Below are 230,686 nucleotides of genomic sequence, written 5' to 3' on the forward strand. Positions count from 1 at the left end.
CTGACTTGGGAAATGCTACCATTGTCGTCTTGATTATGGTGATTATGATTAGTGTCAGTGGTATTGCTTATCGGTGGTTTTTGACAGCGGTTTTGAGTATCGTTGCAGTGTCAGGCTTTGTTCTAGGAACAATCTTTATTCTTGGTGTTGAAACAGTTGAGAAAATTCCTCTGTTTGGCTATATCGCCCGTCGTTTCGCAGCCTTTTTTGACCCTTTTGGCAATGCCACGGGGGCAGGGTTGCAGTTGACCCATTCCTTCTATGCCATGAGTAATGGTGGCTGGTTGGGTCGCGGTTTGGGTAACTCCATTGAGAAAAAGGGATATCTACCAGAAGCGCAGACAGACTTTGTGTTTTCCATTGTGATTGAAGAGTTGGGATTTGTAGGTGCTAGCTTGATTTTGGCCCTGCTTTTCTTCCTCATCATTCGCATTATCATTGTAGGTGTTCGTGCCCGCAGTCCATTTAATTCCATGATGGCCTTGGGTGTGGCAGGAATGCTTCTCATTCAGACCTTTGTCAACATTGGTGGAATTGCAGGTATTATTCCTGCGACGGGAGTGACCTTCCCCTTCCTATCGCAAGGAGGGTCTAGCCTACTCATTATTTCGATTGGCATTGCCTTTGTCCTCAATATCGATGCCAATGAGAAGCGTAAATTGATTGAAGAAGAGATTGAACGGACAATCGGCTAAATAAGGAAAGAGAGTAGAAATGTCTATCCAAAAACTAGAAAACTATAACAATAAAAAAACCATTCAGGAAGAAATTGCGATTTTAACGACTATCCTTGAAGAAGTAGCGGCCCAGATGATGCCCCAGGAAACCTTCAAGAAGATTATTGAATTGTCCCAGCTTTCTCGTGAGGATGATTACCAGTCCTTGATTGCGATTATTGGTCAATTAAATAACGAAGAATTAGCAGTCATTTCTCGTTACTTCGCTGTCCTTCCTTTGCTGATTAACATTTCAGAAGATGTGGATTTGGCCTATGAAATCAACCACCAGAATAATATCGACCAAGATTATCTTGGGAAAATCTCAACGACGATTGACATGGTGGCCAAGCAGGAAAATGCGGCAGAAATTTTGGAAAAACTCAATGTTGTTCCCGTTTTGACAGCCCATCCAACCCAGGTGCAACGTCAATCTATGTTGGACTTGACCAAACATATCCATGAGTTGCTTCGTCGCTACCGTGATGTCAAAATGGGTTTGCTGAACAAAACTAAGTGGGAAGACCAACTTCGTTGCTACATTGAAATCATCATGCAAACGGATATGATTCGCGAGAAGAAGTTGAAGGTAACCAACGAAATCACCAATGTCATGGAATACTACAATTCTTCCTTTATCAAGGCTGTGACCAAGTTACAAGGTGAGTACAAGCGCTTGGCTGCAGAAAAAGGCATTGAGCTTAACAATCCTCGCCCCATTACCATGGGCATGTGGATCGGTGGTGACCGAGATGGCAATCCATTTGTAACGGCAGAAACACTGAAATTGTCAGCCTTGACCCAGTGTCAAGTCATCATGAACTACTACGATGAGCAACTCCATAAACTTTACCGTAATTTCTCTCTCTCAACTTCCATCGTGAAGGTTTCGACAGCTGTCAAACTATTGGCTGAAAAATCAGAGGATAGTTCAGTCTATCGGGAAAATGAACCTTACCGTCGTGCCTTCCATTATATTCAGATGAAATTGGCCAATACGCGCGATTACTTGGTGGATAATAAGCCTTCTGATGTCCGCTACGCCAATGTCACTGAATTTAAAGAAGACTTGCTTGCGATAAATCAGTCTTTGATTGATAATAAGGCAAGTGCTTTGATCAAGGGTGATTTGACAGAATTGCTGGAAGCAGTGGAGGCCTTTGGTTTCTACCTGGCAAGTATTGATATGCGTCAGGACTCTTCTATTCACGAGGCAAGTGTTGCAGAGCTCTTGGCTTCAGCCCGCATTGTCGAAAATTACTCTAGTTTGTCTGAGGAAGCAAAATGCCATGTTCTCTTGAAACAGTTAGAAACAGATCCGCGCATTCTTTCTGCCACCCATGTTCCTAAGTCGGAGCAGTTGCAAAAAGAGTTGGCTATTTTTGCAGCAGCCCGTGAATTGAAAGACAAACTTGGTGAGGAGATCATCAAACAACACATTATCTCTCATTCTGAGAGTGTGTCTGACCTCTTAGAACTCGCGGTCCTCTTGAAAGAAGTTGGCTTGGTCGATATGGACAAGGCGCGTGTGCAGATTGTTCCACTTTTTGAAACCATCGAGGACTTGGACAATGCTTCAGCAACCATGCGCCAATACCTGCAACTTGATTTGGCTAAACGTTGGATTGCGGGCAATAAATATTATCAAGAAATCATGCTAGGCTACTCGGATTCCAATAAGGATGGAGGCTATCTCTCATCTGGTTGGACACTCTACAAGGCTCAGAATGAATTGACACAAATCGGTCAAGAATTTGGTGTTCATATTACCTTCTTCCATGGTCGTGGTGGTACCGTTGGTCGTGGTGGCGGTCCATCCTATGATGCCATTACTTCACAACCATTTGGTTCCATCAAAGACCGCCTTCGTCTGACAGAGCAAGGCGAAGTAATTGGTAATAAATATGGCAACAAGGATGCTGCTTACTACAATTTGGAAATGCTGGTGTCAGCAACTCTTGACCGCATGATTACCCAAATGATTACCAATCCAAATGAGATTGATGGTTACCGTGAAACCATGGACGCCATTGTGGCGGATAGCTACTCAATCTATCGTGACTTAGTCTTTAACAATCCTCATTTCTACGATTACTTCTTTGCAGCAAGTCCAATTCGTGAGGTATCTAGTCTAAATATCGGTTCTCGTCCAGCAGCTCGTAAGACGATTACGGAAATTGGTGGACTTCGTGCCATTCCTTGGGTATTCTCATGGTCGCAAAACCGTGTCATGCTTCCTGGTTGGTACGGAGTAGGCTCCAGCTTTAAACGCTTTATTGACAAAGACCCAGCCAACTTAGCAAAATTACAGAAAATGTATGAAAGCTGGCCATTCTTCCGTTCACTCCTATCGAATGTTGACATGGTTCTGTCCAAATCCAACATGAACATTGCCTTTGAGTATGCGAAAATGTGTGAGAGCGAAGAAGTAAGAAATATCTTCCATATTATCTTAGATGAATGGCAGTTGACCAAGGATGTTATCCTGTCTATTGAGCAAAATGATGCCTTACTAGCAGAACTTCCTTTCCTCAAAGCCAGTCTAGACTACCGTATGCCATATTTCAACGTCCTCAACTATATTCAGATTGAACTGATTAACCGCCTTCGTCGTGGAGAACTCAGTAAGGAACAAGAAAACCTCATCCACATCACCATCAACGGTGTGGCGACAGGTTTACGAAATTCTGGTTAATCTTATTTAAGCAACTTCTTCGGAGGTTGCTTTTTTAATACGGTAAAGGATATAATATTTTTAAAAAATGTGTAACCAAATAGAATTCCATTCGTTATATTAGTGAAAGGAGGAGATGAGCATCAAATTAGATGAATATGAAAAAGAAGTCATCGGCATTGCCGAGGAGATTTCCTACTACCTGCAAAAATCAGGCGCCACATTTGCAGATAGTCAGGATATAGCCCAAGATGTACTAGTGAAAATCTTAGAAGCAGAACTTGTCCTTCCTTTTGACAAATTACGAGCCTGGCTTTATCGTTCGGCAGTTAGAGCCTACATCGACAAATACAGGAGGGACAAGCACTATCATGAAATTCTACAAAGGGAATTTTTTGCCAGCGAAAAGGTTTTGGTTTATGACCAAGATGGTTATGAAGAACTCTATCAGGCAGTAGCAGACCTGCCAACCAAGTATCAGCATGTCATTGACCTTTATTATTTTCAGGATATGAGTGTCAAAGAGATTGCCCATATCTTAGGATATAGTCAGAGTTTGGTGAAAATCAATCTTTACCGCGGTCGAAAACTTCTAGCAAAAAACTTAAAAGAGAAAGGGTATGAATATGAAAACTTTTGAAATTGCAACAAAGAAAAGTAAGAAAAAACACTTATGGAAAACGGTTGGTCTATCTATATTAGGGCTCTTGCTGATAACGGGAGCGACCTTGAAGACCTTACAGATTTTGACTGCCAATAATGGTGAAAAAATCTATCAAGAACACGAATTATTGTCACAAGTTGCCTATCCAAACATTGAATACTCAACCTACTATTATAAAGCGACCTCTCTATTTGCTGGAGCTGTCCATGCAGATCGCCACAAAGACTTGGCAGGGGTTCCAGTTGCCTTTGGTGACTATGAATACCACTATGATTGGTTGGGAACGTATTTGAATTTTTCTCAAGATGGTCCTTCTTATAAAGGAGAGATTGCCTATGATCGTCAAACCTGGTCAAAACTCCCTCTCTTCTATAATACGGAGAAAGTTGACACAGATGACTTTGCAAGGGTTCCAAGTCAAGAACTTTCTTTAGTGAAAGACATGTCCAATCAGCTAGTAGAAGTAGCCATCACTTTTGACAAAAAATATAGTTTTGGAGACTTGCAGACCATGCTTCCTCAAAATTTGAAAAAGAATTGGTACTGGATTGGAACAGCTTCTAAGGAGAACACAGCTGATTTTCGCATTGATCAGTTGTTTGGTTTTCAAGGAGAGGCTCTAAAGGTTTATGAACCAGATGCTGAATTACCAACAGAAGCAGCTGCATGGAATCCTTTAGCACCTATGAAAAAAATGGCTGAACAGTATAATCATTATATAGGGGAATACGCACTCGTCACAGATGTCAAAACTTTCTTGGACAAATTTGGTAAAACGGACTTCTCTAAACAAGAAGAGATTGATAAGCTAGAATTTGCAGGCATTATCCTAACAGGCAGAGCAGAAGACTTTGCACAGTTGGAGGGTAAGGACTGGATTTATGCGTCTAGTATTGGTGCTTCAACTCCAAATCAACCCTACTATCGATTAGATTTCGAATAGCAGATGGCTAGTACCTTGTTTGAAGTGTATTCAGACAAGGTTTTTATATTTTGAAGAAAATTAAAAAATATCTTATTTTTCATCATTTTTTTGTATTTTTTGCGAATAGTATAGATAGGGGAGATAAATATTTCTTTCTCGGTACAAATGTTACAAAAATATTACAAATGTTACAATTTTTACTTGTTTTATGACATGGATAAGTATATAATATAAGTGAAAAGGATAACAGAAAGGTAGGATATGATTTATGCGTCGCACAAGATTTGGTCAAGAAAAACAAAATTTTTCTATTCGTAAGTATTCTCTAGGTGCTGCTTCAGTACTGATTGGAACCAGTTTGGTCTTTGGGCTACAGGATGTAAAGGCTGATGAGCAAGTAGGGACAGTTGCATCAAGTAACCTACCGCTGGTACAAGTGGAAGAGAAAAGCTTGGCTGATAAGCCAAAGTCTGAACCTGTTCAGCTTACAGATGAGACACAGAAGGTTGCTAGCCAGATAGAGGGACAAGTATCTGCTGTGGAGACAAATCAGACTAGCCCGAATCTGACTTCGAAAAGTCAAGTTTCTTCAGAAACTACAAGTCAAGAAAAGCCTAGCAGTACTACCAGTCAGGAATCTCCTGTTCAGCTACCACCTGTAGTGGAGACTGCACAAGCTACACCAATAGCCACGGCTACACCTGCCGCTCCATTATCACTTCAAGGTCAATACGTTTATGAAAAAGAAATAGCAGTCAGAAATCAACCAAGTCAATCTGCTCCAGTAGCCTTTTATGCACAGGTAGGCGACAAGGTCAACTACGACAAGGTTGTTCAAGCAGAGAACCATCAATGGATTTCCTATGTAAGTTATAATGGTACTCGTCGTTATGTGGATTTAGGTCAACTAACCGGCTCAACAGCTGTTAATAAAGTCACAGAAAAACCAGTTGAGGCACCAAAAGTATCTCAACCAACCGGTCACTTAACCATTCAGAATCAAACTGCTACAAGTTTTGAAGTGGAAGTATCCAATGTTACCGATAGTAAGGGCATCAAAGCTATCAAAGTACCAGTCTGGGCAGAACAAAATGATCAAAACGATATTATCTGGTATGATGCCGTCAAACAGTCCAACGGGAACTACAAGGTAGCAGTATCCTTGTCAGACCACAAAAATGAACAAGGAGTTTACCATGCCCACCTCTATTATGTAGAAAATGATGGACAACTGGTAGGTGTAGCTATTACACAGACCAAGGTAACGATATCAGGGGCTAGCCAAACAACACAGGTAGAAAAAATTGCCGATCAAGGCACCTATCACTTTACCAAACAGACTGCAGTAAAAAATGAAGCAAAAGAAAGTGCAGCAACCCAATTTACCTTTGAAAAAGGAGAAAAAGTAAATTACGATAAAAAAATTGAATCAGAAGGTCATCAGTGGATTTCTTATTTGTCTTATAGTGGTGTTCGGCGTTACATTGATTTAGGAAAGATTTCAAATTCGACATCAACTAGTGCCAGTCAACCTGTAGCCCCCCAGGCGAACACCCCGACAGGACAATTGACTATCCAAAATCAGACCGAAACAGGTTTTGATATCGAGGTATCCAATGTATCAGATAGTCATGGAGTCAAAGCAGTGAGAGTGCCAGTCTGGTCAGAGCAGGGAGGACAAAATGACCTTGTATGGTACGATGCAGTTAGACAATCCAACGGTACCTATAAAGTTTCCGTTTCCCTGGCGCAACACAAGAATGAACAAGGAGTTTACCATGCCCACCTCTACTATGTGGAAAATGATGGAAAAATGGTCGGTGTAGCCACAACTCAAACCAAAGTATCAGTTGCGAGTCCTTCCCAAGTGAAACGGGTAGAGAAATTAGCAGACCAAGGAACCTATCATTTTATCAAACAGGCTGCTGTAAAAAATGAAGCTAAGGGAGGTGCAATAACACAGTTCACCTTTGAAAAAGGAGAGAAAGTCAATTACGATAAAAAAATAGAATCAGATGGTCACCAGTGGATTTCTTATCTATCTTATAGTGGTATTAGACGTTATGTTGATTTAGGAAAAATAGAAACAGCCTCTGTTCCTCTAGTAACTACTCAATCTCCTTCTCCAGCAAATATAGTAGAGAAACAGGAGGGGGAAAAAGATACTCTTTCTCAGAGTGGCAGTTACACCTTTACTAAAACTGTTCCGGTAAAAAATAAGGCAGAGAATCAGTCTCCAACTCAATTTGAATTCACGACAGGAGATAAGATCAACTACGATAAAATTATTGAGTCAGATGGCTCACGTTGGCTGTCCTATGTATCTTACAGTGGTACCCGTCGGTATGTGAAAATTAGCAATTAAAGAAAGCAGAGTATTATAGAGATTGACTCGTTGGTAAAAGTTACTGACGAGTTGTTTATTAGTAGCGTAGGCTAGTAAAAAGGGACTTTCTGGCAATAAATAACAAAAACGATAGAAAATGCTTGCAATTCTGCTACAATTTGATAGAATAGTAAGGTAAAGTTAGACCGTATTGCCTACTGTCTATCTATAAAATATATTTTATTGGAGGCTTTTACCAAAATGGCAAAAGAAAAATACGATCGTAGTAAACCACACGTTAACATTGGTACAATTGGACACGTTGACCACGGTAAAACTACTTTGACTGCAGCTATCACAACTGTATTGGCACGTCGCTTGCCTTCATCAGTTAACCAACCTAAAGACTATGCGTCTATCGATGCTGCTCCAGAAGAGCGCGAGCGCGGTATCACAATCAACACTGCACACGTTGAGTACGAAACTGAAAAACGTCACTACGCTCACATCGACGCTCCAGGACACGCGGACTACGTTAAAAACATGATCACTGGTGCCGCTCAGATGGACGGTGCGATCCTTGTAGTAGCTTCTACTGACGGTCCAATGCCACAAACTCGTGAGCACATCCTTCTTTCACGTCAGGTTGGTGTTAAACACCTTATCGTCTTCATGAACAAAGTTGACTTGGTAGACGACGAAGAATTGCTTGAGTTGGTTGAAATGGAAATCCGTGACCTTCTTTCAGAATACGATTTCCCAGGTGACGATCTTCCAGTTATCCAAGGTTCAGCTCTTAAAGCCCTTGAAGGTGACGCTAAATACGAAGACATCGTTATGGAATTGATGAACACTGTTGATGAGTACATTCCAGAACCAGAACGCGACACTGACAAACCATTGTTGCTTCCAGTCGAGGACGTATTCTCAATCACTGGTCGTGGTACTGTAGCTTCAGGACGTATCGACCGTGGTACAGTTCGTGTCAACGACGAAATCGAAATCGTTGGTCTTCAAGAAGAAAAATCTAAAGCAGTTGTTACTGGTGTTGAAATGTTCCGTAAACAACTTGACGAAGGTCTTGCCGGCGATAACGTTGGTGTGCTTCTTCGTGGTGTTCAACGTGATGAAATCGAACGTGGTCAAGTTATCTCTAAACCAGGTTCTATCAACCCACACACTAAATTCAAAGGTGAAGTTTACATCCTTACTAAAGAAGAAGGTGGACGTCACACTCCATTCTTCGACAACTACCGTCCACAGTTCTACTTCCGTACAACTGACGTAACTGGTTCAATCAAATTGCCAGAAGGTACTGAAATGGTAATGCCTGGTGATAACGTTACTATCGACGTTGAATTGATCCACCCAATCGCCGTTGAACAAGGTACTACATTCTCTATCCGTGAAGGTGGACGTACTGTTGGTTCAGGTATGGTTACAGAAATCGAAGCTTAATTCGATTGAGTTCCCAGAAATAACAATTATAGTCAGACAACTAAATTGTAACTCTCTACTTTTGGGTAGAGAGTTTTTCTGTAACAAATACCTAGACTATTTCTAGCTTCTATCAATAATATAGTATATATTTTTGTTTTGTAGTTTTCTGATTCTAAATATGCTTAAAGAGGAGTGTTTTCCGTGTCCAAGTTTATGAAATATCGATAAATCCTTGGAAAATTAGTATGAGAGGCTTTTATTATGATTATTATTTTCGGAAATACCATCTGATTATGAGTAGGTATGATACAATAAATTGAAGGGAGATATATTATGAAAAAAATACGTTTTTATTTTATATTATTGTATAGTTTTTGCAGCCTTTCCCTATTTTCTTCACATATGATCTTCGCTTTAGATAGTCAGTCGGAAACAGTAAGAGAGAGTCTTGCTATTTACAGATTATATAATTATGAAAATGGGGAACATCTTTATACGATCGATGCTAACGAGAAAGATGTACTGTATCAGCAACATCATTGGGGCTATGAGGGAGTAGCCTGGTATGCTCCTAGTTCGGGAAATGCTGTTTATCGTTTATATAATCATGGATTGCAAAATCACTTATATACGATGGATTTAAATGAGGTGAAGGAATTGACAACCTATCATGGGTGGCAGTTGGATAATGCTGGGGATCCTGTTTTTTACTCTGGGGGTAGCACACCAATTTACCGTGTTTATAACCCTGGATTACGTGGTTTACATCACTGGACTACTGACTACAATGAATACAGTATCTTGCCAAACCATGGTTGGAAACAAGAGGGTGAGGCATTTTTTGCAGAGAGTTTAGGAAATCCGATACAGACTCAATATGCTTCTAATATCTTATATAATGGTTTTTACTCTTATGTAAGAGGGAAATATGGGTATGTTCCAATTGTTAATAAAAAATATCCTGTAAATAGTCAATATAACCCAGGTGAAAATGCTGAGGCAAAGGCAGCTTTCCTAACTCTGACTAATCAAATGCGTCAGCTTGGATTTTCAATTAGTCATTCTTATAGTGGTTTTAGAAGTTATAGTCTACAGAATTCCCTATATAATAATTATGTTGCTCAGGAGGGACGAGCGGCAGCGGATCGTTATTCTGCCCGTCCTGGATACAGTGAGCATCAAACAGGTTTAGCTTTTGATGTTTTGAATGGTCAAGGGGAGCTTTTGCAGGGAGCAGCAGCTCAATGGTTAGCCGAACATGCTCATGAATATGGTTTTATCGTAAGGTATCTTCCTGAAAAAGAAGCGATAACAGGTTATATGCATGAAGAGTGGCATGTTCGATATGTTGGTAAGGAAGCGGCTGATATTTATCACTCAGGTCTAACACTAGAGGAATATTTTAAGGTTGCAGGTGGAGATTATCAGTAAACAAGAGTAGAAGTCCGTAGTCTCAGTTTGCTAAATGCGGGCTTGGGAATTCCATATTGTACTTTAATCTTTTGAAAAAATATGCTATAATAGGGACTGTAAAAATTTTTAAGAAGAGGTATGTGAAATGTCACGTAAACCAATCATTGCAGGAAACTGGAAAATGAACAAAAATCCTCAAGAAGCACAAGCTTTCGTTGAGGCTATTGCGGGTAAATTGCCTGCTGGCGACAAGATTGAAGCAGCAATCGCAGCTCCAGCTGTAGATTTGAACGCTCTCTTGTGGTTCGCTAAAGATTCTGAATTGAAAGTTGCTGCTCAAAACTGCTACTTTGAAGATGCTGGTGCCTTCACTGGTGAAACTTCTCCAAAAGTATTGGCTGAAATGGGCGTGAACTATGTGGTTATTGGTCACTCAGAACGTCGTGATTACTTCCACGAAACAGATGAAGACATTAACAAAAAAGCACACGCTATCTTCCGTAATGGTTTGACACCAATCATCTGTTGTGGTGAGTCACTTGAAACTTACGAAGCTGGTAAAGCGGTTGAATTCGTAGGTGCTCAAGTTTCTGCAGCTTTGAAAGACTTGACTGCTGAGCAAGTTGCATCACTTGTTATTGCTTATGAGCCAATCTGGGCAATCGGTACTGGTAAATCAGCCACTAAAGATGATGCACAAAACATGTGTAAAGCTGTTCGTGACGTTGTTGCTGCTGACTTTGGTCAAGAAGTGGCAGACAAGGTTCGTGTTCAATACGGTGGTTCTGTAAACCCATCAAACGTTGCTGAATACATGGCTTGTCCAGACGTCGACGGTGCCCTTGTTGGTGGTGCTTCACTTGAAGCTGAAAGCTTCTTGGCATTGTTGAACTTCTAATAAAAGCATGAAAAAAGACATCGGATTTTTAAATCTGATGTCTTTTTTGACTATAATATGTTATTGTAGCACCCATTCTCGCAATGCATGAGCAACACCGCTCTCGTCATTTGATTTGGTGATGTACTTGGCAATTTTCTTGAGTTCTGGATTGCCATTTTCCATGACAACTGGATTACCGACGACTTCAAGCATGGGACGGTCATTTTCTTGGTCGCCGATAGCCATGGTTTGATCCATTGTCAGTCCCAATTTTTCAGCCAATTGGATGATGGCTTGCCCCTTATTAACTGTTTTTGGTGTGATTTCTAAGTAGAATGGTGCGGATTTGGCAACATTGTATTTGTCAGTCAAGCTGGTTGGAAGTTGAGGGATGGCAGCATCAAGAATTTCTGCCTCATCGACCATCATGATTTTGATAATTTCCTTATCAGCCATCTCTTCTGGAGTACGGTAGAAGACAGGGGAGCTGACTAACATGGATTCATAAATGGTATATTTTCCAATATCGCGGTTGGCAGTGTACATACCTTCTTTAGTACTGGCATGCATAGGTAGCTTGAGTTTGCGGGCAGCGAGTTCGATGTCCAGATAATCGTCATAGGTCAAGGTATCTTTGACAATATCTTCACCAGTTGCTGCATCCTGCACCAAACCACCGTTAAAGGTGATGACATAGTCGCCAACCTCGGTTAGATTGAGTTCTTCTAAAATGGCACGAACGCCTGAGATGGGGCGACCTGTGGCAATAACAATTTTTACACCTGCTTTTTTGGCATCCTGAATGGCTGAAAAGACCTCGGGTGTGATTTGGTGTTGGCTATTTAAGAGGGTGCCATCGATGTCGATGGCAACAAGTTTAATGGACATGTTCTTCTCCAGTCGTAAAATGATCGTTATGAATATGGCTGATAAAATCAGTAGTGTGCTGGCTAAAAATACCAGTATCTTCCAGCATTTCTTTTGGGAAATAGAAACGGCTATCACCATGGATGGTTCCAGAAAGAGAGTGGACAATTGGTGATAGGGTGGAAAGTTCGACCTTGGTATCATCCTTGCGATAGATTTCAATCTGTGTCCGTTTCTTCTCGGCATTGGGACGGTAAATATCGTAAGGCAGATCAAAATTATGATGAATAGCTGTATAGTATTCTGGATCAAAGCCGACATCGGCTACCAAACTCCGCAGTTGGTTGAGGTTGTCTTCGTTTTCTGCCTTGAAGGTGATGGATTTGAAGACCTTGCGGTTTATGTAGCGTTGGGCCAGGTCAGATAAGATATGGTCAGGTCCGTCAATCCAAGACTGGAAATAGGTATTCATGACACCATCATCCAGTGCTAGGTAGTCAGAAAGGCTAACACGGTGTTCAAAAAAGGGAACCAGGCGTGGAGAGGTTCGAGCAAAAAAATCTTGTTCGCTCTTATAGAGTAATTTTGCTCGATTGAGCAAATTTTGTAAGAGAACTTCCATGGAGCGACTGGCTGGATGGAAGTAAACCTGCATGTACATTTGGTAGCGACTGAGGACATAGTCTTCAACTGCGTGCATACCTGATTCTTTGAAGGCAATGCCATTTTCTGTAGGACGGATAACTCGTAATATTCTGGTTAGGTCAAATTCACCATAGTTGGTACCTGTAAAGTAGGAATCACGGAGTAGATAGTCCATGCGGTCGACATCAATTTGGCTGGAAATCAGCTGGACAACCTGTTTATTGGGATAGGTATGGTTGATGACGGAGGCAATTTTATCAGGAAAATCGGGAGCTACCTGTTTTAATATTTGATTGACCTCCGTTTCAGGACTGGTGATAATGGCACAGGTCATTTCTTCATGGTCGGTATCGAAGAGGCGCTCAAAGGTATGGGAATAGGCTCCGTGTCCAATATCATGTAAAAGAGCAGCAACCATGGTAATCAGACTTTCCGAGGGGTTCCAGACTTGTGGATATTTCTCCTCAAATTTTTCTGTAATCCTTCGAGCTATTTCATAGACACCAAGGCAGTGCGAAAAGCGGCTATGCTCGCCACCGTGGAAGGTATAGGAAGTGGTCCCTAGTTGCTTGATGCGGCGTAGTCGCTGGAATTCCTTTGTATTGATGAGTTTGTAAATCAATTCATGATCAACATGAACATAGTTATGGACAGGGTCACGAAAAACTTTTTCTATCATAGATTTATTATACCAAAAATCGTTAGAATTTCGGCTTTTTTTCTCATAAAACAAGGATATTGCTATGTACCGAATACTATCTTTTGAGTATAATGGAGGAATGACAAATAAACTTATTTTACATGCTATCCAGTTTATCCTTGTGGGGATGATTGCCTGGATGCTTTACTTGATTGTTAGCTATGCTCGTAAGAATAAGATTTCTTTGAAAGACAGATTTTGGACGGGCTTTGCCATTGGTTATGTAACAGACTTGTTGGATACCTTGGGGATTGGTACCTTTGCAACAACGACAAGTTTGCTGAAGGCGACAAAATTGATAGAGGATGACCGACGGATTCCAGCAACTATGACGACGGCTCACATCATTCCTATCTTGTTGGAGGCCCTGCTCTTTATCACCATTGTAGAAGTAGAAATGATGACCTTGATTTCCCTTGCTATCGCGGCCTTTACAGGTGCTTCAGTTGGTGCCCGTGTGACGCAACATTGGGATACCAAGAAAGTACAGCGGGTCTTGGGGATTTTGCTTATTGTCGCAGCGGGTATTATGGTCTATCGGATGGTGACCAATCCTGGTGCTGACTTGGCCAATGATGTTCGTGGTCTGACAGGTTGGAAGCTGCTTGTTGGGATTGTATTTGACTTTTTTATCGGGATGCTATTGAGTATGGGCTTGGGCAACTACGCACCAGAATTGATTTTCTTCTCCTTGATGGGCATTAGTCCAGCGGTGGCCCTTCCTGTCATGATGCTGAATGCAGCTATGATGTTGTCTGCTGGGGCCAAGCAATTTATCCAATCGGGCCGCGTCAACTGGCCAGGAGTTCCAGGAATTATTGTAGGGGGTGTTTTGGGTGTCTTGACAGCGGCCTTCTTCCTATCTAATTTGGACATCAATAATTTGAAAATCTTAGTTGTCTTTATCGCAGCCTTTACAGGTCTAACCCTGCTTCGTTCATCATTCATTACCAATATTAAAGCATCATAGGAGGTAGCATGAATATTCGTCTACGTAATGAAATTGATTTAGATGGCCATTTGGAAGTGATAGATCAGACTTTCTCAGTAGAGGTGAAGGAAAAAGACGGGAAGCTCTATCTCATCTATCAGAATGATGAGGAAGAAAAAGTTGTCATCAAGTGTGATGAAAACGAACTGGTCATGACACGTTTTTCCAATCCCAAATCTATCATGCGATTTGTGAAGAAACAAGAAGCAATAGTGACTATTCCAACGCCGATGGGGATCCAGCATTTTACAACACAAACCAGCCTGTATCAGTTGAGTGTTGAACAGCAAGAACTAATCCTTCATTATGATTTAAATGGGTTAGAAAATCAGCAGAAATTTGCTAGCTATAAGATGCATATTGAGTGGAAATGAAAAACGTTTTCATAGAAAATATTCTTTGAAATTCCCTAGAAATTTGTTATAATAGTTAGCAAATCGAGGGAGTAGCTAACGGAATTTTCCGTGGTAGTGTCGTCATTCCGAAAATCGTTTCCGGCACTATCTTAAATAGCGAGACTTGTTTTAATAAAACAGGTCTCTTTTTTATTGGTAAAAGATAGGAAAGAGGCCGAAAAGGAGAAGGAAATTGTCAAAAGAACAAAAACGCGATTTGTTTTACACACAAAGCGAAGAGCAAGTATTGTCAAGCATGGAGTCTTCTTTAGACGGTTTGTCTAGCAGTGAAGCTAGCAAACGTCTGGCAGACTATGGTCGTAATGAATTGGATGAGGGTGAGAAACGCACACTCTTGGCTAAATTCTTGGATCAGTTCAAGGACTTGATGATTATCATCTTGATTGCAGCAGCACTCTTGACTGTGATTACTGAGGGTTCTCATGGTTTGACAGATGCTATTATCATCTTGGCTGTAGTTATCTTGAACGCTGCATTTGGTGTTTATCAGGAAGGTCAAGCAGAAGCGGCTATCGAAGCTCTAAAGAACATGTCAAGCCCTGTTGCGCGTGCCCTTCGTGACAGTCACGTAGTCGAGGTTGATTCTAAGGACTTGGTGCCAGGTGACATCGTCTTGCTTGAGGCAGGTGACGTTGTTCCAGCTGATATGCGTTTATTAGAAGCTAACTCCCTCAAAATCGAAGAAGCTGCTCTTACAGGTGAGTCTGTACCTGTTGATAAGGATTTGTCAGCAGTCTTGGCTGAAGATGCTCCAATCGGTGACCGTGTCAACATGGCCTATCAAAACTCTAACGTTACCTACGGACGTGGTCTTGGTGTGGTTACCAACACTGGTATGTACACTGAGGTGGGGCATATCGCAGGCATGCTTGCCAATGCAGATGAAACAGACACTCCATTGAAACAGAACCTGCACCAATTGTCTAAGGTCTTGACCTATGCAGTATTGGTTATCGCAGTGATTACCATGTTGGTATCTGTATTCGTACGTGGTGAAGGTATCTTACCAGCCCTTATGACCTCTGTTGCCCTTGCGGTTGCAGCTATCCCAGAAGGATTGCCTGCTATCGTAACGGTTGTCCTTTCACTTGGTACTCAGGTCTTGGCTAAGCGTAACTCTATCATCCGTAAGTTGCCAGCGGTTGAAACACTTGGTTCGACTGAAATCATTGCATCAGATAAAACTGGTACATTGACTATGAACCAAATGACGGTTGAAAAAGTCTATACAAATGGTCAATTGGTCGATGCAAAAGAAGCCTTGGATGCAAGCAATACAACGCTTCGTGTTATGAATTTTGCCAACGATACAAAAGTTGACCCAACTGGTAAATTGATTGGTGACCCAACTGAAACGGCACTTGTTCAATTTGGTTTGGATCAAAACTTTGATGTTCGTGAAGTCTTGGTTTCTGAGCCTCGTGTAGCTGAGTTGCCATTTGACTCAACGCGTAAATTGATGTCTACCATTCACCAACAAGCTGCTGGCAACTTCTTTGTAGCTGTTAAAGGTGCACCAGACCAGTTGCTCAAACGTGTGACACAAATTGAAGAAAATGGTACTGTTCGTCCGATTACCGATGCGGATAAACAAGCCATTCTTGCAACTAACAAAGAGTTGGCAAAACAAGCACTTCGTGTTTTGATGATGGCTTACAAATATGTGGATGCTATTCCTGAATTGGAGTCTGAGATTGTTGAAAATAATCTTGTCTTCTCAGGTTTGGTTGGTATGATTGACCCTGAACGTCCAGAAGCAGCAGAAGCTGTTCGTGTTGCCAAAGAAGCGGGTATCCGTCCAATCATGATTACAGGTGACCACCAAGATACAGCAGAAGCAATTGCCAAACGTCTTGGTATCATTGATCCGAATGATACAGAAGACCATGTATTTACTGGTGCGGAGCTCAATGAGTTGACAGATGAAGAGTTCCAAAAAGTCTTCAAACAATACTCAGTTTATGCGCGTGTATCTCCAGAACACAAGGTTCGTATCGTCAAGGCTTGGCAAAATGATGGTAAGGTTGTTGCCATGACTGGTGACGGTGTGAACGATGCACCATCACTTAAGACAGCCGACATCGGAATCGGTATGGGTATCACAGGTACGGAAGTTTCTAAAGGTGCATCTGATATGGTCCTTGCTGATGATAACTTCGCAACCATTATCGTAGCGGTTGAAGAAGGACGTAAGGTCTTCTCTAACATTCAAAAAACAATCCAATATCTCTTGTCAGCTAACACGGCTGAGGTATTGTGTATCTTCCTTGCAACCCTCTTTGGATGGGATGTATTGGAACCAGTTCATCTCCTTTGGATCAACTTGGTAACAGATACTCTTCCAGCTATCGCTCTTGGTGTTGAGCCTGCAGAACCAGGTGTCATGCACCACAAACCTCGTGGACGTAACTCAAGCTTCTTCTCAGGTGGTGTCTTGAGCTCTATCGTCTACCAAGGTATCCTTCAAACAATTCTTGTGTTGGGTGTTTATGGTTTTGCTCTTCTTTATCCAGAGCATGCTGGTGACGACCATGCCATCCACGCAGATGCTCTTACAATGGCTTACTTGACGCTTGGATTGATCCAGTTGGTACATGCCTTTAACGTCAAGTCTGTTTACCAATCAATCTTCACAGTTGGTCCGTTCAAGAATAAACTCTTTAACTGGTCTATCGTGGCTGCCTTCTTACTCTTGATGGCAACCTTGGTTATTCCAGGCTTCAATACCTTCTTCAAGGTATCTATCTTGACCCCAACTCAATGGTTGGTAGCTGTTATCGGTTCTGGCCTCATGGTTGTCGTTGTTGAAATTGTTAAATTTGTTCAACGTAAGTTGGGCTTGGATGAAAAGGCTATCTAATATAGTTATTCAGCTTATCTTTTATTACTTCGTTAACTCGCCTTGCCGTACTTCAGTACAGCCTGCGCCTCGTTGCCTTGTACTAAAAGCAAACTGAAGACTATATCATTTGAAAAAGCTCAGATTTAGTGGTCTGAGCTTTTTTCTGTACTGATAAGGTATTTTGGGAAGATTACTTGTCCCAACAAAGTAATGGCTAGTGCTAGTATGAAGAGGATGGTTTTGACAAGAGTTGGTAAGTTAAATAGTAAGGCGATTGGTACAATTGCCAAGCTGAAATAGTAGAGAATGAAGTATTTGCTGTTTTCCACTATTTGGACCCTATCGCCTTCTTTAACATGAATGGCTGACTTTTTATCCCCTCGAACGCTTAGTGTAACAGATGGTTGTGTAATTGGTAGGCTTAAAATTTTTCCTTGAGTAACTGTCCCAGCAATTTTTCCATCTACCAGAAGTGGAAGTCTTTGGGAGGATAGTTGCTTGATAGGTTTTGGATAATGAATAATAACTCTCATAAGAACCTCCTTATAATCTAGTTTCATTATAGCAAAAAAAGAAAAAATGTAAACGATTTCTGTCGCTGTTTTCCCCTTCAGGCTTGCTTGAAGAATAAGAAACTGCTATAATTTCTGTGAGTGAGGGATCTATATGAATTATTTACAAAATTATGTGTTTAGTAAGAGTAGTTATTTACCATCTGATAAGTTAATTCTGCTTCAGAAAGAACTAGAGGATTTGGACGAGGGAGCTTTGAATGCGCTGATGATGGTTGAATTGCGCCAGCCAGTGATTGCCCTTATCTTAGCCATCTTTTTTGGTGAGTTTGGCATAGACCGTTTTTATATTGGGGACAAGCGGATGGGATCGGCCAAGTTGATTGCTTTTGGTGTGTCTTTTGTGACCCTTTTTATTCTCATTGGTATTCTCTTGTTTATGGGCTTATATGTGTGGAAATTCATTGACTGTTTTTTGATTATGAAGGCCTGTAAGGAGGCTAACTACCAACGGCTCATGGCTCAAATTCAACAGTTCAAAGCCTTTCAGTATGGCAATCGGACATTTTCCTAATAGAATGGGGAGGGAGGTTTTTTCAAAACCTTCTTTTCTTCATTTCTTGTAAACTACTTGTAACAAGACCTGTGTATTGTCACAAAAGTGACATTTTTCATGTCCGTATTTGTGCTATAATGGTAAAATATGCTAGAAAGGGGGAGTTTTTATGCAGACTAGAAAAATGAGTATTCTTTTATTTCTAACCTACCTCCTTTTATTGACCTGGATGATTGTCTTTAAGATGGACTTGTCCATCCTGTACGGTCGGTATGATTTAGCCCAGTTCAATCTCATCCCTCTGGCAGGGACAGCCGTTTATAATGGGATTTTGAATTTTCCAGAAATTTTCTTTAATATTATTAGTTTCATTCCTTTTGGAATTTACATGGAAATCTTGTTTCGTAAGGCATCTTGGGTTTCCAATCTTATGCTGATTTTGTTGGTCAGTCTTCTATTTGAAGTGACCCAATATGTGCTTTTGTTAGGGATTGCAGATATAACAGACTTGTTGGCCAATGGTTTGGGCGGTGCAATTGGCATCAATGTCATGTATGTATTGACGAGTGTTTGGCGTGAGAAAGCCTACGAGCGCATGAATGTCTTTTGCTTGGTTTTAACAACTTTTGTTATATTAACAACTTATTTCCTTGTGTAATTCTTGCCAAAGATGAGAACTTTTTGTTAAAATGAATAGAATGAATATCAAAGAAGAGATTATCAAGCTCTCTCAGGAAATAGGGATTTCTAAGATTGGTTTTACCACGGCAGATGATTTTGATTATCTGGAAAAATCCCTTAGGGCGAGCCAGGAAGAGGGGCGGTCGTCAGGATTTGAACACAAGAATATTGAAGAACGTATTCGTCCCAAGCTGTCTTTGCAGTCGGCTAAAACCATTATTTCTATAGCAGTAGCCTATCCGCGACACTTGCCAGTCAAACCAGAAAAAACGCAGTTTAAACGTGGGAAAATTACACCTAGTTCTTGGGGACTGGATTACCACTACATCTTACAAGATAAGATGGAACGGTTGGCCCGTGGGATTGAGCAATTGACGGATGGTTTGGAATATAAGGCCATGGTAGATACGGGAGCCTTGGTGGATACTGCCGTTGCTAGAAGAGCAGGAATTGGTTTTATTGGTAAGAATGGTCTGGTGATTTCTAAGGAATTTGGCTCCTATATGTTCTTAGGAGAGTTAGTAACTAATCTAGAAATCGAACCAGATCAGCCAGTCGACTACGACTGTGGGGACTGTAATCGTTGTGTTGCAGCCTGTCCGACGTCTTGTTTATTAGGGGATACGACCATGAATGCCCGTCGTTGTCTGTCTTTTCAGACCCAGGATAAGGGCATGATGGACTTAGAATTTCGCAAGAAAATCAAGACGGTTATCTATGGTTGTGATATTTGCCAGATTTGTTGTCCTTACAATAAAGGAATTTCCAGTCCACCTGTGGTAGAGATCGATCCAGATTTGGCAGAACCAGAGTTAATTCCCTTTTTAGATTTGTCGAATGGACAGTTCAAGGAAAAATTTGGCATGATTGCTGGTTCTTGGAGGGGAAAAAATATTCTCCAGCGCAATGCCATCATTGCCTTGGCCAATAGCAATGACCGCTCTGCCATTCCCAAACTCTTAGAAATCATCGATAAGAAACAAAATCCTGTCCATATGGCGACGGCTATCTGGGCTTTGGGACAGTTGGTGAAAGAGCCTAATGATGAGATGATAGATTTTATCGCAGGCATTCAATCAGATAACGCAGATGTCATAGCGGAGCAGACAGCATTTCTCAACTTGGTAAATAGACTACAAATGTGATATAATACAAAGATAAATAAAAAATGAGGTGTATATGGATACAGCAGAAATTCGCCAAAAGATTGAAGAACTTGGCAAAAAATTAACGTCTTTTAGGGGGTCTCTTTGACTTAGAAGGTCTGGAAGAAGAGATTGCCATTCTTGAAAATAAGATGACCGAGCCAGATTTTTGGAATGATAATTTGGCGGCACAAAAGACTTCCCAAGAATTAAATGAATTAAAAAATACCTACGGAAATTTCCATCAGATGTTGGATTTATATGATGAATCTGAAATTCTTTTGGATTTCCTAGCAGAAGATGAGTCGGTACGGGATGAGTTGGTCGAGAAGTTGGCGGAATTGGATAAGTCCATGACTGCCTATGAAATGACCTTGCTCTTGTCAGAACCCTATGACCACAATAATGCCATCTTGGAAATTCATCCAGGTTCGGGTGGTACTGAGGCTCAGGACTGGGGAGAAATGTTGCTTCGGATGTATCAGCGTTTTGGTAATGCCAAAGGTTTTACAGTAGAAACTTTGGATTATCAAGCTGGAGATGAAGCAGGTATTAAGTCAGTAACCCTTAGCTTTACAGGTCCAAATGCTTATGGTTTGCTCAAGTCTGAAATGGGTGTTCATCGCTTGGTGCGTATCTCACCTTTTGACTCAGCTAAACGCCGTCACACATCCTTTACTTCAGTGGAAGTTATGCCAGAATTGGATGATACCATTGAAATCGAAATCAGAGATGATGAGGTCAAGATGGACACCTTCCGTTCCGGTGGTGCTGGTGGACAGAACGTCAACAAGGTATCGACAGGTGTTCGTTTGACCCATATTCCGACAGGTATTGTGACCCAGTCAACTGTTGACCGGACCCAGTATGGCAACCGTGATCGAGCTATGAAACTCTTGCAGGCTAAATTGTATCAATTGGAGCAGGAGAAGAAAGCAGCGGAGGTTGACTCACTCAAGGGAGATAAAAAAGAGATTACTTGGGGCAGTCAGATACGTTCCTATGTCTTTACGCCGTACACAATGGTTAAAGACCACCGGACAGGCTTTGAGGTAGCTCAGGTTGATAAGGTGATGGACGGTGATTTGGATGGCTTTATCGATGCTTACTTAAAATGGCGAATTAGCTAAAATCTAAAGAAAGGACTGTCTTAGACAGAATATCCTATGAGAATTATTGAAATGAAGAACGTTTCCAAGAAATATGGAAACGGAACGACGGCCCTTCGAGGAGTGTCCGTCAATGTTGAGGCTGGAGAGTTTGCCTATATTGTAGGTCCTTCAGGTGCAGGTAAGTCAACCTTTATCAAACTGTTATACCGTGAAGAAAAGCTTGATAAGGGTAGCTTGACAGTTGGGAAATTTGACCTGGCTAAAATCAAGAAGAGAGATGTCCCTTTGCTCCGTCGTAGTGTCGGAGTCGTTTTCCAGGACTATAAACTCTTACCGAAAAAGACTGTGTTTGAAAATATTGCCTATGCTATGGAAGTTATCGGCGAAAAACCACGCAATATTAAAAAACGTGTTATGGAAGTCTTGGACTTGGTTGGTTTGAAGCATAAGATTCGTTCCTTCCCAAATGAATTATCTGGTGGTGAGCAACAGCGTATCGCCATTGCCCGTGCTATTGTCAACAATCCGAAAGTACTGATTGCTGATGAGCCGACTGGTAACTTGGACCCAGAAAATTCCTGGGAAATTATGAACCTCTTGGAGCGGATCAATTTGCAAGGGACAACCGTTCTGATGGCGACCCACAATAGTCAGATTGTAAATACCCTCCGCCACCGCGTTATCGCGATCGAAGACGGTCGAGTGGTACGGGATGAAGAACAAGGAGAGTATGGATACGATGATTAGACGATTTTTTAGGCACTTTATTGAGTCACTCAAGAGTTTGAAGCGAAATGGCTGGATGACTGTTGCGGCTATTTCTTCAGTAACCATCACATTGGCTATGGTTGGTTTATTTGCTTCTGTTATTCTCAATACTGCTAAACTGGCTTCTGATTTGGAACACAATGTTCGTATCAATGTTTACTTACGGGCCAATTCAACAGATCAGGCTGAAACGATTGTCAATGAGGCTGGTGAAACAGTAGCCAACCCTGATTTTAATAAGGTTTACAACCAAATCACAGCCCTTCCAAATGTGCAAACCGTTACTTACTCAAGTAAGGATGAACAGTTGAAAAAGTTGACCGACACTCTTGGTGAAACCTGGAATCTCTTCCAAGGAGATGCTAACCCGCTTTACGATGCCTATATCATTGATACGACTGAGCCTCAGTACGTAAAATCGGTTGCGGCAGAAGTTGCAAAAATTGACGGTGTTACAGAAGTCCGTGATGGCGAGGTGGAAACGGAGCGTATCTTCAAATTGGCTTCAATGGTTCGTACATGGGGTCTGGTAGCGACAGGCTTACTACTGTTTACAGCTGTATTCTTAATTTCTAACACCATTCGGATTACCATTATTTCTCGTAGCCGTGAAATTCAGATTATGCGCTTGGTTGGTGCAAAGAACAGCTATATCCGTGGTCCCTTTCTTTGGGAAGGAGCATGGGTAGGTTTACTTGGAGCTATTATTCCATCTGCCTTGGTCTATTTCTTATATCAGATGGTCTATAATTCTGTTAATGCTAGTCTTGCTAGTCAAGATCTATACTTGATTAGTCTAGATATTTTCATTCCAAGCATGGTTGGAGCCCTATTTGTTATCGGTATCCTCATTGGTTCGGTTGGTTCCGTTATTTCCATGAACCGTTATTTGAAAATCTAATAACTATAAAAAGGTCCGCGCTCTTGCTAGTGGCGGACCATATTTTTTTAAATTATGCATACGAGTGGTGAGAAGGGGAATCCATTTCTTCTTTGCTTGTGCAGTTATAGGAATATTTTATTGTATTAGTTGGCGCGGGTCATCTGTAGTGTTGTTAACTAAAAGCTAGGAAGAACTTTCAGGATTGAGGGGGTGCTTTTTTAAATAAGTGTTGACAAATAGATAAAATATGGTAAACTAATAAAGTACTGCTGGTTTAGCTCAGTCGGTAGAGCGCATCCATGGTAAGGATGAGGTCGCCGGTTCAATCCCGGCAACTAGCATAAAATAACCAGAAAAACCCTTGAAACACAAGGGTTTTTGTTATGTCTGCCCCAAATCTGCCCCAAATGTAATAAATCCCTTGACATAAAGGTTTATTATGTTAGAATAGGGCTTAGAAAAAAGAAAGGAGTAAAACAAATGAACACACAACTTGTCCTTCAGCAAGCTATTTTTTATCATACACTCCTTTCTAAGCAGGAAAACAGGGCTCATTGAAAGACTTTTGAAGTTTTCGTGGGCCTACTCTGGAATAGTGGGAAAGTCAAGCATGTCTTATCATGGTCAGGTGGGCTTTTCAGAGCTATTCGAGAGTTGGTCTATTTTTGTGGACTGAGCCATGCCTAGGTGGAGTGATAGACACCTAGGCTTTTTTGTGCTTAGAAAGGAATAGTTTTAACTTAAAGGAGAAATATGTTTAAATTGATATTTGATTACGTCAAACAACACAAGTGGCTCTACTTGCTGGTTGTTGTGACCTTGATTATTTACGATATCACCCTATTGATACCAACGCAGATTATTCAGAGGATGGTGGATACGCTGACCAAGAATGGCTTGACTGAGCAGATTTTGGTTCAAGAAATGGGCCTCTTGCTTTTGGTGACCTTTCTCAATTATGGGATGGGTTTTATCTGGCATCTTAAGCTTTTTCAGGCCTCGGTCAATTTCAAATTTGATATGCAGCAACGAGCCTTTAAAAAGATGGTGACTATGCGAACACCTTTTTATGAAAAATTTCGGTCTGGGGATGTCATGACCAGATTTTCTACGGATGTTGATGGCCTGATGGAGATGGTCGGCTATGGGCTCATGATTGTGGTCTATTCCGGTGGTATGTTGGCATTTATCATTCCTACCATGCTTTTGATTGACTGGAAGATTTCCTTCCTGGCTATCTTACCGATGATTTTTATGGCAGTTGCTTTCTTTTTCATTGGTCGCAAGCAGGATTTGGCTATTGATGCCAACCGTGAGGCAGTTGCACAGCTCAATAATGAGGTCTTGGAAGTTGTCGAGGGTATTCGTGTAACCCGAGCCTATAGCAAAAAGGCAACTCAAAAGGGGCAGTTTCAGGCTCGAACCAAGGAATTGGCGGATGGTGGGGACCGGATTACTACACTACAATCCCTTTATAACCCCTTGGCTACGGTCGGTCTGGGTTTGTCGACTATCCTGGTCTTGGTACTTGGAGCAGGGGCAGTCAAGTCTGGTCAGCTCAGTCTGGGGCAGGTCATCGCCCTGCAACTCTATGTCAGTTCCCTCCTAGAGCCTTTCTGGACCCTGGCGGATTTCATACTAGTTTATCAGACAGGTAAGACTTCATTTGAAAAACTGCAGGAGCTGATTGAAACAGGAGATGACTTGGAAGTGGATGGCTCGGTAGAAATAGCCGAGCTGGATAGTATTTCTTTCAAGAACTACAGCTTTAGCTATCCTCAGTCGGACCGTCCGAGTTTGCAGGAGATTAACTGGACCTTGAAAGCCGGTCAGACAGTCGGGATTGTTGGGAAAACGGGTTCCGGCAAGACCAGTCTGGTTAGACAATTGTTACGTCAGTATCCAGTTGGGCAGGGTGAGTTTCTTGTTAATCATCAGTCTGTCCTTGACTTCAAACGCTCAAGCCTGGAGCAAAAAATTGGCTATGTTCCCCAAGAACACATTCTCTTTTCAAAATCTGTTGGGGAAAATATTGCCTTTGGTAAGCGTGACAGTAGTTTGGAAGAAATTGAAGCGGCTATCGCAACCGCAGCCTTTAGCCAGGACTTGGAGCGGATGAGTCATGGACTGGACACCATGATTGGCGAGCGGGGTGTGTCTATTTCTGGTGGTCAGAAACAACGGATTTCTATTGCGCGTGCCTTTTTACGAGAGCCAGACTTGCTTATTTTAGACGATTCCCTATCAGCAGTCGATGCTCGAACAGAAGGTCAGATTATCCAAAATATCCAGAAAGAACGTGCAGGCAAGACCAATGTCATTGTGACCCACCGCCTGTCTGCTGTCAACCATGCTGACTGGGTGCTAGTCATGGACGAAGGTCGCATTGTAGAAGAAGGCCGACCGGCCGACCTGCTAGCCCAAGAAGGCTGGTACTATGAACAATACCAGCGCCAACAAAGTCAGGAAGGAGGAGAATAATGAAGGTTTTAGGATTTTTATTGAAGCAAATTGGTCGCGTTAAGTGGCTCTTTACGTTTGCTGTTATCTGTTACTTAGCAGCTTCTAGCCTCTTGCGTTTTGCACCTCTCATTATTCAAAAAGCCATTGATGGACCTTTACGGGCCTTGAGTGAAGGCCGACCCTTCCATGAAGCCCTTTTCTTACAAATGGCAAGTCAATATGTGGCCATGATTTTCTTGGGTGCACTTGGCTATTACCTTTCCATGCGGATCTTGATGCACTCTGCCAATAGGATCGCAGAGTATTTGCGCAACCAGGCCTATGATGTTATGCAGTGTTTGCCCATTTCTTATTTTGATGATAAACCTGCCGGTAAGATTGCCACTCGTATTGTTAACGATACTGAAACCTTGCGCAATCAGTTTTACGGTACTCTTGTTAATGTCTTTAATAGTTTTATTCGCTTGCTTCTTACCTACGGGATTGTTTTCTACATCAATCCTAGTCTAGGTTTTGCTCTCTTGCTACTAATTCCAGTCTTTATCGGTATTCAATTTATCTATAAAAAGTTGACCGATAAGCCTATGAAGGATTTTTACGATGCTCGAAGTGAGGTCAATACTCAGGTCAATGAAACCATGAATGGTGCTAGTTTGATCCAGCTCTATGGTCAGGAAGAGAGAGTGCTAGCTGAGTTTGAAGCGACAGCAGATAAGATGCGCCTTGCAGATAACCAGATTATCTGGGCCCAATCCAGCTCGACATGGACCTTGACGGAGTTTCTGAAATTTCTGGTTGTGACAGGGATTTTAACCATTATTGGCTATCAATTCTTACAAGGTCAATCGAGCTTGTCACCGGGTAAATTATTTGTGTATATTGATTATATTGAAGGGATTTTTGTGTCCCTTGGTGCCTTGGTCAAGCAGTTTCCCAATCTCCTTCGGTCGATTGAAACAGGTAAGAGGTTGATGGGCTTGCTGGAAGAAGAAACGGAATCCGATAGTAGTGCTGAATTGACGGTGACAGATGGTCAGGTGGTCTTTGACCAAGTGACCTTTGCCTACGAAGTTGGCAAGCCTATTCTCAAGGACATCTCCATTCAGGCTGACAAGGGAGAAACCATTGCTCTGGTGGGCCACACAGGATCAGGCAAGTCCTCCATTATGAACCTCCTCTACCGTTTCTATGATCCTCAGGAGGGTCAGGTTTTGATTGATGGGAAAAACATCCGTGATTATTCCCGTGAGAGCCTGCGCAGTCACATGGGGATTGTTCTTCAGGAACCCTATCTCTTCACTGGGACCATCGCTAGCAACGTGGCTATGGATAAGGAGAAGATGGATAGACAGGCAGTCATAGAGGCCTTGGAAAAAGTTGGAGCAGGTCCAATGCTTGCTCGCCTGGAACAAGGTATCGATGAACCAGTATTTGAAAAGGGGTCAACCTTCTCAAGCGGTGAACGTCAATTGATTGCCTTTGCCCGCACCCTTTACTCCAATCCCCAAATCTTGATTTTGGATGAGGCGACTTCCCATATCGATACGGAAACGGAAGAAATTATCCAGCACGCTATGGAAGTGGTCAAGGAAGGGCGGACCACCTTTATCATCGCCCATCGTCTGTCTACTATTCAAAATGCAGACCAGATTTTGGTCTTGGACCAAGGTCGTATTATTGAACGTGGCAAACATGAGGAGCTGCTTTCCTTGGGCGGTGTTTATGCACAGATGCATGAGATACAGGCTAGGGTGTAGGCACAATCATCAAAAGTGGTTTGTAACTAATGATATCTTAGAAAGGAGAGACAGTGACTTCACTAGAAGTTGCTGTCTTTTGTCTTTCTAAAGACTATCTAATGTTTAATTTGTATAAAAATCGCTATATTGAGCATATGTACAATATGGAATATAAATAATATATTGAATAAGAATAAGGTCTTTCATTTTTTTGTTTATAGGTTGTGGCTTGCGAAGTTTCAAGAGAGGAGGCTAGATGATTGCTAATAAGATATGAAGGAAGACAAAGAAAAAGTTGTGTCATGTAGATAGAGAGGAGATACCATGAGGAGTAAAGATAAAAAGTTTTTAGATAAGCACATTCAGTATGCTATTCGTAAGACCTGTCTAGGAGTAGGTTCTGTAGCAATTTCAATGTTTTTAACAGGTGTATGCTTGCCGACACAGGAAGTAGGTGCTGAGGAGGTTGAAATCAGTAGCCTCACACTAGAGAATGAGAATAAGCTAGTTACTGCTGAAGAGGCTGGCCAAGCGACGAGTAGCGTAGAGCCAGTGGAAGAAGAAAGACTTATTGTTGAAGCTACAAGTCACTTAGCCAACCAATCACTTTCGGCTGTTACCAGTGGAGAGAGGGCAGGAAATGAAGAAATGCTAGAAAATAGCCAGCCTCTTCTAGATAAGGAAGACTTGAATGTAACCAGCAATCTAGCTTTGGAAGAGGCGGAAGTTAGACCATCTGAGGACTTGCCTAATGTTTTTGAAAAATTTACTGCGTCAGAGAGCCAAGTAAGACCTTTTAAGCCTCAGAATATAAAAGTTGATTTAGATAAACTCCTTGATTGGCAACCTGAAACAGATATCTATTCAGAAATTGCTAAGTCTGCTGTCCCGCTTGCGGAACGTGTTAAGGGACAGGCAACCAATCCTCTAGCTAATCCTGATGCAAAGGTTCAATCTTTGGCCTACCTTTCTTCCAGTAGTGCAGGAAATTCATCGGTAGGTGGTGGAGATCAGGGATTGGGGGTCTATGCTTTTGATAACTGGCAGTATTTGGATTCTATGGTTTTTTGGGATGGTTTGGTTCCCAATCCAGATGTCATTGATGCTGCCCATAGAAACGGTGTCCCAATTTATGGAACTATTTTCCATAATTGGTCAGCTTCTGAAAGTGATAGACAGGTTGTTCGCTATGTATTACAAGAGGATGCACCGCAATCAAGCACCTTTCCAGTTGCTAGAAAATTGGTCGATATTGCAAATTACTATGGTTTTGATGGCTATTTTATTAACCAAGAAACCAATATGTCCCGTGGCAAACAGTGGTCGGATAGTTATATAGATTTTATGCATTATGCTAAATCCTATGCGAAAGAAATTGGTTTACAAACATTTGATTTTGCTTGGTATGATGCCATGAGTTCTACAGGGGGCCGTTATCATGGAAATGCAGTGGATGAACGGAACAAGGTCTTTATGCAAGGTGATTCTGAGGGCGATGTCGCTGTGGATGATTTCTTCGTTAACTTTAATTGGGACAAGAATCACATTGATACCACTGTAGAAACTTTGAACAAAATTGGTCGAAGTCCTTTTGATGCCTATGCAGGTCTTGAATTACAAAAAGGTGGTTCATATAATACCTATTATTCTAAAAAAGCCTTAGTAGATGAAGAAGGGAAAGCTAGGGTTTCTTTGGGTTTGTTTGTCCCAGATACGATTATGGGAATTGCCAAAGATGGTGTTGATTTCCATAAGCATGAACAGATTTTCTGGACAGGGCCAAATGGTGATCCTACTACCTCTGATGACACGACTTTTTGGTCTGGCATATCACGTTATGTAGTGGAAAAAACTCCGATAGTTGGTGAAAATTTCCATACTAATTTTAATACAGGTCATGGGAAATACTGGTTTGTTGACGGTGTGAAAAATAAGAACCTTCCTTGGAATTCTCGTTCCGTGCAACAGATTATGCCAACGTGGCGATGGTGGATTCGTTCAGATAAAGCTAGTGTGGAAGGGAACTATGACTTTGAAGATGCCTATCATTCAGGGACTTCTTTGAAATTCACGGGTCAAATGCAAGAAAATAGCCGTTCAGATATCATGCTATATGCCATGGATTTGGATGTGACGGCTAATTCTCTCTTAAATGTTGTCAGCAAGGGACATCCAGGTATGACAGCTGAAATTGGATTGGCAACCAGTAAGGACCATGCAGAGGAGAACACTGTTTACTTTGGTTTACAGCCTGGGGAAGATTGGACAAAGAGTTCGATATCTTTATCTTCTTTAGCTACTAAGAAAATATATGGCTTGAAATTGCGATTATCGTCCGAACAATCTATTGAGGACATGGCTTTCAATTTAGGTTCACTGTCCATAGGAAATTCGACCTTGGTCCTTGCTGCACCGAGTGATATAAGAATCGAAGCCAGTAATTTAGCCAATGCTCAAGAGGGCGAAGTTATCATTTCTTATAAAGGAGTTGAGGGGGCTGATTATTATGAAATCTATCAAGACATTGATGGTGAGTGGGAAATCGTCAACGCTACCTCGTCGACAGTAGCCTATCTTCCGACTTTACGACGTTCGGCTCGAGCAGAAGGTAGCAGTCAGAGATTGAAAGTTGTAGCAGTAGCTAAAAATGGCACTCGTTCCACTGGGCACATCACAAATTTTGATTGGAAGTTGCAAGTGGACGATACAACTTTCCCTACTCCGCCAGCAGAGAATATTGTGCTAGGCGCTAAAATAACCTATTCGTCTGCTGGAAGTAATTCAGAGGGACCTCAAAACCTCTTGTCAGGAACTATCAATAATACTGCAGACAAGTGGTATTCTGATCGTTATCAGGATCATGTGGATATTGAATTGACACAGCCTAGAAGGGTGGCAAGATGGATTGTTGACCATGCAGGGGCTGGTGGTGAAGCTGTTCAAGATGGCTCTATGAATACCCATACTTTTGATTTACAGTATAAAGATATGGAAACTGGTGAGTGGAAACTAGCCCACCAAGTTGTTGGGAATAAGGATCATGTAACAGATATTATTTTAAGAGAACCTATCAGAGCTTTAGAATGGCGCCTAAATGTGACTAAGCGTGATAATGGTACACCTTGGGGAGGAATCCGTATCTATAACTGGAAGATGTATGAAACAGTCGTGAATGAAACTGAAAATCTTCCAATGAATAGGGGGCTAGTAGAACATATTTCAGATGGTCTTTATGCAGCTTCTTTCAAAGATGTTCCCGCTCATACGACAATTTACCTTTATTCAGATAAAGAGGGCAATCACGAGCTTGCTCAGGGACAAGCAGACCAATCAGGTCACTTGGTTTTCAAACAGCTAGGTTTAAAAGGTTCTAAGGGAATGCTTTATTATCGCGCTAAAGCTGCTGGAAAAGAGTTGTCGAATATCTTGGCCTTGCCATTTGAAGCTAGTAATCGTAAGATTGTTGCGACCAATTTGGCACTAGGAAAAGATTTTCAATTCCGTTATCATTTAGGTGAAGCTTTGAATCTCACAGATGGATTCATTGAAGTCACAAGTTTTGTAGATGGTCAATCTAGAGTTGAGAAAGTCCCTCTCTCTAATGGACTAGTAGAACTGACTACTTTTGAAACGGATACAGCAGGACTGAAAGAAGTAGGGGTTCGATTTAATGGTCAAGATACAGGACAGTTTTTACGATTCTCAGTGATTGCCGAAGATACTACAATTCCTGACAGAACGCTTGTCAATATAGGTGTGAAAAAACTAGCTCGTTCGACTTATCTGAGAGGGCAGGAGCTGGAGCTAGATAAGAGTAGTTTGGAACTGGTCTATGATAATGGTCAGATTGAGGAGAAGCAGTTTGATGATACAGTAAGCGTATTTGGGTATGATGCGATGAAATTTGGACCTCAAACCCTAACAATTTCTTACAAGGGACTTCGTACACAAGCGGTTGTCAGTGTGGAGGAGTTGAATTATCAGATGCTAGATCAGGGAGAGGCAACCTTACAGTCTATGAAAGGAGAACCGAACTTCGCTCTTTTGTCAGATGAGGAGCAAAAAGGTTTGGTAGAATTTTTAGCTGAGATTGCTGCCTTCAAGTTGCGAGATGATAGTGTCCAAGATGATATTGGATTACTGACCCAGCTGACTAATGACGCTATTTCAACTTATCGGCAGTTATTGGATAAGGTAGTTGTAGTAAAAGAGGATAGTAGTTCGGTGACTTCTCAGGCAGATTCTCCAAAAGAATTAGTGTCTGGTCCTCAGGAACCAGTAGCTCCATCTGTGGTCGAGAACATGGACAAGCCAACTATTTCCGAGGTTGAGAAAGAAGAACTTGAAGAATTAGTTGATCACAGTTCACAAGTAGAAGAAAGTTTGGTTGAGCAACCAGGTGCTCCTCTTACTATTTCTGAGTATCTCCCTAGTCCAAATCCAGCTTTCGAATTGCAAGAAGTGAATACAGGAGTCCGTGTCTTGTTTGAGGAGGGTGAAAATAAGCAGATTGTTTCTTTGAGAGTGCGACATATGGAAACAAATCATATCCATACTCCGCAGGTTTTATCAGATGAAGATTATGATTTGTTCGATATTCAGTTATTGGATCAAGACGGAAATCCTGTACAAAATGTAAAAGAAGCTCTGGTTCTGTTACCGATTGATGAGGGCAAGGAGGTATTGCGTGTTAGTTATCTTCCAAATTCCACTCAAGAGGAGAAACTCGATTTTACAGAAACAATTGCTTTTGATGAGAATGGGCGAGCATATAAGGCAGTTGCTTTTGTTGCGAAACATTTCAGTGAATACTTGGTTGTATATAGAAGCATCAGTGCTGTAGGAACTGGTTTGACAAGTTCCCCGAATCCAGAATTTCCTATCGAAGAACTCTTACAGACACAGGTTGAAAAAATGGATGGATTATTGGTACTGGATAAAGAGGGCGGCCAAATTCTTAATAAGAACCCATCGGTCACCAGTCTTGCATTTCAGGATATGGGAGAGGTTCTTAAACCAGTCATCTTTGAACATACAGAGGTGCCTGTGGCAGAAGGACCGCTTCTAACCACCAATAAAGTCGAAGAAAGGAGTTCTTTGACCACTTCCAAACAATTACCGAATACGGGTTCTGAAGTAAGTTCTGGACTGATTTGTATAGGGCTAGTAGGCTTACTTGGTGCAGGCATTTTGCGTAAAAAAGAAAGATAATCTCAAGGACAGATTGGAGTGTGGGCTTTTGGCTACCTTCTCCAATCTGTTTATCCTATATTCATTTTTTATAGGATGGATAAATAATATATATTAGTAAGGATCTTCTTTTTCTGATAGGATAGGAGTAACTCGTTTAAACTTGTTACAATCAGTCATCATATCTATCACGGAGGTCCAATATGAAAAGAAGTTTAGTCCAAGTCCCCCTAGCCCTTTCAGGTCTGCTACTGGCTCTGGTAGCTTTGGCCAATCTATTAGCTCCAGTTCATCCCCTTATCAAGCCTAGTTTACAAGCTCTTGCCCTACTGGGTTATAGTATTTTGTTTTCCAGAATTTTTGCTGTCTGGTCAAAAACTAGGACTGAGCTAGGTCAGCCCATTGTTGCTTCTTGTTTTGCTACACTTTTTATGGGCTTGTTATTGCTGACAGCTAGTCTTTCTCCTCTACCTTTGGGAATTGGTAAAGGAATTTGGTTGACTCTGGTTTTGCTTTACGGTGCCTATATCGTCTATTTCTCCTATCGGTTTATCGTTCCAAGAAGGTTGGAGTTGGTTTTTCCAAGCTGGTTTATCGTCTATGTAGGCTTTGCCATGGCTGGGGTGACTGCTCCAGTCTATCAAGCCTTTAGACTGGGATGGTTTTCTCTGATTTTTGCGGGTATTTCCTTTGCTATCTTGTTGCCAGTTGTTGTGTATCGTTTGCTGCGTGTTAAATTGGTTCAGGCTCAGTTTCCCCTGCTAGCTATTTTTGCAGCTCCGACTGCCCTGCTTTTAACTGCCTATCTTCAATTGGCAGAGCAGGTAGATTTGCGCTTGCTTGTGTTTTTGTTAGTCCTGTCCCAATCCTTCTATCTAACAGTGGTTCTCTCGCTCAGACGATTGACCAAAAATGGTTTTAGTCCTCTCTTTGCAGCCTTTACTTTTCCGCTTGTCAGCTCTGCTATTTCCCTAAAACTGACCCTAGGGAAGTTGGTGGGACTTCAATCCCTCCTGTCATTTGTCTTGCAAGTGGAGATCATCCTGGCGACGCTTGTGATTGCGGGAGTAGCTTTTCTGTATGTCAATCACCTGTCAAGAGAGTTAGTCAGTGCTTGGTCCTCGGCTGAGGAGAGTGTGTAGGTCTGTGAAGGGATATGGAAATTATTCAAAGCAGAAAATCTAGTCAAGAGGCTAGGTTTTTTGTTATAATCAAACCATGAAAGCAGTGATTTTTGATTTAGATGATACCTTGTACGACCAAATCCAGCCCTTCAAAAAGGCTTTGGATAGGCATTTGCAGGTGGATGATGAGCTAGTCGGTCCCCTTTATCTAGCCTTTCGTCATCATGCGGATCAGGTATTTGAAGCAGCAGCGACTGGCAAGATGAGTTTAAAGGACAGCCATATCTATCGGATGAAAGCAGCTCTAGCTGATTTTGGATTTCAGGTATCGGATGCCCTAGCTTTGACCATTCAGATTGATTATGATTATTTCCAAGGGCAGTTGGAGCTTAGTCCTATGTTTCCAGCGATTTTTTCTCATTGTAAAGAAAGGGGACTTGCGCTTGGGATCATAACCAATGGTCCTCATCGCCACCAATTGCGGAAGATACGCACTTTGGGTCTTTTGGATTGGTTTGATCAAGCTCTAATTCTTATTTCCGGTCAGCTTGGGGTAGCTAAACCAAATCCGCAGATTTTTAAGGTCATGGAGCAACGTTTGGGATTTTCCTCTGATGAGATTTGTTATGTAGGTGATTCCTTTGAGAATGATGTCATAGGGGCCAAGGCTTGTGGTTGGCAGGCTATTTGGTTTAATCATCGGTTGCGTTCAGCCCCTGAAACCAGTGTCAGTCCAGACAAGATTGTAGATAAGTGGGAGGACTTAAGAGAGGCGATTTTCCAGATGGATTAGCCTTTTTTTATGGGTGCGATAGGTAAAATATATTAGCAGACAGGCTATTTTTATGATAGGATAGTCCTATAAGCTGGGAGTGGGAAAGAACTCGACCAATCATAGAAGAGTTCGTCTTCCCACCCCCGCACAGTTGATTAGGTCAGATTTGGAGTGTAAAACACGAACAAATCTGCCAATCAACCACTGCGCTGAGATGTTGACGCTAACGTTGAGAAGCGGTCCTGGGCTTTTTGCCCAGCCTCATAAAAATTCATGAAATGGAGTACCCCTATGACACAAACATTTTTCCCAATTCATACCTTGGACACGGTTAGACCTGATTTGAAAGAAAATTTGGAAACGGTCAAGAAAAACAATGGTGGCTACATTCCAAACCTGATTGGTCTGTTGGCCAACTCCCCGACAGCCTTGGAAACCTATCAGACAATAGGAGGCATCAATCGCCGCAACAGTCTGACACCGACTGAGCGTGAAGTCGTGCAAATCACAGCGGCTGTAGCAAATGGATGTGGCTTCTGTGTAGCAGGTCATACTGCTATATCTATCAAGCAAATCAAGATGCCAGATGAGATTTTGCAGGCTCTTCGTCAGGGGACACCTATTGAGGCAGATGCGAAATTGGATACATTGGCTCGCTTTACCTTGGCAGTCATTCATGAAAAAGGCAAGGTTGGTGATCAGTTACTAGAAGAACTTTTCCAAGCTGGCTATACAGCTGAGAATGCCTTGGATGTTGTGCTAGGTGTCAGCCTTGCGACCCTCTGTAACTATGCAAATAACCTGATTAACACCCCAATCAATCCTGAACTGCAGCCCTATGCTTTGAAAGATGAAGAATAGAATTTGAAAGCCAGTCGGACTAGCCGGCTGGTTTTTCAATTGTAGCAAGTGAAACTATTTTTATAAAAAAGTTAGAAAATAGAAAGTAGTTTCAAAAAATCCCCTTTTCTTTCTTCAGACAGAAATTAAAATTTAAATGTAAAAGTCTGTTGAAAAGATGTCAATATATTGTATAATAATAATGTAAGCGCTAACTCGGATCCGGTAATAGAAAGGAGAAATGAATGGCTACCATCAGCAAAGAAGCCTTAAAAGAACAAATTAAAGATGGCATTATTATTTCCTGTCAAGCTTTACCAGGTGAGCCTTTATATAGTGAAGAAGGCGGAGTTATTCCTCTATTGGTCAAGGCAGCCCAGGAAGCGGGTGCTGTAGGTATTCGAGCAAACAGTGTTCGAGATATTAAAGAAATCAAGGAAGTAACCGATTTACCTATTATCGGAATTATCAAGAGAGATTACCCTCCTCAGGAGCCTTTCATTACGGCAACGATGAGAGAGGTGGACGAGCTAGCTGAGCTAGACATTGCAGTTATTGCCCTGGATTGTACTAAACGTGAGCGTTATGATGGTCTGGACATCGTTGATTTCATCAAACAAATCAAGGAAAAATATCCACATCAACTCTTCATGGCAGATATTTCCACCTATGAAGAAGGTGTGACAGCCTACGAGGCAGGTATTGATTTTGTTGGAACGACCCTATCAGGCTATACATCCTATAGCCGACAAGAAGATGGACCAGATATTGAGTTGGTTGACCGACTTTGTCGTGCTGGGATTGATGTCATCGCAGAAGGAAAAATCCACTATCCAGATCAAGCTAGGACCATTCACGATTTAGGTGTGGCAGGTATCGTCGTTGGCGGAGCCATTACCCGTCCTAAGGAAATAGCGGAGCGGTTTATCCAGGCTCTGAAAAAATAGTTACATAGTCTAATAACCCCATATGGGGAAGCAAAAAAATAAAGGAGAAGAATGATGAAAAAAATCATACATTCATTGTTAGCTGGTGTGGCAGTTTTGTCACTCGCAGCATGTAGTGGTGGTAGCAGTAATACAACTGCTGAAAAAACAGCTGAATCAAGTGCTTCTGGTAAGACAGAAATCACTTGGTGGGCCTTCCCAGTATTCACACAAGAGAATACAGAAGACGGTGTTGGTACCTATGAGCAAAAAATTATTGCTGCTTTTGAGGAAGCTAACCCAGACATTACTGTAAAACTGGAAACCATTGACTTTACATCTGGTCCAGAAAAAATCACGACTGCTATCGAAGCAGGTACTGCTCCAGACGTTCTCTTTGATGCACCAGGCCGTATCATCACCTACGGAAAAAATGGTAAATTGGCTGAATTGAACGACCTCTTTACAGATGAGTTTGTTAAAGATGTGAACAACGATAACATCATTCAAGCATCTAAGGCTGGTGATACTGCCTACATGTACCCACTCAGCTCTGCTCCATTCTATATGGCCTTCAACAAAGCGATGTTGAAAGATGCTGGTGTTCTTGACCTTGTAAAAGATGGCTGGACAACAGACGACTTTGAAAAAGTTATCAAGGCTTTGAAAGACAAGGGTTACAACCCTGGTTCCCTCTTCTCTAACGGTCAAGGTGGTGACCAAGGTACTCGTGCCTTCTTGGCAAACCTTTACAGCGGAAGCATCACAGACGAAGGCGTAACTAAGTATACAACTGATTCTGAACAAATGATCAAGGCTTTGGATAAGGCAGCTGGTTGGATTAAAGACGGCTATATGATGAACGGCTCTCAATACGCAGGTGGCGATGACATCCAAAACTTTGCAAATGGTCAAACTTCTTACACTATCCTTTGGGGACCTGCTCAAAATGGTATCCAAGGACAATTGTTAGAAGCATCTAAAGTAGAAGTTCTTGAAGTACCATTCCCATCTGAAGATGGTAAAGCAGCTCTTGAATACCTTGTAAACGGCTTTGCAGTCTTCAACAATGGCGACGAAGCTCGTGTAGCAGCGTCTAAGAAATTCATCCAGTTCATCGCAGATGACAAAGAATGGGGTCCTAAGAACGTTGTTCGTACAGGTGCCTTCCCAGTTCGTACATCATTTGGTGCTCTCTATGATGACGAACGCATGGCTACTATTGACAAGTGGACTGGTTACTACTCACCATACTACAACACAATTGATGGATTTGCTGAAATGAGAACTCTTTGGTTCCCAATGCTTCAAGCTGTATCAAATGGCGAAAAAGAAGCAGAGGCTGCTTTGAAAGAATTCACTGAGCAAGCAAACGCAACCATTAAATAAATGAATTGAATGAGGCTCCTTTTCTCTGTTAGCTATTCAATAGATATGGAAAAGGAGCCATTCCTTTCATGCTTTGTGAAAATCAAGAATTATTTTTTCAGTAGGTATTTTGATTTTCATAAAGAATGATTACGAATAGAATTGAGGTGTTCTAAGTGCAGATAAATAAGATTAGAATGCGGGAAACCATTGTATCCTATACCTTCTTGGCTCCTATTCTCATTTTCTTCACCATTTTTGTACTCGCTCCAATGATCATGGGATTTGTCACTAGTTTCTTTAACTATACCATGACAGATTTCACCTTTGTTGGACTGGATAATTATGTACGGATGTTTAATGATCCGATCTTTATCAAATCTCTGATTAACACATTGATTATCGTGGTTGGTTCAGTGCCAGTTGTTGTCTTCTTTTCAGTCTTTGTCGCTTCGCAGACCTATGAAAAGAATGTCATCGCTCGCTCCTTCTATCGGGCAGTCTTCTTCCTGCCTGTTGTAACGGGTTCCGTTGCTGTAACGGTTGTTTGGAAATGGATTTACGATCCCCTGTCAGGTATCTTGAACTTCGTTTTGAAATCAGGTGGCCTTATTGAACAAAATATCAGTTGGTTAGGGGATAAACAGTGGGCCTTGTTAGCCATTATCATTATCCTCTTAACAACTTCAGTTGGTCAGCCGATTATTCTTTACATTGCAGCTCTTGGAAATATTGATAATTCCTTGGTAGAAGCTGCGCGTGTGGACGGTGCCAACGAACATCAGGTTTTCTGGCAAATAAAATGGCCAAGCCTCTTACCAACCACTCTTTATATCGCAGTTATTACAACCATTAACTCCTTCCAGTGTTTTGCCCTTATTCAGCTCTTGACCTCAGGTGGACCTAACTATTCAACCTCCACCCTCATGTACTACTTGTACGAAAAAGCCTTCAAGTTGTCTGAGTATGGATATGCAAATACCATGGGTGTTTTCCTGGCAGTCATGATTGCACTGATTTCCTTTGCCCAATTCAAGATTTTGGGTAATGATGTGGAATACTAGAAAGGAGGAAACTATGAAAAAGAAAACCATTACACCCTTTGGTGTTATTTCAACGATTATCTTGCTCTTGTTGACCATCCTTTTCATATTCCCTTTCTATTGGATTATGACAGGTGCCTTTAAGTCACAACCGCATACCATTGTCATTCCGCCTCAGTGGTGGCCAACCCAGCCAACCATGGAAAACTTTACTAAATTGACAGTCCAAAACCCAGCCTTGCAGTGGCTATGGAACTCAGTCTTTATTTCCTTGGCGACCATGATTTTGGTTTGTATGACCTCTTCTCTAGCTGGTTATGTCTTGGCTAAGAAACGGTTCTACGGACAGCGGATTTTGTTCTCAATCTTCATCGCTGCCATGGCTCTTCCTAAGCAGGTTGTGCTTGTGCCTCTGGTACGGATTATCAACTTTATGGGAATTCATGATACCTTAGCGGCAGTTATTCTACCCTTAGTTGGCTGGCCATTCGGTGTTTTCTTGATGAAGCAATTCTCAGAAAATATTCCGACAGAATTGTTGGAATCTGCTAAAATTGATGGTTGTGGAGAAGTATCAACCTTCTGGAATGTTGCCTTTCCAATTGTCAAACCAGGTTTTGCAGCCTTGGCTATCTTTACCTTTATCAACTCTTGGAATGACTACTTCATGCAGTTGGTTATGTTGACTTCACGTCAGAATTTGACTATTTCGCTAGGTGTTGCAACCATGCAGGCTGAAATGGCAACCAACTATGGTGTTATCATGGCGGGAGCTGCTATGGCTGCAGTGCCAATCGTTACTGTCTTCCTTGTCTTCCAAAAATCCTTTACTCAAGGTATCACCATGGGAGCGGTTAAAGGCTAAGAATTCGGATAGTTGGTGGAGAAAGATACATGATTTATGATCATATTGACAATTGTTCACAATATAAGGGACTACATCCCAATTTGGATCTTGCCTTGGCTGTTTTGGAAAAGGGTGATTTTCGCGAGCAGGGCCTAGGCAGGTATGAAATCGCTGGTCAGGCTGTCTATTACTTCCTTCAGGAAAATACTCTCTCTGAAGAGTTCAAGGAGGAATTTGAATACCATCGTTCCTACGCAGACATCCATTTTGTTATCAGCGGACAGGAACAAATTTCTTACGGTTGTCGTCTGGTTGGAGAAGATACTGGTTTTGATCCAGCAAGTGATATCGGTTTTGTTCCGAGTGAAAAATGGGTGGATTGCCTACTTGATGGGAATTACTTTGCTATTTTCCTACCTGGTGAGGTTCATCAGCCAAACCAATGGGCAGGTGGACAAAAGACTGTCCGCAAGTTTGTCATTAAAGTCTTAATAGACGATTAGTTCTCAACTAAAATAGAAAGGGGAAGATGTAAATGAAAGGAAAGGGTGGTAGAACACTGGTTCAGTCCTTGTTTGATGTTAATCATCCAGCATGGCAACTGGTAGAAAAACTCTTTGATCTCATGCTCTTAAATGGCTTAACTGTTTTGGCAAGTCTTCCTCTTTTTACCTTGGGAATTGCCAAACTAGCCCTCCAAGCGAGTTTATGGGACATGAATGAAGAGGGGAAAGTAAAGGTCTGGTCGACCTACTGGGGTCATTTTGGTCGCCAGTGGAAACAGGGTCTGGTCTTGTCACTGGTAGAAATTGGGTTAACGACATTTTGCCTCTTGGATCTATATCTGATTCTGGGACAGGCTGGTCTGGTATTTGACAGTTTTCGTGCAAGCTGTATTGCCATCCTGCTCTTTAGTCAGCTACTTTGGGTCTATATCTACCCGTTAGCCAGTCGATTTGATTTGCAGTTGAAAGACTTATTCCTAAAAGGAATTTTATGCCTGGGGAATATGTTGTCCTTGACCGCTATGGTTGGTCTGGTCTTTCTACTTGTAGCTACTATCCTCTTTTATTCAGACCTGACATTTTTAATCGGTCTGGTTTGTCTACTATTTTTTGCCTATGCGGGCCTATCCTTTCTATTCATTAGAGAATTTGGGTCAAGAATAAAAACAGTTAAAAAGGAATTAGAATGAAAGATTTATCGAAATATCATGGAATTATCCCAGCCTTCTATGCCTGTTATGACGAGGCTGGTGAGATTAGTTCAGAACGTGTAAAAGCCCTGGTTCAGTATTTCATTGACAAGGGTGTTCAAGGGCTTTATGTCAACGGTTCATCTGGTGAATGTATTTACCAAAGTGTGGCAGACCGCAAGCAAATTCTTGAAGCGGTCATGGAAGTTGCCAAGGGCAAATTGACCATCATCAACCATGTAGCCTGCAACAATTTGAAGGACAGCGTGGAGCTAGCTCGTCATTCGGAAGAATTGGGTGTTGATGCTATTGCAGCTATCCCACCGATTTACTTCCGTTTGCCAGAGTACAGCATTGCTGCTTACTGGAACGGTATTAGTGCAGCTGCACCAAACACCGATTTCATTATCTACAATATTCCGCAACTGGCAGGTGTGTCCTTGACACCAAGTCTTTATAAGGAAATGTTGAAAAATCCACGAGTGGTCGGGGTGAAAAATTCCTCTATGCCAGTTCAGGATATTGATACCTTTGTCAGTCTAGGCGGTGAAGACTATGTGGTCTTCAATGGTCCAGATGAGCAATTTCTCGGTGGTCGCCTCATGGGCGCTAAGGGTGGAATTGGGGGTACCTATGGTGCTATGCCAGAACTCTTCCTGCGTTTGAACCAATTGATTGCGGACAAGGACTTGGAAACAGCCCGTCAATTGCAGGCGACTATCAATACTATTATTGGTAAACTGGTTTCCGGTCATGGTCATATGTACGCTGTCATCAAGGAAGTCATCCGTATCAATGATGGCTTGGATATTGGTTCTGTTCGTGAACCTCTGACAGCCTTGACGGAAGCAGACTTGATCATTGCCCAAGAAGCAGCTCAGGTCATTCGTGATGCTAAGGAAAGATTTGGTGCCTAGGAGGTGTCTATGAAAACCTATCTTGCTATTGATATTGGCGGAACTCAGATTAAATATGGTCGTCTGGATGAAGCAGGTCAGATTCTTGAAAGTTACAAGATGGACACGGAAGCCCACAAGGGCGGCCCCCATATCCTAGCGACAGTCAAAAAACTTGTGGAAGACTTTCATGCCCAAGATGCCCTTTCAGGTGTAGCTATTTCATCAGCTGGGATGGTTGACCCTGACAAGGGAGAGATTTTCTATTCAGGGCCGCAGATTCCAAACTATGCTGGAACCCAGTTTAAGTCTGAAATAGAAACAGCTTTCGGTCTTCCTTGCGAGATTGAAAATGATGTCAACTGTGCAGGACTAGCAGAAGGTATTTCAGGTGCTGGTCAAGGTAGTCGGATTTCCATTTGCTTGACCATTGGCACGGGCATTGGAGGCTGCTTACTGGTGGACGGTCAAATCTTCCATGGCTTTAGTAATTCAGCCTGTGAGGTCGGCTATCTCCACCTTTCAGATGGGGCTTTCCAAGACCTGGCTTCAACGACGGCTCTTGTCCAAGAAGTGGCTCGTTTACATAATCAGGATCCAGCAGACTGGAACGGTTATAAGATTTTTCAGGAAGCCAAGGCAGGAGATGCTCACTGTATTGCTGCCATTGACCGAATGGTCAACTATCTTGGTCAAGGTATTGCCAATATCTGCTATGTAGCCAATCCAGAAGTGGTCATTCTTGGCGGTGGTATTATGGCGCAAAAAGAGTATCTTTCTGAGAAAATCCAAGCAGCTTTGAAGGCAAACCTGGTTTCAAGTCTAGCAGACAAGACCAAGCTGGCCTTTGCAGAGCATGAGAATGCTGCTGGTATGCTGGGAGCCTTCTATCACTTCCAACAGAAGCAGGGGCTACTATAATATACGATAAGATGGAGAGCTTCCTTCCCTTTCTCTTCTCCTTTAGATTTGGAAGCTTTCCGTCTTTTTTCTAGTTGTAGAGAGGTTGAATGATGATTGATAATATGACCTTGCAGGATATGCTGACCTATCGTGGTCGGCAGGAAGTCCCTGCAGATTTTGATGCTTTCTGGCAGAATGAAAAAAATCAGTTGACAGGTCTAGCAGACCATGTATTACTTGAAAAAGAATCTGGCTTGCCTCATGTAGCTTGCTACGAACTGACCTTTACGGGTACAAGTGGTTCCAAGGTTTTTGCTAAGTGCCTCTTTCCAAAGAGTGAGCAAGCTGTTCCCGTTCTCTTTTATTTCCATGGTTACCAAGGTCAAGGACCCGACTGGTCTGAGAACTTGAAATTTTTAGCAGCTGGTTATGGGGTAGTAGCTATGGATGTCCGTGGTCAGGCGGGGCGTTCTCAGGATTTGGGGCAATTTGATGGTCTCACTGTTAAGGGGCAAGTTATTCGAGGGATGATTCAAGGACCAGACCACTTGTTTTATAAGGATGTCTATCTGGATGTCTATCAGCTGATTGAGATTATTGCCAGCTTGGACTTTGTTGACCAGAAGCGCCTGGTGTCTTACGGTGCCTCACAGGGAGGAGCCTTGGCCTTGGTAGCAGCCGCTCTCAGTCCCCACATCAGTAAAACGGTAGCCATCTATCCATTCCTATCTGATTTCAAACGAATTTTAGAATTGGGCAACAATAGCGAAGCCTATGACGAACTGTTCCGCTATTTCAAATTTTCGGATCCATTTCACGAACGGGAAGAAGAGGTTCTACGAAACCTATCCTATATTGACGTAAAAAATCTGGCTCATCTGATTTCATGCCCAGTAGCCATGGTGACGGGTTTAGAAGATGGGGTCTGCCCACCATCAACCCAGTTTGCTATCTACAATCGACTAGAAGTTGAAAAAGAAATGAAAATCTTACCAGAATATGCCCACGATGCCATGCATGTAAAGGTTAATGACTATGTCTATGATTATTTAATCGGGACAAGTTTTTTGGATAACTAAGTAAGAAAAGCACTACTTGAAATACAGTAGTGCTTTCTTGAATTATTCCTTGATGGTTTGTTTGAAAATACTTTCTTTTCTCTCCTTGTCGATGGCCAAAAAATAGGCGTAGATAACATCAAGCATGATGAGGAGGGGAATTTGAGGTGAAATACGGTTGCCATAGTTAAGGTGTCGGACAGAGGCAACTGGAATGATTTGATCAAAAGTTGGTTGGGGAGGCACCTTGGTAGTTAGCAGGGCAGTTGTACTCCCTTTTTGAGTAGCCAAGTGCAAGTGTTCGATGACTTCTTCTGTTTGACCAGACAAGGATAGTCCGATAACCAGGCAAGTCTGATCTAGGATATTGGTTGTCCAAATGAGATTGTTTTTATCTGTAATGGCATCGCAGACAACCCCCAGCCGCATAAAACGAGACTTGATTTCCATGGCTACCAGGCCAGAACTACCGATACCATAGAAATAGACACGCTTACTGCTGTCAATGAGCTTAGCAATTTCTTCTAATTTTTCCTCGTCCACCAAATTATTGGTTGCTGTCAGAATTTCTTCGTAGTCGATCAGGACATTTTTTGTTAGGCTACGTTGCAATTTTTCGAAATGTTTATCTAAATATTGCTGGTTATTCTGAAACGCAAAAACAAATTCTCTGTAGCCAGAAAAACCACATTTTTTAGCGAATCTGGTCAGAGCAGACGGTGAAATATGCAGAGTTTGAGTGGTATTTTCTAGACTGAGATCAGCACTAGCAGGATCAAGCTGGGTAAAGTAGCTGGCAATCTGCTTCTCAAGTTTTGTCATCTGGTCCAAATGGGCCTCTATGATGGCCGTAATATGCTTAGGTGTTTGTAACATTTTCCATTCCTTTGATAGCTTCTGAGGATATTATACCACTAAAAACTCCTCATTGATAGGTTTTGTGTTATAATGGAACTGTAAAAGGGAACGTAGTGTTATGTATATAGAAATGATTGATGAAACAGGGCAGGTTTCTGCTCAAATGCAGGAGCAGATTACAGAATTGCTCCAGTTTGCGGCTGAAAAAATCGGCAAGCAGAATAAGGAAATGGCTGTGACCTTTGTGGACAATGCTCGCGTCCATGAGGTCAATTTGGAATACAGAGGAATTGACCGTCCCACTGATGTTGTCAGCCTAGAGTATAAGCCAGAGTCAGAAATTATCTTTGATGAGGAAGACTTACTGGACAACCCTGAACTGGCTGAAATGATGGAAGATTTCGATGCCTATATTGGCGAATTGTATATTTCCATCGATAAGGCGCGTGAGCAGGCTGATGATTATGGCCATAGCTACGAGCGCGAAATGGGCTTTTTGGCTGTACACGGTTTTCTGCATATCAATGGCTATGATCATTATACGCCAGAAGAAGAAGCAGAAATGTTTGGTTTACAAGAAGAAATTTTGACAGCTTATGGACTTACAAGAGAATAATTCAAAAAATCGCTGGAAAAATAGGGAATTGATGGCCAGCTTGGACTTTGCTATGTCAGGTCTTTTGACGGCTTTCAAGGAAGAGCGCAACATGAAGAAGCATCTAGCTTCAGCTGTCCTAGTTGTGCTTGCGGGATTGATTTTTCAGGTATCTGTTACAGAATGGCTTTTCCTCTTGCTTAGTATCAGTTTGGTCATTGCTTTTGAAATCATGAACTCAGCTATCGAGAGTGTAGTGGATTTGGCTTCTGACTATCATTTCCATCTATTAGCTAAGAATGCAAAAGATATGGCAGCAGGGGCAGTCTTGTTTGTGTCAGGCTTTGCCTTGTTGACAGGTCTTATTATCTTTGTGCCGAAAATTTGGGACTTTATTTTTTAGAAATTAAGGAGAATACATGACATTTAAGTCAGGTTTTGTGGCGATTTTAGGTCGTCCAAACGTTGGGAAATCAACCTTTCTCAACTATGTAATGGGGCAAAAAATTGCCATCATGAGCGATAAGGCTCAAACAACCCGTAATAAGATTATGGGCATTTATACGACAGAAGAAGAGCAAATTGTCTTCATTGACACACCAGGAATTCACAAACCCAAGACGGCTTTAGGAGATTTTATGGTGGAATCTGCCTACAGCACCCTGCGTGAAGTGGACACGGTCCTCTTTATGGTGCCAGCCGATGAAAAACGAGGCAAGGGTGACGACATGATTATGGAGCGGCTCAAGCAGGCAAAAGTTCCAGTTATCCTCGTTGTTAACAAGATTGATAAGGTTCATCCAGACCAGTTACTTGAGCAGATTGATGATTTCCGTCAACAGATGGACTTCAGGGAAATTGTGCCCATTTCTGCTACTCAAGGGAACAATGTCAATCGCCTGATGGAAATTCTAAAAGAAAATCTGGACGAAGGTTTCCAGTATTTCCCAGCAGACCAGATTACCGACCACCCAGAACGTTTCTTGGTGTCTGAGATGATTCGGGAGAAGGTCTTGCACCTGACCCGTGAGGAAATTCCGCACTCTGTTGCCGTTGTCATCGAATCTATGAAACGTGATGAATTTACCGACAAGGTCCATATCCGAGCGACGATTATGGTTGAGCGTGATAGCCAGAAAGGCATTATCATCGGCAAGCAAGGAGCCATGCTCAAGAAAATCGGCTCCATGGCCCGCCGCGATATCGAACTCATGTTAGGCGACAAAGTCTTCCTCGAAACCTGGGTCAAGGTCAAGAAAAACTGGCGTGACAAAAAACTCGACCTCGCCGATTTTGGCTATAATGAGAAAGAGTATTAAAAACGTCCGGGGGACGTTTTTAACCCGAGCCAAGAAATTGGAGAGCGAGGTAGTCCGGGGGAGTGAAGCAGTCTGGGAATAGACTGTTTCAGCTGGTCACCTAATAATGCGAAAGTGACCATGTGAAAACCCGAGCTTGAAAACCAGAGAGCGAGGTAGCCTGGTGTGACTTGTCTCGCCAGAATAGAAATGAATTAATTTCAAGCGTGAAGCACCACTTTTGTGGTGTTTTCCGTCGTTACGGTGAAATATTATGACGATTAGGGCAGTTAATGAACAGACACTTTCTATCTGGGCTTCTTTTGCAATTCAGGTTTGGCAGACAAAAGAGCAAGTTTTGATAGAAAAATTTTCAAATAATGAGTTTCCTTTTGAGTTTTTGTATTACTCTCAAAGTGAGGAGCCGATAGCGTGGATTAGTTTGTCGCTTCGCCACGACTATGTAGAAGGATGTCAGGCAAGTCCAGTTGCCTATTTAGAAGGGATTTTTATTAGCCCGAATTACCGTAGTCAAGGGATTGCGAAAGAACTGTTGAATTTTGCTGAGCATTGGGCTAAAAGTCAAGGGATATGCCAACTAGGATCTGATGCGGAACTGGATAATCTACTAAGCCAGAATTTTCATATCAAACATGGCTTCCGAGAAGTTAGCCGAACCGTTCACTATGTTCGAGATTTGAATAGTGAATAAAAGTATGTCTATCAAAAATTTAGTTAAGAAAGGAATGCCGAATAGGTGTTGGAATTGACCTCGCCTAGGCCTCTGTGAAAATCACAACCGTGACCTAGGTGCCGATGCACCGTCGGTCAGGTTCCTATTTTTCTTTTATTTTGTAATTTTGTTAGAAAGGACGAGTGTTTGCGTACTTGAACCCGAGCTAAAAGCTCGGAAAATAGATAGAGCTCCTTGTGTGCAAGCCACACAGCGTCGCTCTCCTAATTTTCAGTCGCTTTTTACGCTCTTGGTATCGTACATTGCCCGAATTACCTGAGGTTGAAACGGTTCGTCGTGGTTTGAAACGATTGGTCAAGGGAAAGGTCATCGAAAAGGTCAAGGTGACCTATGCTCCAATGGTAAAGACTGGTGTAGATACTTTCTGCCAAGACTTGATTGGACAGGAAATAGAGCATGTGGAACGCCGAGGGAAGTACCTGCTGTTGTACTTAACGGATTTTGTTTTGATTTCCCATTTACGCATGGAAGGTAAGTACAATTTCTTTCCAGAACAGGTGCCTACCAACAAGCACTTTCATGTCTTGTTTACTTTTACAGACGGGTCGACCTTGGTTTATCAGGATGTCCGCAAGTTTGGGACCATGGAGTTGTTGGGCAAGTCAGATGTGGAAGTCTATTTTATCAGTCGCAAAATTGGTCCTGAGCCGTCGGAGGAAGATTTTGGCTTAGAAGAATTTGTCAAAAAGTTAGCTAAGTCGAAAAAGCCCATTAAGTCGCATCTTTTGGACCAGTCTTTAGTGGCTGGTTTGGGCAATATCTATGTCGATGAGGTTTTGTTTAGAGCACAAGTTCATCCTGCTCAAGCTAGTCAGCAGCTATCGGCAGAGCAGGTGGCAGACCTCCGTCAAGCCACCATAGAAGTTCTGCGACTGGGTATCGAAAAAGGTGGCTCAACCATTCGGACCTATAAGAATGCCTTGGGCATGGACGGGACCATGCAGGATTATTTACAAGTTTATGGAAAGACAGGGCAGGCCTGTCCCCGTTGCCAGACAGAGATTGTCAAAATCCAGCTGGGCGGTCGAGGGACACATTTCTGTCCTCAGTGTCAGGTGAAACATGGCTAAAGTTATCGGTCTAACAGGAGGCATCGCCTCTGGAAAATCAACAGTTACAGCATTTCTGAGAGAACAAGGTTATCCAGTCATTGATGCGGATGCGGTTGTTCACGAATTACAGGCTAAAGGTGGCAAGCTCTATCAGGTCTTACTGGCTGAGTTTGGGGAAACTATCCTGTCAGCTGATGGCAGTCTAGATAGGGCTAAGCTGGGTCAGGCTGTTTTTGCGGATAGCAAGTTACGGGCTCGTTTGTCAGTCTTGCAGGACCAGATTATCAGGCAAGAATTGTTGACTAGAAGGGATGCTCTCAAGCAAAGGGAGCCAGTGGTTTTCATGGATATTCCCCTGCTCTACGAGGCCGATTATAGCGGGGAAGTAGATGAAGTCTGGCTGGTCTATGTCGATAGAGCGCAGCAGTTGGAACGGCTGATGAAGCGCAACGGCTTTTCAGCTCAAGAAGCAGAAAATCGGCTGGCTGCTCAGCTTTCTTTAGAGGAAAAACGGGGCAAAGCCCAAGTGGTGATTGATAATAGGGGAGCGGTTGAGGCGACCTTAGTGCAGGTTGCTCGGCTTTTGGAGGAGTTATAGGATGGAAGAAGGTAGTAGTTACTGGCAGCGAAATATGAAAGTGGCCTGGCTAGGGAATTTTTTAGCTGGAGCTAGTTTTACCTTGGTCATGCCCTTTATCTCGGTCTTCGTGGAGGAGTTGGGAGTGGCTGCTGGTCAGGTGGAATATTATGCGGGGCTGGCGGTTTCGGCCAATGCCTTTGCGGCGGCGGTTATGGCTCCTATCTGGGGTAGTTTGGCAGACCGCTACGGTCGCAAGCCTATGATGGTGCGGGCGGCCTTTGCCATGATTTTTACCATGGGAGGCATGGCCTTTGTGCCCAATGTCTTTTGGCTGATTGTCCTGCGGGTCTTGAACGGTGTGTTTACAGGTTACATTCCCAATGCGACGGCCTTGATTGCTAGTCAGGTGCCCAAGGACAAAACAGGCTATGCTCTGGGGACCTTGTCAACAGGTGCAGTAGCGGGAAACTTGATTGGGCCAACGCTAGGCGGTATTCTGGCGGAGATGTTTGGTGTCCACAATGTCTTCTTGCTGGTCGGTCTGCTTTATGCCTTGGTTGTCTTGCTAACCGTTTTTTACATTCGTGAGGATTTTGTTCCTGTCAAGAAGGAGGATACCTTGTCTATCCGACAAGTTTTTGAACAGGTCAAGGATAGGCAGATGTTGGTAGGGCTCTTTGTGACTTCTATGATTATCATCGCGGCTGCTCAGGCTGTGGTGCCGATTTTGACTCTCTATGTACGGCATCTGGGTCAGACGGACAACCTGCTCTTTGTGGCTGGTTTTATCATCTCCCTGCCTGGAATGGCCTCTTTAGTGACTTCAGGATATTTAGGAAAGTTGGGTGATAAAATTGGTAACCACAGGCTTCTCTTGATGGCTTTGACCTATAGCCTGCTGATCAATGTTCTTTGTGTATTTGCTCAAAATCCTTTTCAGCTTGGGTTACTGCGTTTTTTATATGGTTTTGGAACAGGGGCCCTCTTGCCGTCAGTCAATTCGCTCTTGACCAAGCTGACGCCCAAGGAAGGGATTTCCAGGATTTTTTCTTATAACCAGATTTTTAACAATCTTGGTTCTGTTGTGGGGCCAATGATGGGGTCAGCGGTGGCTGCTCAACTGGGCTATGACTGGGTATTTTACTTATCTAGTGGTCTGGTCTTATTTAATTTACTATGGTCCTTGGCCAATTTTAGAAATTACTTGAAAGTAAGGGATGTTTCGTGAGAGTTAAAATCAATTTGCAGTGTTCAGAATGTGGGAGTAAGAACTATCTGACCAGTAAGAATGCCAAGACCCATCCAGATAAGATTGAGGTTTTGAAATACTGTCCAAAAGAGAGAAAAGTAACCCTTCACCTTGAAACCAAATAGGTATTGTGGTATAATATGCTAAGTTATTGTAGAAAGTGAAATCATATGTATCAACTATTATTAACCATTCTTTTGATTTTATCTGTTATTTTGATTGCGGTGATTTTTATCCAACCAGCTAAGAACCAATCGAGCAACGTCTTTGATTCAACGAGCGGAGCCTTGTTTGAGCGTACTAAGGCGCGTGGTTTTGAGGCTGTGATGCAACGTATTACGGCTATTCTGATTTTCCTATGGATGTTGGATGCGCTAGCACTTGTTATCATTTCAAGTAAATAGATAAATCAGACTGGGACTTGTTCTTGGTCTATTTTTTTAGGAGTAGACCGAACTGTTCAAGGATAAGATGCTAGGAAGGGTTGAAAGTTGGAAATATGGAAATGCAGACATGCAGTTTCTCCGCTTGTCTAACCAATAAAAGAAAAACTGAGCAACATTAAGAGAAATGGGAGTGGGAAAGAACTCGACCATTCTATAGAAGAGTTCGTCTTCCCACCCCCGCACAGTTGATTAGGTCAGATTTGGAGTGTAAAACACGAACAAATCTACCAATCAACCACTGCGCTGAGATGTTGACACTAACTTTGAGGAGCGGTGCTAGGCTTGAGCCCAGCATCTTGGTAAACATTAAAATGAAAAACGATATTATAAACTATATTAAAGAAGTTGGTCCTGTGACCATGGACCAACTGGCTGATCAGTTTGGAGCCAGTTCTGCCAAGAGTTTTACAGACTTGGTCAAGCTGGTTTCCAGTATGGAAGGTAGCCGTCAGCTTGTCTTTGACAATGCGGGTCGAATTGCTCTGCCAGCACCCAAAGTGTCCAAAAACAAGGTAACCTTACAGGGTATTTTTCGTGCCCACAAGTCTGGTTTTGGCTTTGTGACTATTGATGAAGAGGAAGATGATCTCTTTGTCAGCCGTGATGATGTCAACTTCGCTATCGAGGGCGACCGAGTAGAAGTAGCCATTAAGAAAGTGGCGGACAGACTCAAGGGGACGGCTGCGGAAGCGGAAGTCATTGATATTTTGGAACATAGCCTGAAAACAGCGGTGGGCTTGATTGTTTTTGACGAAGACAGACCTGAGTATGCAGGCTACATCAAGTCTAAAAACCAGAAAATCGCTCAGAAGATTTATATCAAGAAGTCACCTCTGGTATTGACAGGAACGGAAATCCTAAAAGTCGATATCGAAGCCTATCCTAACAAGAAACGGGACCACTTTATTGCGACCATTCGGGACGTGGTGGGGCACAAGGACGATGTGGGGATTGATGTCTTGGAAGTTTTGGAATCCATGGACATTGTGTCGGAATTCCCTGATGAAGTTTTGGCGGAGGCTAATCGAGTACCAGAAAGTCCGTCTGAACAGGACTTTGCAGGACGCTTGGACCTGCGGGATGAAATTATCTTCACCATAGACGGTGCGGATGCTAAGGACTTGGACGATGCGGTCCATATCAAGCAACTCAAGAACGGTAATCTGGAGCTGGGTGTCCATATCGCCGATGTCAGCTACTATGTGACGGAAGGCTCAGCCTTGGACCAGGAAGCTGTAAAGCGTGGAACCTCTGTCTATGTGACCGACCGTGTGGTGCCAATGTTGCCAGAACGCCTGTCAAACGGCATTTGTTCCCTTAATCCGAATGTGGATCGCCTGACCCAGTCGGCTATTATGGAAATTGACCGCAAGGGCAAGGTGGTCAAGCACTGGATTGGCCAAACGGTTATCAAAACCACCTTCCGCATGACCTATTCCGATGTCAATGACATGATTGCAGGCAATCAGGAAAAGCTGGACAAATACAAGGCAATCGTGCCAAGTGTTGAGCTCATGGTCAAACTCCATGAAACCCTAGAAGCTATGCGCTACAAACGTGGTGCCCTCAACTTTGATACAGCTGAAGCCAAAATCATCGTCAACAAGGATGGTCTGCCAGTCGATATTCAACTGCGCCAGCGGGGCATTGCCGAGCGGATGATTGAGTCCTTCATGTTGGCAGCCAATGAGTGCGTTGCTGAGCATTTTGCCAAGCTGGACCTGCCTTTCATCTATCGGATCCATGAGGAGCCCAAGTCGGACAAGCTGCAGAAGTTCATCGACTATGCGACCAGCTTTGGTCTGACGGTATATGGAACGGCCAGCTCGATCAGCCAGGACGCCCTTCAGGACCTCATGGAGCGGGTCAAGGATGAACCATATGCGGATGTCCTCAACATGATGTTGCTCCGTTCCATGCAGCAGGCACGCTACTCGGAGCATAACCACGGCCACTACGGTCTGGGTGCCGAGTTCTACACCCACTTCACCAGTCCGATCCGCCGTTATCCCGATCTGCTGGTTCACCGCATGGTGCGGGAATATGGTCACAATCCTGCGGAAAAAGCAGAGCATTTTGAGCAGGTTATTCCTGAGCTTGCCAAGTCTTCGTCCAGTTTAGAACGCCGTGCCATTGAGGCAGAGCGGGAAGTCGAAGCCATGAAGAAGGCAGAGTACATGCAAGAATTTGTTGGGCAAGAGTTTGATGGTGTGGTGTCTAGCGTGGTCAAGTTTGGTCTTTTTGTCGAGTTACCAAACACGGTTGAAGGTCTGATTCATATCACCAACCTCAACGAATACTACCAGTTCCACGAACGAACTCTGACCTTGCAGGGTGAGAAATCAGGTCGGGTCTTCCGTGTCGGTCAGCCAATCCGTATCAAATTAACGCGGGCAGACAAGATGACAGGGGAAATTGATTTTGCCCACGTGCCGTCCGAGCTGGATATTGTGGAAAAAGCTCTGAAAGCCAAACGGAGAACGGCCAGTCACTCCAACCGTGACCGTGATGATCGGTCAGGGCGAGGACGGGGCAAGCACCACAAACAAGAAGCCGCTGGTCGCGACAGCAAACATCACAAGTCTGGAAAAGACCACAAGTCAAAAAGTGGGAAAAAAGACAAGAAAAAGAAACCATTTTACAAAGAAGTGGCTAAAAAGAACAAGAAGAAAAGGAGATAGGCATGGCCAAGGGTGAGGGCAATGTGATTGCACAGAATAAAAAAGCCCGCCACGACTATACCATTGTCGATACAGTGGAGGCGGGGATGGTCCTGACGGGGACGGAGATTAAGTCTATTCGTGCGGGGCGGATTAACCTCAAGGACGGCTTTGCCCAGATTAAGCAGGGCGAGGCTTGGCTGGTCAATGTCCATATCGCTCCCTATGATGAGGGCAATATCTGGAACCAGGAGCCAACACGGACCCGCAAGCTCCTCTTGCGGAAGAAGCAGATTGAGTCCTTGGGCAATGAGGTCAAGGGAACAGGGATGACCCTGGTGCCCCTCAAGGTCTATATCAAGGACGGCTTTGCCAAGGTCTTGATTGGGCTTGCCAAAGGGAAGCACGACTACGACAAGCGAGAGTCCATCAAACGCCGTGAGCAAGACCGTGATATCAAACGGACCATGAAGGCTATCAATAGTCGGTAGACTGGGAGGAATCCTGGTCTTTTATTGCTTGCAAACTTCATGAAGTTTTTCTACAATATTAGCATGGAAAAGGAGAGATAATGACTGTTTTAGTTCCTTACAAACGCATGCCCGTTTGGAATCAGGATACGGTTCCCCAGCATTTTTTGACCAAGCACAATACCAAGGTGGGTACCTGGGCCAAAATCAAGGTTTTGAAGGGGAAGCTCAAATTTGAGCCGATTTCAGATGATAATGAGATCTTAGGAGAATATGTCTATGGTCCGACAGATGATGTTCCCTTTGTTGAGCCACAGGCTTGGCATCGGGTGACCTTGTTGACAGAGGATACGGAATTTTTCTTGGAATTTTTCTGTCAACCAGAGGATTATTTTGCTAAAAAGTACGACTATACGCGGACGCATTCGGAGGTCTTGGAGGCCTTGAATACTATCAAACCTTGTAAGGTCTTGGACTTGGGATGCGGTCATGGTAGGAACAGTCTTTACTTGGCTCAGCAGGGTTTTGAGGTGACGGCAGTTGATAAGCATGTGCCGAGCATTCAGACACTCTTGCAGGTCAAGGAAGTGGAGGACTTGGACTTACAGGCTGGGACCTATGATATTAACTCAGCCAGTTTGGAGCAGGACTACGACTGGATTATCTCAACAGTGGTTTTCATGTTTTTGGAGCGTGACCGTGTACCCGCCATTATCCAAAATATGCAGGAACGAACAAGACCGGGTGGTTACAACTTGATTGTAGCAGCCATGGATACGGAAGATGCCCCTTGTCCTATGAATTTCTCCTTTACTTTCGGCGAAGGTGAGTTGAAGGAATACTATCGTGACTGGGAACTGGTCAAATACAATGAAGACTTTGGTCAACTCCATAAGCGGGATGAGAATGGCAATTTCCTCAAGATGCGGTTTGCGACGATGTTGGCAAGAAAGAAGTAGAGGGCAACCTCTCTTTTTTCAAAACAAATTTGTTTACAAATGTAGTCAAGTTTTGTATAATTTGATTACAAACGTAGTCAAAAGGAGTGTTATCATGCAAAAAGAAAGTATTAGTGTATCAGGCATGACCTGTGCTTCCTGTGCCATGACAGTAGAAAAAGCTGTCGGGAAATTGACAGGAGTAGAGGAAGTCAGCGTCAATTTGGCAACTGAAAAATTGAGTGTCAGTTTTGATGAAAATGTCTTAAGCCTGAGCGACATTGGTCAAGCAGTTGAAAAGGCGGGTTATGGTTTGGTTCGCAACCTTATTACCGAAACCTATGCTATCGAGGGCATGACCTGTGCATCTTGTGCCATGACAGTTGAAAAAGCTCTGGGGAAACTAGAGGGAGTGGAAGAAATCAGTGTCAATTTGGCAACGGAAAAGGCGACACTCCGCTACAATCGTGACCTGCAAAATCCAACCAGTCTAGAAAAGGCGGTTGAAGAAGCTGGTTATCAGCTTATTCGACCAGATGAAGTGGAAGAGATGGTGGATAAGGGACCAAGCAGGGAAGAAAATCTATGGGACCGCTTTGTCTGGTCAGCTGTTTTCACCCTTCCCTTGCTTTATATTGCCATGGGACCCATGTTGCCTTTTGGTGGTCTGCCTTTGCCAGCTTTGCTCCATCAACCGCTCGTTTTTGCGGTCAGTCAAATCCTCTTGCTCATCCCTATCCTTTATATCGGACGCAGTTTTTTCACAAAAGGCTTTAAAACCCTTTTGCAAGGTCATCCGAATATGGACTCACTCATCGCCGTTGGAACAGGTGCTGCCTTGGTTCAAGGTCTTTTGATGGTTGCTTTTCTTCTGATGGGGAAAGAAGTAGCCATGCACGGTCACCATCCTGAACTCTATTTTGAATCAGCTGCTGTTATTTTAACCCTGATTACCCTGGGGAAATATTTTGAAGCTAGGTCTAAAGGTCAAACTTCTGAGGCCATTAAGAAGCTGATGAATTTGGCTCCCAAGACTGCCCAAGTGCTAAGAGATGGACAAGAAATCCAAGTGCCTTTGGAAGAGGTGGTTGTGGGGGACTTCCTTATTGTCCGCCCTGGTGAAAAAATTGCGGTGGATGGGGTTGTGGTTCAGGGACAATCGACTGTCGATGAGTCCATGTTGACGGGTGAGAGCCTGCCAGTTCAGAAGATGGAAGGTGATAGCATCTTTGGTGGAACCTTAAACCAGCAAGGGGCTATCACTATGCAAGCTACCAAGGTCGGTCGTGATACGACTCTGGCTCAGATTATTCGCTTGGTAGAAGAGGCACAGGGCTCTAAGGCTCCCATAGCCAAATTGGCTGACCAAGTATCTGCCGTCTTTGTGCCCATTGTCATGGGTCTTGCTGTCCTCTCAGGACTGGCTTGGTTGCTCTTAGGGCAACATTCCTGGATTTTCTCTCTGTCCATTACCATCTCGGTCTTGGTCATCGCCTGCCCTTGTGCTCTGGGCCTAGCAACTCCGACGGCCATCATGGTCGGGACTGGAAAAGGGGCAGAAAACGGTCTTCTGTTCAAGTCTGGTCAAGCTATTGAGACCCTACAAGGTGTGAATACCATTGTCTTCGACAAGACGGGGACCATTACTGAGGGCAAGCCTCAGGTGACAGACATTCATCTCTTGTCTACGAAAAATCGTGAGCAGGTTCTCCAGCTGGCCGCAAGTGGCGAGCAATTTTCTGAGCATCCCTTGGCTCAAGCCCTTCTGCAAGCTGCTCAGACAGAAAAGATTGAACTCTTGCCCGCCACCGATTTTCAGGCGCTTTCAGGTCGTGGTCTTTCGGTGACAATAGCAGAGCAGACCATCTATCTGGGAAATGAACGGTTGATGCGGGAACAGGGAATTGATGTTTCCCAAGGACCTGCAGTTGCGGAGGCATTTGCCCATCAAGCCAAGACGCCTGTTTTCCTAGCAACCCAGCAAGAATTACTAGCAGTCATTGCCATTGCTGATAAAGTAAAAGAGACCAGCCGTCAGGCTGTCCAGGCTCTGCAAGCTATGGGATTAGAAGTGGTCATGCTGACAGGAGACAATGAAAAAACTGCCCAGGCCATTGCCAAGGAAGTCGGCATTGAGCAGGTGGTCAGTCAGGTCCTGCCAGATGACAAGGCCAACCAAGTCAAGCTCTTACAAGAAGAGGGCAAAACAGTCGCTATGGTGGGGGATGGCATCAACGATGCCCCAGCCCTTGCTCAAGCCCATGTGGGTCTGGCCATTGGTTCAGGGACAGATATTGCTATCGAGTCTGCCGATATTGTTCTCATGCATAGTGACATCTTGGATGTGGTCAAGGCTGTCAAACTCAGCCAGGCAACCATGCGGACCATCAAACAAAATCTCTTCTGGGCCTTTGCTTATAATGTGATTGGCATTCCAATCGCCATGGGGCTCTTACATGTATTTGGTGGACCTCTGCTCAATCCTATGTTTGCAGGTGCAGCCATGGCCCTCAGCTCAGTGTCAGTCGTCTTGAACGCTCTGCGATTGAAAAGGGTGAACATAAACTAAAATACCAGTCAAAAAACTGGTATTTTTTTACATAAACGCTTACAATAGATATATTAAGTGCAAGGGAGATAGATATGACAACCTTTATTGGAAAACCGGTGACCTTGGTAGGTCCGCAGTTGCGAGTAGGAGATACGGCTCCTGACTTTGTCCTTATGGCCAATGACTTGAGTTTGAAAAGTCTGAAAGACTTTGGCAAGCAGACCAAGGTCATCAGTGTTGTGCCTTCTATTGATACAGGGATTTGCGATACCCAAACTCGTCGCTTCAATCAGGAGTTGGCTGACCGTGACAATACGGTTGTCATCACTGTATCAGCTGACCTGCCATTTGCCCAAAAACGCTGGTGTGGTGCTGCTGGCTTGGAAGATGCCGTCACCTTGTCTGATTACTATGACCATGCCTTTGGAAAATCCTACGGTGTGCTCATGCGAGAGTGGAATTTGCTGGCGCGTGCGGTCTTTGTCCTTAATGCCGACAATGAAATCACCTATGTAGAATACCTGGACAATGTCAACGAACATCCAGACTATGATGCGGCTTTGGAGGCTGTCAAATAAAAGAATATAACGATGTCTGAACAGGCATCGTTTTTTTGCCAGCAAAAGGGAGTGGGACAAAAATCGGTAACCCACAGGGTTCGATTTTGTAGTCCTACCCCCGCACAGTTGAGTAGGGCTGTAAAAGCTGATAAAATCAGCTAATTAGAGCCCACTCAACCACTGCGTCAAGTTTAACTATTGAAAAAAACGAAGGAGACCAGGACTTTTGTCCCAGCCTCAACACGTTTACTGACGCTCGATGGTCAAGCTGATTTTGACGATCGGTTTTCCTGGCGTCCGCTTAGTCCACCAGTCTTTTATGTGGAAATAGCTGAGCAGGGCAAGTAGGATTGGATAGGCAGTTGACCAGACACTGATAAGCGAGTGGAGTTTTGATACCTGGATCACCAGTGTTTCCTTGCTTGCTAGCAAGAGGCTATTGTCACGAATGTAGTCTTGAATGCTGTCAAACAAGGCTTGCACATCACCGATTTTAGTCAGAGGAGTTTCAGCTATCAGAGCCTGCATGTCTGCCCCAATCGTCTGAAAATCCAGTTCTTGCAGGGCTTGGATATTTCTCCATAAGTCCAGACCAGTTGAAAGGCTAGTCACCAAACCAAAGACAATCAAGCCGATTGATCCCCAGAACAAGAGGCGGTAACCCCAAAGGATGAACTGGTTGGCCTTGGATTCCAGTTTTTTGAAGGTCTTGATGAGCTTACCAGTCAAGATGTAAAAGAGTACGCATTCAACCAGACAGATGAGGAACATAACAAGTAGAAGCATTATAGCTCGTCGCACCCAGCCTTCTACCAGCTGGTCTTGGATTAGATTGCTGATGTTTTCTATGTCCAGTTGGAAGAGGCCTTGGATTAGCTTGTTAAAAAATGGTACTTGGAAGAAGAAAATCAACCAAGATACTGTCAGATAGATTGCGCTCCAAGCAAATGGAGATAGGGATATTTTTTTCAAATGTTCAAAACCTTCCTAAATGCTAACGTTTGCACACCAAGGCATTGTAACATATGTTCAGTTTTAAGTCTAGTGACTGGTTTGTTTTCAGCTTATTTTCGCTTGTATGTTTGTAGGACTTTAGCCGTTGCTAATCGGATAAAGGTCAGATAGAAACCTGTCATTCCAGCCATTACCAGCAGGAGTTTCTGTAATTGTTCCCTGATAGATATGGTAGATAGAGTATTTGTGCCGACTAGTAGAGGATAGTCTTCTTGGAAGGTAAATTGGAACTGATGTGCCAATAGAAGTAGCATGAACAGGATGAGGGCATAGATAGCAACTTGTAGGAGAAGAGCAAGTTGGGTCAGGCTAGTGGCATATTGACCAGGGGATAGTCCGTTGATAAAGAGGAGACCACGATGTTTGGAAAGGTCAGTCATCAGGAGCCAGGCTAAGAGACAGCAGATGACAAGGGGGATTATATAGTTGCTAGCTGGCAGAACCTGTAACAAGGTCAGATAGATATCCTTGGGTGCAGTAGGGTAGTGAAAGCTAAGGCTTTGCTCTAGTACTTTTTTATAGACTGTGATACGTTCTGCCAGTTCGCTGTTTGTAAAATGATTGATATTGTGCCCGTTTGCCTCCCAGTTTTGCATGGTCTGGTAGAGTTCTAACTCCGTTTCCAAGACCTCCTGACTTTTTCCTTGGATATGTTCCTTTTCTAAGTAGGTGGTCGCTAGTTCTAAGAGTTTTTTATAATAATCCATACTTTCCTGGTCTAAGGCTTGAGCTTCCTTATCGTCAGTATACAAGAAGGTTTCAGCTTCTTTTTTGACTTGTATGATACGGGTTCGATCCTCAAAGCGCAGGTTTTCGGCTTCTAGGACATTCCGATAGGACAGAGCAAGTGGGATAAGAGCCACAGCGGTCATGAGGGCTAGAAAAAGAGCATTGCGTTTCAGTCGCAGAATGAAAAGAGTTAGGGTGTTCATAGTCAGACCTCCCTATTCAAATAGTTCTTTATAGATTTCTTCGGACTGGTGTTCCTGAATGCTAATATCCAGAATTTCCACCTGACAAGCCATAAGTTGATCAAGGTAGAAATGCAGACTGTGAACACTGGTGTCTAGCTGAATGCTATTATTGGCCAAAGTCAGGCCTTCCACTTGCCTAAGTTTCTGATAAACTGTCTGGTTGTCGCTGGTTTGAATGGTGTACTGTCGCCCAACCTGTTCCAGTTTTCGCTCGATGATTTTTCCCTGTTTGAGAAAGAGCAGCTGGTCGGTTAGCTGGTCCACCTCGTTTAATTGGTGGGAAGATACGATAATGGTTGAACCATTTTTGGCTAGTTTCTGGAGCAATTTTCTGGTCTGGATGTAGCTGGTCGGGTCCAAACCGTTCAAGGGTTCATCCAAGAGCATGACCTGGGGCTTGTTCATGATACCGATAGCCAGCAGGAGATGTTGCTTCATTCCTAGGGAATAATTTTTGACAGGGATCTTCACATAATCACGGATTCCGATTTCTTGGATGACTTCCTCAATCCGCTCTTTGGGTAAACCTTGGATAGTCTGGACCAATCGTAAGTGTTCTAGCCCCGTCAATTCAGGGTAGAGGACACGGTTGTCCTGCAGGTAGGCAAAGGTTTGGTAGACATTTGGATTATCGTGCTTTTTGCCATTTATTGAAATCTCTCCCGAATCAAAGGATTGCAGGTTGGCAATGCAGTCTAGGAGAGTTGTCTTTCCAGCTCCATTTGGTCCAATCAAGGCCCAGATTCCAGGCTCCGCCAGTTCTAGGTTTAGCTGGTCTAGTATCTTATTTTTCCCGTAGGATTTGCACAAATTGTGAATGGATAATCGCATGGTTAGACCTCACTTTTTCTTGTCAGGAGATAGAATTGCAGGATATAGATGAGCAGGTTACTGATGAGAAGAACCGTAAAGACTTTTGGAATGCTGTATCCTGTTAATTGCTGGTAGATGATAGCACTTCCGTCCGCCAGATTGCCCGCATTCCATAGGCTAAATGGATTGAAGATATGGGGAAAGAAATTGGCAGAGATGACAAGTCCTAGTGTGACAACCAGTCCAGCCAGTCCATTTTTTAAGACTCTAGCCAAGGTCTGTGCCACTCCCAGCAAAAATAGAAGGTAGAGATAGTGCATGCCACAGGCCAGCAAGATGACTTGGTAAATAGGTTTTATGGTTGTGGTGATAAAACTGTAAGCCAGTCCCTTACTGCTATAGGTGGTGACGGGATAGATCCAACTACTATTGCCGTTTAGTAAAAAAGCGATGAGCAAATGGCTCAGATAGAGGGTGAGAAAGAGGGCAGTATATAGTGTCAGGAAAGCCAGGTATTTATTGGTTGTAATTCGGATTCTAGTCAGCCCTAGGGTCTGTAAAAGGCGGATTTGTCGGTTAGTTCCCTGCTGGTCTTTGATGAAAAAGTTGATGAAAGCTAGGAGAAAGAGAGGAAGGGTGATGACAAGCCCCAGCTGTTTTTGCCCCTGCCAGATTTCATGGCTGGTTCCCTTTAAGGCCTGCTGGCCCAGGCTCTTGACAATTTCCCTGTCTGTTGGTGTTTTGGGATGTTCAAAGGCTGTTAGGTAAAGCTCAGTTGGAAAAGCTGAGGGTATCTCCTTTTCTAGCAGATACTTGGACATCAAGAAGGTATTTTCGATGGTTTGTGGGGCAAATTCATAGCTTTGATAGACATGGCTGATATACTGTCCATCCTTCTGATAGTGCTGGATATTTTTCTCATAAAAATAGGTCCAGTTCTCCTTCTTGACCGCCTCAATCTCCTTCTGGTAGTTGGCAATATAGTCTGTAAAGAATGTTTTTTCAGCCTGATAATCTTCTTCGCTGAGAGTTTGATTCTGATACTGTGTTTCTAAATCTTGAATGATATTTTCAAAATTTTGGATAGACTGTTCATGGTGTTGGATGACCTTTAATTTGGCTTGGCGATTGTGGTAGCCTGCTAGAAGGGAACTAGCTAGAATCGTCATCAGCATGACCAAGATAGCGACCAAGTTTTTCTTGATACGGAAAAATAGCTTTCCTTCAATTTGAAACATAGATACCTCCAGGGGATAAATGGCGAACGGATAGATGTATAAATGTGTCATTTTCTATCATTATAATATCAATATAAACATAAATCAAGGGATTATACAAAGGACTGGAATATTTTTGTCTAATTTGATATACTAAATCCATCATAAACAAGGAGGGTCTTGTATGGAAAAGACAGAGATTATTCAAGACGTTTTGGCCCTCATTCAAGACTTGAATCGGGCCTTTCAAGCAGATAAGCGGGGGACAGTTGATGAGCAACGGTTCCAACATAATTTGACTGAGACGACACGCCTATTGTCGGAGGCCAAGTCGGTCACCAATACAGAACTGATTGCGATTGAGAAATTCTACCGTTCGACCAGTTTTTTGGTTGGACTAGGCGACCTGCGATTGAGTGAGACTAGCAGGCAGGCTTGGCAGGCCTTTGATCGCTACTACTACCAAACTATCAGAGAAGAATTGAAACTCTATGGTGGCTCTGCTATTGCCCAAGTATAATAGATGATCAGAGAGGGTGAGAATCCCTCTTTTGTGCTATAATAAAGAATAAGAATATAGTCATTAGGAAGAGAAGAAGCGAGGTGTGCCATGTCCTATATCCAAGTAAAGAATTCTTCGAAATACTACCAAATGGGGGATGCGACCATTGTGGCAAATGACGGTGTGTCCTTTGAGATTGAAAAGGGAGAGTTGGTCATCATTCTTGGCTCATCTGGTGCGGGAAAATCCACTCTGCTCAATATCTTAGGTGGCATGGATAGCAACGATGAGGGGGAGGTTTGGATTGACGGTGTGGATATTGCCAAGCTTTCAAGTCATGAACTGACCAACTATCGTAGAGATGATGTAGGCTTTGTCTTCCAGTTTTACAATTTGGTTGCCAATCTGACCGCCAAGGAAAATGTGGAACTGGCAGCAGAAATCGTCAAGGATGCCTTGGATGCCGAGGAGGTCTTGGAAGAGGTCGGACTTGGCCATCGAATCAATAATTTCCCTGCTCAGCTTTCAGGCGGTGAACAACAACGTGTGGCCATTGCCCGTGCCGTTGCCAAAAAGCCTAAAATTTTGCTTTGTGATGAACCGACAGGAGCCTTGGACTACCAAACAGGTAAGCAGGTCTTGCAAATCCTGCAAAATATGTCCCGCACGCAAGGAGCAACGGTGATTATCGTGACCCATAATAGCTCTCTGGCTCCTATTGCAGATAGGGTTATTCGGATGCGGGATGCCCGTGTGCATTCTGTTGAGCTGAATGCAGAACCGCAGGATATTGCTAGTCTAGAATATTAGTGGGTGATATGATGAAAAAGAAAATCTACTGGAAGGATATGAGGCAATCTCTGCTTTCTTCCAAGGGGCGTTTTTTGTCCATTTTTAGCCTGATGATGTTGGGAGCTCTAGCATTGACAGGACTGAAAGTAACAGCTCCAAATATGGAAAAAACTGCCCAAACCTATATCGCTGACCATAGGACAATGGATTTGGCTGTCATTTCAGGTCTGGGTATCAGTCAGGCTGACCTGGACGAATTGGCATCCATTAAAGGTGCGACAGTAGAGGCTGGCCATTTTAAGGATGTAGTAGCCAAGGAAGATCAGACTGCTGTTCGACTATTTTCAGAGCCAAAATCTATTTCAACCTATAAATTAGTAGAAGGTAAACTCCCGAGCAAGAAGGACCAGATAGCTCTATCTCCATCCCTACAAGCAAGTTACAAATTGGGTGACACCTTTCAGGTGACTGAGCCAGATAAGGATGGGACTATACTGACCCAAACCACCTTTACAGTTGTTGGTTTTGTGGCTTCGTCAGAAATCTGGGACAATGAAACTATGGGCATGGCCATAAGTGGTGATGGACAACTGGCTGGTTATGGAGTTGTGAGTGAGGACAGCTTCCAATCAGAAGCCTACACAATCGCCCGACTTGCTTATGATGATTTGAAAGACCTGCCCTATCATAGCCAGGCCTATCAAAACAAACTAGAAGACCACCAAGAAGCATTAGAAACCCTATTAGCAAACAACGATGAACAACGCTTGGCCAGTATTCAATCTGAAGGGCAAACGGAAATTGCTAAGGGGGAAGAAGACATTGCCCAGGCTCAATCCCAGCTTGACCAAGCGGCAACAGACTTGGCGACTGGTCAGGAGCAGGTCGCAAGTGGTCGCAGTGAGTTTGCGCGTGGACGGGCTAAATTGGTTCAGTCAGAGATGGAATTGCGGACTGCCCTAGCCCAGTTGTTGCAAACCAAGTTTCAATTGGAAGAAAGCAAGAAAGAATTGGACAGCCAGAAAGCCAAACTGGACCAAACTACTTCCTTTCTTGAAGGAATCCAGGAAGAACTGGACCAAGCAGTTCAGCGCTTAGATGCAGCAAAACTTGAACTGAATGCACAGAATGTGCGACTTAGTCAAACAGCTTCACAAATTTCAACTGGTCGTGCCGACTGGTACCAAAACCAACAAAGTTTAAATCAGCTGATTGCCAGTCAGGTTCAGGCTGGACAGACATTATCTGACTATCCTGACTTATTAGCTAGACAGGAAGCATTGGACGCAGAAAAAGCTCGTTTAGATCAGCTTGAAACTGACTATGACCAAGCTCACCAATCCTATATCAATAACTATGACTACTACCAATCCAAGGTTATAGAATATGAAGCTAGTCTAGCTGATTATCAAACCTGGAATCAGGAATACCAGACTGGTTTGGCCCACTACCAATCAGGTCTATCCCAGTATGAACAAGGTCTGGCAGCCTATCAAAATGGCGTTTCAGATTATGAATGGGGTGTCAGTCAATTGGAATCTTCTGACTTGAAACTTCGTCAAGAAGAGTTGCGCTTGGAAGCGGCAGACAAGGAATTAGCCCAGGCCCAATCTCAATTGTCTGAAAAACAGGCAAAAGCCAATCAAGAAATCAGCCAGTCCCAAACAGAGATTGTCCAGGCCAAGTCCGACCTGAGCAAATTAGAAAAATCTCCCTATCAGATTTATAGTCGGACCAGCATCCCCGGTGGGGATGGCTACACGACCTATAGCAATGCGACCAAGTCCATCGCGGCAGTAGGCAATGTTTTCCCTCTAGTTCTTTATCTCGTAGCTGCTCTAGTCACCTTTACCACCATGGCTCGTTTTGTGGATGAGGAACGGACCCAGTCAGGCGTTTTCAAGGCCCTTGGCTATACCAATAGGCAAATCATGGCCAAGTTCCTTCTATATGGTCTAGCAGCTGGCCTAGTTGGTACTCTTGTCGGCATTCTTGCTGGAAACCTTGTCCTATCACCTATCATTTCGAGCATTATCACGCAGACGACGGTGATTGGACCTGCCAAGCTACACTTTTATCCCCTCTGGACTGGTTTAGCCGTGCTCCTATCATTGATTTCCTCCGTTTTGCCTGCCTATCTGGTGGCACAGAGAGAATTGACCGAGAAACCGGCTCAATTACTCCTTCCTAAACCTCCAGCTGCAGGTTCAAGTATTTGGCTAGAAAAATGGCCAGCTATCTGGTCCCGCCTGAGCTTCACCCACAAGGTGACTGCCCGCAACATCTTCCGTTACAAGCTCCGCATGCTCATGACCATCTTCGGTGTGGCAGGTACGGTCGCCCTCCTTTTCGGTGGCTTAGGCATCCGCTCCTCCATCTCAGGAGTTGTCCAACGGCAGTTTGGGGAACTCATCCATTATGATATGTTGGTAGTGGAAAATAGCAGAGCAGATGAGGAGGACTTAGACAAATTAACAGCCTTTCTCCAGTCGGATCAGGTTGGTCAATCCATGCCAGTGGCTTTTGAACAGCTCAGTCAAACAGTGGAAACTAGTGGCCAGAGAAAAAATATTTCCATTGGTCTGTATATTTCAGATCGTCAGGATTTGGGAAATCTAGTCAGTCTTGAAAATTCTTCTGGTAAAGCTATCCAGCTGAGTGGCAGGGGCATTGTCCTCACGGAAAAACTAGCCCAAATCTACGGTGTCAGTGTCGGGGATAAACTAGGACTTACTCTGGAAGATAAGGAAGTGCAGGTCAGGGTGGCTGCTGTGGCCGATATGTACGCCGGACACTTCATCTATATGACCAGAGGTTACTACGAGCAGGTGACGGGTCGTCAAAAGACAGCCAATGCCTATTTGGTGCAACTGAAAAATGATAAGACAGGTCATGTACAGAAACTGGCTAGCCAGCTTCTAGCCATGCCAGCAGTCAAAAGTCTGGTGCAGAATACCTCGCTTATGGCTATGCTGACCACTATTGCAGGCTCCCTACAAACCATAATGACCATTCTGGTCCTTCTATCAATCTTGCTTGGACTGGTCATTCTTTATAATCTCACTATTATCAATATGTCCGAACGGATTAGAGAACTGTCTACTATAAAAGTCCTAGGCTTCCATAATCGGGAAGTGACCATGTATATCTATCGGGAAACCATTGTCCTGTCCATTATCGGAATTGTGGTCGGACTAGTTGGTGGGATTTATCTGCACAGGTTACTCCTTGAAATGATTGGGTCGGACAGCATTCGATTCAATCCCGCTGTCGGACTGGAAGTTTATATCATTCCGGTTGTGGCTATTATTGGCATTCTGGCAGCCCTTGGTATCTATGTCAACCATCATCTAAGAAAGGTGGATATGCTGGAAGCTCTAAAATCAGTTGAGTAAGGTATATTGCAATGAAAAATCCTAGTCACTGACTAGGATTTTCTTTGCTATTCCAGCCCTCCACCACCCACAAATCTTCCGCATCCATGCTATAATAGAAACATGAAAAAAAATAAGTTATTACTCATTGATGGCTCTTCGGTAGCCTTCCGTGCCTTCTTTGCACTTTATAACCAAATTGACCGCTTCAAGAATGCTAACGGTCTGCATACCAACGCCATTTACGGCTTCAACCTCATGCTGGACCACATGATGAAGCGGATTGAGCCGACCCACATTCTCGTTGCTTTTGACGCAGGCAAGACCACCTTCCGTACTGAGATGTACGCCGATTACAAGGCAGGTCGTGCCAAGACTCCAGACGAGTTCCGCGAGCAGTTTCCCTTCATTCGTCAGATGTTGGATGCCATGGGGGTTAAGCACTATGAGCTAGCTCAGTACGAGGCAGACGATATTATCGGTACCTTGGACAAAATGGCAGAGCGGACAGACATTCCCTTCGATGTGACCATTGTCAGCGGTGATAAGGACTTGATCCAGCTGACAGACGAAAACACCGTCGTTGAGATTTCTAAGAAAGGCGTAGCCGAATTCGAAGAATTTACCCCAGCCTACCTCATGGAAAAAATGGGTATCACCCCCGCTCAGTTTATTGACCTCAAGGCACTCATGGGTGATAAGTCCGATAACATCCCTGGCGTAACCAAAATCGGTGAAAAAACAGGCCTCAAACTCCTGATAGAACATGGCTCCCTAGACGGCATTTACGAAAACATCGACAGCATGAAGGCTTCCAAGATGAAGGAAAACCTGATTGCTGATAAGGAACAGGCCTTCCTATCGCGCACTCTTGCGACCATCGACACTAATGCACCTATTGAAATCGGACTGGATGACCTTATCTACGAGGGACCAAAAGTCGAAGAACTAGGACAATTCTACGATGATATGGGCTTCAAGCAGTTGCGAGCTCAGTTGGGAACCAGCGCTGAGGAAGAACTTCCTGCAGTCGAGTTTCAAACAGTCACCGAATTGACAGAGGATATGCTACACCCAGATCAATTTTTCTATTTTGAAATCTTGGGTGAGAACTACCACCGTGAAGATCTGGTGGGACTAGCTTGGGGTGACAAAGAGCAGATTTATGTTGGGGGACCAGAACTCCTCGACAGCCTAATCTTGCGTGACTTCTTAGAAAATCAACCTGTTAAAACCTATGATTTTAAACGTGGAAAAGTCCTCCTAGCTCGTCACGGCTTGGACTTGCCGCTGGCTAGCTTCGATAGCCGTCTTGCCAAATACCTCCTGTCAACAGTCGAGGACAACGCCATCACAACCATTGCCAACCTCTATGGTCAGACCCGTGTGGTTCCAGATGAGGTGGTCTATGGCAAGGGAGCAAAATTGGCACTTCCAGAGCGAGCAGAATTCTTCCCCCACCTTGCCAAGAAGCTTCAAGTCCTTATTGAAACAGAAGCGGTCATGTTGGAAAAACTGGAAGAAAATCAGCAAATTTCCCTGCTCTTTGATATGGAATTGCCTTTGGCCAATGTCCTAGCTAAGATGGAAATCACAGGGATTAAGGTTCAAAAAGAAACTTTACAAACCATGCAGGCTGAAAATGAAGTTTTGATTGAACAACTGACCAAGGAAATTTACGAGCTGGCTGGTCAGGAATTCAATATCAACTCGCCAAAACAACTTGGCATCATCCTATTTGAAGACATGGGCTTGCCTTTGGAATATACCAAGAAAACCAAGACAGGCTACTCAACAGCAGTGGATGTCTTGGAACGTCTGGCACCAATTGCCCCAGTGGTTTCTAAGATTTTGGACTATCGCCAGATTACCAAGCTCCAATCGACCTACGTTATTGGTTTGCAGGATGCGATTTTAGAAGACGGTAAGATTCATACCCGCTATGTGCAGGACTTGACCCAGACCGGTCGTCTGTCCTCAACAGATCCTAATCTGCAAAACATCCCAGTCCGATTGGAACAAGGTCGCTTGATTCGTAAGGCTTTTGTGCCGTCGCTTGAGAACAGTGTACTCTTGGCATCGGATTATTCGCAGATTGAACTGCGGGTCTTGGCACATATCTCAAAGGACGAGCATTTAATTGAAGCCTTCCAAAAAGGTGTGGACATTCATACCTCGACAGCCATGCGGGTCTTCGGTATTGAAAAAGCAGAAGATGTGACAGCTAATGACCGCCGCAATGCCAAGGCAGTCAACTTTGGAGTGGTTTACGGTATCTCAGACTTTGGCTTGTCCAACAACTTGGGCATTACTCGTAAGGAAGCCAAGGACTATATTGATACCTATTTTGAACGTTTCCCAGGTATCAAGAACTACATGGAAACCATTGTCCGTGAAGCCAGAGATAAGGGCTTTGTAGAAACCATCTACAAGCGCCGTCGTGAATTGCCAGAGATTAACTCACGTAATTTCAATGTCCGTAATTTTGCGGAACGGACTGCCATCAACTCCCCAATCCAAGGCTCTGCTGCCGATATTCTCAAGGTAGCCATGATCAACTTGGACAAGGAAATTGAAGAAGCCGGCCTGTCAACGCGCATGCTCCTTCAGGTACACGATGAGATTGTGCTTGAAGTACCAAGAGCAGAATTGGAAACAGTTAAAGCCCTCGTAAAAGAAACCATGGAGTCAGCCATCGCCTTGTCAGTCCCATTGATTGCCGATGAAAATGATGGCCAGACTTGGTACGAAGCCAAATAGAAAGGAATGACATGAAGAAAACTCTAGTTTGTATTGGATTGTTTAGCTTGTTCCTTGCAGGTTGTGGAGAAAAAAAAGAAAATACGGGAACAAATCCGTCAGGAGCTGATTTTTCTACAACATTACCTATCCTAAAAGAAAAACAGGATACGACCAATGAATCAATGAATGTCCTTGCTAATGCACCTGTGGTGGTTGTTAATGCCAACCCACCAGCAGATGAGACACAAAAAGGCCACAAAATACACGCGGCTAACAATGGTGTTGCAGAAAAGGATGAAGCAGGCAATATCAAGGAAAATTTTCGTTATTATGATGTGCCGACAAATTGGACCATCAATACAGAGAATACGGAAGATGAGACAGTAGCTGCAGTCTACGATGTTAAAGTTGATTCTAGCAATTTTATGGTTCAGCTTTATAACATCAATGCCTTCAATAAATCACCCCTTGAAGAAGGTCGCAATATGACTCCCGAGGAATTAGAAATGCGTATGGATGAAACCAATCACTCTTTCATTGAAAAAACGATTGTTACCATAAATGGCCAAGAATGGCAGGTCGGTCGTCAATTGATGACAGATAAAAAAATGGGACGCATTACTTTCTATCGCATGGAATCAACAGGTGCTTATGATGATTCTGTTGTAGTAGGATCGGTCTATTATTCTCTGGATCCAGGATTAGATAAGGATCGGACGAACCTTAAGCAGACCATCGGTCAGCTCAAGGATGTTCTTTACAATATTTCTAAGAAGTAAAGTTAGCTAGAATGAGGTAGCAGATGGTAGACTGGTTGAAGACTAGAACCTATGGTCAGCAATTTTGGGTTGGATTTTCGTTTTGTCTATTAGGTATGGTATTAGCTTGGGTTACTAAAATCAATTACCTGGCCAATCTTGGCTGTGCCTCCTATGCTGTCTTGATGTTTGTATTTCCAAAACTACCCAATCGGACACGGCTGACAGAAAAGGAAGGGAAGACCATTCGCTTGGTGGCAATCCTTGCACTTGTTTTATTTCTATTTATCTTTCGATTTGATTTATCCTAAAAGGAGAAAGCTATGACCTATTCATTTCAAAACCCTAGTCAAGCTGTCATTTTTGACTACTTGAGACATTCTAAAACCATTGCGGTAGTTGGTTTATCTGGCAGGGAAGAAACTGCAGCCTATCGGGTATCCAAGCTTATGCAAGAAGCAGGCTACAAGATTATTCCTGTCAATCCAAGGGCAGTAGGCGAGACCATCCTAGGAGAGCAGGTCTATGCTAGCCTCTTGGAAATCGACCAACCTGTAGATATTGTCAATGTTTTTCGTCGGAGTGAGTTTCTGCCAGATGTAGCGCGTGAATTTGTTCAAACAGATGCTAAAATCTTTTGGGCTCAACTCGGTTTAGAAAGCCAAGAAGCAGAAGATGTTCTTCGTCAAGCAGGTCGCAATGACATTGTCATGAACAAGTGTATCAAGATTGAATATTTGGAGATGCAAGAAGTGTAAGAGAAGAAAGTTGGAGGTTCTGTGATGAAATTGCCTATGAAATATGTAATTTATTTGGGATTATCTACGATTATGTTGGTCAGCTTACTAGCCTGCTCTAGCCAGACTAGGTCTGTAAATACTACCTCTTCAACTACTGGCAGTTCTACTAAAATCAGTTCTTCAACCAGCACTTCAACGAACTCGACCAGTTCCTCATCCAGCACTTCAACGACAAGTTCAGCGACAAGCACCAGTCCTAGTAGCAGCTTAGTTACTGAAAGCTCTAGTCAAACCCAAACCAGTCAATCTGAGGACAGTAGTCAAGCAGCTCCTCCTAGCCAATCCACTCTTCACCCCAATTATCAAGCAATCTTAAATACTTATGGCAAGTGGATAAGAGTGTTGAGAAGTGGCGGAACCTTTGATGATCCGACGGTGGAAGAGGGCTACCTAAAAAATATCGACCCCAATGTTGCATTTTATTATTCCTTACACGATATTGATGGAAATGGTCAGTTAGAACTCTTACTTGCGACTGGTGGAGAGCAGATGTTTGTCTTTTCTATCTGGGGAAATGAAACCTACCCAACTCGCTTGGTTTCTTCCGAAAATGTTCGAGTATATGTAGATATTTTTGATAATGGTCTAATCAGTAGCTTCTTTTTAGACGGCTATCGACCAGAAAGCAACGGAACAATCTATCGCTTGGCTACTGATGGCAGTCAGGTCTATACTGTTGGCACTTTTCGCTTAAATGCTCATACGGGTCAAGTTACTTCTGATGGACCAGAAGTCCTGCCAGATAGGAATACGGCTATTCAAGATGTTTTGACTTGGCAATTATTACAATAATAAAATCAGGCTCCAGAATTTTCTGGGCCTTTTCTTAAAGCTTTCTTAAAACATTTTTAAAATAGCTATAATTGGAGATTTTTTTCTTGCCTTACCAACTTTTAGCATGCTATAATTGGAAATCACTATTTGAAAATTTATTGAAAATAGTATTCTTACATTAGAATTGAGGAAATCATGAAGAAAAAATTAACAGCAGCTCTTATCGCCCTTCTAGCCTTGGCCGCAGCAGCCTATAACGCTTTCTTGCTCTTTTTCCAGACGGATACAGCAACAGAAACCACTACCAGCAGCTCCAGTCAGCTTGCAAGTAGCTCTAGTCAAGTCAGCTCAAGCAGTCAAGCAGCAGGGACAAGTGAAGCAAGCTCTAGCCAATCCACAGGCTTGACAGATGGTACCTATACAGGTGCAGTAACATCAACCAACCGCGGTGACTACCAGGTGCAATTAACTGTTTCAGGCGGAAATATCAGCGACGTAACTATCTTGCAGTATCCAAATGATAACCCTGAATCGCAAGAAATCAATGACGGTGCCCTACCGACCTATATTGCAGAAGCTATTTCCAATCAATCAGCTCAAGTCAACCAGATTTCAGGAGCAACTGAAGCCTATAAAGGCTTTACAGGTTCCTTGCAAGACGCCCTTAACCAAGCCTCATGATAAAAATCATCAACAGGACAGTTGAGGCGATGACCCTGCCCTTTACCATTAGTCTGGCAACTGTACAGGAAAGCCAACTAGAAGAGGAGTTGGACAGACTAAGTTTGGAAATCCTGACTGAGCTAGAACGCTTGGAAGAAAAATTTTCAACCTTTCGTCCAAGTTCCTTGGTATGTCGCTTTCAAGACGGAGATAGGTCAGTTTTGTTAGACCAGGAATTTCAAGAAGTCTTTTCCCTAGCAGAAATGGCTCATCAAGAAACAGACGGTGCCTTTGACCCCTACTATAAAGGGAGCTATGATCCAACTGGTCTGGTCAAGGGTTGGGTGATTGAAAAAATCTTTCAAAATAAACTCCTACCCTACCTCCAACACCCCGATGTTGAAGCAGTTTGCTTAAATGGGGGAGGAGATATGCAGTTCGCTACCAAGGAAGCAAGTAGTTTCGTCTGGAAGATTGGTATCGAAAATCCTGATAATCTACAGGAAATCCTTGCCGTATTTACAGCCAAGAATGGGGCCATTGCCACATCTGGCTACAGCAAGCGAGGACAGCATATCCAATCCCAAAATGATATCCAACAAATAACCTTTATGGACACCAGTCTGACAAGAGCAGATGTCTGGGCCACAGCTGGATTAAGTATGCCAGAAAATACATTGCTTGATGCTATTGCCCATCACCAACTTAGTGGCTTGTATATCAAGCCGCAACAGCTACATTTTTTTAAAAAAGGAGAATTAGTGCGTGATTAAGAAAAATAACTATGCTTTAGGATTGGCCTGGATGGTGGCTTTATTCATCCTGCCCTTTCCCTTTATCTATACCTTTGTAACTGGTCTACCGGCAGGTTTTGGTCAAATGAAGATCAGCATCGCCTTGGGTATCGTGGCTTATGTCTGGATGCTCTTAGCGATTTACATTGGAACCAAACCTAAGTGGCTAGATCGGTTGATTGGCTTGCCAGCAGCCTATATGATTCACGGCATTCTCAGTCTGGTGGCCATTTACTTCTCCTTTATGCATAAGAACCTGTTACCATCTTACGGCTTGATTGAGCAGACTGGTAATATCGCCTTTCTCATCTTCCTGTCCTTAGCCATTTATTCAATGGTCTTCATGGCGGGTTGGTTAACATCTAGAATTCGTTTCCTTGCCACTCTAAAACGTAAATTGGAAACAACTTTCAAGCACGAAGTATCTGTATGGCTCCATCGCTTGAACTTGTTGGCGACCTTCTTGATTTTTGTCCATGTCCAGTTAATTGATTATATCCGTGCAAATACTAGCTTTATGGCGGCCTTCTACTTAGCTTCTGGCTTTGTATTCCTGTCATATCTCTGGGCCAAATTCAAGCCAAATGCAAAAGGCTACACGGCTAAATTAGTCGAAAATCGTGAAATTGCTGACAATATTCACGAATTACAAATTCAATTACCTAAAGGCAAGGCTACTAAATTGAGAGCGGGTGACTTTGTCTTTATCTCCTTCCCAGGTGTTAAGGGCTTGGCTGAGCCCCATCCCTTCTCCCTTGTAAATGCCCCTGATGCAAATGATCAGATTACACTGGCTATTCGTGGAGATGGGGACTTTACCCGTACTTTACAAACTGTTGCAGCTCCAGCTCGTATTCGAGTGGACGGTGGCTACGGTATGTTCCAAACGGTAGTAGAAGATCAGCAACCCAAAAATATTATCATGATTTCAGGTGGTATTGGTATTACACCTTTGTTGTCGCTAATTGATAAGTTCCCAACAATTGATACAACAGTCTTTCATGGTGCAACTACTGAAGCGGCCCTGATTTATGAAGAAAAATTCAAATCTTGGGAAGCCGAAAGAGAGAATTTTAGATCTGTCCGAAAAATCGGTGCTTTTGAAGAAGCAGAAGTTTTGTCCGCATTGCCTCATGACTTTGATGATTTGACAGTCTTAGTGTCAGGCCCACCAGTCATGGCTCGTTATTGGATCAAGACCTTGGCAAAAAATGGGGTTCCAAAAACACAAATTTTCTATGAGGAATTTGGTTGGTAAGTTTATCTTGTCTTCTCATTAGAAAGTCTTATATATTGTAAAGTCGGTTTCTCAAGGGAACTGACTTTTTTAATGCACATAAAAAAGCCCTGCCTGAGAGGCTGGACCTAGGAAATTCTATGAAAGAGGAATGTTAGAATTGGAATAAGCTACTACACATGGCGTAAAAAATAGAAAGGAAGAAACCTATTTCAATTCTAAAGATGTAAGAATATACACTTACCATTCCTCAGTTGATAGTATAACATAAAACTATATAGAATTCCAATATTTTTACCTTTTTTTTTTTTTAATTATCGACACAAATTCATGAAAAGCCTATTTTATGCATATTTTGAATAATAGAAAAGAAGTTGATGGTGGTCAACTTCTTTTCTATCCCTGTTTATAAACTATTTCTTTAGGGAACTTTATACTTGTATCCCTACAAAAGAAATGCATATTTTATAAAAAATAGGTTGTGTTATCGTTAGATTATTCATAAACGTAGTTCATTTTTTGGGCCTGATCATCTAAAATTCCTTCGTGGAAGTAAGATTGGGCTAAATAGTGGTAGGGCCAGACATATAGACCAGCTAGACCAAAGGTGATGACGATAAGCGCAAACCAACCGATAAAGGACAAATCCAATACAAAACGCTTGAATTTGTATCCTTTCATCAATTTTCTACTGGCCTTGATAATGGAAAAGGCTCCAGTGTATTCCTCCCGCTCCAACTGTTCGAATAGGATAAATTCAACTTGAGAGTAGGCATAAATTTGCGGAATATAGATAGCAAGTCCAATGATGGTCAGGAACATACCGCTAATAAGTAAAATCCCCAGTAAGGCTAGAAGATCTTGAGGAAGGAGATTTGGGTCGGTCGAACCTGTTGATAGAATGATTGTAGCGGTGACGGTGGTGCTACCAATAATTAAACCAAGCCCAAGATAGAAGATCAAGCCCCACAGGAAGAGAAGGAAACTCTTCAAAATATAGGTCTTGAACACCTTTCCAAAATCCTTATGTGAAAAAATGCTGATGCAGTCCTTAAATGACGTGGCCTGTTTGATATTCTTTGTGACTTGAAATAAGGTCCAAAGGACAGATAGCTGAAGCAAGCCTAAAAGCAAGCCGTAGAAAAATGGAAACAAGGAGGTAGAAAAGAGGTAGCCCGGACTAACAATGTCTTCGGGTGTCAGGCCAACAAGACTATTGCGAGAAGCAGAGAATAATTGAACGATAACAGATAGAATAACGGGAACAGCTGCTACTTGATAGATACCATCTGTATGATGAATGGTCTGGCGAGCTTTTTCCCTAATCTCAAAAATTGTAAACATCTACATAACCTCCTTACTCAACATTGTAACATAATTCTAAGTGACAAGAAAGTATTTTTTTGATAGACTGGAATATGCTGTGGAAATTGGTTGTTTTTTGTAAAATTGACTAATTGGCCATGCAAGATTAAATTCCTAGGACTGTTTTTCCTAGTTGGAGGTAAGCATGACAGATGTACCAATCAAGTACCGCTTGATTAAGAAAGAAAAGCACACAGGTGCTCGTTTAGGGGAGATTATCACCCCTCACGGCACCTTCCCAACCCCAATGTTTATGCCCGTAGGGACCCAGGCAACCGTTAAAACCATGTCGCCTGAAGAATTGAAGGAAATGGGCTCAGGCATTATCCTATCCAACACCTATCACCTTTGGCTCCGTCCAGGTGACGAGCTGATTGCTCAGGCAGGTGGCTTGCATAAGTTTATGAACTGGGACCAGCCTATCCTGACCGACTCAGGTGGTTTCCAGGTTTATTCCTTGGCGGATAGCCGCAATATCTCAGAAGAAGGGGTGACCTTCAAGAACCACCTCAACGGCAGCAAGATGTTCCTGTCACCTGAAAAGGCCATTTCCATTCAAAACAATCTTGGCTCAGACATCATGATGAGCTTTGATGAGTGTCCACAGTTTTACCAGCCTTATGATTATGTAAAAAAATCCATCGAAAGAACAAGCCGTTGGGCAGAACGTGGGCTCAAGGCCCACCGACGTCCGCATGACCAAGGTTTATTTGGAATTGTGCAAGGGGCTGGCTTTGAAGACCTCCGTCGTCAGTCTGCTCAGGACCTGGTCAGCATGGATTTCCCAGGTTATTCAATCGGTGGTCTGGCTGTTGGTGAAACCCATGACGAAATGAATGCGGTATTGGACTTCACGACGCCATTGTTACCTGAGAACAAGCCACGCTACCTCATGGGAGTGGGAGCACCAGACAGTTTGATTGATGCAGTCATCCGTGGTGTCGATATGTTTGACTGCGTGTTGCCAACCCGTATCGCTCGTAACGGTACCTGTATGACCAGCCAAGGTCGCTTGGTGGTAAAAAATGCCCAGTTTGCTGAAGACTTTACACCGCTTGATCCAGACTGTGATTGCTACACTTGTAAAAACTATAGCCGTGCCTATCTTCGTCACTTGCTCAAGGCAGATGAAACCTTTGGTATCCGCTTGACCAGCTACCACAACCTCTTCTTCCTAATCAACTTGATGAAAAATGTCCGTCAGGCCATTATGGATGATAATTTGTTGGAGTTCCGTCAAGACTTTATGGAAAAATATGGTTATGGCAAGAATGGTAGAAACTTTTAAATAAAAATGACCTCCTACAAAATATTAGGAGGTTCTTTTTTTATACATCAAAATACAAGAGTTCTTTCGGCGTCTTGGTAAAGACTTCAAAGCCGTTTTTAGTCACATAGCCACAGTCTTCAATGCGTACACCGACTTTTCCAGGAATATAGATACCAGGCTCAACAGAGAAGCACATGCCTTCTTCGATAACCAAGTCATTTCCTTCCATAATAGATGGGAACTCGTGGACACTCATGCCCAAACCATGTCCAAGACGGTGGTTGAAGTAGTCACCATAACCAGCCTTTTCAATGACAGAGCGAGCAGCGTAGTCAATCTCACCTGCCGTCACACCAGGCTTGATCATATTGATCGCAGCCATGTGGGCTTCAAGAGTTAGGTTATAAATATCCTTTTTAAATTGGTCAGGTTGACCGACAGCTACTGTCCGTGTCATATCAGAGGTATAGCCCAGGGTTTCGACACCTAGGTCGAACAATAGCAGAGCGTTATTTTCGATTTTATTTGTCGATGGAATACCGTGTGGGTTTGCAGCATTGTTACCTGTCAAGACCATGGTATCAAAACTCATCTTGGAAATGCCCTGTTTTTTCATCTCAAATTCAATCTGAGCAATGATGTCTGTTTCCGTCACATCGAGGGAGATATTGTCAAAACCAACCTGCATAGCCTTGTCCGCAAACTCACCAGCCACCAACATTTTTTCAATCTCATCACGGGACTTGATCAATTTCATGGTATTGATAAGCGGAGTAATGTCCGTAAAGGCTTGATTGAAAATGGACTGCAAACCGTGGTAACGGGTAAGGTTCAAATTGTCAAACTCAGCACCGATGGCAGAGAATGTTTTCTGCGGTAGCTTGCTCTTGATAACCTGCCACGGATTTTCAGAATCCATATAGCCAGCTACAGGAAAGTCAACAGTCGCTACTGCACGCTCCACATCCAAGGCTGGAAGGAAGAGGAGGGGGTCGTGGTCGGGCATGACAAAGAGCATCATGTGGCGTTCGTGTGGATCACTGTGGTAGCCAGTCAGGTAGTAGATGCTGACTGGGTCTGAAAAGATCGCCAGGTCCAATTTGTTGGTTTCAAGGTAGGATGTTACATGATTGAGTTTTGACATGTGGGCACCTTTCTATTTTTGGGAAATTGTGTTGAAATTTTCGTTTATTATATAGACTATTGTTTCAAAAAATGAAAAAAATTGCAAGTATTATCAAAAAAATCCCCTTTTTCTCTTGAAAGTGGTTTCAAAAAGTGATACACTAGAATTGGGTGAAAGCGTAATTTTCATAAAATAGAAAAGAAAAAGAAAGGAAGTAACGTCGATGATGAATACTGATGATACGGTAACGATTTATGACGTGGCCCGTGAAGCAGGCGTATCCATGGCAACAGTGTCGCGTGTTGTGAATGGGAATAAAAATGTCAAGGAAAATACTCGTAAGAAAGTATTGGAAGTGATTGACCGCTTGGACTATCGTCCAAATGCGGTAGCTAGGGGATTAGCAAGTAAGAAAACGACAACAGTGGGGGTTGTCATTCCAAATATTGCTAATGCTTATTTTGCGACCTTGGCTAAAGGGATTGATGATATTGCGGATATGTATAAGTACAATATTGTCCTTGCCAATAGCGATGAAAATGATGAGAAGGAGATTAATGTAGTCAATACCCTCTTCTCTAAACAGGTGGATGGTATCATTTTCATGGGCTATCATTTGACAGACAAGATTCGTGCTGAGTTTTCACGTTCTCGGACACCGATCGTTTTAGCAGGTACAGTGGATTTAGAACACCAATTGCCAAGTGTCAACATTGACTATGCAGCGGCGAGTGCGGATGCTGTCCATCTTCTTGCTAAAAACAACAAGAAAATAGCCTTTGTATCAGGTCCGCTTGTGGACGACATCAATGGCAAGGTCCGCCTTGCAGGTTACAAGCAAGGATTGAAGGACAATGGTATTGACTTCAACGAGGGTCTTGTTTTCGAGTCTAAGTACAAGTATGAAGAAGGCTATGCCCTAGCAGAGCGGATCTTAAATGCAGGAGCAACAGCTGCCTATGTTGCTGAAGATGAGATTGCAGCAGGTTTGTTAAATGGTATTAGCGATAAGGGAATTAAGGTACCGGAGGAATTTGAAATTGTGACTAGTGACGATTCTTTGGTTACAAAATTCACCAGTCCAAATCTAACCTCTATCAACCAGCCACTCTATGATATTGGTGCCATTGCTATGCGGATGTTGACCAAAATCATGCACAAGGAAGACTTGGATAACCGCGAAGTTATTCTTAACCACGGTCTTAAAATCCGTAAGTCTACCAAGTAATAGCTACAAAAAAAGACCATCATGCTTGATGTTGAGGCCAAGTCCAAGGCATCTAAGCTGATGGTCTTTTTATAAATCCTTGGTTTTGGATAGGAAAAATGGTCAAAAAGGGATATAATATAGAGTATGAAGGTTTTATTGTATCTTGAAGGAAAAACAGTTTTAGAAAAATCGGGTATCGGTCGGGCCCTTCATCATCAGATGGAGGCCTTGGATATGGCTGGTATTCCCTATACGACCGATTTATTGGGGGACTATGATGTGGTTCATATCAATACCTACGGTCCTCGCTCTTGGTTCTTGCTTCATGCAGCCAAGCGTCATGGGAAAAAGGTTATTTTACATGGGCATTCGACCAAGGAAGATTTCCAAAATTCCTTTATTGGATCCAATTTATTGGCTCCCTTGGTTGGGAAATACTTGGCTAGTATGTACCAGAAGGCTGACTTTATTATTACTCCCTCCACCTATTCAAAAAAGCTCATCCAGTCTTATGGAGTGACTACTCCGATTGTTGCAGTATCAAATGGAATTGACTTGGATAAGTATAAGAAAGATCCCCATAAGGAAGCTGTGTTTAGGGAGCATTTTGGCATTGAGGAAGGTCAGCCAGTTGTTGTCTGCGCAGGTCTTTACTTCCGTCGTAAAGGAATTGAGGACTTTGTCAAGGTTGCAGAGAAGATGCCCCATGTCCGCTTTATTTGGCTGGGTTCTATCAATAAATGGATGATTCCGTCCTATATTCGCAAGATTGTAGAAGGTGACCATCCGGCTAATGTTGAGTTTCCTGGTTATTTTAAGGGAGCAGTTTTTCAGGGTGCAATGAGCGGAGCGGATGCCTTTTTCTTTCCTTCTCACGAAGAAACGGAAGGGATTGTAGTTCTGGAAGCTCTTGCCAGCCGTCAGCATGTCGTACTGCGAGATATTCCTGTCTATGAAGGCTGGATTGATGAAACCAGTGCAGAGTTGGGGCAAACGGTGGATGATTTCGTTGCCTCTATTCAAAAGATTTTAGATAAGCAAGTAGATAAACGAGAAGCGGGCTATCAAGTCGCCGTTAGTCGATCAATTGATCAAGTTGGTCATCAATTGGTAGAGGCCTATCGTCAAGTATTGGAGATGTAGATGAGGATTGGATTGTTTACGGATACCTATTTTCCACAGGTTTCAGGGGTTGCGACCTCTATTCGTACCTTAAAAACAGAGTTGGAGAAGCTAGGTCATACAGTATTTATTTTTACAACAACAGATGAGGATGTCAATCGCTATGAAGATTGGGATATTATTCGTATTCCCAGTGTTCCATTTTTTGCCTTTAAAGATAGGCGAGTGGCCTATGCAGGCTTTACAGACGCCTTGAAGATTGCTAGCCGGTACAAGCTAGATATTATTCATACCCATACAGAGTTCGCCTTGGGGATTTTGGGTAAGATGGTGGCTAGAGAACTAGGCATTCCAGTTGTCCATACCTACCATACCCAGTATGAAGATTATGTGCATTATATTGCTAAGGGGCGGATTATTCGTCCAGGCATGATTAAGTATTTTGTTCGGGCTTATTTGCGTGATTTAGACGGAGTTATCTGTCCTAGCGAAATTGTGGAAGATTTGTTGACCGGCTACGATATTCCGATTTCCAAACGGGTCATTCCTACTGGTATTGATTTGGCTAAGTTTGAACGACCAGAGATTTCGGAAGAGGATACGGCTGAATTGCGGTCACAACTGGGAATTGAAACCGATGAAACTATGTTGCTCAGTCTGTCACGGATTTCCCATGAAAAAAATATTCAGGCCATTATTAAGGCCATGCCGAAAATTCTTTCGGAAAATCCCAAGGTCAAATTGGTCATTGTTGGTGGTGGGCCATATGCAGCTGCATTGGAGGACTTGATTGCTGAACTGGCTTTGGAAGAACATGTTCAGTTAACTGGGATGATTGCGCCAAGTGATACTGCCCTTTACTACAAGGCTGCAGATTTCTTTATCTCCGCCTCGACTAGTGAAACACAGGGCTTGACCTTCTTAGAAAGCCTGGCTTCAGGAACTCCGATTTTAGCCCATGTCAATCCCTATTTGAAGAATGTGGTAACGGATAAGATGTTTGGAACCCTCTTTGTTCGTGAGCAGGAATTGGCTGATGCAGTAGTAGAAGCCATTGTTGCAACACCGCCAATGAATGCGCATGTTTTGAATAAGAAGTTATATGAAATTTCTTCAACAAATTTTGGTCGTCGTATCTACGAATATTATTTAGATTTGAAAATTTCCTATGATTTCCGTAGGGAACACACCAATCAGGATACAGTAGCAGAAGCAATTTTGAAGGAAACCATTTACTTACCCCAAAAAATTGTTGTCAAGTCAACGGATACGACTGTGAAGATTTTGAAAAAATCTGTTGAGCAGGTCAAATCCATTCGGAATTTCTTTGACTGATTAGGTACTTGGGATAGTTTATTCTAAAGAGATTACCTGGGTAGTTCCATCCTTCATTTGCTAGTCAAAAAGAGGTTTCTTATGAATAAAAAGATGAAAATTGGCTTGCTTTATACGTTGATTATTTTATTCCTTTATGTTGGTATCTATGGTCTTGCTTCTTTTTTGGATACTTATCTTGCCAAGGCCTTGATTGTCAACAATATTCTGCTTTATACTCCTCTCGGATTATTCATCTTAGGGCTGATTGATGGTCGTGGTCATGGTTTTTCCATAAGGGTTCCTGTCCTAGCCTTTCTCCTCTTTCCTCTTACTATTTTTAGTTTTGGAGAGTGGATATGGCTCTATCAGGTCATCTATAGTCTGAGTGCAGTGGTCGGATGCTTGTTAGGCGCTCTGCTTTGCCACATAAAAAATAAAAGTCTTTGAAAAAATGGAAAAAGGTGGTATAATACCACTTAGAGATTTATCAATTCTAGGAAATCTTTGAGAGAGTGTGCGGTGGGTGCAAGCACATAGAGGATAGGATTGACACTACTCGGTAGGATTTTATGCAAACATAAAAGGGTGGTTCCCTTATCGCCAATCTGAGGTAGTCAGGCTTTTCGGTGTGACTGCGAATGAAGGTGGAACCACGTTACGACGTCCTTTTGCGAGGGCGTCGTGTTTTCTTTTGGAGGAGGAATGATGCTGCCTGATGACTTATTAAGACGGTGTCAAGATGTGCGGAGAGCCTATAGAGAACTGGAACTCAAGCACCATGACAAAGAGTGGTCCGTCGAGGAGGATCTCTTGGCTCTGACCAATGATATTGGCAACATGAACCGCCTGATTATGACCAAGCAGGGCCGTTACTATGATGAAACGCCTTATACCTTGGAGCATAAGATAGCTGAAAATATCTGGTGGTTGATTGAATTGGCTGACCGCTTGGATATTGATATTCAAAAAGAAATGGAAACCTTTTTAGCTCAAAAAGAAGAGTTATTGGGGATTAAAAAATAAATAAAAAGGAGATAAACATGATTAAAATCACTTTCCCAGACGGTGCTGTTCGTGAGTACCAGGCTGGTGTAACTACTTTTGAAATTGCTGAGAGCATTAGTAAGTCTTTGGCGAAAAAGGCGCTTGCTGGTAAGTTCAATGGTAAATTGATTGATACTACTCGTGCCATTGAAGAGGATGGGACGCTTGAAATCGTAACGACTGACCATGAAGATGCCTTGCCAATCTTGCGTCACTCAGCAGCTCACTTGTTTGCCCAAGCGGCTCGTCGCCTTTTCCCAGACATCAAATTGGGCGTTGGTCCAGCCATTCAGGATGGTTTCTACTATGATACGGACAATGCTGCTGGTCAGATTTCAAATGAAGACCTGCCACGCATTCAGGAAGAAATGGCTAAAATTGTCAAGGAAAACTTCCCTTCTGAACGTCGTGAAGTAACCAAGGAAGAAGCTCTTGAGATTTTCAAAAATGATCCATATAAGCTGGAACTCATTCAAGAACATTCTGATGATGAAGGCGGTTTGACCATCTATACTCAGGGTGAATACGTTGACCTCTGCCGTGGCCCACACGTTCCGTCAACAGGTCGTATCCAGATTTTTGAATTGCTCAATGTGGCAGGTGCTTACTGGCGTGGTAAGAGCGAAAATCCGATGATGCAACGTGTTTATGGTACAGCTTGGTTTGACAAGAAAGACCTCAAGGCTTACCTTCAAATGCGTGAGGAAGCCAAAGAGCGTGATCACCGTAAACTTGGTAAGGAATTGGATCTCTTCATGATTAGCCAAGAAGTTGGTCAAGGTTTGCCATTCTGGTTGCCAAATGGTGCGACTATCCGTCGTACCTTAGAGCGTTACATCACAGATAAAGAGTTGGCTTCAGGCTACCAGCATGTTTACACGCCACCGTTGGCTTCTGTTGAACTCTATAAGACTTCAGGTCACTGGGAGCATTACTCAGAAGATATGTTCCCAACTATGGACATGGGTGACGGTGAAGAGTTCGTTCTTCGTCCGATGAACTGTCCGCACCACATTCAAGTTTACAAAAACCATGTGCGTTCATACCGTGAGTTGCCAGTACGTATCGCTGAGCTTGGTATGATGCACCGCTATGAAAAATCTGGTGCGTTGACTGGCTTGCAACGGGTGCGTGAGATGACCCTCAACGACGGTCATATCTTTGTGACACCTGAGCAAATCCAAGAAGAGTTCAAAAAAGCTCTCCAGTTGATTATCGATGTGTACGCAGATTTCAACCTAAATGACTACCGTTTCCGCCTGTCTTATCGTGACCCAGAGGACAAAGAGAAGTACTATGACAACGATGAGATGTGGGAAAATGCCCAGCGGATGTTGAAGGGTGCCATGGATGAAATGGGCGTGGACTACTTCGAAGCTGAGGGTGAAGCTGCCTTCTACGGTCCGAAATTGGATATCCAGGTGAAAACTGCCCTTGGTAACGAAGAAACCCTGTCAACCATTCAGTTGGACTTCCTCTTGCCAGAACGTTTTGGCTTGACCTACATTGGTGCTGACGGTGAGGAGCACCGCCCAGTTATGATTCACCGTGGTGTTATCTCGACTATGGAACGCTTCACTGCCATCTTGATTGAAACCTACAAGGGTGCCTTCCCAACCTGGTTGGCTCCAACTCAAGTGACCATGATTCCAATCTCTGTGGAAGCTCACTTGGACTATGCTTGGAAGGTTGCTAAGGAATTGCAAGACCGTGGCGTTCGCGTACACGTGGATGAGCGGAACGAGAAGATGCAGTATAAGATCCGTCAGAGCCAGACCAGCAAGATTCCATACCAGCTCATCGTCGGTGACAAGGAAATGGAAGATAATGCTGTCAACGTTCGTCGCTACGGAAGCAAGGCAACACAAACTCAGTCTGTATCAGAATTTGTGGACCATATCCTAGCAGATATTGCCCGTAAGTCTAGACCAGCTGAAACAGCTGAATAATAATTATAAGGAGAAGTCCGAAAGGGCTTCTTTTTTGGTATAATAGTCAAGGAAAGAGGTGCTTAAATGAAAAGGATAATGAAGTTTATTGTAGGTCTTATATTAGGAATTATTGGTTTCTTTGGCATTTTGTTGCTCTGTCTATTGCTACTCTTTAGTCCCAAAGTGGCTACTCGAGAGGAATTGATATCGTATCAGACGATGCTTGAACAGGGTATGGAGTCATATGGTTTCACTGGTAAGGTGGAGTTGACAAAATTTCGTCCCATAACCATTGGTAACCCATGGGATGTTCTAGAGTATGATTATACTGAGGTTATAGATGGTCAGTCAATTACACTTCAATCCTCTGATACTTTGGTCAATAACCGAATTGAAGGACAGGAGGCATTAAATGGATTACTAAATATGACAGTCTATTTTAATGATAGTCCAAGCGGAATGTTGTATCAATTTGATGGTATCGTTGACCAAGCTATGTGGCATCAGCCGAGAGGTAAATATTTACTGAATCAGGCACAGCAGATATTTAAATTGATGGAAGAAAAAGATTTCACTTTGTTTGAAGTGGATGGTAGACTTGAAACTCAGGATGAAAAACTGATAAAGTTTTATAAAAAGGTAGAGGAAAATCGCCATAATGGTCGGGCTTTTGCAGGTTTTTATGATATAAATTTGGACTGGCTCATGGAGGAAGAAATGGCGGTAATTGAAGTTGAATTTTTTAATAAGAAGGACCTTGGTTTAGAAAATGACTTACTGGAGGAAGATAAATTACTAGCTGATTTAAAACAGAAAGTCGAAACATTTGACTATTCTAATGTGGAAGACGGAACCTACAGAATTGGTTTTCGTAGACCTGGAGTGCAGTCGACAAGTTTTTTCGTAACAATCAAGGTAAAAGATCATCGTCATTCATTCTTAAAATAGTTGTTACAAACACAAAAACTCCCAACCAAGTGGCTGGGAGTTTTGGTAGTACTCAATGAAAATCAAAATCAGGCTAGCTCCAAAGGTTCGGGGAACCTTTGGAGGTTGGAGATAAGGCGAACAAAGTTCGCTACAAAAAGGTTCGGGGAACCTTTGGAGGTTGGAGATAAGGCGAACAAAGTTCGCTACAAAAAGGTTCGGGGAACCTTTGGAGGTTGGAGATAAGGCGAACAAAGTTCGCTACAAAAAGGTTCGGGGAACCTTTGGAGGTTGGAGATAAGGCGAACAAAGTTCGTTTCTCCAAGAGCAGATAGAACTCTACTACTTTCGCACTTTCAAGTAGTAGGCTGAAAAGCTCCACTGGACCTTTTCACTCATCAAATCAAGTCAACAACGGCTGAGTTTGATTTTCGAAGAGTATTATTCAATCGAACTCGCCCAAGACCTAGCCACATAACGTGACAGGCTTGAGATGGCGAAGTTGATGCTAAAGTAAATCAAGGCTACCATGAGATAGAGTGCAAAGACTTGTTCTGCTTCAAAATGGCGTCCCATTAGGATTTGGCTGGCACCGAAAAGCTCTTGCAAAGCGATAACGGAGTAGAGGAAACTGGTATCCTTGATAACCGTTACAATCTGTGAGATGATAGCTGGTAGCATCTTACGAATGGCTTGAGGCATGATGATATAGACCATGATTTGTACTGGGGTAAAACCCTGTGACAAACCAGCTTCAGTCTGGCCCGGTCCGATGGCGTTTAGACCACCACGGATAATCTCGGCCATGGCTGCCGTGGTAAAAATAGTAAAGGCTGTAATACCTGCTGGCGTTGACTTCATTTGGAATACCAAGAAAACGGTGAAAATCCAAAGTAGGTTTGGTACATTTCGCACAAATTCAATATAAATCGTTGCAATCCACTTGAAGAGTGGATTTTTCCCATTTCGCATAATGGCCAACATCATACCAAAAAGGACAGACAAGACCACCGAAATACTAGAGATATAAAGGGTTAACTTCAAACCACTCCACAAGAGTTGGAAGGTTGAAGGCTTGAGTAATTCTAAAACATAATTCATTGTTCAACCTCCTTAGTGTGAAAAGGTAGCCTTATTTTTCTCTTCGATACGGCGGCCCCAGCTTGCAACAGGGAAACACATACAGAAGTAGAGGAAGGCAGCGCCAGCAAAGGCTGGAATATAGTTAGCGTTCATAGCAGACCAAGACTTGGTCATAAACATGATGTCAGCACCTGAGATGATAGCGACGGTCGCCGTGTTTTTAATCAAGTTTACTACTTGGTTGGTCAAAGGCGGCAAGATCGTCGGAATAGCCTGTGGCAAGATAATAATCCGCATGGTTTCAGCCTGGGTAAAGCCTTGTGAAAGTGCGGCTTCAGTCTGACCAGTAGGCACCGCCTCAATCCCTGCACGGATGACCTCTGCGATATAGGCACCGTGGTAAAGTCCCACACAGATAACAGCTGTCCAGTAGATGGACGGCATGAGGATGTAGTTAGAAATCAGAGGCAGTCCATAATAAACAATCATGAATTGGACCAAGAGCGGAGTGTTTTGGAAGTATTCCACATAGACACGAGCTAGCACCTTTAAAAGCTTGTTCTTGCTAGAAGATAGGCTGCCAAAAAGTATGCCTAGTAACATGGCTGTGATAAAAGCCCCAATAGCAATGGCTAGGGTGAAGAGGAAGCCTTGGAAGAAGAGAGGGAAGTCATTGAAATAACTAACCCAGTTTTCCCAAGCATAGGGGCTTGTAGTCAAGATAGTCATAAAATTTTCCCTTTCTATTCGTCGGTTTCTGTTACAGGCTTCAAGCCATTGGCATCATAGATAGCCTGTAAACTGCCATCATTATGCCAAGTTTCAATAAGAGAATTTAGATAGGCATTTAAATCTTTGTTTGACAGTTTAGTGGCGATACCATAGTCAGATGCAGAGAAGCTGAAGTCCAGTAATTTAGACTTAGAACCAATGTAGCCTGATAGGATGGATTGGTCTACGGAGAAGCTATCAATACGATGGGCACGAAGCGATACAGAAAGCTCTGGATAGGAACCCAATTCCGCAAATGAAACAGAGATACCATATTTATCAGCTAAGTCAGTAATCAATTTGCGCGTGATAGAGCCTTGTGCAACCCCGACAGTCTTTCCGTCTAAGTCGGTGAAGGTTTCAATACCGCTATCCTTGTTGACTAATAAACCTACAGCATCTGTGTAGTAAGGGCTTGTAAAGTTGTAAAGCAACTTCCGCTCATCGGTAATAGTGAAGGTGGCAATGACCATATCTACTTGACCATTATCAAGGAGGGGACCACGAGTTTGGGCTGTTACAGGGGTGAAGTCAATATCCACTCCCAACTCATCAGCAATTTTACGAGCGATGTCGATTTCCATACCTTCAAATTCATAAGTATCCGGATTTTTAAAGCCAAAGTTAGGGACGTCCTGTTTCACTCCGACACGGAGCACGCCCCTATCGATGATGGCTTGAACCTGATCGCTATTGGTAATAGGTGCAGGTGTTTCTGTTTGGACAACGGTTTGATTGATATGGATAAAGAACAGCGTTAAGATGCTGATGATGGCAAGCCTGACGGCTAAAAATAGATTGACTTTTTTATCTGTCATAAGCAACCTCCTAGAGTTTGACCTTGTCTGATTCATGGTTGATAATCTTGCTGAGGAACTGTTTGGCGCGAGGTTCAGTAGGATTGTCAAAGAAGCCATTGACATCGGTTGTATCAACCAATACTTCCCCCTCAGCCATGAAGATGATCCGGTCAGCAACTTCACGGGCAAAGCCCATTTCGTGGGTTACGACAATCATATTCATTCCATCACGAGCCAATTTTTGCATAACTGCAAGAACATCGCCGATTGTTTCTGGGTCAAGGGCAGAAGTTGGTTCGTCAAATAGGAGCAATTCTGGGTGCATAGCTAGACCACGGGCGATGGCAACACGTTGCTTTTGACCACCCGATAGCATGGCAGGGTAGGAATCTTTACGGTCCCAGAGGTTTACGAATTCAAGGTATTTCTTGGCAGTCTTTTCAGCAGTAGCCTTATCAATGCCTAAAACCTTAATCGGTGCCAAGGTAACATTTTCTAACACAGTTTTATGTGGATAGAGGTTGAAGTGTTGGAAAACCATGCCGACTTCCTTGCGAAGAGCTACCAATTCTTTGACAGATGAGCCGGATACGGTATGTCCATTGACAACAAGGCTACCTTGATCAACAGTTTCTAGTCCATTGATGGTACGAATAAGAGTTGATTTACCAGAACCGGATGGTCCAAGGAGAACAACAACCTGTCCAGGTTCGAATTCCAAGTTGATATTGCGAAGAGCATGGTAGTCACCATAGTATTTGTTTACATCTTTAAATTCTACTAAAGCCATAGTAATCTCCTTTTTTATGTAAGATAATAGCATGATATCACTCCGTATATTAAAAGTCAAGTAAATTCAGACAATTTAATATAGGATGTGTTAGAAGATATAACATAACTATGTTAGTTAACTCTGGTTATGAATTTTTTAAGTAAGTTTGATATAATAGAAGAAATAAAGATAATTAAGGTAAGAAATTATGAGAAAAATTTTGATTGTAGATGATGAGAAACCCATCTCAGACATTATTAAATTTAATATGACCCGTGAGGGCTATGAAGTCGTGACGGCTTTTGATGGTCGAGAGGCTTTGGCAGTTTTTGAAGCTGAATTTCCAGATATTGTGATTTTGGATTTGATGCTGCCAGAGTTGGATGGTTTAGAAGTTGCTCGGACCATCCGTAAGACCAGCAATGTTCCCATTATTATGCTGTCTGCCAAGGATAGTGAGTTTGACAAGGTGATTGGACTTGAGATTGGGGCAGATGACTATGTGACCAAGCCTTTCTCTAATCGTGAATTGCAGGCGCGTGTCAAGGCTCTCTTGCGTAGAAGCGAATTGTCAGAAACACAGATGTCTGTTGAGAATACTGGCAGTCCTGAATTGGTCATCGGGGACTTGGTCATTTTGCCAGATGCCTTTGTTGCTAAGAAGCATGGCAAAGAACTGGAATTGACCCACCGTGAGTTTGAATTGTTGCATCATTTAGCTAAGCATTTGGGGCAAGTCATGACCCGGGAGCATTTGCTAGAAACAGTATGGGGCTATGACTATTTTGGAGATGTGCGTACGGTGGACGTAACTATTCGCCGTTTGCGTGAAAAAATTGAAGATACACCGAGCCGACCGGAATATATTTTGACCCGTCGTGGTGTAGGATACTTTATCAAGGGAAATGATTAATCAATTACGTTATTTAATGACAACAGCAGAGTTTTGGTTTGTTGTTATTCTCATTGGTTTTTTGATTGCATTGACGGTCTTGTTGATTGAAAACCATAGGGATAATAAGCAAATCAAACAGCTCAATCAGCGTGTGAAAGCCTTGATGGATGGCGATTATACGGAGGTCTTGGATATGAGAGGCAGTCCAGAAATTACGGACATGGCCAACTCACTCAATGATCTGTCGGAAGTCATCCGTCTAACTCATGATAGCTTAGAACAGGAGAAAACCCGTCTGAGTTCCATTCTTTCTTATATGAGTGATGGAGTCATTGCGACGGACCGAGTTGGTCGGATTATCATGATCAATGATATGGCACAAAAGCAATTGGGGCTAGCCGGTAAGAAACAGGAGCCCTTGCAGATATTAGATGTTTTGGATATTAAGGATCGGTATAGTCTGCGTGATTTGTTGGCACAAACACCTGAGATTGTCTTAGACCATACCAATGAGAACCAAGAATTTCTGACCCTTCGGGCTAATTTTGCGACTATTCGGAGTGAGAGTGGTTTGATTTCCGGTCTTGTTGTTGTCTTGCATGATATGACTGAACAGGCTAAAGAGGAACGGGAACGCCGTCTATTTGTATCCAATGTCAGTCACGAACTCCGTACACCTTTGACATCCGTCAAATCCTACCTAGAGGCCTTGGATGAGGGAGCCTTGACAGAATCGGTCGCTCCAAGTTTTGTCAAGGTATCTCTGGATGAAACCAACCGTATGATGAGGATGATTACGGACTTGCTCAGTCTATCAAGGATTGATAACCAGGTTGGTCAAATAGATGTCGAACTAATCAACTTTACAGCCTTTGTGACCTTTATTCTTAACCGTTTTGACCAGATGAAAAATGCCGAGTCAGATAAGGTTTATTCCATTGTGCGTGACTATCAAATCAGTCCTATTTGGGTGGAGATTGATACGGATAAGATGACCCAGGTGTTAGATAATATCTTAAACAATGCCATTAAGTATTCGCCTGATGGGGGGACCATTACCTTTAGTATGAAAACGACGGATAGTCAGTTGATTGTATCCATTTCTGATGAAGGGTTAGGCATTCCAAAGGCTGATCTACCTAAGATCTTTGACCGATTTTATCGTGTGGATAAGGCTCGTTCGCGTGCCCAGGGTGGTACTGGTCTAGGTTTGGCCATTGCCAAAGAAATTGTCAAGCAACATAAGGGCTTCATTTGGGCCAAGAGTGAATATGGACATGGGTCAACGTTTACGATAGTTCTGCCTTACAGTAAGGATATTACTATGGATGAGTGGGATGATTCAGATGGAGAAGAATAGGGGAATATGATCGGAAAAGGATTTAATTACAGTATTTTAGCTTCGGGATCCAGTGGGAATTGCTTTTATTTGGAAACGGATAAGAAGAAAATCTTGGTAGATGCTGGTTTATCAGGAAAAAAGATTACCAGCCTTTTGGCAGAAATTGACCGCAAGCCAGAAGATATCGATGCTATCTTAGTAACGCATGAACATAGTGACCATATCCATGGTATCGGTGTTCTGGCGCGTAAATATGGCATGGACATTTATGCCAATGAGTTGACCTGGAAGGCAATGGAAAGCAAATTGGGGAAGATTGACCAGGCTCAGAAACATATCTTTGAATTGGGGGCTATGAAGACCTTCGGTGACCTAGATATTGAGTCGTTTGGGGTCAGTCATGATGCGGCCTGTCCTCAATTTTATCGCTTTATGAAGGATGATAAGTCCTTTGTCATGTTAACGGATACAGGCTATGTCAGCGATCGAATGGCTGGGATTGTAGCTAATGCGGATGCCTATTTGATTGAGTCTAATCATGATGTTGAAATCTTGCGTGCGGGTTCTTATTCTTGGAACCTCAAGCAACGGATTTTGTCTGATAAAGGGCACCTTTGTAACGAGGATGGTGCTGATGCCATGATTCGCTCACTAGGAAATCGGACTAAAAAGATTTACCTTGGGCATTTATCAAAGGAAAACAATATCAAGGAATTGGCTCACATGACCATGGTTAATCAGTTGGCGCAGGCTGATTTAGGAGTTGGAGTGGATTTCCAGGTCTATGATACCTCGCCAGATACAGCGACACCCTTGACCAAGATTTGACAAATTCATTGAACTTGTTTAGAATAAATATATAAAATACGTGAGGTGAAGTTACATGAATAATTAAGCTGCTTATTAGTCGTTCTTAAAACTTGTTGAAAATCAATTATTTGATAATTTAGTCTTTTAGTTTGCTTTTGGTACTTGCTCCAACAGTCTAGGAATAGACTGTTGGAGGTCGTAAATATAGCGAATGATGTTCGCACCAAAAGCTACAGGCTGCTTGTACAGTCGAGTGACTGTACAAGGTTGGAGATAGCACTTGCGAAGCAAGTTACTTCTACATAGTACAGCAAAGCGAGTTCAAACAATCCAGTGGAATGTTTGAAGTTGGAAATAAGGAAACGATGTTTCCTCTTACGTCGAAGTAATAAAAGATAAACTAAATGACTACACAAGGGATAAGACTGCTCATAAGGGCTTAGTATTCGTGTGACTTTTTCCATAGGGAAAGGTCATGTTTTGCATGGCTTTTTTGCATGCACTTTTCAAAGATATAAGTCCTTTTACGAAGAAAAGAGGTCTGTATGGAAATGATAAAATGTATTCAATTAGAGAAGGAAATTGCAGGGCGTAGATTGTTCACAATCAAGCAGTTGAGCCTTCAAGCTGGTCAAAAGGTTGGTTTGGTTGGAAATAACGGTGTTGGCAAGTCTACTTTTTTGAAAATCTTACTAGGACTGGATAGGGATTTTGCTGGTCAGATTGAGGTAAAAGCAGACTGGGCCTATGTACCCCAGTTACAGGAAAGAAGCTCGCTTTCAGGTGGGGAACAGGTTTGGAAGTCTATTCAAGAGGCTTTTGCCCAAAGACCACAGTTGTTAATCATGGATGAACCGACAGCTAACCTGGACCAAGAACATCAGGAAAAGCTAATCAAGCAAATCAAACGCTATCGAGGCAGTCTATTGGTTGTCAGCCATGATCGGCATTTTCTCAATCAAATAGCCAGTCATATTTGGCATTTAGAAGAAGGAAATATTCAAGTTTATCCTGGGAATTACGAGGCATTTGTAGAAAGTCGCCGGGCTAGGCGAGAAGGGCAGCAGGAGGCCTATGAAGCCTATCAGAAAAAAGTTGCCCAACTGAAAAAAGCCCAATATGAACGTCAAGCCAAGGCTCAGAAGATGGGGATGAAAAAGAAAAGTGTCTCATCGTCTGAGTGGAAGGTTAATGCTATGATGGGTTCCTATGATAGTCAAGCCAAGTCTATGGCCAAGGCTGCCAAGCATTTGGAAAAACGGATAGAGCGTTTGGACAAGGTTGAACAACCTAGAAAGGAAAGGTGGGTAAAGATGGAAGCGAAAGGTGCCTTGGATACGGGTCTCCACAGTCTCTTTCGCTTGCAGGCTGGTCAGCTCTGGATTGAAGAAACCTATTTATTTGATTTTCCTCAACTTGGCATGACTTTTGGGGATAAACTAGCTTTGGTTGGGTCAAATGGTACTGGGAAAACCAGTTTTGTTCGGAAATTGATTTCAAAAGAATTAGAAGGCTATTACAATCCAAAATTAAAAATTGCCTATTTCTCCCAGGATTTGACCAGTCTCAATGAAGAGGAAACAGCCTTTGTGAATGCTAGCTCGACGTCGCTTCAAGATAGGGTAACAGTTCTCAATTTATTAGGCATGTTGGGACTTTCTTATGATAAGGCCCAGCAGAAGGTGGCAAATTTATCTGGTGGTGAACGTGTTCGGCTTTCCTTGGCCAAAGTATTATTGACTGATGCTAATCTCTTGATTTTAGATGAGCCGACAAATTTTTTAGATCTGACAGCTATTGAAGCCCTGGAAAGATTTTTGAAGGAATACCAGGGGAGTGTCTTGGTGATCTCTCATGACCAAGACTTTGTGGACAAGGTCGCAACAAGTAAATGGTGGATAAAGGATGGTAGCTTAATAGACTAGAAAAAATTTCTCAAAAGGAAGCTAGGTCTAAAAAATATTTTTTTCCTGTGGTATAATAAGAAGGATATTTCTAGAATGAGGTCGGTGAATTGAAAAAAAGACAGGAACATTTGGTGGAGAATAATGGGAATTTTATTGCCATCCGTCTAAATATTTTATTTTCTATCGTTATTTTCTTATTTTTGGTCTTAATTTTGCGTTTGGCAGACATGCAGATTGTCAACCATGATTTTTATAACAATAAGTTATCAACTGCTAGCCAAAAAATTATCAGCAATGGATCGGTTCGTGGGCAGATTTATGATGCGCAAGGTAAGCCGCTTGTGGAAAATCAGATTCAACAGGTCGTTTCCTTTACCCGTTCCAATAAGATGTCAGCCCAGGAAATGAAGGAAGTAGCAAATAAGCTCTTGCAATGGGTCAAGGTGTCTGATGTTTCGGTAACGGAACGGGACAAGGCAGATTATTATTTGGCAGATACAGAGGTCTATAAGCAGGTTGTAGAGAAGCTGCCAAAAGATAAACTCTATGATTCGGATGGCAATTATCTGGAAGAAGCAACTATCTATGCCAATGCTGTTGAAAGTTTGTCTGAAGATGTGTTGAATTATTCGGAACAGGAAAATCAGGCCATAGAACTATTTAAGCAAATGAATGGTGCTGCTTACTTCGCAACAGTAAACCTGGTAACAGACTCCTTGTCCGCAGAGCAGGTGGCTCATATTGTTGCCAACGAATCTCAACTGCCTGGTATTTCTACGACCAATAACTGGCAGCGGAATATCCTACCGACCTCCTTGAGTTCGGTTATTGGAACGGTAACAAGTGAACAGGCAGGTTTGCCAGCCGAAGATGCAGAGTATTATTTGTCTAAAGGCTATTCGCCAAATGACCGAGTGGGAACTGCCTACCTCGAAAAGCAGTATGAAGAAGTCCTACAAGGACAACGTGAGAAAAAGGAAATCAATCTGGACCGAAATGGTAATGTGGAGAGTATTAAGACCATCCAAGAGGGTCAGCAAGGAAACAATATTAAACTAACCATTGATTTGGCCTTTCAAGATGGTGTCAATGCGATTCTAAAAAAATATTTTGAGAGTGAGTTGTCAACAGGAAGTGCACTTTATTCAGAAGGTGTTTATGCAGTTGCATTAAATCCTTCTACAGGTGCAGTGCTTGCTATGTCAGGATATAGTCACGAAAAAGGCTCAAGTACCATTACCGAAGATGCTCTTGGCACCATCACAAGCGTCTTTACACCAGGTTCTATTGTCAAGGGTGCAACTATTTCATCTGGTTGGGAGAATGGCATTATCTCAGGAAATCAGGTATTATTAGATGAACCGATTTATTTTGCAGGTTCAGCACCAATTACATCTTGGTGGGCCTATGGTAGTTTTAATATTGATGCGACAGAGGCTCTGGAATATTCTTCTAACGTCTACATGGTTAAGATTGCTTTGGGACTACTTGGTCAGACCTACTCAGCTAACATGTATTTGAATGATGGCGATACATTGACAAATGCCATGACTAAGCTTCGTTCGACTTTTGCAGAGTATGGTTTAGGTGCGTCAACAGGAATTGACTTACCACTTGAATCAACAGGTTTCTTACCAGAAGAATATTCCACCGCAAACTTTATTATGAATGCATTTGGACAGTTTGATAACTATACACCGATGCAGATGGCTCAATATGTAGCGACAGTAGCAAATAATGGAAAAAGGATTTCTCCTCATCTTGTAGAAGGTATCTATGGAAATAATCCCCAAGGTGGATTGGGAGATTTGATTGAAACAGTTTCTGGTAAAGAGATGAATCAAGTCAATATTTCAGCTGATGAAATGGCTCTCCTTCGTCAAGGATTTTATCAACTTGTAAATGGTGGAGGACGATTTAATACAGGTAGTGCTATCGGTCGTGGTGCGGCCGTGACCATCAGTGCCAAGACTGGTACTGCCGAAACTTATACTACAACTCCTTCAGGTGAAGTAGTAACTGCAGTAAATACCAACGTTGTTGCCTATGCACCTAGTGATAATCCACAAATCGCAGTTGCAGTCGTACTTCCAAACTTGACTAACGAAAATTCTACAACAAAAGCAATTACAACAGAAATCATTAATTTATACAATTCACTTTACCCAATGAACTAAGGAGAATTATGCTATATCCTACACCCATTGCCAAGTTGATTGACAGTTACTCCAAATTACCAGGAATCGGTATTAAGACAGCTACGCGGCTGGCCTTCTATACCATTGGTATGGAAGATGATGTGGTCAATGAATTTGCAAAAAATCTCTTGGCTGCCAAGAGGGATTTGACCTATTGTTCGGTTTGTGGCAATCTGACAGACCAGGACCCTTGCGGTATTTGTCAAGATAGCAGTCGTGACCAGTCGACTATTTTAATTGTAGAAGACAGTCGAGATGTGACAGCCTTGGAAAATATCCAAGAATACCACGGTCTTTACCATGTCTTGCATGGCTTGATTTCCCCGATGAATGGTATTGGACCAGACGATATTAACTTAAAGACCTTGCTAACTCGTCTGATGGAAAACGAAGTGACAGAAGTCATTGTTGCGACAAATGCAACAGCAGATGGTGAAGCGACATCCATGTACATCTCACGTGTCCTAAAGCCAGCGGGAATCAAGGTTACTCGCTTGGCACGAGGATTGGCAGTCGGAAGTGACATTGAATACGCAGATGAAGTCACCCTCCTTCGTGCCATTGAGAACAGGACAGAATTGTAGTTTTTATCCATTAGAGAAGGCTTCAAACTCAAAATTATGCTATACTAAGTGTAGATTATCTAATTAGAAGAGGAATGTATATGTCAAAAGAAACCTTGATTTTACTCTATGGTGGTCGTTCAGCAGAACGTGAAGTATCTGTATTGTCTGCTGAAAGTGTCATGCGTGCCATCAATTATGATAAATTTTTTGTAAAAACTTACTTCATCACTCAGACTGGCGATTTCATCAAAACACAAGAATTTAGCCAAACACCAGCTGCTGATGAAAAACTGATGACCAATGCGACTATTGTTGCAGACCAGCAAGTGCGTCCAAGTGATATTTACGAAGAAAATGCCGTTGTTTTCCCTGTCCTTCACGGACCAATGGGGGAAGATGGCTCTATCCAAGGCTTCTTGGAAGTCCTTCGTATGCCTTACGTTGGGACCAATATCTTGTCTTCTAGCGTTGCTATGGATAAGATTACGACCAAGCGTGTGTTGGAGTCGGCTGGTATTGCCCAGGTGCCATACGTAGCCGTTATCGAGGGCGAAAATATAGCCGATAAGATTGCGGAGATTGAAAGCAAATTGACCTATCCAGTCTTTGTTAAACCAGCCAACATGGGCTCCAGCGTTGGTATCTCCAAGGCAGAAGACTTGGCAGGCTTGCAGGCGGCGCTTGATGTGGCCTTCAAGTATGACAGCCGGGTTCTTGTTGAGCAAGGGGTTAACGCGCGTGAGATTGAGGTTGGCTTGTTGGGAAATGCTGACGTGAAAACAACGCTTCCGGGTGAGGTAGTGAAGGACGTTGCTTTCTATGACTACGATGCCAAATACATCGACAACAAGATTACCATGGAAATTCCAGCCAAGATTGATGAAGCTACTATGGACATCATGCGTGACAATGCAGCCAAGGCTTTTCGTGCTATCGGTGGTTGTGGTCTATCTCGCTGTGATTTCTTCCTGACAGAAGACGGCGACATCTTCCTCAACGAGCTCAACACCATGCCAGGTTTTACCCAGTGGTCTATGTACCCACTTCTTTGGGACAACATGGGACTTGCTTACTCAGACTTGATTGAAGAGCTTGTTGGCTTAGCCAAGGAAATGTTTGAAAAACGCGAAAGCCATTTGATTTAAAAAGTATGTAAAAGGTTGGAAAATTCCAATCTTTTTTCTTGCAAAGAGGGGCAAATAGGAATAGAATGGGGACAAGTATCTGGAGGTGTTTATGTATCAAACGACAGTAACAGGAGAAGGTCTATTTCAGGCCCTTTCTCAAGGCTACGGGGACCCCGTTCGTACTTTTGGTGTGACTGCTAAGGGAGAAACGCCTGTTAGTCTAGTCAATATCGGCTTGGCTGCCTGTGTGACCATGTGTGTGCAGGGCTATTATGCCAGCCAAGAGGGCAATAAAACTATGCCTGTTCAAGTAGCTTGCCAGTTGGAAGACAGAAAATTTGATCTGAAAATTGCCTTGGCTGAGCAGGTTTCAGCCGAAAAGCAGGCAGCAATCTTGGCCTATGTTGACCAAAAGTGTCGGGTTAAAGCCCTCTTGCGTGATGATATCAGCTACCATGTCGAGTTTGATTTGTTAGACTAGGATGAACTTTTTTTCACATGAGCTAAAAAATGATATAATAGAAAGAGCGAAAGCTCTTTTTTAGTTTATTGGAGAAATACATGAAATTAACCCTACATGAAATTGCTCAAGTCTTGGGCGCAAAAAATGATATTAGTCTTTATCCCGATAGAGCCCTTAACAAGGTGGAGTTCGACAGTCGCCTGATTACAGAAGGGGATCTTTTTGTTCCCCTCAAAGGAGCGCGTGACGGCCATGACTTTATTCCTGTTGCTTTTGAAAATGGCTGCGCGGTAACCCTGTCTGAAGTCAGCCTTGATTTTCCCCACATTCTAGTGGACGACTGCCTGGCTGCCCTACAAAAATTAGCTACCTACTACCTAGAAAAAACGGGAGTAGAAGTCATTGCGGTAACTGGTTCAAATGGTAAAACGACTACCAAGGATATGATCCACGATGTTCTGGCGACGACTTACAAGACCTATAAAACACAAGGCAACTATAACAACGAAATCGGACTTCCTTACACAGTTCTCCATATGCCAGATGATACGGAAAAACTGGTTTTGGAAATGGGACAAGACCACTTGGGAGATATTCATCTCTTGTCTGAAATTGCCAAACCAAGTCTATCGGTTGTTACTCTATTTGGCGAAGCCCATTTGGAATTTTTCGGCTCGCGAGAAGAGATTGCCAAAGGCAAATTGCAGATTGCGGACGGTATGATAGATGGTAGTAAACTTCTAATTCCTGCAGATCCGATTGCGGATAGCTTTTTACCTAGTCATGTAGAGCTCATCCGCTTTGGTGAGCAGGCAGACTTGCAGGTGACCAGTCTGGTCGAGAGCAAGGATAGCTTGACTTTTACCGTCAACTTTATGGACGGTGACATTTTCCTACCAGTAACGGGCAAGTACAATGCCACCAATGCTATGGTAGCGAGCTATGTGGGCAAGACCTTGGGTGTGCCTGATGAGGCAATCAAGTCAGCTCTAGCCAGTCTAAACTTGACCCGCAACCGCACCGAGTGGAAGAAGGCGGCAAATGGAGCAGATATTCTCAGCGACGTTTACAATGCTAATCCAACAGCCATGCGCTTGATTTTAGAAACCTTCTCTAGTATTCCAGCCAATGAAGGCGGTAAGAAAATTGCTGTGTTAGCAGACATGAAAGAACTTGGCAGTCAGTCGGTTGAGCTTCATAATCAAATAATTCTGTCCCTGTCGCCTGATGTGCTGGACACCGTCATCTTCTACGGTCAGGATATTGAAGAATTGGCCCAGCTGGCTAGTCAGATGTTTCCGATTGGAAAAGTCTATTTCTTTAGGAAAAATGCAGAGCAGGACCAATTTGAAGAACTGGTTAAACAGGTTCAGTCAGTATTAGGAACCAATGATCAGATCTTGCTCAAGGGCTCTAACTCAATGCAGTTGGCTAAAGTGGTGGAAGAATTAGCAAAATAGTGAATATGATTGAATTTCTCCTACTTTTTATAGGGGGGAAGTTCCGTCATATTTTATTTTTCGTCAAGAACCTAAGGTATTTTCTAATAACATAGAAAGATGGCCAGACATGGAAATTAGAATTTACAGGTTATGATCATTATTATCCTACTAGTTGACATCCTAATTTTTTAATCCAGCTTGTAAACATTTATAAAATTTGATATACTACCTTTGATTTGAATGGTTAGAAAGGATTTAGGGGGAGAAAGTATGAATGATTTTTTTACTAATCAAGTTTCGCATGGCCCGCATCTAGGGTTATTTACTCACCTTGGCTTGTTGCTACTGCTTTTTATCTTGCTTTACTTGACCACGCGATATTATACTAAAACTTGGTTTAACCGTTTCTTTTGGACAATTTTACTTTTTCAAGTGGTTAGTCTATATACTTGGTATGTTTGGGCTGATTTTCCCCTATCTGAAAGTTTACCCTTTTATCATTGTCGACTAGCCATATTATTTTTACTGTTTGCTAGGAAGGGAGATTTGAAACTCTACTTTTCCTATCTTGGTCTCATTGGTTCCTTGGTGGCTTTTATTTACCCGGTCTTCGATCCCTTTCCTTTTCCACATCTGACCTTCTTTACCTTTGTGGTTGGTCATTATGCTTTAGCAGTGTTGAGTTTGTCTTATATTTTGACAGAGGGATATCAATTCAGTCTTTCAAGACGGGAGCGTTTGTCACTGACAGTCATGCTTCATCTGGTCATGCTTTTTGTTAATTGGTTGACAAAAGGTAATTATGGTTATTTGACTCGCTTACCCATAGTCAATAGCCAAGAGACTTGGTTCAATTTTGTCCTACTTTCACTAATGATATCATGTTTAATTAGTTCTGTTCAGGCAGGGTTCCAATTATATTGGAAAAAGAAATTAGTCTATCTGCTCCAAGAATGACTTTCCAAGTGTTTGAAAAATTCCATTATTTCCGATATAATAAGAGAGTTGCAGTAGTTGCTCTCTTTTTTTGTACTCTTTTGATTTGGTAGGCAAAAGAAGAAGTCAGCTCTGCTATGGACCAAAGAAAAAGGAATAACGATCATGTCACTACAAGAAGAAATCAAGAAACGCCGCACCTTTGCCATCATCTCTCACCCGGACGCGGGTAAGACCACCATTACCGAGCAGTTGCTCTACTTTGGTGGGGAAATTCGTGAAGCAGGTACGGTCAAGGGGAAAAAGACTGGTAACTTTGCCAAGTCTGACTGGATGGATATTGAGAAACAACGTGGTATCTCTGTTACTTCCTCTGTTATGCAGTTTGACTATGCAGGCAAGCGGGTCAATATCCTAGATACACCAGGGCACGAAGACTTCTCTGAGGATACTTATCGGACCTTGATGGCGGTGGATGCGGCTGTCATGGTGGTGGACTCTGCCAAGGGTATCGAGGCCCAGACCAAAAAGCTCTTTGAGGTTGTGAAGCACCGCAACATTCCTGTTTTCACTTTTATCAACAAGTTGGACCGTGATGGCCGTGAGCCACTTGATTTATTGCAGGAGTTGGAAGAAGTTTTAGGCATTGCCAGCTATCCAATGAATTGGCCAATCGGTATGGGGAAATCTTTCGAGGGTCTCTATGACCTTCATAACAAACGCTTGGAACTCTACCGAAGCGAGGAGCGATTTGCAAGTTTGGATGAGGGAGACAAGCTCTTTGGTTCTAACCCATTCTATGCACAAGTTCTGGATGATATTGAACTTTTGGCGGAAGCTGGAAATGAATTTTCAGAGCAGGCGATTCTGGACGGCGATTTGACACCTGTTTTCTTCGGCTCAGCCCTGACAAACTTTGGTGTGCAGACCTTCCTTGACACCTTCTTGGAATTTGCTCCAGAGCCACATGGTCACAAGACAACGACAGGGGACGTGATTGACCCGCTCAACAAAGACTTTTCAGGCTTTGTTTTCAAAATCCAAGCTAACATGGACCCTCGTCACCGCGACCGCATTGCCTTTGTTCGTGTGGTTTCAGGCGAATTTGAACGCGGTATGGCGGTTAACCTGCCTCGTACAGGCAAGGGAGCCAAGTTGTCCAACGTGACCCAGTTCATGGCTGAGGCTCGTGAGAATGTGGAAAATGCAGTAGCGGGTGACATAATCGGGGTTTACGATACAGGGACCTATCAGGTAGGAGATACCTTGACTGTAGGCAAGAACAAGTTTGAATTCGAACCGCTACCGACCTTCACCCCTGAAATTTTCATGAAAGTTTCTGCTAAAAACGTCATGAAACAAAAATCCTTCCATAAGGGAATCGAGCAACTGGTGCAAGAAGGTGCTATCCAGCTCTACAAGAACTACCAGACAGGTGAGTATATGCTGGGTGCCGTTGGTCAGCTCCAGTTTGAAGTTTTCAAACACCGCATGGAAGGCGAGTACAATGCCGAGGTAGTCATGACCCCAATGGGTAAAAAGACAGTCCGCTGGATCAAGCCAGAAGACCTGGATGAACGCATGTCATCAAGCCGAAACATCCTAGCCAAAGACCGCTTTGACCAACCCGTCTTCCTCTTTGAAAACGACTTCGCCCTCCGCTGGTTCGCGGACAAGTATCCAGATGTGGAGTTGGAAGAGAAGATGTAACAACAGTCCGGGGGAGTGAAACAGTTTGGGGAACTGTTTCAGCTGGTCACCATAAAACGAAAAAGTGACCATAGAAACCCGAGCTAAAAAATATAACAGCGAGGCTTGTTCGGGGAACTGTTTCAGCCCGAGCCTTGAGATGTCAAGCGAGGTGAAAGGTTGGAGATAAGAGCCGACAGCAGTCGGCTTACCAATGGCTAAGGTCCAGTGGCCCTTTTCTACTAGTGGGAGATGGGAACTGACGGTAGTCAGTTTACAGCTGTTCAGCTTTGAAAATCAAGTTAAAACTTCGTTAAGTCGCTTCGATGAACTTCAGTTTCCATCTTCAGCTAATCCAATCAATTCTATAAGAAGTCAGGCAGGTCCTGGCTTTTTTCATAAAAATTTGGTTATACTCCGAAAAATGTATTATAATATACTATGATTAAATAAACAGAAATGGATTGGAGGTTTGAACGGTGTTTTACTACCTTAGAAAATGCAAGTTGGCAGTAGTTGCTTATACTGCTGTGTCGGTGGTCTATGCTCTGATTTTAGCAGCAACGGGTTTTATTTATGCGCGTGTTTCGGAAGCGGCCTTATCTGGTGACCAGAAGGCATTTGTGACCAGTTCAGTGATTGCAGTGGTATTCTTTTTATGTGATGGCTATTTTGATTACCTGCCCCGCTGTCTCAAGTTTAAGGCAATCAATCAGATTATGGAAGAGACGCGCAATCAATTAGTGACTGTCTATGCGCGTGAGGACTTAGGAGAGGCAGCAAAAGACAATCAGGCAGATAAGGTCCATGTCTTGGTTCATCATCTGAATATCTTGGAAACTACCTATCTAACGCCGCTCCTATCCATGGTGACAAGCATCTTGGTCTTTAGTTTTTCCTTGATTGGGGCTCTCTACCTTCAAGGAACCATGGCTATAATCATGTTGGCGCTCTGCTTTATTCCATTTTTGGCTCCGGTGATAAATAAGGGGATTTTAGCTCGTGCGACAAAGGACAGTCAAGAGGAGAAAAATGCCTATCTTACCTTGTTTAGTGAGTTTGTAGAAGCTCTTTCTTTCATCCGCATCAGCACCATCACGCCAGTTTTTCAAGAAAAGCTGGCGGCATCCAATCAGGAATACACCAGGCGTGCCAACCGTTTTGCCCAAAAACAATCCCAGACCTATGCGGTTTCCTACAGTTTGAGCAGCGTGGTCTATTCAGGTTCCTGGATTATTGGAGGGATATTTGTTTTTCAAGGTCTGCTGAACATTTCGGATTTGATTGCTATGACAACCCTGATGGGAACTGTGGCAGGTCCTATCCAAACCATGTCAGGCTTGCTGACGGATTATCTTTCTAGTCGGACGGTTGTGGCAGATTTGACCACAATTCTACAGGGAACATCCAAGGAAAATGAAGCCAAAGTGAAACTGACTGAAACCATTGACAGCATCAGCTTGGATGCTATTAGTTTTGAGCAAAATAACCACCGTCTGTTTGATAGGTTTTCCTATCGTTTCCAAGCCAATAAAAAATACGCTATCTTGGGCAAGAGCGGGAGTGGGAAGACGACCTTGCTCCGCCTCTTGCTGGGGATTCAGAAACCAGAGGCTGGAAGAGTCCTGGTCAACCAGAGGAATCTGGCAGAACTGGATCAGCTTGCCCTCTTTCGGAAAATTTACTACCTACCGCAGAAAACCAATCTATTTACAGCTAGCATCGGGGATAATTTGACCTTGTTTGCGCCTTTAGATGAGAATAAAGCAATGGGTTGCTTGCGGCAAGTTGGTTTAGAGGACTGGTTCTATCGGCAGGGAGATGGATTTGCTACTCTCTTGACCTCTTCTCAGCAATTATCAGGTGGGGAAGAGAGACGGTTTGATTTGGCGCGTGCCCTTTACCGTGATGCAGAGGTCTTTTTATTTGATGAACCTACAACAGGCTTAGATTCTCAAAGCGAACAATTGATTGCAGATAGTCTCGAGAAAATAAGGGACAAACTGGTGATTGTTGTGACACACTCTCAGGAGGAAAGTTTTTTAGCCCTCTTTGATGAGCAGGTTCATCTATCAGTTTGACAGCAGCAAAAACTCTTCTGGGGTTTTTGCTTTTTTATTCCAAATTTTTCGGTAAAATAAGGAAAAGTAAAAAAGGAGTAAACAAATGGGTTTGTTTTCAGGTTTGATGGGCAATGCCTCGCAGATGAATAATGATAAGGTAGAGCAAGAGTTGGCAGACATCCTTCTGGATGCGGAACAGGTGGAGATGGCCTTTAGTTTGGTTCGCGATTTGATTGTTTTCACAGAACACCGTTTGATCTTGGTGGACAAGCAAGGAATGTCTGGTAAGAAGGTTTCATATAAGTCTATTCCCTATCGTTCGATCTCGCGTTTTACGGTCGAGACTTCTGGTCATTTTGATTTGGATGCTGAGCTCAAGATTTGGATTTCCTCTGCGGCAGAGCCTGCGGAAACCCTCCAATTCAAGAGTGACAAGAGTGTGATCGCCATTCAAAAAGCCTTGGCTTCTGCAGTTTTGGCCAAATAATTTAATCATAAAATATATCTTTATAAGGAGTAGAAAGTGTATCCGCTTTCTACTTTTTTTGATATACTAAATATAGACCACAAGAGTAGAGGTTTATATGTCACGCATTAGATTGAAAGATTGTTTGCTGATTGTTCTGGGTGGGATCTTGTATGCCCTTGTCTTGAATATGCTCATCATCCCGCATGAATTTGGAGAGGGAGGTATTACAGGAGTGGCCTTGCTTTTCTACTACACTCTGGGCATGGAAGCAGGGGTAACAAGTTTTATATTCAACGGTGTTCTCCTTGTTTTGGCCTACCGTTTTTTGAGTAGAGTAAGGGTCTTCTATACTTTTTTGGCAGTGGGTTCTATGTCGGTGACCATGTATGTGACAAGATTTCTACAAGCCCAATGGCTTCCGCTTATTCCCTCTGCTATAGTAGCTGGTTTAGCGACAGGTTTGTCCATGGCCTTGGTTCTTAAAGGAAATGGCTCAACAGCAGGCAGTGACATTGTTGCCCTATTATGTAACAAATATTTCAATTGGAAGATTACAAGGGTTATTTTGATTTTTGATATTTTGGTGGTGACACCCTTGGCTTTTAAAATTGGTTGGACCAAAACGTTTTGGACCCTGGTTATGGTCTTTCTTATCAGTAAATCCTTAGACTTGTGTTTGACCAAATGGAAATAGGATAGAACCTGTATTCACCAGTCAGTACTGGACGGTGAGTATAGGTTTTATTTTTTGAATTGGCTTCTTTCCAAACTTTTTTATTTTTTTGACTTGACGCTGTATTGTTTGTGTGATACAATTAAGACATCAAAACAAAGATACAAAAAAGGAGACTTGTATGAATAGAGAGAATGTTTTGTTGCGGATTGAGGGGATGAGTAAGGTCTATGGTCAGCAGGCTGCGGTAGATCAGGTATCCTTCGCCATCCAGCGTGGAGAGATTTGTGGCTTGGTTGGGCAAAATGGTGCGGGGAAAACAACTCTGATCCGAATCTTGTCAGGGCTGATTTTTCCCTCGGCTGGTCAACTGGTCTATCCAAAACCAGTGAAGATGGGGGCTATTATTGAGTCGCCTACTCTGTATCCCAACATGTCTGCCTGGGACAATCTTATGTATGCAGCTTTGCAATTGTCCTTAGAAAATCCAACGGAGCGTATCAAGCAAGTGCTGGACTTGGTTGGTCTGGGGGATGTGGATCGGAAGAAGAAGGTCAAGAATTTTTCTCTTGGGATGCGGCAGCGGATGTCCATTGCCTTAGCGATCATTGACTTTCCAGAGTTTTTGATTTTGGATGAGCCGATCAATGGTTTGGATCCGTCTGGGATCAAGGAAGTGCGTGACATTATCTTGCGCTTGCGGGATGAGTACGGAATGACGGTCCTGATTTCTAGTCATATCTTGTCGGAGTTGGAGTTGTTGGCAGATCGTTTTGTCATCATGCACAAGGGCAAGGTCATTCGTGATCTGACCAGGGCTGATTTGGCAGCGGTCGTGGCGAGAAAGCTCTATCTGGATACGGCGGATAATGCAGCTGTGAAGGCTTATTTGGAAGAAAAGGGGCTGGAAGTTAGTTTGGAAGAGGCTGGTTTGGTCTTGGATGCGGATGAACATGTTCAATCTCTTATTGATTTGGTTGGTCAATCAGGGATTGAAATTCTGGAGATTTACCGTCAGGGCCAGCATTTGGAAGAGTATTATTTGAGCTTGTTGAACTAGGAGGAAGTGGAAAATGAATTTGGTGAAAGCAGATTGGTATCGTATTCGTAAGGAAAGATTGTCCTTGGTTAGTCTGGCAATCTTGATTGTCCTCAGTCTGATTTTGGCTTATAGCAGTAGTAAGGAGTTGACTTCTGTAGGGGCTGAGGATATTCTGTCTAACTGGACAAACTTGTTGCCTCTCTTTTTTGTGGCACCAGCCAAGATTTTCTTTGGGGAGGATTTCCAGTTTCGGACAGTCAATAATAGTCTGGTGCGTACCCAGAACCGTTTGAAGATTTTTACTCACAAGTGGTTGTCTAGTGTGGGACTTTGTGTCTTCTATGTCTTATTTGCCTATATGCTGACTGGTTTTGCTCGTCAGATGATGAATGGGGCGGCAGATTATTGGGTTCTTTTAGAAGGTTTTGTTTATCAGTTGCCTTTCTATATTGTGATTGCTAGTTTTTGTACAATCATGTTTGTCATTTTCCCAAAAATCTATCAGGCTTACATGGTCTATATTTTGATTGCCTTCTTGTTTGATCAGTTGTTCATGATGGCGACAGGCATTCTTCTTAAAACGGATTTTTTTGCGGACTTTATGATGTTTTCACAAGTATCTGTAGCGGCTGACTTGGAGAACTTGCTCTCTTGGCCGTCAATCTTGGCACGGGTCTTTAGTTTGGGCTACTTCATCTGCGGTGCTCTGCTATTTTCAAAAAAGGAATTGAAGTAAGAATAGGCAATCTCGAGAGAGGTTGCTTTTTGTGAAAACGTATTATTTTGATTTCCAAGGTAAATCCTCACCTTAATGCTGAGAATGTGTTATACTAGGTAAGTTGCAAGTCTGATACTGGTTAGTTCGCTGCCAGTGGAAATAGTTGTTACAAAAAAAGTGAGATAAGGTAGCTTCGCACTGCCTTTTAGAAAAGAGAATACATTGAAATTTACTGAATTAAATCTATCAGAAGACATTTTGCTTGCCGTTGAGAAGGCTGGTTTTGAAACGCCGTCACCAATCCAGGAGCAGACCATTCCGCTTGCTCTTGAGGGTAAAGATGTGATTGGTCAGGCCCAGACGGGGACAGGGAAAACAGCAGCCTTTGGTCTGCCAACCCTCAACAAGATTGACATCGACAATCAAGCTGTTCAGGCCTTGATTATTGCCCCAACGCGTGAGTTGGCGGTGCAAAGTCAAGAGGAACTCTTCAAATTTGGCCGTGAAAAAGGAGTAAAAGTTCGCTCGGTTTACGGTGGTTCTAGCATTGAAAAACAAATCAAGGCCCTTCGTTCTGGTGCTCATATCGTAGTTGGTACGCCTGGTCGGCTTCTGGACTTGATCAAACGCAAGGCTCTCAAGCTTGATGGTGTTGAAACCCTCATTCTTGATGAAGCGGATGAAATGCTTAACATGGGCTTCTTGGATGATATCGAAGCGATCATCGAACGTGTGCCAGAAAGCCGTCAAACCCTACTGTTTTCTGCAACCATGCCAGAGCCAATCAAGCGCATCGGTGTCAAGTTCATGAAAGAGCCTGAGCACGTTAAGATTGCGGCTAAGGAATTGACCAATGTGAACGTGGACCAATACTATATCCGTGTCAAAGAAAATGAAAAATTCGACACCATGACACGCCTTATGGATGTAGACCAGCCTGAATTATCTATCGTCTTCGGTCGTACAAAGCGCCGTGTTGATGAATTAACTCGTGGTTTGAAACTGCGTGGCTTCCGTGCAGAAGGTATTCACGGAGATTTGGATCAGAATAAGCGTCTTCGTGTTATCCGTGATTTTAAAAATGACCAGATTGATGTTCTTGTTGCGACGGACGTTGCGGCGCGTGGATTGGATATTTCAGGTGTAACGCATGTCTATAACTACGATATTCCACAGGACCCAGAAAGCTATGTGCACCGTATCGGTCGTACAGGTCGTGCGGGTCAATCAGGTCAGTCCATTACCTTTGTTTCGCCAAACGAGATGGGCTACTTGGCAATCATCGAAGATTTGACCAAGAAACGTATGAAAGGTCTCAAGCCTGCAACGGCTCAGGAAGCATTTGAAGCCAAGAAGAAAGTTGCTTTGAAAAAAATTGAGCGTGAAATGGCGGATGAAACCATCCGTAGCAATTTCGATAAGTTCAAGAAAGATGCTATTCAGTTAGCGGCTGAATTTACCCCTGAAGAATTAGCACTTTATGTATTGACCTTGACAGTCCAAGATCCGGATAGCTTGCCAGAAGTAGAAATCGCACGTGAAAAACCACTGCCATTCAAGTTTGCTCCTGGTCAAGCCAAGGGCAAGGGTGGACGTGGAGGTCGCGATCGTGACCGTGATCGTGATCGTGGTAGCCGTCGTGAGGGTGACCGTAACCGAGACCGTGGAGGACGCCGTGGTGATCGTAACGACCGCAACCGTCGTGATGACAAGTTCAAGCGTGACAACCGCCGTCAGGACAACAAAAAACCACACCAACGCACTTCAAGTGAAAAGCAAACAGGCTTTGTAATTCGCAATAAGGGTGAGAGATAAAAAGTATATTTATACAAGGAGTATTTCCTCAAGGGGGATACTCTTTTTTATTTACCAAAAATATACTTGCTTAATAACTCATAAAATATAAGCAAATATAAAAAAGCTCCAGTGATTGTCTTTTTATTGAAATAAAAAGAAATTTGGACATCTGTAAATAAATAAAAAAACATACCTATGCATATATATATATCCTATAAGCCCAGCTTATGGTCTATTAGACTTACTTATACTTACACATATTCCCTTGAAAAAATACTTACAAAATGATATTATATGTATGCTTATTAAAGGTAAATATTGATATATAGAAAGGAGCCCTTTTATGAAAAAGGCAAGAAAGGTTTCGATTGGTACGCTGCAAGACAGCGGTTTTCAATCAGGAAATTTCATTTTGGTGCTGCCAGTGTACTTTTAGGGGTATCGCTGGTCTTGGGTGCGGGGAGTAAGGTAAGTGCTACCGAGGAAATACCGGTTTCTCCTCCTGTGCAAGAAGTTGTTGTTAGTGAAGAAAGAGCAGATGGTTTGCCACTTTCAGAAGAGGTTTCGCCTGAAACATCGACACTTTTGCCTGTTAGTGAAGATGTAAAGGAAGCAGTGGTCACAGAACCAGTTCAACCAGCTGACGTTTTGCAAAGTGAAGAAGTCCAGTCGGAACCAGATCCCCTTGTGGAAGAAGAGGTTTTGTCTAGACAAGCTGTTATTACTTATACTGTCCGCTATATTGACCCTATGAATGAGGTAATTTCATCAGAAAGCTTATCCATAGAGGTGACAACTGTTGATCAGCAAGCTAGCTACAGTCTGGTAGTAGCATCTACATTACCAGAGGGCTATCGTTTGGTAGTAGACCAGGATGCTCAACAGACTGTGAATATCCTTGAAGGTGTGGATAATCTTATAACCTTCCGCATTGAGAAAATAGAAAGTGATGAGGCTAAGCAAAACCCAGGATCGGCTTCTAATCAGGAAGTCGTAAAAGATTCAAGTACTTCTACAGTAGTAGAAAATGAAAGCGCTATCTCAGACACTCAACCATTTGCAGAAGCTCCTGAAGTTCAAGCTAAGTCAGTCATAGAACGTACAGTCAATATTCCTTATAAGGTTGTTCAAACCGATGTGGAAACTGGTGAAGAGAAGAAGCTTGGTCAAGTAGGCTATGTTTCTGTTACGACTACTGATGAAGTAGCAAAGACTGAAGTAACTGTCACTGCAGACAAGCTAGATTCAGGATATAGTCTTGCAGATGGTCAGCCAAATGTCATAACCAAAGTCGTAGCAGAAAATGAAACTAATATTCTTTCGTTTGCTGTAACTCGGAAAAAAGATGAGAAGGATAATCCGCTGACAGAAACGACCGTTGCAGCTAGTGGCGATGCGGAAGGGACAAGTGGTTTTAGGGCTATTCCTGGGGAAAACCGCACCGCTTTTTCAGGTAATCAAAATTTCAAAAATTATCAAGGTTTTAGTAGGGATAAGTTGCTTAACCAGATTACCTGGATTGATTTTTCGGATGCCAGTACGATTTCAGGAACGGGTACTGCTCCAAACCAAGCTGACAGTAATAAATTAGCTCCTTCGCTTCGAATTGGTACAAAATACAAGAAAGTCATTGCTCCAGGATACGAAGTGACATTGGAAGTCATTGACTTAAAACCTTTCGAAGCAACTGAAATCTATAAAGAGCGGATTGCTGGAACAGATCGTGAGCAGTATTTCAATGCGAATCGGAAAAACCATGTCATTGCAACTGGTGAGCAGGCCGAAATTATTGCGGTGAAGCAAGATAAAACATGGTCGCAGGCAGCAAGACAAGGTCTGAACTTTGGTGAAAAAGCCGTTACTCTCCAATCCCACAAGGATGGAGGAAATGTAGGGGTAGTCTTCCGAGGTTCAGCAACCTATCTAGGAAAATCTGTCCCAATCAACTTTGTTTTGATGGAATCAGAGGAAGCTAAGCGAGATGAACTTGTCATTTTCACAACTAACGGAGAAAATTTTGAGCTCTTAGGAGAACTATCTAATAATTTGACCTTGTCATCCTATAGCCCTATTACGACTGCCTATTTCGACAAATTTGAAAATGTAAGTATTCCTAATAACTGGGCGGCACGTTTTAATCCAATAGACTACATCAATGTTGGTACTCCAGAATCAATCGCAACTGCTGGTCAGACATCATCAGAAGGAAGTTTGACCATCGTAGATGGTTTAGGAACTAAGGTTTTTGGTCCAGTAACCAACCGAATGAAATCTAAAGTATCTCCGAATGAGGAATATTCGACCCCCATCTTGCTCACTAAAAATGCTTCAGAAGTAGGGATGTTTATTACTTCAATGGGTAGACAGTCTGCTATGATTGGGGTTATGGTCTATGATGAAGGGGATGCTCCAGCCTCTTACGGCGAAGGGAAGCATGCCCTCAACCTTAATGTTGCGGATAAGAACCCATTCCTTGGAACAGTTATGGCTGATTTGGATTTCGTGCCAGAGGCTATACCTGCAGATGCAGCACCTTGGTATCGTGATGAGTTAATCAACCAGTGGGATGAAGGACCTATTCAGCTCTTGGGGGCAAGTGGCGCGGCGAAGAATAACAATAATTACACCCTTCACCATTCTTCTAATGGTAGCTATGAACTGAAATTACAGGCTTCTGCCAATGGCAATCCCAAAGCGCATATGCAGGGATGGATTGATTTTAATAACAATGGAATTTTCGATGATGGAGAAGCGTCAGGAGTGGTCGAAGTAACATCGGCTAAAACCTATACCTTAAACTTTACTGGAATTCCACAAATTACGGATACAGACTTAACGAAGTTAGGTGTTCGTGTCCGTATAGCGGTTGACAGAAATGATATTTTAACCCCACATTTGACAGCCTTGTCTGGTGAGGTGGAGGACTTCCAAGTTCAATTAACCCACCCACCTCGCGGTACAAAAAAAGAAACATCTGCTAGCCAAGGGGAAACCCAGAGAGCTACTGTAGAATTTTTTGCTTATGGTAAGAATGCTTACGAAAGTACAGCTGCAAAAATCGATGAAACAATCCCTCCTTCAATCGTCAAAGAAGATGGTCAATTAGTTCAGGATAGTGAGTTAGTTGATGGTTATTATGTTGTGCCAGGAGAGGGTAGGTATAAGATAACAGCTAATGGCAAGAATGTAGATGTTGAATTTATCCCGGAGGTGAATTTTGTCACCAAACGGACGGATGGTAGTATCGTCAAACAGGCTAAGGGTATCACTATTCGCCGGACGGGAACTGTAGTAGATAAGGCTGGTACGGCAGCTTATACAACAGGTTGGATGGCGACTACGGATGTTCATGGAGTTGCGAATATTTCAGAACAGACCAATACTATGGATGGTCGCTACATTCCTCATGTGGTTGCCGTTGTTCCTAGTGGAATTGATGCGACTTCAAGTGCTGTCCAAGGTGCTGTCCAGACAGGAAGACCAACTTTCGTTCCTGGAACAACTTCCACAGGTGCTCAAGTCCCTATGGATCCAAATACAACGAAACTATTGGATGATGGCTCTAATCCTGTTGATGCTACAACTGCCTATGCCATGGTCAATGGTGTCCGTACAGCTGTAGGTGAGTATAGGATTTCTAGTACAGATGGCACCGTTACCTATACACCAAACGATGAAGGGAAACGCTATATTGGTAGTTTGTTGCCTGTAACTGTACAAGCCAAGGATGTCAATGGCTCTGCTGCGACAGCTACCTACACTCCTACAATAACGCCACTTAGTCCATCAGCAGTTGCTGCGACTTCTGTTGGTTTGCAAGGAAAAGAGCAGACTGGTCGTCCGACCTTTGCTAAAGGTTCTACAATTGATGGTGTAGGTGAATTGGTACCAAGTAGCTTGACCTTACTTGATGCAAGTGGTCAGCCAGCTACAAGGGTAGACGTGCCTAATCAGGGTAGCTATGTCTTAAATCCGGATGGTAGTATCACCTTTACACCGTTACCGAATTACTATGGCAGTCCGACCCCAGTTAATGTTCGTCAAGCAGATAGTAATGGTAGCACGGTTGTAACAACTTATTCACCAAATGTCATTGAAGTTCGCCCAATTGCTGATCCAGATAAGACTTACGGCCTAAAAGGAGCTGAGCAGACTTCTAGGAGTGACTTCTTTACTGCTGGGCAGATTGATTTGAATGGTGATAAGGTATATGATCCAGATACAGAGGTTGTGGCCTTAAATCCTGCGAGTCGTAAACTTATCAATCAACAAGGTCAGGAAGTAGACAGTGTGCAAGTGGCTGGTGAGGGTGTTTATCGCTTGAATGGTGATGGCACGATTACCTTTACCCCAGAGCCAGATTTTGTTGGACTAGCTAATGGTGTTACCATTACGATTGCGGATGTCAACGGTACAAAAGTATCCACTACCTATGTACCTAAGGTTATTGACGTCCCTGAAGATGAGTTGAGAGAAACGGTTAAGCGGACCATTCGTTATGTTTATGCAGATGGTAGTGAAGCAAGTACCAGTGTTGAAAAGGTTCTTCAATACACACGCACAGCAACAGCAAACCCATTGACAGGGGAAATTTCCTACAGTCCTTGGGAATCTACGGATAATGATTTCCCACTGGTAACTTCTCCAGACATTCCGAATTATACAGCAAGTCAAGATAAGGTGGCGGAGCGCACAGATGTTCCTGCTGAGGCAGTGGATGAAACCATTACGATTGTCTATCGTGAACATGATAAGCAACTGGCGACATTTACATACAGGGTCGTTGATGGACCAGAGTTGGCCAAAGATCAGGAGATTGGTTACTCCTCTGCACCAATTACTTATACAACAGCTGCCAAAATTGCTGAAATCATAGCGCGTGGCTATGAACTGGTTGAGGATGAATTTGCAAACGAAGCGAATAAGAGCTTTGATACGGAAACGGCGCGAGTTCAGAACTGGGATATTTTATTCCGTCCTAAAACAACTGTCACAACTCCAGATCAACCGAAGACTCCAGGTGATCAAGTGGATCCAAGCATTCCAGATAGTCCTCGTTGGGAGGAAGTAACCAAGACCATCACTCGTACAGTTTCCTATAAATTGAACACAGTTGATGGACCAGAAGCACCAGGAACTAGCAGTCAGACCAATACGGTTACCTTTGAACGCACTGGTACTTATAATTTTGTAAGCAATCAGATTACCTATACGAATTGGGTAGCTAAGGATGGCGATGCGACTTTAGAGGGTCATGCTTTACCAGATGTACTAGGCTACACTGCAACTAAGGCGACTGCAAATGATGAGGAAGTCTTGCCACTTTCAACAACACGCAATAAAACGGTCACTCATCTTGATAATAATATTACGGAGATTGTTGTTTATACTCCGGATGCACAGCTTGGTAAAATTAGCTTTATCAATGTAACGGATCCTAGTCAAGAAGTGCTTGTTAGAGAGATTCCGTTGACTGGTAAAACAGGTGATAAATTTACAGTTGATACAGCAGCGATTATTGAAGAATTTAGACAGCAAGGCTATGAAGTCAGCGATATTTCAAATTATGACAAGGAAGGTTTGTTCTCTCCAGATCCAAATAGTCATGATGAGTTTATTTACCATTTGACGGAAAGAGTAGTTCCTGTCGATCCATCAAATCCACCAACACCAGGTACGCCAGTCGATCCGAATAATCCAGATGGACCGAAGTGGCCAGATTCAGTTAGTGGAATTGTAACCAAAGATGAAGTGAAGCGGACTATTTCTTATGTAGATGAAGCGGGAGCACCAGTGTCGTCTGTATTTGAAGATACAGTTAGCTTCACACGAACTGCTACAGTTAATTTGGTAACAGGGGCAGTTAACCTAGGCTCTTGGGAGGCGGTTAATAGTGACAAGGAATTAGCAGGTAATCCATTGCCAACCATAGAAGGTTACTCTATCAAAGGGGCTACCTCAGATTCCCTTGTAGCTGAGGCGACGGTCACTGAAAACCCTCGAACTGTTGAAGCAGAAGCTCCAGATATTGTGGAAGTCGTTACTTATCAAAAAGACAAACAAGAGGCAATTATTCGCTTTGTTGATGTAACAAATCCACAAGCTAGGAATGAATTAAATACCATCACACTCTCTGGCAAATCTAGTGAAGAGATTGGTTATGATGTCACTCCATTAGTGAACTTATATGAAAAATCTGGCTATCAAGTAACCAATAAGCAGGCTTACAGTCCAGCTACCCTGTACGATACAGAAAAAGATGTGCCTCAAGAGTTTATATTTGAGTTGGTTCAAAAAACGACTACAACCACTCCAGATAATCCACAGACCCCAGGCACGCCAGTGGATCCGACTAATCCAGACGGACCACGTTGGGAAGAAGTGACCAAGACCATCACTCGTACAGTGGCTTACAAACTGGATACTGTCGATGGTCAACCAGCTCCGACTACCGAAACCAAGACAAATTCAGTCACCTTCGAACGGACTGGTAGCTACAACCATGTGGCCAAGCAAGTGACCTACACGAACTGGGTAGCTAAGGATGGCGATTCGACTCTGGAAGGCCAGACACTACCATTGGTGACTGGTTATGTGGCTGTCACCGCAACTAGAAATAACCAGGCAGTATCACCAAGCGCAACGGCAGAAGCCATTGAAGCAAGTGCTACGACAGATAATGTAGATGAGATTGTCGTTTACAAGGCCCTCAGCTCTTGGACCATCACTCCTCCACCAGGTACAGACCCAGTTCCACCAATTCCTTACGGCAACCATCCGACCGACCCAACCAAGCCGGCAGATCCAACTCCGACCCCAGCAATTCCGAAAGTGGATGGCTATGTCCCAGTTGGACCAGATGGAAATGAATTGCCTAAGGATCCAGATGGTAACTACATCCCACCAGTACCGACTGACCCAACTCAGCCAACAGTTATTACTTACAAGGCCCTTGAACAGAAGGCAGTCATCCAATACTTGGAAGAAGGCAGCAATAAGGTTCTCTCTCCAGCTGATGAAGTAACTGGTCTAGCAGATCAACCAATTGTATACAGCACAGCAGAAACCATTGCCTTGATTAAGGAACGTGGCTATGAGTTGGTGCAAGACAACTTCCCAACTAATGCGACATTTGACCGTGATACCACCAGTCCACAGGAGTACACAGTTGTGTTTAGAGAGAAGGTTGTCACAACCACCCCAGATAATCCACAGACCCCAGGCACGCCAGTAGATCCGACTAATCCAGACGGACCACGTTGGGAAGAAGTGACCAAGACCATCACTCGTACAGTAGCTTACAAACTGGATACTGTCGATGGTCAACCAGCTCCGACTACCGAAACCAAGACCAATTCAGTCACCTTCGAACGGACTGGTAGCTACAACCACGTGACCAAACAAGTGACCTACACGGATTGGGTAGCTAAGGATGGCGATTCGACTCTGGAAGGCCAGACACTACCATTGGTGACCGGTTATGTGGCTGTCACCGCAACTAGAAATAGCCAGACAGTATCACCAAGTGCAACGGCAGAAGCCATTGAAGCAAGTGCTACGACAGATAATGTGGATGAGATTGTCGTTTACAAGGCCCTCAGCTCTTGGACCATCACTCCACCATCAGGTACAGACCCAGTTCCACCAATTCCTTACGGCAACCATCCGACCGACCCAACCAAGCCGGCGGACCCAACTCCGACCCCAGCAATTCCGAAAGTGGATGGCTATGTCCCAGTTGGACCAGATGGAAATGAATTGCCTAAGGATCCAGATGGTAACTACATCCCACCAGTACCGACTGACCCAACACAGCCAACTGTCATTACTTACAAGGCCCTCGAACAGAAGGCAGTCATCCAATACTTGGAAGAAGGCAGCAATAAGGTTCTCTCTCCAGCTGATGAAGTAACTGGTCTAGCAGATCAACCAATTGTATACAGCACAGCAGAAACCATTGCCTTGATTAAGGAACGTGGCTATGAATTGGTGCAAGACAACTTCCCAACTAATGCGACATTTGACCGTGATACAACCAGTCCACAGGTCTACACAGTTGTGTTTAGAGAGAAGGTTGTTACAACCACCCCAGATAATCCACAGACCCCAGGCACGCCAGTGGATCCGAATAATCCAGACGGACCAGTTTGGGAAGAAGTGACCAAGACCATCACTCGTACAGTGGCTTACAAACTGGATACTGTCGATGGTCAACCAGCTCCGAATACCGAAACCAAGACCAATTCAGTCACCTTCGAACGGACTGGTAGCTACAACCACGTGACCAAGCAAGTGACCTACACGGACTGGGTAGCTAAGGATAATGATTCGACTCTGGAAGGCCAGGCTCTACCATTGGTGGCTGGTTATGTGGCTGTCACCGCAACTAGAAATAGCCAGACAGTATCACCAAGCACAACGGCAGAAGCCATTGAAGCAAGTGCTACGACAGATAATGTGGATGAGATTGTCGTTTACAAGGCTCTCAGTTCTTGGACCATCACACCTCCACCAGGTACAGACCCAGTTCCACCAATTCCTTACGGCAACCATCCGACCGACCCAACCAAGCCGGCGGATCCAACTCCGACCCCAGCAATTCCGAAAGTGGATGGCTATGTCCCAGTTGGACCAGATGGAAATGAATTGCCTAAGGATCCAGATGGTAACTACATCCCACCAGTACCGACTGACCCAACACAGCCAACTGTCATTACTTACAAGGCCCTCGAACAGAAGGCAGTCATCCAATACTTGGAAGAAGGCAGCAATAAGGTTCTCTCTCCAGCTGATGAAGTAACTGGTCTAGCAGATCAACCAATTGTATACAGCACAGCAGAAACCATTGCCTTGATTAAGGAACGTGGCTATGAGTTGGTGCAAGACAACTTCCCAACTAATGCGACATTTGACCGTGATACAACCAGTCCACAGGTCTACACAGTTGTGTTTAGAGAGAAGGTTGTTACAACCACCCCAGATAATCCACAGACCCCAGGCACGCCAGTGGATCCGAATAATCCAGACGGACCACGTTGGGAAGAAGTGACCAAGACCATCACTCGTACAGTGGCTTACAAATTGGATACTGTCGATGGTCAACCAGCTCCGACTACCGAAACCAAGACCAATTCAGTCACCTTCGAACGGACTGGTAGCTACAACCACGTGACCAAACAAGTGACCTACACGGATTGGGTAGCTAAGGATGGCGATTCGACTCTGGAAGGCCAGACACTACCATTGGTGACTGGTTATGTGGCTGTCACCGCAACTAGAAATAACCAGACAGTAACACCAAGCGCAACGGCAGAAGCCATTGAAGCAAGTGCTACGACAGATAATGTGGATGAGATTGTCGTTTACAAGGCCCTCAGCTCTTGGACCATCACTCCTCCAACAGGTACAGACCCAGTTCCACCAATTCCTTACGACAACCATCCGACCGACCCAACCAAGCCGGCGGATCCAACTCCGACCCCAGCAATTCCGAAAGTGGATGGCTATGTCCCAGTTGGACCAGATGGAAATGAATTGCCTAAGGATCCAGATGGTAACTACATCCCACCAGTACCGACTGACCCAACTCAGCCAACAGTTATTACTTACAAGGCCCTTGAACAGAAGGCAGTCATCCAATACTTGGAAGAAGGCAGCAATAAGGTTCTCTCTCCAGCTGATGAAGTAACTGGTCTAGCAGATCAACCAATTGTATACAGCACAGCAGATACCATTGCCTTGATTAAGGAACGTGGCTATGAGTTGGTGCAAGACAACTTCCCAACTAATGCGACATTTGACCGTGATACAACCAGTCCACAGGTTTACACAGTTGTGTTTAGAGAGAAGGTTGTTACAACCACTCCAGATAATCCACAGACCCCAGGCACGCCAGTCGATCCGACTAATCCAGACGGACCGAAATGGCCAGATGGCTTGAAGGAAAGTGACCTCAATCAAACAGTGACACGGACCATCAAGTATGTGTATGAGGATGGCTCAGAAGCACAGCCAGATGTAGTCGAAACTCTGACCTACAAGCGTACTGCGACTGTTAACCTAGTGACTAAAGAAGTGACTTATGGCAAGTGGACTTCAACCGATGATGACTTCGATAAGGTAGACACACCAGCAATCGCAGGCTACACCCCAGACAAGGCAAGTGTGGCAGCTGTTCAAGATGTTCCGGCGACCGCTACAGACACAGAAGTTACTGTAACCTATGTCAAGGATGTTCAGAAAGCGACCATCACCTATCAAGATGAGAATGGTCAACAGTTGGGTAGCGTTGATGAAGTGACCGGTAAGTCAGGTGAGCCAATTAACTACACCACCACAGATCGTATTACCGAATTGACCAACCAAGGTTATGAGGTCGTGACAGATGGCTTCACTAAGGAAGGTGGACAAGTATTTGACACAGATAAGGATACCCCTCAGACCTTCACTGTCGTTGTGAAAGCTAAGGTTGTTCCTGTTGATCCGTCAAATCCACCAACCCCAGGCACGCCAGTGGATCCGACTAATCCAAATGGACCGAAATGGCCAGATGGCTTGAAGGAAAGTGACCTCAATCAAACCGTCACACGGACCATCAAGTACCAATACGAAGATGGCTCAGAAGCTCAGCCAGATGTCGTTGAAACTCTGACCTACAAGCGTACTGCGACTGTTAACCTAGTGACTAAAGAAGTGACTTATGGCAAGTGGACTTCAACCGATGATGACTTCGACAAGGTAGATACGCCAGCTATTGCAGGTTACACCCCAGACAAGGCAAGTGTGTCAGCTGTTCAAGATGTTCCGGCGACCGCTACAGACACAGAAGTTACTGTAACCTATGTCAAGGATGTTCAGAAAGCGACCATCACTTACCAAGATGAGAATGGTCAACAGTTGGGTGGCGTTGATGAAGTGACCGGTAAGTCAGGTGAGCCAATTAACTACACCACAACAGATCGTATTACCGAATTGACCAACCAAGGTTATGAAGTCGTGACAGATGGCTTCACCAAGGAAGGTGGACAAGTATTTGACACAGATAAGGATACCCCTCAGACCTTCACTGTCGTTGTGAAAGCTAAGGTTGTTCCTGTTGATCCGTCAAATCCATCAACACCAGGCACGCCAGTGGATCCGAATAATCCAAATGGACCGAAATGGCCAGATGGCTTGAAGGAAAGTGACCTCAATCAAACCGTCACACGAGTTATCAAGTACAAATACGAAGATGGCTCTGAAGCACAGCCAGATGTAGTCGAAACTCTGACCTACAAGCGTACTGCGACCGTTAACCTGGTAACTAAAGAAGTGACTTATGGCAAGTGGACTTCAACCGATGATGACTTCGATAAGGTAGATACGCCAGCTATTGCAGGTTACACCCCAGACAAGGCAAGTGTGGCAGCTGTTCAAGATGTTCCGGCGACCGCTACAGACACAGAAGTTACAGTGACTTATGTCAAGGATGTTCAGAAAGCGACCATCACTTACCAAGATGAGAATGGTCAACAGTTGGGTGGCGTTGATGAAGTGACCGGTAAGTCAGGTGAGCCAATTAACTACACCACCACAGCTCGTATTACCGAATTGACCAACCAAGGTTATGAAGTCGTGACAGATGGCTTCACCAAGGAAGGTGGACAAGTATTTGACACAGATAAGGATACCCCTCAGACCTTCACTGTCGTTGTGAAAGCTAAGGTTGTTCCTGTCGATCCATCAAATCCACCAACACCAGGCACGCCAGTGGATCCGAATAATCCAAACGGACCGAAATGGCCAGATGGCTTGAAGGAAAGTGACCTCAATCAAACAGTGACAAGGACCATCAAGTACCAATACGAAGATGGCTCAGAAGCACAGCCAGATGTAGTCGAAACTCTGACCTACAAGCGTACAGCGACCGTTAACCTGGTAACTAAAGAAGTGACTTATGGCGACTGGACCTCAGCTGATGATGACTTCGACAAAGTAGACACCCCAGCTATTGCAGGTTACACCCCAGACAAGGCAAGTGTGGCAGCTGTTCAAGATGTTCCGGCGACTGCTACAGACACAGAAGTTACCGTAACCTATGTCAAGGATATTCAGAAAGCGACCATCACCTATCAAGATGAGAATGGTCAACAGTTGGGTGGCATTGATGAAGTGACCGGTAAGTCAGGTGAGCCAATTAACTACACCACCACAGCTCGTATTACCGAATTGACCAACCAAGGTTATGAAGTCGTGACAGATGGCTTCACTAAGGAAGGTGGACAAGTATTTGACACAGATAAGGATACCCCTCAGACCTTCACTGTCGTTGTGAAAGCTAAGGTTGTTCCTGTCGATCCGTCAAATCCACCAACACCAGGCACGCCAGTGGATCCGAATAATCCAAACGGACCGAAATGGCCAGATGGCTTGAAGGAAAGTGACCTCAATCAAACAGTGACACGGACCATCAAGTATGTGTATGAGGATGGAAGCCCAGTCTTGAATTCAGATGGTAATCCGCTAATCGTTACGCAGACAGCAAGCTTTAAACGAAGTGCTACTGTTAATCTTGTAACTGGCCAAGTAACTTATGGTGCTTGGTCTGAGGCTCAGACTGTGCCAGCTGTTCCATCTCCAATCATCTTGGGATACTATACAGAAACAGCAAGTGTAGCCGCTCACACAGTTACTGCGACAGATGAGGATCAGTCGATTACTGTAGTTTATAAGAAACTAGGTGCATGGGTGCCAAATATCCCAGGTCAGCCACTGACCCCAATTCCGTATCCAAACCACCCAACGGATCCAAGTAAACCAGGTACCGACCTACCAGTTCTACCGCATGTTCCAGGTCATGTTCCAGTTGGACCAGACGGTGTCACTCCATTGACCCCAGTCGATCCAAATGATCCAAGCAAGGGTTACAACATGCCACCTATCCCATCTGATCCAACAAATGATGTGCCGATTACTTATGTGGCAGAAGAACCTAAAGTGGCAACAGTCATTGTTCGCTACATGGATGAAGAAGGAAATGATTTGGTACCACCAGTCGTGAGCAGTGGTAAGGTTGGTGAACCGTACACTAGTGAAGCTAAGGTTATTCCAGGCTACCTTCTGAAAGACTATCCAAGTAACCAATCAGGTACTATCCCAGAAGGTGGTACACTTGTAAGCTACATCTACGTTCCAATCGGTGCATGGGTGCCAAACATCCCAGGTCAGCCACTGACCCCAATTCCGTATCCAAACCACCCAACGGATCCAAGTAAACCAGGTACCGACCTACCAGTTCTACCGCATATTCCAGGCTATGTTCCAGTTGGACCAGACGGTGTTACTCCGTTGACCCCAGTCGATCCAAATGATCCAAGCAAGGGTTACAACATGCCACCTATCCCATCTGATCCAACAAATGATGTGCCGATTACTTATGTGGCAGAAGAACCGAAAGTGGCAACAGTCATTGTTCGCTACATAGATGAAGAAGGAAATAATCTGGTACCACCAGTCGTGAGCAGTGGTAAGGTTGGAGAACCGTACACTAGTGAAGCTAAGGTTATTCCAGGCTACCTTCTGAAAGACTATCCAAGTAACCAAACAGGTACTATCCCAGAAGGTGGTACACTTGTAAGCTACATCTACGTTCCAATCGGTGCATGGGTACCAAACATCCCAGGTCAGCCACTGACCCCAATTCCGTATCCAAACCACCCAACGGATCCAAGTAAACCAGGTACCGACCTACCAGTTCTACCGCATATTCCAGGCTATGTTCCAGTTGGACCAGACGGTGTCACTCCGTTGACCCCAGTTGATCCGAGTGATCCAAGCAAGGGTTACAACATGCCACCTATCCCATCTGATCCAACAAATGATGTGCCGATTACTTATGTAGCAGAAAAACCGGTAGTACCAGAACAAACTCAACCAACTCCACCAGTTCTTCCAACTCAACCGGCGGAACCAGTGAAGCCTGTGGCTCCAGTTTCCCCTACTGTACCAGCTTCATCAGGACTGTCCGGTAAACCGATAGCAGAAAAAACAAGCCAAAGCACTTTGCCGAATACAGGTGATAGTCATTCAGACACTGTCCTGATGGCAGGAATTAGCTTGTTACTAGCTACACTCGGTATGGTTGTGAAAGTTCGGAGAGAAGAGTAGTTCTCAGTGTACCTGAACAAGAGAGGATTTTCCTCTCTTGTTTTTTTTTGCACCGGAATTCCGCTTAGAAGACCATCAAATGTCCCGAAATTCCTATCAAATCCTTTAACAATTGCTGTTTTTCTGCTATACTAAAGACAGTGAAATAGGGAGGGTTGATCATGGGTATTTTGGCAATGGATAAAGACTTTGTATTCTAAAAAACAATACAAAGGAGAAAAATATGATTACTTACAAACAAAATCCTCAACTCAATTTTCAAGCTGTCCTGGACCTCTATGCCTCTGTGGGTTGGACAAACTACACTGCTTGTCCAGATATGTTGCAAAATGCCCTAGAAAATACTCTATTGGTTTTGGCTGCCTTTGATAGAGAGCAACTTGTAGGTATGTTACGAGCAGTAGGTGATGGCTATTCCATTGTTTTCATTCAGGATATTTTAGTCCTGCCCGCTTATCAGCGACAAGGGATTGGACGCCAACTCATGGAACAAGCTATTGCACACTTTCCAGGTATTTATCAGCTTCATCTTTTGACGGATAATGCTGAGAAAACAAGGTCATTCTATGAAGCACTCGGTTTTACGGCTGTTGATAGTTTAGGCTGTGTTGCTTATACTTATTTAAAATAAGAAACAAACAAGAGAAGCAGAGGCTGGTTGACCAGCCTCTTGCTGTGAGCAGGTGATTTGAAATTCAAATCAAAAAGAGTAGAATAGAACTACCGATAATTAGTGATAACAAGGAGAAATATTATGGCAACTCTACTGATTGTAAAAGCCCATCCCCTCGATGCACAGAAATCCTATGCCTTGCGGGCCTTGGAGGAATTTCAAGCACGATACGCTAGTTTGCATTCAGAAGATAAGATAGAAGTAGTTGATGTCTTTGAAGACCAAATTCCAGCCTTGGACAAGCCCCTATTTGAAGCAATGGGAGCAGCTAAAAAAGGCGAGAGCATCAGTCCTGAGCAAGCAAAACAATTGGACCGTTACAATGCCTTGACCCAGCAATTTCTTATGGCGGATAAGATTGTTGTCGTTAATCCTCTATGGAACCTCAATGTACCGAGTCAGCTGGTGTCCTGGGTCAATACCATCAATGTAGCAGGTCTGACCTTCAAGTATGGACCAGAAGGCTCTATCGGTTTGGTCAAGGACAAAAAGCTCCTGCACATTCAGTCCAATGGTGGTGTTTATGCAGGTCAAGATCCAGCTGCTCAGTACATCAAGTCTATCTTTGAATTTTTAGGCTTTGAAGACATTCATCAGGTCTTTATCGAAGGGCAATCTGCCAATCCAAGTCAGGCTCAGGCTATTTTTGAAGAGGCGATGGCTAAAATTGATCGGATTTTAGAAAGATTTTAAGCTAAAACCTCGACCTATTTGGGTCGAGGTTTTTTAGTCATCACTGCAATATAATCTAATTTACCCTGCCGACTGCGTTTCTTAAAGAGAGCCTCGGCAGACATAGCTTCCTGCTTGCTGTCAAAGGCTTCCTGATAGACCAAGCTGACAGGCAAGCGTGCGCGGGTGTACTTGGCCCCTTTCCCACGATTATGGGTAGCAAGCCGCTTCTCCACATCAGTCGTATAGCCAGTATAAAGACTTCCGTCGGCACATTCCAAAACATACAAGTAGGCCTTATTTTCCATAATAAATCTCACGAATAGCCGGAGTATAGTTGCCATTTTCCTCATGGACAACCAGAGGTGGCAGGATGTGCAGCCCGTCCATCGAGCCGTCCTTTATCGCCTCAATCAGCAACATATTGGCCTCCTTGCTGGCCTTGGGATAGACAAACTGGATGCGTTTGGGAGCTAGCTTGTAGGTTTTCAGCCTGTCCAAAATATCTAAAAATCGGTCGGGTCTGTGAACCATGGCCAAGCGACCATTGGATTTGAGCACCTGTTGGGAAGAGCTGGTCAATCCGCTCCCCGTCTAATAACTCAATTTTTTGCATAGGTATATTAGACTATGATTTGGTGAAAAAGTTTGTTGATAAAATAGGATGAACCTTGAGTAGTAAGTTAAATAGGAATAGCGAGGTCAACGAGTACCCCATTTTCACAATTTCTTAAGTTTACTTGTCCCCCATGAATCTTCGCTACCCGTTTAACAAATGCTAATCCAATTCCGAAATGATTTCCTTGCTCTGAATCTATTGCCTGTTTGTCTTGATAGAATAGTAACCCGTATTTCTCGAGAAAATTCTCCGAGAATGAAGAATCGCTATTCCATATGGAAATGTAAAATTTATTATCTATTAACTTGTAGTCTACTCTTATTGCTGGATAATTGCTTTTGGAATGGTCGATCGCATTATTGGTAATATTTAGAATGGCTCGTAGGAATAGGTTGAGATTAAGCGTTAAATATAATGAGGTTTCTAGGTTGTTCGAAAATTGAATAGTAGCCTTTTTATCCGTTATCAGCTTAATTTCTTGTTCAAATAATTCAAGTAAGTAATCCGTAGACAACCTTTCCCAATTGGAAGTATCATTATAGAATGTTTTAGAGTAATTGATGAGTTGGTTAAAGTATCTATTCAGTTGTTGGCTAGCAAGTTCGATGTCTCCTAAACATTGCCCGATATTTCCAGGAATATCCATAGATTGTAAAAATTGAGCATTTCCTTGAATAACTGTTAATGGTGTTTTCAGATCATGTGCTGCAGCCGAAACTTGAAACATCAGCTCCTTTTTTTGTTGTTTTTCAGATTGAATCATTTTTCTAATCGTTGACTGCATTTCCTGAATTTTTTGTCTCGTTTCAATCAATTCCATTAAGGTCAACTCAGCTGAGTCCTGTTCATTTGTATCAACCAGTAAACTTTGATTATAAACAATGTTTGTTTCTTGCTTTATCTTTTCTAAAAGTTCGCTAATATTTTTAGCAATAATAGAAAACAAAATGAGACTAATATAAATCCAAGAAATCGTACTAAAATAGATGGTAAATGCACCTGCATTTTTTTCAGTAATATTAGTAAATGCAGTAAACAACATTGGTAGCAAATAAAATAGAAAAAGACTAATAAGGAATTGTCTTAAAATCTTAAAATATGTCTGTTTAATCAGTTGGTTAAAAGTCAGAGCGTTATCCACTGATAACCACCTCCCCAGATTGTTTTAATTGGATTCATTTCATAAGGTTTTAATTTTTGCCTAATTTGGTAGACATACTCTGTAATTGATCTCCCTTGTGTTTCAGAATCATGAGGGTAAAGATAATCAAAAAGTTCGTCGTTTGAAAATGTTTTATTTGGATTGCTGGAGAGTAACAAAATTAATTGGAACTCCCTTTTTGTAGTGGGAATATGTATATCTGCAATTCTAAGCTCTTCTTTAATTTTATCTATTGTGAGAGGTCCAAATTGCAGAATCTCACTAGGATGGTTATTACGTACTTCTCTCCTGATATGCATCTGTACTCTTGCTACTAGTTCAGGTATGCTGAATGGCTTTGTGATATAGTCATCTGCACCGGACTGTATGCCATATACAATATCCTCTTCTAAATTTTTGGCTGTTAGAAATATGATTGGGACAGGAATAAATTCTCGGATATACTTACAGATTTCAATTCCACTGTGGGGCATCATGATGTCTAAAATAATTAAGTCATAGCCGATAAAATGACATATATCAATTTCTGGAATAGTTGTTCGTGTCTCAACGACGAAATGTTTACTTTCTAGCACATTTTTAACCAATCTTAAAATAGCTATATCATCATCTATGACCAGGACTTTATATTTCATGAACGACTCTCCTTTGAAAATGTAGTACAAGTATATTGTATCATATTTACTTGAATGTTCTGGTATGAAAAGTCAACGAATTAGCAATTCCATTGGTTTAGTGTACGACTGTAATGGATAAAAATATTTACAAATAATCTGAAATTCTGATAATTTTCTGATAGTTGTTTTGTAGAATATGAATTGTAGATGACGAGCTTCATCTCTAATGACATATATTTGTAAAAGGTGGAAAAGATAAATGATACAAATTGAGAAAATTAGCAAAGGTTTTGGTGGGAAAACGGTTCTTTCAGAAATCTCGTTTACGGCTAAAAAAGGAGAAGTAACGGCACTAATTGGACCAAATGGGTCTGGTAAATCAACTCTAATAAAAATATTACTTGGTCTGATTTCTCCAGATGAAGGCAAAGCGACTTTTGATGGAAAAAATTATCGAGAATTGGGGAAATATCCCTTCAGATATGTAGGAGCATTTCTAGATAGTTTTCAACCCAATCCAACAAGGACGGCCTATCATCACTTGAGGTGGATTGCTTTAACTAGTGGTATAGACAAGCAGAGATGTTTAGAATGTTTAAAAATAGTTGGTCTTCAGGATGTTGGCAATAAAAAGATAAAAGACTACTCTCTTGGAATGAAACAAAGATTGGGACTGGCTACGGCTATTTTAGCGAATCCTAAAATACTTATTTTGGATGAACCGATTAATGGACTTGATCCAGATGGAATTAGATGGGTTAGAGAGTTTCTGAGAGAATTTGTAAAGGATGACAAAATTGTACTTATCACAAGTCATTATATGAATGAGTTAGAACTTACGGTTGATAAAATTGTTGGCTTATCTAATGGTAAGGTAGTTATTGATGGCAGCAGTAAAGATGTTCTTGAAGAATATGGCTCTTTTGAGGAAGCATATTTTAGATCTGTTACAAACGAAAAGGGGTAATATTTTATGAAAAATACGCGTAGTGAATTACACAAAATACTATCATTGCCTCTTTTTTGGTTGGGTGTAGCGATTGTGATTGGAATCAGTATATTCTTTACCTTTCAAAATATTCAAGTAATTAATGCCATAGCAAATGGTGATACAGAGATTCTTTTACTTGAAGATACGACTAGTCAATTAACGGAGTTTCAAACGGTAAGAGATGCGATATTATCTTCACCGTATCAATCTAGTATTCTATTTCTTCCAATCTTATTTGCACTGATTCTATCAACGGAGTACAAATTTGGCCAGGAATCATTAACTAAATTATTGACACCAAAATGGCAGACGGTTTTAACAGGTCAGATTTGTTCTGCAATGATTGTAGCCAGTTCCTTGACTCTTGTTTTATCTCTAATAAATAGTGCAATGCTCTATGTGATGTTAGATGAAACATTACAAGATTATCTCAACATAAGTCTTATTTTAGAAGTAACATTAAGAATCATTATCTTTTCCATAACTTTGACATTGCTTTCAATGTTTTTGGTAAAAATAACAAGAAAGCCGATTCCATCTGTTGTTGTTATAGTAAGTCTTCTTGTTATAACCTTATCCGGAATATTGAGAGTCGTTTCTCCGACACTTGAAAATGTATTACCCTTAATAGGTGCAAAGTCATTTGCATTTGGAAGAGTAGAAAATAACAATCCTTCGGAAATGTATGGTTTGTTTTTATTATTGAGTCAAGCGTCAATAGTAACTATCATGATGTATATTAAAGATTGGTATAAAAATCAGAAGGACAAGAAATATGGATGAAACAGTATATGGTCTTATTTATAAAAAATATAGTTTGAGTGCAGTGAAAATACAAGTTTTAAGTCAATTATTACTTATTCTATTTACCTGTATTCTTAGTTTGATAACATTTAAAATTAATGATAATGACATTGTATTATCAATTAATCAAATCCTTGTAATTACATCTTACTTATTTATGATAGGCGGGCTGGTAAATGGCTCTATGGAAGTTGAGAATCCAGAATCTAAAATAGTATATTTATTAATTGGAAACAAAAATAGCAGTACACAAAAAATCATTTTGGTTGAATTGATAGACTGTGTATTACAAGCTATTCTATCATTTTTATTAATCGTAAGTTACTTCATTTTTAAAGGAACTATTAAAGAAGTTAGCGTAATACAGTTTATCTCTTATCTATTAAGTAGCGTTTTGTGTTTCTTCATTGCATATTATTTAACTTTATTTTTTAAGAGTTCGATGACAGCGTTAGCTACTTTGTTGCTATTTCCAATATTGGTTATACCCTATATTGAACGTGTATTTCCTGGAGTATTACCATACATTTATTATGAAACTATTTCTGAAAGTTTCAAAATATCAGCAATGTCTTCTAGTCATACCATATTATTATTATGGAATTTGATTCTATTCCTATTAATCTATTTGAAAGTCAAAAAGAGGTTGAAAAATGAATAGTCAAAAAGATTCAGAAGTCACTTTCAGAGAATTTTTAACATTACTAAAACCGTATAAAATTGCTATAAGTATTGCTTTGGTTATTGCACTGATTTCGTCGACATTATCAATTTTTCAACCAATACTTCTTTCAAAAATTATCGACAATATTAACGATAATATTTTGGGGGAAACTGTAGTATTTTTCTCCATAATAGTATTGTTATCTGCATTCCTTAACTCAATTAAGCAGTATATATTGGAGAGTATTAGTGAAAGTTTAGTGAGTAGTTTACGAATTCAAATTGTAAATCGATCAATAAAATATAAGATTGAAGTATTTGATACTAAAAAGATTGGGGATTTAGCATCAATCTTGAGTGCAGATACAGCCCAGTTAAGGGGGATTTTGAGTCAAGGAATAGTAGAATTGGTATCGCAAACATTTACAATGATATTTGCATTAATTATGATGTTTTATCTTGATGTTCAATTATTTGGTATATCTTTGTTAGCCGTTCTCTCCCTTTTAATGTGTGGCTTATTGCTTGGAAAAAAAACGAGACCGATTGCGAAGGATTTACAAGAAGTGGTTGGAGAGTTATCCTCTGAGTTGGAACGAAGTTTGCGGGGGATTAGGACTATTCGAGCATTTTTATCAGAAGATATTTTTGTTGAAAGAATGAGTGGTGTTGTAACTAATGCGACAAAAATTGGTAAAAAAGTAGCTATTTTTAAATCAATTATAAGTGGTTTTTCCAATATAGCACTTCAAATAATGCTTATAACGATTATTGGAATTGGTTCAATTAGAGTGGCTACAGGGCTTATATCTATTGGAAATTTAAGTGCCTTTATAATGTATGTGATGCTAGTACTGACTCCAGCTGCAATGTTAGGAGGAGTATTATCATCAATGAATGAGGGATTGGGAGCTTATTCGAGAATTAAACTTGCATTGGAACTTCCGATAGAAGAAGATGTAAATTCTTTAGATGTTCTTGATAAAAGAGGAAATCAGGCTTTGCAAATTAAAAATTTAACCTTTAAATATAAAGACAATTCTGATAAAAATATTCTAAACAAGATTGATATTTCAGTTAATAGTCCGGGAGTGACAGCATTAGTTGGACCGTCTGGTTCAGGAAAAACAACTATATTTGAACTTATTGAAAGATTTTATGATTCAGATAATGGGTCAATAGAATTATACGGAAATAATATTTATGATTTGCCAATTAAAGTTCTTCGTTCAAAGATAACCTTTGTGGAACAAAATGCTTCAATCTTTTCTGGAACAGTACTTGAGAATCTACAAATTGCTAATCAAAATGCTTCAAGATTTGACTGCTTGTATGCACTTAATTTGGTTAATCTTTTTCAGGATATTCCTACTGAAGAAATACTAGATAGAGTAATAGGGGAGTCTGGAATCACTTTGAGTGGTGGTGAAAAACAAAGGCTATCATTAGCTAGAGCCTTAATTTCTCCAAATGACATAATATTATTGGATGAGACTACATCAAATTTAGATAGTATAAACGAGTCAAAAATTCAACAATTAATTAAAGATTTGTCTAGTAAGAAGACTGTCTTAATAATTGCTCATAGATTATCTACTATTCAAAATGCTGATTCAATTTATTTAATAAGAGAAGGAGAGGTACATGACTTCGGTACTCACCAAGAATTACTATCAAGGAATAAACTCTATAAAGAATTGGTTGAAACTCAGTTTATTCATAAAGGATCGTAAATGCATCAAAAACAAGAAAAAACTGGTTCTTAAGAGCCAGTTTTTTGCTTGTCCTGTTCGATTGCTAAAGAATAATGCTTGCTAACTTCAGTGTAGTAGCTAACCACGATGCCTGACAGGCTCCCCAAAAAGAGAATGCCGTAAATAGCTAGGATAATACTGATAATCCGTCCAAAAGCAGTGGTGACCAGCAAATCTCCATAACCTACCGTAGTCGCTGTCACAAAGCTGTACCATAGACTGTCCCCATAGCTAGTAAAGTCAGGCTCCAACCAGAGCAGTAATCCAGCTGCTAGAAAGATAAAACTGAAAAAGGAAGTGAGAAAAGTGGAAAAACCAGTCACTCTCAAAATATGCCAAATGATGCGAAGGCGGTGGATTTGTTTCTTATTTTGTATCATTTTTTCTTCTTTCTGCGATATAATCTAATTTACTCTGCCGACTGCGTTTCTTAAACAAAGCCTCGGCAGACATGGCTTCTTGCTTGCTGGCAAAGGCTTCCTGATAGAGCAGGCTGACAGGCAAGCGTGCGCGGGTGTACTTGGCCCCTTTCCCACGATTATGGGTAGCAAGCCGCTTCTCCACATCAGTCGTATAGCCAGTATAAAGACTTCCGTCGGCACATTCCAAAACATACAAGTAGGCCTTATTTTCCATAATAAATCTCACGAATAGCCGGAGTATAGTTGCCATTTTCCTCATGGACAACCAGAGGTGGCAGGATGTGCAGCCCGTCCATCGAGCCGTCCTTTATCGCCTCAATCAGCAACATATTGGCCTCCTTGCTGGCCTTGGGATAGACAAACTGGATGCGTTTGGGAGCTAGCTTGTAGGTTTTCAGCCTGTCCAAAATATCTAAAAATCGGTCGGGTCTGTGAACCATGGCCAAGCGACCATTGGATTTGAGCACCTGTTGGGCCACCTGACAAATGCTGTCTAGGTTGGTCGCAATCTCGTGTCTGGCCAGAAGATAATGCTCGCTTTCATTGAGGTTTGAGTCTTTATCTACCTTGAAATAGGGAGGATTGCAGAGCATCAAATCAACCTTGGACCGCAGGTCATACTGGGGTAGATTTGCCAAGTCGTCATTGATGACCGAAAGCTGCTCCTCCAGACCGTTGAGGGCGATGGAACGGCGGTTCATGTCAGCAAGCCGTTCCTGCAATTCAACCTGAATGATAGACGCCTTGGTGCGTGTGGAGGCAAAGAGGCCCACTGCCCCATTTCCACTACAAAGATCAACAATCAGCCCCTTCTGAGCAGGCATTTTTGGAAAACGTGAGAGGAGGACGCTGTCAATCGAGTAGCTAAACACCTCTCGATTTTGAATAATCTGAACATCTGTCGAGAAGAGCTGGTCAATCCGCTCTCCGTCTAATAACTCAATTTTTTGCATGATTTTATTATACCATCTTTATCAGAAAATCTCTGTCCATTTTGGAAGAAAAAAGAGCGAAGACCTCGCTCTCAACCATTAACTAAAAAATTCAATCCAAGCCCCGACCAGCAAGAAGGCGATACAGAGATAGATTTGCCAATTTGCTTTCAGGGTCCATTCTTTAGACCAAAAGGCACTACGGGCAGTACCGACCGTAGCAAAGAGCAAGAGTGTAAGCCAGAGGCTAGGTCCCTTATTTAGCCATTCTCCGATACTCCCCAGCAATAACAGTATCATGAGATAAAAATTCAAACTCCGATAATATTCTTTATTAAATTCCTTAAACATAGAAAAATCCTCACAATATAAATAAGTAAATGATTGTCCAACTGACAATAAAGCCAATGACTAGAAAAATATGCCATGTTTTTTTAATCCAACTGCGTGGTTTAAAGAAGGCCAGATAGCCAGCATAGAGCCCGAGAGCAAGCTGGAGAAAACGGATAAACCAAAATGATCCACGTAGAGCAGCATCCATCACTTGTAGGATACAAATGATAGAGAAATAAAATTCCCAAGTCCGATAGAAGGCTGTATTGAATTTTTTAAACATAGTAGGCTCCAATCTACCTACCCAAAATGAATTTCAGGTAAATAATGACGACAATCATTCCCAGATGAAAGATGTAGCCCATGCGAGTGAGCTCCTTTTCTTCCTTGAAGAAGAAGGCCCGAATGGCATTGAAAAAAATAATCAGAAAGGCTAATAGGACATACCAAGTTGGACTTGGAGAACTGTCCTTAAAGAAATCGGGCAGTAAAAAACATATCCAAAAAATCATAGAATAAAAGGCACTGTACCGATAGAAATGCTTGTTAAACTGGAATTTCATAAGCAATCACCTCTCTTTTTTTTATTATATCAACTTAGTTGTAGGTTTTCAAGTATTTATATGTAAACAAAAAGTAGGTCGTGTTATAAAGAAAAACTATAACAAGACTTGTGATTTTTCTATAAGTCTTTTTTGAGGTTTTTCATACCAAATACTTTGTTTCATGCTAGACTAGTTAATAAGTTAGAATGAGGTATTTGTAATGACAGACTATAAGATTGATACGATACTAGCCCGAACGGGTATTAACAATGATGAAAAAACAGGGGCCTTGATTTCCCCTATCCACCTTTCGACCACCTATCAGCATCCTGAATTTGGTCAATCGACAGGTTTTGACTATACGCGGACCAAGAATCCGACCAGAGCTAGCTTGGAGAAGACCTTAGCGGCCATTGAAAAGGCTGATTATGCCCTGGTGACCAGTTCTGGTATGGCTGCCCTGGTCTTGCTCTTTAACGGTTTTCCTGTTGGCAGCAAGGTAGTTGCGGCGCGTGACCTTTACGGAGGTTCTTTCCGCTGGTTCAATGAGCAGGAGCAGTTGGGGCGCTTTAGCTTCACCTATGCCAACACCGAGGAAGAGCTCCTAGCTGCCATCACAGACCAGACAGATTATGTTTTCCTTGAAACACCGACCAATCCTCTCATGGTCGAGTTTGACATTGCTAAGGTTTCGGCTGTCGCCCATGCCAAAGGAGCCAAGGTGATTGTCGATAACACCTTTTACAGCCCTATCTACCAAAATCCTCTTACTCTTGGAGCCGATGTGGTCTTGCATTCTGCGACCAAGTACCTGTCAGGGCATAATGATGTATTGGCAGGTGTGCTCATGACCAATGACCAAGCTCTCTACGACAAACTCTTCTATGACCAAAATACCACAGGTCCAACCCTCTCGCCCCTAGATGCCTACCTTCTCATGCGTGGACTGAAAACCCTCTCTCTGCGTATGGAACGGTCAACGCAAAATGCCCAGAAGATTGTCGCCTACTTGCAAGCCAGCCCAGCTGTTAAGCAGGTCTATTACACGGGCAAGGGTGGCATGATTTCTGTCAAGGTAGCGGATGAAGGTCGCATTCCTCACATTCTCAATACCCTAGAGGTCTTTACCTTTGCGGAAAGTTTGGGAGGAGTGGAGAGCTTGATTACCTACCCAGCCACTCAGACCCACGCAGATATTCCAGCTGAAACCCGCCATTCTTACGGACTAACGGATGACTTGCTCCGTCTGTCTATTGGCATTGAGGATGCGGATGACTTGATTGCAGATTTGAAAACAGCCTTGGAGGGATAAGATATGACCCAGTATGATTTTACAACTAGGCCTAATCGCTTAAATCACCATTCAGAAAAGTGGAAGGCCAGTGAGCAGGATCCAGAACTCTTACAGCTTTGGGTCGCTGACATGGATTTTGAAGCCCTGCCCGAAATTCGCGCTGCCATTCGCCAGTATGCAGACCAACATATCTTCGGCTATCCCTACGCTAGTGATTCTCTCTATCAATCCATAATCGATTGGGAAAAAGACCAACATGGCTATGAAATCAGCAAAGAAAGTATTGTTCTAATTGAGGGAGTGGTGCCAGCCCTCTCAGTTGCTATACAGTCTCTTACTGAGGAGGGAGATGCCGTTCTTATCAATACTCCTGTCTACCCTCCCTTTGCCCGTACAGTAAAATTGAACAATCGCCAATTGGTGACGAATTCACTGCAGGTGGTGGACGGACAGTTCCAGATTGATTTTGAACAATTGGAGCGTGACCTTGTAGAGCAGGAAGTGAAACTCTATATTTTCTGCAATCCCCATAATCCAGGTGGTCGTGTTTGGTCCAGGGATGAGGTAGAAAAAATTGGTCAATTGTGCCGTAAACACAAGGTCTTGCTAGTTTCAGATGAGATCCATCAAGATCTGACCCTTTATGGAAACCAGCACCATAGTTTCAACACTGTGAGTCCGGATTTTAAGGATTTTTCACTTGTTTTATCGTCTGCAACAAAAACCTTCAACATTGCAGGAACGAAAAATAGTTTTGCTATTATTGAAAATCCACAATTGAGAAAGGCTTTTACTAGAAGACAGTTGGTCAATAACCAGCACGAAATTCCAGCCATTGGCTTGATTACGACTGAAACAGCCTTTCGATATGGTCGTCCTTGGTTAGAGGAATTGAAGACAGTTCTTGAGAAAAATATTGATTATGTGACGGACTACCTGACTCAACAGACAAAGATTAAGGTAGTAAAACCACAAGGAACCTATCTGGTCTGGCTTGATTTTTCTGCCTATGCTTTGGAGCATAATGAATTGCATCGTAAATTGAAAGAAGAGGCAAAAGTAGTCCTAAACGATGGACAAACTTTTGGTAAAGAAGGTGTTCATCACGCCCGATTAAATGCAGCAGCACCGTTTGAAACCATAAAAGAAGCCTGTGAACGAATTGCAGGAGTGTTTGGGTAAATTTAAAAGTGTGTTCTGAATAACAGTCAGAACACACTTTTAGTTTGCTAGAAATCAAAAGGTTATACGAACATCATCTATTGAAATCGATATTTTCGATAGTCACTTGGACTCTGGTGATATTGATTTTTAAAGGCACTGCTAAATGTCAATGGATCAAAATATCCAACTGAATTCGCGATTTCTGTAATACTTAGATCGAGATTAGCAAGTAGTTGACAAGCGTGGTTCATCTTAACTTGGACAATATAATCTTTGATAGAGTAACCGGTTTCCTGCTTAAAAATTTTATACAAGTAGCTGCGACTCAACGCAAGTTGATGAGCAATTTCAGACACTTTGATTGGACTGTTGTACTGAGAATGAATGATTTTTATAGCATGATGAACGTAATTTTTGGCAAGAGTAGATGCATCTTTTAAAGATTCATTAGGAAATTCTTCTACAAGAGCTGCGAGCAATTGATTTAAATGGCCTATTAAGATTAGTTCGGTAATCATTGGATGTGTTTGATTTTTCGTATGATTGATATCAATCATCTTTTTTAATATCGGAGAATCGAGACGGGAGTGTAGATAATATTTTTCTAGAAGTTGAGTTTGAGCAAGAATAGTTTCAGCACGAGAGCCACTGAAACCTACCCAAGTATAGGTCCAAGGTTCGATTCCATCAGCCTGGTAAAAAATAGACAGATGTTTTGGGAGTACAAAAATATCTCCAGCTCTTAATTCAGTCGTTTCTCCATTGATTGTAATCTTGCCTTTTCCATTCGTAATAAAATGAAGTACATAGTTATTTCGTATAGTCGGCCCAAATGAGTAGTTCTTATCGCACTGTTCGGCGCCATAATGGTCTACGTTTAGGTCAAAGTTATGGCTATCAAGTTCATTATAGATATTCAGAATATTCATTTTCAATGCTCCTTAGGAAACATTATACCATGTTTTAGATACAAAAGGCTATTAAATAAAGCGTTTACATTTTGTAAAATAAGACCATAAAGAAGAGATGGGGGAGATGAATGTGATTGAGATTCATGAAAGAAAACAGATATTTCACCTGAAAACAAGAGAATTCTCTTATATCATCCAAGTGTTGGAAACAGGAGATCTGGTTCATCGTTATTTTGGGAAAAAAATCAAAAAATTTAGCGATGGAAACAAAATAACATATTTAGATCGGGCCTTTTCTCCTAGTCCAATTACTGGAGATAGGACATACTCGTTGGATGTCCTCCCGCTCGAATACTCAAGCAGTGGTCTGGGAGATTTTAGGACTTCTGCACTAGATGTTCGAAATGAATTTGGAACGACCCTAGATTTAAAATTTAAATCCTATAGAACCTATAAAGGAAAAAAAGAGTTAAATGGGTTACCAGCGAGTTTTGGCAACACAGAAGAAGTAGAGAGTCTTGAAATTGATCTTTATGATCAGTTGGCAGATGTTACTGTAACACTTCAGTATTCTGTTTTTGAAGAAGCTTCTTATCTTGCACGGTCAGCTACAATTCAAACTGGCAAATATCCGTGTAAATTAGAGAAGGCATTATCTGCAACGGTTGATTTTCCACATCAGGATTTCATTGTTCACAGCTTGACTGGACGTTATGCTTATGAAAAAGAGTGGACACAGACTCCATTGACAAAAGGTCAGTATTCGATTGGTAGCATTCGAGGTGCCTCAAGTCACTCAAGAACACCCTTCTTAGCACTATCCTCACCCGATGCAGGTGAGGATAAGGGCGAAGTTTATGCAGCTCACCTTGTCTATAGCGGAAACTTTACAGCCTTTGTCGAAACAACTGCTATGGAGACAAGCCGATTGGGATTAGGATTGGAAAGTCACTATTTCTCATGGCAATTGGATAAGGATGACCGGTTTCAAACTCCAGAAGTTCTCTTATCGTATACTGATAAAGGATTTACTGGCATGACACAGAATAGTCATCACTTTATCACAAAGCACCTCATTCGATCATCGTTTGTAAACAAACCAAGACCAGTTTTAATCAATAACTGGGAAGCGACCTATTTTGAATTTACAGAAGAAAAGATTTTACAGTTAGCTCAGGTCGCAAGTCGAGCTGGTATTGAATTGTTTGTTTTGGATGATGGTTGGTTTGGTAAACGAAACAATGATGAAAGTTCATTGGGTGATTGGAAAGTCAATTTGGATAAGTTGCCAAATGGTTTGAATGGCTTAGCAGAGCGAATAAATGAGCTTGGCATGAAATTCGGACTGTGGTTTGAACCAGAGATGATCTCTATTGATAGCAATCTTTATCGTGAACATCCTGATTGGGCAATTCGCACAGAAGGACGCTTACCAATCTACAGCCGAGAACAATTAGTTTTGGATTTGACCAAGCAGGAAGTCTGTGACTATATCATTGATAGCGTCTCTTCGATATTAGAATCAGCCAACATTGCTTATGTAAAATGGGATATGAACCGCAATATTACCAATATCCCTGAAGGTTTAGCAAATGACCAGCGCTTTGAGTTCCACCATCGTTACATGCTAGGTCTGTATCGTGTATTAGACAACCTTACCAAGCGGTTTCCAGATATTCTTTTTGAATCCTGTTCTGGCGGTGGAGGGCGTAATGATTTGGGGATCATGTATTACATGCCGCAAGCTTGGGCAAGTGATGATACAGATGCGATTGAGCGCTTATCAATTCAAGAAGGTACTAGTTTGATTTATCCCCCTTCCTCAATTGGCGCGCACGTTTCTGCCGTTCCGAACCACCAGGTTGGTCGTATCACACCTCTTACTACACGGGGTAATGTGGCTATGATGGGAGGAGCATTTGGTTACGAGCTGGATTTAACGAAACTTTCGGAAAAGGAATTGGATGAAATCAGTCAGCAAATCGAATCCTATCACTCCATTCGTGAAACTATACAATTCGGCCAGCTCTACCGTCTGAAAAAGACGACCAATACCTGGGCTGCCAACTATGTTAGTCAAGATAAGAATCAAGCGGTCTTTACTTTTGTAAAAATTCTTGCCAAGCCAGAAGCGCCTTTGCTTCATGTTCGGTTGAAGGGGCTAGACCCAGATGCCTTGTATGAATGCCCTCAATTAGGAGAAACATTCTACGGGGATGAATTGATGAACATCGGTCTTACAATGCCACATGTTCAAAAAGATTATTTTAGTGTACAATATATTTTTAACAAAATCTAGGAGGATTTTATAATGAAAATGAAAACATTTTTAAAATGTGCGTCCGTCTGTGCTTTTGCCAGCTTCTTGGTTGCTTGTGGGAATGCAAGTGGTGGTAGTGATAAGGTTGAGATTGAATATTTCTCACAAAAACCTGAAATGCAAGCAACTCTTCAAGAAATTATTGATGATTTTGAAAAAGAAAATCCTACGATTGATATTAAATTTTCAAATGTACCAGATGCAGGAACTGTTCTGAAAACCCGTATGGCAAATAACGAAGCACCAGATGTCATCAACATTTATCCACAAAATGCGGACTTCAAAGCATATGCAGCGGATGGGCGTTTCCTAGAAATTGGTGATGATGCAGGTCTCAGTCATCTAAAAGATGGTGCTGTAACGCCTTATCTTGTTAATGAAAAAAATTACACCCTTCCTTTGACAGCTAATGCCTATGGAATTTACTATAATAAGGATAAGTTCAAAGAATTGGGTCTCGAAGTTCCTACTACGTATGCAGAATTTGTAGCTTTGGTAGACAAAATCAAGTCTGATGGCAGTGTAGCCCCATTTGCCCTTTCTTTGAATGATGCTTGGTCCTTGAACGGCTACCATCAGTTAGCTTGGGTAACTGTTGCGGGTGGTTTTGATGGCGCTGAAGATATTCTAATCCGCAGTGCAAAGGGAGCAATTCAAGATGACGCTACAACAAAAGCTGTCTTAGAACGCTTGCAATTGTTGACAGATAACGGACAAAAAGGTGCAACTGGAGCCCTCTATGCAGATGCAGTCGCAAGCTTTGCAGCAGGTGATGCACTCATGCTTCCACAAGGTACATGGGCAGCTACAGCTGTTAACCAACAAGAACCAGAATTTGAATATGGTATGTTTACCTTCCCTGGTGACAAAGAAGGTGGCGACTATACCATCGGTGCAGCAGACCTTGCTCTCTCAATTTCTGCAGATACAGAGCACCCAGAAGAGTCTAAAAAATTCTTAGAATACCTCTCACGTCCAGAAGTGATGCAAAAATACTATGATGTAGATGGCTCACCAACTTCAGTTGAAGGTGTAGATACAGAAGGTAAGTTTGAAGAAACTGCTGGCGTTACACAATATGCCTTCACTGACAAACACGTTGTTTGGTTGCAATCTGAATGGGAATCAGAAGAAGAGTTCTGGAATATCACTGCTGAAATGGTTAAAAATCCTAACTCAGCAGAATTAGTGAAAAAACTGAACGCATTCTTTGACCCAATGAAAAAATAATTCAAAAAAACTATAAAGAGGGCTAGAACAGCCTAGCTCTTCTTTATAGTTGCTTAGGGTCAGTTTGAATCCCCCTTACCACTCCATTCAAACTGACCCTAAGCAACTATATATTTTAGAAAAAAGGAGTACCATGATGAATCAAAAAGGATTTATTGCCAAATATTGGCCCTATCTATTTGTTGCTATACCAATCGGTCTACAGCTAATCTTTTTCTTCTATCCCCTATTTACAGGTATCTATTACAGCTTGACAGATTGGAATGGATTGACATCTGATTTTAGTTTAATTGGTATTCAAAACTATCTAGACATCTTAAAAAATCCTGATTTTTATACTTCCATGACCTTTACCATCATCTTCACTATTGGTTTAATCATTGGAGAAATAGTCATAGGGATTTGGTTGGCTACCCTGCTCAATCGTAAGATTAAAGCGGTTGGTTTCTTTAGAACCTGGTATTTCTTCCCGGCAGTGCTATCCACAGTTACGTTAGGATTGATTTTTGTTCAATTATTTAACTATGGTTTCACACAAATTGGTGAGATTCTGCATATTGATTGGTTGATGGAAAACTTATTGGTACAAGAAAATACTGTTATTCCAGCAGTGATTTTTGTGGCTCTCTGGCAAGGGCTGGCTATGCCAGTTATCATTTTCCTTTCTGGTTTACAAAGTATTCCAGAAGATGTGAAAGAAGCAGCTGCAATCGATGGAGCTACTCGTTCTCAACAATTTTTCAATATTGAACTTCCATTCTTATTACCATCTATCAGTATGGTTTTCATCTTGGCAATGAAGTCAGGTTTGACAGCATTTGACCTTATCTTTGCACTGACAAGTGGTGGCCCAGACGGCAAAACAGAGTCCTTGGGTTTACTCGTTTACAACTATGCCTTTGTAGACAATAAATTCTCTTATGCCAATGCTTTGGCTGTAGTACTCTTCATCTTCATTATTGTCATCTCATTGATTCAGATGAGAATTTCGAAGAAATTTGAAATTTAGGAGGACAGACATGAATACTCAAAAACAGAAAAATTGGTGGGTCTATCTCGTGCTCTTCAGCGGTATTCTCTTTATGTTTATTCCGCTACTTGTAACGATTATTAGCTCATTCAAACCAACCAAGGAAATCACGAGCAATTTCTTTGGTCTTCCTGAAAATTTCACCTTAAATAACTACGAACGTTTGTTTAATGATGGGATTGTACAATATTTTGGCAATTCAGCCTTGATTACGATTGTAGCTGTTGGCTTGATTCTACTTGTTATTCCAATGGCAGCTTTCGCCGTAGCCCGTCAAATGAAACGCCAGACAGTGTTTAACTTTATCTACTTTTTCTTGATTATCGGGATTTTCGTACCTTTTCAGGTTATTATGCTCCCAATGACAAAATTGATGTCAAGTCTTGGATTGAACAACATTGTCGGTCTGATTATCTTGTACTTAACCTATGCAGTTCCTCAGGCCCTCTTCCTCTATGTCGGCTATATTAAGACTATTGTACCTGAGGAAATGGATGAGGCGGCAGCTATTGATGGCTGTGATAAATTTACTATGTACTGGAAAATCATTTTCCCACTCATGAAACCTATGCATGCAACCGTTTTGATTATCAATGCCCTCTGGGTCTGGAACGATTTCCTCTTGCCTTTACTAGTATTGAACCGTGATCAAAGCATGTGGACCTTGCCACTTTTTCAATACAATTACCAAGGTATGTATTTTAGTGACTATGGTCCATCATTTGCATCCTATGTGGTGGGAATTATCCCAATCTTATTGGTATACCTTGTCTTCCAGAAACATATTATTTCAGGTATGACAAGTGGTTCTGTCAAATAATTAAAAAGGTTGGCTTGTTCAACCTTTTCTAAAAAATGAAAAAGAAAAGGCTTACAAAGGAGAATGTCGATGAAAATTAAAAACCAAGCTATGTTGATTACCTATTCTGATAGTTTAGGCAAGAATCTCAAGGATTTGAAAAAAGTTCTTGAGGGACCATTAAAGGATGTTGTGGGAGGTATTCACATTCTACCATTCTTCCCATCATCAGGTGACCGTGGGTTTGCACCAATGGATTATACAAAGGTGGACCCTGCATTTGGAGATTGGTCAGATATTGAAGCATTGAGCAAGGACTATTATCTGATGTTCGATTTTATGATCAATCATATTTCTGCAAAATCTCCTTATTTCCTTGATTTTCTTGAAAAGAAAGATGAATCAGCTTATGCGGATTTGTTTATTCGCTATAAAAACTTTTGGCCAAATGGTGAGCCAACGCAAGAAGATGTTGATTTAATCTATAAGCGTAAACCTCGTGCTCCATATCGTATTGCAACATTTGCTGATGGTAGTGAGGAGAAGGTATGGTGTACCTTTGATGAGCAACAGATTGACTTAGATGTGACAACAGAGACAACCCGTCGTTTCATCCAAGAAAATCTGGAACAGTTGGCAGAACATGGTGCTTCGATCATTCGTTTGGACGCCTTTGCTTATGCCAATAAAAAAATCGGAACCAACTGTTTCTTTGTGGAACCTGATATTTGGGAAATGCTCCATTTTCCACGTCAGTTATTGGCTCCAAAAGATGTGGAAATCTTGCCTGAAATTCATGAACACTACACCATTCAGCAAAAAATTGCGGAACAGGATTATTATGTTTATGACTTTGCCTTGCCAATGCTGGTTCTCCACGCTTTGTATTCAGGTCATGTCAATCGCCTGGTTCACTGGATGGAGATTTGCCCTCGCAAGCAATTTACAACCCTAGATACACATGATGGAATCGGTGTTGTAGATGTTAAGGATTTGCTGACGGATGAGGAGACAGAGGAAACGCGTGAAGCCTTGTATGCACAAGGTGCCAATGTCAAGAAAATTTATAGCACTGAAGCTTACAATAATTTGGATATTTATCAGATTAACTGTACTTATTATTCTGCCCTCGGCAATAACGATCAAGCTTACCTATTAGCGCGTGTTCTCCAATGTTTTGCACCAGGTATTCCACAAATTTACTATGTTGGTTTGCTAGCAGGCGAAAATGATATTGAACTTTTGGAATCAAGCAAGGAAGGCCGCAATATCAATCGCCATTACTATGAGTTGGAAGAAATTGAGCAGGAAGTGCAACGGCCAGTTGTACAATCCTTGTTCAAACTCCTTAAATTCCGCAATACAAGTCCAGCTTTCGACGGAGAGTTCTCCGTTAAGATGTTGGATGAAACAAGTATGGAAATTTTCTGGAATAATCAAGATGCAGGAGTATCTGCCCGTCTAACAGCTAACCTAAAAGAAAAATCCTTTGAAATTGTTGAAATAGAAGAGGGCAAAATGACCACAATTGAGTTATAATATGATTATATAGAAACAGGGGGGATTCCCCTTTTTCTTGCGTAAATAAGATTGTACAGAAAGGATCAATCAAATGCCAGAAATACAAAAAACAGATTGGTGGAAGAAGTCCGTCATTTACCAAATTTATCCTCGTAGTTTTCAAGATTCAAATGGAGATGGAGTAGGGGATATTCGAGGGATTATCAGCCGATTAGATTATCTTTACGAACTAGGTATTGATGCAATTTGGCTCAGTCCTGTTTATCAGTCCCCCATGGATGACAATGGTTACGACATCAGTGACTACCAAGGAATTGCTCCAGAATTTGGGACCATGGAAGATATGGAAGAGTTGATTGCAGAAGGCCATAAACGCAATATCAAAATTATCATGGATTTGGTGCTCAATCATACCTCGGATGAACATTTTTGGTTTCAAGAAGCCCTCAAAGGACCAGATAATCCCTATTATGACTATTATATTTGGGCTGACGAGCCGAATGGATTACGCTCGACCTTCTCAGGCTCTGCGTGGGAATACGTTCCACATCTGAACAAATACTATCTCCACCAATTCTCTGTTAAGCAACCGGACTTGAACTGGAAAAATTCTGCTCTGAAACAAGAAATCTGGGATATGATCAATTTTTGGATTGAAAAAGGTGTCGGCGGTTTCAGGCTAGATGTGATTGATTTGATTGGAAAAGAACCGGAAAAATTAATTACAGCCGATGGACCGACTCTCCATCCTCTTATTCAGGAATTAAATGAGAAAACCTTTGGTGCATACGACTTAGTGACTGTTGGGGAAACCTGGAGTGCCAATCCAGAAAATGCTCAGTTATATTCGCATCCTGATCGAAAAGAATTTTCGATGATTTTCCAATTTGAACATGTAGGACTTGATCAGCAGGAAGGAAAAGAAAAGTGGGATTTGGCACCGCTTGATCCAGCTCGTTTGCATAATGTTCTATCCAAATGGCAGACTGAACTGGTTGGTAAAGGCTGGAACTCGCTTTTCTGGAATAATCATGATTTACCTCGTGCCATTTCTCGCTTCGGTGATGATCGACCTGCATTTCGTGAACTAAGTGGTAAAATGTTGGCTATTTATCTTCATTTTATGTCAGGGACACCTTATATCTACCAAGGTGAGGAAATCGGTATGATTAATACACCGATTATGGATATTAGCCAAGTGGACGATATTGAAACACGTCGCATGTATGCAGAAAGAATGGAGAAGGGCTATAGTAAGGAAGAACTGATAACATCCATTAATGCTAAAGGCCGAGACAATGCTCGTCGTCCAATGCAATGGACAGCAGAAGAAGGTGCAGGTTTCAGTACAGGTCAAGCCTGGCTGGCTTTAGGAGATACAGTCAAAGACATCAACGTTGAAAAAGCACTTGCAGACAAACAATCGCTTTTCTATACCTATCAAAAATTAATCGCTCTTCGGAAAGAATATCCTTGTATGTCTGAAGGAAAATATGAAGTGATTGAGACAGGGAACGACTTGGTAATGGCTTATCGTAAATATGATGAAAAGGATGATTTCATTATTTTAGTCAATTTCACAAGTGAAGAGCAAGCGTACGAGTTATCACTTGAGGACTATTCCTTGTTTATGCATAATTACGATAATAAAGTAATTTTTGATAAGTCTGTATTAAGACCTTACGAAGCAATTGTTTTCAAAAAATAAGCTGTACTTCTTTTCTTTTCCCAAGCAATTTTCCGATTTTTTTGGTAAAATAGAAAAAACAAAAAAGAGAGGTTTATCATCATGGGGAAATTCCAAGTCATTTCACACCCGCTCATTCAGCATAAGTTGTCAATCCTTCGTCGTACATCGACTTCTACAAAGGATTTTCGTGAGTTGGTAAATGAGATTGCCATGCTTATGGGTTACGAAGTTTTGCGTGACTTACCATTAGAAGATGTGGAAATTGAAACACCAATTACTAAGACGGTTCAAAAGCAAATTGCTGGTAAGAAATTGGCCATTGTACCAATCCTTCGTGCAGGTGTTGGGATGGTCGATGGTTTGCTTAGCCTTGTACCAGCTGCAAAGGTTGGGCATATCGGTATGTACCGTGATGAAGAAACCCTTCAACCAGTTGAATACCTTGTGAAATTGCCAGAAGACATTGACCAACGCCATATTTTTGTAGTTGATCCAATGCTTGCGACTGGTGGTTCAGCTATCTTAGCTGTTGAATCCTTGAAAAAGCGTGGCGCTTCAAATATCAAATTTGTCGCCCTTGTTTCAGCTCCAGAAGGTGTCAAAGCACTTCAAGAAGCTCATCCAGATATCGACATCTACACTGCGGCCTTGGATGAAAAACTCAATGAAAAAGGCTATATCGTTCCAGGTCTTGGCGATGCTGGGGACCGTTTGTTCGGTACAAAATAATGATACTAGAGGCTGGGCTCAAGCCCAACCTCGCTTCTCAGGGTTCGTGTCAACATCTCAGCGCAGTGGTTGATTGGCAGATTTGTTCGTGTTTTACACTCCAAATCTGACCTATACGGCTGTTGCGAACAGTGTTCGCTTCATTTCCAACCTCCAAAGGTTCCCTGAACCTTTGGAGCTATGCGAGGATGGGAGTAAAATAGTCCAGTGGACTGTTTTAGCCCGAACCTACTGTTTGGAAGTGAGGGGAACTCTTTTTGACTTAGTCGAGTTCTTTCCCACTCCCTTTTTTCATCTATCTGAAAACGTGGTTTTTATTTGACCAATGTTGACTAATTCTATATAATGGGTTCATACTTGTTATTGAAATGAAGGAGGATTCGTATGATTCCAGTAGTTATTGAACAAACCAGTCGTGGAGAGCGTTCGTATGATATTTATTCGCGTTTGCTCAAAGACCGTATTATCATGTTGACAGGACCAGTTGAAGACAACATGGCAAACTCTATCATTGCCCAGTTGCTATTCCTTGATGCTCAAGATCCTACAAAGGATATTTACCTTTATGTAAATACCCCTGGTGGTTCTGTGTCAGCAGGTCTTGCTATTGTTGATACCATGAACTTTATCAAGGCTGATGTGCAAACCATCGTTATGGGGACAGCAGCTAGCATGGGTACAATTATCGCTTCGAGCGGTGCCAAAGGCAAACGTTTCATGTTGCCAAATGCAGAATACATGATTCACCAGCCAATGGGTGGAACAGGTGGTGGTACACAGCAAACGGATATGGCCATTGCAGCGGAACACTTGCTTAAAACCCGTAACAAATTAGAAAAAATCTTGGCTGATAATTCAGGAAAAACAGTGAAACAAATCCACAAGGATGCAGAACGCGATTACTGGATGACTGCAGAAGAAACTCTTGCATACGGCTTCATTGACCAAATTATGGACAATACAAAAACAAAATAAGCGGATGAGGAGGCGTTTGAGCCTCCTTTTTCCATTCCATTAAGTTTGACCTTTTCATTTTCCTCTGAAAAAGGTATAATAAAACAAGAGAAGTTTTAGAGGAGAAATCATGTTTGAGAAGAGAGAACGGACCTGCCTGACTGTGTATTTGCATTACAATCGAGATGCTAGAAAGCTAAATCAGTACGGAGATATCCATTATCATTCAAAGAAATTGCGTTATGTTCTGATTTATTTGGATAAGGATCAGTCTGAGTTTATCATCCAAAAATTAAAAAAGGAAAAATTTGTTAAGAAGGTTCTTCCGTCCTATATAAAAGAGTTAGACCAGAATTTTGTTGGTAGCTTGTGGCGGGAAGAGGAACCAATTATTTAATGGTGAAATGAGTGAGTAGTCAAGGTTGGGTCTACTCGCTTTTTTGTGGAAAAATATTTTTTTAAAAATTTTTCTTTTTTTGTTGACAATTTTCTGATAATTCAGTATATTAGATACATCGCAAAATTTAAGAAAGATTTAAGGAGTTTTCATGAAAACAAGAAAATTTGCAGTAGCACTTGCTACCTTTGCCTCAGCAGCCCTACTTGCTGCCTGTGGTACCGTTTCATCAACAAATAGCTCAGCACAGGGTGCTGCTATCGGTGATACTTTCAAGATTGGTTATAACTTGGAGTTGTCAGGTGCCGTATCATCTTATGGTCAAAATGAAGAAAAAGGTGCAAACCTTGCTGTCAAAGAAATCAATGCAGCTGGTGGTATCGGTGGTAAGCAGATTGAAGTTATCACTAAAGATAACAAATCTGAAACTGCAGAAGCGGCAACAGTTGCAACTAGCTTGGCAAGTGAAGGAGCAAATATTGTAATTGGTCCTGCAACATCTGGTGCAGCAGCAGCTTCTATTCCTGCTTTGACGTCAGCAGGTGTTCCAATGATTACACCTTCTGGTACACAAACAAACTTGGTTGTAAATGACAAAGGTGAAGTACAAGACTACTTCTTCCGTGCAACCTTTACAGATGGATACCAAGGTCAAGTAATGGCTAAGTATGCGACAGAAAACTTGTCAGCTAAGAAGGTTGTTCTTTACTATGACAACTCTTCTGACTATGGTAAGGGTGTAGCAGAAGCCTTCAAGAAAGCTTACGCAGGTGAGATTGTTTCTGAAATCACATTTGCTTCAGGCGATAAAGATTTCCAAGCAGCTTTGACTAAATTGAAAGATGCGGAGTTTGATGCTATTGTTATGCCAGGTTACTACAATGAAACTGGTACAATCGTTAAACAAGCACGTGGTCTAGGTATCACTCAACCAGTCCTTGGTTCAGATGGTTTCGACTCACCACAGTTCACTGAATTGGCAACTGCTTCAGCAGCAACAAACGTTTACTACCTTTCAGGTTATGTAACTTCAGCTAGTGATAAAGCGAAAGCTTTCAGCGAAGCTTATAAGAAAGAATACAACGAAGAGCCAAATATGTTTGCAGCCCTTGCTTATGACGCAGTTTACATGGCAGCAAAAGCAGCAGAAGGTGCAGCAGATTCAAAAGCTCTTAAAGACAACCTTGCAGCTTTGAAAGATTTCGAAGGTGTAACAGGTACTATGTCAGTTGATGCAGAGCATAATGTTGTGAAATCAGTTTACATTGTTGGTTTGACAGATGGAGAGCAGACATCAGTTGATACAATTTCAGCAGAATAATAAGCAAGTTAAAGAGGGAATTTCCCTCTTTTTCCCTTGAATTGACTAGCCTATTTTTAAAAGATTAAAAAATATAATAAAACTTGCCTATTTTCAGAAAATTTTGTATAATGTAACAATGCTTATTGAGCTTGAAAAATATTTAGAAAGATTGGTGAACCTATGCTTCAACAACTTGTCAATGGTTTGATTCTTGGTTCTGTATATGCCCTCTTGGCCCTTGGTTATACCATGGTGTACGGAATTATCAGACTGATTAACTTTGCCCACGGGGATCTCTATATGATGGGGGCTTTTATGGGTTATTTCCTTTTGAACAATTTAACCTTTATTGCAGATGGTAGCCTCCGTTTCTTTGTTGCCTTAGTCTTGGCAATGGTTGGAACAGCTACTCTTGGTGTGGTTATTGAATTCTTGGCCTATCGTCCATTGAGAAACTCAACCCGTATTGCGGCCTTGATTACAGCCATCGGTGTTTCCTTCTTCTTAGAATATGGAATGATTAAATTATTTTCAGCTGATGTAAAGGCCTTTCCACAGGCTATGGAGGCTGTGACCTTCAATCTTGGTCCAGTTTCAGTGACCAATATCCAGTTGATTATCCTAGGAGTAGCCTTGACCTTGATGGTTGCTCTGCAATTGATTGTAAAACGTACCAAGATGGGTAAAGCCATGCGTGCTGTTTCTGTGGATAGCGATGCGGCGCAATTGATGGGGATTAACGTAAACCGTACTATTAGCTTCACATTTGCGCTGGGTTCAGCACTTGCTGGTGCTGCAGGTGTTCTCCTTGGTCTTTACTACAACCAAATCGAGCCTTTGATGGGTATGACTCCTGGTTTGAAGGCCTTCGTAGCGGCGGTACTTGGTGGTATCGGTATTATTCCTGGTGCTGCTCTGGGTGGTTTCGTTATCGGTATTATTGAAACATTTACCTATGTGATTGGTTTGGATACCTTCCGTGATGCAATTGTGTATACAGTATTGATTGTCATCCTCTTGGTTCGTCCAAGTGGTATCCTTGGTAAGAACGTGAAAGAGAAGGTGTAACCATGAAGCAAAATCTTAAAGTGAATGCAATCTGGTTGGCTATCTTATTGGCTGGTTTTGGTCTTATTCAAGGCTTAGTTGCAGCTGGTATTCTCAACTTCTACTATATTCAGATTGTACAACAAATCGGAATTCAAATTATCCTAGCTGTGGGCCTAAACCTCATTGTTGGTTTCTCAGGTCAGTTTTCTCTAGGTCATGCTGGTTTCATGGCTATTGGTGCCTACGCAGTGGGTATTCTTGGCAAGATGATGCCAACTTATGGTGGCTTCGCTATCGCCTTGCTTGTCGGTATGTTGCTTGCGGGTGCTGTTGCACTCTTGGTTGGTCTGCCAACCCTTCGTTTGAAAGGTGACTACCTTGCCATTGCGACCCTTGGTGTTGCGGAGATTATCCGTATTTTGATTATCAATGGTGGTACTGTAACAAACGGTGCGGCTGGTATCATGTCTATTCCTCTCTTTACTAGCTGGCCTTTGGTTTACATTTTTGTGATTATCACAACTCTTGTAACGGTCAACTTCTTGCGTAGTCCTATGGGACGTGCAACTATTTCTGTTCGTGAAGATGAGATTGCAGCAGAATCAGTTGGTGTTAATCCGACCTTTGTTAAGGTATCTGCCTTTGTATTCGGTGCTATGACAGCGGCTATTGCAGGTGGTCTTCATGCAGGTTATGTAGGCACCATCGTTCCTAAAGACTTCGCTTTCATGACATCTGTTAACGTTTTGATCATCATCGTATTGGGCGGTTTGGGTTCTATCACAGGTACCTTTGTGGCAGCGATTGTACTTGGTATCTTGAACGTATTCCTCAAGAGCTACTCAGACATCGCCATGATTATCTACTCATTGGCCCTTATCCTCTTGATGATTTTCCGTCCAGGTGGTTTGTTGGGAACTAAGGAATTTAGCGTGGCAGCTCTGCTCAAGAAGAAGGAGGTTAAGTAATGGCATTGCTAGAAGTAAAAAATTTAACCAAAAACTTCGGTGGTTTGACTGCCGTTGGTGATGTGACCATGGAACTTCATGAGGGTGAATTGGTCGGTCTTATCGGTCCTAACGGTGCTGGTAAGACAACCCTTTTCAACCTTTTGACAGGTGTTTATGAGCCAAGTGAGGGAACAATCTCCCTTGCTGGCACTATTTTGAATGGTAAGGCTCCTTCTAAGATTGCCTCTCTTGGTCTTGGTCGTACCTTCCAAAACATCCGTTTGTTTAAAAACATGACAGTTTTGGAAAATGTCTTGATTGGTCTTGGTAATCATGGTAAGGCAGAAGTCTTGGCAAGTTTCCTTCGTTTGCCTGCCTTCTACAAAAATGAAGAAGATTTGAAAAACAAGGCGATTGACCTCTTGAAAATTTTCGATTTGGATGGCGATGCGGATACGCTGGCTAAGAACCTTCCTTACGGTCAACAACGTCGTTTGGAAATCGTTCGCGCCCTTGCGACCGATCCGAAAATTCTTTTCTTGGATGAGCCAGCGGCTGGTATGAACCCGCAGGAAACGGCAGAATTGACCCAACTCATCCGTAAAATTAAGGAAGAATTTGGTATCACCATTATCTTGATTGAACACGATATGAGCTTGGTCATGGAAGTTACTGAGCGTATCTATGTATTGGAATACGGTCGTCTGATTGCCCACGGTACTCCTGAAGAAATTCGCAATAACAAGCGTGTAATTGAAGCCTACCTTGGAGGTGAAGCATAATGGCAATGTTAGAAGTTAAAAATCTTTCTGTCAACTATGGCGTTATCGAAGCTGTAAAAGATGTCAGTTTCGAGGTCAACGAGGGAGAAGTTGTAACCTTAATTGGTGCCAATGGTGCTGGTAAAACCTCTATCCTTCGTACCATTTCGGGACTTGTTCGTCCATCAGCTGGAACGATTTCTTTCCTTGGAAATGAAATTCAAAAAGTTCCTGCCCGTAAAATCGTTGCGGACGGTTTGTCACAGGTTCCAGAAGGTCGCCATGTTTTCGCAGGCTTGACCGTTATGGAAAACTTAGAAATGGGTGCCTTCCTTCGCAACAACCGTGAAGAAAACCAAGCTAACTTGAAAAAAATCTTCGCACGTTTCCCACGTTTGGAAGAACGGAAGAACCAAGATGCCGCTACCCTTTCAGGTGGTGAGCAACAAATGCTTGCTATGGGACGGGCATTGATGAGCCAACCAAAGCTCTTGCTCCTTGATGAGCCGTCAATGGGCTTGGCGCCAATCTTCATTCAAGAAATTTTTGATATCATCCAAGATATCCAAAAACAAGGAACAACCGTTCTCTTGATCGAACAAAACGCCAACAAAGCACTTGCTATCGCAGACCGCGGCTATGTACTAGAAACAGGAAAAGTCGTCCTCTCAGGAACAGGAAAAGAACTCCTCGCCTCAGAAGAAGTTAAAAAAGCATATCTGGGTGGCTAAAAAGGTCCGGGGGACCTTTTTAGGTTGGAAATAGGAAAACCAGTAACGCAAGTTGCTGGTTTGTCCCCCGAGGCTGACGCCTCATTTTAGGTTGGAAATGAGAACCGCTGGTAAGCGGTTTTCTTTATAAATGGGTTACCCACGTTTTAAGTTGGAGATGAGAAACGCCGGCAGGCGTTTTTCTTTAAATCAAAATTGGGCTGTTTTAATCGGGAAATAGGAAAAACAGCAATGCATGTTGCTGGTTTGTCCGTAACCCTGACGGGTTGTTTTAGGTCGGAAATAGGGACCGTCGGCAGACGGTCTTTCCTTTTATTCATTTTTTGGACCTTTTTAGGTTGGAAATGGGAAACGTCGGTAGGCGTTTTTCTTTAAATCAAGGTCCGGTGGAGTGAACTATTTCAGCCTGAGCCTAGAAAGGAAATAGGAAGTTGAGGTAGACAATCTGCTTGGTTTTATATTCCAATTCTTCAACGTGGAAAGTTGACTTCCTTGCCAAGTCAGTCTTCTTATGCTAGACTGTCATAGTAGAAATGGAGATAGAATGAAACAGAGATTATCGCTTATTGGATTGTTGCTTGTCATTATTTTGACAGTCGTTCTTTCTTTGGCTAATCGTCAGGAAGTTGTTGTCAATTACTTGTTCGGCCAATTTAGAATGCCCTTGATTTTGGTGATAATTGGCTCGCTCTTGATTGGTATGTTCATTCAATACTTACTTGGATTGACTAAGAATATGTCATTGAAAAGTGAGATTAAGAATTTGAAAAGAGAGTTGTCAGAAATCCCAGTTTTGCAAAAGGAAGAACATTCTGATAGGATAAACTAGATTGAGTTAATTATGTGGAATTATGTATAAACCACATTGAAATGATAAGGAGAAATGATGTTTACCAAAGAATTTGGATTGATGTTTTATGTGGATGATGTTGCTGCTGAGAAGGCTTTTTGGACTGCGGCTGGTTTTGTGATTGTGAATGAAGCTGAGATGATGGGCTATGAAACTTTTGATATGCAGCCACATCCAGAAGCTACTACGACTATTACTGTCTATGCTAACGAATTTATTCGTCAAGTATCACCAGAAGTAATCGATATGAAGCCAAGTATCTTGTTTGAAACAGATGATATTGAGGGGCTTCAAAAACGTATCTCTGGCTTGACAGATACGTGTAGCGCAGTCAATGCAGAACCCTTCCCTAACTTTAATTTTGCCAGCCCAAGTGGTCATTACTTTGCGGTGAAGGGATAGGTTCATCAAAATAGCGTATCAATCAGCGGTTTTCTATCGCTGATTTTTTGTTACAAAATAACAGAATTGCATCAGACAGTATGTATTTTGGGGCTATAGTGTGGTAAAATAGTTTTTGTAATACCTATTTGTATTTTAGGAGAGAGATATGAAACTTCTAAATAGATTTGCATATATATATATATATATCAAAGCAATCTAAAACACTTGTTCAATTCTATAGTAAACAAAACCTGCCAGTCTTGGCAGGCTTTTTGCGTTGTCGAAAGGCTGGTGTCTAGATGACTTGGAAACACCTTATGCTAGACATACCAGTCTATGCACCAGAACTCTTGGAAGAAATGAAAGCCATAGAGGAATACCAAGTAGGCTTGCTAGAAAAACTAGAAAGACAGGACAATGCCTTGGAGTTGGAGGCTGTTTACCAAGTGGAACAAGCCCGCCTGACCGATATTGTCAAAGGCTATCTGGACATCAAGCGTAAGCCTGACCACTATGCCCAAGCAGAGCAGAAATTGGCAGATGCCCACGGTCAGTTAATCGGTTTCCGTAAGCATCTCCACAAACTCTTGCAAAAGGTCAATGAAGAGGATTTGAAAGATTTTCAAGTCAGTCTACGTTTACTACCTGGTCAACGGGAGCTGGTTGACCCTCAGGCTCTTTATCAGACCAAGAAGCCTGCCAATGAGCTACAGATAGAAGATGAACTCATCCGCCATCTGACCAGCGGAGAGAGTCAGTGGGTCTATCGTCCTGAACTCAATAGTGAAGAGCTCCTTTGGTCCAACTTTTTCGCCAAGCTAGAGGCTAATAACGTCCGCTATTTAGCTGACCATCCTCTGACAGACCAAGAAAAACACCAAATCAAGAACCAACTCAACTTTGTCAATTTCTACGAAGCAGCCAAGTGGCTGGCAGGTGAGAATGGCATTGCCAAGGTGCAAGTCCAACGAGAAGATGCCAGTCTAGGCACCATCCGATTGGAAGTCATCTGGCGACACAATGTTGCTGGGGGTAAGTCCAGCTATGAAGTCGTCAACCAAGTTGTGACAGGTGGTGATGCTGCCAGACAAAGACGGGGTGATGTGACCCTCTTGATTAACGGCCTTCCCATGATTCAGATTGAGCTCAAGAGCCGTTCCCATCCCTATATGGATGCCTTCCGTCAAATTCGCAAATATGAACAAGAAGGTCAGTTTAAGGGTATCTTTTCAAGCCTGCAGATGTTTGTAGTGTCAAATATCACGGAAACCCGCTACATAGCAGCAGCCAAGGAATCCAAGCTCAACGACCGCTTCTTGACCAAATGGGTGGATAAGCACAATCAAGCACAGCCCCATCTTTTTGACTTTGCCAGAGAGGTCCTATCCATTCCCATGGCTCACCAATTGGTCATGCAATATAGTGTGATTGACGACGACAAAAAAGCCCTTATCCTGCTTCGTCCCTATCAAATTCATGCCATCGAAGCCATCAGAGAAGCTAGCCGTCTACGCCAGTCAGGCTATATATGGCACACGACTGGTTCTGGTAAGACCCTGACATCCTACAAGGTGGCACGCAATCTCCTGCAAATTCCATCTATTGAGAAGACCATTTTTGTTATTGATAGGACAGACCTTGACCAGCAGACCACCGCTGCCTTTCTATCCTACGCGGAAAATGACATGATAGATATTGACCAGACGGACGATACCCAGCACTTGTTGAAAAATCTGTCTTCAGAAGACCGCCGTGTCGTCGTCACCACTATCCAAAAACTCAATACCCTCCTGCGTCAATTTGAAGAGGGGATTCATGAGAAATTCCACCAACGTGTTAAGAACCTAAATCTAGCCTTTGTTGTGGACGAATGCCACCGGGCTGTCACCCCAGAACGCCAACGGATTTTAGAGCAGTTCTTTGTTCATTCCCTCTGGTATGGCTTTACAGGAACCCCTATTTTCAAGGAAAACAAGCGAGAACAAAAAGGGGATTTGGCCCAGACAACAGAAGAACAGTATGGTCCGTGTCTTCATGAGTACACGGTCAAAGAAGCCATCCATGACCGAGCTGTTCTTGGTTTCCAAGTGGAATACCAGACCACCATGCCTGGCTGGGCTGAGGATGAAATCGAAGACGAGTTTTACGACGATGAACGGCACATGCTGACGGTGTTGGATGCCATTTTAAACAAATCCAAACGCAAACTTGGTTTCCAAAACGGTGTAGGGAAAACCTACGAGGGCCTACTGACTGTCAAGTCCATCACCCGTGCCCAAGCCTACTATGACCTGATACAAGAAGTCAAGGCTGGACAGAAGAGCCTGACGATTTCGGAATCAGTCAAAAAAGTCTTGCCTGATTTTCCAAAAGTTGCCATCACATACTCAGTATCTGAAAATGAAGAGTCTTCCTTTGCTAATCAAGACTACATGAGCAAGAGTTTGGAGGATTACAATGCCATGTTTGGTACGCATTTCACTATGGCGACCCTTGGTTCCTATAATACTGACCTCAACGAACGCTTGGCTCGGAAAAAAGACAAGTATGCCTTCCGTGAGGAGCAGTTGGACTTGGTCATCGTGGTGGATCGCCTCTTGACGGGCTTTGATGCTCCTTGCTTGTCTACCATTTTCATGGACAGGCAACCTATGAAACCCCAGCACATCATCCAAGCCTTTTCACGGACCAATCGTCTCTTTGACGAGGGCAAGAAGTTTGGACAAATCGTGACATTCCAGACTCCGGATCACTTCAAGGAAAAAGTGGATGAGGCCCTCAGTCTGTATTCAAATGGCGGTGAGTTTGCGGTGCTGGCTCCAACTTGGTTGGAAGAAAAAGCCAAGTTCAAGGAAAAAGTTCAGCAGTTGCTGGCTATTGCCCCAAATCCTGAAATGGTGCCAGACCTGGATGCCAGCAGTGATGCCGAGTTGAAACGCTTTGCCAAGGCCTTTCAGGAATTTGACAAGCTCTTTGCCTCCGTCCAGGTCTATGCCGACTACGAGCAAGAGGACATGCTCAAGGAAATCGGGCTTAGTCTGGAGGATATTGAGAATTTTTCTGGACAATACCAAAATGTCATTGAAGAACTCCGCAGACGGCGGAAGGATGACGAGGGCATAGAAGATACGCCTTTTGATATTGAATACGAGCTGGAGTCTGTCCGTACGGATGAAATCAATTACCACTATATCATCTCTCTTATCCAGAACCTGATTGACAGTAAAAATCAAGTCATTCCTGATAAGGAGAAAAAGATGGTGGACAACTACATCGCAGACTTGGACAAGACCAATCCCAAACTCTCCCAACTCATCTCAAAAATCTGGCAGGAAGCTCAGACCAATACTCAAGATTACAAGGGCCAATCCATTGCCCACAAGCTTGACGAGATGATTGACCTAACTATCCGTGAGCAAGTCGTCACTACAGCACGAGATTGGTGTGTTGGCGAAGACGAACTCCAGTTTATCGTGGACAACTACCGAGTCGGCAAGGACAAGCAAATCGGAGAAAAAGCCCTTGTTGATACCTACGATTATACCAGCTACAAGGAAAACAAAGGCGACCAAGCCCTCAACAAGCTCAAATACAAAAAAGCCCTCAAAGAGGACTATATGAACATGATTGCGGAAGAAATCCTACCATTGAGGGGGAGGTAGGGTAGATGTATTTTGACAAAACCCTCAATTTGTCAAAATAGACCTTGAGATTTATTTTCTATCTGCTCAAAACAGCTATTTTGTCAAATTAGAATGAAAAAACTAAAGTCTATTTTAACAAAACGGCGATTTTGTCAAAATAGAATTGAATAATTGAGAGCTATTTCTACAAAATGCGGTATTTGATGGAAATGACAATAGAAAGGAGAAGGGAATGGCAGAAAATATTTTAATTTTAGGAAATGGTTTTGACCTTGCGATGGGGAGAAAGACTAGCTATGGGGATTTTTTGAAATTTGCTAGGCATATAAAGGTTTTAGGTTGCCATATTCTGCAACATTACAATGCAAAAGATATTCAAGAAGCATTCTCTGCTTTTATCGATGACATAGATGAGCTCTGGGAAGATCATGATGAGACTAAACGATCAGAAGAAGAACAAAATTTTTATAACAAGTTGAAAGCAGATCAAAAATTTTTACTAATTTCAGAACATATTTTTGAGAAATTAGCAATATTAAAAGATGATTGTATAACCCTAGTAGCTTTGAATTCATTCAATAATGGTGCAACTAAAAGATATTTACTAAATCAAATTAGGGAAGAACTCAAAAATGGCACTAGCATTAGTAATAGTTTATTTAACTTAGATTGTGTACTTGAATTAACAAAAAGCTCCGAAAACAGAAATATTGAATGGTTATTAGAACTCCCAAATAATTTGTACATTAACTATATTGAAAAGTATAAAGATAAACTTGGTAAAAACTGGTCAGGAATTGAATTGGCAATCTCTGATATCGCAGAAGGAGTTCAAATAATAAAAAATAATTTAGATCAAATTCAAAAATTATTTGCATCTAAAACAGAGACGGCTTTTCGTAATGAGGATAACTATATTGCAATTCTGTATATCTATAATATTATGCGACAACAATTTAAAGGACAGTCGCGTGTTGTTCGCTCAAATGTATTAGATACTATTAATGACAAGTTCCTAAAAGCATTAGATGATTTGACAAACTACCTTGAATTTTATCTAACCTATTTGGATAAGGTTGATTTTGAAATTCAAAAGATTAGCCCTGCTTCAACAGCATTGGATGCTATTCAAAATATTGAAAAATCTAAAGTTATTACTTTTAATTATACCAATACTGCTAGAAAAATGTTGGATGTGACCGAGGATAATACTCACTTCGTTCATGGAAAATGTAGTTTTGAACGTTCGGATGATGACATCAATACCATGGTTTTTGGTATTGAAGATAAGGAAGCAGAAGCTGAAAATATCAATCAAGACTTAATTCCTTATCAGAAATTTTATCAACGAGTAGTTAAAGAAACAGGTAATTTTTATGAGAAATTTTGGGGTTCTTCCCATAACGGTGGAGATTTTTATACACAATCAACAGCATTAAATATTGTCGTGTTTGGACATTCTGTTGATCCTCTCGATAAAGAAATATTCAAGAAGTGTTTTGAATTATCGGAAATTAAAGGTTGGGACTATCGTTTCATTTTTACATATTATAACTTGGATGCTAAACGTGCTATTGTTAAAAATCTAGCAATTATTTTAGGTAAGAGTGAATTAGTTCGATTGACTGGTGAGGAACGAATAAAATTTGTTCAAAGTAATAATACTGAACAGATGAGAAAGGAGTTATTAAATTAAATGAAAACAAACAATAATATCCCAGCCTATCGTTTCCAAGGCTACACTGACGCTTGGGAACTGCGGAAGTTGGGGGAACTCACAAGTTATCGGAATGGAAAAGGGTATGAGGATAATCAATCTGATTTTGGTAAATACGAACTAATAAACTTAAATTCAATTTCTATTGAGGGTGGCTTAAAACCATCTGGTAAATTTATCAATTCTGCTTCAGAAACGCTAAATAAAAATGATTTAGTTATGGTTCTTAGTGATGTGGGACATGGAGATTTACTTGGCAGAGTAGCAATTATTCCAGAAGACGATAGATTTGTGTTAAATCAACGGGTAGCTCTATTAAGAAACAATGATTATGCAGACTGTAAATATTTATTTGCATATATAAACGCTAATCAGCATTACTTTAAATTACAAGGAGCAGGTTCTTCCCAGCTAAATATATCCAAGAAAGCTGTAGAAAATTTTGTAGTCCATATACCTTCGCAACAAGAACAATCCGCCATCGGCACTTTCTTCTCCACGCTGGACCGCCACATCACCCTTCATCAGCGTAAGTTGGACACGCTCAAGGAGCAGAAGAAGACCTATCTCAAACTCCTCTTTCCAGCCAAGGGACAAACCAAACCAGCTCTTCGCTTCCGAGGCTTTGAAGACGACTGGGAACTGCGGAAGTTGGGGGAGATTTCTACTCATAGAGGTGGAACAGCAATTGAAAAATACTTTTCAGAAGATGGAAAATACAAAGTTATTTCTATAGGTAGCTATGGTTTAGACAATAAATATATAGACCAAAAAATTCGTGCAGTAGAGAATGAAGTAACGCGTTCAAAAGTTGTAAATAAAAATGAATTGACAATGGTTTTGAATGATAAGACCGCTAATGGAAATATTATAGGTCGATGTCTTTTAATTGAGACAGATGATGAATTTGTTATCAACCAAAGGACCGAAATTATTAGTTTTAATAGCGTGATATATCCTAAATTTGCTTATGTGGTATTAAACGGAGTTTTCAGAGAACAAGTGAAGAAAATTGTTCAAGGCGGAACTCAAATTTATGTGAATTATACTTCCGTTGAACAACTTTATTTGTCCCTCCCTTCCCTCCCCGAACAAGAAGCCATCGGCACTTTCTTCCAAACCCTCGATCAAGAGATTACTCAAGTGGAGGACAAGCTAGCTAGCTTGAAAGAGATGAAAAAGACGCTACTCCGTAAATTATTTGTATAAGAGAAAAGGAAATCAAATGACACAAGAAAACAACTCTCAATCCCTTTACCAGTCTCTTTGGAATGCGGCGGATATTCTCCGTGGCAAGATGGACGCTAACGAATACAAGTCCTACCTTTTGGGCTTGATTTTTTACAAATACCTATCAGATAAGTTGCTTTTGGCAGTGTGTGACAACCTTGATGAATCCTTTGATAGTTTGTCACAGGCTCAAAGACTTTATGAAGAAAATTTTGCGGATCCAGATGTTAAGGAAGATTTGCTAGATGTCCTTGATGATGAGCTAGGTTACTTTATCGAGCCTGGTCTGACCTTTACGGCCTTGGTGGCAAAAGTCCACACCAGCAACTTCCAGTTGGAAGATTTGGCACAGGGCTTCCGTGACATTGAGCAGTCCAACGAGATTTTTGAAAACCTTTTTGAAGACATCGACCTCTACTCTAAAAAGCTAGGGCCAACACCGCAAAAGCAGAATCAGGTCATTTCAGCCCTGATCAAAGAACTTCATGAACTCAATCTCAGTAACCATGATGGGGATGTCTTGGGGGATGCCTATGAATACCTGATTGGTCAGTTTGCCAGCGACTCTGGTAAGAAAGCAGGCGAGTTCTATACACCTCAAGCCGTTTCCCACCTCATGACCCAGATTGTCTTTCTTGGACGGGAACATCAAAAGGGCATGACCCTCTATGACCCAACCATGGGATCGGGTTCCCTCCTTCTTAACGCCAAACGTTACAGTAAAGAGTCTTCGACCGTTTCCTACTTCGGTCAGGAGATTAACACCTCGACCTACAACCTTGCTCGCATGAACATGATGCTCCACGGGGTTGCCATCGAAAACCAAAAACTCCATGTTGGTGATACCCTTGATGCGGACTGGCCAACGACTGAGCCGACAGACTTTGACGGGGTACTCATGAACCCACCTTATTCTCAGAAGTGGAGCGGGGACGCTGGTTTCTTGCAAGACGCACGTTTCTCCAGCTATGGTGTTCTGGCACCCAAGTCCAAGGCTGACTTCGCCTTCCTTCTTCATGGTTTCTACCACCTCAAGCATTCAGGTGTTATGGCCATTGTTCTCCCTCACGGGGTTCTCTTTAGGGGAAATGCAGAGCAGAAAATCCGTCAGCATCTCCTAGAAGAAGGAGCCATTGACACCGTGATTGGTCTACCAGCCAACATCTTCTATAATACCTCCATTCCAACCACAGTCATCATTCTCAAGAAAAACCGCACCAGTAAAGATGTCCTCTTTATCGATGCTTCTAAAGAATTTGACAAGGGCAAAAACCAAAATATCATGACCGATGACCATATCGCCAAGATTTTGAAAGCTTATCAAGACCGGCAAGATGTGGACAAGTTTGCCCACCTAGCTAGCTTTGAAGAGATTGTGGAAAACGACTACAACCTCAACATCCCTCGCTATGTCGATACCTTTGAGGAAGAGCCTGTTGTTCCACTAACAGAGCTTGCGGACAAGCTGGCCCAGACCGATAAGGAAATCGCAGCAACCACAGCCCAACTTGAAAGCATGCTTGGTCAGCTAGTCGGTACCACACCAGAAGCCCAGGCAGAGCTGACGGCCTTTCTGGAGAAGTTGAAATAGGAGAAGGAACTTAATTTACCCACCTTATTCCTGACTTACTAAACACACTTATATACTGAGAAGCAGAGTTGGATTACTAGCTCTGCTTTTTTTCGTCTTTTTGGTTTTGAAAATTGTTTCCCAAAATGCTATAATATAACTAGGAACTTCGAATAAATAGGTAGAGAATATTTCTCAATCACTTTATTTGGAGGATAAAAAATGACTAAACGTCGTCAGGCAGTCAGTCCCATGGCTGATGTTATTGCAAAAAAGATTTTTAATGACCATGAGATTACTATTGATTTTATCAATACCTTTCTAGGTTTTCGCCCTAAGACGGTTCAAATTTTGAATGGCACCATAGCGGATGTAAAAAAAGAAAGGACCGGTCACTTTAGCACTACGGTGGATATTCTGGCTCGAATGGATGATGGGACGCAAGTCATCATCGAGATACAAGTTGCCTATCAGAATAGTTTTATCAAGCGTTTGTGGACCTATACCTGTCAACATCTGGTCAAGGACTTGCCCAATGTTCGTGAGAAAGTCACGCAGACACATGATATGTATGACAAAATTTCACCGATTTATTCGATTGCCTTAGTAGCCAGCAGGTATTTTGATGACGACCAACCTATTCATAGTTTTGTATTGACTGAAAAAGATGGGGGTCAAATCTTGGAATTGCCATTTGGCGAACATGAGGAATTGAAAAAGCCGTTTGAGATGGTCATTATTGAACTGAAAAAATTCCGTAAGGGTCAGCTTGAGAAAAGTCAGCGTCAATGGATTGAATTTTTTGCCAATCGAGAATTTAGTCAAGCTACATCAGATGTAATTGAAAAGGCAGAACACCTGCTGGATAGAAATACATGGACAGAGGAGGAAGTCAAAATGGTAGATCAATGGTTGCGCAACGCTTCCAACCACTTTGGTGAATTGGAAAGTTCTTTTATACGTGGCAGACGGAACGGTAAGGAAGAAGGACGATTAGAAGGACGATTAGAAGTTGCTCAGCGCTTATTAAACAGAGGTATTGGCATAGAAGATGTTTTAGAAATCACTGGTTTAACCTCAGAACAGTTGGCTTCCCTTTCACAAGACCATCAGTTTTAGGAGGAAGTCAAAATGGTAGAACGATGGTTGCCTAATCACCCTTCAATGATAGAGGCTTGGTTTAGATATTCTTTCTGTTGATTAAGGTCTCTGATTTTCATTTCTTTTCACAAAATATTGAAATCGTTTTCGCATTGTGCTATAATGGATGTAGGAAAAATATCAGGAGGATATCCTATGTCAGTTAAAGATTTTATGACCCGTAAGGTTGTTTATATTTCACCGGATACAACCATTGCCCATGCGGCTGATTTGATGCGTGAGCAAGGCTTGCACCGTTTGCCCGTGATTGAAAATGACAAATTGGTCGGCTTGGTGACGGAAGGAACTATTGCTGAAGCCAGTCCATCTAAGGCAACTAGTTTATCTATCTACGAGATGAACTATCTTCTAAACAAGACCAAGGTCAAAGACGTTATGATTAAAAATGTCATCACTGTTTCAGGCTATGCCAGTCTTGAAGATGCTGTTTACCTCATGTACAAAAACAAGGTCGGTATTCTTCCAGTTGTGGACAATGGCCAACTCTATGGTGTTATCACTGACCGTGATGTATTTGCAGCCTTTCTCCATGTGTCAGGTTATGGCGAAGAGGGTGTTCGTGCTCGTTTCCTTGTGGAAAACAAGGCAGGGGAGTTAGAGAAGATTATTCGCTTGGTTGCTGATAAAGACTATAATATCGCTTCAACTGTTCAATTGGTGACCAAATCAGGCAAGGCAGTTATCGAAGTCCAAATTGATGGTAAGGTAGATGTAGAAGAAGTTCGTAGTCTATTCGAGGGTGCGGGTTTGCAAATTGACAGCCTAGTACCAACTGTTGCAAAAAATATCTAAAAGTCGAGATTTCTCGGCTTTTTCTTCTTTTTGTAAATAAGTTTTGACTAGATAAAATACTTATATGGTATAATAAAAGGGATTACAAGAGGAGGAAGTATGGGATATAAGAAATACAAGAAGTACAGACATGATGACGATATTGAAAGTATCCTGCTTGTTCTAGTCTTCGGTTTGTTCAAAGTTCTTGGAAAAGTTGTCTTACCAATGCTTGGAAAGATTTTCCAGCGTGATAATATCAACCGTTTTTTGCATGGGGACAAAATCAATCGCTTGCAGACCCTCCAGCTCAGCATTCGGTCTGGATTTGAGAAACACCAGCAATTGTTGGCGGAAAGCGGTGAGGATAAAGTAGTTTTAAGCTTGCGTAGTCGCATCTTAGGAGAATTATTTGAATTAGACCAGCTCTATCAAAAGAACGGCAAATACCTGGATGCCTTTCAAAGCAAGGAAATTGTCGATACCCTGCAACTAAAATATCAATTAAAAATGCCTGAGCAGACTTCCTCCTTTACTGAAAGTCATGATAATCTGAAAAGTGAGCGTCCTCCTAGGCAAGCTAAACCTGGGGACGAGCAAGCCTATATTGCAGAATTGGCTCCTGAAATTCTTGAAACCTATTGCAATATTCAAAGGGACAATCAGGTTATTCTAGAGAAACTTGAAAATGCACCGGATAAGCGGGAAGAATTGACAGCCATCCATGAAGCTAATATGAGCCGCTTTAGGGATATTTTACAAGGCTATTTGAAAATCAAGGAATCTCCAAAAGATTATTTCAATGCAGAGGAGCGACTTGCCCAGGCCAAGCTGGCTCTGGAAACCTTTGACAGGGATTTGGACGATACCATTAAACAATTTAACGAAGCCGATATGCAGGATTTTGAAATCAGCCTGCGCATGATGAAGAAGAAAGAGGGATAAGATGTCAGGATTTAATTTCGATATTGATCAGATTGCTAATAATAGTTTGTCAACCAAGGACAAGACCACAGAAATCATTCAAGCAACACCAGCTGGAGATACGACCAAGGTATCTTTCTTGGCCCAGTTGACACCAGAACAACAGACAGGCATTCGTGCCAAAGCACCGCAATTGGTAGATAATTTCTTGGCCAACCAGAATGCTCTCTTGGACTTCGGTAAGGAAGCCGTAGAAGAAGTCAATGCGACGGTCAACCACATTCTGTCTGAACAGAAAAAGATTGAAATTCCACAGGTGGATGAGCTGTTGGCCAATACCAACCGTGAATTAAATGGCTTTGTGGCTAAGTACAAGGACATTTCGACAACTGCTGAGTTGGAAAAGAAACCAGGTTTCTTCCAGCGCTTGTTTAAGCAGACCAAAAATGACTTGCAGGAATTTTACTTTGATTCGCAGACCATTGAAAAGAAAATGGACAGCATGGCGGCCAGCGTGGTCAAGCAAGAGGAAGTCTTGTCCCGTAATATCGTATCAGCGGAGCTCCTGATTGAGAACAATACCAAGTCTATTGAAAATCTAGTCGGTGTTATCGCCTTTATCGAAGCCACTGGTCAAGAGGCTGCCCAGCGAGCAAAAGCAGAGCAGGAACGCTTGGCAGGTCTGCAACCAACTACGGTAGACTATCAAGTTGCTTCTGAAAAGCTGGCGCGTGTGACAGAAGTTGCCAATATTCTGGAACAACAACACTCAGAATACATGAGTCGCCTGTACGTTGCCTGGACAACAACGCCGCAAATGCGCAACCTTGTCAAAGTTTCGTCAGATATGAAGCAACGACTTGGTATGTTGCGCCGCAATACCATTCCGACAATGAAGCTGTCTATTGCCCAGTTGGGTATCCTACAACAGTCTATCAAGTCTAGTCAGACAGCGGATGCCATTGTTAATGCCAACAATGCGGCTCTTCAAATGCTGGCGGATACGTCAAAAGAAGCCATTCCGATGATGGAACGCACGGCACAAAATCCTACCCTTTCAGTGGCTTCTGTTACCAAGTTGGCAGAGAGTTTGGTCGCCCAGAACAATGGTATTATTGCGGCTATTGACGAAGGTCGTCAAAAACGTCGTGAGCTGGAAGCGGCCATTATCCGATCTGCTGAAACCATCAATGATTCTGTAAAATTGCGTGATCAGAAGATTATCGCTGCCTTGCTAGAACAAGGAAAAGAAGCACAGTCCGAAGCTGAACAGCCACTTGAAACAACTGAATAATGCAAAAAACTGCAGACATTTGAATCTGCAGTTTTAGTTTTCTTATCAATGCCGTTCTAGTGGCTTTTTATCTCGGTCGAGTGTAAATCCTTCCCCTAGCACTTCATGGGCATCTGTTATGGTGATAAAAGCGTGGGGGTCAATTCGATGGATGAGTTCCTTCATTTCTTGTAATTGACTTTTATAGATGACGGAGTAGATCATATTGACATTGGTCTTGCTATAGAAACCTTGTGCCTTGATAAAGGTGACGCCACGTTCAATCTCGCTATCAATGGCCTGGGCAAGCTGATCGGATTTTTGTGAAACAATCATCACTCCCTTGCTACCGTAGCCACCCTCAGTGACAAAGTCAATGACACGGGAAGCGATGGCTACCATCATCAAGGTATATAGGACAGTTCGAAGGTCCTTAAAGACAATGACAATCAAGGTCAGAATTAGGATATCAATGGCTAGGATAATTTGTCCAATAGAATATGGAGTGTATTTATGACCGATACGGGCGATAATATCACTCCCTCCAGTTGTTCCCCCTGAACGAAAGATGGTTCCCAGACCCAACCCCATCAGAATGCCACCTAAGATACTGACCAAAATCAAATCTTGCTGGAGATTGATGGAGAAAGGGATTTTTTCAAAAATGGCCAGCCAAACAGTAACAGCCAAGGTCCCTAAAATACTGAGATAGAGAGTTTTTTTACCTAATATTTTCCAACCAAGAATAAACAAGGGAATGTTGATCACAATGTTCATTACCCATGGTTGAATATGGAATAGGTAATAAATAATGAGTGCCAGTCCAGTCGCTCCTCCCTCAAACAAGCGATTGGGCATGATGAGGTAATTTAGTCCAAAGGCAAATAGACCAGCACCAAGCAAAATCAAGACTATATTCTTTATACGAATCATAAGGCCCTCCTAAGAAATCTATATATCAATTGTAAAAGATTTTCATATAAAAAACAAGTCTATTTTTCAAGTGATTTTTTGCCTATTTTTTGGTAAAATGGAATGAATATCTCAGAGCCTATTTTCACCAGTAAAGCGCATAATATCCAGTGATGTTTTTGGCTAGTCTAGTAAGTGTTTGTTGAAAAACGAACAATGCTTAGCCTAAAAGATGGTCCTAGATAGAACTGCCAACTGTGAATATAGGTTCAAAGAATGAGGAGAAGGATGAGTAAGGGTTTTTTTATTACATTTGAAGGTCCAGATGGGGCTGGGAAGACAACGGTTTTGCAGGAATTGTTACCAGCCTTGCAGGAGCTAGGTCCAGAAGTGGTGACAACTAGAGAACCAGGCGGAGTGGCCATTGCTGAGGACATTCGCTCTATTATTTTGGATCCAGCCAATACGGAAATGGATGATAAGACGGAGCTCTTACTCTTTATCGCAGCCCGTCGTCAGCACTTGAAAGAAAAAATCTTACCTCCCTTGGCTGAAGGTAAGTTGCTTTTAATTGATCGTTTTATCGATTCTTCCATTGCCTATCAAGGCTTTGGAAGGGGCTTGGATGTGGCTGATATTAACTGGCTGAATCAGTTTGCGACAGATGGCTTGAAACCTGATTTGACCCTCTATTTTGACATTGACACAGAAGAGGGCCTAGCTCGGATTTCTCGTAATGCGGATCGAGATGTGGACCGTCTGGACATGGAAAAGGCGGATATGCATAAAAGGGTTCGGCAGGGCTATCTCAGTATTTTAGAAAAAGAGCCAGAGCGTTTGGTCAAGATTGATGCAAGTCAGCCTTTAGAAGCTGTTGTTGCGGATGCTTTGTCAGTCATTAAGAAACGGTTTGCGGAAAGAGCATGAAAATTGAAGAACTAAGACAGTTACAAGCTGGCCTATTCCAGCGATTTGTGACCATTTTGGAGCAAGGACGTCTGGCCCATGCCTATCTGTTTTCTGGTGATTTTGCCAGTTATGACATGGCTATTTTTCTCAGCCAGTCCTTATTTTGTGGGGAAAAAGTAGGTGTGTTACCTTGTCAGAATTGTCGAACTTGTCGTTTAATTGAAGCGGATGAGTTTTCAGATGTGACCTTGCTAGCTCCCCAGGGCAATATCATCAAGACAGAAACTGTTCGTGAATTGGTCAAGAATTTCTCTCAGTCAGGTTTTGAATCTAGTAAACAGGTTTTTATCATTCGAGATGCTGAGAAAATGCATGCCAATGCAGCCAATTCTCTCCTGAAAGTAATCGAGGAACCTCAGTCAGATATCCATATTTTTCTCTTGACCAATCAGGAAGAAGCAGTGCTGCCGACCATTAAGAGCCGGACACAGATAATTGGTTTCCCTAAAAATCTGTCCCTCTTGGAGCGGTTGCTGGAGGAAGAAGGTTTGTTGAAAAACCAGGCCAACCTGCTAGCGCGACTGGTTTCTAGTCAGGAAGAGGCCCTAAAATTAGCGGAGAATAAGAATTTTCTGGAGCTAATGGGTCAGGCTAGGAAATTTATCGATCTGCTGCTGACCGACAGCAATCGGGCTTATTTGCAGGTAGGGAGCTTGCTTTCCTTGGCTGTGGAAAAGGCAGAGCAAGGACGTTTGTTTGATTTACTCGGTCTATTATTAGCAGAAAGAATGTTGGAGCCACAGGTAATTGAAAAAATGGATAACCTACTAAGAGCCAAGGAAATGTGGCAGGCCAATGTCAGCCTACAGAATAGTTTGGAGTATCTGACATTAAAATAAGAAGAAAGGAAGACCATGGATAAGAAAGAAATTTTTGATGCCCTAGATGATTTTTCACAAAATCTCTTGACCACCTTAGCAGAGGTAGATGCCATAAAGAAGCATTTACAGGGTGTCATTGATGAAAATACGACCTTGCGTTTGGAAAATTCCAAATTGCGCGAGCGTCTTGAGAAGGAAGATAAGATAGGCCATAAGTCGTCCAACTTTGGTAAGGAAAACTTGGAACATATCTACGAAGATGGCTTCCATATCTGTACCTTTTCTTATGGACAACGCAGGGAAAATGATGAACCCTGTATGTTCTGTATTGAATTATTGAATCGAGAATAGCATGAAAGTACAAAAATCATTTAAGGGACAGACTAGCTTTGGTACCTTATATCTGGTTCCTACCCCTATTGGTAACCTTCAGGATATGACCTTTCGAGCTATCCAGACCTTGAAAGAAGTAAATGTAATTGCAGCGGAAGATACTCGCAATACAGGACTTCTGCTCAAACATTTTGAGATTGAAACTCGTCAAACCTCCTTCCATGAGCACAATGCCCATGAAAAAATTCCAGTTCTGATAGACTGGCTCAAGTCGGGTCAGTCCATTGCCCAGGTATCTGATGCAGGTCTGCCTTCTATATCGGATCCAGGTCATGACTTGGTCAAGGTGGCGATTGAAGAATGCATCCCAGTTATAGCCCTACCTGGTGCTTCAGCAGGTATTACAGCCTTGATTGCCTCGGGACTGGCTCCCCAACCTCATATTTTCTATGGTTTTTTACCGAGAAAAGCAGGGCAACAAAAGGACTTTTTCCAAGAAAAACGTGCCTACCCTGAAACACAGATTTTCTATGAATCTCCTTATCGGGTAGCTGATACCTTGGAAAATATGCTATCTGTCTATGGAGATCGTCAAGTGACTGTCGTTCGGGAATTGACCAAGCTCTATGAAGAGTACCAGCGAGGAAGTATCACAGAAGTTCTAGATTATCTGAAGGAAAATCCCCTTAAGGGCGAGTGTTTAATCATTGTTGCAGGTGTTGGTGAAGAAGAGTTACCATCCGCAGACGAAGTGGATCTAAAGGCAGAGGTGGAAAAGGAAATCGCAATGGGCAGCAAACCCAACCAGGCCATCAAAGAAGTAGCAAAACGCTACCAACTCAAAAAACAAGAAGTATATGATCTATATCATGGACTAGGCTGAGTCTAGTCCTTTTCTCATTTTCCGTACCTTTTCTGAGAATGTAGCTTATTTTATGGAATTTTCAGAATACTTGTGATATAATGAACGCATTCTAATTTTGGAGGGAATTTATGACAATCTACAACTTTTCTGCAGGTCCTGCAGTATTGCCAAAACCAGTGCTTGAACGCGCTCAAGCTGAATTCTTGGACTACAATGGTTCGGGAATGAGTGTTTTGGAGATGTCCCATCGCTCCAAAGACTTCGATGATATTATTAAAGGTGCTGAAGCGACCCTTCGTGAATTGATGGCTATTCCTGATAATTATAAGGTAATCTTCTTACAAGGTGGGGCTTCTTTGGAATTCACCATGATTCCCCTAAACTTTGCCCAAGGTAAAAAAGCCTACTATTTAGCAGGTGGTTCATGGGGCAAAAAAGCCTACACAGAGGCTGTGAAATTATCTAAGACTATTGACTTTGAACCAATTTTGTTGGGCTCTACAGAAGATATTACCTATGCAGAATTGCCAACCTTTGATAAGAACGATATCGATCCAAACGCAGCTTATGTTCACTTGACAACCAACAATACCATCGAAGGTACGGCTGTTTACAATATACCTGATACCAATGGCGTTCCGGTTATTGGAGATATGTCTTCAAACATCTTGGCGGCTCGCTACAATGTAGAAGATTTTGCCATGATTTATGCAGGTGCTCAGAAGAACATCGGGCCTGCTGGTGTGACAGTTGTCATTGTGCGTGAGGATTTCCTCAACGACCAACCAATGCTTTCAAGTATGTTGGACTACCGTATCCAAGCAGAAAATGAGTCACTATATAACACGCCGCCTGCATACTCTATCTACATTTCTAAGCTAGTCTTTGAATGGGTCAAGGAAATCGGTGGTGTGGATGAAATGGAAAAAATCAACCGCGAAAAGTCTGGCTTGCTTTATGACTACATTGATCAGTCTAATTTCTACAAAAACCCTGTTCGTAAAAAAGAAGAGCGTTCAGTAGCCAACATTCCATTTGTGTCACCTAGCGAGGAATTGGATGCCAAGTTCGTTAAAGAAGCATCAGCGGCAGGCTTTAAGAATATTAAGGGACACCGTTCTGTTGGCGGTATGCGGGCTTCGCTTTACAATGCCTTCCCACGCCAAGGTGTGGTCGACTTGATTGACTTTATGAAAAAATTTGCAGCGGAGAATGCCTAATGGAAATCCGTCTTGCGCATCCCAATGAAGTAGGATCAATTTGTCAGATTATGGATCAGGCCAAGGCTTTCCTGGCAGCTTCTGGCAGTAGCCAGTGGCAAGGTGCTTATCCTGATCAAGATACGATTTTTGATGATATTTTAAGTGGTAAGGGCTATGTTGGTCTGGTGGACGGAAAGGTTGCGGTTTATGCGGCTGTCTTTCGTGGGACCGAGGCTGCCTATGAAGCCATCTATGATGGCAAGTGGCAGCATAACAATCCCCTTTACACCACCATTCACCGTGTGGCAGTAGCTAAGGAGTTTCAGGGACAAGGTGTGGTTCAGACCTTCCTGCAAGGAATTATTGAAGGGCAAAAGGGACCAGACTTCCGATGTGACACCCATGAGAAAAATCTGCCCATGCAACATATTCTGGAAAAACTAGGCTTTGTCTATTGTGGCAAGGTGCCCTTGGACGGTGAACGACTAGCCTACCAAAAAATCAAGCATAAGAGCGAACGCAGTCTCTATCAGGAGATTAGTGAAGACGATCGATGGTTGCTTGGAAATAATTAAAAATATGAAAGAAAGTCAGGCGGAGGCTCTTCCGCCTTTTTAGGTAAGAATAATGGTATTTAGCGTACGAACATTTAACAATATTAACCAAGTTGGTCTTAAGGAATTGGGCAATCGTTTCCAGATTGATGGAGATCATGCAGCAAATCCAGATGCCTTTATCATCCGTTCTGAAAACTTGCACGGCTTTGATTTTCCTGAAAATCTCAAGGCTATTGCCCGCGCGGGTGCAGGGACCAACAATATCCCAATCGATGAAGCGACTGAGAAAGGGATTGTGGTCTTCAATACTCCTGGAGCCAATGCCAACGCCGTAAAAGAAGCAGTCATTGCCTCTATCCTCTTGTCTGCGCGTGACTATATCGGAGCGACAGCTTGGACCAATACCTTGTCAGGTGATGATGTGCCAAAACAAGTTGAGGCAGGTAAGAAGCAGTTTGCAGGGACTGAAATTTCAGGCAAAACCCTTGGTGTTATCGGACTCGGTGCTATCGGTGCTCGTATTGCCAACGATGCTCGCCGTCTAGGCATGAATGTTCTTGGCTACGACCCTTATGTATCGATTGAAACAGCATGGAGTATTTCTAGCCATGTCAAACGAGTAGATGATTTGAAAGAAATCTTTACCAATGCCGACTATATCACTGTCCATGTTCCTCTGACGGATAAGACCCGTGATTTGTTCAATGCGGACAGTTTTGGTCAAATGAAAAAAGGAACAACCTTGATTAACTTTGCCCGTGGTGAATTGGTCAACAATGCCGACTTGTTTGAAGCTATTGAAGCAGGTGTTATCAAGAAGTACATTACTGACTTTGGTACCGAAGAAGTGCTTAATAAGGACAATATTATCGTCTTCCCACACGTTGGAGGTTCAACAGAAGAAGCGGAGCTTAACTGTGCCATTGCGGCTGGTCAAACCATACGACGCTTTATGGAGACTGGTGAAATTATCAACTCCGTCAATTTCCCAAATGTCAAACAATTTTTGGATGCTCCATATCGTATCACCTTGATTAACAAGAATATTCCAAATATGGTAGCAAAAATCACCACAGCTGTGTCTGAATTGGGCATTAACATTGATAATATCATCAACAAGTCAAAAGGTGACTATGCCTATACCTTGCTAGACTTGGATGAGGCAGATAAGGGTAAAATTGACCAGTTGGTTGCTCACTTTGAAGCAACGGAAGCCATTGTCAAGGTTCGTGTTATCAAAAATAAAAACTAAGTATGTATGTAAAAAACATCTACCAGAGCCCACTAGGTCCCATGTCCTTGGTAGCCAGTGATAGAGGCTTGCGCGGTGCCTGGTTCGAAGGGCAGAAATATTTTGAACGTGGTTTAGATGAAAAGCCTGTGCTAGGCTCACATCCTATTTTAAACAGTACAAGACTGCTCCTAGATGCATACTTTTCAGGTGAGCAGGTAGATTTTTCAGACCTCCCCTTAGAGCCTGTTGGAACAGATTTTCAGGAAAAAGTCTGGCGGCTATTAAAAGAGATACCGCATGGACAGACGACCAACTATGGAAGACTGGCCCAGCAACTTGGTCTTCGGTCTGGTCAGGCTGTGGGGGGAGCGATTGGGCGTAATCCCTACTCTATCATTGTCCCCTGTCATCGTGTTCTCAATCAAAAGGGACAGTTGACAGGTTATGCAGGTGGCTTGGATAAGAAAATCTGGCTCTTGCAACATGAAAATCCACACTTTGAGGTGAAAAAATGATTTTATATTATGAGTATCCTAAATGCTCGACCTGTCGGGCAGCAAAGGCAGAGCTAAAGAGTTTGGGCTTGGAATTTGAAGCTATTGACATCAAGTCAACGCCTCCCAGTGCAGATCAGCTCAAAGCCTGGATGGAAGCCACAGGTCTTGAATTGAAAAAGTATTTCAATACCTCCGGCAATAGCTATCGTGAACTTGGTCTTAAAGATAAATTTGATAGTTTGACTGTGGACCAAGCATTAGACTTATTAGCCAATGATGGCATGCTGATTAAGCGTCCCTTGCTGATTCAAGATGGAAAAATCTTGCAGATTGGCTATCGAACAAAATATGAAAATCTCGGTTTATAGGGCCGGGATTTTCATATTTTTTACGCACTATATAGGTGGAGGTACTTTATGAATAAGATTAAAACCTATGTAGAAAGCTTAAAAGAATACAAGTGGCAGATTGCCCTGCCTGCGGCAGCTGGTTTGCTTATGGCGACATTCTTAATTTTCAGCCAACCAGCTAAGTCTGACCAGACGGGTCTGACTGATTTTCCCCAGACCGAACAAACTTCTAGCAGTCAAGAGCAGGTTAATGAAGTCAGTGCAGAAGGAAATACAGAAGAAAGTAAAGAACCGAGCCAGCTGGTCGTTGATGTCAAAGGAGCAGTAGCAAAGCCGGGACTCTACACTTTAGAAGCTGGTGCGCGTGTCAATGACGCGGTTGAGGCAGCTGGCGGATTGACCAGTCAGGCAGACCCCAAGTCTATCAATCTGGCTCAGAAGCTCAGCGACGAAGCGGTGGTCTATGTGGCTAGCAAGGACGAAAATATCTCGGTGGTGGCCAGCACGACTGCCAGCTCTGCTATGTCCCCAGAAGAAAAAAGCACCAGTCTGGTCAATCTGAATACGGCGACCGAGGCGGACCTGCAGACCATTTCGGGAATCGGTGCCAAGCGGGCGGCGGACATTATCGCCTATCGTGAGGCCAACGGCGGTTTCAAGTCGGTGGACGACCTCAACAATGTTTCAGGCATCGGCGACAAGACCATGGAAAGCATCCGACCTTATGTCACGGTTGACTAAGCTACCCTGCCAGCCCATCCACTTGGCTCTTTTGGCGGTGGTAGCCTACTTTGTAGTCCACTCTTTTTCCCTCTTGACAATGGGCCTGTTGAGTTTGTTACTAGTTGTCTTTGGTGTTCAGCAAGGTAAGACAGTTTTCCTCAAAACGCTGCCGCTTCTAGCCCTGTTTGGACTGTTTTTCGGATGTCAAAAGTTTCAATGGGAGGGGGCAGCCCAGTCAGCCCCGGAGCAAGTCACCACTGTGCAGGTCATTCCAGATACCATTGAAGTCAACGGGGACAGCCTGTCCTTCCGCGGTCGGGCTGACGGACAAACCTATCAAGTTTTCTACAAATTAGCCAGTCAGGAGGAACAGACCTATTTTCAAAAGCTGGCAGACCTGGTCCAACTAGAAGTGGAAGCAGAGGTCAGCCTGCCAGCAGGTCAGCGGAATTTCAAGGGCTTTGACTATCAGGCTTATCTGAAAACACAAGGAATCTATCGGACTGTCAAGCTAACGGCGATTAAGAAGATTGTCCCTGTCCAGTCTTGGAATGTTTTTGACTGGCTGTCAACTTGGCGGAGGCAAGCCTTGGTCTATGTCAAAATCAATTTTTCGGCTCCCATGAGCCACCACATGACAGGGCTTTTGTTTGGGGAGCTGGATAGTGATTTCGACCAGATGAGTGACCTCTATTCTAGTCTAGGAATCATTCATCTCTTTGCCCTGTCAGGTATGCAGGTTGGATTTTTCATCGATAAGTTTCGTTGGATTTTACTGCGTTTGGGCTTGACCAAGGAAACAGTGGATAAGTTGCAGATTCCCTTTTCCCTGGTCTATGCTGGTTTGACAGGCTTTTCTGTGTCAGTGGTGCGGTCCTTGGTCCAGAAAATTCTGGGCAATATGGGCTTGCGGAAGTTGGATAACTTTGCGGTGACGGTCTTTGTCTGCCTGTTGATGCTGCCCCGATTTTTACTGACGGCAGGTGGAGTGCTGACTTTTACCTATGCTTTCTTGCTGACGGTCTTTGATTTTGAGGACTTGGGGCAGGTCAAAAAGGCTGCGGTGGAGAGTTTCAGTATTTCGCTGGGGATTTTGCCAGTGCTTATGACCTATTTCTATGCCTTTCAGCCCCTGTCTATCCTCTTGACATTTGCCTTTTCCTTTGTCTTTGATGTCCTACTCTTGCCAGGCTTGTCGGTCATTTTTCTTTTGTCGCCTCTGGTCAAGATTACCTGGGTCAACGGATTTTTCGTCTTGATGGAAAAAGTCATTGTCTGGGTAGCTGATTTGGGTTTCAGACCTTGGATACTGGGCAAGCCGTCTGAGCTGGTCCTCTTGCTTTTGCTGGTCAGCCTCTTCTTGCTCTACGATTTCCACAGGAGAAAGAAATGGCTTCTAGGACTGAGCTTGGTCCTCGCTCTGCTATTTTTCATAACCAAACACCCGCTGGAAAACGAGGTGACGGTGGCGGACATCGGGCAGGGGGACAGCATCTTTTTGCGGGATATGCGGGGGCGGACGGTTCTGATAGATGTGGGCGGACGAGTCGATTTTGCGGCCAAGGAGGAGTGGCAGGAGCGATCTTCGCAGGCAAATGCAGAGCGGACTTTGATTCCCTATCTGCACAGTCGGGGCGTGGATAGGATTGATAGTCTAGTGCTGACCCACACCGACACAGACCATGTGGGCGATGTGCTGGAAGTAGCTAAGCAGGTTCAGATTGGTCGGATTGTCGTGTCGCCGGGAAGTCTGACGGTACCTGACTTTGTAGCAACTCTGAAAAAAATCAATGTGCCTGTCCATGTGGTAAAAGTGGGCGACCGCCTGCCGATGTTTGACGCCTATCTAGAGGTCCTCTATCCAGACGGGACAGGCGACGGTGGCAATAATGATTCCATTGTTCTCTACGGTCGCTTGCTGGAAACCAATTTTCTCTTTACAGGGGACTTGGAGCAAGGGGAGCTGGACTTGATAAAAGCTTATCCGCGACTACCTGTCGATGTCCTCAAAGCTGGTCACCATGGCTCCAAAGGTTCTTCCTATCCTGAATTTTTAGACCATATCGGTGCCAAGATTGCCCTGGTATCAGCTGGGGAAAACAATCGTTACAAGCATCCACACCAAGAAACCTTGGAACGATTTGATAGTCGCAATATCCAAGTCTATCGTACCGATCAGCAAGGAGCTATTCGATTCAGAGGCTGGAAGGAGTGGAGGATTGAGACGGTGAAGGAGTAAATTTTGAAGAATATACAATAAAGCTACGATAATATTTAGTTTCCTAACGGCTATTGTTAGGAAATTTTCTTGTTTTTGTAAGATTGACAGCGTATTCTTTGCATTTCATTCTTTTTACTTATATAATTGTAGTGGATTTTTTATTTGGCTCAAGAAGGAGACTATATTTTAATGAATTTGAATTTTTTACAAAAGAAGCATCATTTTGGCATACGGAAGTTTTCCATCGGTGTCGTATCAGTTGCCTTAGCAATTAGCTTTAGCGTTGCTGGAGGGCAGGTTGCGGCTGCCCAAGAGGCAAGCTCAGCTCCTACTAGTAGCCTTGCCACCAGTCAAACTAGTCCGGCAGTGACAGAGGAAGCCACACAAGTACAATCTATTAGTGGGCAGACTGAGGTAGTAGAGGAAGTAGCTAGTTCTCAATCGGCTACGACTAGTCCTCAAGAAACGCCATCTCAAGATAGTGGATTGGTAGAAACAGGACCAGTAGTACAAGATAGTGCTACCAATCAGGAGCTAGCAGTCAGTCAAACAGTTGCGCCAAGTCAATCGGAACCAGTGCAAAATCAGACGGTAGGGGGAGAACAGAGTGGGCAAGTTGCTGGAGAACTCTCGCCGTCGATTGAGCCAACTGCAAGCACTTCTTCAGCTACTGGGGAAGCAGGTGTGAATCTAAGTCAAGTAGAACAACCGGTAGTAGCTTCACCGGATCAGGTTAGTCAATTGGTTCAACCATCCGAAACATTAGTAGAAGAAGCTACTCCGACCAATCAAGTAGTAGAAGAAGTCGTTCAGCCTGTGTTACGTTCAGCTCGAATGGCTCGCAGTGTGGCAGCTCAGGAGTTGGCTAAATTACCGCTAGATGCCAATGGAAAGCTGATGATCTCAGTCAGTGGAGTTACTGTTCATCAATACCTAGTAGTCAATTCAGATGGCAGCAGTCAGATGGTTTCTGCAACGGCTCAGCCAACGACAAACCAGACCAGTGAAACAGTTGCTCAACAGGTCGCTTCGCTGAAAGATGACTTTGCAGGTGTGACCTACGAATCACTCTATCCTCATTTATCTCATCAAGAAAATTTTTTTGAAAAAATAGACTTGGAAAAGGCTATTCGTCAGGAAAATGGTGGAAGTAATTTACCAGTTGACCAGCTACAAACTCTCAAGCAGACAGCCTATATGGATATGCTGGATATGAGGGAGAGTTTTGAGCGAGTAAAGGCTAAGATTGAAACGACGCTGACAGGTATTTTTGAGAAATCAAGTCAGGTCAATGTAGAGGATATCCGTCGCAATAAAGAGAAAATCTTAGCAGGTTTATCCTATCTGGATCGCCAATATTCCTTTGAATTTGGTCAATATCAGGCAAAGGATTTGATATTACATTATCCCCGGGTGTTCGGAGGTGGAGGCTCCCCCTTAAATACACTTAGTATTTTGAACACTTTAACCTATCGTGATTTGACTTTGGGTCAGTCAGCGACCGCTTACCAAACTAAACTAGCTCCAATTACAAATCAAGCTGATATTTTCTCCTTTGTGGAGAAGGGAGTAAGCTTGTTTGAACCAGGCAAAACAGGTGAGCAATGGTTTAAGGATACTAGCAAGGCTCATCTGGCAGAGTCCCAATCTCCTTACGGGAACTCCTCGCTCTATCAGAAATTAAAGAGCAATGTACGTCTGAACAACCATTTCATTCCTCTCCTGACCCTACCTAGTGATCTCGTATATGCCATTAGCACTTCAAACACAGTCAACTACGGTTTAACGGAATCCTATGTCCGACCAGGTGACCAGACCGGCATGGCAACGTTTAAAGCTAACTTACAATCCTACGCTGATGACCAGGAAAGCTTTTTGAAATTCTGGCATCGCATCAGTCAGAACAGGGATATTCTAGCCAATCATGAAGCCATTATTGTGGTTGATAGTCCGCAGAAACTAGGGACAGCTACTCAGCGCGTTCAAGAACTTTATTCACCCAAATATGGTTCAGGAGTTTTAGAAGGGGTCGAGAAATTTATCAGACCGCTCAGCCTTTATGCCAACTTTTTACAAGCTGATGGTCAGGCCAATGGAAAGACTTCCATTAATCTCTTTTTGAAAAAATCCCTGTCTGAGGCAGGTCAGTCTGTCTATACTCATGAATTGACCCATATGCTGGATAAGAACGTTTGGTTAAATGGCTATGATAGACGAGCTGGCCAGTTACAAGAAGTTTTTGCCAGAGGAATGTTTGAGTCTATGGATGTTGCTAAAACACCCTATCAAGACCCGAGCTTTATTATCAATACAGCCTATCGCATGGGGGACAATCGGACACAAAATGCTAGTCCAGACCGTTTCCAAACAAGTGATGACCTCAAGACCTATATGCAGGGTATTTTGGATGTGATTTACACTCTGGACTATGCAGAGGCCCAGTCAATCTTGAAGAAGGCTCCTGATGAAAGGGCTGTTCTGCTTAATAAAATCAGCCTCATTCCAAATCCAGCCAATAATGGCGGAGGAAAAACGACTGAAATCGTCAACTCAATTGATACAGCTTCAGCTGCAAACTTACAGACGATTGCTGATTTTGTAGATCAAGGCTTAATTTCGGGACGGTATAAGTTCAATGGTATGGAAACCAGAGGAACTGCCCGTACGAACTCCTACTATACCATTCCTCTCTTTGAACCAATTTATGCTGCCCTTCAAAATGATACGGGTAGCGGAGGTGATATTAGCTTTAAACGGAATGCCTATGAACTATTAGGTGAATACGGTTATGAAAAGGGGATGGTAGCCTATGTTTCTGGCCAATATGCCAATGATCAGGCAGCTCTTACTGCCATTATGCCAGAATATGGAGGAGACCTAGCAACCTTTAAGAAGGCTATGTTTGACCGTCGCATCGCCAAGGTTACTGAGCTAAAATCCACTAGTGTAGCCAGCGATTTCGCTGCTATTCAGAGTTTGATGGATGAAGCCATTGCCAAAGACTTAGAACGACTGAAAAGTAATGCTGCTAATAAGGTTCCCTTGTCCACCAGAGTTTCGGCTGTTCAAGACTTGAAAAAGAGCATCTTCCAGGCTTATTTGAAGGATACAGATGACTTCCGTACTAGCATTTATCAGGAACAAGTGGCGCGTGATTTGTATGTAACCAATGGTGATGAGAAATCCCAAGATGGTCGCGGCACTCTTGATAGCCCTTACCAGAGCCTCTCCTACGCTCTTGCCCAAGCAAAAAACGGGGATAGGATCAAGCTTGTTGACAATATCATGCACCGGCAGGATAAACCTTTCCTCCTTGATAAGGCTGTTACCATTGATGGTCAAGGTCATCGTTTAAGCTTCCGTGGACCTGATGTGGAGCTAGGGGCTGATGTGACCTTTGCGGATCTAACATTAAATATGTTGGCAGATGGTAGTAAACAACCCAATATTTATGCCAATGGCTATCACTTGACCTTGGATCAGGTATCTACAACAATGAGTCAGGCACAAAGTGACTTGCGTCCAACTCTAATTGCCGGTTCTCGTTCAGGTCAACCAGCAGGCAGTCATGGGAAAATTACCATTCTTAATGGAAATTCAGACACTCGGTTTAACACCATTTATGCTGGAAATGCTGATTCAGTAAGTAACATTCCAGTAACCATTTCTATCCTGTCGGATTTTGTTAGTGTAGACCAAGGAATCAAGCTGTCAGGTGTCAATGGAGAAGATGTGATGGGGCCAGTTTTGGTTACGTCAAAATCTAGCAGTCTGAAGTCAATTGACGGCAACGGAAGTTGGGATAATACAGTTACTATTGATACTGCACGTATCTACGGACTCAATCTACAGAACATCCAAACGCTTGAATTGGTCAATAAGGCGGATGTTAGTTTAGCTAGTCAGGTATCTGAAATCTCGACTGGTGTAGAGCTAGAATCGGGTACTCAGTTGACTATTGCCAATGATCCAGTCACCTTAGGTAGCTTATCTGGTCAGGGAACAGTCATTATTCCAGTGGAATCCAGTCTCAATGTAATAGGAGATATTGAGGGAAATGTTGAGGTACTGGTTAGAGGATTTGAACAAGATCTATCCAAGAATATAGACAAGGAATATATAAAGGTTGAGGGACTATTATCTCCTACAGCTCGTATTACCTTGGAGAAAGGCTATAATCGTTTTGACCTGGTCAAAGATGAAATTGTTTATCGCTTGGTAGAGCTAAAACAGCCTGTTCAAACTCATACAGTAACCTTGCACTTCACCCAGTCAGGTCAGTTGTTAAAAGAGAAGCAGGTGCAAGTTGATAATGGGCAATCAATCACAGGAATGGAGAACGATTTGCCTATAGCAACAGAGGGAACCTATCAGTTGGATCCAAACTTTGACAGAACGGTGTTGACAGCTATCACTAGCAGTAAAACGATTGAGATTCCAGTAGTCTTGGTTCTGCCAAAAGCAAGTCGCTACCAGCCTCACGTTAATGGGGAAGCCCATGTTCTGCCGGCAAGCAGTAGTGAGGAAACAACAGCTGAAATTGTGAAGCAAATCAGTCTACTAGCTGAAGCAGGTCAATTTGATGTTGTAGTAGTCACTCCTATTCCACAGTCTAGTGGCGACCACTCCATGACTGTTCGTGTGGTCTATGACGACCGTAGCCAAGAAGAGCTTGTAGTACCTCTTCATATCCTCACAATAAAAAATGGAGAAGTTGCCAAACACAGCTTACCAGAAGGTGTTTTAGAACCGTTGGTTATTGCCAAAGGCAAGGGAGTTACCCATGAATTGCCGGTCGGAATTCTTCCACCTCTTGAAACGGCAAATGGAGGCGGTGTTCGTCATGAATTGCCAGCAGGCGTTTTAGAACCGTTGGTTACTGCCAAAGGTAAGGGAGTTACCCATGAATTGCCAGTCGGTATTCTGCCGCCTCTTGAAACGGCAAATGGAGGCGGTGTTCGTCATGAATTGCCAGCAGGCGTTTTAGAACCGTTGGTTACTGCCAAAGGCAAGGGAGTTACTCATGAATTGCCGGTCGGAATTCTTCCACCTCTTGAAACGGCAAATGGAGGAGGTGTTCGTCATGAATTGCCAGCAGGCGTTTTAGAACCACTAGAAGTAGCTAAGGGTGACGCAGTGTGGCATTTTGTTCCAAGTATCTCCATAGAGGAGGTCGTCCAACTTTTGAATGCTAGTCAGACACTTCCATTTGGTATTCTAGAGGGTGCTATAGTGGCAAAAGGAGAGAGTTCACTTGGTATCCTACCAAGATTGGAAATCTCTAAAGGAGCAAGTCTAAATCCTTTCCTTCCATCCAGTGTTCTCACGCCATTAGTGACAGAAAAAGGTGCAAGTTTAACTTTAGAATTGCCAGAAATATCCCTGTCGCAACTTGAGCTAGCTCAAAGCCAGCCTAGACCAAAATTAGCACAACAGCAAGTAGTCTCTCACCAACAGAAGGAAGAAGTGGTTGGAAAGCAGACAAGAATGGCTTCCATAGCTCCAAGATCTCCTAGCCTCCCAGAAACAGGACAAAGTCATAATAATCTGAGTGTTTTTGGCCTCTTGTTAGCATCCCTAGGTGCAGGTTTCTGGCTAGGTAGAAAGAAAGTTGAGTAAGTAGGAACGGATTCACTGAAGTGTTACTCGAATAAACGGACAAATGCATTTACTTGCTGCATAAAGCTAAGTGTATTTGTTCGTTTTCTGTTTTGTCTTACAGAATCCATCATTTATTATTGGAAAAACAAAAGTTCCTAACTAATAATGCAATAATTTTGCTTATATGGTATAATAATATAAACAAGAACATGTAAAAGAAGAGAATACTGGCTAGTCTTCTCTTCCATAAGTATCCTTATAGTTTTGGAAATCAATATCAAGCCTCTTTGACTAGGGTTAACAAGAGTGTAATACTATGGTTTTATTTTTTGTGCTTTCAGCTGATGATGTGGAAGTAGGAGTGATAGAAATAGGATTCATTTTATGTCACATCTTAAGAATAGGTCTGTGGAGGGGAGTTTGATTTTCTAGGACATTATTAGGAGGAGTAATATAATGGGAATGGATATTATTCAGATGAGCTATCTCATCAATATTGTAGATTCCAGCTGTAACCTTTCTCTTGCTGCCAAAAAAATCCATATCAGCCAGTCTGCCTTAAGTCAATTTATCACGCATTTTGAAGCAAGTGAAGGCATTCAGTTATTTAATCGTAAAAATGGGCGCTTGGATGGTATGACAGAAGCGGGTCGTATGGTCTATCGTTTTGCGACAGAAATTGTTGCCAAATATGAAGAAATGCAGAATGTTATTCAAAAAGAAGCTGCTAAACAGCAAGGAACTATCCGACTGGGTCTTCCGTCCATCATTTTGAGAGCTTATTTTTCTCATCTTTTGCCTAAATTTTATGTCAATTACCCCACTATCAATATCGAAATTCTAGAGGGGGGTGGCTTGGAAATATGGAAAAAATTTGTGCACAATGAGCTAAATATAGCTCTCCTAGTCGAGCCGACCAATCTGGATAGCAAAAAATATGAACAGCACCTAATCCACAAAGATGAGTATGTTGCTTTTATGGATAAAGACCATCCGCTAGCCAGTAAGGAATATTTGGAATGGAGCGACTTGCAGGACTATCCCATAACGACCTTTAATCAAAACTTTACCAGCTATAGCAATATTATGCAGAAGTTGAAGGATGAGAATATAGATATTCAACGTCTACATCATTCCTCTTCTTGGGACTATATGGTCGCTGCAACAGCAGGGAATGATATCGTTAGTGTGTTGCCGAATAGTGTCGAAGAATTGATTGATGAAAGTCAGTTTAGGGTCGTTCACTTTCGTGATGCCCTACCCTTTAATATCTGGCTGTGTCGACCGCATCGTAAACGAGTGGGGGAAGCAGAGAATTTCATCTATGAGGAAATACTGAAGTTTCATGTCCCAACTAGTGAGGAGCAAACGGGTGGTTGCAATTGCATGAGCAGTCTGAATGTACCAGTCGGATAAAGGAGAAACCATGTTACAAGCATTTGAATTTGGAGAAATGAGGATTACCTGGCTACGGGGAGCTGACAAATATACAGATGCAGGTACCTTGTTTGGGCCTGTCCCCAAGGCTGTTTGGTCCAGATATTATCCAACAACAGCCGACGGCTTGGTAGCTGATTTGACAGATCCTATACTCATTGAATATAAGGGAAAGAAATTTCTGATTGATAGCAGTTTGGGGACTGAAAAATTAGATGCCAAACAAGTTAGAAATTTAGGGGTTGTTTCTGAGAACAGAATGTTAGAAAGTTTGGCTGAATTGGGCTATAGCAGACAGGATATTGACGGAGTGCTGATGACCCACATGCACAATGACCATGCAGGCGGGTTGACATGTTTGGAAAATGGAGAAATCGTTTCAACCTTTCCCAATGCCAACATTTACATCAATGAAATAGAATGGGATGAAGTCCGTCATCCAAATCCTCGTACCCGTGCAACCTATCTCAAGGAGAATTGGCAAGCTATTCAATCTCAAGTCAAAACCTTTGGTTCCTCCATTGAAATCGTCCCAGGTATTGAAATGCACAGGACAGGTGGACACAGCAAGGGGCATTCTATCATTCTATTAAAACAAGACCAGCAGACTATTATTCACATGGCAGACCTACTTCTAACGCATGCCCATCGTAATCCTTTATGGGTTGCGGCTGTGGATGACTATCCAATGGATAGTATTGCGGCTAAGACCAAGTGGATAAAAGAAGCCTATGAAAATGGCTATATTTTCCTTTTTTATCATGATTCATTTTATAGCTTACTACAGTTTGCACCAGATGGGCAAGAAGTAATGGCATATATGGAAAGACCGCGTCCTCCCCTTGTCCCATTTACAAGTCGGCAAGACAGGAGGCTGATGATCCCACCTACTGCTAAAAAACTTGGTTAGCCAGCACCCAGTGACCTACTGGGTGCTTTTTTATGGTAAAATGGAGAGAGAAGTAGAGGATGATATGACAATTATTGGACAGATTGAGAAATTAAGAAAAGAACATTTAGGCTCTCTGACAGTTTTATGCGGTGAGGATGTTGGACAATATCAGATTGCAAAGGACTTACTTTTAAGGCAGGTGGATTTTGATCCCGCAGATTTGGGTTTTGCCTATTTTGATATGTCTGAGGCTGATTATAGTCAGGTCGATTTGGATTTGGTCTCTTTGCCATTTTTTTCAGATGAAAAAGTAGTCATATTAGACTATTTTGCCGATTTGACGACGGATAAAAAGCGGTATTTGACAGATGACGAACTCAAGCAGTTTGAGGCTTATTTGGAAAATCCTGTCGAAACAACCCGTTTGATTATCCTAGCCCCAGGAAAGCTAGACAGCAAGCGACGTCTGGTCAAACTCCTCAAACGAGATGGACTGGTACTGGAAGCCAATCCCTTGAAGGAAACGGACTTGCGACAGTATTTCCAGAAAGAACTGGGGCGTCTAGGTTTGAATATGGATGGAGATGTCTTTCAGTATTTGTTGGTAAAATCTAATTTTGAGTTTGCGGAAGTCAGTAAAAACCTAGCCTTCTTGCAATCTTATAAAGGACAAAATTTGATTACTATGGCAGATATTGATTCTGCCATCCCTAAGACCTTACAGGATAATATTTTTGACCTGACCCAATTGGTTCTTCAATCCAAAATCGATGAATCCCGTCAACTTGTTCGTGATTTACGTTTACAGGGGGAGGATGAAATCAAGCTGATTGCCATTATGTTGACCCAATTCCGCACTTATTTACAGGTTCAACTTCTTCGAGAACAAGGCAAGAGTGAGCCACAAATGGTAGCAGAATTGTCAGAAATCATGGGGCGAAAGGTCAATCCCTATCAAATCAAATTTGCGCTTCGGGATTCGCGCTACTTATCTCTTGGATTTTTGAAAAAGGTGGTCAAATTGTTGATCGAAACAGACTACCAAATTAAAACAGGTGTGTTTGAAAAAGACTATCTCTTTGACCTAGCTTTGCTAAAAATTTCAAGCATATAGTCAGACAAATAAGTTGAAAAGGCTCTCACAATGGAGTAAAATAAGATTATCATATAGACAGAGGAGTACAAAAATGGCAATTATTTTACCAGACCTACCATACGCATACGATGCCTTGGAACCACACATTGATGCAGAAACAATGACCCTTCACCATGACAAGCACCATGCAACTTATGTTGCAAATGCAAATGCTGCCCTTGAAAAGCACCCAGAAATCGGTGAGGACTTGGTAGCACTTTTGTCAGATGTAGAGCAAATTCCAGCTGACATCCGTCAAGCACTTATCAACAACGGTGGTGGTCACCTGAACCACGCACTTTTCTGGGAATTGCTTTCACCAGAAAAAACAGAAATTTCAGCAGAATTGGCAGCAGATATTGATGCGACTTTCGGTTCATTTGATGCCTTCCAAGAAGCATTCACTACAGCAGCAACAACTCGCTTCGGTTCAGGCTGGGCTTTCTTGGTTGTCAACAAAGAAGGCAAGTTGGAAGTTATCTCAACTGCTAACCAAGACACACCAATCATGCAAGGTTTGAAACCAATCTTGGCACTGGATGTTTGGGAGCACGCCTACTACCTCAACTACCGTAACGTCCGTCCAAACTACATCAAAGCTTTCTTTGAAGTGATTAACTGGAATAAGGTAGATGAGCTGTATAAAGAGGCTCTCAGCAACTAATCTACTAGCTTACTGTGACGTTTTTTCGAGGAAACGATCTTTTTCCGAGAAAAAACTAGTCAGTCCTCTAGGAAAGCTAATCGGGCTTTCCGTGCTACAAGGAGCAAGGCCCTTGTAGCTGAGGAGTGGGACAAAGGTTGACGAACTTTATAAAGCAGCTAAATAAGGTGGTAAAACAGGCGATTTTTCGCTTGTTTTTTTCAATATTTTGAGTATTTTTCTTTACAAGAAAAGAGGATTTTAGTATAATCTATTTTGTGTGTAATGGACGCACAAAAATACAGTTTATCCGCTGGGTTTAAAAGCACCTATGATTGACAAAGATAGGAGAATAAAATGAATCCATTGATCCAAAGTTTGACAGAAGGTCAACTTCGTACTGACATCCCTTCATTCCGTCCTGGTGACACTGTACGTGTTCACGCTAAGGTTGTCGAAGGTAACCGCGAACGTATCCAGATTTTCGAGGGTGTTGTTATCTCTCGTAAAGGCCAAGGCATCTCAGAAATGTACACTGTACGTAAAATCTCTGGTGGTGTAGGTGTTGAGCGTACATTCCCAATCCACACTCCACGTGTTGATAAGATTGAAGTAGTACGTTACGGTAAAGTACGTCGTGCTAAATTGTACTACCTACGTGCATTGCAAGGTAAAGCAGCGCGTATCAAAGAAATCCGTCGCTAAGATGGGAGGAAGCAGCGAAAGTTGCTTCTTTTTTTGTTTCTAATAGATGGTATCCTATATTTATAAGGGCTAGTCAAGATGAGTGGAATTATCTAGCTATTAACATAAAAAATATGTTATACTATGTCTATAGATATAAGGAGGTCCCGAATGAGTAAGCAGTTTATTCCGTCTGTTTTGTCTGATTTACGCCAGGATATTGTGCAGGTACCTGACATTATTAAGGAATGCAGCGGTATTCGGATTTATGGTCGTCGTATCCGCTCGGTTTTATTTACAACTGATGTGGCGATTATTGCCAATCATAATGCAGATGCCGTTTTAGCAGTTTATCCATTTACTCCTAGTCCAGCCATCCTCAAAAGTATTATGATGGTTGCTTCTGTCCCGGTTTTAGCTGGTGTTGGTGGTGGACTAACGACAGGAATGCGGTCGGCCAATATGAGTTTGCTTTCTGAGTCCGAAGGAGCTTATGCTGTTGTGGTCAATGGTCCTACGGATGTTAAAACCATTGAGCAAATTAACAAGATGGCTGATATTCCCATTATCTACACAGTCGTTTCAGAGAAGGCAGACTTGTTATCACGAATAGAGGCTGGCGTAGATATTTTAAACGTTTCCTGTGGACTAGAAACTCCCAGCGTGGTGAAAAAAATCCGTCAAGTACTCCCAGACTTTCCCATCATTGCGACAGGTGGTCCAACTGAAGAATCCATTCGTTGCGTGATCGAAGCAGGAGCCAATGCCATTTCCTACACAGCTCCAAGCAATGCCGAACTCTTTAAAAAGAAAATGGAAAAATATCGAATATCAAGTAAGGACTAGCCCGACCTTGCAATCTTCTATTTTATGAGTTAAAATAGAAGAGTAGCTTCCCTTAGTTAAATGGATATAACAAATTCCTCCTAAGAATTAGTTGCAGGTTCGATTCCTGCAGGGGAGATAGAAACCACCTAAAAAAGCCCGATTTGACGGGCTTTTTGTGTTTAAAATTTTCTTATCTGCTGTCCATAAATCGTTTGTTTTCTGTTTACAAGATAAGCTAGGGCAAGCACTGGAATGGCGTAGGGGATGATATTCCAACCAAATACCTCGTAGCCTATTAAAATCGGTGCCAGTAATGTGTTGGTTGCTGAGCCAAACACAGCACAATAGCCAAGGGCAGCAACAGGTTCTATTGGCAGCCCCAATATTCCAGCTAAAAGGGCTCCAGAACTAGCTCCAATAGCAAAGAGAGGAGTGACCTCACCCCCTTGAAAACCTGCGGCCAAACATAAACAGGTCAGTAGGAGTTTGAGTAGCCAATCGTAAGCAAATACCTGTTCCCCAGCTAAACTGACATCAATTAAATTGGTCCCCAGACCTGAATACCGCCCCTGCTGAACAAGGAGCAGTAGAACGCTTAGTCCAACTCCCATGATAGCTATTTTAATGTAAGGATTAGGAAACCAGCGAGTAGAGTACCTTTTTGACTGTGCCAAAAACCAGGCAAAAAAATTACCGACGATACCAAAACATAGTGCCAATAGAAGTAATTTGAAACCGTAGGTAAGCTGGAAAGGGGGAGCCGAAATGGCATGAGCAAATTTTTCTAAGCCCAATAAATGTGAAGTGGTAGAAGCTGTAAAAGCAGCCACTAAACAATAGACCAAGCTATTCCAAGCATATTGACCAACGATCAAGACCTCGATGGCAAAGAAACTGGCAGCCAAGGGTGTTTGAAAGAGGCCAGCAAAACCTGCTGCCATACCCATCTTCGTCACCATATCTTTGGACAAGTCTGAAAAACCATGCTTCTGTAGCCAATGCGAAAGACTAGCTCCAAGCTGAACCGCCACCCCTTCACGGCCAACGGAAGCACCAAAAAGATGACTGAGCCAGGTCGTGCAGATGATGAGTGGTACTAAGACTGGAGAAATGTGACTGTCTTCACCCTGTCCCGCTTTAAAAACCAACCCCATCCCAGCTTGAACTTCTCTGCCCCATTTTTGATAGACAAATACAACTACTAGCCCAGCCAATGCAAGAAAAGGAACAAGATAATCGAAATATTCAGATCGTACTTGTCCAATTTCTAATAAAATCTTTCCAAAAAATGTAGTGACCAATCCAGCTAACAGTCCCATGAGTACAGAAAAGAGCAGGAGTTGAAGTATTTGTTTATCTTTACTGGTCATCTCTAGCTAGTTTTCCAGCTTGATAGGCTCTGGACTGGGCCATGATGTCGCTAAAGGTCGCTTGAATAGCTGAGCGGTAGTCCTCCTTTTGGACCAGGCTTCCAACCCGTTCAAGAACCGCATTTTCCCGACTGGTATCCAAAACAGGTTTGCCTGTTGCACGCTTAAAGGCTGTGACTTGATCAACTAGCTCCATGCGTTGTTCAAGCAAGTCAACTAATTGACTATCTATAGCGTTAATATTTTCCCGGATATGATCTAGATTCATTTTTTCTCCTTTTAAGAAAACCAGTAACAGATGTTACTGGTTGATTTGATTATTCATTTACTTTGGCAGCAAGGTCAGTTGCAAATTTTTCGAGGTTAACGATATCCTCGTCTTCAGCAGCAAGGTCTACCTTGACATTTTCAGCCCCCTTGACTGCACCACGTGAACCAAGCATGACATCAAAGTCATCTACTGCACTACAGAAGTCATCATAGAAGGTATCGCCAGAACCGCAAACACCGTACACCTTACCAGTCAAATCCAAGTCCGCTAGGTCAGCATAGAAATCAACGATTTCATCTGGAAGCTCACCATCACCACCATAAGAATAAGTGTAGCTGGCTACGACAATTAAGTCAGCATCCAAGATTTCTTCTGTTTCAATGGTCGTACATTCGTGCACCTGTACTTCCAAACCCAACTCTTCTAGCTTACTGGCGACGATATCAGCAATTTCTTCTGTGTTACCAGTCATACTAGCGTAAACAATTTTTGCTAGTGCCATAATTTCCTCCAAATTACATAGTAATCTTATTATACCATACTCCCATCATTTTCAAAAGGGGAAGTTTATGCTAAAATGATGAAAAGGAGTTGCTATGACTATTTACAATACAATTATCGAAAAAATTCGCGAATACGACACCATTATCATTCATCGTCACCAACGACCAGATCCAGATGCTATTGGCAGTCAGGTTGGCTTGCAAAAACTCTTGCAGAAGAATTTTCCTGAAAAAACCATCAAGGTAACCGGTTTTGAGGAACCAAATCTTGCCTGGATGGCAGAAATGGATCAGGTTTCCGACCAAGACTATCAAGGGGCCTTGGTTATCGTGACAGACACTGCCAATACGGCGCGTGTGGATGATGACCGCTACACTCAGGGTGATTTCCTGATTAAAATCGACCACCATCCAAATGAAGAGCCATACGGCGACTTGCTCTGGGTCAATACTGAGGCTAGCTCATGCAGTGAAATGATTGCAGACTTGGCCCTTCAAAGCCAGTTGGAATTGGATGGGGAAACTGCTCGTCTGCTATATGCTGGTATTGTTGGCGATACGGGACGTTTTCTTTATCCTGCGACTAGTTCACGCACTTTTGAAATTGTTGCTCGACTTCGTCAGGAAGATTTTGACTTCGCAAGAATGTCCCGCCAGATGGATACCATTGATTTCAAGATTGCCAAGCTGACAGGTTACGTTTACGACAACTTGGAAGTCGATGAGCACGGTGCGGCACGGGTCATTTTGACTCAGGATATCCTCAAAAAATACGGGGTGACCGATGCGGATACTTCCTTTATCGTCGGGGCTCCAGGGCGGATTGGCACTGTACAATCTTGGGGGATTTTTGTGGAACAAACTGACGGAAACTATAGAGTACGACTACGCAGCAAGTACATTCCGATAAACGAGATTGCCAAGCGCCACGATGGCGGTGGCCACCCACTAGCCAGCGGTGCTAACTCTTATTCCCTTTCCGAAAATGAGCAAATCTACCAAGAAATTCAAGAGGTCGTGAGGAATGCAAGTAAGTAGCCGTTCCCTTCGTCTAATGGGAACCATTATTGAAACAAAAATATGGCATCCAGAAGCTGAACCGATTTTGGATCAGGTTGAAGAGCTGCTTTATCTTTATAAAGACCGGTTTTCTGCCAATGATTTGACATCTGAATTGATGGAGGTCAATCTCAACGCGGGTGTTCAAGCAGTTCCTATTGCCGATGACCTGTATGAATTGATTAAATTGGGCAAGGAACACAGTCTGGCTCAGGGATCTTTTTTGAATATTACCATCGGTCCCCTTGTACAAAGCTGGCGGATTGGATTTAGTGATGCTAAGCTCCCTAGTCCCGAAGTCATCTCAGAAAAACTCCAGCTCATCAATCCAAGGGATATCGAACTCGATGACCGAGAGCAGACCGTCTATCTAAAAAAAGAAGGCATGGCTATTGACCTGGGTGCCCTAGCCAAAGGCTATGTAGCAGATAGGATTGTTGATTTTCTAAAAAGAATTGGAGTAGAGGCTGGACTGATTAACCTGGGAGGCAATGTCTTGACGTTTGGACAAGCTCCGCATAATCCAGATGGTTGCTGGCGAATTGGTATTCAGGATCCTCAGAAAGCACGTGGTGAGAATGCCCTTGTCCTCAAGATAGGCGAAGAGTCGGTTGTCACCTCTGGTATTTACGAACGAAGCCTCACGGTAGATGGTCAGACCTACCACCATATTTTAAGTTCGCAAACGGGCTATCCTATCCAGAGTCAGCTGGCCAGTGTGACCATTGTGTCCAAGCAATCGGTTGATGGTGAGATTTGGACGACCAGGTTGTTTGGTCAAGCTATTGATCAGATTATTAAAGTGGTTGAAGATACGGATGGCATTGAGGTGGTCTTGATAGGTCTCGATAGGAAGATTTTTGTGACCTCAGGACTTACTGAAAAAATACTGGCAGGTAGGGAGCGGATTTCAGACAGTTTGGGCAGCCCATCCAGAGGTGGATTTGGAGCAAGAGTAACTTCTGACCTGGCATCAGGTGCTTCTGTTCTATAATCTCTTAAAAATCTCTAAAAAATCGGTAAAAATACTTGCCAGAAGAAAAAAGTTTTGGTAAACTTAAATGGTTATAATCTATGGCTCGGAAAGAGTCCATGGCAGAAAGGAATTTTTAAAATGAAAAAAGATATCCATCCAGAATATCGCACTGTTGTCTTCATGGACACAACTACTGGCTACAAGTTCCTTAGTGGTTCAACTAAGAAAACTAGCGAAACTGTAGAATTCGAAGGTGAAACTTACCCATTGATCCGTGTGGAAATTTCATCAGACTCACACCCATTCTATACTGGACGTCAAAAGTTCACTCAAGCAGATGGACGTGTGGATCGTTTCAACAAAAAATACGGTCTCAAGTAAAAAAACAACCCCAACGGGTTGTTTTTTCTTCGCATCTTTAAATACGAAAAGGCGAATACAACCCCAACGGGTTGTTTTTTTACGAGCTTGAAAACAAAAGAGCGAGTTATGGTCCAGTGGACCATTTTTTCTTTGCCTCTAGAAATAAAAGAGGGCTTTTTTGGTGAGTGATTGCCAAAATGATTGCCATTTGTTTTAATATACATTGTAGATAAATGTTCGAGTTTTTAGTGTGTTGACCAGATGATTTTTTGTTCCTGCTAGAGCCTTTTCGTTTTTTTTGCTATAATGTTAAAAGCTATGTTTAGAACTGTATTCACAGTTTAGCACTTTGCTGGTGAATAGAGTCTCTTAAAAATGAAAGTATGAGGTTTTTGATGAAATACAGAGGAAGTATAGATAGTCGTGTGGACTATTCTCTCATTTTACCAGTCTTTTTTTTATTGGTTGTAGGCATCTTAGCTCTTTTTATTGCAGTGAGCCAGGACTATCCCAATAGTGTTTTGCAAATGGTGGGGCAACAAATTGCCTGGATAGGTATTGGAATCGGAGCAGCATTCCTGGTGATGTTCTTTTCGACCAAATTTCTCTGGCAGATAACTCCATTTTTATATGTACTTGGCCTAGGATTGATGGTCCTGCCCTTATTCTTCTACAGTCCAGACCTGGTGGCTTCGACAGGTGCGAAAAACTGGGTAACCATTGGAGGAATGACCCTTTTTCAGCCGTCGGAATTTATGAAAATATCCTATATTGTCATGATTGCAAGGGTTATTGTCACCTTCCATAAGCACCATACTGAACGAGGTCTTCGAGAAGATTTTATGCTGATTGCTTATATGACTCTCTTTACTCTTCCTGTTTTGGTACTACTGGCCTTGCAGAGTGACTTGGGAACTTCTTTGGTATTCGTGGCCATCTTCAGCGGGATGCTTCTCCTGTCGGGGGTGTCATGGAAAATCCTTCTGCCAACAGCTTTAATGGTCTTGGTTCTTGCTGGAGGCTTCATGCTGATTTTTGTGTCACCAGGTGGAACAACCTTCCTGCATAATATGGGTATGGACACCTATAAAATCAACCGTATTTCAGCTTGGTTAGACCCCTTTAAACACGCCCAGTCAACAACCTACCAACAAGCACAAAGTTTGATTGCCATCGGTAGCGGTGGTCTGAAAGGTCTAGGGTTCAATAAAACAAATCTGCTGATTCCGGTTCGTGAAAGTGATATGATTTTTACAGTTATCGGTGAGGATTTTGGTTTTATTGGTGGGACAGTCTTGATTGGCCTCTACCTCCTGCTGATTTATCGGATGTTACGGATTACATTAAAATCCAATAATCGTTATTATACCTACATCTCTACAGGTTATATTATGATGCTCCTCTTCCATGTATTTGAAAATATCGGGGCAGCTACTGGTTTACTACCTCTGACAGGTATCCCACTTCCATTCATCTCTCAAGGTGGCTCTTCTATAGTGTCCAATCTGATTGGGATTGGCTTGGTACTATCCATGAGTTACCAGTCGCATCTGGCGGATGAAAAAGAAGAAGTGAGATCACGGAAATACAGGAAAATTACGTTAGAACGTTAGAAAGTTGGTTACTATGGTAAAAGTTGCAGTTATGTTGGCAAATGGCTTTGAAGAAATTGAAGCCTTGGCCCCTGTCGATATTTTTCGAAGAGCAGATTTTCAATGCGATATGATTGGTTTAACCAGTATTCGTGTGGAAGGTTCCCATGCTATCAAGGTTGAAGCAGACAGTTTGTTTGATGGGGATTTGAGCCAGTATGATTTGATTGTCCTACCGGGAGGGATGCCTGGTTCAATAAATCTCCGTGATGATGACCGTTTGATTGCAGAATTGCAAAAGGCTGTTGCAAATGGGAAACGGGTTGCGGCTATCTGTGCGGCCCCAATCGTTCTAGACAGGGCTGGTTTACTGGCTGGGCGTCGCTATACTTGTTTCCCAGGAAAAGAAGCAGATGTTGCTTCAGGTATTCATGTTGAAAACAATGTAGTCGTTGATGGACCGATTATTACCAGTCGCGGTGCAGGTACTAGCCTGGACTTTGCTTACAAATTGGTTGACTTACTTGGTGGTGACGGTCAGGGGCTGGCAAGGGTCATGGTTCATAAAAATTAGAGGAATAGAGTGTTAAAAAGTAGGGAGCTGAAGGAGAAAATTCAGCTCCTTTTTGGTGGGAATTTTATGAAAAATATGGTATAATGTTGGGTACGATTGTAAAGTTTTTATACTCTTGTTTTTCCTATCCAGATACTTCAAATCTTGTCGGATGGTTTAACGTTTTTGAGAGTAGAGCTTAGAAATAAAGGAATAAGAATGACAGAAGAAATCAAAGATTTACAAGAAAAAGCACAAGAATATGATGCCAGTCAGATTCAGGTTTTGGAAGGTCTGGAAGCTGTTCGTATGCGTCCAGGTATGTATATCGGAACAACCTCTAAAGAAGGACTTCACCACCTGGTTTGGGAAATTGTCGATAACTCGATTGACGAGGCCTTGGCCGGTTTTGCCAGCAAGATTGAAGTTTATATCGAGCCCGATAACTCCATTACAGTTGTGGACAATGGTCGTGGTATCCCGGTTGATATTCAGGAAAAAACAGGTCGTCCAGCCGTAGAAACTGTTTTCACAGTTCTCCATGCCGGTGGTAAATTTGGCGGAGGCGGATACAAGGTTTCAGGTGGTCTGCATGGCGTAGGTTCATCCGTAGTAAATGCCCTTTCGACCCAATTGGATGTACATGTCTATAAAAATGGTCAGGTTTATTTCCAAGAATACCGTCGTGGTGAGGTGGTTGCTGATTTGAAGGTTGTGGGTGAAACAGACCGCACTGGTACGACTGTGCATTTCACACCAGATCCAGAAATCTTTACGGAAACGACGGAATTCGAGTTTGCTAAATTAAATAAACGCATCCAAGAACTAGCCTTCCTAAACCGCGGTTTAAATCTTTCGATTACAGACAAGCGTGAGGGAATGGAACAAACCAAGGAATATCACTATGAGGGTGGTATTGCCTCCTATGTGGAATACCTCAATGAGAACAAGGATGTTATCTTTGAAACACCTATTTACACAGAGGGTGAAATGGATGACATCACAGTCGAAGTAGCTATGCAATACACGACTAGCTACCATGAAAATGTGGTTAGCTTTGCTAACAATATCCACACCCATGAAGGCGGTACCCACGAACAAGGTTTCCGTACAGCTCTGACGCGTGTCATCAACGACTATGCTAAGAAGAATAAAATTCTCAAGGAAAATGATGACAACCTAACGGGTGAGGATGTGCGTGAAGGTCTGACAGCGGTTATCTCAGTCAAACACCCTGGTCCTCAGTTTGAAGGACAAACCAAGACCAAGCTTGGAAATAGTGAAGTTGTTAAAATTACTAACCGTTTGTTCTCAGATGCATTTTCAGAATTCCTTTTGGAGCATCCTCAGATTGCTCGTCGGATTGTGGACAAGGGGATTGTAGCGGCCAAGGCGCGGATTGCTGCCAAACGGGCGCGTGAGGTCACTCGCAAGAAGTCAGGTCTTGAAATTTCTAACCTGCCAGGCAAGTTGGCAGACTGTTCATCAAATGATGCGACTAAGACAGAGCTCTTCATCGTGGAGGGGGATTCTGCGGGAGGTTCAGCAAAATCTGGTCGTGACCGTGAGTTTCAGGCTATTTTGCCAATTCGTGGTAAGATTTTGAACGTGGAAAAGGCCAGCATGGATAAGATTTTGGCCAACGAGGAAATCCGCAGCTTGTTTACAGCTATGGGAACTGGCTTTGGAGCGGACTTTGATGTGGAAAAAGCGCGTTATCAGAAATTAGTCATCATGACCGATGCCGATGTCGATGGAGCCCATATTCGTACCTTGCTCTTAACCCTCTTCTACCGCTATATGCGTCCGATTGTAGAAGCTGGATATGTGTACATTGCCCAACCGCCTATTTATGGTGTCAAGGTTGGAAGTGAAATCAAGGAATACATTCAACCAGGTGCCAATCAAGAACAGGAATTGCAAGAAGCCTTAGAAAGACATAGTACTGGACGTTCTAAACCAACCATCCAACGTTATAAGGGATTGGGTGAAATGGATGACCATCAGTTGTGGGAAACAACCATGAATCCAGAGAATCGTCTGATGGCGCGTGTTTCAGTTGATGATGCTGCAGAAGCAGATAAGATTTTCGATATGTTGATGGGGGACAAGGTTGAACCTCGCCGTGAGTTTATTGAAGAAAATGCGGTATATTCAACATTAGATATCTAAAAATTAAGAAAACAAGTGCATAAACTAGAGATTTATGGTATAATAAAGCGATATTTTCTAGTAATTACTATGAACTAAGGAGATTTACATGCCTACAGGAACAATCATCTTAATCGTTTCGATTGTTATTATTTTAATCGTTGCCTACGTAGCCTGCCTGATTGTTCGCAAACGTAATGACAACCTCTTGGTTGCATTAGAAGAGCGCAAGGAAGAGCTATTTAACCTCCCTGTAAATGAAGAAGTTGAAGCGGTAAAGGCCCTTCACTTGATTGGTCAAAGCCAGGTTTCCTTCCGTGAGTGGAATCAAAAATGGGTTGATCTATCCCTCAATTCATTTGCAGATATTGAAAATCATATTTTTGAAGCAGAAGCTTTTAACAATTCTTTCCGTTTCGTCAGCGCTAAGAATGCTATTGATAGCATTGAAAGTCAGATTGACCTAATTGAAGAAGACATTTCTTCTATCCGCCATGGTTTGATGGATTTGAAGGAACAGGAGGAGAAGAACTCAGGTCGTGTCAAACATGCCTTGGACTTGTTCGAAAATCTGCAAGCCTCTGTTCGTGATAATTCTGAAAGTTATGGAGAAACCTTGCCAGAACTTGAAAAACAACTGAAAAATATTGAAGTTGAATTTTCTGAGTTTGTTATGCTCAACTCATCTGGTGATCCGATTGAAGCATCTGAAATTCTTGATAAGACAGAGGAGCACATGATTGCTCTCAATCAGATTATGGATCGTATTCCGCAGTTGATTGAACGTGTTAGTAAGGATTTTCCAGAGCAGTTGGAAGACTTGGAAACAGGCTACCGTAAACTTGTAGAGCAAAACTACTTGTTTACAGAAGGAAATATCGAATCCCAATTCCAAAATATCCGAGTTTCTATTCGTGAAAATACTGCCTTGATTGTATCTTTTGATTTGGATGCAGCAGAAGCTGAAAATGAGGGCATTCAAGCTAAAATTGATCATCTTTATAAACTGTTTCAACGTGAAATTGAGGCAAATAAGTCTGCTAATAAGATTAGTAAAAGCTTGCCAAAATTCTTGGAGCATGTGGTACAGAATACCCAGCTCTTGGATGAAGAAAGCCAGCGTCTAAATGCCAACTATCTTTTGGTAGATAGTAAGCTTGCTCGTATCAACCAGCTGAAAAAACGTTTGGAAACCATTGAAATAGTTGTAGCTGAAAGTATTGAAGGTATTGAAACACCACAGGTAGCCTATTCTATTTTAGAGGAACGTTTAGATCACTCACTTTCAGGTTTGAAAGAAATTGAAGAAGAGCAGCTTGTATTGGCTGAGTACCTCAAATCACAAGAAGTATCAGAAAGTACGGCACGTAAGCAAGCAACCCTTTATATTAATAAGTTGCACACTCTCAAACGCTATATGGAGAAACGTAATCTTCCAGGTATACCTGAAGAATTCTTAACAAACTTCTTTAGAACAAGTGATCATGTCGAGGCCTTGATTGCTGAACTGGACTATAAGCGTATCAATATTGAAATTGTTAATCGTTTATTGGAAAATGCGACCTACGATATGAATCAATTAGAAGAGCTTGCATATCTCATCGTCCAGAATGCGACCCTGACAGAGCAACTCTTGCAGTATTCTAACCGTTATCGTTCGACGGAGGAAGGTATTCAACGTGCTTTCAATCGCTCATTAGAAATTTTTGAAAGAGATTTTGACTACCAAGCAGCTTTTGAAGAAATTTCATTTGCCTTGGAAACAGTTGAACCTGGCGTAACAGAACGTTTTGTTCGTTCTTATGAAAAAACACGCGAAGCAATTCGTTACTAAATGAAAAGCCGTTTGGCTTTTTATTTTTATACAAGAAAGGATATGAAACATGACAAAAGGATTATTGGTTATGGATGTGGATTCAACACTTATCATGGAAGAAGCTATTGACCTTCTTGGTGAGGAAGCGGGTGTAGGCGAGCAGGTTGCAGACATTACAGAACGTGCTATGCGTGGGGAATTAGATTTTGAAGAAGCATTACGCGAGCGTGTAGCCTTGTTAAAGGGACTGCCTGTTTCTGTTTTTGATTGGATTATGGAAAAAATTCATTTTACACCAGGGGCAGTGGAATTGGTTGCGGAATTAAAAAATCGCGGTTTCAAGGTTGCAGTCGTATCAGGTGGATTTCATGAAACAGTGGATCGTCTTGCTAGTCAGTTAGAATTAGATTATGTTCGTGCCAATCGTTTAGAAGTAGTTGATGGATTTTTGACAGGTCAAGTTTTGGGCGATATTGTGACCAAGGATACTAAAAAGGCGTGTTTAGAGGCCTGGGCGGCTGAAAATGGTCTAGCTCTATCTCAGACTATTGCTATGGGGGATGGGGCAAATGACCTACCTATGATTCAAGAAGCAGGAATTGGCGTGGCATTCTGTGCTAAACCAATTGTTCAAGAACAGGCACCTTATCAAATCAATGAAAAAAATCTCTATAAACTAATAGAGATTTTGGATGGTAAATATTGAGGAAGTCAGCTGGTTGCTGGCTTTTTCTATATGCTTATAGCAAGAGCTCTTTCAGGTCAACTACCGTTTGGGCGATCCTTGTAGCCCCTGCCTCCTCTAGTTCTTGTTTCGTTCCGTAGCCATATAGGACGCCGATAGAAGCTAGCTGGTTGGCCTTGGCTCCTTCGATATCATGTTCACGATCCCCGACCATAATGCTTGTTTGCGGATTGTAGTCCAGCTGTGCTAAGGCATAGGAGATGACATCAGTCTTGTTAATGCGGCTACTATCCAGACTGGCTCCTGCAATGACATCGAAATAGTGGGAAATATCAAAATAATCCAGAATTTGCTTGGCAAAGACTTCGGGTTTAGAGGTGGCGATAGCCAAGGTTTTACCTGCTTCCGTCAGAGATTCTAAAAGAGGAATAACACCGTCGTAGAGTTGGTTCTCAAACATGCCCTTTTCTTTAAAATAAACCCGAAAGGCATCAACAGCTGCCTGGGTATCTGCTGGATTTAGTTGATAAAAACGGGCAAAGGATTCGTAGAGCGGAGGACCGATGAAGCGTTTTAAGTTTTCTGGGTTCGGCTCCTCAATCCCCATTTGGTACAGGGCGTAGGTGACGGAATTTAGGATACCTGGTCCAGAATCTGTTAAGGTACCGTCAAGGTCAAATAAAATAGTCTGATACATGGAAGCCTCCTTTTGTCCAGTATATCATGTTTTAAGGAAATACTCGAATTTTTCTTGAAAGACCTGAAAAGGAGTGCTACAATTTATATAGAAAGGTGGGATATCTATGCGTATTCTAATTGCTCCAGATTCCTTCAAAGAATCTCTCTCAGCAGTAGAGGTTGCTAAAGCCATAAAGCAAGGATTTGCAAAGGTCTATCCCCAGGCAAGTTATGATTTGCTTCCCTTGGGTGATGGAGGTGAAGGAACCCTCGACAGTTTGACGCAAGCCTTGGATTTAGAGAAATACCAGACAGAAGTGACAGGACCATTTGGGGATAGAATATGTGTTGACTATGCAATGCGTGATGGTCTTGCTGTTTTTGAAATGGCTGCGATAGTGGGACTTGCCAGCATTCCGCTAGAAAAAAGAAATCCTTTGCTAGTTTCTACTAGAGGAGTGGGTGAACTGCTGGTTGAACTGGTGCAGAAAGGTGTCAACCAGTTTTTTATCGGAATTGGTGGCTCTGCCAGCCATGATGGTGGCATTGGAATGGCATCGGCTTTGGGCTTTCATTTTTTTAATCAATCGGGTCAGGAGCTTGAAGCGATTGGGGCTAATCTGGGTAAGATTGCGGACTTTTCCCAAGATGACATAGGTATTGATTTGTCGTCTGTTCAGATTGATTTGGTAACTGACGTGGATAATCTTCTCTGTGGACATCAGGGAGCCACTTATGTTTTTGCTGGTCAGAAGGGGCTGGAAGCTACGAAGTTTGAGCAAGTGGATAGAGAGATGGAAAGATTTTATCAGCTTGTCAATCCAGCAATCTTGACACTGGCTGGTGCTGGTGCAGGCGGTGGGATGGCGGCAGGCTTGGTGCAGTTTGCAGGTGCCCGCATACAAACAGGCATAAACTTTGTTCTGGATCAATTAGATTTTGACAAGCGAGTAGCTGAGGCTGACCTAGTTATTGTCGGTGAGGGACGAATGGATGCCCAGAGTTTGGCGGGCAAAACGCCAATCGGTGTAGCTCGAAGGACCCCAGCACCTATTCCCATCATCGCTATTTGTGGCAGTTTGAAGGATGATTTACCTGATTTTCCTTTTGAAAATATCTGCGCCACATTTCCCATTATTGCTGAAGTTGATGACTTAGAAAATACGCTTAAAAAGGGAGAAAAAAACCTGGTCCGCACAGCAGAACAGGTGGCAAGAATTCTTCAGTTGGGAGGAAAATTGGAGGAATTTGATTAAAGAAATAGCTTATCCAAATAATTTTTTCCAGAAGGAGGGTTTTTGCTCTTCCTTTTTTTCTTCCTTCTTGACAAGATTTGGAAAGATAACTTCTAAGTTAATTTCTTCTAAATCAACTGCATGATCTGTATGGAAGACCAGAGCGTAGGGAGATTGCCCAATTTTCTCATCGATGATGGAAGTAGTAATTCCATGGGCTTGAGCGAGTTTCATCAAGGAAATTTGTTGCTTGTCCACCAGGGAGGGAGAGAGTTTAAGAAAGAGAGGTATGTAGCTATTTGTTAGCTTTTGGCAGATGGTATCGAATGCCGATATGGCAAACTCATTTGCTAAGTCCTCGAAGGTGAGAAGAAGGACAACGCGCTCGCGATAAGTTCCCATGTATAAGCGCTGTTCATCAGGGTTTAGACGGGTTTCACCAGAGGCTTTTTGTAGGATAGTAGTATGTAAATTAGTCATAGTTTTAGTATAGCATATCCCAGTAAAAACGCAAAGGAAGGCGTTTACATTATTTCTTTCAGTAAAATAGCCTATTTTTTCTTGAAAAATCTCTTATTTTAGGGTATGATAGCAGTGTAACTATTTTAAACTCAAAGGAGAGTAATATAATGTCAATTATTACTGATGTTTACGCTCGCGAAGTCCTTGACTCACGCGGTAACCCTACACTTGAAGTTGAAGTTTATACTGAATCAGGTGCTTTCGGACGTGGTATGGTTCCTTCAGGAGCTTCTACTGGTGAGCACGAAGCAGTTGAACTTCGCGACGGTGACAAGTCTCGTTACCTTGGTCTTGGTACACAAAAAGCTGTTGACAACGTAAATAACGTGATTGCTGACGCTATCATCGGTTATGACGTTCGTGATCAACAAGCTATCGACCGCGCTATGATCGCTCTTGACGGTACTCCTAACAAAGGTAAATTGGGTGCAAACGCAATCCTTGGTGTTTCTATCGCTGTTGCGCGTGCAGCTGCTGACTACCTTGAAGTGCCACTTTACACTTACCTTGGCGGATTCAACACTAAAGTATTGCCAACTCCAATGATGAACATCATCAACGGTGGTTCACACTCAGACGCTCCAATCGCTTTCCAAGAATTCATGATCTTGCCAGTTGGCGCTCCTTCATTCAAAGAAGGTCTTCGTTGGGGTGCTGAAGTATTCCACGCTTTGAAGAAAATCTTGAAAGCTCGTGGTTTGGTAACAGCTGTTGGTGACGAAGGTGGTTTCGCTCCTAAGTTCGAAGGAACTGAAGACGGTGTTGAAACAATCATCGAAGCTATCGAAGCTGCTGGTTACGAAGCTGGCGAAAACGGCATCATGATCGGTTTCGACTGTGCGTCATCTGAGTTCTACGACAAAGAGCGTAAAGTTTACGACTACACTAAATTCGAAGGCGAAGGCGCTGCTGTTCGTACATCTGCAGAGCAAATCGACTACCTTGAAGAATTGGTTAACAAATACCCAATCATCACTATCGAAGATGGTATGGATGAAAACGACTGGGATGGTTGGAAAGCACTTACTGAGCGTCTTGGTAAACGCGTTCAATTGGTTGGTGACGACTTCTTCGTAACAAACACTGACTACCTTGCACGTGGTATCAAAGAAGGTGCTGCTAACTCAATCCTTATCAAAGTTAACCAAATCGGTACTCTTACTGAAACATTCGAAGCTATCGAAATGGCTAAAGAAGCTGGTTACACTGCCGTAGTATCACACCGTTCAGGTGAAACTGAAGATTCAACAATCGCTGACATCGCAGTTGCAACTAACGCTGGCCAAATCAAGACAGGTTCATTGTCACGTACAGACCGTATCGCTAAATACAACCAATTGCTTCGTATCGAAGATCAATTGGGTGAAGTTGCAGTCTACAAAGGCTTGAACTCATTCTATAATTTGAAAAAATAAAACAGTCTGGGAGACTGTTTTATCCCCGAGCTAGTATAGCGAGGGTCATAATAAGAACAAGTCTGGAAATTTCCAGACTTGTTTTTCGTAGTACAGTGTACTAATTTATCCCCGAGTTAGAATAACGAGGGCTATAGTAAGAACAAGAGAAAATGGCAAATGGCAGAGCGATTGGGTAGTTGCTTCATTGAAAGAACTACCAACTATTTTGGGGTAAAAAGAAAACTAGACTGAACATTCTCAGCCTAGTTTTTACATGTATTAGAACAAGCCTTTAACCTTGTCCAAAAGACCGCTTACGCCTTCAGAACCTGACAACAAGCCTTTTGCTTGCTCCAAGTATTCGCCGAAGTTGTCTTTGTTTTCTTCGATAAATTGTTTAGCTCCGTCAAAGTCTTTGTTTGCGATTAAGTCTTTAACTTCGTTGAAAAGATCTACTGGATTCATGTAATTCACCTCCTATACAAATATTAAACCAAAAATAGAGCGATTTCACAACTGATTAGTCTTCAAAAAATGTGACACATACAGCTTCTGGTAGGTAAAAATCATGAGAAAGTTCCGTCAGTCGACCTGTTTCTGTATCTCTTGAAAAAACAGTCGCATTATCAGAGTCTTGATGGACGGCAATCAGATGTTTCTCGTCTGGGCTTAGGGTAAAGTCACGGGGGGTCTTGCCCTGGGTTGACATGATTTGGACCAATTCAAGACTGGCATCACCAAGTGTTTTGTAGACGGCGATTGAGTCGTTACCACGGTTAGAACCGTAGACAAATTTTCCATCTTTGGTGATACGAATAGCAGCTGTGCCATTGAAGCCTGTATGGTCTTGTGGAAGTGTAGAGATAGTTTGTAGGTGCTCGAACTCTCCCCAGCCATCGTAAATAAGGACTTCAATAGTTGAATTAAGTTCGCAGATGAGATAGGCAATTTTCGCAACCGGATGGAAAACGATGTGGCGCGGACCACTTCCAGCAGCGGCCTGATAGGTTGCCAATTTTTCTACTTTTCCTTGGTCTGAGACCTTGTAGGTTACAACTTGGTCAGCACCTAAATCACAGGTCACCAAGAACTTATCTGGTGTCAAATCAGAAAAGTGAACATGGGCGGATGCTTGATTTTCATGTGGACCAGAACCTTGGTGCTGAGCAATATCAGTAAGTTCTAGGGAGCCATTTTCTAGTCGTTTATAGACCAGAACTTGTCCCTTGTGGTAATTGGCAGCATAAACTAGATTTCGCTCCTCATCAACGGCTACATAGCAGTGGGGCGCCCCTTCGCTGACGACATGGTTTAGTAAGCTGAAATCTGTATCGAAAGCTACGATTCCCCCTTGCTCATTCTCAGCCCCGACTGAATAAAGTCGTCCAGCCTTATCAAAAGCAAGATAGGTTGGGTTTGGTTCCTCAGCAACCAATTCTAAGTTACTGAGATGCCCAGTTTCGCTATTAAATTGTGCCTTATAAATACCTTTTGATTCACGTTTGGTGTAAGTACCGAAATAGACAGCCATGCTTATCTCCTTTGAAAATGATTGCTAAAATTATACCATATTTCTCCTGTAAAGTCTGAGAAAGCCTATGGTTTATTTGTCTAAAATACTCCATTACATGATACAATAGAGAAAAAGAATGAGGAGTGAGCGAGATGGATGAACAACAGCAACGATTTAGAATGTCCTGGTTTTTTAAGTGGTTTGTAAACAATCAGGCTGTTACCTTTTTTCTAGTAACCTTATTGGTTCTATTAACTATTTTTATTTTTACTAAAGTCAGCTTTTTACTGAAGCCGATTGGGAGTTTTATTGAAATTATTCTCCTGCCTATGTTATTGACCGGTTTGCTCTATTATCTCTTAAATCCTATTGTGGATTGGTTGGAGAAATATAAGATTACACGGACAGCTGCTATTTCGGTCTTATTTGTATTGATTGGCATGCTGTTGGTTTGGGGCTTGGCTGTTGTTATTCCAAGTATTCAAGGGCAGGTCGTTTCTTTCGCTCAAAATCTGCCGTCTAATATTCAAAAGATTGAAAGTCAAGTGACGACCTTATTGGATAATGAACAATTTGAACAGTTCCGTCCAACTGCCTTGGAAATTTTGAATAAGGTCAATGACCAAATTATTTCTTATGCACAGAAATTTTCATCTAGTGCGGTAAACTGGGCTAGTAGCTTGATTTCAACGGCATCGCAGATTATCGTGGCTATTTTGATTATGCCCTTTATTCTCTTCTATCTATTACGAGATGGTCAGCATTTAAATCGCCATGTCACCCAGTACTTACCGACAAAATGGCGTTCATCCGTCAGCAAGGTTTTGACAGATGTCAATGCTCAGTTGTCTAACTATGTTCGTGGTCAGGTGACGGTCGCTATTATTGTTGCTCTCATGTTTTCTGTCATGTTTTCAGTGATTGGACTTAGTTATCCTGTAACCTTGGGGGTTATGGCTGGTTTCCTTAATCTGATACCCTACTTGGGCTCATTTTTGGCTATGATTCCTGCAGTAGTGTTAGGATTGATTGCTGGACCTGTCATGTTGGTCAAGGTTTTGATTGTTTTCATGTTGGAGCAGACCATTGAAGGCCGTTTTGTAACTCCACTTATTATTGGTAGCTCTTTGAGTATTCACCCCATTACCATTTTGTTCGTCTTGTTGACTGCTGGTCAGATGTATGGTGTGTTAGGGGTCTTGTTAGGAATTCCAATTTATGCCTCTATTAAGGTAGTGGTCAAGGCGGCTTTTGACTGGTATAGAGAGTATAGCGGTTTATATGTTGAGGAAGGGGAACAGACGGTTCGAGATGAATAATAGTGAAAAAATGTTGATTTGCCTGCAAGAGCAGGATTTACAGAAGGCAGATAAGTATTTCAAACGTGCCTTGGCAGAAGATGACAGCGACACGCTCTTATCCTTGGCCACTTATCTGGAAAGTATTGGTTTCTTTCATCAGGCACGGGATATCTATATCAAGCTCTTGCCTGACTTTCCTGAGTTAGCCTTACAACTGGCTCAGATTGCTTTTGAGGATGGCCTGGTTGAAGAAGCTTTCGGATACTTGGAGGAAATCCCAGAAGATAGCCCAGTTTATGTGGAAGCTTTATTGGTCAAGGCAGATTTGTATCAGGCAGAAGGATTGTCAGATGTTGCGCGTGAAAAATTGTTAGAAGCTAGTCACATATCTGATGAACCCATTATTCTCTTTGGCTTAGCAGAGTTGGATATGGAGTTGGAATTTTTTAATGAGGCCATCTCTTACTATGCCCAGCTGGATAATCGTGAAATCTACGAATTAACTGGGGTTTCTACCTACCAGCGAATTGGTCTGGCCTATGCAAGTTTGGGGAAATTTGAAGCGGCCATTGAATTTCTTGAAAAAGCTGTCGAGTTGGAATACGATGACCAGACTGTTTTTGAGTTAGCTGCTCTGCTATTTGAAAGCGAAGAATACCAAAAGGCCAATCTCTACTTCAAGCAGCTGGACACCATCAATCCTGATTTTGAGGGCTATGAATACGCCTACGCCCAATCCCTTCATGCCGAGCATAAGATTGAAGAAGCCTTGGCAATAACAGAAAAGGGCTTGGCCAAAAATGATTTTGATGCCAATCTCTTGCTTCAAGCTTCTCAGTATGCCTATGAAATGCACGATGAGGAAGCTGCTGAAGACTATCTTCTCAAAGCAAGGGAAGTGGCAGATGACAGCAATGAATTAGCCCTCCGCTTGTCCAATCTCTATTTGGAGCAGGAGCGGTTTGATGAGGTTGTGGCCCTCTTTGACGAGGATTTGGACAATGTCTTGGCGCGTTGGAATGTGGCTAAGGCCTATCAAGCTCTGGAAAGAGATGAGGAAGCGAGTGAGCTTTACGCTGAATTAGCTAGAGAATTGGCGGAAAATCCTGAATTTTTGGCTGATTATGTAGGTTTATTACGTCAACTTGGTCGTTTGGAGGAGGCAAGAGAGCAAGCTAGCCGTTATATCCAATTGGTGCCAGATGATTTGGCCATGCAAGAATTTTTGAATGAAGAGTAGGTTATGCAAGTAAATCGATTATTTCAATACAATACACTTGGTGCCTTGATGGCTGGACTGTATGGCGGCTCCTTGACGGTTGGCGAATTGTTGGAACATGGTGATTTGGGCTTGGGAACTCTGGATTCCATTGATGGTGAGTTGATTGTCCTAGATGGAAAGGCTTATCAGGCCAAGGGGGCTGGGGAGAAACCAGAAGTGGTTGAAGTTCCTGCTGATATGAAGGTTCCCTATGCAGCGGTTATTTTCCATGAGGCAGAAGTGATTTTCAAGCAACGCTTTGAAATGACTAGCGATGAATTGCACCAGCGGATTGAATCCTATTACGATGGCGAAAATCTTTTTCGTTCTATCAAAATCAAAGGGACGTTTTCACGGATGCATGTTCGTATGATTCCTAAATCGGCTTCGGATGTTCGATTTGCGGAGGTGGCTAGCCGTCAGCCCGAATATACCGCTGAGAACATTTCTGGAACCATTGTTGGTATTTGGACGCCAGAGATTTTCCATGGTGTCAGTGTGGCAGGTTATCATTTGCATTTTATCTCAGACGATTTGACCTTTGGGGGCCATGTCATGGACTATATCATTTCACAAGGAAATATCGAGGTTGGCCCAGTCGATCAGCTGGATCAACGCTTTCCAGTTCAGGACCGCCAGTATCTGTTTGCTAAGTTCAATGCCAAGGAAGTCAGGGAAGATATTGATAAGGCGGAGTAGTTATAAGTAGCAAAAAAATCCATGAATTAGATTTTCATGGATTTTATTTTGTCTTCAGTTGGGGTGACACGGAGGGTTTTCTGACCGCGGTAGGTCACAAAACCTGGCTTGCCACCTGTTGGTTTATGGAGCTTCTTGGCTTCAATCATATCGACTTGAACCAAGTTAGAATGTCTAGCCTTTGAAAAGTAGGCGGCCAACTCCGCCGCATCGGTCTTGACTTCGTCGCTTGGATCCAAGTTGTCTGTGATGACCACATGACTGCCTGGAATGTCTTTGGCATGGAACCAGAGTTCGCCTTTCTTGGCCATTTTGAAGGTCAGCTCATCATTTTGCAAGTTATTTTTCCCAACCAGAATAATAGTCTTCCCGTCCGTCGCCAAGTAAGGCTCAGGTTTCTGGCGTTTATGGATTTTCTCACGGTGGCGGCGTTTGAGGTAGCCTGTTTCAATCAATTCCTCACGGATTTCGTCGATTTCAGCCAAACTAGCCTGTCCCAGCATGGTGTCAACGGACTCCAGATAGACAATGGTCGCCTTGGTTTCCTCAATCAAGCTGGTCAAGTGCTTGACTGCCTCCTTGAGTTTCTGGTACTTCTTGAAGTACCGCTGGGCATTCTGACTAGGAGTAAGAGCCACATCCAACTCAATCTCCAACTCCTCTCCCGTATAGTAGTTGTCTAAGGTCACACTAGCCTGGTCATTTGGCACCTGATGCAGATAGGTGGTCAAGAGCTCACCCTTTTGCCGCACCAACTCCGCACCTTCTGTATCCGCCAATTCCTGCTCCTGTTTGACCAACTTTTTGCGATTTTTCTCTAGCTCACTGGCCACCCGCTTGATTAGCTCATTGGCTTGCTGGGCCACCCGGTCCCGCTCCGCCTTGTCCTGATAGTAGAAGTCCAGCAGACTGCTCAGGCTCTCAAAGTGTGGCTGGTTTTCAGGGCTATTGGCAAATGGCAGAGCAGCATAGGCCTTGTCTGTCAGGCTAGGCTGACTAGCCTGGTCAAAAAAGGCACGGAAGTTCTTCAGGCGGTCCGTCTGCAAGTGACTAGCCAGTTCAGTAGCTGTATCCCGTCCCAAACCTTGAAAGACCTGTTGGAGATTTTTGGCTGATAAGTCTTGTGTGGATAAGATTTCAAACAATTTCTCGTCAGACACCGTGTAAGGATTGAGAGAATGCGTTTCCGGTGGACGAATGTAGGTGGAACCTGGCAGGATGGTCCGGTAGGAATTTTGCGAAAATCCAACGTGCTTAATAGCTTCGATAATCCGCTGTTCAGACTTGTCCACCAAGATGATATTACTGTGCTTGCCCATGATTTCCACAATTAAGGTTGCTTGGATATGGTCGCCAATCTCGTCCTTGTTGGACACCGAAAATTCTAAAATGCGGTCATTGTCCAGTTGGCGAATATCCTCGATAATAGCACCCTGCAAGTATTTTCGTAAAATCATGGTAAAGGTATTAGGCACCTTGGGATTGGTAAAATCCGACTGGGACAGCTGAACCCGTCCGAAAACAGAGTGGGCAGACAGGAGCAACTTATGGCTCTGGCGGTTGCTGCGGATGTTGAGGACAATCTCCTGTTCAAAGGGCTGGTTGATTTTCTGAATCCGCCCGCCTTCTAAATTGGCCTTTAACTCAGCCGTCATGTGATGTAAAAAAAATCCGTCAAAAGACATGGTTTTCCTCTTTCTAACTGGTCTAACTCTGTCTAGTATATCACACTTCGTTGATTTTTTGATGAGAGTTGCAGAATGGGAGTAGAAAAATTTTCAGAAAATTTAATCAAAAGTCTTGACAAAGTCTTTGGGATGCCGTATAATCGTCTGTAATCAGAAGAAGTAATAAAGCAGAAGTCTTCAGGGAGCCTGTGGTGCTGAGAACAGGTGGCGGAGTTTTATGAAATGGGCTGATGTGCATTTATGTCTATTTTATGACGTCGTTAGTCGTGCTTGCCGTACCACCAGTACTGCCTTCACTCGACTGCCTAGTCCTAAAATGCCCTAAATTCACAAGGATTGTTTGGTATAGCATACTTTGCGTAGACTGTTTTGGCTGAGTACGAGGCAGGTCGACGCAGCTTATACTGGCGGTATAGCAAGGAGAGCTAACGAAGTAATCGACCAAAACAGTCACGCAAATGAACTTAAAACAATGATAGTTCGGTCCGCACACCTTACAGTGCAACTCCTTGTTAGAGGAGATGAGATATGGGAGGATTCTAGACAATTCCCATAAGTGAGGTGGCACCGTGTCATTGACGCCCTCGCATACTGTTTTTCAGTATGCGGGGGCTTTTTCATTGTCTTGGTAGATTGGCGTTCAAATGAAAAATGAAATACTGATCATTATATTCTACTTTGACAATGATAGAAATTACGAGGTAATCATGATGAAACGATGGCGATGGTGGAATAAAATTTTGATGATGTAGAAATTGGATATTATGTATTTTACGAGGAGAATGAATATGTTGAAAAATAAAAACTTACTAGCTACAATTGTTGCCCTTACTGTTATGGTAGTTGCTGCTTTGTTTATGACACAAAAAGAGCAGAGCAATTCATCTACATCAACGGAAAAAGTTAAGATTGGGGTTCTTCAGTTCGTAACCCATGATTCACTAGATGAGATTTATAAGGGGATCAAGGATGGACTAAAAGAGGGTGGCTATTCAACGACGGATAATTTGGACATTGATTTCATGAATGCTGAGGCTGACCAGTCACAGGTGCAGACCATGAGTAAAAAATTGGTGGACAATGGTAATGAACTCTTAATCGGTATCGCGACACCAGCTGCACAAGGTTTGGCAAACGCAACGACTGAATTGCCAATCATCATGGGTGCGGTAACAGACCCAGTTGGTGCCAACTTGGTCAAAGACTTGAAAAATCCTGGTGGGAATATCACTGGTGTGTCTGACCAGACACCAGTAGCAGATGCTGTTTCCCTCATCAAGGAAATCACACCGGAGGCAAAAACAATCGGCGTCCTCTATTCTTCAAACGAAGACAATTCAAAAATTCAAGTAGCAGAGTTTAAGGCGGCAGCGGAAGAAGCAGGTTATACTGTCCTTGAATACGCAGTTGCCTCAAGCAATGAATTAGCAGCGACAGTAGAAGTGGCAACTAGCAAAGCAGATGTTCTTTTCACACCAGTTGACAACACAGTCGCATCAGCATTTTCAACAGTCGTTTCTGTGGCAAATAAAACAAAAACTCCGATTTTCACTAGTGTAGAAGACATGGTCGAAGGTGGAGGTATTGCATCTGTAACCCTCAGCCAATATGACTTGGGTGTGGCAACAGGAAAAATGGCTGCGAAAATCCTAGACGGTGCAAATCCTGGGGATACACCAGTCCAAATCTTCAATGAAGGTACGGTCGTTGTTAACCAGAAAGTTGCAAAAGAATTAGGTATCAGTTTGTCAGAAGAGATTATCAATAAGGCAAGCAAGGTTATCGAATAAAACAAAGGAATGTTATGATTGTATCAACAGTTTCACAGGCTCTTTTATGGGCTGTACTAGGAATGGGAATATTCGTCACCTTTCGGATTTTGAATTTCCCGGATATGACGACAGAGGGCTCTTTTCCACTGGGAGGAGCAGTTGCAGTAACCTTATTGACACAGGGAGTTCATCCTGTCTTGGCAACGCTGGCAGCCGTTTTGGCAGGCTGTTTGGCAGGTTTGGTCACAGGCTTGCTCTATACCAAGGGGAAAATCCCTACACTTTTAGCTGGTATTCTGGTCATGTCTTCTTGTCACTCCATTATTCTCTTTATCATGGGTCGGGCAAATTTGGGTTTGTTAAATACCAGTCGATTGCAGGACTTGCTTCCCTTTTCTGAGCAAGTGAATGGACTTTTACTTGGTTTGGGAAGTGTTGCCCTAGTCATTGGATCCTTGATGTTCTTCCTCTATACTCGCCTGGGTCAAGCCTTTATCGCGACGGGGGACAATCCAGATATGGCTCGCAGTTTTGGTATCAATACCAGCAGAATGGAGCTGCTTGGGTTGATTCTTTCTAATGGGATTATTGCTCTTGCGGGTGCCTTGATTGCTCAACAAGAAGGTTATGCGGATGTATCCCGTGGTATCGGGGTCATCGTAGTTGGGATGGCTAGCTTGATTATCGGTGAGGTCTTGTATGGAAATTTGACCATGTTGGAACGGTTCTTGGCCATTGCAGTAGGTGCTATCTTCTATCAGTTCTTGATTTTGGTGGTTATTTCCCTCGGTATCAATACCAGCTACCTCCGTATCTTCTCAGCCATGATTTTGGCAGTCTGCCTCATGGTTCCTGAGTTGAAAAATAAAGTCTTGAAAGGAGCCAGCCTGTCACGATGAAAGCAATTGTTGAATTAAAAAATGCCACCAAGGTGGTGACCAACGGTTTTGATGAAGAGCGCGTGATTTTGGACAATGTCAATTTGACCATCTACCAAGGGGATTTTATTACTATTTTAGGTGGAAACGGTGCTGGGAAATCAACCCTCTTCAATGTCATTGCTGGTACCCTGCCCTTGACAAGTGGTTCGGTCCACATACTCGGTGAGGATGTGACCAACTGGCCTGCTGAAAAACGGGCCAAGTATCTGGCTCGTGTCTTCCAAGATCCTAAAATGGGAACTGCTCCGCGGATGACAGTGGCAGAAAACATGCTCATCGCCAAGTATCGTGGTGAGGGGCGGGGCTTGGTGCCACGTAGATTGGTCCAAGAAAGGGAAGAATTTGCCCAGCTTTTGCCGAGAGTGGGAAATGGTTTGGAAAAGCATTTGGACACACCAGCAGGGCTTTTATCAGGTGGGCAAAGACAGGCCTTGAGTTTGTTAATGGCTAGCTTGAAACAACCAGAGCTCTTGCTCTTGGACGAGCATACTGCCGCTCTCGACCCTAAAACTAGCCAATCCTTAATGCAACTGACGGATGAATTGATTGCGACCAAGGGAATGACAGCCCTCATGGTCACTCATCAGATGGAAGATGCTCTTCGCCATGGCAATCGCCTGATTGTTATGAAGAATGGTCAGATTATCCAAGACCAAACGACTGAAGAGAAATCCAAGATGAAGCTGGAAGATTATTATAAGTTGTTTGACTAAAGTCTGGAGAAATCCAGGCTTTTCTTATCCTTTGATTTTTTGGTTGAAACGAAGTATAATATACTAAATGTGTCAAGAGGTGCTGTCATGGATAAATTGGTTTTTGAAAGCTTAGCTGACTTGGGAATGGACTACACCATTGTAGAGCATCCACCAGCTCGGACAACCGAGGAAGCAGACTCTTACATCGAAGGGTTAGAAGGAGTACGGACCAAGTCCATGTTTCTGACTAATAAGAAAAAGACTGCATTTTATTTACTGATTATGGATGACCAGAAGCAGCTGGACATGGACCAGTTTCGTGATTTGGTAGGAGCCAATCGTATTCGGATGGCCTCGAGTGATAGCTTGATGGAAAAAATGCACTTGCCTGCGGGTGCGGTATCTGTTTTTGGCTTGTTACATAATGTTGATAAGGATATTCAAGTCTTTTTTGATAAAGAAATCCTTTCTGAACCCATTCTAACCTTCCATCCTAATGTCAATACCAAAACAATTTTTGTCAAAACTGAGGATGTATTACGTTTTGTGGAAGAGATTGGCTTTTCAGCAACGATTGTTGAATTGGGGTAACAAAGATGAGAAAATGTTTAGCTATTTGTAGTCTGTTTTGTTGTCTATTTTTGGTAGGATGTCGGACAGGAGCAGCTTATCAGGCAAAGATTGAGCCGATGGAAGCATCGGAATTATACTCGGAAAAAGAAATTCAGGATGCTGTAGTTGTCGTTCAAGATTACTTTGATAAGCATTTTAAGAGTTGCCAATTATTGACCATTGGATATGGTGGTGATGATGAAAAGTTATTTGATGACTGGGCTGAGCATTATGGTGCAGAGGAGGCTATAGTGTTAACCTCTTCTTTCAAAGTAGCCGCTGAAGGGGCAGAACCAACCTTGGAACCAAATAGTATTCATCGGGATTGGAAATGGATTTTAGTGCGTAATGCTGGTGGAAAGTGGGAACATAGGGGACATGGTTATTGATTAAATGGGAGAACTCTGTTGAATTTCAGCAGAGTTTTTTGTAAATTTTCCTGAAAAAAGGTATAATAGAAGCGATAGCTAAAATCATTAGCAGACTGTAATTCGACTTGGGCATCCCAAGGACCGTTGGTAAGAAAAATAAACTGGACACCTGTGGGATGTCCAAAAGGAGAAAAAATGAGTAGCATAAAAATCATGGCTCTCGGTGGTGTACGTGAAAATGGTAAAAACCTCTACATTGCCGAAGTAAATGAGCATATTTTTGTCATGGATGCTGGTGCCAAGTATCCAGAAAATGAACAGTTGGGTGTTGATGTAGTTGTTCCCAACTTTGATTATTTAGAAGAAAACAAGCACCGTGTAGCTGGGGTCTTTCTGACACATGGTCACGCTGATTCGATTGGAGCCCTGCCTTATCTTTTAGAAAAAGTGAAAGTTCCTGTTTTTGGCTCACACTTGACCATTGAATTGGCGAAATTGATTGTCAAGAACAATAATGCAACCAAGAAATTCAAGGATTTCCACGTCATCAATGCAGCGACTGAGATTGATTTTGGTGATTCAGTTGTATCTTTCTTTAAGACAACTCACTCTATTCCTGAGAGTTTGGGAATTGTGGTCAAGACAGACCAAGGAAATATCGTTTATACTGGTGACTTCAAATTTGATCAGGCTGCGGATAAGTACTACCGGACAGACTTTGGTCGTCTGGCTGAAATTGGTTCAGAAGGTGTATTGGCTCTCTTATCTGATTCTGCCAATGCAGATAGCAATGTGCAGTCAGCTAGTATGCATGAAGCTGGTGAAGAAATTCTCAATACCATTGCAGACTGTGAAGGTCGTGTGATTGTAGCTGCTGTGGCAAGTAACATTGTCCGTATCCAGCAAATCTTTGATGCGGCAGAGGCTACAGGTCGCCGTGTTGTTTTGACGGGGCACGATGTGGAAAATATTGTCCGTACCGCTATCCAATTGAAAAAACTTCGATTGGTTAGTGAGCGACTTTTGGTCAAGCCAAAGGATATGGGCAAATACGAAGACCATGAATTGATTATCCTGGAAACAGGCCGTATGGGGGAACCCTTGAACGGGCTTCGTAAGATGGCCATTGGTCGCCACCGTTATGTTGAAATCAAGGAAGGTGATCTGGTTTACATCGTTACGACACCAAGTGTTTCTAAAGAAGCAGTCGTTGCCCGTGTTGAAAACTTGATTTACAAGGCTGGTGGAACGGTCAAATCCATTACCAAAAACCTGCGTGTGTCTGGTCACGGCAATGCGCGTGATTTGCAGCTCATGCTCAATATCCTCCGTCCTAAGTATCTCTTCCCAGTTCAAGGGGAGTATCGTCAGCTAGATGCCCATGCCAAAGCTGCGCTTGAGATCGGCATGTTCCCAGAGAATATTATTATCGTCAAGCGTGGGGATGTCATGGCTTATGAAGATGGGGATTTTGTCCATAGCGGAGCGGTTCCTGCTGGTGATGTCATGATTGACGGAAATGCCATGGGAGATGTTGGAAATATTGTCCTTCGTGACCGTAAAATCCTCTCAGAAGATGGTATCTTTATCGTGGCAATCACTGTCAACCGCCGTGAGAAGAAAATCATTTCCAAGGCCAAGGTCAATACGCGTGGATTTGTCTATGTCAAGAAGAGCAAGGATATCTTGCGTGAGGCATCAGATTTGGTTAATGCAACGGTGGAAAATTACTTCACCAAGGATAGTTTTGATTGGACAGAACTCAAGAGTGCTGTTCGCGATGACTTAGCTAAATTCCTCTTTGACCAAACCAAACGTCGCCCAGCCATTTTACCAGTGATTATGGAAGTGAAATAGAGTTTTATAAATGCAAAGAGCCCAGGGCAACCCAGGCTCTTTCTACATAAGGAGAAACATATGGCAATCATGAAAATTGAATACCATTCAGAAGTTTTGGATATGTCCAGACAGGTAACGGTTTTATATCCCGACCGAAATCGTGTGGACAATCCTGACGATACAGATATTCCCGTGCTGTATCTCTTGCACGGGATGGGAGGCAATCAGGATTCCTGGCTCAATCGGTCGACTATTGAACGCTTGGTTCGTTATACTAATCTGATTGTGGTTATGGTCAATACGGACAAGGCTTGGTACACCAATACCACCTATGGTATGAATTATTATGATGCCATAGCGATTGAGTTGCCTCAAATCCTCAAGCGGTTTTTCCCAAATATGTCTGACAAGCGGGAGAAGAATTTTATTGCTGGCTTGTCTATGGGGGGCTATGGGACTTTCAAGATTGCCATGATGACCAATCGCTTTTCTTACGCCGCCTCGCTTTCAGGAGCCTTGCAGGTTGATTTTACCAGTCCATCTGCCTTGGAATTAGGTAGTCCTGACTATTGGAAGGGTGTTTTTGGGGATTTAGATGATCCAGAAAATCCAAATCTTTTGACCAATTTTTGTAGACTTTCGGACAAGAAGACTAAATTTTATGCCTGGTGTGGTGATGAGGATTTTCTATTTGAGGGGCATCAAAAAGCAGTTCGAGAGCTGGAAGAACAGGGATTTGATATAGAGGCAAGTTTCGGACCAGGTAAACATGAGTGGTATTATTGGAACCAACAGATTGAAAAGGTCTTGGCTTGGCTACCCATTGATTTCAAATTAGAAGAAAGATTGTCCTAGAATTTAAGAAAAATTTCAGAAAATAATTCTATACTGAAATCTATTTCTAGAGTGAGGTATAGTGTATGAAATTTTTTACTTCAATTTTTAAATTTATCTGGCGAACGGTTTGGAGCTTGGTTTGGCTCTCCATGGTTATAATCACATGTAGTTTGGGGATGTTGTTCTATTTTCAACAGGAAGCTGCGCCTCAGATGCTACAAACCTTGGCTCAGGAAGTACAATTGATGGTTAAAGGTCAATCTGAAGTGACGATTGAAGAGGGTGTTGATACCATTAAACACCTGACTACTGATACGGTTAATACAGCTGACCATGGACGTTGGGAAACCAATACTGCGACTGTCTATATTGAAACCCAAAATCCAACATTCGTAGCTGCCTATGAAACGGCTATTGCCAATTGGAATGCGACGGGTGCCTTTACTCTTGTCCTTACCACAGATCCAAATCAGGCGGATATCATTGCTACTGAGATGAATGATGGCAATACCCAGGCGGCAGGTGAGGCTAATTCAACGACCAATTTATTGACCAATTATTATAGCTCGGTGACAGTTCGCTTGAATAGTTATTATCTCTTGAATGAAGAGTATGGCTATGATATGGACAGAATTATCCATACAGCTGAACATGAATTGGGTCATGCCATTGGTTTGGATCATGATGATAGTCAGGCTTCTGTTATGGAATCGGCCGGTTCTAATCATGGTATTCAGCAAACAGATATTGATGCCCTAGTGGCCTTGTATTCAGAATAGAAGGGAAAATATGTTTCGAACAATTACAAATACGATAAAACGTTACCCAGAGCAAGCCTTGCTCTTTCTCTATAATGCTGGGATTTTTGCATGGTTACAATCGACCAGTCATTCCATTATGGAGCAAATCGGTATAGATAGCAGCTGGTTTGATAAAATTCCAGAACCTATCAAGGCTTGGACAGGGGCGAGCTTAGAGAGTATGCAGACCTTGCTCCATTCTTCTGCTTGGGGATGGCTGATTGTATCTATGATATTGATGTTGGTCATCCGCTTTGTTAAGGGCTTGATCAAGTTTGTCATCATGCTCATCATTATTGGTGGCGGTCTTTATCTGATCTGGCAGAATAGGGAATTACTTAGCGGTTTGGTCTAAATATTTTTTGAGAAGGACAGTGGCTGAAAAGTTGCTGTTTTTTGCTGAAATCAGAAAAAGGATTCCGCACTGTTACCCTAAATTATGGTACAATATTGCTATGATTATTCTAAGCGGAAACAAGATTGAACGCTCTTTTGCGGGCGAAGTTTTATTTAACAATATCAACATTCAAGTCGATGAGCGGGATCGGATTGCCCTTGTCGGAAAAAATGGCGCAGGCAAGTCCACCTTGCTAAAAATCTTAGTGGGTGAAGAAGCAGCGACCAGCGGTGACATTTCAACCAAGCGTGATTTGTCCCTCTCCTATCTGGCACAGGACAGCCGTTTTCAATCGGAAAACACCATTTACGATGAAATGCTTCATGTCTTTGACGACCTGCGAACGACGGAAAAACGCTTGCGGTCTATGGAAGAGCAGATGGGCAGCCTATCTGGTAGCGACCTAGACCAGCTTATGAAAACCTATGATAGTCTGTCGGAGGAATTTCGTCTGGCAGGTGGTTTTAGTTATGAGGCAGACATCCGTGCTATTTTGAATGGTTTCAAGTTTGACCAGACCATGTGGGACATGAAAATCTCCGAACTCTCCGGCGGTCAAAATACCCGACTTGCACTGGCAAAAATGTTGCTTGAAAGCCCAGAATTATTGGTGCTGGATGAGCCAACCAACCACCTGGACATTGACACGATTGCTTGGTTGGAAAACTACCTAGTGCATTACAAGGGAGCCTTGATTATCGTCAGCCATGACCGCTATTTCTTGGACAAGGTGGCGACCATAACGCTGGACCTGACCAAGCATTCCTTGGATCGCTATGTAGGTAATTATTCTCAGTTTGTCGAGCTCAAAGAGCAAAAGTTGCAAACGGAATTGCAAAACTATGAAAAGCAGCAGAAGGAAATTGCCAAACTAGAAGACTTTGTTCAAAAAAATATTGTCCGTGCTTCGACCACCAAGCGTGCTCAGGCTAGGCGCAAGCAGTTGGAAAAGATGGAGAGACTGGACAAGCCAACAACTGGTCAGAAGTCTGCCAATATGACCTTTCAGTCGGACAAGACTTCTGGCAATATCGTCTTGACAGTGGAACATGCTGCGGTGGGCTACGATGGAGAAATACTTTCTCATCCTATTTCCATTGACCAACGAAAGCTGGATGCCATTGCCATTGTCGGCCCGAATGGAATCGGAAAAACAACCCTGCTCAAATCCATCATCGGAGCTCTGCCATTTATCAAAGGGGAAGCCAAACTAGGTGCCAATGTGGAAGTAGGCTATTACGACCAGACCCAGTCGGCTCTGACACCATCCAACACCGTCTTGGAGGAGCTCTGGTCCGCCTTTCCGACCACACCTGAAGTGGAAATCCGCAACCGCCTTGGAGCCTTCCTCTTCTCAGGTGACGATGTCAAAAAGTCCGTGTCCATGCTGTCTGGTGGGGAAAAAGCCCGCCTGCTCCTTGCTAAGCTATCTATGGAAAACAACAACTTCCTCATCCTTGATGAGCCGACCAACCACCTGGACATCGACAGCAAGGAAGTGCTGGAAAATGCCCTCATCGACTTTGACGGCACCCTGCTCTTTGTCAGCCACGACCGCTATTTCATCAACCGCGTCGCCACTAAGGTCCTGGAAATCTCGGAAATGGGCTCCACGCTCTACTTGGGCGACTATGACTATTATTTGGAGAAAAAGGCAGAGCAGGAAGCAGAAGCCCAGCCTGACCAGCTAGAAAGTATCAGCCAATCAGCCGGAGCCATGGACTACCAAGCCCAAAAGGAAAACCAAAAAGAGCAACGCAAACTAGCCCGTCGCATCGAGCAAATCGAGGCAGAAATCGAGACCATCGAAAACCGCCTGAGCGAACTCAACCAAGCCATGTTAGAAACCAATGATATCGGACAGCTGACCGATTATCAGAAAGAAATCGATCAATTGACTGCCCAACAAGAAAGCCTTATGGAAGAATGGGAAGCATTATCTGAGCAATTAGGTTAGGTTGACAGCAAGTTGACAAGAGGCTAAAATCCTTGATAGAACAGGTTTGCAAGCCAGTCTTGCGGAGCTAGCAAGACCACCTTTCGCTAAAAAAGTCCAGAGCAAGCCAGCCTTTCTTGGCAAACATCGACCGACAAGCTAAGATAAGTATAGAGATTAGCATCACTTCTCGAAGGTGGTGTCAACATCTCAGCGCAGTGGTTGATTGGCAGATTTGTTCGTGTTGCACACTTCAAATCTGGCCTAATCAACTGTGCGGGGGCGGGACGACGAACTCTTTTTCATTTTTCGAGTTCTGTCCCGCTCCCTGAAAGGAGAAAGAAATGAACTTTGGACAGCAAATCAAAGACTTACGAAAAAAGAAAGGTTTGACCCAAGAGCAGTTTGCCATCAAACTCAATGTGACCAGGCAGGCCGTTTCCAACTGGGAAAATGATAAAAACCTACCTGACTTGGAGCTCTTGATTCTCATGTCCTCGGTCTTTTCGATCTCCTTAGATCAACTTATCTTAGGAGGAACTGACATGAACAACATGACAGAAAAACTTGTAAAAGACGGTCGCGAAGGCCGCCGTACCCAGATGCACCTGACCATTACCGTTATTGGTAGTTTTCTCATGCTTCTCGGCTTCGTCTGCTTTGTCATCAAGGCAAACTCAGTCGAATATGTCGATGCCAAGGGCATTCTGCATGAAAATTTTTACCTCATTCCAGTCGGCTACTTACTGGTCTGTACAGGAGCCATTGCCACGCTCCTATCAGGACTAGCCCTGCACCGCTTTAGAAAAGAATACAAATAAGATGACCAAACACCAACGTTTTATCAACAGTGACCAATTTTTCGCCTGTCCACATTGTGGGCAGGCTCTTGGTCTTGCCCTCAACAGCCTCCGCTGCCCCAACCGCCACACTTTTGACATCGCCAAGCAGGGCTATGTCAACCTAGCACCCCAGGTCAAGCAGTCTGCCAACTACCACAAGTCTAGCTTTGAGAACCGCCAGGCCTTTTTAGAGGCGGGCTATTACGATCATCTCTATGCGGCTTTGGAGGGAAAAATAGCAGAGCTGGGCTTGCGGTCTGTCTTGGACATCGGTTGTGGGGAGGGCTTTTATTCCCGTAAGTTAGCCGAGAAAATGGACTTGGACATTCTTGCTTTTGATATTTCCAAGGATTCCATTCTCTTGGCAGCTAGATCTGACACTACCAAGTCTGTCAAATGGTTTGTTGGTGACTTGACCAAGTTGCCCATTCAAGACAAGACCATTGACGGCATCTTGGACATCTTTTCCCCAGCCAATTATCAGGAATTTGCCAGAGTGCTGAAAGCTGGTGGGGCTATTCTCAAGCTGGTCCCAGGTCCCAATCACCTCAAGGAGCTCCGCCATTTAGCCAAAGACCAACTCCGCAAGGAATCCTATGACAACCAAGATATCGTAGACCATTTCAAGTCTTACCTGGGGCAGGTGGAGCAAGTGCTAGTCAGTCGAACCATGCCGATTAGCCTAGAACATGCCCAAGTCTTGGCAGACATGACACCCCTCTTTTTCCAAGTGGACCAGTCCAAGCTGGATTTGGGGCAATTAACGGAGATTACAGTTGAGGGAGTGCTTTTGGTAGGAACTATATAAAAAATAAAGAGTGTGTTGATAGTGCAGTATCTTAAAATTTTGTATAATAGGAATTGAAGTTAAATTAGATGCTAAAAATTTGTAATTAAGAAGGAGGGATTCGTCATGTTGGTATTCAAAATGTAGATAAAACATCTACTGTTTTGAAACAGACTAAAAACAGTGATTACGCAGATAAATAAATACGTTAGATTAATTCCTACCAGTGACTAATCTTATGACTTTTTAAACAGATAACTAAAATTACAAACAAATCGTTTAACTTCTGTATTTGTTTATAGATGTAATCACTTCAGGAGTGATTAAATGAACAAAAATATAAAATATTCTCAAAACTTTTTAACGAGTGAAAAAGTACTCAACCAAATAATAAAACAATTGAATTTAAAAGAAACCGATACCGTTTACGAAATTGGAACAGGTAAAGGGCATTTAACGACGAAACTGGCTAAAATAAGTAAACAGGTAACGTCTATTGAATTAGACAGTCATCTATTCAACTTATCGTCAGAAAAATTAAAACTGAATACTCGTGTCACTTTAATTCACCAAGATATTCTACAGTTTCAATTCCCTAACAAACAGAGGTATAAAATTGTTGGGAATATTCCTTTCCATTTAAGCACACAAATTATTAAAAAAGTGGTTTTTGAAAGCCATGCGTCTGACATCTATCTGATTGTTGAAGAAGGATTCTACAAGCGTACCTTGGATATTCACCGAACACTAGGGTTGCTCTTGCACACTCAAGTCTCGATTCAGCAATTGCTTAAGCTGCCAGCGGAATGCTTTCATCCTAAACCAAAAGTAAACAGTGTCTTAATAAAACTTACCCGCCATACCACAGATGTTCCAGATAAATATTGGAAGCTATATACGTACTTTGTTTCAAAATGGGTCAATCGAGAATATCGTCAACTGTTTACTAAAAATCAGTTTCATCAAGCAATGAAACACGCCAAAGTAAACAATTTAAGTACCGTTACTTATGAGCAAGTATTGTCTATTTTTAATAGTTATCTATTATTTAACGGGAGGAAATAATTCTATGAGTCGCTTTTTTAAATTTGGAAAGTTACACGTTACTAAAGGGAATATAAGTTAATAGAAAATAACAAAACCGCCTCTGAATATCAGAAGCGGTTTTGCTTTATTTATCAAATTCTGCCTTGCTTTTCACATCGCCGTATTCTTCAGCGACTTCTTTGCTGAGGATGTCAGCGTAGCTGGCAAGTTGGATGTCTTGTCCATATTTTTTACGGAGGGCAGTTGTGACCAAGCGGTAGGCTAGGTTGGCATTGCGGGACAGGATTGGTCCGTGGAAGTAGCTGCCGAAGGTGTTTTTGTAGTGCAGACCTTCGCCACCGTCTTCCTTGTTATTACCATTGCCATAGACAACCTTGCCCAGGGGTTTTTGGTTGTCAGCTAGGAAGGTGCGACCTTGGTGGTTTTCAAAACCGTAGTAGGTTTCGTTGAACTCCTCATTGTGAATTTTAATGTCACCGATATAGCGGTTATTGGTCTGGTTGAGGGTGTAGTGTCCCATGATACCTAGACCGTCAATCTTGCGGCCGCCAGCTTCGATGTAGTATTGACCGAGCAACTGGAAGCCACCGCAGATGGCCAGCATGACACCGTCGTTTTCGATAAAGTCTGCCAAGCTGTCTTTTTTAGTCGGTAAATCCTTGGCTAAAATAGACTGCTCATAGTCTTGACCACCACCGAAAAAGGCGATGTCGTAGAAATCCTTGTCAAATTCATCTGTCAGCGAAACAATGTCCACCTGAACACGAGCACCTAGCTTTTCAGCCACATACTTGAGCATGAGGATGTTGCCGTTGTCCCCGTAGGTATTCATCAAATCACCGTAGAGATGAGCGATGTGGAGATCATAAGTGTAGTCTTTTTCAGGACTTTTTAATGACGTATAGACCATTATTTCATCTCCTTTCCAACGGCTTGGCGTTGAGCCAGCAGGTCGCGGAATTCCAGCATAGCTGTATAAGTAGCTAAAATATAAGCATGTTGGCTACTTGATTGCTCAATCAAGGTCATGATGTCTTCCAGTTTTGGCGTTTCAGTAATCTGGTCCTCTGGATAGCTAGTCACACGGAGGCGACGGGCGATTTCAGACGAACGAACACCGCCTGCAAAGACTTGTGGAATGTCCATTTGGGTGATTTGTTCAAAGTCAGCGTCCCAAATCCAGCTGGTATCAATTCCGTCAGCGTAGTTGGCATTGAGAAGAACAGATAGGCTAAAATCGTAAGGAGCCAGTTTCATCATTTCAATAGCCTGGGTTGCACCAACTGGGTTTTTAATGAGGACCAAGGTACAGTCCTTGTCACCCAGTTTAAATGTTTCTTGGCGACCGAAGACTGCCTTGGATTTGTCAAAACCTGCCTTGATTTTCTCAGGAGCTACACCGAAAAATGCTGCTACGCTGACAGCCGCTAGGGCGTTGTAGATATTATAGAGCCCACCGATGTTGATTTTGTAATCCTGACCGTCAATGGCAAAGGTAGAAGAAGTATTGGCGATTTCTTTTAGTTCGGTCAACTTGTAGTCCAGTTCAGGTCGGCTAAAACCACAGTTGCTACAGATGTAGCTACCCAAGTTAGCATAGGTATTGAGCTTGTACTGGATAATTTGGTGGCAATGAGGACAGAGAACGCCTTCGGTATTGTAATGGGCCAGACGTGGCTCATGCTCCTCTGTCGCAAAACCGTAGTATTTTATTGGATTGACGACTTTCGTTGAGTTGAAAAGCGGACTATCTCCATTGGCCAAAATGGTTGCCTGCGGAGCTTTTGCAGCACCGTCCAAAATCATCTGGTAGGTGGTATAGATTTCACCGTAGCGGTCCATTTGGTCGCGGAAGATATTGGTAAAGACAATCAGGCTCGGCTTGATAAAGTCGGTCACGCGGGCAAGGCTGGCTTCGTCGATTTCCAAGACGGCAATCTTCTTGCCGTTTTTGTTTTTCTTGGCAGATAAAAAGGTTGCCGTAATCCCTGTAATCATATTGGCACCGCTGGTATTGGTCGTGATTTCGCCAAAGGCTTCTTGAAGAATTCCAACGGTCAAGGCAGTTGTTAAAGTCTTACCGTTGGTACCTGTCACAACAACGACTTCATAATCCTTAGCCAAACTATCTAAAATATGTTTATCGAATGTAAGGGCAATTTTACCAGGCAAGGTAGTTCCTCGGCCCAGTTTGTTGAGGACAAACTGGCTGGTCTTCCCTGCGGCAATCCCTAATAAAGTATTTATTTTCATGGGACTATTTTATCATAAAGGTCAGGGATTTTCTAGAACGGAGTATGTAGAAATACTGATACATTTCTGATGACTATTTGTAATAAATTTAATCCTATCTTCATCCTTTTCTAAAAAAAGAAAGAAAAAATGTGATATAATAGAAACGTTACCATGTACGAGTTAGGAAGTATGAGAAACCTATGTTAAACTTAAGCCAGTTACTGGATGCTGGGTATTGGTCAAGTCTGATTGCTAGTCCTTGGGTAGCTATCCTACACTTGATTGACATCAGCATCGTTGTTTATTTGATTTATAATTTTAGTAAGGCTATTGCTGGTACGAAGATTATGACCCTCATCCGTGGGGTATTTCTCTTTATCATTGCACAACTTCTTGCTAGTTTATTTGGTTTGCAGACCATTGCCTGGTTGATCAATCAGGTCATTACCTATGGAGTTATCGCAGCAGTTGTGATTTTTGCTCCAGAACTGCGAGCCATGCTTGAAAAGTTAGGGCGGACGACCCATATTTTTTCAGCTAATACGCTCAGTAAGGAAGAAAAGCTCATTGATGCTCTTGTAAAATCTGCAGCCTATATGTCACCGCGTAAAATTGGAGCACTTGTGGCAGTGGAGCAGGCTCAAACCTTGCAAGAATATAGGGCAACGGGTATTTCGTTGAACGCAGATATTTCGCGTGAATTATTGATAAATATATTCATTCCTAATACCCCCTTGCATGATGGAGCAGTTATTATCAAGGATGATAAGGTGGCGGTTTCCTGTGCCTACCTACCCCTGTCTGAAAGTGCAGGTATTTCAAAAGAATTTGGCACTAGGCACCGGGCTGCGATTGGTTTGTCAGAGGTTTCAGATGCCTTTGTTTTCATAGTTTCAGAGGAAACGGGTAGTATTTCCATTGCTCATAATGGTAATTTCAAGCATGATTTGAGCTTGGAGGAATTTGAGGCTGAACTATGGACTATTTTCGGTTCTGACAATCAGGAGAAAAACACATTTTTGAAGCGATTGAGAGGGGGCAAACATGCAAGAAAAATTTAAAGCTGTAGGTCACTTACTTCTCTCATTATTCTTAGCGCTTTTGCTTTTTTTCTATGCGACTACTACCAACTATAAAAATTCAGAAACAGCCGCTCAGAATACGGAGTCAGAAACCTATGTTCATACCTTAAATAATGTACCGATAGATATTGAATACAATACCAGTGAGTACTTTATTTCAGGTTTCTCATCAACAGTGACTGTTGAGTTGAGAGGATCCAATCGAGTGCTTCTGCAACGGGAATCCGATGAATCTACGCGAACTTTTCAAGTTGTCGCAGATTTGAAAGAGATGAAGGCAGGCACCAATATTGTAAAACTCCAATTGGCCAACCTACCAGCAGGGGTAACAGCGACCCTAGCACCAGATGCTATTTCTGTAAAAATAGGTAAGCGTGTCAGTAAGGCTCTACCTGTTGAAGCTAAGGTTTATAGTAACCAGTTAGCAGAAGGTTATAGTCTTTCTAAGGTTTCCGTCAATGTCGATACTGTAAAAGTAACAACGGATGAAGAAACCATGGCTAAGATTGATCGCATCGAGGCAATCGCAGTAGATGTCAGCAATTTATCCGCTAATTATAGTGGGACAGCTAAGTTGCAGGCAGTAGATGGTGATGGCAATGTCTTGCCAGTTGTTTTATCACAAACAGAAGCCAACCTACAAATCATCATAACAAAAACGAAATAAGAGGTAAATTTTAAAATGGGTAAATATTTTGGTACGGACGGTGTCCGTGGAGAAGCAAACGTAGAATTGACGCCGGAATTGGCATTTAAACTAGGTCGTTTTGGTGGCTACGTTCTCAGTCAACATGAAACGGATGTACCTCGTGTCTTTGTGGCGCGTGATACACGTATTTCGGGACAAATGTTGGAAGCTGCCTTGGTAGCTGGACTTTTATCAGCTGGGATTCATGTCTATAAACTAGGAGTGCTTGCGACACCGGGTGTAGCCCACTTGGTAAAAACTGAAAAGGCTAGTGCTGGTGTTATGATTTCAGCCAGCCACAACCCTGCTCAAGATAATGGGATTAAGTTCTTTGCAGGTGACGGCTTCAAGTTGGATGATGCCTTAGAAGCAGAGATTGAAGCTCTCTTGGATGCTGAAGAAGATACGCTACCACGTCCATCTGCACAAGGTTTGGGCGATGTGGTAGATTATCCAGAAGGCTTGCGCAAGTACGAGTCCTTCCTTGTTTCAACAGGTATTCAGCTAGAAGGTATGAAAGTTGCCTTGGATACTGCCAATGGTGCAGCCTCAACTTCAGCCCGTCAAATTTTTGCGGATTTGGGTGCTGATTTGACAGTTATGGCTGAGGATCCAGATGGCTTGAATATCAACGAGGGTGTTGGCTCAACCCATCCTGAACAGTTGCAAGAATTGGTCAAGGAAACAGGAAGCCAAATTGGTCTGGCCTTTGACGGTGACAGTGACCGCTTGATTGCTGTTGATGAAAATGGTGACTTGGTTGATGGCGACCGAATCATGTATATCGTAGGTAAGTACTTGGCCGACAAGGGCTTGCTTGCTAAAAATACCATTGTAACAACGGTTATGTCTAATCTTGGATTCCATAAGGCTTTGGACCGTGAGGGAATTGAAAAAGCTGTGACCGCAGTTGGTGACCGTTACGTGGTGGAGGAAATGCGCAAAGGTGGCTATAATGTCGGCGGTGAGCAGTCTGGACACGTCATTCTCATGGATTATAACACCACAGGTGATGGTCAGTTGACCGCTGTGCAATTGACCAAAATCATGAAAGAAACTGGTAAAACACTTTCTGAATTGGCAGCAGAAGTATCCATTTACCCACAAAAATTGGTCAATATCCGTGTGGAAAACAGCATGAAGGACAAGGCTATGGAAGTGCCTGCTATTGCAGCTATCATTGAAAAAATGGAAGCAGAAATGGCTGGCAATGGTCGTATCTTGGTCCGTCCAAGTGGTACCGAGCCACTCTTGCGTGTCATGGCAGAAGCTCCAACAGATGCTGAAGTCGATTACTACGTGGACACCATTGCTGATGTGGTCCGTGCAGAGATTGGTTTAGATTAAGAAAAAGTCAGAGACTGGAAGGATTTCCAGCCTCTTTTGTGAGGAAAATATGAGTATTTTAGAAGTAAAGAATTTAAGTCATGGTTTTGGTGACCGTGCAATTTTTGAGAATGTTTCCTTCCGTTTGTTGAAGGGGGAGCATATTGGCCTTGTTGGTGCCAATGGTGAAGGGAAATCGACCTTTATGTCCATTGTGACAGGTCAATTGCAGCCAGATGAAGGTAAGGTTGAATGGTCACGTTATGTAACGGCAGGTTATTTAGACCAGCATGCTAAATTAGAAAAGGGTCAATCAGTCCGTGATGTCTTGCGGACAGCCTTCGATGAACTCTTCAAGACAGAAGCTCGTATCAATGACATTTACATGTCTATGGCAGAAGAGGGGGCCGATATGGATGCCCTCATGGAAGAGGTTGGCGAACTGCAGGATCGTCTGGAAAGCCGTGATTTCTATACGCTGGATGCCAAGATTGACGAAGTAGCGCGTGCGCTTGGTGTCATGGACTATGGCATGGACAAGGATGTGACGGAGTTATCAGGGGGACAACGTACTAAAGTTCTTTTGGCAAAATTGCTCTTGGAAAAACCTGATATCTTGCTTCTGGATGAGCCGACCAACTACTTGGATGCTGAACACATCGACTGGCTCAAACGCTACTTGCAGAACTATGAAAATGCCTTTGTCTTGATTTCGCACGATATTCCTTTCTTGAATGATGTGATTAACATTGTCTACCATGTGGAAAATCAACTCTTAACCCGTTACACAGGGGATTATTTCCAGTTCCAAGAAGTTCATGCTATGAAGCGGGCTCAGTTGGAGGCGGCCTATGAGCGCCAGCAGAAGGAAATTGCGGACTTGCAGGACTTCGTTAACCGTAATAAGGCTCGTGTTGCGACACGAAACATGGCCATGTCCCGCCAGAAGAAGTTGGATAAGATGGAGATTATTGAGCTTCAAGCAGAGAAACCAAAGCCATCATTTGATTTCAAAATGGCTCGAACTCCAAGTCGCTTTATCTTCCAAACGACTGATTTGGAAATTGGTTACGACCGTGTCTTGACCCGTAAACCGCTCAATCTGACCTTTGAACGCAACCAGAAGATTGCCATTGTCGGTGCCAACGGTATCGGGAAATCCACTCTTCTTAAAAGTTTGCTGGGGATTATTCCACCGCTCGGTGGTTCTGTGGAGCGTGGGGAGTATCTGGAACTAGGCTATTTCGAGCAAGAAGTAGCTGGTGGCAATCGTCAGACCCCTCTGGAAGCCGTTTGGGATGCCTTCCCAGCCCTTAACCAAGCAGAAGTACGAGCAGCCTTGGCTCGTTGCGGTTTGACTTCCAAACATATCGAAAGCCAAATTCAAGTTCTTTCAGGTGGTGAACAGGCCAAAGTTCGTTTCTGTTTGCTCATGAACCGTGAAAACAATGTCTTGGTTCTTGACGAGCCAACCAACCACTTGGATGTGGATGCCAAGGACGAACTCAAACGCGCCCTTCAAGCCTACAAGGGCTCTATCCTCATGGTCTGCCACGAGCCTGATTTCTATGAAGGATGGGTAGATGATGTCTGGGATTTTAACGACTTGACGTAGACCAAAAGCTATCGAACGATAGCTTTTTCTCTTTCTTTATACTATAATATAAGTATAAAGAAACGAGGTCACACTGATTAGAACTCTTCAGAGGAAGTAAGAATGACAGACTATGTAAACTACAATCAAGAACGTTGGAATCGGGTTTCAGCTAGACAGGGAAATACCTATACAGTTCCGCTCAGTCATGAGGAATTTCTTGTTGCCAAAGATAAGCCTTTATCCGTTTCTTTGACGGTTGGAAAGACCGTTCCACTTGACTGATTTGAAAAAACCCAAGGCAAGAAATTGCTGGGACTAGCCTGTGGTGGCGGGCAACAGGGACCAATCTTTGTGGCTCACGGTTACCAAACGACCATTATGGATTTTTCCAAGGAACAGCTGGACAAGGATCGTTTGGTTGCGGAACGAGAAAACTTGGCCTTGCAGACGGTGCAGGCAGATATGACACAGCCTTTTCCTTTTGAAGACGAGAGTTTTGATATCATTTTTTGCCCCGTTTCAAATGTCTATATTGAAGACCTGACAACGATGTGGCAGGAATCCTATCGGGTTTTGAAAAAAGGTGGTTTGCTCATGGTGGGTTACATGAACCCTTGGATTTACATATTTGACGGGGACGATGTTTGGGATCGTCCAGAAAAGACCTTGGTTCCTAAATATAGCCTGCCTTTCAATTCACGGAAATTAGAAGAAGCAGGACAAATCACGATTAATCCAGAATATGGCTATGAATTTAGCCATACCTTAGAAGAACAAATTGCTGGACAATTACGAGCTGGTTTTGCCATGATTGATTTTTATGAATCCAAAGACAGCCGTAATTGCCTGTCCCAATTTGGTGCAGATTATCTGGCTAATTTATCTGTAAAGTGGCAATAGTTATTTTGGTTAAGTCTTGCTTTCTTTGGATTTTTTTGTAGAATATATCTATATAATAAAAAATGGAGGAGCGTCACATGAGAGGTATGCGATTATTTGTTTTTCTAGTAGCTGGCTTATCTATCTTCAGCTTAACAGCTTGCCAGTCCACGGCTAAAGATAGTGGTGAATCGATTGAAGACTATCGAACAGAGTATGTCGGTGACAATAACAAGGTAGTTAAAATTGCCAGTTTGCAAGATTATCCAATGGCTTATCAGTATGACCATATAGAGATCCAGTCTGATGAAAGACCTTATGGATTGAGTGTTTTTCTAAAGGTTTCAACCCCTTCTGTTTCTGCTGAGCAAGCATTGGAGAAGAATCGTGATTCGTTTTTTGAGTTAATCGCCAACCTTGATCGGCTAACCTTTGTGGACGCGGACACCGAAGAAGAAATTATTTCTTATACTAGAGATTGACCAGCCAGTTTGCTGGTCTTTTTTTAAATTTATCTGAAAATTATAATGTTTCTAAAAAAGCTTGACAAGTGTATTAAAAGGAGTATAATTAGAATTGTTCTAAAGAAAGTTTGGAATAATTCTAATTTAGAGGTAAATAACTATGACAACTAAAGACTATGGAAAAGCACCATTTGTAACCAATATCGAAACAGCAACGCTTGAAAATACCAACTACCGCACAGCCCTCTGGACAGGAGAGCTTTTACAAGTTACCCTTATGTCCATCCCAGTTGGCGGCGACATCGGAGCGGAAGTACACAACGAAAACGATCAATTCCTCCGCATTGAGCAAGGCCACGGCCGTGTTATTATGGGAGAGTCCGAAGATAAGATTATACTTGATACTGAAGTTGGACCGGAAGATGCTATTTTGATTCCAAACGGTGCCT

Annotated in this window: 202 protein-coding genes, 2 tRNA genes and 5 pseudogenes (2 of these 209 only partly in view); 173 read left to right on the forward strand and 36 right to left on the reverse strand. The window is 42.6% G+C overall.

Annotated features, from left to right (window positions below; translation table 11 throughout):
- From ftsW to tpiA, 9 genes and pseudogenes are all read left to right on the forward strand, one after another.
- Positions 1-695, forward strand: partial view of a cell division peptidoglycan polymerase FtsW gene (ftsW, locus tag PW220_RS02665; protein WP_248054746.1) — the 3' portion only. It extends 520 nt beyond the left edge of the window; 695 of the gene's 1,215 nt are visible here — the last part of the coding sequence; the start codon falls outside the window, past its left edge; it ends in the stop codon at positions 693-695.
- Positions 696-714: 19 nt separating this feature from the next.
- A complete protein-coding gene (ppc, locus tag PW220_RS02670; protein WP_248054745.1) occupies positions 715-3,411 on the forward strand; it encodes a phosphoenolpyruvate carboxylase in 2,697 nt (898 codons plus the stop codon).
- A 115-nt stretch (positions 3,412-3,526) separates the two neighbouring features.
- Complete coding sequence (locus tag PW220_RS02675; RefSeq protein WP_248054743.1) at positions 3,527-4,030, forward strand: RNA polymerase sigma factor; 504 nt, start codon at positions 3,527-3,529, stop codon at positions 4,028-4,030.
- Positions 4,011-4,997, forward strand: a complete 987-nt coding sequence (locus PW220_RS02680; RefSeq protein WP_238139145.1) for an anti sigma factor C-terminal domain-containing protein — start codon at positions 4,011-4,013, stop codon at positions 4,995-4,997. Before PW220_RS02675 ends, PW220_RS02680 begins: the two co-directional genes overlap by 20 nt.
- A gap of 250 nt (positions 4,998-5,247) precedes the next feature.
- Positions 5,248-7,344: an SH3 domain-containing protein gene (locus tag PW220_RS02685; RefSeq protein ID WP_248054741.1), complete on the forward strand. Its 2,097-nt coding sequence runs from the start codon at positions 5,248-5,250 to the stop codon at positions 7,342-7,344.
- Between the two features lie 222 nt (positions 7,345-7,566).
- Positions 7,567-8,763, forward strand: coding sequence for an elongation factor Tu (tuf, locus tag PW220_RS02690; RefSeq protein ID WP_024531546.1), 1,197 nt, complete (start codon positions 7,567-7,569; stop codon positions 8,761-8,763).
- Between the two features lie 384 nt (positions 8,764-9,147).
- Positions 9,148-9,531, forward strand: a pseudogene (locus PW220_RS02695) (C39 family peptidase); the annotation flags it as partial.
- Between the two features lie 84 nt (positions 9,532-9,615).
- Positions 9,616-10,176: pseudogene (ldcB, locus tag PW220_RS02700) on the forward strand (LD-carboxypeptidase LdcB/DacB); the annotation flags it as partial.
- 127 nt (positions 10,177-10,303) lie between these two features.
- On the forward strand, positions 10,304-11,056 hold the full coding sequence (tpiA, locus tag PW220_RS02705) for a triose-phosphate isomerase (protein WP_004298713.1): 753 nt from the start codon (positions 10,304-10,306) through the stop codon (positions 11,054-11,056).
- A gap of 60 nt (positions 11,057-11,116) precedes the next feature.
- Here tpiA and yidA read toward each other — a convergent pair whose 3' ends face one another.
- Positions 11,117-11,926, reverse strand: coding sequence for a sugar-phosphatase (yidA, locus tag PW220_RS02710; RefSeq protein WP_248054740.1), 810 nt, complete (start codon positions 11,924-11,926; stop codon positions 11,117-11,119).
- Positions 11,916-13,229, reverse strand: a complete 1,314-nt coding sequence (locus tag PW220_RS02715; protein WP_248045220.1) for an HD domain-containing protein — start codon at positions 13,227-13,229, stop codon at positions 11,916-11,918. Before PW220_RS02715 ends, yidA begins: the two co-directional genes overlap by 11 nt.
- 100 nt (positions 13,230-13,329) lie before the next feature.
- Between PW220_RS02715 and PW220_RS02720 the strand changes: the two genes are divergently transcribed.
- From PW220_RS02720 to PW220_RS02730, 3 genes are all read left to right on the forward strand, one after another.
- Positions 13,330-14,220: a sulfite exporter TauE/SafE family protein gene (locus PW220_RS02720; RefSeq protein ID WP_248054738.1), complete on the forward strand. Its 891-nt coding sequence runs from the start codon at positions 13,330-13,332 to the stop codon at positions 14,218-14,220.
- Between the two features lie 8 nt (positions 14,221-14,228).
- A complete protein-coding gene (locus PW220_RS02725) occupies positions 14,229-14,615 on the forward strand; it encodes a YwiB family protein (protein WP_105118720.1) in 387 nt (128 codons plus the stop codon).
- Positions 14,616-14,829: 214 nt separating this feature from the next.
- Positions 14,830-17,517, forward strand: a complete 2,688-nt coding sequence (locus PW220_RS02730; protein WP_248054737.1) for a cation-translocating P-type ATPase — start codon at positions 14,830-14,832, stop codon at positions 17,515-17,517.
- A 125-nt stretch (positions 17,518-17,642) separates the two neighbouring features.
- Here the strand turns inward: PW220_RS02730 and PW220_RS02735 are convergent, their stop codons facing one another.
- A complete protein-coding gene (locus PW220_RS02735) occupies positions 17,643-18,032 on the reverse strand; it encodes a hypothetical protein (protein ID WP_248054735.1) in 390 nt (129 codons plus the stop codon).
- Between the two features lie 133 nt (positions 18,033-18,165).
- Here PW220_RS02735 and PW220_RS02740 point away from each other — a divergent pair, with 133 nt between their 5' ends.
- The 22 genes from PW220_RS02740 to PW220_RS02845 all read left to right on the forward strand — a co-directional run bounded on the left by PW220_RS02740 (position 18,166) and on the right by PW220_RS02845 (position 43,544).
- Positions 18,166-18,585 carry a TM2 domain-containing protein gene (locus PW220_RS02740; protein WP_248054733.1) on the forward strand — a complete coding sequence of 140 codons (420 nt, stop codon included), beginning with the start codon at positions 18,166-18,168 and terminating at the stop codon, positions 18,583-18,585.
- Between the two features lie 151 nt (positions 18,586-18,736).
- Entirely contained in the window at positions 18,737-19,225 is a 489-nt protein-coding gene (locus PW220_RS02745; protein ID WP_248054731.1) for a VanZ family protein, read from the forward strand.
- A 40-nt stretch (positions 19,226-19,265) separates the two neighbouring features.
- Positions 19,266-20,393 carry a tRNA epoxyqueuosine(34) reductase QueG gene (gene queG, locus PW220_RS02750; protein WP_172050716.1) on the forward strand — a complete coding sequence of 376 codons (1,128 nt, stop codon included), beginning with the start codon at positions 19,266-19,268 and terminating at the stop codon, positions 20,391-20,393.
- A 34-nt stretch (positions 20,394-20,427) separates the two neighbouring features.
- A protein-coding gene (gene prfB / locus PW220_RS02755) for a peptide chain release factor 2 (protein WP_105107351.1) occupies positions 20,428-21,523 on the forward strand; the annotation gives its coding sequence in 2 pieces (ribosomal slippage) (positions 20,428-20,499 and positions 20,501-21,523; 1,095 coding nt in all).
- A 36-nt stretch (positions 21,524-21,559) separates the two neighbouring features.
- Positions 21,560-22,252: a cell division ATP-binding protein FtsE gene (gene ftsE, locus PW220_RS02760; RefSeq protein ID WP_105114296.1), complete on the forward strand. Its 693-nt coding sequence runs from the start codon at positions 21,560-21,562 to the stop codon at positions 22,250-22,252.
- Positions 22,245-23,174 carry a permease-like cell division protein FtsX gene (ftsX, locus tag PW220_RS02765; protein ID WP_248054729.1) on the forward strand — a complete coding sequence of 310 codons (930 nt, stop codon included), beginning with the start codon at positions 22,245-22,247 and terminating at the stop codon, positions 23,172-23,174. The genes ftsE and ftsX overlap by 8 nt, the downstream gene beginning before the upstream one ends.
- Positions 23,175-23,424: 250 nt before the next feature.
- Positions 23,425-23,497: transfer RNA gene (locus tag PW220_RS02770), tRNA-Thr, on the forward strand.
- A 412-nt stretch (positions 23,498-23,909) separates the two neighbouring features.
- A complete protein-coding gene (locus tag PW220_RS02775; protein WP_248054727.1) occupies positions 23,910-25,637 on the forward strand; it encodes an ABC transporter ATP-binding protein in 1,728 nt (575 codons plus the stop codon).
- The gene (locus PW220_RS02780; protein ID WP_248054725.1) at positions 25,637-27,376 is read left to right on the forward strand and encodes an ABC transporter ATP-binding protein; all 1,740 of its coding nucleotides are present in this window, start codon (positions 25,637-25,639) and stop codon (positions 27,374-27,376) included. The genes PW220_RS02775 and PW220_RS02780 overlap by 1 nt, the downstream gene beginning before the upstream one ends.
- 306 nt (positions 27,377-27,682) lie before the next feature.
- Positions 27,683-32,569, forward strand: coding sequence for an endo-beta-N-acetylglucosaminidase (locus PW220_RS02785; RefSeq protein ID WP_248054723.1), 4,887 nt, complete (start codon positions 27,683-27,685; stop codon positions 32,567-32,569).
- A gap of 182 nt (positions 32,570-32,751) precedes the next feature.
- The gene (locus tag PW220_RS02790; protein WP_248054722.1) at positions 32,752-33,690 is read left to right on the forward strand and encodes a TDT family transporter; all 939 of its coding nucleotides are present in this window, start codon (positions 32,752-32,754) and stop codon (positions 33,688-33,690) included.
- 76 nt (positions 33,691-33,766) lie between these two features.
- On the forward strand, positions 33,767-34,465 hold the full coding sequence (locus PW220_RS02795) for an HAD family hydrolase (RefSeq protein WP_248054720.1): 699 nt from the start codon (positions 33,767-33,769) through the stop codon (positions 34,463-34,465).
- A 273-nt stretch (positions 34,466-34,738) separates the two neighbouring features.
- The gene (locus PW220_RS02800; RefSeq protein WP_248054718.1) at positions 34,739-35,308 is read left to right on the forward strand and encodes a carboxymuconolactone decarboxylase family protein; all 570 of its coding nucleotides are present in this window, start codon (positions 34,739-34,741) and stop codon (positions 35,306-35,308) included.
- Between the two features lie 224 nt (positions 35,309-35,532).
- Positions 35,533-36,234, forward strand: coding sequence for an N-acetylmannosamine-6-phosphate 2-epimerase (locus PW220_RS02805; protein ID WP_248051033.1), 702 nt, complete (start codon positions 35,533-35,535; stop codon positions 36,232-36,234).
- A gap of 54 nt (positions 36,235-36,288) precedes the next feature.
- The gene (locus PW220_RS02810; protein WP_105118732.1) at positions 36,289-37,602 is read left to right on the forward strand and encodes an ABC transporter substrate-binding protein; all 1,314 of its coding nucleotides are present in this window, start codon (positions 36,289-36,291) and stop codon (positions 37,600-37,602) included.
- Positions 37,603-37,757: 155 nt separating this feature from the next.
- The gene (locus PW220_RS02815) at positions 37,758-38,645 is read left to right on the forward strand and encodes a carbohydrate ABC transporter permease (RefSeq protein ID WP_024380549.1); all 888 of its coding nucleotides are present in this window, start codon (positions 37,758-37,760) and stop codon (positions 38,643-38,645) included.
- Between the two features lie 13 nt (positions 38,646-38,658).
- Positions 38,659-39,489, forward strand: a complete 831-nt coding sequence (locus tag PW220_RS02820) for a carbohydrate ABC transporter permease (RefSeq protein ID WP_172010872.1) — start codon at positions 38,659-38,661, stop codon at positions 39,487-39,489.
- A gap of 29 nt (positions 39,490-39,518) precedes the next feature.
- The gene (locus PW220_RS02825) at positions 39,519-39,974 is read left to right on the forward strand and encodes a NanQ anomerase/TabA/YiaL family protein (protein WP_248054716.1); all 456 of its coding nucleotides are present in this window, start codon (positions 39,519-39,521) and stop codon (positions 39,972-39,974) included.
- 32 nt (positions 39,975-40,006) lie between these two features.
- Positions 40,007-40,666, forward strand: a complete 660-nt coding sequence (locus PW220_RS02830; RefSeq protein WP_248054714.1) for a DUF624 domain-containing protein — start codon at positions 40,007-40,009, stop codon at positions 40,664-40,666.
- On the forward strand, positions 40,663-41,583 hold the full coding sequence (locus PW220_RS02835) for a dihydrodipicolinate synthase family protein (RefSeq protein WP_099777131.1): 921 nt from the start codon (positions 40,663-40,665) through the stop codon (positions 41,581-41,583). Before PW220_RS02830 ends, PW220_RS02835 begins: the two co-directional genes overlap by 4 nt.
- 9 nt (positions 41,584-41,592) lie before the next feature.
- Complete coding sequence (locus PW220_RS02840) at positions 41,593-42,483, forward strand: ROK family protein (RefSeq protein WP_248054712.1); 891 nt, start codon at positions 41,593-41,595, stop codon at positions 42,481-42,483.
- A 92-nt stretch (positions 42,484-42,575) separates the two neighbouring features.
- Complete coding sequence (locus PW220_RS02845; RefSeq protein WP_248054819.1) at positions 42,576-43,544, forward strand: alpha/beta fold hydrolase; 969 nt, start codon at positions 42,576-42,578, stop codon at positions 43,542-43,544.
- A gap of 42 nt (positions 43,545-43,586) precedes the next feature.
- Here PW220_RS02845 and PW220_RS02850 read toward each other — a convergent pair whose 3' ends face one another.
- The gene (locus tag PW220_RS02850) at positions 43,587-44,399 is read right to left on the reverse strand and encodes a MurR/RpiR family transcriptional regulator (RefSeq protein ID WP_248054710.1); all 813 of its coding nucleotides are present in this window, start codon (positions 44,397-44,399) and stop codon (positions 43,587-43,589) included.
- Positions 44,400-44,499: 100 nt separating this feature from the next.
- Here PW220_RS02850 and ybeY point away from each other — a divergent pair, with 100 nt between their 5' ends.
- The 14 genes from ybeY (at position 44,500) to tpx (ending at position 57,552) form a co-directional block, all read left to right on the forward strand.
- On the forward strand, positions 44,500-44,997 hold the full coding sequence (ybeY, locus tag PW220_RS02855; RefSeq protein WP_248054708.1) for an rRNA maturation RNase YbeY: 498 nt from the start codon (positions 44,500-44,502) through the stop codon (positions 44,995-44,997).
- Entirely contained in the window at positions 44,978-45,379 is a 402-nt protein-coding gene (locus tag PW220_RS02860; RefSeq protein ID WP_105118737.1) for a diacylglycerol kinase family protein, read from the forward strand. Before ybeY ends, PW220_RS02860 begins: the two co-directional genes overlap by 20 nt.
- 16 nt (positions 45,380-45,395) lie before the next feature.
- The gene (era, locus tag PW220_RS02865) at positions 45,396-46,295 is read left to right on the forward strand and encodes a GTPase Era (protein ID WP_248054706.1); all 900 of its coding nucleotides are present in this window, start codon (positions 45,396-45,398) and stop codon (positions 46,293-46,295) included.
- A 253-nt stretch (positions 46,296-46,548) separates the two neighbouring features.
- Positions 46,549-46,986, forward strand: coding sequence for a GNAT family N-acetyltransferase (locus PW220_RS02870; RefSeq protein WP_248054704.1), 438 nt, complete (start codon positions 46,549-46,551; stop codon positions 46,984-46,986).
- A 284-nt stretch (positions 46,987-47,270) separates the two neighbouring features.
- The gene (gene mutM / locus PW220_RS02875) at positions 47,271-48,098 is read left to right on the forward strand and encodes a DNA-formamidopyrimidine glycosylase (protein WP_248054702.1); all 828 of its coding nucleotides are present in this window, start codon (positions 47,271-47,273) and stop codon (positions 48,096-48,098) included.
- Positions 48,091-48,678: a dephospho-CoA kinase gene (gene coaE, locus PW220_RS02880; protein WP_248054701.1), complete on the forward strand. Its 588-nt coding sequence runs from the start codon at positions 48,091-48,093 to the stop codon at positions 48,676-48,678. Before mutM ends, coaE begins: the two co-directional genes overlap by 8 nt.
- Position 48,679: 1 nt before the next feature.
- Positions 48,680-49,888, forward strand: a complete 1,209-nt coding sequence (locus PW220_RS02885; protein WP_248054700.1) for a multidrug efflux MFS transporter — start codon at positions 48,680-48,682, stop codon at positions 49,886-49,888.
- A complete protein-coding gene (gene rpmG, locus PW220_RS02890; protein ID WP_012775228.1) occupies positions 49,885-50,034 on the forward strand; it encodes a 50S ribosomal protein L33 in 150 nt (49 codons plus the stop codon). The genes PW220_RS02885 and rpmG overlap by 4 nt, the downstream gene beginning before the upstream one ends.
- Before the next feature lie 45 nt (positions 50,035-50,079).
- The gene (gene secG / locus PW220_RS02895) at positions 50,080-50,313 is read left to right on the forward strand and encodes a preprotein translocase subunit SecG (protein WP_029943597.1); all 234 of its coding nucleotides are present in this window, start codon (positions 50,080-50,082) and stop codon (positions 50,311-50,313) included.
- A gap of 353 nt (positions 50,314-50,666) precedes the next feature.
- Positions 50,667-53,036 (forward strand): ribonuclease R, encoded by a 2,370-nt coding sequence (gene rnr, locus PW220_RS02900; RefSeq protein WP_248054699.1) that lies wholly within the window; start codon positions 50,667-50,669, stop codon positions 53,034-53,036.
- Between the two features lie 2 nt (positions 53,037-53,038).
- Entirely contained in the window at positions 53,039-53,506 is a 468-nt protein-coding gene (gene smpB, locus PW220_RS02905) for an SsrA-binding protein SmpB (protein WP_002935771.1), read from the forward strand.
- Positions 53,507-53,586: 80 nt separating this feature from the next.
- On the forward strand, positions 53,587-54,444 hold the full coding sequence (gene tehB / locus PW220_RS02910; RefSeq protein WP_248054698.1) for an SAM-dependent methyltransferase TehB: 858 nt from the start codon (positions 53,587-53,589) through the stop codon (positions 54,442-54,444).
- Between the two features lie 94 nt (positions 54,445-54,538).
- Entirely contained in the window at positions 54,539-56,992 is a 2,454-nt protein-coding gene (locus PW220_RS02915; RefSeq protein ID WP_248054697.1) for a heavy metal translocating P-type ATPase, read from the forward strand.
- A gap of 74 nt (positions 56,993-57,066) precedes the next feature.
- Positions 57,067-57,552 carry a thiol peroxidase gene (tpx, locus tag PW220_RS02920; RefSeq protein ID WP_024376640.1) on the forward strand — a complete coding sequence of 162 codons (486 nt, stop codon included), beginning with the start codon at positions 57,067-57,069 and terminating at the stop codon, positions 57,550-57,552.
- Between the two features lie 228 nt (positions 57,553-57,780).
- Here tpx and PW220_RS02925 read toward each other — a convergent pair whose 3' ends face one another.
- The 4 genes from PW220_RS02925 to PW220_RS02940 form a co-directional block, all read right to left on the reverse strand.
- Positions 57,781-58,506, reverse strand: a complete 726-nt coding sequence (locus tag PW220_RS02925) for a hypothetical protein (RefSeq protein WP_248054696.1) — start codon at positions 58,504-58,506, stop codon at positions 57,781-57,783.
- A gap of 92 nt (positions 58,507-58,598) precedes the next feature.
- Positions 58,599-59,480: a hypothetical protein gene (locus tag PW220_RS02930; RefSeq protein ID WP_248054695.1), complete on the reverse strand. Its 882-nt coding sequence runs from the start codon at positions 59,478-59,480 to the stop codon at positions 58,599-58,601.
- A 12-nt stretch (positions 59,481-59,492) separates the two neighbouring features.
- A complete protein-coding gene (locus tag PW220_RS02935) occupies positions 59,493-60,353 on the reverse strand; it encodes an ABC transporter ATP-binding protein (protein WP_248054694.1) in 861 nt (286 codons plus the stop codon).
- 2 nt (positions 60,354-60,355) lie between these two features.
- Positions 60,356-61,573 (reverse strand): hypothetical protein, encoded by a 1,218-nt coding sequence (locus PW220_RS02940; RefSeq protein ID WP_248054693.1) that lies wholly within the window; start codon positions 61,571-61,573, stop codon positions 60,356-60,358.
- Between the two features lie 163 nt (positions 61,574-61,736).
- Here PW220_RS02940 and PW220_RS02945 point away from each other — a divergent pair, with 163 nt between their 5' ends.
- From PW220_RS02945 to PW220_RS02995, 11 genes are all read left to right on the forward strand, one after another.
- Complete coding sequence (locus tag PW220_RS02945; protein ID WP_105118750.1) at positions 61,737-62,072, forward strand: helicase BlpT; 336 nt, start codon at positions 61,737-61,739, stop codon at positions 62,070-62,072.
- 90 nt (positions 62,073-62,162) lie between these two features.
- Entirely contained in the window at positions 62,163-62,864 is a 702-nt protein-coding gene (locus PW220_RS02950; RefSeq protein ID WP_248054692.1) for an ABC transporter ATP-binding protein, read from the forward strand.
- An 11-nt stretch (positions 62,865-62,875) separates the two neighbouring features.
- Positions 62,876-66,241: an FtsX-like permease family protein gene (locus PW220_RS02955; protein ID WP_316716443.1), complete on the forward strand. Its 3,366-nt coding sequence runs from the start codon at positions 62,876-62,878 to the stop codon at positions 66,239-66,241.
- A gap of 102 nt (positions 66,242-66,343) precedes the next feature.
- Positions 66,344-68,980 (forward strand): DNA polymerase I, encoded by a 2,637-nt coding sequence (gene polA, locus PW220_RS02960; protein ID WP_248054690.1) that lies wholly within the window; start codon positions 66,344-66,346, stop codon positions 68,978-68,980.
- Between the two features lie 11 nt (positions 68,981-68,991).
- Positions 68,992-69,741 (forward strand): glucose-6-phosphate isomerase, encoded by a 750-nt coding sequence (locus PW220_RS02965; RefSeq protein ID WP_248054689.1) that lies wholly within the window; start codon positions 68,992-68,994, stop codon positions 69,739-69,741.
- A 23-nt stretch (positions 69,742-69,764) separates the two neighbouring features.
- On the forward strand, positions 69,765-70,031 hold the full coding sequence (locus PW220_RS02970) for a hypothetical protein (protein ID WP_248054688.1): 267 nt from the start codon (positions 69,765-69,767) through the stop codon (positions 70,029-70,031).
- A 12-nt stretch (positions 70,032-70,043) separates the two neighbouring features.
- The gene (locus PW220_RS02975) at positions 70,044-70,478 is read left to right on the forward strand and encodes a CoA-binding protein (RefSeq protein WP_248054687.1); all 435 of its coding nucleotides are present in this window, start codon (positions 70,044-70,046) and stop codon (positions 70,476-70,478) included.
- Between the two features lie 24 nt (positions 70,479-70,502).
- Complete coding sequence (locus PW220_RS02980; RefSeq protein WP_248054686.1) at positions 70,503-71,312, forward strand: hypothetical protein; 810 nt, start codon at positions 70,503-70,505, stop codon at positions 71,310-71,312.
- A gap of 177 nt (positions 71,313-71,489) precedes the next feature.
- Positions 71,490-71,975: an FMN-binding protein gene (locus tag PW220_RS02985; RefSeq protein ID WP_172028716.1), complete on the forward strand. Its 486-nt coding sequence runs from the start codon at positions 71,490-71,492 to the stop codon at positions 71,973-71,975.
- Entirely contained in the window at positions 71,972-72,730 is a 759-nt protein-coding gene (locus tag PW220_RS02990; protein ID WP_248054685.1) for an FAD:protein FMN transferase, read from the forward strand. The genes PW220_RS02985 and PW220_RS02990 overlap by 4 nt, the downstream gene beginning before the upstream one ends.
- Positions 72,723-74,009: an FAD-binding oxidoreductase gene (locus PW220_RS02995; protein WP_248054684.1), complete on the forward strand. Its 1,287-nt coding sequence runs from the start codon at positions 72,723-72,725 to the stop codon at positions 74,007-74,009. Before PW220_RS02990 ends, PW220_RS02995 begins: the two co-directional genes overlap by 8 nt.
- Positions 74,010-74,483: 474 nt before the next feature.
- Here the strand turns inward: PW220_RS02995 and PW220_RS03000 are convergent, their stop codons facing one another.
- Positions 74,484-75,332, reverse strand: a complete 849-nt coding sequence (locus tag PW220_RS03000) for a DUF975 family protein (protein ID WP_248054683.1) — start codon at positions 75,330-75,332, stop codon at positions 74,484-74,486.
- A 166-nt stretch (positions 75,333-75,498) separates the two neighbouring features.
- Between PW220_RS03000 and tgt the strand changes: the two genes are divergently transcribed.
- Positions 75,499-76,641 carry a tRNA guanosine(34) transglycosylase Tgt gene (tgt, locus tag PW220_RS03005; protein ID WP_248054682.1) on the forward strand — a complete coding sequence of 381 codons (1,143 nt, stop codon included), beginning with the start codon at positions 75,499-75,501 and terminating at the stop codon, positions 76,639-76,641.
- Positions 76,642-76,681: 40 nt separating this feature from the next.
- Here tgt and PW220_RS03010 read toward each other — a convergent pair whose 3' ends face one another.
- Positions 76,682-77,767, reverse strand: coding sequence for a M24 family metallopeptidase (locus tag PW220_RS03010; protein WP_248054681.1), 1,086 nt, complete (start codon positions 77,765-77,767; stop codon positions 76,682-76,684).
- 208 nt (positions 77,768-77,975) lie between these two features.
- On the opposite strand from PW220_RS03010, the gene ccpA reads away from it, so the two are divergent.
- The 7 genes from ccpA to PW220_RS03045 all read left to right on the forward strand — a co-directional run bounded on the left by ccpA (position 77,976) and on the right by PW220_RS03045 (position 85,321).
- Positions 77,976-78,977 carry a catabolite control protein A gene (gene ccpA, locus PW220_RS03015; RefSeq protein WP_248051560.1) on the forward strand — a complete coding sequence of 334 codons (1,002 nt, stop codon included), beginning with the start codon at positions 77,976-77,978 and terminating at the stop codon, positions 78,975-78,977.
- Positions 78,978-79,103: 126 nt separating this feature from the next.
- The gene (locus tag PW220_RS03020) at positions 79,104-80,102 is read left to right on the forward strand and encodes an LTA glycolipid anchor biosynthesis glycosyltransferase, IagA/BgsA family (protein WP_105118766.1); all 999 of its coding nucleotides are present in this window, start codon (positions 79,104-79,106) and stop codon (positions 80,100-80,102) included.
- Complete coding sequence (locus PW220_RS03025; RefSeq protein WP_248054679.1) at positions 80,103-81,416, forward strand: glycosyltransferase family 4 protein; 1,314 nt, start codon at positions 80,103-80,105, stop codon at positions 81,414-81,416. It abuts the gene before it with no gap.
- 81 nt (positions 81,417-81,497) lie between these two features.
- On the forward strand, positions 81,498-81,845 hold the full coding sequence (locus PW220_RS03030) for a hypothetical protein (RefSeq protein WP_248054678.1): 348 nt from the start codon (positions 81,498-81,500) through the stop codon (positions 81,843-81,845).
- A 258-nt stretch (positions 81,846-82,103) separates the two neighbouring features.
- Positions 82,104-82,421 carry a nucleoside triphosphate pyrophosphohydrolase family protein gene (locus PW220_RS03035; protein WP_248054816.1) on the forward strand — a complete coding sequence of 106 codons (318 nt, stop codon included), beginning with the start codon at positions 82,104-82,106 and terminating at the stop codon, positions 82,419-82,421.
- A gap of 17 nt (positions 82,422-82,438) precedes the next feature.
- Positions 82,439-84,391, forward strand: a complete 1,953-nt coding sequence (gene thrS, locus PW220_RS03040; protein WP_248054676.1) for a threonine--tRNA ligase — start codon at positions 82,439-82,441, stop codon at positions 84,389-84,391.
- Between the two features lie 66 nt (positions 84,392-84,457).
- Positions 84,458-85,321: a hypothetical protein gene (locus tag PW220_RS03045; RefSeq protein ID WP_248054674.1), complete on the forward strand. Its 864-nt coding sequence runs from the start codon at positions 84,458-84,460 to the stop codon at positions 85,319-85,321.
- Between the two features lie 420 nt (positions 85,322-85,741).
- On the opposite strand, the gene PW220_RS03050 is transcribed toward PW220_RS03045, so the two are convergent.
- From PW220_RS03050 to PW220_RS03065, 4 genes are read right to left on the reverse strand one after another with little or no spacing between them, the layout of a single operon-like run.
- The gene (locus PW220_RS03050; protein WP_248054672.1) at positions 85,742-86,401 is read right to left on the reverse strand and encodes an amino acid ABC transporter permease; all 660 of its coding nucleotides are present in this window, start codon (positions 86,399-86,401) and stop codon (positions 85,742-85,744) included.
- A gap of 12 nt (positions 86,402-86,413) precedes the next feature.
- On the reverse strand, positions 86,414-87,112 hold the full coding sequence (locus PW220_RS03055; protein WP_172091624.1) for an amino acid ABC transporter permease: 699 nt from the start codon (positions 87,110-87,112) through the stop codon (positions 86,414-86,416).
- 14 nt (positions 87,113-87,126) lie between these two features.
- Positions 87,127-87,972, reverse strand: coding sequence for a transporter substrate-binding domain-containing protein (locus tag PW220_RS03060; RefSeq protein ID WP_248054670.1), 846 nt, complete (start codon positions 87,970-87,972; stop codon positions 87,127-87,129).
- A gap of 10 nt (positions 87,973-87,982) precedes the next feature.
- Complete coding sequence (locus PW220_RS03065) at positions 87,983-88,744, reverse strand: amino acid ABC transporter ATP-binding protein (protein ID WP_105114648.1); 762 nt, start codon at positions 88,742-88,744, stop codon at positions 87,983-87,985.
- Between the two features lie 190 nt (positions 88,745-88,934).
- Between PW220_RS03065 and yycF the strand changes: the two genes are divergently transcribed.
- The 21 genes and pseudogenes from yycF to PW220_RS03165 all read left to right on the forward strand — a co-directional run bounded on the left by yycF (position 88,935) and on the right by PW220_RS03165 (position 124,374).
- Positions 88,935-89,639, forward strand: a complete 705-nt coding sequence (yycF, locus tag PW220_RS03070) for a response regulator YycF (protein ID WP_105114647.1) — start codon at positions 88,935-88,937, stop codon at positions 89,637-89,639.
- Positions 89,632-90,981 (forward strand): cell wall metabolism sensor histidine kinase VicK, encoded by a 1,350-nt coding sequence (gene vicK, locus PW220_RS03075; protein ID WP_172091625.1) that lies wholly within the window; start codon positions 89,632-89,634, stop codon positions 90,979-90,981. Before yycF ends, vicK begins: the two co-directional genes overlap by 8 nt.
- A gap of 6 nt (positions 90,982-90,987) precedes the next feature.
- Positions 90,988-91,791, forward strand: coding sequence for an MBL fold metallo-hydrolase (locus PW220_RS03080; RefSeq protein WP_248054668.1), 804 nt, complete (start codon positions 90,988-90,990; stop codon positions 91,789-91,791).
- Positions 91,792-92,318: 527 nt separating this feature from the next.
- Positions 92,319-93,698, forward strand: a complete 1,380-nt coding sequence (gene vga(F), locus PW220_RS03085) for an ABC-F type ribosomal protection protein Vga(F) (RefSeq protein WP_248054667.1) — start codon at positions 92,319-92,321, stop codon at positions 93,696-93,698.
- Between the two features lie 113 nt (positions 93,699-93,811).
- Entirely contained in the window at positions 93,812-95,857 is a 2,046-nt protein-coding gene (gene pbp2b / locus PW220_RS03090; protein ID WP_398582934.1) for a penicillin-binding protein PBP2B, read from the forward strand.
- Positions 95,858-95,865: 8 nt separating this feature from the next.
- Positions 95,866-96,462 (forward strand): recombination mediator RecR, encoded by a 597-nt coding sequence (recR, locus tag PW220_RS03095; protein WP_024404490.1) that lies wholly within the window; start codon positions 95,866-95,868, stop codon positions 96,460-96,462.
- A gap of 80 nt (positions 96,463-96,542) precedes the next feature.
- Positions 96,543-97,589, forward strand: a complete 1,047-nt coding sequence (locus PW220_RS03100) for a D-alanine--D-alanine ligase (protein WP_248054664.1) — start codon at positions 96,543-96,545, stop codon at positions 97,587-97,589.
- Between the two features lie 91 nt (positions 97,590-97,680).
- Positions 97,681-98,052 (forward strand): OsmC family protein, encoded by a 372-nt coding sequence (locus PW220_RS03105; RefSeq protein ID WP_248054663.1) that lies wholly within the window; start codon positions 97,681-97,683, stop codon positions 98,050-98,052.
- A gap of 80 nt (positions 98,053-98,132) precedes the next feature.
- Positions 98,133-99,494 (forward strand): UDP-N-acetylmuramoyl-tripeptide--D-alanyl-D-alanine ligase, encoded by a 1,362-nt coding sequence (locus tag PW220_RS03110; RefSeq protein ID WP_248054661.1) that lies wholly within the window; start codon positions 98,133-98,135, stop codon positions 99,492-99,494.
- A gap of 252 nt (positions 99,495-99,746) precedes the next feature.
- The gene (locus PW220_RS03115) at positions 99,747-100,433 is read left to right on the forward strand and encodes a YwaF family protein (RefSeq protein ID WP_248054659.1); all 687 of its coding nucleotides are present in this window, start codon (positions 99,747-99,749) and stop codon (positions 100,431-100,433) included.
- A gap of 144 nt (positions 100,434-100,577) precedes the next feature.
- Positions 100,578-102,122: a peptide chain release factor 3 gene (locus tag PW220_RS03120; RefSeq protein WP_105125606.1), complete on the forward strand. Its 1,545-nt coding sequence runs from the start codon at positions 100,578-100,580 to the stop codon at positions 102,120-102,122.
- Between the two features lie 458 nt (positions 102,123-102,580).
- A complete protein-coding gene (locus PW220_RS03125; protein ID WP_248054657.1) occupies positions 102,581-104,182 on the forward strand; it encodes an ATP-binding cassette domain-containing protein in 1,602 nt (533 codons plus the stop codon).
- Between the two features lie 85 nt (positions 104,183-104,267).
- Complete coding sequence (locus PW220_RS03130) at positions 104,268-104,651, forward strand: PH domain-containing protein (protein ID WP_248054655.1); 384 nt, start codon at positions 104,268-104,270, stop codon at positions 104,649-104,651.
- 97 nt (positions 104,652-104,748) lie between these two features.
- Positions 104,749-105,327, forward strand: coding sequence for a YitT family protein (locus PW220_RS03135; protein WP_248054653.1), 579 nt, complete (start codon positions 104,749-104,751; stop codon positions 105,325-105,327).
- Positions 105,328-105,487: 160 nt separating this feature from the next.
- The gene (locus tag PW220_RS03140; RefSeq protein ID WP_248054651.1) at positions 105,488-106,366 is read left to right on the forward strand and encodes an ATP-binding cassette domain-containing protein; all 879 of its coding nucleotides are present in this window, start codon (positions 105,488-105,490) and stop codon (positions 106,364-106,366) included.
- A 13-nt stretch (positions 106,367-106,379) separates the two neighbouring features.
- Positions 106,380-107,084, forward strand: a complete 705-nt coding sequence (locus PW220_RS03145) for a hypothetical protein (protein ID WP_248054649.1) — start codon at positions 106,380-106,382, stop codon at positions 107,082-107,084.
- A 204-nt stretch (positions 107,085-107,288) separates the two neighbouring features.
- Complete coding sequence (locus PW220_RS03150) at positions 107,289-108,881, forward strand: degradosome RNA helicase CshA (RefSeq protein ID WP_248054647.1); 1,593 nt, start codon at positions 107,289-107,291, stop codon at positions 108,879-108,881.
- A gap of 300 nt (positions 108,882-109,181) precedes the next feature.
- Positions 109,182-109,304, forward strand: a pseudogene (locus tag PW220_RS10395) (YSIRK-type signal peptide-containing protein); the annotation flags it as partial.
- A gap of 63 nt (positions 109,305-109,367) precedes the next feature.
- Positions 109,368-123,008: a mucin-binding protein gene (locus tag PW220_RS03155; protein ID WP_248054645.1), complete on the forward strand. Its 13,641-nt coding sequence runs from the start codon at positions 109,368-109,370 to the stop codon at positions 123,006-123,008.
- A gap of 223 nt (positions 123,009-123,231) precedes the next feature.
- The gene (locus PW220_RS03160; RefSeq protein ID WP_248054644.1) at positions 123,232-123,639 is read left to right on the forward strand and encodes a GNAT family N-acetyltransferase; all 408 of its coding nucleotides are present in this window, start codon (positions 123,232-123,234) and stop codon (positions 123,637-123,639) included.
- A 123-nt stretch (positions 123,640-123,762) separates the two neighbouring features.
- On the forward strand, positions 123,763-124,374 hold the full coding sequence (locus PW220_RS03165) for an FMN-dependent NADH-azoreductase (protein WP_248054643.1): 612 nt from the start codon (positions 123,763-123,765) through the stop codon (positions 124,372-124,374).
- 14 nt (positions 124,375-124,388) lie between these two features.
- On the opposite strand, the gene PW220_RS03170 is transcribed toward PW220_RS03165, so the two are convergent.
- The 4 genes and pseudogenes from PW220_RS03170 to PW220_RS03185 form a co-directional block, all read right to left on the reverse strand.
- The gene (locus tag PW220_RS03170) at positions 124,389-124,661 is read right to left on the reverse strand and encodes a GIY-YIG nuclease family protein (protein WP_248054642.1); all 273 of its coding nucleotides are present in this window, start codon (positions 124,659-124,661) and stop codon (positions 124,389-124,391) included.
- Positions 124,651-124,923, reverse strand: a pseudogene (locus PW220_RS03175) (SAM-dependent methyltransferase); the annotation flags it as partial. The pseudogene PW220_RS03175 and the gene PW220_RS03170, both read right to left, overlap by 11 nt.
- Positions 124,924-125,036: 113 nt before the next feature.
- Positions 125,037-126,113, reverse strand: a complete 1,077-nt coding sequence (locus PW220_RS03180) for a sensor histidine kinase (protein WP_248054641.1) — start codon at positions 126,111-126,113, stop codon at positions 125,037-125,039.
- Positions 126,098-126,769 carry a response regulator transcription factor gene (locus tag PW220_RS03185; RefSeq protein WP_172095543.1) on the reverse strand — a complete coding sequence of 224 codons (672 nt, stop codon included), beginning with the start codon at positions 126,767-126,769 and terminating at the stop codon, positions 126,098-126,100. Before PW220_RS03185 ends, PW220_RS03180 begins: the two co-directional genes overlap by 16 nt.
- A gap of 241 nt (positions 126,770-127,010) precedes the next feature.
- Between PW220_RS03185 and PW220_RS03190 the strand changes: the two genes are divergently transcribed.
- The 4 genes from PW220_RS03190 to PW220_RS03205 are packed head-to-tail and all read left to right on the forward strand — an operon-like array spanning position 127,011 to position 130,942.
- Complete coding sequence (locus PW220_RS03190; RefSeq protein ID WP_172095544.1) at positions 127,011-127,718, forward strand: ABC transporter ATP-binding protein; 708 nt, start codon at positions 127,011-127,013, stop codon at positions 127,716-127,718.
- 6 nt (positions 127,719-127,724) lie between these two features.
- Positions 127,725-128,525 carry a hypothetical protein gene (locus PW220_RS03195; RefSeq protein WP_248054640.1) on the forward strand — a complete coding sequence of 267 codons (801 nt, stop codon included), beginning with the start codon at positions 127,725-127,727 and terminating at the stop codon, positions 128,523-128,525.
- Positions 128,518-129,207, forward strand: coding sequence for a hypothetical protein (locus PW220_RS03200; RefSeq protein WP_248054639.1), 690 nt, complete (start codon positions 128,518-128,520; stop codon positions 129,205-129,207). Before PW220_RS03195 ends, PW220_RS03200 begins: the two co-directional genes overlap by 8 nt.
- On the forward strand, positions 129,200-130,942 hold the full coding sequence (locus PW220_RS03205; RefSeq protein WP_248054638.1) for an ABC transporter ATP-binding protein: 1,743 nt from the start codon (positions 129,200-129,202) through the stop codon (positions 130,940-130,942). The genes PW220_RS03200 and PW220_RS03205 overlap by 8 nt, the downstream gene beginning before the upstream one ends.
- Before the next feature lie 29 nt (positions 130,943-130,971).
- Here PW220_RS03205 and PW220_RS03210 read toward each other — a convergent pair whose 3' ends face one another.
- The 6 genes from PW220_RS03210 to PW220_RS03235 all read right to left on the reverse strand — a co-directional run bounded on the left by PW220_RS03210 (position 130,972) and on the right by PW220_RS03235 (position 133,213).
- Positions 130,972-131,340 carry a potassium channel family protein gene (locus PW220_RS03210; RefSeq protein ID WP_248054807.1) on the reverse strand — a complete coding sequence of 123 codons (369 nt, stop codon included), beginning with the start codon at positions 131,338-131,340 and terminating at the stop codon, positions 130,972-130,974.
- On the reverse strand, positions 131,330-131,599 hold the full coding sequence (locus PW220_RS03215) for a GIY-YIG nuclease family protein (protein WP_248054637.1): 270 nt from the start codon (positions 131,597-131,599) through the stop codon (positions 131,330-131,332). Before PW220_RS03215 ends, PW220_RS03210 begins: the two co-directional genes overlap by 11 nt.
- Positions 131,589-132,338, reverse strand: coding sequence for a tRNA1(Val) (adenine(37)-N6)-methyltransferase (locus PW220_RS03220; protein ID WP_248054635.1), 750 nt, complete (start codon positions 132,336-132,338; stop codon positions 131,589-131,591). Before PW220_RS03220 ends, PW220_RS03215 begins: the two co-directional genes overlap by 11 nt.
- A gap of 78 nt (positions 132,339-132,416) precedes the next feature.
- Positions 132,417-132,668 carry a hypothetical protein gene (locus PW220_RS03225; RefSeq protein ID WP_105118790.1) on the reverse strand — a complete coding sequence of 84 codons (252 nt, stop codon included), beginning with the start codon at positions 132,666-132,668 and terminating at the stop codon, positions 132,417-132,419.
- 10 nt (positions 132,669-132,678) lie between these two features.
- Positions 132,679-132,933 carry a hypothetical protein gene (locus tag PW220_RS03230; RefSeq protein WP_248054634.1) on the reverse strand — a complete coding sequence of 85 codons (255 nt, stop codon included), beginning with the start codon at positions 132,931-132,933 and terminating at the stop codon, positions 132,679-132,681.
- Positions 132,934-132,946: 13 nt separating this feature from the next.
- The gene (locus PW220_RS03235; RefSeq protein ID WP_248054632.1) at positions 132,947-133,213 is read right to left on the reverse strand and encodes a hypothetical protein; all 267 of its coding nucleotides are present in this window, start codon (positions 133,211-133,213) and stop codon (positions 132,947-132,949) included.
- A 202-nt stretch (positions 133,214-133,415) separates the two neighbouring features.
- On the opposite strand from PW220_RS03235, the gene PW220_RS03240 reads away from it, so the two are divergent.
- Together PW220_RS03240 and PW220_RS03245 are read left to right on the forward strand one after the other, a co-directional pair.
- Entirely contained in the window at positions 133,416-134,507 is a 1,092-nt protein-coding gene (locus PW220_RS03240) for a cystathionine gamma-synthase (RefSeq protein ID WP_248054630.1), read from the forward strand.
- Between the two features lie 3 nt (positions 134,508-134,510).
- Positions 134,511-135,671: a MalY/PatB family protein gene (locus tag PW220_RS03245; RefSeq protein WP_248054628.1), complete on the forward strand. Its 1,161-nt coding sequence runs from the start codon at positions 134,511-134,513 to the stop codon at positions 135,669-135,671.
- 77 nt (positions 135,672-135,748) lie between these two features.
- Here PW220_RS03245 and PW220_RS03250 read toward each other — a convergent pair whose 3' ends face one another.
- Positions 135,749-136,582 (reverse strand): AraC family transcriptional regulator, encoded by an 834-nt coding sequence (locus tag PW220_RS03250; protein WP_248054626.1) that lies wholly within the window; start codon positions 136,580-136,582, stop codon positions 135,749-135,751.
- A gap of 106 nt (positions 136,583-136,688) precedes the next feature.
- On the opposite strand from PW220_RS03250, the gene PW220_RS03255 reads away from it, so the two are divergent.
- From PW220_RS03255 to PW220_RS03370, 24 genes are all read left to right on the forward strand, one after another.
- Entirely contained in the window at positions 136,689-138,863 is a 2,175-nt protein-coding gene (locus PW220_RS03255) for an alpha-galactosidase (protein WP_316716445.1), read from the forward strand.
- Positions 138,864-138,875: 12 nt separating this feature from the next.
- The gene (locus PW220_RS03260; RefSeq protein ID WP_248054624.1) at positions 138,876-140,114 is read left to right on the forward strand and encodes an extracellular solute-binding protein; all 1,239 of its coding nucleotides are present in this window, start codon (positions 138,876-138,878) and stop codon (positions 140,112-140,114) included.
- 136 nt (positions 140,115-140,250) lie between these two features.
- Positions 140,251-141,123 (forward strand): carbohydrate ABC transporter permease, encoded by an 873-nt coding sequence (locus PW220_RS03265; protein ID WP_161941086.1) that lies wholly within the window; start codon positions 140,251-140,253, stop codon positions 141,121-141,123.
- 10 nt (positions 141,124-141,133) lie between these two features.
- Positions 141,134-141,964, forward strand: coding sequence for a carbohydrate ABC transporter permease (locus PW220_RS03270; RefSeq protein ID WP_009910491.1), 831 nt, complete (start codon positions 141,134-141,136; stop codon positions 141,962-141,964).
- A 69-nt stretch (positions 141,965-142,033) separates the two neighbouring features.
- Positions 142,034-143,482, forward strand: a complete 1,449-nt coding sequence (gtfA, locus tag PW220_RS03275; protein WP_044766408.1) for a sucrose phosphorylase — start codon at positions 142,034-142,036, stop codon at positions 143,480-143,482.
- Positions 143,483-143,555: 73 nt separating this feature from the next.
- Positions 143,556-145,172 carry a glycoside hydrolase family 13 protein gene (locus tag PW220_RS03280; RefSeq protein ID WP_248054623.1) on the forward strand — a complete coding sequence of 539 codons (1,617 nt, stop codon included), beginning with the start codon at positions 143,556-143,558 and terminating at the stop codon, positions 145,170-145,172.
- An 81-nt stretch (positions 145,173-145,253) separates the two neighbouring features.
- Positions 145,254-145,883 (forward strand): uracil phosphoribosyltransferase, encoded by a 630-nt coding sequence (gene upp / locus PW220_RS03285; protein WP_172024241.1) that lies wholly within the window; start codon positions 145,254-145,256, stop codon positions 145,881-145,883.
- Between the two features lie 384 nt (positions 145,884-146,267).
- A complete protein-coding gene (locus PW220_RS03290) occupies positions 146,268-146,858 on the forward strand; it encodes an ATP-dependent Clp protease proteolytic subunit (protein WP_105118801.1) in 591 nt (196 codons plus the stop codon).
- Positions 146,859-146,967: 109 nt separating this feature from the next.
- Positions 146,968-147,234, forward strand: coding sequence for a DUF2129 domain-containing protein (locus tag PW220_RS03295; protein ID WP_248054618.1), 267 nt, complete (start codon positions 146,968-146,970; stop codon positions 147,232-147,234).
- 151 nt (positions 147,235-147,385) lie between these two features.
- Complete coding sequence (locus PW220_RS03300) at positions 147,386-148,555, forward strand: ABC transporter substrate-binding protein (RefSeq protein WP_248051161.1); 1,170 nt, start codon at positions 147,386-147,388, stop codon at positions 148,553-148,555.
- A gap of 162 nt (positions 148,556-148,717) precedes the next feature.
- On the forward strand, positions 148,718-149,605 hold the full coding sequence (locus PW220_RS03305) for a branched-chain amino acid ABC transporter permease (protein ID WP_105118804.1): 888 nt from the start codon (positions 148,718-148,720) through the stop codon (positions 149,603-149,605).
- 2 nt (positions 149,606-149,607) lie between these two features.
- Positions 149,608-150,555 (forward strand): branched-chain amino acid ABC transporter permease, encoded by a 948-nt coding sequence (locus PW220_RS03310; RefSeq protein ID WP_105124204.1) that lies wholly within the window; start codon positions 149,608-149,610, stop codon positions 150,553-150,555.
- Positions 150,555-151,319: an ABC transporter ATP-binding protein gene (locus tag PW220_RS03315; protein WP_248054617.1), complete on the forward strand. Its 765-nt coding sequence runs from the start codon at positions 150,555-150,557 to the stop codon at positions 151,317-151,319. The genes PW220_RS03310 and PW220_RS03315 overlap by 1 nt, the downstream gene beginning before the upstream one ends.
- Positions 151,319-152,029: an ABC transporter ATP-binding protein gene (locus PW220_RS03320; protein ID WP_002937288.1), complete on the forward strand. Its 711-nt coding sequence runs from the start codon at positions 151,319-151,321 to the stop codon at positions 152,027-152,029. Before PW220_RS03315 ends, PW220_RS03320 begins: the two co-directional genes overlap by 1 nt.
- A gap of 544 nt (positions 152,030-152,573) precedes the next feature.
- The gene (locus tag PW220_RS03325) at positions 152,574-152,858 is read left to right on the forward strand and encodes a LapA family protein (protein WP_161941429.1); all 285 of its coding nucleotides are present in this window, start codon (positions 152,574-152,576) and stop codon (positions 152,856-152,858) included.
- Between the two features lie 57 nt (positions 152,859-152,915).
- Positions 152,916-153,281, forward strand: coding sequence for a VOC family protein (locus tag PW220_RS03330; RefSeq protein ID WP_105118807.1), 366 nt, complete (start codon positions 152,916-152,918; stop codon positions 153,279-153,281).
- Between the two features lie 281 nt (positions 153,282-153,562).
- The gene (locus tag PW220_RS03335) at positions 153,563-156,925 is read left to right on the forward strand and encodes a type I restriction endonuclease subunit R (RefSeq protein WP_398582930.1); all 3,363 of its coding nucleotides are present in this window, start codon (positions 153,563-153,565) and stop codon (positions 156,923-156,925) included.
- 214 nt (positions 156,926-157,139) lie between these two features.
- Positions 157,140-158,603, forward strand: coding sequence for an AbiH family protein (locus tag PW220_RS03340; protein ID WP_248054616.1), 1,464 nt, complete (start codon positions 157,140-157,142; stop codon positions 158,601-158,603).
- The gene (locus PW220_RS03345) at positions 158,604-159,833 is read left to right on the forward strand and encodes a restriction endonuclease subunit S (protein ID WP_248054614.1); all 1,230 of its coding nucleotides are present in this window, start codon (positions 158,604-158,606) and stop codon (positions 159,831-159,833) included.
- A gap of 16 nt (positions 159,834-159,849) precedes the next feature.
- Complete coding sequence (locus tag PW220_RS03350; protein ID WP_248054612.1) at positions 159,850-161,445, forward strand: type I restriction-modification system subunit M; 1,596 nt, start codon at positions 159,850-159,852, stop codon at positions 161,443-161,445.
- 201 nt (positions 161,446-161,646) lie between these two features.
- The gene (locus tag PW220_RS03355) at positions 161,647-162,543 is read left to right on the forward strand and encodes an Rpn family recombination-promoting nuclease/putative transposase (RefSeq protein ID WP_248054610.1); all 897 of its coding nucleotides are present in this window, start codon (positions 161,647-161,649) and stop codon (positions 162,541-162,543) included.
- A 177-nt stretch (positions 162,544-162,720) separates the two neighbouring features.
- Positions 162,721-163,377: a CBS domain-containing protein gene (locus PW220_RS03360; RefSeq protein ID WP_172029664.1), complete on the forward strand. Its 657-nt coding sequence runs from the start codon at positions 162,721-162,723 to the stop codon at positions 163,375-163,377.
- A gap of 99 nt (positions 163,378-163,476) precedes the next feature.
- Positions 163,477-164,301, forward strand: coding sequence for a hypothetical protein (locus PW220_RS03365; protein ID WP_248054608.1), 825 nt, complete (start codon positions 163,477-163,479; stop codon positions 164,299-164,301).
- A gap of 1 nt (position 164,302) precedes the next feature.
- A complete protein-coding gene (locus PW220_RS03370) occupies positions 164,303-165,574 on the forward strand; it encodes a toxic anion resistance protein (RefSeq protein ID WP_105209874.1) in 1,272 nt (423 codons plus the stop codon).
- A gap of 45 nt (positions 165,575-165,619) precedes the next feature.
- On the opposite strand, the gene PW220_RS03375 is transcribed toward PW220_RS03370, so the two are convergent.
- Positions 165,620-166,486, reverse strand: a complete 867-nt coding sequence (locus tag PW220_RS03375; protein WP_248054606.1) for a YitT family protein — start codon at positions 166,484-166,486, stop codon at positions 165,620-165,622.
- Positions 166,487-166,753: 267 nt separating this feature from the next.
- Between PW220_RS03375 and tmk the strand changes: the two genes are divergently transcribed.
- From tmk to PW220_RS03470, 19 genes are all read left to right on the forward strand, one after another.
- Entirely contained in the window at positions 166,754-167,392 is a 639-nt protein-coding gene (gene tmk / locus PW220_RS03380; protein ID WP_248054604.1) for a dTMP kinase, read from the forward strand.
- Positions 167,389-168,273 carry a DNA polymerase III subunit delta' gene (locus tag PW220_RS03385; RefSeq protein ID WP_248054602.1) on the forward strand — a complete coding sequence of 295 codons (885 nt, stop codon included), beginning with the start codon at positions 167,389-167,391 and terminating at the stop codon, positions 168,271-168,273. Before tmk ends, PW220_RS03385 begins: the two co-directional genes overlap by 4 nt.
- 15 nt (positions 168,274-168,288) lie before the next feature.
- Positions 168,289-168,606 (forward strand): DNA replication initiation control protein YabA, encoded by a 318-nt coding sequence (gene yabA, locus PW220_RS03390; RefSeq protein WP_105117394.1) that lies wholly within the window; start codon positions 168,289-168,291, stop codon positions 168,604-168,606.
- A 1-nt stretch (position 168,607) separates the two neighbouring features.
- On the forward strand, positions 168,608-169,471 hold the full coding sequence (gene rsmI / locus PW220_RS03395) for a 16S rRNA (cytidine(1402)-2'-O)-methyltransferase (RefSeq protein ID WP_248054601.1): 864 nt from the start codon (positions 168,608-168,610) through the stop codon (positions 169,469-169,471).
- Between the two features lie 110 nt (positions 169,472-169,581).
- Complete coding sequence (serC, locus tag PW220_RS03400; protein WP_105117396.1) at positions 169,582-170,673, forward strand: 3-phosphoserine/phosphohydroxythreonine transaminase; 1,092 nt, start codon at positions 169,582-169,584, stop codon at positions 170,671-170,673.
- Positions 170,673-171,230: a GNAT family N-acetyltransferase gene (locus tag PW220_RS03405; RefSeq protein WP_248054600.1), complete on the forward strand. Its 558-nt coding sequence runs from the start codon at positions 170,673-170,675 to the stop codon at positions 171,228-171,230. Before serC ends, PW220_RS03405 begins: the two co-directional genes overlap by 1 nt.
- Before the next feature lie 52 nt (positions 171,231-171,282).
- Positions 171,283-172,464 (forward strand): 3-phosphoglycerate dehydrogenase family protein, encoded by a 1,182-nt coding sequence (locus tag PW220_RS03410; protein ID WP_248054599.1) that lies wholly within the window; start codon positions 171,283-171,285, stop codon positions 172,462-172,464.
- Between the two features lie 2 nt (positions 172,465-172,466).
- Positions 172,467-172,961 carry a methylated-DNA--[protein]-cysteine S-methyltransferase gene (locus tag PW220_RS03415; protein ID WP_248054598.1) on the forward strand — a complete coding sequence of 165 codons (495 nt, stop codon included), beginning with the start codon at positions 172,467-172,469 and terminating at the stop codon, positions 172,959-172,961.
- A complete protein-coding gene (locus tag PW220_RS03420; protein WP_172050191.1) occupies positions 172,958-173,311 on the forward strand; it encodes an arsenate reductase family protein in 354 nt (117 codons plus the stop codon). The genes PW220_RS03415 and PW220_RS03420 overlap by 4 nt, the downstream gene beginning before the upstream one ends.
- A 48-nt stretch (positions 173,312-173,359) precedes the next feature.
- Positions 173,360-174,034 (forward strand): helix-hairpin-helix domain-containing protein, encoded by a 675-nt coding sequence (locus tag PW220_RS03425; RefSeq protein ID WP_248054597.1) that lies wholly within the window; start codon positions 173,360-173,362, stop codon positions 174,032-174,034.
- Entirely contained in the window at positions 174,018-176,255 is a 2,238-nt protein-coding gene (locus PW220_RS03430; protein ID WP_248054595.1) for a DNA internalization-related competence protein ComEC/Rec2, read from the forward strand. The genes PW220_RS03425 and PW220_RS03430 overlap by 17 nt, the downstream gene beginning before the upstream one ends.
- Before the next feature lie 171 nt (positions 176,256-176,426).
- A complete protein-coding gene (locus PW220_RS03435) occupies positions 176,427-181,856 on the forward strand; it encodes a ZmpA/ZmpB/ZmpC family metallo-endopeptidase (protein WP_248054593.1) in 5,430 nt (1,809 codons plus the stop codon).
- 444 nt (positions 181,857-182,300) lie between these two features.
- A complete protein-coding gene (locus tag PW220_RS03440) occupies positions 182,301-183,254 on the forward strand; it encodes a LysR family transcriptional regulator (protein ID WP_248054801.1) in 954 nt (317 codons plus the stop codon).
- A gap of 10 nt (positions 183,255-183,264) precedes the next feature.
- A complete protein-coding gene (locus tag PW220_RS03445; protein ID WP_248054587.1) occupies positions 183,265-184,185 on the forward strand; it encodes an MBL fold metallo-hydrolase in 921 nt (306 codons plus the stop codon).
- Between the two features lie 64 nt (positions 184,186-184,249).
- The gene (gene holA / locus PW220_RS03450) at positions 184,250-185,281 is read left to right on the forward strand and encodes a DNA polymerase III subunit delta (protein ID WP_248054585.1); all 1,032 of its coding nucleotides are present in this window, start codon (positions 184,250-184,252) and stop codon (positions 185,279-185,281) included.
- Between the two features lie 73 nt (positions 185,282-185,354).
- On the forward strand, positions 185,355-185,966 hold the full coding sequence (gene sodA / locus PW220_RS03455) for a superoxide dismutase (RefSeq protein ID WP_248054583.1): 612 nt from the start codon (positions 185,355-185,357) through the stop codon (positions 185,964-185,966).
- Between the two features lie 336 nt (positions 185,967-186,302).
- On the forward strand, positions 186,303-186,650 hold the full coding sequence (rplS, locus tag PW220_RS03460; protein ID WP_011921928.1) for a 50S ribosomal protein L19: 348 nt from the start codon (positions 186,303-186,305) through the stop codon (positions 186,648-186,650).
- Positions 186,651-186,800: 150 nt separating this feature from the next.
- Positions 186,801-187,475, forward strand: a complete 675-nt coding sequence (locus PW220_RS03465) for a beta/alpha barrel domain-containing protein (RefSeq protein ID WP_248054581.1) — start codon at positions 186,801-186,803, stop codon at positions 187,473-187,475.
- Positions 187,476-187,521: 46 nt separating this feature from the next.
- A tRNA-Arg gene (locus tag PW220_RS03470) sits at positions 187,522-187,593 on the forward strand.
- 43 nt (positions 187,594-187,636) lie between these two features.
- Here the strand turns inward: PW220_RS03470 and PW220_RS03475 are convergent.
- From PW220_RS03475 to PW220_RS03485, 3 genes are read right to left on the reverse strand one after another with little or no spacing between them, the layout of a single operon-like run.
- Positions 187,637-188,827: a chloride channel protein gene (locus PW220_RS03475; protein WP_248054579.1), complete on the reverse strand. Its 1,191-nt coding sequence runs from the start codon at positions 188,825-188,827 to the stop codon at positions 187,637-187,639.
- Positions 188,817-189,095 (reverse strand): chorismate mutase, encoded by a 279-nt coding sequence (locus tag PW220_RS03480; RefSeq protein ID WP_248054572.1) that lies wholly within the window; start codon positions 189,093-189,095, stop codon positions 188,817-188,819. Before PW220_RS03480 ends, PW220_RS03475 begins: the two co-directional genes overlap by 11 nt.
- Positions 189,096-189,144: 49 nt before the next feature.
- Positions 189,145-189,600, reverse strand: coding sequence for a flavodoxin (locus PW220_RS03485; RefSeq protein ID WP_105117408.1), 456 nt, complete (start codon positions 189,598-189,600; stop codon positions 189,145-189,147).
- 94 nt (positions 189,601-189,694) lie between these two features.
- On the opposite strand from PW220_RS03485, the gene PW220_RS03490 reads away from it, so the two are divergent.
- From PW220_RS03490 to serB, 8 genes are all read left to right on the forward strand, one after another.
- Complete coding sequence (locus PW220_RS03490) at positions 189,695-190,639, forward strand: DHH family phosphoesterase (protein WP_248054570.1); 945 nt, start codon at positions 189,695-189,697, stop codon at positions 190,637-190,639.
- Positions 190,626-191,654 (forward strand): FAD:protein FMN transferase, encoded by a 1,029-nt coding sequence (locus tag PW220_RS03495; RefSeq protein WP_248054568.1) that lies wholly within the window; start codon positions 190,626-190,628, stop codon positions 191,652-191,654. Before PW220_RS03490 ends, PW220_RS03495 begins: the two co-directional genes overlap by 14 nt.
- Before the next feature lie 120 nt (positions 191,655-191,774).
- Entirely contained in the window at positions 191,775-192,017 is a 243-nt protein-coding gene (locus PW220_RS03500) for a type B 50S ribosomal protein L31 (RefSeq protein WP_029944240.1), read from the forward strand.
- 365 nt (positions 192,018-192,382) lie between these two features.
- A complete protein-coding gene (locus PW220_RS03505) occupies positions 192,383-193,612 on the forward strand; it encodes an FtsW/RodA/SpoVE family cell cycle protein (RefSeq protein WP_248054567.1) in 1,230 nt (409 codons plus the stop codon).
- Positions 193,613-193,625: 13 nt separating this feature from the next.
- Complete coding sequence (locus tag PW220_RS03510) at positions 193,626-194,165, forward strand: DJ-1 family glyoxalase III (protein ID WP_105117412.1); 540 nt, start codon at positions 193,626-193,628, stop codon at positions 194,163-194,165.
- Positions 194,166-194,363: 198 nt separating this feature from the next.
- On the forward strand, positions 194,364-196,316 hold the full coding sequence (gene gyrB / locus PW220_RS03515; protein WP_248054565.1) for a DNA topoisomerase (ATP-hydrolyzing) subunit B: 1,953 nt from the start codon (positions 194,364-194,366) through the stop codon (positions 196,314-196,316).
- A gap of 88 nt (positions 196,317-196,404) precedes the next feature.
- Positions 196,405-198,129 (forward strand): septation ring formation regulator EzrA, encoded by a 1,725-nt coding sequence (ezrA, locus tag PW220_RS03520; protein ID WP_248054563.1) that lies wholly within the window; start codon positions 196,405-196,407, stop codon positions 198,127-198,129.
- Between the two features lie 49 nt (positions 198,130-198,178).
- On the forward strand, positions 198,179-198,817 hold the full coding sequence (gene serB, locus PW220_RS03525; protein ID WP_248054561.1) for a phosphoserine phosphatase SerB: 639 nt from the start codon (positions 198,179-198,181) through the stop codon (positions 198,815-198,817).
- Positions 198,818-198,851: 34 nt separating this feature from the next.
- Here serB and PW220_RS03530 read toward each other — a convergent pair whose 3' ends face one another.
- The gene (locus tag PW220_RS03530) at positions 198,852-199,493 is read right to left on the reverse strand and encodes an HAD family hydrolase (RefSeq protein WP_172092018.1); all 642 of its coding nucleotides are present in this window, start codon (positions 199,491-199,493) and stop codon (positions 198,852-198,854) included.
- A 106-nt stretch (positions 199,494-199,599) separates the two neighbouring features.
- On the opposite strand from PW220_RS03530, the gene PW220_RS03535 reads away from it, so the two are divergent.
- Positions 199,600-200,730, forward strand: a complete 1,131-nt coding sequence (locus PW220_RS03535; RefSeq protein ID WP_248054559.1) for a glycerate kinase family protein — start codon at positions 199,600-199,602, stop codon at positions 200,728-200,730.
- Between the two features lie 9 nt (positions 200,731-200,739).
- On the opposite strand, the gene PW220_RS03540 is transcribed toward PW220_RS03535, so the two are convergent.
- On the reverse strand, positions 200,740-201,189 hold the full coding sequence (locus tag PW220_RS03540) for a DUF1694 domain-containing protein (RefSeq protein ID WP_248054557.1): 450 nt from the start codon (positions 201,187-201,189) through the stop codon (positions 200,740-200,742).
- A 149-nt stretch (positions 201,190-201,338) separates the two neighbouring features.
- Here PW220_RS03540 and eno point away from each other — a divergent pair, with 149 nt between their 5' ends.
- Entirely contained in the window at positions 201,339-202,646 is a 1,308-nt protein-coding gene (eno, locus tag PW220_RS03545) for a surface-displayed alpha-enolase (protein ID WP_099871461.1), read from the forward strand.
- 261 nt (positions 202,647-202,907) lie between these two features.
- On the opposite strand, the gene PW220_RS03550 is transcribed toward eno, so the two are convergent.
- Positions 202,908-203,093: a hypothetical protein gene (locus tag PW220_RS03550; protein WP_105117419.1), complete on the reverse strand. Its 186-nt coding sequence runs from the start codon at positions 203,091-203,093 to the stop codon at positions 202,908-202,910.
- A 55-nt stretch (positions 203,094-203,148) separates the two neighbouring features.
- On the reverse strand, positions 203,149-204,159 hold the full coding sequence (locus tag PW220_RS03555) for a lactonase family protein (protein ID WP_172090867.1): 1,011 nt from the start codon (positions 204,157-204,159) through the stop codon (positions 203,149-203,151).
- A 134-nt stretch (positions 204,160-204,293) separates the two neighbouring features.
- Here PW220_RS03555 and PW220_RS03560 point away from each other — a divergent pair, with 134 nt between their 5' ends.
- The 3 genes from PW220_RS03560 to budA are packed head-to-tail and all read left to right on the forward strand — an operon-like array spanning position 204,294 to position 207,402.
- Positions 204,294-205,460, forward strand: coding sequence for an AI-2E family transporter (locus PW220_RS03560; RefSeq protein ID WP_172090866.1), 1,167 nt, complete (start codon positions 204,294-204,296; stop codon positions 205,458-205,460).
- Complete coding sequence (locus PW220_RS03565) at positions 205,453-206,682, forward strand: tetratricopeptide repeat protein (RefSeq protein ID WP_172090865.1); 1,230 nt, start codon at positions 205,453-205,455, stop codon at positions 206,680-206,682. The genes PW220_RS03560 and PW220_RS03565 overlap by 8 nt, the downstream gene beginning before the upstream one ends.
- A gap of 3 nt (positions 206,683-206,685) precedes the next feature.
- On the forward strand, positions 206,686-207,402 hold the full coding sequence (gene budA / locus PW220_RS03570; protein ID WP_172090864.1) for an acetolactate decarboxylase: 717 nt from the start codon (positions 206,686-206,688) through the stop codon (positions 207,400-207,402).
- A gap of 26 nt (positions 207,403-207,428) precedes the next feature.
- On the opposite strand, the gene PW220_RS03575 is transcribed toward budA, so the two are convergent.
- Complete coding sequence (locus PW220_RS03575; RefSeq protein WP_248054555.1) at positions 207,429-209,087, reverse strand: Rqc2 family fibronectin-binding protein; 1,659 nt, start codon at positions 209,085-209,087, stop codon at positions 207,429-207,431.
- Between the two features lie 791 nt (positions 209,088-209,878).
- Here PW220_RS03575 and trpX point away from each other — a divergent pair.
- From trpX to PW220_RS10325, 15 genes and pseudogenes are all read left to right on the forward strand, one after another.
- Positions 209,879-210,880 carry a tryptophan ABC transporter substrate-binding protein gene (gene trpX / locus PW220_RS03580; RefSeq protein ID WP_248054553.1) on the forward strand — a complete coding sequence of 334 codons (1,002 nt, stop codon included), beginning with the start codon at positions 209,879-209,881 and terminating at the stop codon, positions 210,878-210,880.
- 14 nt (positions 210,881-210,894) lie between these two features.
- Complete coding sequence (locus tag PW220_RS03585) at positions 210,895-211,761, forward strand: ABC transporter permease (protein ID WP_248051232.1); 867 nt, start codon at positions 210,895-210,897, stop codon at positions 211,759-211,761.
- On the forward strand, positions 211,758-212,516 hold the full coding sequence (locus PW220_RS03590) for an ABC transporter ATP-binding protein (RefSeq protein ID WP_099831179.1): 759 nt from the start codon (positions 211,758-211,760) through the stop codon (positions 212,514-212,516). The genes PW220_RS03585 and PW220_RS03590 overlap by 4 nt, the downstream gene beginning before the upstream one ends.
- 87 nt (positions 212,517-212,603) lie before the next feature.
- Entirely contained in the window at positions 212,604-213,089 is a 486-nt protein-coding gene (locus PW220_RS03595) for a prolyl-tRNA synthetase associated domain-containing protein (protein ID WP_248054551.1), read from the forward strand.
- Positions 213,090-213,094: 5 nt separating this feature from the next.
- Positions 213,095-213,499 carry a hypothetical protein gene (locus PW220_RS03600; RefSeq protein WP_248054548.1) on the forward strand — a complete coding sequence of 135 codons (405 nt, stop codon included), beginning with the start codon at positions 213,095-213,097 and terminating at the stop codon, positions 213,497-213,499.
- Positions 213,500-213,676: 177 nt separating this feature from the next.
- Positions 213,677-215,338 carry a ribonuclease J gene (locus PW220_RS03605; protein WP_105117431.1) on the forward strand — a complete coding sequence of 554 codons (1,662 nt, stop codon included), beginning with the start codon at positions 213,677-213,679 and terminating at the stop codon, positions 215,336-215,338.
- A 60-nt stretch (positions 215,339-215,398) separates the two neighbouring features.
- Positions 215,399-216,175 carry an alpha/beta hydrolase gene (locus PW220_RS03610; protein ID WP_105117432.1) on the forward strand — a complete coding sequence of 259 codons (777 nt, stop codon included), beginning with the start codon at positions 215,399-215,401 and terminating at the stop codon, positions 216,173-216,175.
- 65 nt (positions 216,176-216,240) lie between these two features.
- Entirely contained in the window at positions 216,241-216,936 is a 696-nt protein-coding gene (locus PW220_RS03615; protein ID WP_248054546.1) for a M57 family metalloprotease, read from the forward strand.
- A 10-nt stretch (positions 216,937-216,946) separates the two neighbouring features.
- On the forward strand, positions 216,947-217,312 hold the full coding sequence (locus PW220_RS03620) for a hypothetical protein (protein WP_248054544.1): 366 nt from the start codon (positions 216,947-216,949) through the stop codon (positions 217,310-217,312).
- 100 nt (positions 217,313-217,412) lie between these two features.
- Positions 217,413-219,311 (forward strand): ABC-F family ATP-binding cassette domain-containing protein, encoded by a 1,899-nt coding sequence (locus PW220_RS03625; RefSeq protein ID WP_248054542.1) that lies wholly within the window; start codon positions 217,413-217,415, stop codon positions 219,309-219,311.
- 323 nt (positions 219,312-219,634) lie between these two features.
- On the forward strand, positions 219,635-220,111 hold the full coding sequence (locus tag PW220_RS03630) for a DUF3955 domain-containing protein (RefSeq protein ID WP_248054541.1): 477 nt from the start codon (positions 219,635-219,637) through the stop codon (positions 220,109-220,111).
- Between the two features lies 1 nt (position 220,112).
- The gene (locus PW220_RS03635; RefSeq protein WP_248054539.1) at positions 220,113-220,940 is read left to right on the forward strand and encodes a putative RNA methyltransferase; all 828 of its coding nucleotides are present in this window, start codon (positions 220,113-220,115) and stop codon (positions 220,938-220,940) included.
- A gap of 98 nt (positions 220,941-221,038) precedes the next feature.
- On the forward strand, positions 221,039-221,122 hold the full coding sequence (locus PW220_RS03640) for a 23S rRNA methyltransferase attenuation leader peptide (protein WP_105124126.1): 84 nt from the start codon (positions 221,039-221,041) through the stop codon (positions 221,120-221,122).
- 124 nt (positions 221,123-221,246) lie between these two features.
- Positions 221,247-221,984 carry a 23S rRNA (adenine(2058)-N(6))-methyltransferase Erm(B) gene (gene erm(B), locus PW220_RS03645; RefSeq protein ID WP_105136797.1) on the forward strand — a complete coding sequence of 246 codons (738 nt, stop codon included), beginning with the start codon at positions 221,247-221,249 and terminating at the stop codon, positions 221,982-221,984.
- Positions 221,959-222,036, forward strand: a pseudogene (locus PW220_RS10325) (rRNA adenine methyltransferase); the annotation flags it as partial. The gene erm(B) and the pseudogene PW220_RS10325, both read left to right, overlap by 26 nt.
- 54 nt (positions 222,037-222,090) lie before the next feature.
- Here PW220_RS10325 and gatD read toward each other — a convergent pair.
- The gene (gatD, locus tag PW220_RS03655; RefSeq protein WP_248054537.1) at positions 222,091-222,876 is read right to left on the reverse strand and encodes a lipid II isoglutaminyl synthase subunit GatD; all 786 of its coding nucleotides are present in this window, start codon (positions 222,874-222,876) and stop codon (positions 222,091-222,093) included.
- Entirely contained in the window at positions 222,876-224,219 is a 1,344-nt protein-coding gene (gene murT, locus PW220_RS03660; protein ID WP_248054536.1) for a lipid II isoglutaminyl synthase subunit MurT, read from the reverse strand. The genes gatD and murT overlap by 1 nt, the downstream gene beginning before the upstream one ends.
- A gap of 182 nt (positions 224,220-224,401) precedes the next feature.
- Between murT and cdaA the strand changes: the two genes are divergently transcribed.
- The 8 genes from cdaA to PW220_RS03695 form a co-directional block, all read left to right on the forward strand.
- Positions 224,402-225,262, forward strand: a complete 861-nt coding sequence (cdaA, locus tag PW220_RS03665; RefSeq protein WP_105113348.1) for a diadenylate cyclase CdaA — start codon at positions 224,402-224,404, stop codon at positions 225,260-225,262.
- Positions 225,246-225,950 (forward strand): CdaR family protein, encoded by a 705-nt coding sequence (locus PW220_RS03670; protein WP_248054535.1) that lies wholly within the window; start codon positions 225,246-225,248, stop codon positions 225,948-225,950. The genes cdaA and PW220_RS03670 overlap by 17 nt, the downstream gene beginning before the upstream one ends.
- A 15-nt stretch (positions 225,951-225,965) precedes the next feature.
- Entirely contained in the window at positions 225,966-227,318 is a 1,353-nt protein-coding gene (gene glmM, locus PW220_RS03675; protein WP_248054534.1) for a phosphoglucosamine mutase, read from the forward strand.
- Between the two features lie 49 nt (positions 227,319-227,367).
- A complete protein-coding gene (locus PW220_RS03680) occupies positions 227,368-228,912 on the forward strand; it encodes an ABC-F family ATP-binding cassette domain-containing protein (RefSeq protein WP_248054533.1) in 1,545 nt (514 codons plus the stop codon).
- A gap of 102 nt (positions 228,913-229,014) precedes the next feature.
- Positions 229,015-229,176, forward strand: coding sequence for a hypothetical protein (locus PW220_RS10330; RefSeq protein ID WP_248054532.1), 162 nt, complete (start codon positions 229,015-229,017; stop codon positions 229,174-229,176).
- 24 nt (positions 229,177-229,200) lie between these two features.
- Positions 229,201-229,794, forward strand: a complete 594-nt coding sequence (locus PW220_RS03685) for a class I SAM-dependent methyltransferase (protein ID WP_248054531.1) — start codon at positions 229,201-229,203, stop codon at positions 229,792-229,794.
- An 86-nt stretch (positions 229,795-229,880) separates the two neighbouring features.
- The gene (locus PW220_RS03690) at positions 229,881-230,255 is read left to right on the forward strand and encodes a DUF4825 domain-containing protein (RefSeq protein ID WP_248054530.1); all 375 of its coding nucleotides are present in this window, start codon (positions 229,881-229,883) and stop codon (positions 230,253-230,255) included.
- Between the two features lie 136 nt (positions 230,256-230,391).
- Positions 230,392-230,686: the 5' portion of a cupin domain-containing protein gene (locus tag PW220_RS03695; RefSeq protein WP_248054799.1), read on the forward strand. It continues 140 nt past the right edge of the window; the window shows 295 of its 435 coding nt (coding positions 1-295); the start codon lies at positions 230,392-230,394; its stop codon lies off the right edge, out of view.

The sequence above is a fragment of the Streptococcus sp. 29892 genome (assembly GCF_032594935.1).
In the GTDB taxonomy this organism is placed as follows: domain Bacteria; phylum Bacillota; class Bacilli; order Lactobacillales; family Streptococcaceae; genus Streptococcus; species Streptococcus hyiners.

Bases quoted from the DNA above. Each gene is read 5' to 3' on its own strand.
- ppc (WP_248054745.1), top strand. From the start codon at position 715: ATGTCTATCCAAAAACTAGAAAACTATAACAATAAAAAAACCATTCAG.
- PW220_RS02675 (WP_248054743.1), top strand. From the start codon at position 3,527: ATGAGCATCAAATTAGATGAATATGAAAAAGAAGTCATCGGCATTGCC.
- PW220_RS02680 (WP_238139145.1), top strand. From the start codon at position 4,011: ATGAATATGAAAACTTTTGAAATTGCAACAAAGAAAAGTAAGAAAAAA.
- PW220_RS02685 (WP_248054741.1), top strand. From the start codon at position 5,248: ATGCGTCGCACAAGATTTGGTCAAGAAAAACAAAATTTTTCTATTCGT.
- tuf (WP_024531546.1), top strand. From the start codon at position 7,567: ATGGCAAAAGAAAAATACGATCGTAGTAAACCACACGTTAACATTGGT.
- tpiA (WP_004298713.1), top strand. From the start codon at position 10,304: ATGTCACGTAAACCAATCATTGCAGGAAACTGGAAAATGAACAAAAAT.
- yidA (WP_248054740.1), bottom strand. From the start codon at position 11,926: ATGTCCATTAAACTTGTTGCCATCGACATCGATGGCACCCTCTTAAAT.
- PW220_RS02715 (WP_248045220.1), bottom strand. From the start codon at position 13,229: ATGATAGAAAAAGTTTTTCGTGACCCTGTCCATAACTATGTTCATGTT.
- PW220_RS02720 (WP_248054738.1), top strand. From the start codon at position 13,330: ATGACAAATAAACTTATTTTACATGCTATCCAGTTTATCCTTGTGGGG.
- PW220_RS02725 (WP_105118720.1), top strand. From the start codon at position 14,229: ATGAATATTCGTCTACGTAATGAAATTGATTTAGATGGCCATTTGGAA.
- PW220_RS02735 (WP_248054735.1), bottom strand. From the start codon at position 18,032: ATGAGAGTTATTATTCATTATCCAAAACCTATCAAGCAACTATCCTCC.
- PW220_RS02740 (WP_248054733.1), top strand. From the start codon at position 18,166: ATGAATTATTTACAAAATTATGTGTTTAGTAAGAGTAGTTATTTACCA.
- PW220_RS02745 (WP_248054731.1), top strand. From the start codon at position 18,737: ATGCAGACTAGAAAAATGAGTATTCTTTTATTTCTAACCTACCTCCTT.
- queG (WP_172050716.1), top strand. From the start codon at position 19,266: ATGAATATCAAAGAAGAGATTATCAAGCTCTCTCAGGAAATAGGGATT.
- ftsE (WP_105114296.1), top strand. From the start codon at position 21,560: ATGAGAATTATTGAAATGAAGAACGTTTCCAAGAAATATGGAAACGGA.
- ftsX (WP_248054729.1), top strand. From the start codon at position 22,245: ATGATTAGACGATTTTTTAGGCACTTTATTGAGTCACTCAAGAGTTTG.
- PW220_RS02775 (WP_248054727.1), top strand. From the start codon at position 23,910: ATGTTTAAATTGATATTTGATTACGTCAAACAACACAAGTGGCTCTAC.
- PW220_RS02780 (WP_248054725.1), top strand. From the start codon at position 25,637: ATGAAGGTTTTAGGATTTTTATTGAAGCAAATTGGTCGCGTTAAGTGG.
- PW220_RS02785 (WP_248054723.1), top strand. From the start codon at position 27,683: ATGAGGAGTAAAGATAAAAAGTTTTTAGATAAGCACATTCAGTATGCT.
- PW220_RS02790 (WP_248054722.1), top strand. From the start codon at position 32,752: ATGAAAAGAAGTTTAGTCCAAGTCCCCCTAGCCCTTTCAGGTCTGCTA.
- PW220_RS02795 (WP_248054720.1), top strand. From the start codon at position 33,767: ATGAAAGCAGTGATTTTTGATTTAGATGATACCTTGTACGACCAAATC.
- PW220_RS02800 (WP_248054718.1), top strand. From the start codon at position 34,739: ATGACACAAACATTTTTCCCAATTCATACCTTGGACACGGTTAGACCT.
- PW220_RS02805 (WP_248051033.1), top strand. From the start codon at position 35,533: ATGGCTACCATCAGCAAAGAAGCCTTAAAAGAACAAATTAAAGATGGC.
- PW220_RS02810 (WP_105118732.1), top strand. From the start codon at position 36,289: ATGAAAAAAATCATACATTCATTGTTAGCTGGTGTGGCAGTTTTGTCA.
- PW220_RS02820 (WP_172010872.1), top strand. From the start codon at position 38,659: ATGAAAAAGAAAACCATTACACCCTTTGGTGTTATTTCAACGATTATC.
- PW220_RS02825 (WP_248054716.1), top strand. From the start codon at position 39,519: ATGATTTATGATCATATTGACAATTGTTCACAATATAAGGGACTACAT.
- PW220_RS02830 (WP_248054714.1), top strand. From the start codon at position 40,007: ATGAAAGGAAAGGGTGGTAGAACACTGGTTCAGTCCTTGTTTGATGTT.
- PW220_RS02835 (WP_099777131.1), top strand. From the start codon at position 40,663: ATGAAAGATTTATCGAAATATCATGGAATTATCCCAGCCTTCTATGCC.
- PW220_RS02840 (WP_248054712.1), top strand. From the start codon at position 41,593: ATGAAAACCTATCTTGCTATTGATATTGGCGGAACTCAGATTAAATAT.
- PW220_RS02845 (WP_248054819.1), top strand. From the start codon at position 42,576: ATGATTGATAATATGACCTTGCAGGATATGCTGACCTATCGTGGTCGG.
- PW220_RS02850 (WP_248054710.1), bottom strand. From the start codon at position 44,399: ATGTTACAAACACCTAAGCATATTACGGCCATCATAGAGGCCCATTTG.
- ybeY (WP_248054708.1), top strand. From the start codon at position 44,500: ATGTATATAGAAATGATTGATGAAACAGGGCAGGTTTCTGCTCAAATG.
- PW220_RS02860 (WP_105118737.1), top strand. From the start codon at position 44,978: ATGGACTTACAAGAGAATAATTCAAAAAATCGCTGGAAAAATAGGGAA.
- era (WP_248054706.1), top strand. From the start codon at position 45,396: ATGACATTTAAGTCAGGTTTTGTGGCGATTTTAGGTCGTCCAAACGTT.
- PW220_RS02870 (WP_248054704.1), top strand. From the start codon at position 46,549: ATGACGATTAGGGCAGTTAATGAACAGACACTTTCTATCTGGGCTTCT.
- coaE (WP_248054701.1), top strand. From the start codon at position 48,091: ATGGCTAAAGTTATCGGTCTAACAGGAGGCATCGCCTCTGGAAAATCA.
- PW220_RS02885 (WP_248054700.1), top strand. From the start codon at position 48,680: ATGGAAGAAGGTAGTAGTTACTGGCAGCGAAATATGAAAGTGGCCTGG.
- secG (WP_029943597.1), top strand. From the start codon at position 50,080: ATGTATCAACTATTATTAACCATTCTTTTGATTTTATCTGTTATTTTG.
- rnr (WP_248054699.1), top strand. From the start codon at position 50,667: ATGAAAAACGATATTATAAACTATATTAAAGAAGTTGGTCCTGTGACC.
- smpB (WP_002935771.1), top strand. From the start codon at position 53,039: ATGGCCAAGGGTGAGGGCAATGTGATTGCACAGAATAAAAAAGCCCGC.
- tehB (WP_248054698.1), top strand. From the start codon at position 53,587: ATGACTGTTTTAGTTCCTTACAAACGCATGCCCGTTTGGAATCAGGAT.
- PW220_RS02915 (WP_248054697.1), top strand. From the start codon at position 54,539: ATGCAAAAAGAAAGTATTAGTGTATCAGGCATGACCTGTGCTTCCTGT.
- tpx (WP_024376640.1), top strand. From the start codon at position 57,067: ATGACAACCTTTATTGGAAAACCGGTGACCTTGGTAGGTCCGCAGTTG.
- PW220_RS02930 (WP_248054695.1), bottom strand. From the start codon at position 59,480: ATGAACACCCTAACTCTTTTCATTCTGCGACTGAAACGCAATGCTCTT.
- PW220_RS02935 (WP_248054694.1), bottom strand. From the start codon at position 60,353: ATGCGATTATCCATTCACAATTTGTGCAAATCCTACGGGAAAAATAAG.
- PW220_RS02940 (WP_248054693.1), bottom strand. From the start codon at position 61,573: ATGTTTCAAATTGAAGGAAAGCTATTTTTCCGTATCAAGAAAAACTTG.
- PW220_RS02945 (WP_105118750.1), top strand. From the start codon at position 61,737: ATGGAAAAGACAGAGATTATTCAAGACGTTTTGGCCCTCATTCAAGAC.
- PW220_RS02950 (WP_248054692.1), top strand. From the start codon at position 62,163: ATGTCCTATATCCAAGTAAAGAATTCTTCGAAATACTACCAAATGGGG.
- PW220_RS02955 (WP_316716443.1), top strand. From the start codon at position 62,876: ATGAAAAAGAAAATCTACTGGAAGGATATGAGGCAATCTCTGCTTTCT.
- polA (WP_248054690.1), top strand. From the start codon at position 66,344: ATGAAAAAAAATAAGTTATTACTCATTGATGGCTCTTCGGTAGCCTTC.
- PW220_RS02965 (WP_248054689.1), top strand. From the start codon at position 68,992: ATGAAGAAAACTCTAGTTTGTATTGGATTGTTTAGCTTGTTCCTTGCA.
- PW220_RS02970 (WP_248054688.1), top strand. From the start codon at position 69,765: ATGGTAGACTGGTTGAAGACTAGAACCTATGGTCAGCAATTTTGGGTT.
- PW220_RS02975 (WP_248054687.1), top strand. From the start codon at position 70,044: ATGACCTATTCATTTCAAAACCCTAGTCAAGCTGTCATTTTTGACTAC.
- PW220_RS02980 (WP_248054686.1), top strand. From the start codon at position 70,503: ATGAAATTGCCTATGAAATATGTAATTTATTTGGGATTATCTACGATT.
- PW220_RS02985 (WP_172028716.1), top strand. From the start codon at position 71,490: ATGAAGAAAAAATTAACAGCAGCTCTTATCGCCCTTCTAGCCTTGGCC.
- PW220_RS02990 (WP_248054685.1), top strand. From the start codon at position 71,972: ATGATAAAAATCATCAACAGGACAGTTGAGGCGATGACCCTGCCCTTT.
- PW220_RS03000 (WP_248054683.1), bottom strand. From the start codon at position 75,332: ATGTTTACAATTTTTGAGATTAGGGAAAAAGCTCGCCAGACCATTCAT.
- tgt (WP_248054682.1), top strand. From the start codon at position 75,499: ATGACAGATGTACCAATCAAGTACCGCTTGATTAAGAAAGAAAAGCAC.
- PW220_RS03010 (WP_248054681.1), bottom strand. From the start codon at position 77,767: ATGTCAAAACTCAATCATGTAACATCCTACCTTGAAACCAACAAATTG.
- ccpA (WP_248051560.1), top strand. From the start codon at position 77,976: ATGAATACTGATGATACGGTAACGATTTATGACGTGGCCCGTGAAGCA.
- PW220_RS03020 (WP_105118766.1), top strand. From the start codon at position 79,104: ATGAAGGTTTTATTGTATCTTGAAGGAAAAACAGTTTTAGAAAAATCG.
- PW220_RS03025 (WP_248054679.1), top strand. From the start codon at position 80,103: ATGAGGATTGGATTGTTTACGGATACCTATTTTCCACAGGTTTCAGGG.
- PW220_RS03030 (WP_248054678.1), top strand. From the start codon at position 81,498: ATGAATAAAAAGATGAAAATTGGCTTGCTTTATACGTTGATTATTTTA.
- PW220_RS03035 (WP_248054816.1), top strand. From the start codon at position 82,104: ATGCTGCCTGATGACTTATTAAGACGGTGTCAAGATGTGCGGAGAGCC.
- thrS (WP_248054676.1), top strand. From the start codon at position 82,439: ATGATTAAAATCACTTTCCCAGACGGTGCTGTTCGTGAGTACCAGGCT.
- PW220_RS03045 (WP_248054674.1), top strand. From the start codon at position 84,458: ATGAAAAGGATAATGAAGTTTATTGTAGGTCTTATATTAGGAATTATT.
- PW220_RS03050 (WP_248054672.1), bottom strand. From the start codon at position 86,401: ATGAATTATGTTTTAGAATTACTCAAGCCTTCAACCTTCCAACTCTTG.
- PW220_RS03055 (WP_172091624.1), bottom strand. From the start codon at position 87,112: ATGACTATCTTGACTACAAGCCCCTATGCTTGGGAAAACTGGGTTAGT.
- PW220_RS03060 (WP_248054670.1), bottom strand. From the start codon at position 87,972: ATGACAGATAAAAAAGTCAATCTATTTTTAGCCGTCAGGCTTGCCATC.
- PW220_RS03065 (WP_105114648.1), bottom strand. From the start codon at position 88,744: ATGGCTTTAGTAGAATTTAAAGATGTAAACAAATACTATGGTGACTAC.
- yycF (WP_105114647.1), top strand. From the start codon at position 88,935: ATGAGAAAAATTTTGATTGTAGATGATGAGAAACCCATCTCAGACATT.
- vicK (WP_172091625.1), top strand. From the start codon at position 89,632: ATGATTAATCAATTACGTTATTTAATGACAACAGCAGAGTTTTGGTTT.
- PW220_RS03080 (WP_248054668.1), top strand. From the start codon at position 90,988: ATGATCGGAAAAGGATTTAATTACAGTATTTTAGCTTCGGGATCCAGT.
- recR (WP_024404490.1), top strand. From the start codon at position 95,866: ATGCTATATCCTACACCCATTGCCAAGTTGATTGACAGTTACTCCAAA.
- PW220_RS03100 (WP_248054664.1), top strand. From the start codon at position 96,543: ATGTCAAAAGAAACCTTGATTTTACTCTATGGTGGTCGTTCAGCAGAA.
- PW220_RS03105 (WP_248054663.1), top strand. From the start codon at position 97,681: ATGTATCAAACGACAGTAACAGGAGAAGGTCTATTTCAGGCCCTTTCT.
- PW220_RS03110 (WP_248054661.1), top strand. From the start codon at position 98,133: ATGAAATTAACCCTACATGAAATTGCTCAAGTCTTGGGCGCAAAAAAT.
- PW220_RS03115 (WP_248054659.1), top strand. From the start codon at position 99,747: ATGAATGATTTTTTTACTAATCAAGTTTCGCATGGCCCGCATCTAGGG.
- PW220_RS03120 (WP_105125606.1), top strand. From the start codon at position 100,578: ATGTCACTACAAGAAGAAATCAAGAAACGCCGCACCTTTGCCATCATC.
- PW220_RS03130 (WP_248054655.1), top strand. From the start codon at position 104,268: ATGGGTTTGTTTTCAGGTTTGATGGGCAATGCCTCGCAGATGAATAAT.
- PW220_RS03135 (WP_248054653.1), top strand. From the start codon at position 104,749: ATGTCACGCATTAGATTGAAAGATTGTTTGCTGATTGTTCTGGGTGGG.
- PW220_RS03140 (WP_248054651.1), top strand. From the start codon at position 105,488: ATGAATAGAGAGAATGTTTTGTTGCGGATTGAGGGGATGAGTAAGGTC.
- PW220_RS03145 (WP_248054649.1), top strand. From the start codon at position 106,380: ATGAATTTGGTGAAAGCAGATTGGTATCGTATTCGTAAGGAAAGATTG.
- PW220_RS03160 (WP_248054644.1), top strand. From the start codon at position 123,232: ATGATTACTTACAAACAAAATCCTCAACTCAATTTTCAAGCTGTCCTG.
- PW220_RS03165 (WP_248054643.1), top strand. From the start codon at position 123,763: ATGGCAACTCTACTGATTGTAAAAGCCCATCCCCTCGATGCACAGAAA.
- PW220_RS03170 (WP_248054642.1), bottom strand. From the start codon at position 124,661: ATGGAAAATAAGGCCTACTTGTATGTTTTGGAATGTGCCGACGGAAGT.
- PW220_RS03185 (WP_172095543.1), bottom strand. From the start codon at position 126,769: ATGAAATATAAAGTCCTGGTCATAGATGATGATATAGCTATTTTAAGA.
- PW220_RS03190 (WP_172095544.1), top strand. From the start codon at position 127,011: ATGATACAAATTGAGAAAATTAGCAAAGGTTTTGGTGGGAAAACGGTT.
- PW220_RS03195 (WP_248054640.1), top strand. From the start codon at position 127,725: ATGAAAAATACGCGTAGTGAATTACACAAAATACTATCATTGCCTCTT.
- PW220_RS03200 (WP_248054639.1), top strand. From the start codon at position 128,518: ATGGATGAAACAGTATATGGTCTTATTTATAAAAAATATAGTTTGAGT.
- PW220_RS03205 (WP_248054638.1), top strand. From the start codon at position 129,200: ATGAATAGTCAAAAAGATTCAGAAGTCACTTTCAGAGAATTTTTAACA.
- PW220_RS03215 (WP_248054637.1), bottom strand. From the start codon at position 131,599: ATGGAAAATAAGGCCTACTTGTATGTTTTGGAATGTGCCGACGGAAGT.
- PW220_RS03220 (WP_248054635.1), bottom strand. From the start codon at position 132,338: ATGCAAAAAATTGAGTTATTAGACGGAGAGCGGATTGACCAGCTCTTC.
- PW220_RS03225 (WP_105118790.1), bottom strand. From the start codon at position 132,668: ATGTTTAAGGAATTTAATAAAGAATATTATCGGAGTTTGAATTTTTAT.
- PW220_RS03230 (WP_248054634.1), bottom strand. From the start codon at position 132,933: ATGTTTAAAAAATTCAATACAGCCTTCTATCGGACTTGGGAATTTTAT.
- PW220_RS03235 (WP_248054632.1), bottom strand. From the start codon at position 133,213: ATGAAATTCCAGTTTAACAAGCATTTCTATCGGTACAGTGCCTTTTAT.
- PW220_RS03240 (WP_248054630.1), top strand. From the start codon at position 133,416: ATGACAGACTATAAGATTGATACGATACTAGCCCGAACGGGTATTAAC.
- PW220_RS03245 (WP_248054628.1), top strand. From the start codon at position 134,511: ATGACCCAGTATGATTTTACAACTAGGCCTAATCGCTTAAATCACCAT.
- PW220_RS03250 (WP_248054626.1), bottom strand. From the start codon at position 136,582: ATGAATATTCTGAATATCTATAATGAACTTGATAGCCATAACTTTGAC.
- PW220_RS03255 (WP_316716445.1), top strand. From the start codon at position 136,689: ATGAATGTGATTGAGATTCATGAAAGAAAACAGATATTTCACCTGAAA.
- PW220_RS03260 (WP_248054624.1), top strand. From the start codon at position 138,876: ATGAAAATGAAAACATTTTTAAAATGTGCGTCCGTCTGTGCTTTTGCC.
- PW220_RS03265 (WP_161941086.1), top strand. From the start codon at position 140,251: ATGAATCAAAAAGGATTTATTGCCAAATATTGGCCCTATCTATTTGTT.
- PW220_RS03270 (WP_009910491.1), top strand. From the start codon at position 141,134: ATGAATACTCAAAAACAGAAAAATTGGTGGGTCTATCTCGTGCTCTTC.
- gtfA (WP_044766408.1), top strand. From the start codon at position 142,034: ATGAAAATTAAAAACCAAGCTATGTTGATTACCTATTCTGATAGTTTA.
- PW220_RS03280 (WP_248054623.1), top strand. From the start codon at position 143,556: ATGCCAGAAATACAAAAAACAGATTGGTGGAAGAAGTCCGTCATTTAC.
- upp (WP_172024241.1), top strand. From the start codon at position 145,254: ATGGGGAAATTCCAAGTCATTTCACACCCGCTCATTCAGCATAAGTTG.
- PW220_RS03290 (WP_105118801.1), top strand. From the start codon at position 146,268: ATGATTCCAGTAGTTATTGAACAAACCAGTCGTGGAGAGCGTTCGTAT.
- PW220_RS03295 (WP_248054618.1), top strand. From the start codon at position 146,968: ATGTTTGAGAAGAGAGAACGGACCTGCCTGACTGTGTATTTGCATTAC.
- PW220_RS03300 (WP_248051161.1), top strand. From the start codon at position 147,386: ATGAAAACAAGAAAATTTGCAGTAGCACTTGCTACCTTTGCCTCAGCA.
- PW220_RS03305 (WP_105118804.1), top strand. From the start codon at position 148,718: ATGCTTCAACAACTTGTCAATGGTTTGATTCTTGGTTCTGTATATGCC.
- PW220_RS03310 (WP_105124204.1), top strand. From the start codon at position 149,608: ATGAAGCAAAATCTTAAAGTGAATGCAATCTGGTTGGCTATCTTATTG.
- PW220_RS03315 (WP_248054617.1), top strand. From the start codon at position 150,555: ATGGCATTGCTAGAAGTAAAAAATTTAACCAAAAACTTCGGTGGTTTG.
- PW220_RS03320 (WP_002937288.1), top strand. From the start codon at position 151,319: ATGGCAATGTTAGAAGTTAAAAATCTTTCTGTCAACTATGGCGTTATC.
- PW220_RS03325 (WP_161941429.1), top strand. From the start codon at position 152,574: ATGAAACAGAGATTATCGCTTATTGGATTGTTGCTTGTCATTATTTTG.
- PW220_RS03330 (WP_105118807.1), top strand. From the start codon at position 152,916: ATGTTTACCAAAGAATTTGGATTGATGTTTTATGTGGATGATGTTGCT.
- PW220_RS03335 (WP_398582930.1), top strand. From the start codon at position 153,563: ATGACTTGGAAACACCTTATGCTAGACATACCAGTCTATGCACCAGAA.
- PW220_RS03340 (WP_248054616.1), top strand. From the start codon at position 157,140: ATGGCAGAAAATATTTTAATTTTAGGAAATGGTTTTGACCTTGCGATG.
- PW220_RS03345 (WP_248054614.1), top strand. From the start codon at position 158,604: ATGAAAACAAACAATAATATCCCAGCCTATCGTTTCCAAGGCTACACT.
- PW220_RS03350 (WP_248054612.1), top strand. From the start codon at position 159,850: ATGACACAAGAAAACAACTCTCAATCCCTTTACCAGTCTCTTTGGAAT.
- PW220_RS03355 (WP_248054610.1), top strand. From the start codon at position 161,647: ATGACTAAACGTCGTCAGGCAGTCAGTCCCATGGCTGATGTTATTGCA.
- PW220_RS03360 (WP_172029664.1), top strand. From the start codon at position 162,721: ATGTCAGTTAAAGATTTTATGACCCGTAAGGTTGTTTATATTTCACCG.
- PW220_RS03365 (WP_248054608.1), top strand. From the start codon at position 163,477: ATGGGATATAAGAAATACAAGAAGTACAGACATGATGACGATATTGAA.
- PW220_RS03370 (WP_105209874.1), top strand. From the start codon at position 164,303: ATGTCAGGATTTAATTTCGATATTGATCAGATTGCTAATAATAGTTTG.
- PW220_RS03375 (WP_248054606.1), bottom strand. From the start codon at position 166,486: ATGATTCGTATAAAGAATATAGTCTTGATTTTGCTTGGTGCTGGTCTA.
- tmk (WP_248054604.1), top strand. From the start codon at position 166,754: ATGAGTAAGGGTTTTTTTATTACATTTGAAGGTCCAGATGGGGCTGGG.
- PW220_RS03385 (WP_248054602.1), top strand. From the start codon at position 167,389: ATGAAAATTGAAGAACTAAGACAGTTACAAGCTGGCCTATTCCAGCGA.
- yabA (WP_105117394.1), top strand. From the start codon at position 168,289: ATGGATAAGAAAGAAATTTTTGATGCCCTAGATGATTTTTCACAAAAT.
- rsmI (WP_248054601.1), top strand. From the start codon at position 168,608: ATGAAAGTACAAAAATCATTTAAGGGACAGACTAGCTTTGGTACCTTA.
- serC (WP_105117396.1), top strand. From the start codon at position 169,582: ATGACAATCTACAACTTTTCTGCAGGTCCTGCAGTATTGCCAAAACCA.
- PW220_RS03405 (WP_248054600.1), top strand. From the start codon at position 170,673: ATGGAAATCCGTCTTGCGCATCCCAATGAAGTAGGATCAATTTGTCAG.
- PW220_RS03410 (WP_248054599.1), top strand. From the start codon at position 171,283: ATGGTATTTAGCGTACGAACATTTAACAATATTAACCAAGTTGGTCTT.
- PW220_RS03415 (WP_248054598.1), top strand. From the start codon at position 172,467: ATGTATGTAAAAAACATCTACCAGAGCCCACTAGGTCCCATGTCCTTG.
- PW220_RS03420 (WP_172050191.1), top strand. From the start codon at position 172,958: ATGATTTTATATTATGAGTATCCTAAATGCTCGACCTGTCGGGCAGCA.
- PW220_RS03425 (WP_248054597.1), top strand. From the start codon at position 173,360: ATGAATAAGATTAAAACCTATGTAGAAAGCTTAAAAGAATACAAGTGG.
- PW220_RS03430 (WP_248054595.1), top strand. From the start codon at position 174,018: ATGTCACGGTTGACTAAGCTACCCTGCCAGCCCATCCACTTGGCTCTT.
- PW220_RS03435 (WP_248054593.1), top strand. From the start codon at position 176,427: ATGAATTTGAATTTTTTACAAAAGAAGCATCATTTTGGCATACGGAAG.
- PW220_RS03440 (WP_248054801.1), top strand. From the start codon at position 182,301: ATGGATATTATTCAGATGAGCTATCTCATCAATATTGTAGATTCCAGC.
- PW220_RS03445 (WP_248054587.1), top strand. From the start codon at position 183,265: ATGTTACAAGCATTTGAATTTGGAGAAATGAGGATTACCTGGCTACGG.
- holA (WP_248054585.1), top strand. From the start codon at position 184,250: ATGACAATTATTGGACAGATTGAGAAATTAAGAAAAGAACATTTAGGC.
- sodA (WP_248054583.1), top strand. From the start codon at position 185,355: ATGGCAATTATTTTACCAGACCTACCATACGCATACGATGCCTTGGAA.
- rplS (WP_011921928.1), top strand. From the start codon at position 186,303: ATGAATCCATTGATCCAAAGTTTGACAGAAGGTCAACTTCGTACTGAC.
- PW220_RS03465 (WP_248054581.1), top strand. From the start codon at position 186,801: ATGAGTAAGCAGTTTATTCCGTCTGTTTTGTCTGATTTACGCCAGGAT.
- PW220_RS03475 (WP_248054579.1), bottom strand. From the start codon at position 188,827: ATGACCAGTAAAGATAAACAAATACTTCAACTCCTGCTCTTTTCTGTA.
- PW220_RS03480 (WP_248054572.1), bottom strand. From the start codon at position 189,095: ATGAATCTAGATCATATCCGGGAAAATATTAACGCTATAGATAGTCAA.
- PW220_RS03485 (WP_105117408.1), bottom strand. From the start codon at position 189,600: ATGGCACTAGCAAAAATTGTTTACGCTAGTATGACTGGTAACACAGAA.
- PW220_RS03490 (WP_248054570.1), top strand. From the start codon at position 189,695: ATGACTATTTACAATACAATTATCGAAAAAATTCGCGAATACGACACC.
- PW220_RS03495 (WP_248054568.1), top strand. From the start codon at position 190,626: ATGCAAGTAAGTAGCCGTTCCCTTCGTCTAATGGGAACCATTATTGAA.
- PW220_RS03500 (WP_029944240.1), top strand. From the start codon at position 191,775: ATGAAAAAAGATATCCATCCAGAATATCGCACTGTTGTCTTCATGGAC.
- PW220_RS03505 (WP_248054567.1), top strand. From the start codon at position 192,383: ATGAGGTTTTTGATGAAATACAGAGGAAGTATAGATAGTCGTGTGGAC.
- PW220_RS03510 (WP_105117412.1), top strand. From the start codon at position 193,626: ATGGTAAAAGTTGCAGTTATGTTGGCAAATGGCTTTGAAGAAATTGAA.
- gyrB (WP_248054565.1), top strand. From the start codon at position 194,364: ATGACAGAAGAAATCAAAGATTTACAAGAAAAAGCACAAGAATATGAT.
- ezrA (WP_248054563.1), top strand. From the start codon at position 196,405: ATGCCTACAGGAACAATCATCTTAATCGTTTCGATTGTTATTATTTTA.
- serB (WP_248054561.1), top strand. From the start codon at position 198,179: ATGACAAAAGGATTATTGGTTATGGATGTGGATTCAACACTTATCATG.
- PW220_RS03530 (WP_172092018.1), bottom strand. From the start codon at position 199,493: ATGTATCAGACTATTTTATTTGACCTTGACGGTACCTTAACAGATTCT.
- PW220_RS03535 (WP_248054559.1), top strand. From the start codon at position 199,600: ATGCGTATTCTAATTGCTCCAGATTCCTTCAAAGAATCTCTCTCAGCA.
- PW220_RS03540 (WP_248054557.1), bottom strand. From the start codon at position 201,189: ATGACTAATTTACATACTACTATCCTACAAAAAGCCTCTGGTGAAACC.
- eno (WP_099871461.1), top strand. From the start codon at position 201,339: ATGTCAATTATTACTGATGTTTACGCTCGCGAAGTCCTTGACTCACGC.
- PW220_RS03550 (WP_105117419.1), bottom strand. From the start codon at position 203,093: ATGAATCCAGTAGATCTTTTCAACGAAGTTAAAGACTTAATCGCAAAC.
- PW220_RS03555 (WP_172090867.1), bottom strand. From the start codon at position 204,159: ATGGCTGTCTATTTCGGTACTTACACCAAACGTGAATCAAAAGGTATT.
- PW220_RS03560 (WP_172090866.1), top strand. From the start codon at position 204,294: ATGGATGAACAACAGCAACGATTTAGAATGTCCTGGTTTTTTAAGTGG.
- PW220_RS03565 (WP_172090865.1), top strand. From the start codon at position 205,453: ATGAATAATAGTGAAAAAATGTTGATTTGCCTGCAAGAGCAGGATTTA.
- budA (WP_172090864.1), top strand. From the start codon at position 206,686: ATGCAAGTAAATCGATTATTTCAATACAATACACTTGGTGCCTTGATG.
- PW220_RS03575 (WP_248054555.1), bottom strand. From the start codon at position 209,087: ATGTCTTTTGACGGATTTTTTTTACATCACATGACGGCTGAGTTAAAG.
- trpX (WP_248054553.1), top strand. From the start codon at position 209,879: ATGTTGAAAAATAAAAACTTACTAGCTACAATTGTTGCCCTTACTGTT.
- PW220_RS03585 (WP_248051232.1), top strand. From the start codon at position 210,895: ATGATTGTATCAACAGTTTCACAGGCTCTTTTATGGGCTGTACTAGGA.
- PW220_RS03590 (WP_099831179.1), top strand. From the start codon at position 211,758: ATGAAAGCAATTGTTGAATTAAAAAATGCCACCAAGGTGGTGACCAAC.
- PW220_RS03595 (WP_248054551.1), top strand. From the start codon at position 212,604: ATGGATAAATTGGTTTTTGAAAGCTTAGCTGACTTGGGAATGGACTAC.
- PW220_RS03600 (WP_248054548.1), top strand. From the start codon at position 213,095: ATGAGAAAATGTTTAGCTATTTGTAGTCTGTTTTGTTGTCTATTTTTG.
- PW220_RS03605 (WP_105117431.1), top strand. From the start codon at position 213,677: ATGAGTAGCATAAAAATCATGGCTCTCGGTGGTGTACGTGAAAATGGT.
- PW220_RS03610 (WP_105117432.1), top strand. From the start codon at position 215,399: ATGGCAATCATGAAAATTGAATACCATTCAGAAGTTTTGGATATGTCC.
- PW220_RS03615 (WP_248054546.1), top strand. From the start codon at position 216,241: ATGAAATTTTTTACTTCAATTTTTAAATTTATCTGGCGAACGGTTTGG.
- PW220_RS03620 (WP_248054544.1), top strand. From the start codon at position 216,947: ATGTTTCGAACAATTACAAATACGATAAAACGTTACCCAGAGCAAGCC.
- PW220_RS03625 (WP_248054542.1), top strand. From the start codon at position 217,413: ATGATTATTCTAAGCGGAAACAAGATTGAACGCTCTTTTGCGGGCGAA.
- PW220_RS03630 (WP_248054541.1), top strand. From the start codon at position 219,635: ATGAACTTTGGACAGCAAATCAAAGACTTACGAAAAAAGAAAGGTTTG.
- PW220_RS03635 (WP_248054539.1), top strand. From the start codon at position 220,113: ATGACCAAACACCAACGTTTTATCAACAGTGACCAATTTTTCGCCTGT.
- gatD (WP_248054537.1), bottom strand. From the start codon at position 222,876: ATGGTCTATACGTCATTAAAAAGTCCTGAAAAAGACTACACTTATGAT.
- murT (WP_248054536.1), bottom strand. From the start codon at position 224,219: ATGAAAATAAATACTTTATTAGGGATTGCCGCAGGGAAGACCAGCCAG.
- cdaA (WP_105113348.1), top strand. From the start codon at position 224,402: ATGTTAAACTTAAGCCAGTTACTGGATGCTGGGTATTGGTCAAGTCTG.
- PW220_RS03670 (WP_248054535.1), top strand. From the start codon at position 225,246: ATGCAAGAAAAATTTAAAGCTGTAGGTCACTTACTTCTCTCATTATTC.
- glmM (WP_248054534.1), top strand. From the start codon at position 225,966: ATGGGTAAATATTTTGGTACGGACGGTGTCCGTGGAGAAGCAAACGTA.
- PW220_RS03680 (WP_248054533.1), top strand. From the start codon at position 227,368: ATGAGTATTTTAGAAGTAAAGAATTTAAGTCATGGTTTTGGTGACCGT.
- PW220_RS10330 (WP_248054532.1), top strand. From the start codon at position 229,015: ATGACAGACTATGTAAACTACAATCAAGAACGTTGGAATCGGGTTTCA.
- PW220_RS03690 (WP_248054530.1), top strand. From the start codon at position 229,881: ATGCGATTATTTGTTTTTCTAGTAGCTGGCTTATCTATCTTCAGCTTA.